Annotated in this window: 210 protein-coding genes, 2 tRNA genes and 2 pseudogenes (1 of these 214 only partly in view); 105 read left to right on the top strand and 109 right to left on the bottom strand. The window is 64.3% G+C overall.

Features of this window, described 5'->3' with window-relative positions; all coding sequences use genetic code 11:
• The first annotated feature begins 21 nt into the window (after positions 1–21).
• From BRA471DRAFT_RS03430 to BRA471DRAFT_RS03415, 4 genes are all read left to right on the top strand, one after another.
• Positions 22–441, top strand: a complete 420-nt coding sequence (locus BRA471DRAFT_RS03430) for an HIT domain-containing protein (RefSeq protein ID WP_007604673.1) — start codon at positions 22–24, stop codon at positions 439–441.
• 11 nt (positions 442–452) lie between these two features.
• Positions 453–1,391: an NAD(+) diphosphatase gene (gene nudC, locus BRA471DRAFT_RS03425; protein WP_007604672.1), complete on the top strand. Its 939-nt coding sequence runs from the start codon at positions 453–455 to the stop codon at positions 1,389–1,391.
• Between the two features lie 8 nt (positions 1,392–1,399).
• Positions 1,400–2,353, top strand: a complete 954-nt coding sequence (locus BRA471DRAFT_RS03420; RefSeq protein WP_007604671.1) for a sugar kinase — start codon at positions 1,400–1,402, stop codon at positions 2,351–2,353.
• Between the two features lie 67 nt (positions 2,354–2,420).
• Complete coding sequence (locus tag BRA471DRAFT_RS03415) at positions 2,421–2,930, top strand: Lrp/AsnC family transcriptional regulator (RefSeq protein WP_007604670.1); 510 nt, start codon at positions 2,421–2,423, stop codon at positions 2,928–2,930.
• A gap of 168 nt (positions 2,931–3,098) precedes the next feature.
• Here the strand turns inward: BRA471DRAFT_RS03415 and BRA471DRAFT_RS03410 are convergent, their stop codons facing one another.
• The 8 genes from BRA471DRAFT_RS03410 to BRA471DRAFT_RS03375 all read right to left on the bottom strand — a co-directional run bounded on the left by BRA471DRAFT_RS03410 (position 3,099) and on the right by BRA471DRAFT_RS03375 (position 8,839).
• A complete protein-coding gene (locus tag BRA471DRAFT_RS03410) occupies positions 3,099–4,598 on the bottom strand; it encodes a phosphomannomutase/phosphoglucomutase (protein ID WP_007604669.1) in 1,500 nt (499 codons plus the stop codon).
• Positions 4,599–4,755: 157 nt separating this feature from the next.
• Entirely contained in the window at positions 4,756–4,890 is a 135-nt protein-coding gene (locus tag BRA471DRAFT_RS40100; RefSeq protein ID WP_341850294.1) for a HepT-like ribonuclease domain-containing protein, read from the bottom strand.
• Positions 4,891–5,090: 200 nt separating this feature from the next.
• Entirely contained in the window at positions 5,091–5,387 is a 297-nt protein-coding gene (locus tag BRA471DRAFT_RS03400) for a nucleotidyltransferase family protein (RefSeq protein WP_050992535.1), read from the bottom strand.
• Between the two features lie 62 nt (positions 5,388–5,449).
• On the bottom strand, positions 5,450–5,959 hold the full coding sequence (locus BRA471DRAFT_RS03395) for a TIGR02281 family clan AA aspartic protease (protein WP_007604668.1): 510 nt from the start codon (positions 5,957–5,959) through the stop codon (positions 5,450–5,452).
• Positions 5,960–6,220: 261 nt separating this feature from the next.
• Positions 6,221–7,156 carry a transporter substrate-binding domain-containing protein gene (locus BRA471DRAFT_RS03390; protein WP_007604667.1) on the bottom strand — a complete coding sequence of 312 codons (936 nt, stop codon included), beginning with the start codon at positions 7,154–7,156 and terminating at the stop codon, positions 6,221–6,223.
• Between the two features lie 243 nt (positions 7,157–7,399).
• Entirely contained in the window at positions 7,400–7,990 is a 591-nt protein-coding gene (locus BRA471DRAFT_RS03385; protein WP_007604666.1) for an SCO family protein, read from the bottom strand.
• Between the two features lie 24 nt (positions 7,991–8,014).
• On the bottom strand, positions 8,015–8,209 hold the full coding sequence (locus BRA471DRAFT_RS03380) for a hypothetical protein (RefSeq protein ID WP_007604665.1): 195 nt from the start codon (positions 8,207–8,209) through the stop codon (positions 8,015–8,017).
• A 108-nt stretch (positions 8,210–8,317) separates the two neighbouring features.
• Positions 8,318–8,839 carry a hypothetical protein gene (locus tag BRA471DRAFT_RS03375; RefSeq protein ID WP_007604664.1) on the bottom strand — a complete coding sequence of 174 codons (522 nt, stop codon included), beginning with the start codon at positions 8,837–8,839 and terminating at the stop codon, positions 8,318–8,320.
• Positions 8,840–9,133: 294 nt separating this feature from the next.
• Here BRA471DRAFT_RS03375 and BRA471DRAFT_RS03370 point away from each other — a divergent pair, with 294 nt between their 5' ends.
• The 4 genes from BRA471DRAFT_RS03370 to BRA471DRAFT_RS03355 all read left to right on the top strand — a co-directional run bounded on the left by BRA471DRAFT_RS03370 (position 9,134) and on the right by BRA471DRAFT_RS03355 (position 12,635).
• Complete coding sequence (locus BRA471DRAFT_RS03370; RefSeq protein WP_035974607.1) at positions 9,134–10,792, top strand: FAD-binding dehydrogenase; 1,659 nt, start codon at positions 9,134–9,136, stop codon at positions 10,790–10,792.
• Positions 10,793–11,713, top strand: a complete 921-nt coding sequence (locus BRA471DRAFT_RS03365; RefSeq protein WP_007604662.1) for a PHB depolymerase family esterase — start codon at positions 10,793–10,795, stop codon at positions 11,711–11,713.
• Between the two features lie 96 nt (positions 11,714–11,809).
• Positions 11,810–12,160 (top strand): RidA family protein, encoded by a 351-nt coding sequence (locus BRA471DRAFT_RS03360; RefSeq protein ID WP_007604661.1) that lies wholly within the window; start codon positions 11,810–11,812, stop codon positions 12,158–12,160.
• 109 nt (positions 12,161–12,269) lie between these two features.
• Entirely contained in the window at positions 12,270–12,635 is a 366-nt protein-coding gene (locus BRA471DRAFT_RS03355) for a nuclear transport factor 2 family protein (RefSeq protein ID WP_007604660.1), read from the top strand.
• 303 nt (positions 12,636–12,938) lie between these two features.
• Here BRA471DRAFT_RS03355 and BRA471DRAFT_RS03345 read toward each other — a convergent pair whose 3' ends face one another.
• The gene (locus BRA471DRAFT_RS03345; RefSeq protein ID WP_007604659.1) at positions 12,939–13,859 is read right to left on the bottom strand and encodes an amino acid ABC transporter substrate-binding protein; all 921 of its coding nucleotides are present in this window, start codon (positions 13,857–13,859) and stop codon (positions 12,939–12,941) included.
• Positions 13,860–13,871: 12 nt separating this feature from the next.
• Positions 13,872–15,167 (bottom strand): dicarboxylate/amino acid:cation symporter, encoded by a 1,296-nt coding sequence (locus BRA471DRAFT_RS03340; RefSeq protein WP_007604658.1) that lies wholly within the window; start codon positions 15,165–15,167, stop codon positions 13,872–13,874.
• 207 nt (positions 15,168–15,374) lie between these two features.
• Between BRA471DRAFT_RS03340 and BRA471DRAFT_RS03335 the strand changes: the two genes are divergently transcribed.
• From BRA471DRAFT_RS03335 to BRA471DRAFT_RS03320, 4 genes are all read left to right on the top strand, one after another.
• Entirely contained in the window at positions 15,375–16,376 is a 1,002-nt protein-coding gene (locus BRA471DRAFT_RS03335) for an NADP-dependent oxidoreductase (RefSeq protein ID WP_007604657.1), read from the top strand.
• A gap of 152 nt (positions 16,377–16,528) precedes the next feature.
• Positions 16,529–17,392 carry a hypothetical protein gene (locus tag BRA471DRAFT_RS03330; protein ID WP_007604656.1) on the top strand — a complete coding sequence of 288 codons (864 nt, stop codon included), beginning with the start codon at positions 16,529–16,531 and terminating at the stop codon, positions 17,390–17,392.
• 267 nt (positions 17,393–17,659) lie between these two features.
• A complete protein-coding gene (locus BRA471DRAFT_RS03325; protein WP_007604655.1) occupies positions 17,660–18,799 on the top strand; it encodes an FAD-dependent monooxygenase in 1,140 nt (379 codons plus the stop codon).
• Positions 18,796–20,409 carry a benzoate-CoA ligase family protein gene (locus tag BRA471DRAFT_RS03320; protein ID WP_007604654.1) on the top strand — a complete coding sequence of 538 codons (1,614 nt, stop codon included), beginning with the start codon at positions 18,796–18,798 and terminating at the stop codon, positions 20,407–20,409. Before BRA471DRAFT_RS03325 ends, BRA471DRAFT_RS03320 begins: the two co-directional genes overlap by 4 nt.
• Before the next feature lie 166 nt (positions 20,410–20,575).
• Here BRA471DRAFT_RS03320 and BRA471DRAFT_RS03315 read toward each other — a convergent pair whose 3' ends face one another.
• Both BRA471DRAFT_RS03315 and maiA read right to left on the bottom strand, forming a co-directional pair.
• Positions 20,576–21,088 (bottom strand): MarR family winged helix-turn-helix transcriptional regulator, encoded by a 513-nt coding sequence (locus BRA471DRAFT_RS03315; protein WP_007604653.1) that lies wholly within the window; start codon positions 21,086–21,088, stop codon positions 20,576–20,578.
• On the bottom strand, positions 21,078–21,710 hold the full coding sequence (maiA, locus tag BRA471DRAFT_RS03310; protein WP_007604652.1) for a maleylacetoacetate isomerase: 633 nt from the start codon (positions 21,708–21,710) through the stop codon (positions 21,078–21,080). The genes BRA471DRAFT_RS03315 and maiA overlap by 11 nt, the downstream gene beginning before the upstream one ends.
• Positions 21,711–21,892: 182 nt before the next feature.
• On the opposite strand from maiA, the gene gtdA reads away from it, so the two are divergent.
• Positions 21,893–22,933 (top strand): gentisate 1,2-dioxygenase, encoded by a 1,041-nt coding sequence (gene gtdA / locus BRA471DRAFT_RS03305; protein WP_007604651.1) that lies wholly within the window; start codon positions 21,893–21,895, stop codon positions 22,931–22,933.
• Positions 22,934–23,152: 219 nt separating this feature from the next.
• Here the strand turns inward: gtdA and BRA471DRAFT_RS03300 are convergent, their stop codons facing one another.
• From BRA471DRAFT_RS03300 to BRA471DRAFT_RS03285, 4 genes are all read right to left on the bottom strand, one after another.
• The gene (locus tag BRA471DRAFT_RS03300) at positions 23,153–23,977 is read right to left on the bottom strand and encodes an ABC transporter permease (RefSeq protein WP_007604648.1); all 825 of its coding nucleotides are present in this window, start codon (positions 23,975–23,977) and stop codon (positions 23,153–23,155) included.
• Positions 23,970–24,743, bottom strand: a complete 774-nt coding sequence (locus tag BRA471DRAFT_RS03295; protein WP_007604647.1) for an ABC transporter ATP-binding protein — start codon at positions 24,741–24,743, stop codon at positions 23,970–23,972. The genes BRA471DRAFT_RS03300 and BRA471DRAFT_RS03295 overlap by 8 nt, the downstream gene beginning before the upstream one ends.
• A 130-nt stretch (positions 24,744–24,873) precedes the next feature.
• The gene (locus BRA471DRAFT_RS03290) at positions 24,874–25,878 is read right to left on the bottom strand and encodes an ABC transporter substrate-binding protein (protein ID WP_007604646.1); all 1,005 of its coding nucleotides are present in this window, start codon (positions 25,876–25,878) and stop codon (positions 24,874–24,876) included.
• A gap of 33 nt (positions 25,879–25,911) precedes the next feature.
• Entirely contained in the window at positions 25,912–27,276 is a 1,365-nt protein-coding gene (locus BRA471DRAFT_RS03285; RefSeq protein ID WP_007604645.1) for an FAD-dependent oxidoreductase, read from the bottom strand.
• Positions 27,277–27,389: 113 nt separating this feature from the next.
• Between BRA471DRAFT_RS03285 and BRA471DRAFT_RS03280 the strand changes: the two genes are divergently transcribed.
• Complete coding sequence (locus BRA471DRAFT_RS03280; RefSeq protein WP_007604644.1) at positions 27,390–28,274, top strand: LysR family transcriptional regulator; 885 nt, start codon at positions 27,390–27,392, stop codon at positions 28,272–28,274.
• Between the two features lie 118 nt (positions 28,275–28,392).
• On the opposite strand, the gene BRA471DRAFT_RS03275 is transcribed toward BRA471DRAFT_RS03280, so the two are convergent.
• Positions 28,393–29,196 (bottom strand): enoyl-CoA hydratase-related protein, encoded by an 804-nt coding sequence (locus BRA471DRAFT_RS03275; RefSeq protein ID WP_007604643.1) that lies wholly within the window; start codon positions 29,194–29,196, stop codon positions 28,393–28,395.
• A 154-nt stretch (positions 29,197–29,350) separates the two neighbouring features.
• On the opposite strand from BRA471DRAFT_RS03275, the gene BRA471DRAFT_RS03270 reads away from it, so the two are divergent.
• A complete protein-coding gene (locus BRA471DRAFT_RS03270; RefSeq protein ID WP_007604642.1) occupies positions 29,351–30,325 on the top strand; it encodes a ketopantoate reductase family protein in 975 nt (324 codons plus the stop codon).
• Between the two features lie 4 nt (positions 30,326–30,329).
• Here the strand turns inward: BRA471DRAFT_RS03270 and BRA471DRAFT_RS03265 are convergent, their stop codons facing one another.
• On the bottom strand, positions 30,330–31,007 hold the full coding sequence (locus BRA471DRAFT_RS03265) for an alpha/beta family hydrolase (RefSeq protein WP_007604641.1): 678 nt from the start codon (positions 31,005–31,007) through the stop codon (positions 30,330–30,332).
• A 126-nt stretch (positions 31,008–31,133) separates the two neighbouring features.
• On the opposite strand from BRA471DRAFT_RS03265, the gene BRA471DRAFT_RS03260 reads away from it, so the two are divergent.
• Entirely contained in the window at positions 31,134–32,279 is a 1,146-nt protein-coding gene (locus BRA471DRAFT_RS03260) for an acyl-CoA dehydrogenase family protein (RefSeq protein WP_007604639.1), read from the top strand.
• A gap of 40 nt (positions 32,280–32,319) precedes the next feature.
• Here the strand turns inward: BRA471DRAFT_RS03260 and BRA471DRAFT_RS03255 are convergent, their stop codons facing one another.
• The 6 genes from BRA471DRAFT_RS03255 to BRA471DRAFT_RS03230 all read right to left on the bottom strand — a co-directional run bounded on the left by BRA471DRAFT_RS03255 (position 32,320) and on the right by BRA471DRAFT_RS03230 (position 37,345).
• Complete coding sequence (locus BRA471DRAFT_RS03255; RefSeq protein WP_007604638.1) at positions 32,320–33,459, bottom strand: amidohydrolase/deacetylase family metallohydrolase; 1,140 nt, start codon at positions 33,457–33,459, stop codon at positions 32,320–32,322.
• A gap of 126 nt (positions 33,460–33,585) precedes the next feature.
• Positions 33,586–33,662: transfer RNA gene (locus tag BRA471DRAFT_RS03250), tRNA-Arg, on the bottom strand.
• Positions 33,663–33,759: 97 nt separating this feature from the next.
• Complete coding sequence (locus BRA471DRAFT_RS03245) at positions 33,760–34,716, bottom strand: tripartite tricarboxylate transporter substrate-binding protein (protein ID WP_007604637.1); 957 nt, start codon at positions 34,714–34,716, stop codon at positions 33,760–33,762.
• A gap of 46 nt (positions 34,717–34,762) precedes the next feature.
• Positions 34,763–35,134 carry a dimethylsulfonioproprionate lyase family protein gene (locus tag BRA471DRAFT_RS03240; protein ID WP_007604636.1) on the bottom strand — a complete coding sequence of 124 codons (372 nt, stop codon included), beginning with the start codon at positions 35,132–35,134 and terminating at the stop codon, positions 34,763–34,765.
• Positions 35,135–35,162: 28 nt separating this feature from the next.
• Positions 35,163–35,801, bottom strand: coding sequence for an RraA family protein (locus BRA471DRAFT_RS03235; RefSeq protein WP_007604635.1), 639 nt, complete (start codon positions 35,799–35,801; stop codon positions 35,163–35,165).
• 26 nt (positions 35,802–35,827) lie between these two features.
• The gene (locus BRA471DRAFT_RS03230) at positions 35,828–37,345 is read right to left on the bottom strand and encodes an AMP-binding protein (protein ID WP_007604634.1); all 1,518 of its coding nucleotides are present in this window, start codon (positions 37,343–37,345) and stop codon (positions 35,828–35,830) included.
• A gap of 208 nt (positions 37,346–37,553) precedes the next feature.
• Here BRA471DRAFT_RS03230 and BRA471DRAFT_RS38645 point away from each other — a divergent pair, with 208 nt between their 5' ends.
• Positions 37,554–38,186, top strand: coding sequence for a hypothetical protein (locus BRA471DRAFT_RS38645; RefSeq protein WP_007604633.1), 633 nt, complete (start codon positions 37,554–37,556; stop codon positions 38,184–38,186).
• A 165-nt stretch (positions 38,187–38,351) separates the two neighbouring features.
• On the opposite strand, the gene BRA471DRAFT_RS36050 is transcribed toward BRA471DRAFT_RS38645, so the two are convergent.
• Together BRA471DRAFT_RS36050 and BRA471DRAFT_RS03220 are read right to left on the bottom strand one after the other, a co-directional pair.
• Complete coding sequence (locus BRA471DRAFT_RS36050) at positions 38,352–38,567, bottom strand: hypothetical protein (protein WP_007604631.1); 216 nt, start codon at positions 38,565–38,567, stop codon at positions 38,352–38,354.
• A gap of 36 nt (positions 38,568–38,603) precedes the next feature.
• Positions 38,604–39,605, bottom strand: coding sequence for a 2-dehydropantoate 2-reductase (locus BRA471DRAFT_RS03220; protein WP_035973500.1), 1,002 nt, complete (start codon positions 39,603–39,605; stop codon positions 38,604–38,606).
• A 158-nt stretch (positions 39,606–39,763) separates the two neighbouring features.
• Here BRA471DRAFT_RS03220 and BRA471DRAFT_RS03215 point away from each other — a divergent pair, with 158 nt between their 5' ends.
• Both BRA471DRAFT_RS03215 and BRA471DRAFT_RS03210 read left to right on the top strand, forming a co-directional pair.
• On the top strand, positions 39,764–40,345 hold the full coding sequence (locus tag BRA471DRAFT_RS03215) for a YidB family protein (protein ID WP_007604629.1): 582 nt from the start codon (positions 39,764–39,766) through the stop codon (positions 40,343–40,345).
• A gap of 32 nt (positions 40,346–40,377) precedes the next feature.
• Positions 40,378–40,650, top strand: coding sequence for a GlsB/YeaQ/YmgE family stress response membrane protein (locus BRA471DRAFT_RS03210; protein ID WP_007604628.1), 273 nt, complete (start codon positions 40,378–40,380; stop codon positions 40,648–40,650).
• A 141-nt stretch (positions 40,651–40,791) separates the two neighbouring features.
• Here BRA471DRAFT_RS03210 and BRA471DRAFT_RS03205 read toward each other — a convergent pair whose 3' ends face one another.
• Positions 40,792–41,577 (bottom strand): SDR family NAD(P)-dependent oxidoreductase, encoded by a 786-nt coding sequence (locus BRA471DRAFT_RS03205; RefSeq protein WP_007604627.1) that lies wholly within the window; start codon positions 41,575–41,577, stop codon positions 40,792–40,794.
• Between the two features lie 235 nt (positions 41,578–41,812).
• Between BRA471DRAFT_RS03205 and BRA471DRAFT_RS03200 the strand changes: the two genes are divergently transcribed.
• Genes BRA471DRAFT_RS03200 through BRA471DRAFT_RS03190 form a run of 3 tightly spaced genes read left to right on the top strand, consistent with a single transcriptional unit; the run spans position 41,813 to position 44,889 of the window.
• The gene (locus BRA471DRAFT_RS03200; protein WP_007604626.1) at positions 41,813–42,877 is read left to right on the top strand and encodes an acyl-CoA dehydrogenase family protein; all 1,065 of its coding nucleotides are present in this window, start codon (positions 41,813–41,815) and stop codon (positions 42,875–42,877) included.
• A 17-nt stretch (positions 42,878–42,894) separates the two neighbouring features.
• The gene (locus BRA471DRAFT_RS03195; protein ID WP_007604624.1) at positions 42,895–44,055 is read left to right on the top strand and encodes an acyl-CoA dehydrogenase family protein; all 1,161 of its coding nucleotides are present in this window, start codon (positions 42,895–42,897) and stop codon (positions 44,053–44,055) included.
• 15 nt (positions 44,056–44,070) lie between these two features.
• Positions 44,071–44,889 carry an enoyl-CoA hydratase/isomerase family protein gene (locus BRA471DRAFT_RS03190; protein ID WP_007604623.1) on the top strand — a complete coding sequence of 273 codons (819 nt, stop codon included), beginning with the start codon at positions 44,071–44,073 and terminating at the stop codon, positions 44,887–44,889.
• Between the two features lie 207 nt (positions 44,890–45,096).
• On the opposite strand, the pseudogene BRA471DRAFT_RS03185 reads toward BRA471DRAFT_RS03190, so the two are convergent.
• From BRA471DRAFT_RS03185 to BRA471DRAFT_RS03165, 5 genes and pseudogenes are all read right to left on the bottom strand, one after another.
• Positions 45,097–47,210 (bottom strand): annotated as a pseudogene (locus BRA471DRAFT_RS03185) (acetate--CoA ligase family protein).
• A gap of 190 nt (positions 47,211–47,400) precedes the next feature.
• Positions 47,401–48,150, bottom strand: coding sequence for a hypothetical protein (locus BRA471DRAFT_RS03180; RefSeq protein ID WP_007604619.1), 750 nt, complete (start codon positions 48,148–48,150; stop codon positions 47,401–47,403).
• Positions 48,151–48,152: 2 nt separating this feature from the next.
• Positions 48,153–48,944, bottom strand: coding sequence for an enoyl-CoA hydratase (locus tag BRA471DRAFT_RS03175; protein ID WP_007604618.1), 792 nt, complete (start codon positions 48,942–48,944; stop codon positions 48,153–48,155).
• A gap of 124 nt (positions 48,945–49,068) precedes the next feature.
• Entirely contained in the window at positions 49,069–50,274 is a 1,206-nt protein-coding gene (locus tag BRA471DRAFT_RS03170; protein WP_007604617.1) for an ABC transporter substrate-binding protein, read from the bottom strand.
• 229 nt (positions 50,275–50,503) lie between these two features.
• Positions 50,504–51,775, bottom strand: coding sequence for an IS110 family transposase (locus BRA471DRAFT_RS03165; protein ID WP_007604171.1), 1,272 nt, complete (start codon positions 51,773–51,775; stop codon positions 50,504–50,506).
• Between the two features lie 261 nt (positions 51,776–52,036).
• Here BRA471DRAFT_RS03165 and BRA471DRAFT_RS03160 point away from each other — a divergent pair, with 261 nt between their 5' ends.
• On the top strand, positions 52,037–52,882 hold the full coding sequence (locus tag BRA471DRAFT_RS03160; RefSeq protein ID WP_007604616.1) for a thermonuclease family protein: 846 nt from the start codon (positions 52,037–52,039) through the stop codon (positions 52,880–52,882).
• A gap of 134 nt (positions 52,883–53,016) precedes the next feature.
• A complete protein-coding gene (locus tag BRA471DRAFT_RS03155) occupies positions 53,017–54,408 on the top strand; it encodes a M48 family metalloprotease (RefSeq protein ID WP_018452960.1) in 1,392 nt (463 codons plus the stop codon).
• Positions 54,409–54,625: 217 nt separating this feature from the next.
• Here the strand turns inward: BRA471DRAFT_RS03155 and BRA471DRAFT_RS03150 are convergent, their stop codons facing one another.
• On the bottom strand, positions 54,626–55,951 hold the full coding sequence (locus BRA471DRAFT_RS03150; RefSeq protein ID WP_007604615.1) for an MFS transporter: 1,326 nt from the start codon (positions 55,949–55,951) through the stop codon (positions 54,626–54,628).
• 182 nt (positions 55,952–56,133) lie between these two features.
• On the opposite strand from BRA471DRAFT_RS03150, the gene cyoA reads away from it, so the two are divergent.
• The 7 genes from cyoA to BRA471DRAFT_RS03115 are packed head-to-tail and all read left to right on the top strand — an operon-like array spanning position 56,134 to position 63,055.
• Positions 56,134–57,294 carry a ubiquinol oxidase subunit II gene (cyoA, locus tag BRA471DRAFT_RS03145; protein WP_007604614.1) on the top strand — a complete coding sequence of 387 codons (1,161 nt, stop codon included), beginning with the start codon at positions 56,134–56,136 and terminating at the stop codon, positions 57,292–57,294.
• An 11-nt stretch (positions 57,295–57,305) separates the two neighbouring features.
• Positions 57,306–59,303, top strand: a complete 1,998-nt coding sequence (gene cyoB / locus BRA471DRAFT_RS03140; RefSeq protein WP_007604613.1) for a cytochrome o ubiquinol oxidase subunit I — start codon at positions 57,306–57,308, stop codon at positions 59,301–59,303.
• The gene (gene cyoC / locus BRA471DRAFT_RS03135) at positions 59,304–59,933 is read left to right on the top strand and encodes a cytochrome o ubiquinol oxidase subunit III (RefSeq protein ID WP_007604612.1); all 630 of its coding nucleotides are present in this window, start codon (positions 59,304–59,306) and stop codon (positions 59,931–59,933) included.
• Complete coding sequence (gene cyoD / locus BRA471DRAFT_RS03130; RefSeq protein ID WP_007604611.1) at positions 59,930–60,310, top strand: cytochrome o ubiquinol oxidase subunit IV; 381 nt, start codon at positions 59,930–59,932, stop codon at positions 60,308–60,310. Before cyoC ends, cyoD begins: the two co-directional genes overlap by 4 nt.
• 13 nt (positions 60,311–60,323) lie before the next feature.
• Positions 60,324–61,199 carry an SURF1 family protein gene (locus BRA471DRAFT_RS03125; protein ID WP_007604610.1) on the top strand — a complete coding sequence of 292 codons (876 nt, stop codon included), beginning with the start codon at positions 60,324–60,326 and terminating at the stop codon, positions 61,197–61,199.
• Complete coding sequence (locus BRA471DRAFT_RS03120; protein ID WP_007604609.1) at positions 61,156–62,532, top strand: ATP-binding protein; 1,377 nt, start codon at positions 61,156–61,158, stop codon at positions 62,530–62,532. Before BRA471DRAFT_RS03125 ends, BRA471DRAFT_RS03120 begins: the two co-directional genes overlap by 44 nt.
• On the top strand, positions 62,522–63,055 hold the full coding sequence (locus BRA471DRAFT_RS03115) for a response regulator transcription factor (RefSeq protein ID WP_007599266.1): 534 nt from the start codon (positions 62,522–62,524) through the stop codon (positions 63,053–63,055). The genes BRA471DRAFT_RS03120 and BRA471DRAFT_RS03115 overlap by 11 nt, the downstream gene beginning before the upstream one ends.
• A gap of 186 nt (positions 63,056–63,241) precedes the next feature.
• On the opposite strand, the gene BRA471DRAFT_RS03110 is transcribed toward BRA471DRAFT_RS03115, so the two are convergent.
• From BRA471DRAFT_RS03110 to BRA471DRAFT_RS03090, 5 genes are all read right to left on the bottom strand, one after another.
• The gene (locus tag BRA471DRAFT_RS03110) at positions 63,242–64,084 is read right to left on the bottom strand and encodes a CarD family transcriptional regulator (RefSeq protein WP_007604608.1); all 843 of its coding nucleotides are present in this window, start codon (positions 64,082–64,084) and stop codon (positions 63,242–63,244) included.
• Between the two features lie 344 nt (positions 64,085–64,428).
• Positions 64,429–64,767 (bottom strand): ferredoxin FdxA, encoded by a 339-nt coding sequence (gene fdxA, locus BRA471DRAFT_RS03105; protein WP_007604607.1) that lies wholly within the window; start codon positions 64,765–64,767, stop codon positions 64,429–64,431.
• A gap of 132 nt (positions 64,768–64,899) precedes the next feature.
• On the bottom strand, positions 64,900–65,169 hold the full coding sequence (locus BRA471DRAFT_RS03100) for an RNA-binding S4 domain-containing protein (RefSeq protein WP_083843120.1): 270 nt from the start codon (positions 65,167–65,169) through the stop codon (positions 64,900–64,902).
• A 22-nt stretch (positions 65,170–65,191) separates the two neighbouring features.
• A complete protein-coding gene (locus tag BRA471DRAFT_RS03095) occupies positions 65,192–68,605 on the bottom strand; it encodes a helicase-related protein (RefSeq protein WP_007604605.1) in 3,414 nt (1,137 codons plus the stop codon).
• A 665-nt stretch (positions 68,606–69,270) separates the two neighbouring features.
• Positions 69,271–70,080, bottom strand: coding sequence for a DUF3108 domain-containing protein (locus tag BRA471DRAFT_RS03090; RefSeq protein ID WP_007604604.1), 810 nt, complete (start codon positions 70,078–70,080; stop codon positions 69,271–69,273).
• A 613-nt stretch (positions 70,081–70,693) separates the two neighbouring features.
• Between BRA471DRAFT_RS03090 and rpmB the strand changes: the two genes are divergently transcribed.
• The 5 genes from rpmB (at position 70,694) to BRA471DRAFT_RS36045 (ending at position 76,157) form a co-directional block, all read left to right on the top strand.
• Positions 70,694–71,005, top strand: a complete 312-nt coding sequence (gene rpmB / locus BRA471DRAFT_RS03085; RefSeq protein WP_007604603.1) for a 50S ribosomal protein L28 — start codon at positions 70,694–70,696, stop codon at positions 71,003–71,005.
• A gap of 223 nt (positions 71,006–71,228) precedes the next feature.
• Complete coding sequence (locus BRA471DRAFT_RS35590) at positions 71,229–72,038, top strand: hypothetical protein (protein WP_007604602.1); 810 nt, start codon at positions 71,229–71,231, stop codon at positions 72,036–72,038.
• A gap of 94 nt (positions 72,039–72,132) precedes the next feature.
• The gene (locus BRA471DRAFT_RS03075; RefSeq protein WP_007604601.1) at positions 72,133–73,662 is read left to right on the top strand and encodes a DGQHR domain-containing protein; all 1,530 of its coding nucleotides are present in this window, start codon (positions 72,133–72,135) and stop codon (positions 73,660–73,662) included.
• 4 nt (positions 73,663–73,666) lie between these two features.
• Complete coding sequence (locus tag BRA471DRAFT_RS03070) at positions 73,667–75,001, top strand: hypothetical protein (RefSeq protein ID WP_035973498.1); 1,335 nt, start codon at positions 73,667–73,669, stop codon at positions 74,999–75,001.
• A gap of 25 nt (positions 75,002–75,026) precedes the next feature.
• The gene (locus BRA471DRAFT_RS36045; protein WP_007604599.1) at positions 75,027–76,157 is read left to right on the top strand and encodes a DNA adenine methylase; all 1,131 of its coding nucleotides are present in this window, start codon (positions 75,027–75,029) and stop codon (positions 76,155–76,157) included.
• 260 nt (positions 76,158–76,417) lie between these two features.
• Here the strand turns inward: BRA471DRAFT_RS36045 and BRA471DRAFT_RS03065 are convergent, their stop codons facing one another.
• The 3 genes from BRA471DRAFT_RS03065 to BRA471DRAFT_RS03055 all read right to left on the bottom strand — a co-directional run bounded on the left by BRA471DRAFT_RS03065 (position 76,418) and on the right by BRA471DRAFT_RS03055 (position 77,447).
• Positions 76,418–76,696, bottom strand: coding sequence for a DUF1488 family protein (locus tag BRA471DRAFT_RS03065; RefSeq protein WP_007604598.1), 279 nt, complete (start codon positions 76,694–76,696; stop codon positions 76,418–76,420).
• A 195-nt stretch (positions 76,697–76,891) separates the two neighbouring features.
• Positions 76,892–77,188, bottom strand: coding sequence for a hypothetical protein (locus BRA471DRAFT_RS03060; protein WP_007599252.1), 297 nt, complete (start codon positions 77,186–77,188; stop codon positions 76,892–76,894).
• A gap of 1 nt (position 77,189) precedes the next feature.
• Positions 77,190–77,447: a hypothetical protein gene (locus BRA471DRAFT_RS03055; protein WP_007604597.1), complete on the bottom strand. Its 258-nt coding sequence runs from the start codon at positions 77,445–77,447 to the stop codon at positions 77,190–77,192.
• A 55-nt stretch (positions 77,448–77,502) separates the two neighbouring features.
• On the opposite strand from BRA471DRAFT_RS03055, the gene BRA471DRAFT_RS37795 reads away from it, so the two are divergent.
• From BRA471DRAFT_RS37795 to BRA471DRAFT_RS03045, 4 genes are all read left to right on the top strand, one after another.
• Entirely contained in the window at positions 77,503–77,736 is a 234-nt protein-coding gene (locus BRA471DRAFT_RS37795; RefSeq protein WP_157233961.1) for a hypothetical protein, read from the top strand.
• A 67-nt stretch (positions 77,737–77,803) separates the two neighbouring features.
• A complete protein-coding gene (locus BRA471DRAFT_RS39930) occupies positions 77,804–77,935 on the top strand; it encodes a hypothetical protein (protein WP_007599247.1) in 132 nt (43 codons plus the stop codon).
• Positions 77,936–78,211: 276 nt separating this feature from the next.
• Complete coding sequence (locus BRA471DRAFT_RS03050; protein WP_007604595.1) at positions 78,212–79,552, top strand: DUF2235 domain-containing protein; 1,341 nt, start codon at positions 78,212–78,214, stop codon at positions 79,550–79,552.
• Between the two features lie 322 nt (positions 79,553–79,874).
• Positions 79,875–80,120 carry a PilZ domain-containing protein gene (locus tag BRA471DRAFT_RS03045; protein WP_007599245.1) on the top strand — a complete coding sequence of 82 codons (246 nt, stop codon included), beginning with the start codon at positions 79,875–79,877 and terminating at the stop codon, positions 80,118–80,120.
• Between the two features lie 204 nt (positions 80,121–80,324).
• Here BRA471DRAFT_RS03045 and BRA471DRAFT_RS03040 read toward each other — a convergent pair whose 3' ends face one another.
• From BRA471DRAFT_RS03040 to cobS, 7 genes are all read right to left on the bottom strand, one after another.
• Entirely contained in the window at positions 80,325–80,732 is a 408-nt protein-coding gene (locus BRA471DRAFT_RS03040; protein ID WP_007604593.1) for a hypothetical protein, read from the bottom strand.
• Positions 80,733–80,982: 250 nt separating this feature from the next.
• Positions 80,983–82,095 carry an NADH:flavin oxidoreductase/NADH oxidase gene (locus BRA471DRAFT_RS03035; protein ID WP_007604592.1) on the bottom strand — a complete coding sequence of 371 codons (1,113 nt, stop codon included), beginning with the start codon at positions 82,093–82,095 and terminating at the stop codon, positions 80,983–80,985.
• A 137-nt stretch (positions 82,096–82,232) separates the two neighbouring features.
• Complete coding sequence (locus BRA471DRAFT_RS03030) at positions 82,233–83,306, bottom strand: esterase-like activity of phytase family protein (protein ID WP_007604591.1); 1,074 nt, start codon at positions 83,304–83,306, stop codon at positions 82,233–82,235.
• On the bottom strand, positions 83,303–85,204 hold the full coding sequence (gene cobT / locus BRA471DRAFT_RS03025; protein WP_007604590.1) for a cobaltochelatase subunit CobT: 1,902 nt from the start codon (positions 85,202–85,204) through the stop codon (positions 83,303–83,305). The genes BRA471DRAFT_RS03030 and cobT overlap by 4 nt, the downstream gene beginning before the upstream one ends.
• A 27-nt stretch (positions 85,205–85,231) precedes the next feature.
• Positions 85,232–85,732, bottom strand: coding sequence for a DUF29 domain-containing protein (locus BRA471DRAFT_RS03020; RefSeq protein WP_007604588.1), 501 nt, complete (start codon positions 85,730–85,732; stop codon positions 85,232–85,234).
• 40 nt (positions 85,733–85,772) lie between these two features.
• The gene (locus BRA471DRAFT_RS03015; RefSeq protein WP_007604587.1) at positions 85,773–86,183 is read right to left on the bottom strand and encodes a GNAT family N-acetyltransferase; all 411 of its coding nucleotides are present in this window, start codon (positions 86,181–86,183) and stop codon (positions 85,773–85,775) included.
• Positions 86,184–86,195: 12 nt separating this feature from the next.
• Positions 86,196–87,194 carry a cobaltochelatase subunit CobS gene (cobS, locus tag BRA471DRAFT_RS03010; RefSeq protein ID WP_007599232.1) on the bottom strand — a complete coding sequence of 333 codons (999 nt, stop codon included), beginning with the start codon at positions 87,192–87,194 and terminating at the stop codon, positions 86,196–86,198.
• A 309-nt stretch (positions 87,195–87,503) separates the two neighbouring features.
• On the opposite strand from cobS, the gene BRA471DRAFT_RS03005 reads away from it, so the two are divergent.
• Both BRA471DRAFT_RS03005 and BRA471DRAFT_RS02995 read left to right on the top strand, forming a co-directional pair.
• Complete coding sequence (locus BRA471DRAFT_RS03005) at positions 87,504–88,166, top strand: DedA family protein (RefSeq protein WP_007604586.1); 663 nt, start codon at positions 87,504–87,506, stop codon at positions 88,164–88,166.
• Between the two features lie 295 nt (positions 88,167–88,461).
• Positions 88,462–88,797: a type II toxin-antitoxin system PemK/MazF family toxin gene (locus tag BRA471DRAFT_RS02995; protein ID WP_198287852.1), complete on the top strand. Its 336-nt coding sequence runs from the start codon at positions 88,462–88,464 to the stop codon at positions 88,795–88,797.
• Positions 88,798–88,845: 48 nt separating this feature from the next.
• Here the strand turns inward: BRA471DRAFT_RS02995 and BRA471DRAFT_RS02990 are convergent, their stop codons facing one another.
• Positions 88,846–90,066 (bottom strand): citrate synthase family protein, encoded by a 1,221-nt coding sequence (locus BRA471DRAFT_RS02990; RefSeq protein WP_007604584.1) that lies wholly within the window; start codon positions 90,064–90,066, stop codon positions 88,846–88,848.
• Positions 90,067–90,141: 75 nt separating this feature from the next.
• Between BRA471DRAFT_RS02990 and BRA471DRAFT_RS02985 the strand changes: the two genes are divergently transcribed.
• Positions 90,142–91,236: a citrate synthase/methylcitrate synthase gene (locus BRA471DRAFT_RS02985; RefSeq protein WP_007604583.1), complete on the top strand. Its 1,095-nt coding sequence runs from the start codon at positions 90,142–90,144 to the stop codon at positions 91,234–91,236.
• Between the two features lie 129 nt (positions 91,237–91,365).
• Here BRA471DRAFT_RS02985 and BRA471DRAFT_RS02980 read toward each other — a convergent pair whose 3' ends face one another.
• Positions 91,366–92,001 carry a J domain-containing protein gene (locus BRA471DRAFT_RS02980; protein WP_007604582.1) on the bottom strand — a complete coding sequence of 212 codons (636 nt, stop codon included), beginning with the start codon at positions 91,999–92,001 and terminating at the stop codon, positions 91,366–91,368.
• 152 nt (positions 92,002–92,153) lie between these two features.
• On the opposite strand from BRA471DRAFT_RS02980, the gene BRA471DRAFT_RS02975 reads away from it, so the two are divergent.
• Positions 92,154–92,429 carry a BolA family transcriptional regulator gene (locus BRA471DRAFT_RS02975; protein WP_026232423.1) on the top strand — a complete coding sequence of 92 codons (276 nt, stop codon included), beginning with the start codon at positions 92,154–92,156 and terminating at the stop codon, positions 92,427–92,429.
• Positions 92,430–92,596: 167 nt separating this feature from the next.
• On the opposite strand, the gene BRA471DRAFT_RS02970 is transcribed toward BRA471DRAFT_RS02975, so the two are convergent.
• The 3 genes from BRA471DRAFT_RS02970 to BRA471DRAFT_RS02960 all read right to left on the bottom strand — a co-directional run bounded on the left by BRA471DRAFT_RS02970 (position 92,597) and on the right by BRA471DRAFT_RS02960 (position 95,762).
• The gene (locus BRA471DRAFT_RS02970; RefSeq protein ID WP_007604581.1) at positions 92,597–93,901 is read right to left on the bottom strand and encodes an HlyC/CorC family transporter; all 1,305 of its coding nucleotides are present in this window, start codon (positions 93,899–93,901) and stop codon (positions 92,597–92,599) included.
• A gap of 92 nt (positions 93,902–93,993) precedes the next feature.
• A complete protein-coding gene (gene aroB, locus BRA471DRAFT_RS02965) occupies positions 93,994–95,142 on the bottom strand; it encodes a 3-dehydroquinate synthase (RefSeq protein WP_007604579.1) in 1,149 nt (382 codons plus the stop codon).
• On the bottom strand, positions 95,139–95,762 hold the full coding sequence (locus BRA471DRAFT_RS02960) for a shikimate kinase (protein ID WP_007604577.1): 624 nt from the start codon (positions 95,760–95,762) through the stop codon (positions 95,139–95,141). The genes aroB and BRA471DRAFT_RS02960 overlap by 4 nt, the downstream gene beginning before the upstream one ends.
• A 184-nt stretch (positions 95,763–95,946) precedes the next feature.
• Here BRA471DRAFT_RS02960 and BRA471DRAFT_RS02955 point away from each other — a divergent pair, with 184 nt between their 5' ends.
• The 5 genes from BRA471DRAFT_RS02955 to BRA471DRAFT_RS02935 all read left to right on the top strand — a co-directional run bounded on the left by BRA471DRAFT_RS02955 (position 95,947) and on the right by BRA471DRAFT_RS02935 (position 100,724).
• The gene (locus tag BRA471DRAFT_RS02955; protein ID WP_035974600.1) at positions 95,947–96,093 is read left to right on the top strand and encodes a hypothetical protein; all 147 of its coding nucleotides are present in this window, start codon (positions 95,947–95,949) and stop codon (positions 96,091–96,093) included.
• 17 nt (positions 96,094–96,110) lie between these two features.
• On the top strand, positions 96,111–97,064 hold the full coding sequence (gene xerD / locus BRA471DRAFT_RS02950; protein WP_007604573.1) for a site-specific tyrosine recombinase XerD: 954 nt from the start codon (positions 96,111–96,113) through the stop codon (positions 97,062–97,064).
• 285 nt (positions 97,065–97,349) lie between these two features.
• The gene (locus BRA471DRAFT_RS02945) at positions 97,350–98,312 is read left to right on the top strand and encodes an acetyl-CoA carboxylase carboxyltransferase subunit alpha (protein ID WP_007599220.1); all 963 of its coding nucleotides are present in this window, start codon (positions 97,350–97,352) and stop codon (positions 98,310–98,312) included.
• Between the two features lie 509 nt (positions 98,313–98,821).
• Complete coding sequence (locus tag BRA471DRAFT_RS02940; RefSeq protein WP_231171021.1) at positions 98,822–100,366, top strand: murein L,D-transpeptidase family protein; 1,545 nt, start codon at positions 98,822–98,824, stop codon at positions 100,364–100,366.
• 127 nt (positions 100,367–100,493) lie between these two features.
• Positions 100,494–100,724, top strand: coding sequence for an AbrB/MazE/SpoVT family DNA-binding domain-containing protein (locus tag BRA471DRAFT_RS02935; RefSeq protein WP_007604568.1), 231 nt, complete (start codon positions 100,494–100,496; stop codon positions 100,722–100,724).
• 14 nt (positions 100,725–100,738) lie between these two features.
• On the opposite strand, the gene BRA471DRAFT_RS02930 is transcribed toward BRA471DRAFT_RS02935, so the two are convergent.
• The 7 genes from BRA471DRAFT_RS02930 to BRA471DRAFT_RS02900 form a co-directional block, all read right to left on the bottom strand.
• A complete protein-coding gene (locus BRA471DRAFT_RS02930) occupies positions 100,739–101,434 on the bottom strand; it encodes an ABC transporter ATP-binding protein (protein WP_007599215.1) in 696 nt (231 codons plus the stop codon).
• Positions 101,427–102,161 (bottom strand): ABC transporter ATP-binding protein, encoded by a 735-nt coding sequence (locus BRA471DRAFT_RS02925; protein WP_007599214.1) that lies wholly within the window; start codon positions 102,159–102,161, stop codon positions 101,427–101,429. The genes BRA471DRAFT_RS02930 and BRA471DRAFT_RS02925 overlap by 8 nt, the downstream gene beginning before the upstream one ends.
• Complete coding sequence (locus BRA471DRAFT_RS02920) at positions 102,148–103,254, bottom strand: branched-chain amino acid ABC transporter permease (protein ID WP_007604567.1); 1,107 nt, start codon at positions 103,252–103,254, stop codon at positions 102,148–102,150. Before BRA471DRAFT_RS02920 ends, BRA471DRAFT_RS02925 begins: the two co-directional genes overlap by 14 nt.
• A 6-nt stretch (positions 103,255–103,260) precedes the next feature.
• Complete coding sequence (locus BRA471DRAFT_RS02915; protein ID WP_007599205.1) at positions 103,261–104,478, bottom strand: substrate-binding protein; 1,218 nt, start codon at positions 104,476–104,478, stop codon at positions 103,261–103,263.
• Between the two features lie 4 nt (positions 104,479–104,482).
• Positions 104,483–105,340, bottom strand: a complete 858-nt coding sequence (locus BRA471DRAFT_RS02910; protein ID WP_007604566.1) for a branched-chain amino acid ABC transporter permease — start codon at positions 105,338–105,340, stop codon at positions 104,483–104,485.
• Positions 105,341–105,376: 36 nt separating this feature from the next.
• A complete protein-coding gene (locus tag BRA471DRAFT_RS02905) occupies positions 105,377–106,891 on the bottom strand; it encodes an amidase (RefSeq protein ID WP_007604565.1) in 1,515 nt (504 codons plus the stop codon).
• A 163-nt stretch (positions 106,892–107,054) separates the two neighbouring features.
• Positions 107,055–108,242: a substrate-binding domain-containing protein gene (locus tag BRA471DRAFT_RS02900; RefSeq protein WP_007604564.1), complete on the bottom strand. Its 1,188-nt coding sequence runs from the start codon at positions 108,240–108,242 to the stop codon at positions 107,055–107,057.
• A 178-nt stretch (positions 108,243–108,420) separates the two neighbouring features.
• On the opposite strand from BRA471DRAFT_RS02900, the gene BRA471DRAFT_RS02895 reads away from it, so the two are divergent.
• On the top strand, positions 108,421–108,855 hold the full coding sequence (locus BRA471DRAFT_RS02895) for a MarR family winged helix-turn-helix transcriptional regulator (RefSeq protein ID WP_007604563.1): 435 nt from the start codon (positions 108,421–108,423) through the stop codon (positions 108,853–108,855).
• Between the two features lie 189 nt (positions 108,856–109,044).
• Here the strand turns inward: BRA471DRAFT_RS02895 and secA are convergent, their stop codons facing one another.
• The gene (gene secA / locus BRA471DRAFT_RS02890) at positions 109,045–111,885 is read right to left on the bottom strand and encodes a preprotein translocase subunit SecA (protein WP_007604562.1); all 2,841 of its coding nucleotides are present in this window, start codon (positions 111,883–111,885) and stop codon (positions 109,045–109,047) included.
• A gap of 362 nt (positions 111,886–112,247) precedes the next feature.
• Here secA and BRA471DRAFT_RS02885 point away from each other — a divergent pair, with 362 nt between their 5' ends.
• Together BRA471DRAFT_RS02885 and argJ are read left to right on the top strand one after the other, a co-directional pair.
• On the top strand, positions 112,248–113,180 hold the full coding sequence (locus BRA471DRAFT_RS02885; protein WP_007604561.1) for a peptidylprolyl isomerase: 933 nt from the start codon (positions 112,248–112,250) through the stop codon (positions 113,178–113,180).
• Between the two features lie 102 nt (positions 113,181–113,282).
• Positions 113,283–114,524, top strand: a complete 1,242-nt coding sequence (gene argJ, locus BRA471DRAFT_RS02880) for a bifunctional glutamate N-acetyltransferase/amino-acid acetyltransferase ArgJ (RefSeq protein ID WP_007604559.1) — start codon at positions 113,283–113,285, stop codon at positions 114,522–114,524.
• Positions 114,525–114,616: 92 nt separating this feature from the next.
• Here argJ and BRA471DRAFT_RS02875 read toward each other — a convergent pair whose 3' ends face one another.
• On the bottom strand, positions 114,617–115,972 hold the full coding sequence (locus BRA471DRAFT_RS02875; RefSeq protein ID WP_007604558.1) for a TadE/TadG family type IV pilus assembly protein: 1,356 nt from the start codon (positions 115,970–115,972) through the stop codon (positions 114,617–114,619).
• A 140-nt stretch (positions 115,973–116,112) separates the two neighbouring features.
• On the opposite strand from BRA471DRAFT_RS02875, the gene BRA471DRAFT_RS02870 reads away from it, so the two are divergent.
• A complete protein-coding gene (locus BRA471DRAFT_RS02870; protein WP_007604557.1) occupies positions 116,113–116,523 on the top strand; it encodes a (deoxy)nucleoside triphosphate pyrophosphohydrolase in 411 nt (136 codons plus the stop codon).
• A gap of 116 nt (positions 116,524–116,639) precedes the next feature.
• Here the strand turns inward: BRA471DRAFT_RS02870 and BRA471DRAFT_RS02865 are convergent, their stop codons facing one another.
• A complete protein-coding gene (locus BRA471DRAFT_RS02865; RefSeq protein WP_035973496.1) occupies positions 116,640–117,488 on the bottom strand; it encodes a methyltransferase domain-containing protein in 849 nt (282 codons plus the stop codon).
• Positions 117,489–117,717: 229 nt separating this feature from the next.
• Here BRA471DRAFT_RS02865 and BRA471DRAFT_RS02860 point away from each other — a divergent pair, with 229 nt between their 5' ends.
• Genes BRA471DRAFT_RS02860 through BRA471DRAFT_RS02845 form a run of 4 tightly spaced genes read left to right on the top strand, consistent with a single transcriptional unit; the run spans position 117,718 to position 120,195 of the window.
• Positions 117,718–118,515, top strand: coding sequence for a ComF family protein (locus BRA471DRAFT_RS02860; protein WP_007604554.1), 798 nt, complete (start codon positions 117,718–117,720; stop codon positions 118,513–118,515).
• Between the two features lie 47 nt (positions 118,516–118,562).
• Complete coding sequence (gene grxC / locus BRA471DRAFT_RS02855; RefSeq protein ID WP_007604552.1) at positions 118,563–118,838, top strand: glutaredoxin 3; 276 nt, start codon at positions 118,563–118,565, stop codon at positions 118,836–118,838.
• Complete coding sequence (locus BRA471DRAFT_RS02850) at positions 118,835–119,713, top strand: carbon-nitrogen hydrolase family protein (protein WP_007604550.1); 879 nt, start codon at positions 118,835–118,837, stop codon at positions 119,711–119,713. The genes grxC and BRA471DRAFT_RS02850 overlap by 4 nt, the downstream gene beginning before the upstream one ends.
• Entirely contained in the window at positions 119,710–120,195 is a 486-nt protein-coding gene (locus BRA471DRAFT_RS02845; protein WP_007604548.1) for a DUF1178 family protein, read from the top strand. Before BRA471DRAFT_RS02850 ends, BRA471DRAFT_RS02845 begins: the two co-directional genes overlap by 4 nt.
• On the opposite strand, the gene BRA471DRAFT_RS02840 is transcribed toward BRA471DRAFT_RS02845, so the two are convergent.
• The 3 genes from BRA471DRAFT_RS02840 to BRA471DRAFT_RS02830 form a co-directional block, all read right to left on the bottom strand.
• Positions 120,192–121,091, bottom strand: a complete 900-nt coding sequence (locus tag BRA471DRAFT_RS02840; RefSeq protein WP_007604547.1) for an EamA family transporter — start codon at positions 121,089–121,091, stop codon at positions 120,192–120,194. The genes BRA471DRAFT_RS02845 and BRA471DRAFT_RS02840 overlap by 4 nt on opposite strands.
• 269 nt (positions 121,092–121,360) lie before the next feature.
• Positions 121,361–122,134, bottom strand: coding sequence for a bifunctional 2-polyprenyl-6-hydroxyphenol methylase/3-demethylubiquinol 3-O-methyltransferase UbiG (gene ubiG, locus BRA471DRAFT_RS02835; RefSeq protein WP_007604545.1), 774 nt, complete (start codon positions 122,132–122,134; stop codon positions 121,361–121,363).
• A 15-nt stretch (positions 122,135–122,149) separates the two neighbouring features.
• A complete protein-coding gene (locus BRA471DRAFT_RS02830) occupies positions 122,150–122,617 on the bottom strand; it encodes a PH domain-containing protein (RefSeq protein ID WP_035973495.1) in 468 nt (155 codons plus the stop codon).
• 149 nt (positions 122,618–122,766) lie between these two features.
• Here BRA471DRAFT_RS02830 and BRA471DRAFT_RS02825 point away from each other — a divergent pair, with 149 nt between their 5' ends.
• The 5 genes from BRA471DRAFT_RS02825 to BRA471DRAFT_RS02805 all read left to right on the top strand — a co-directional run bounded on the left by BRA471DRAFT_RS02825 (position 122,767) and on the right by BRA471DRAFT_RS02805 (position 129,852).
• A complete protein-coding gene (locus tag BRA471DRAFT_RS02825; RefSeq protein WP_035973494.1) occupies positions 122,767–124,023 on the top strand; it encodes an aspartate kinase in 1,257 nt (418 codons plus the stop codon).
• 269 nt (positions 124,024–124,292) lie between these two features.
• On the top strand, positions 124,293–126,560 hold the full coding sequence (ptsP, locus tag BRA471DRAFT_RS02820; RefSeq protein WP_007604540.1) for a phosphoenolpyruvate--protein phosphotransferase: 2,268 nt from the start codon (positions 124,293–124,295) through the stop codon (positions 126,558–126,560).
• A 57-nt stretch (positions 126,561–126,617) separates the two neighbouring features.
• A complete protein-coding gene (prfA, locus tag BRA471DRAFT_RS02815; RefSeq protein WP_007604539.1) occupies positions 126,618–127,703 on the top strand; it encodes a peptide chain release factor 1 in 1,086 nt (361 codons plus the stop codon).
• Positions 127,704–127,710: 7 nt separating this feature from the next.
• A complete protein-coding gene (gene prmC / locus BRA471DRAFT_RS02810; protein WP_007604538.1) occupies positions 127,711–128,592 on the top strand; it encodes a peptide chain release factor N(5)-glutamine methyltransferase in 882 nt (293 codons plus the stop codon).
• Between the two features lie 462 nt (positions 128,593–129,054).
• Positions 129,055–129,852, top strand: coding sequence for a DUF4167 domain-containing protein (locus tag BRA471DRAFT_RS02805; protein ID WP_007604537.1), 798 nt, complete (start codon positions 129,055–129,057; stop codon positions 129,850–129,852).
• 75 nt (positions 129,853–129,927) lie between these two features.
• On the opposite strand, the gene BRA471DRAFT_RS02800 is transcribed toward BRA471DRAFT_RS02805, so the two are convergent.
• Positions 129,928–130,674: a class I SAM-dependent methyltransferase gene (locus BRA471DRAFT_RS02800; RefSeq protein ID WP_007599158.1), complete on the bottom strand. Its 747-nt coding sequence runs from the start codon at positions 130,672–130,674 to the stop codon at positions 129,928–129,930.
• A 108-nt stretch (positions 130,675–130,782) separates the two neighbouring features.
• On the opposite strand from BRA471DRAFT_RS02800, the gene gloB reads away from it, so the two are divergent.
• The 3 genes from gloB (at position 130,783) to BRA471DRAFT_RS02785 (ending at position 132,769) form a co-directional block, all read left to right on the top strand.
• A complete protein-coding gene (gene gloB / locus BRA471DRAFT_RS02795) occupies positions 130,783–131,550 on the top strand; it encodes a hydroxyacylglutathione hydrolase (protein ID WP_007604536.1) in 768 nt (255 codons plus the stop codon).
• Positions 131,551–131,587: 37 nt separating this feature from the next.
• Entirely contained in the window at positions 131,588–132,010 is a 423-nt protein-coding gene (locus BRA471DRAFT_RS02790; RefSeq protein WP_007604535.1) for a cupin domain-containing protein, read from the top strand.
• 75 nt (positions 132,011–132,085) lie between these two features.
• Positions 132,086–132,769, top strand: a complete 684-nt coding sequence (locus BRA471DRAFT_RS02785; RefSeq protein ID WP_007604530.1) for a flavin reductase family protein — start codon at positions 132,086–132,088, stop codon at positions 132,767–132,769.
• A gap of 282 nt (positions 132,770–133,051) precedes the next feature.
• On the opposite strand, the gene BRA471DRAFT_RS02775 is transcribed toward BRA471DRAFT_RS02785, so the two are convergent.
• From BRA471DRAFT_RS02775 to BRA471DRAFT_RS02765, 3 genes are all read right to left on the bottom strand, one after another.
• Complete coding sequence (locus BRA471DRAFT_RS02775; protein WP_007604526.1) at positions 133,052–133,921, bottom strand: DMT family transporter; 870 nt, start codon at positions 133,919–133,921, stop codon at positions 133,052–133,054.
• Positions 133,922–134,049: 128 nt separating this feature from the next.
• Positions 134,050–134,775, bottom strand: coding sequence for an acetoacetyl-CoA reductase (gene phbB, locus BRA471DRAFT_RS02770; RefSeq protein ID WP_007604523.1), 726 nt, complete (start codon positions 134,773–134,775; stop codon positions 134,050–134,052).
• Positions 134,776–135,014: 239 nt separating this feature from the next.
• Complete coding sequence (locus BRA471DRAFT_RS02765; protein ID WP_007604521.1) at positions 135,015–136,193, bottom strand: acetyl-CoA C-acetyltransferase; 1,179 nt, start codon at positions 136,191–136,193, stop codon at positions 135,015–135,017.
• A 304-nt stretch (positions 136,194–136,497) separates the two neighbouring features.
• On the opposite strand from BRA471DRAFT_RS02765, the gene phaR reads away from it, so the two are divergent.
• Both phaR and BRA471DRAFT_RS02755 read left to right on the top strand, forming a co-directional pair.
• Positions 136,498–137,094 (top strand): polyhydroxyalkanoate synthesis repressor PhaR, encoded by a 597-nt coding sequence (gene phaR / locus BRA471DRAFT_RS02760; protein ID WP_007604520.1) that lies wholly within the window; start codon positions 136,498–136,500, stop codon positions 137,092–137,094.
• Between the two features lie 43 nt (positions 137,095–137,137).
• Entirely contained in the window at positions 137,138–137,755 is a 618-nt protein-coding gene (locus BRA471DRAFT_RS02755; RefSeq protein WP_007604519.1) for a trans-aconitate 2-methyltransferase, read from the top strand.
• 11 nt (positions 137,756–137,766) lie between these two features.
• On the opposite strand, the gene BRA471DRAFT_RS02750 is transcribed toward BRA471DRAFT_RS02755, so the two are convergent.
• Complete coding sequence (locus BRA471DRAFT_RS02750; RefSeq protein ID WP_007604517.1) at positions 137,767–138,654, bottom strand: branched-chain amino acid aminotransferase; 888 nt, start codon at positions 138,652–138,654, stop codon at positions 137,767–137,769.
• Positions 138,655–138,770: 116 nt separating this feature from the next.
• On the opposite strand from BRA471DRAFT_RS02750, the gene BRA471DRAFT_RS02745 reads away from it, so the two are divergent.
• Positions 138,771–139,706 (top strand): alpha/beta hydrolase, encoded by a 936-nt coding sequence (locus BRA471DRAFT_RS02745; RefSeq protein WP_007604515.1) that lies wholly within the window; start codon positions 138,771–138,773, stop codon positions 139,704–139,706.
• A 48-nt stretch (positions 139,707–139,754) separates the two neighbouring features.
• On the opposite strand, the gene BRA471DRAFT_RS02740 is transcribed toward BRA471DRAFT_RS02745, so the two are convergent.
• Positions 139,755–140,000 carry a hypothetical protein gene (locus BRA471DRAFT_RS02740; protein ID WP_007604511.1) on the bottom strand — a complete coding sequence of 82 codons (246 nt, stop codon included), beginning with the start codon at positions 139,998–140,000 and terminating at the stop codon, positions 139,755–139,757.
• Positions 140,001–140,213: 213 nt separating this feature from the next.
• Between BRA471DRAFT_RS02740 and BRA471DRAFT_RS02735 the strand changes: the two genes are divergently transcribed.
• Together BRA471DRAFT_RS02735 and BRA471DRAFT_RS02730 are read left to right on the top strand one after the other, a co-directional pair.
• Entirely contained in the window at positions 140,214–141,083 is an 870-nt protein-coding gene (locus BRA471DRAFT_RS02735) for a hypothetical protein (RefSeq protein ID WP_035973493.1), read from the top strand.
• 235 nt (positions 141,084–141,318) lie between these two features.
• A complete protein-coding gene (locus BRA471DRAFT_RS02730) occupies positions 141,319–142,902 on the top strand; it encodes a sensor domain-containing diguanylate cyclase (protein WP_007604508.1) in 1,584 nt (527 codons plus the stop codon).
• A 13-nt stretch (positions 142,903–142,915) separates the two neighbouring features.
• Here BRA471DRAFT_RS02730 and BRA471DRAFT_RS02725 read toward each other — a convergent pair whose 3' ends face one another.
• From BRA471DRAFT_RS02725 to BRA471DRAFT_RS02715, 3 genes are all read right to left on the bottom strand, one after another.
• The gene (locus BRA471DRAFT_RS02725; RefSeq protein ID WP_007604507.1) at positions 142,916–143,476 is read right to left on the bottom strand and encodes a carboxymuconolactone decarboxylase family protein; all 561 of its coding nucleotides are present in this window, start codon (positions 143,474–143,476) and stop codon (positions 142,916–142,918) included.
• Between the two features lie 111 nt (positions 143,477–143,587).
• Positions 143,588–144,748 carry a PLP-dependent cysteine synthase family protein gene (locus BRA471DRAFT_RS02720; RefSeq protein ID WP_007604506.1) on the bottom strand — a complete coding sequence of 387 codons (1,161 nt, stop codon included), beginning with the start codon at positions 144,746–144,748 and terminating at the stop codon, positions 143,588–143,590.
• Positions 144,749–144,793: 45 nt separating this feature from the next.
• Positions 144,794–145,258 carry an Lrp/AsnC family transcriptional regulator gene (locus BRA471DRAFT_RS02715; protein ID WP_007604505.1) on the bottom strand — a complete coding sequence of 155 codons (465 nt, stop codon included), beginning with the start codon at positions 145,256–145,258 and terminating at the stop codon, positions 144,794–144,796.
• Between the two features lie 163 nt (positions 145,259–145,421).
• Here BRA471DRAFT_RS02715 and BRA471DRAFT_RS02710 point away from each other — a divergent pair, with 163 nt between their 5' ends.
• A complete protein-coding gene (locus BRA471DRAFT_RS02710) occupies positions 145,422–146,435 on the top strand; it encodes a 1-aminocyclopropane-1-carboxylate deaminase (protein ID WP_007604504.1) in 1,014 nt (337 codons plus the stop codon).
• A gap of 212 nt (positions 146,436–146,647) precedes the next feature.
• Here the strand turns inward: BRA471DRAFT_RS02710 and recQ are convergent, their stop codons facing one another.
• The 10 genes from recQ to BRA471DRAFT_RS02660 all read right to left on the bottom strand — a co-directional run bounded on the left by recQ (position 146,648) and on the right by BRA471DRAFT_RS02660 (position 160,994).
• Complete coding sequence (gene recQ, locus BRA471DRAFT_RS02705; RefSeq protein ID WP_007604503.1) at positions 146,648–148,513, bottom strand: DNA helicase RecQ; 1,866 nt, start codon at positions 148,511–148,513, stop codon at positions 146,648–146,650.
• A 304-nt stretch (positions 148,514–148,817) separates the two neighbouring features.
• Positions 148,818–149,561, bottom strand: a complete 744-nt coding sequence (locus BRA471DRAFT_RS02700; RefSeq protein WP_088930904.1) for a polysaccharide deacetylase family protein — start codon at positions 149,559–149,561, stop codon at positions 148,818–148,820.
• 104 nt (positions 149,562–149,665) lie between these two features.
• Complete coding sequence (locus tag BRA471DRAFT_RS02695) at positions 149,666–150,667, bottom strand: homoserine O-succinyltransferase (RefSeq protein WP_007604501.1); 1,002 nt, start codon at positions 150,665–150,667, stop codon at positions 149,666–149,668.
• A 12-nt stretch (positions 150,668–150,679) separates the two neighbouring features.
• Positions 150,680–151,981, bottom strand: coding sequence for an O-acetylhomoserine aminocarboxypropyltransferase/cysteine synthase family protein (locus BRA471DRAFT_RS02690; RefSeq protein WP_007604499.1), 1,302 nt, complete (start codon positions 151,979–151,981; stop codon positions 150,680–150,682).
• A 362-nt stretch (positions 151,982–152,343) separates the two neighbouring features.
• Positions 152,344–153,918: an amidase family protein gene (locus BRA471DRAFT_RS02685; protein WP_007604497.1), complete on the bottom strand. Its 1,575-nt coding sequence runs from the start codon at positions 153,916–153,918 to the stop codon at positions 152,344–152,346.
• A 324-nt stretch (positions 153,919–154,242) separates the two neighbouring features.
• A complete protein-coding gene (locus BRA471DRAFT_RS39265; RefSeq protein WP_231171019.1) occupies positions 154,243–154,467 on the bottom strand; it encodes a hypothetical protein in 225 nt (74 codons plus the stop codon).
• A 323-nt stretch (positions 154,468–154,790) separates the two neighbouring features.
• A complete protein-coding gene (locus tag BRA471DRAFT_RS02675) occupies positions 154,791–157,940 on the bottom strand; it encodes an efflux RND transporter permease subunit (RefSeq protein ID WP_007604495.1) in 3,150 nt (1,049 codons plus the stop codon).
• On the bottom strand, positions 157,937–159,013 hold the full coding sequence (locus tag BRA471DRAFT_RS02670; RefSeq protein WP_007604494.1) for an efflux RND transporter periplasmic adaptor subunit: 1,077 nt from the start codon (positions 159,011–159,013) through the stop codon (positions 157,937–157,939). The genes BRA471DRAFT_RS02675 and BRA471DRAFT_RS02670 overlap by 4 nt, the downstream gene beginning before the upstream one ends.
• On the bottom strand, positions 159,010–160,137 hold the full coding sequence (locus BRA471DRAFT_RS02665) for an efflux RND transporter periplasmic adaptor subunit (RefSeq protein ID WP_007604493.1): 1,128 nt from the start codon (positions 160,135–160,137) through the stop codon (positions 159,010–159,012). Before BRA471DRAFT_RS02665 ends, BRA471DRAFT_RS02670 begins: the two co-directional genes overlap by 4 nt.
• Entirely contained in the window at positions 160,134–160,994 is an 861-nt protein-coding gene (locus BRA471DRAFT_RS02660; protein ID WP_035973492.1) for a sensor histidine kinase, read from the bottom strand. Before BRA471DRAFT_RS02660 ends, BRA471DRAFT_RS02665 begins: the two co-directional genes overlap by 4 nt.
• Before the next feature lie 213 nt (positions 160,995–161,207).
• On the opposite strand from BRA471DRAFT_RS02660, the gene BRA471DRAFT_RS02655 reads away from it, so the two are divergent.
• A complete protein-coding gene (locus BRA471DRAFT_RS02655) occupies positions 161,208–161,870 on the top strand; it encodes a TetR/AcrR family transcriptional regulator (RefSeq protein ID WP_007604491.1) in 663 nt (220 codons plus the stop codon).
• A gap of 6 nt (positions 161,871–161,876) precedes the next feature.
• On the opposite strand, the gene BRA471DRAFT_RS02650 is transcribed toward BRA471DRAFT_RS02655, so the two are convergent.
• The 3 genes from BRA471DRAFT_RS02650 to BRA471DRAFT_RS02640 form a co-directional block, all read right to left on the bottom strand.
• On the bottom strand, positions 161,877–162,488 hold the full coding sequence (locus BRA471DRAFT_RS02650) for a TetR/AcrR family transcriptional regulator (protein ID WP_231171018.1): 612 nt from the start codon (positions 162,486–162,488) through the stop codon (positions 161,877–161,879).
• A gap of 65 nt (positions 162,489–162,553) precedes the next feature.
• Complete coding sequence (locus tag BRA471DRAFT_RS02645) at positions 162,554–162,991, bottom strand: hypothetical protein (RefSeq protein WP_007604488.1); 438 nt, start codon at positions 162,989–162,991, stop codon at positions 162,554–162,556.
• A 4-nt stretch (positions 162,992–162,995) separates the two neighbouring features.
• Positions 162,996–163,286: a hypothetical protein gene (locus BRA471DRAFT_RS02640; protein ID WP_007604487.1), complete on the bottom strand. Its 291-nt coding sequence runs from the start codon at positions 163,284–163,286 to the stop codon at positions 162,996–162,998.
• A 152-nt stretch (positions 163,287–163,438) separates the two neighbouring features.
• Between BRA471DRAFT_RS02640 and BRA471DRAFT_RS02635 the strand changes: the two genes are divergently transcribed.
• Genes BRA471DRAFT_RS02635 through BRA471DRAFT_RS02630 form a run of 3 tightly spaced genes read left to right on the top strand, consistent with a single transcriptional unit; the run spans position 163,439 to position 164,037 of the window.
• Positions 163,439–163,645, top strand: a complete 207-nt coding sequence (locus BRA471DRAFT_RS02635) for a hypothetical protein (RefSeq protein ID WP_007604486.1) — start codon at positions 163,439–163,441, stop codon at positions 163,643–163,645.
• Positions 163,642–163,800 (top strand): hypothetical protein, encoded by a 159-nt coding sequence (locus BRA471DRAFT_RS38640; protein ID WP_007604485.1) that lies wholly within the window; start codon positions 163,642–163,644, stop codon positions 163,798–163,800. Before BRA471DRAFT_RS02635 ends, BRA471DRAFT_RS38640 begins: the two co-directional genes overlap by 4 nt.
• 18 nt (positions 163,801–163,818) lie before the next feature.
• Positions 163,819–164,037: a hypothetical protein gene (locus BRA471DRAFT_RS02630; protein WP_007604484.1), complete on the top strand. Its 219-nt coding sequence runs from the start codon at positions 163,819–163,821 to the stop codon at positions 164,035–164,037.
• 132 nt (positions 164,038–164,169) lie between these two features.
• On the opposite strand, the gene BRA471DRAFT_RS38635 is transcribed toward BRA471DRAFT_RS02630, so the two are convergent.
• Positions 164,170–164,643 carry a hypothetical protein gene (locus tag BRA471DRAFT_RS38635; protein ID WP_035973491.1) on the bottom strand — a complete coding sequence of 158 codons (474 nt, stop codon included), beginning with the start codon at positions 164,641–164,643 and terminating at the stop codon, positions 164,170–164,172.
• Between the two features lie 16 nt (positions 164,644–164,659).
• Between BRA471DRAFT_RS38635 and BRA471DRAFT_RS38630 the strand changes: the two genes are divergently transcribed.
• The 5 genes from BRA471DRAFT_RS38630 (at position 164,660) to BRA471DRAFT_RS02600 (ending at position 169,035) form a co-directional block, all read left to right on the top strand.
• On the top strand, positions 164,660–165,259 hold the full coding sequence (locus tag BRA471DRAFT_RS38630) for a PepSY domain-containing protein (protein ID WP_007604482.1): 600 nt from the start codon (positions 164,660–164,662) through the stop codon (positions 165,257–165,259).
• 159 nt (positions 165,260–165,418) lie between these two features.
• Positions 165,419–166,588 carry a DUF3734 domain-containing protein gene (locus BRA471DRAFT_RS02615; RefSeq protein WP_007604480.1) on the top strand — a complete coding sequence of 390 codons (1,170 nt, stop codon included), beginning with the start codon at positions 165,419–165,421 and terminating at the stop codon, positions 166,586–166,588.
• A 29-nt stretch (positions 166,589–166,617) separates the two neighbouring features.
• Positions 166,618–167,406 (top strand): acetoacetate decarboxylase, encoded by a 789-nt coding sequence (locus tag BRA471DRAFT_RS02610; RefSeq protein WP_007604479.1) that lies wholly within the window; start codon positions 166,618–166,620, stop codon positions 167,404–167,406.
• Positions 167,407–167,451: 45 nt separating this feature from the next.
• Positions 167,452–168,240: a 3-hydroxybutyrate dehydrogenase gene (locus BRA471DRAFT_RS02605; protein WP_007604478.1), complete on the top strand. Its 789-nt coding sequence runs from the start codon at positions 167,452–167,454 to the stop codon at positions 168,238–168,240.
• Positions 168,241–168,426: 186 nt separating this feature from the next.
• Entirely contained in the window at positions 168,427–169,035 is a 609-nt protein-coding gene (locus BRA471DRAFT_RS02600; RefSeq protein WP_007604477.1) for a hypothetical protein, read from the top strand.
• Between the two features lie 119 nt (positions 169,036–169,154).
• Here BRA471DRAFT_RS02600 and BRA471DRAFT_RS02595 read toward each other — a convergent pair.
• Positions 169,155–169,244, bottom strand: a tRNA-Ser gene (locus tag BRA471DRAFT_RS02595).
• Positions 169,245–169,439: 195 nt separating this feature from the next.
• On the opposite strand from BRA471DRAFT_RS02595, the gene BRA471DRAFT_RS02590 reads away from it, so the two are divergent.
• Complete coding sequence (locus BRA471DRAFT_RS02590) at positions 169,440–169,781, top strand: hypothetical protein (protein WP_007604476.1); 342 nt, start codon at positions 169,440–169,442, stop codon at positions 169,779–169,781.
• Positions 169,782–169,829: 48 nt separating this feature from the next.
• Here the strand turns inward: BRA471DRAFT_RS02590 and BRA471DRAFT_RS02585 are convergent, their stop codons facing one another.
• The 5 genes from BRA471DRAFT_RS02585 to BRA471DRAFT_RS02560 all read right to left on the bottom strand — a co-directional run bounded on the left by BRA471DRAFT_RS02585 (position 169,830) and on the right by BRA471DRAFT_RS02560 (position 178,732).
• Positions 169,830–171,293, bottom strand: coding sequence for a trehalose-6-phosphate synthase (locus BRA471DRAFT_RS02585; RefSeq protein ID WP_007604475.1), 1,464 nt, complete (start codon positions 171,291–171,293; stop codon positions 169,830–169,832).
• Positions 171,294–171,531: 238 nt separating this feature from the next.
• The gene (otsB, locus tag BRA471DRAFT_RS02580) at positions 171,532–172,353 is read right to left on the bottom strand and encodes a trehalose-phosphatase (protein ID WP_007604474.1); all 822 of its coding nucleotides are present in this window, start codon (positions 172,351–172,353) and stop codon (positions 171,532–171,534) included.
• A gap of 3 nt (positions 172,354–172,356) precedes the next feature.
• Positions 172,357–173,853 carry an MFS transporter gene (locus BRA471DRAFT_RS02575; protein WP_007604472.1) on the bottom strand — a complete coding sequence of 499 codons (1,497 nt, stop codon included), beginning with the start codon at positions 173,851–173,853 and terminating at the stop codon, positions 172,357–172,359.
• A 515-nt stretch (positions 173,854–174,368) separates the two neighbouring features.
• Positions 174,369–176,402, bottom strand: coding sequence for a methyl-accepting chemotaxis protein (locus tag BRA471DRAFT_RS02565; protein WP_007604471.1), 2,034 nt, complete (start codon positions 176,400–176,402; stop codon positions 174,369–174,371).
• 290 nt (positions 176,403–176,692) lie between these two features.
• Positions 176,693–178,732, bottom strand: coding sequence for a methyl-accepting chemotaxis protein (locus BRA471DRAFT_RS02560; RefSeq protein WP_035973489.1), 2,040 nt, complete (start codon positions 178,730–178,732; stop codon positions 176,693–176,695).
• Positions 178,733–179,091: 359 nt separating this feature from the next.
• Between BRA471DRAFT_RS02560 and BRA471DRAFT_RS02555 the strand changes: the two genes are divergently transcribed.
• The 4 genes from BRA471DRAFT_RS02555 to BRA471DRAFT_RS02540 all read left to right on the top strand — a co-directional run bounded on the left by BRA471DRAFT_RS02555 (position 179,092) and on the right by BRA471DRAFT_RS02540 (position 184,137).
• The gene (locus tag BRA471DRAFT_RS02555) at positions 179,092–179,577 is read left to right on the top strand and encodes a (2Fe-2S)-binding protein (RefSeq protein ID WP_007604469.1); all 486 of its coding nucleotides are present in this window, start codon (positions 179,092–179,094) and stop codon (positions 179,575–179,577) included.
• 84 nt (positions 179,578–179,661) lie between these two features.
• Entirely contained in the window at positions 179,662–182,004 is a 2,343-nt protein-coding gene (locus tag BRA471DRAFT_RS02550; protein ID WP_007604468.1) for a xanthine dehydrogenase family protein molybdopterin-binding subunit, read from the top strand.
• A gap of 13 nt (positions 182,005–182,017) precedes the next feature.
• A complete protein-coding gene (locus tag BRA471DRAFT_RS02545; RefSeq protein ID WP_007604467.1) occupies positions 182,018–182,818 on the top strand; it encodes a xanthine dehydrogenase family protein subunit M in 801 nt (266 codons plus the stop codon).
• Between the two features lie 209 nt (positions 182,819–183,027).
• Complete coding sequence (locus BRA471DRAFT_RS02540) at positions 183,028–184,137, top strand: CaiB/BaiF CoA-transferase family protein (protein WP_007604466.1); 1,110 nt, start codon at positions 183,028–183,030, stop codon at positions 184,135–184,137.
• Positions 184,138–184,352: 215 nt separating this feature from the next.
• On the opposite strand, the gene hppD is transcribed toward BRA471DRAFT_RS02540, so the two are convergent.
• On the bottom strand, positions 184,353–185,468 hold the full coding sequence (gene hppD / locus BRA471DRAFT_RS02535; protein WP_007604465.1) for a 4-hydroxyphenylpyruvate dioxygenase: 1,116 nt from the start codon (positions 185,466–185,468) through the stop codon (positions 184,353–184,355).
• Positions 185,469–185,589: 121 nt separating this feature from the next.
• On the opposite strand from hppD, the gene BRA471DRAFT_RS02530 reads away from it, so the two are divergent.
• Positions 185,590–186,069, top strand: coding sequence for an Lrp/AsnC family transcriptional regulator (locus BRA471DRAFT_RS02530; RefSeq protein WP_007604464.1), 480 nt, complete (start codon positions 185,590–185,592; stop codon positions 186,067–186,069).
• 73 nt (positions 186,070–186,142) lie between these two features.
• Positions 186,143–186,454: a DUF1272 domain-containing protein gene (locus BRA471DRAFT_RS02525; protein ID WP_007604463.1), complete on the top strand. Its 312-nt coding sequence runs from the start codon at positions 186,143–186,145 to the stop codon at positions 186,452–186,454.
• A gap of 119 nt (positions 186,455–186,573) precedes the next feature.
• On the opposite strand, the gene fahA is transcribed toward BRA471DRAFT_RS02525, so the two are convergent.
• The 5 genes from fahA to BRA471DRAFT_RS02500 all read right to left on the bottom strand — a co-directional run bounded on the left by fahA (position 186,574) and on the right by BRA471DRAFT_RS02500 (position 192,221).
• Positions 186,574–187,845 carry a fumarylacetoacetase gene (fahA, locus tag BRA471DRAFT_RS02520; RefSeq protein WP_007604461.1) on the bottom strand — a complete coding sequence of 424 codons (1,272 nt, stop codon included), beginning with the start codon at positions 187,843–187,845 and terminating at the stop codon, positions 186,574–186,576.
• Between the two features lie 176 nt (positions 187,846–188,021).
• Positions 188,022–189,368 carry a homogentisate 1,2-dioxygenase gene (gene hmgA / locus BRA471DRAFT_RS02515; protein WP_007604460.1) on the bottom strand — a complete coding sequence of 449 codons (1,347 nt, stop codon included), beginning with the start codon at positions 189,366–189,368 and terminating at the stop codon, positions 188,022–188,024.
• A gap of 2 nt (positions 189,369–189,370) precedes the next feature.
• Positions 189,371–190,327 (bottom strand): MBL fold metallo-hydrolase, encoded by a 957-nt coding sequence (locus BRA471DRAFT_RS02510; protein ID WP_007604459.1) that lies wholly within the window; start codon positions 190,325–190,327, stop codon positions 189,371–189,373.
• 27 nt (positions 190,328–190,354) lie between these two features.
• The gene (locus tag BRA471DRAFT_RS02505; RefSeq protein ID WP_007604458.1) at positions 190,355–190,579 is read right to left on the bottom strand and encodes a DUF2783 domain-containing protein; all 225 of its coding nucleotides are present in this window, start codon (positions 190,577–190,579) and stop codon (positions 190,355–190,357) included.
• 13 nt (positions 190,580–190,592) lie between these two features.
• Positions 190,593–192,221, bottom strand: a complete 1,629-nt coding sequence (locus tag BRA471DRAFT_RS02500) for an FAD-dependent oxidoreductase (RefSeq protein WP_007604457.1) — start codon at positions 192,219–192,221, stop codon at positions 190,593–190,595.
• A 109-nt stretch (positions 192,222–192,330) separates the two neighbouring features.
• Between BRA471DRAFT_RS02500 and BRA471DRAFT_RS02495 the strand changes: the two genes are divergently transcribed.
• On the top strand, positions 192,331–192,873 hold the full coding sequence (locus BRA471DRAFT_RS02495) for a MarR family winged helix-turn-helix transcriptional regulator (RefSeq protein ID WP_007604456.1): 543 nt from the start codon (positions 192,331–192,333) through the stop codon (positions 192,871–192,873).
• Positions 192,874–193,022: 149 nt separating this feature from the next.
• Here the strand turns inward: BRA471DRAFT_RS02495 and BRA471DRAFT_RS02490 are convergent, their stop codons facing one another.
• Positions 193,023–193,829: an N-acyl homoserine lactonase family protein gene (locus tag BRA471DRAFT_RS02490; protein WP_035974588.1), complete on the bottom strand. Its 807-nt coding sequence runs from the start codon at positions 193,827–193,829 to the stop codon at positions 193,023–193,025.
• Positions 193,830–194,201: 372 nt separating this feature from the next.
• Here BRA471DRAFT_RS02490 and BRA471DRAFT_RS02485 point away from each other — a divergent pair, with 372 nt between their 5' ends.
• The 6 genes and pseudogenes from BRA471DRAFT_RS02485 to BRA471DRAFT_RS36040 all read left to right on the top strand — a co-directional run bounded on the left by BRA471DRAFT_RS02485 (position 194,202) and on the right by BRA471DRAFT_RS36040 (position 201,367).
• Positions 194,202–195,713, top strand: a complete 1,512-nt coding sequence (locus tag BRA471DRAFT_RS02485; RefSeq protein ID WP_007604453.1) for a caspase family protein — start codon at positions 194,202–194,204, stop codon at positions 195,711–195,713.
• Positions 195,714–195,859: 146 nt separating this feature from the next.
• Complete coding sequence (locus tag BRA471DRAFT_RS02480) at positions 195,860–196,531, top strand: OmpA family protein (protein WP_007604452.1); 672 nt, start codon at positions 195,860–195,862, stop codon at positions 196,529–196,531.
• A gap of 158 nt (positions 196,532–196,689) precedes the next feature.
• Entirely contained in the window at positions 196,690–197,619 is a 930-nt protein-coding gene (locus tag BRA471DRAFT_RS02475) for an efflux RND transporter periplasmic adaptor subunit (RefSeq protein ID WP_007604451.1), read from the top strand.
• Entirely contained in the window at positions 197,619–200,768 is a 3,150-nt protein-coding gene (locus tag BRA471DRAFT_RS02470; RefSeq protein WP_007604450.1) for an efflux RND transporter permease subunit, read from the top strand. Before BRA471DRAFT_RS02475 ends, BRA471DRAFT_RS02470 begins: the two co-directional genes overlap by 1 nt.
• A gap of 102 nt (positions 200,769–200,870) precedes the next feature.
• Positions 200,871–201,131, top strand: a pseudogene (locus BRA471DRAFT_RS40095) (DUF6883 domain-containing protein); the annotation flags it as partial.
• Positions 201,131–201,367, top strand: a complete 237-nt coding sequence (locus BRA471DRAFT_RS36040; RefSeq protein WP_083843118.1) for a DUF4926 domain-containing protein — start codon at positions 201,131–201,133, stop codon at positions 201,365–201,367. The pseudogene BRA471DRAFT_RS40095 and the gene BRA471DRAFT_RS36040, both read left to right, overlap by 1 nt.
• A 7-nt stretch (positions 201,368–201,374) precedes the next feature.
• On the opposite strand, the gene BRA471DRAFT_RS02455 is transcribed toward BRA471DRAFT_RS36040, so the two are convergent.
• Positions 201,375–202,049: a Crp/Fnr family transcriptional regulator gene (locus tag BRA471DRAFT_RS02455; RefSeq protein WP_007599026.1), complete on the bottom strand. Its 675-nt coding sequence runs from the start codon at positions 202,047–202,049 to the stop codon at positions 201,375–201,377.
• Between the two features lie 235 nt (positions 202,050–202,284).
• Between BRA471DRAFT_RS02455 and BRA471DRAFT_RS02450 the strand changes: the two genes are divergently transcribed.
• Both BRA471DRAFT_RS02450 and BRA471DRAFT_RS02445 read left to right on the top strand, forming a co-directional pair.
• The gene (locus BRA471DRAFT_RS02450) at positions 202,285–204,357 is read left to right on the top strand and encodes an AsmA family protein (RefSeq protein WP_007604449.1); all 2,073 of its coding nucleotides are present in this window, start codon (positions 202,285–202,287) and stop codon (positions 204,355–204,357) included.
• A 294-nt stretch (positions 204,358–204,651) separates the two neighbouring features.
• Positions 204,652–207,099 (top strand): adenylate/guanylate cyclase domain-containing protein, encoded by a 2,448-nt coding sequence (locus BRA471DRAFT_RS02445; protein ID WP_007604448.1) that lies wholly within the window; start codon positions 204,652–204,654, stop codon positions 207,097–207,099.
• 133 nt (positions 207,100–207,232) lie between these two features.
• On the opposite strand, the gene BRA471DRAFT_RS02440 is transcribed toward BRA471DRAFT_RS02445, so the two are convergent.
• Positions 207,233–208,522, bottom strand: a complete 1,290-nt coding sequence (locus BRA471DRAFT_RS02440) for a Spy/CpxP family protein refolding chaperone (RefSeq protein ID WP_050992685.1) — start codon at positions 208,520–208,522, stop codon at positions 207,233–207,235.
• Between the two features lie 315 nt (positions 208,523–208,837).
• Positions 208,838–209,905: a LysM peptidoglycan-binding domain-containing protein gene (locus BRA471DRAFT_RS02435; RefSeq protein ID WP_007604446.1), complete on the bottom strand. Its 1,068-nt coding sequence runs from the start codon at positions 209,903–209,905 to the stop codon at positions 208,838–208,840.
• Positions 209,906–210,087: 182 nt separating this feature from the next.
• Between BRA471DRAFT_RS02435 and BRA471DRAFT_RS02430 the strand changes: the two genes are divergently transcribed.
• The 3 genes from BRA471DRAFT_RS02430 to BRA471DRAFT_RS02420 all read left to right on the top strand — a co-directional run bounded on the left by BRA471DRAFT_RS02430 (position 210,088) and on the right by BRA471DRAFT_RS02420 (position 214,169).
• Positions 210,088–210,789, top strand: coding sequence for a hypothetical protein (locus BRA471DRAFT_RS02430; protein ID WP_007604445.1), 702 nt, complete (start codon positions 210,088–210,090; stop codon positions 210,787–210,789).
• Positions 210,790–210,929: 140 nt separating this feature from the next.
• A complete protein-coding gene (locus tag BRA471DRAFT_RS02425; protein WP_007604443.1) occupies positions 210,930–213,593 on the top strand; it encodes an EAL domain-containing protein in 2,664 nt (887 codons plus the stop codon).
• 264 nt (positions 213,594–213,857) lie between these two features.
• Positions 213,858–214,169 (top strand): hypothetical protein, encoded by a 312-nt coding sequence (locus BRA471DRAFT_RS02420; protein ID WP_050992532.1) that lies wholly within the window; start codon positions 213,858–213,860, stop codon positions 214,167–214,169.
• Between the two features lie 60 nt (positions 214,170–214,229).
• Here BRA471DRAFT_RS02420 and BRA471DRAFT_RS39925 read toward each other — a convergent pair whose 3' ends face one another.
• Together BRA471DRAFT_RS39925 and BRA471DRAFT_RS37780 are read right to left on the bottom strand one after the other, a co-directional pair.
• Complete coding sequence (locus BRA471DRAFT_RS39925) at positions 214,230–214,352, bottom strand: hypothetical protein (protein ID WP_007604441.1); 123 nt, start codon at positions 214,350–214,352, stop codon at positions 214,230–214,232.
• 96 nt (positions 214,353–214,448) lie between these two features.
• A complete protein-coding gene (locus BRA471DRAFT_RS37780; RefSeq protein WP_157233960.1) occupies positions 214,449–214,625 on the bottom strand; it encodes a hypothetical protein in 177 nt (58 codons plus the stop codon).
• Between the two features lie 138 nt (positions 214,626–214,763).
• Between BRA471DRAFT_RS37780 and BRA471DRAFT_RS39920 the strand changes: the two genes are divergently transcribed.
• The 3 genes from BRA471DRAFT_RS39920 to BRA471DRAFT_RS02410 all read left to right on the top strand — a co-directional run bounded on the left by BRA471DRAFT_RS39920 (position 214,764) and on the right by BRA471DRAFT_RS02410 (position 217,348).
• Complete coding sequence (locus BRA471DRAFT_RS39920; protein WP_256375641.1) at positions 214,764–214,895, top strand: hypothetical protein; 132 nt, start codon at positions 214,764–214,766, stop codon at positions 214,893–214,895.
• Between the two features lie 121 nt (positions 214,896–215,016).
• Positions 215,017–216,141 carry a beta-propeller fold lactonase family protein gene (locus tag BRA471DRAFT_RS02415; RefSeq protein WP_007604438.1) on the top strand — a complete coding sequence of 375 codons (1,125 nt, stop codon included), beginning with the start codon at positions 215,017–215,019 and terminating at the stop codon, positions 216,139–216,141.
• Positions 216,142–216,463: 322 nt separating this feature from the next.
• The gene (locus BRA471DRAFT_RS02410) at positions 216,464–217,348 is read left to right on the top strand and encodes an efflux RND transporter periplasmic adaptor subunit (RefSeq protein WP_007604437.1); all 885 of its coding nucleotides are present in this window, start codon (positions 216,464–216,466) and stop codon (positions 217,346–217,348) included.
• A gap of 166 nt (positions 217,349–217,514) precedes the next feature.
• Here BRA471DRAFT_RS02410 and BRA471DRAFT_RS02405 read toward each other — a convergent pair whose 3' ends face one another.
• Positions 217,515–218,363 (bottom strand): caspase family protein, encoded by an 849-nt coding sequence (locus BRA471DRAFT_RS02405; protein ID WP_007604436.1) that lies wholly within the window; start codon positions 218,361–218,363, stop codon positions 217,515–217,517.
• 426 nt (positions 218,364–218,789) lie between these two features.
• Here BRA471DRAFT_RS02405 and BRA471DRAFT_RS02400 point away from each other — a divergent pair, with 426 nt between their 5' ends.
• The 3 genes from BRA471DRAFT_RS02400 to BRA471DRAFT_RS02390 all read left to right on the top strand — a co-directional run bounded on the left by BRA471DRAFT_RS02400 (position 218,790) and on the right by BRA471DRAFT_RS02390 (position 222,765).
• Positions 218,790–220,517 (top strand): hypothetical protein, encoded by a 1,728-nt coding sequence (locus BRA471DRAFT_RS02400; RefSeq protein ID WP_007604435.1) that lies wholly within the window; start codon positions 218,790–218,792, stop codon positions 220,515–220,517.
• 212 nt (positions 220,518–220,729) lie between these two features.
• A complete protein-coding gene (locus tag BRA471DRAFT_RS02395) occupies positions 220,730–221,470 on the top strand; it encodes a thermonuclease family protein (protein ID WP_007604433.1) in 741 nt (246 codons plus the stop codon).
• A gap of 107 nt (positions 221,471–221,577) precedes the next feature.
• Positions 221,578–222,765, top strand: coding sequence for an alanine--glyoxylate aminotransferase family protein (locus BRA471DRAFT_RS02390; RefSeq protein WP_007604432.1), 1,188 nt, complete (start codon positions 221,578–221,580; stop codon positions 222,763–222,765).
• Positions 222,766–222,873: 108 nt separating this feature from the next.
• On the opposite strand, the gene BRA471DRAFT_RS02385 is transcribed toward BRA471DRAFT_RS02390, so the two are convergent.
• Positions 222,874–223,169: the end of a hypothetical protein gene (locus BRA471DRAFT_RS02385; RefSeq protein ID WP_007604431.1), read on the bottom strand. The gene runs 817 nt beyond the window's last position; 296 of the gene's 1,113 nt are visible here — the last part of the coding sequence; the start codon falls outside the window, past its right edge — the gene reads right to left on this strand; it ends in the stop codon at positions 222,874–222,876.

The raw sequence follows: 223,169 nt of genomic DNA, 5'->3' as shown, positions 1-223,169 counted from the left end.
TCGGGCCATCCGGAAACCTTCATGTCCGAACCCGCCTGGTCGCTGCACTCCCGCCTGAAAGAGGACACCATCGACATCGGCGATTTGCCGCTGTCCAAGGTCTTGGTCATCAAGGACGCGCATTATCCCTGGCTGTTGCTGGTGCCGCGGCGCGCGGATGCGGTGGAGATCATCGATCTCGACGAGGTGCAGCAGGCGCAATTGATGACGGAGATCTCCCGCGTCTCGCGCGCGCTGAAGGAGATCACCAGATGCGACAAGCTCAACATCGCGGCACTCGGCAACCTCGTGCCGCAGCTTCACGTCCACATCATCGCGCGCCGTACCAGTGACGCCGCCTGGCCGCGGCCGGTCTGGGGCGTGATGCAGCCCTTGGCGCACGACGCCACCGAGGTGCAGAGTTTCATCAGCGCGCTTCGCCGCAAGATCTGGTTGGGTTGAAAGAACAAGAAATGTCAGCATTCGATTCGTTTCCGCTGGGGCAGCCGGCCTTCGTCACCAACATTCTCGACCGCGCCGCGCATCTGCGCCGCGACGACGAAAAGCTGTTCGCGATGGAGCAGAAGCCGTCCTCGCGCGCCTATGTCGTCTACCGCGACTCGCTGCTGGTGAAGCGCGAGGGCGAAAAAGTACGCGCGCTGCTCGGAATCGACGAGGCGCTGAAATGCGGCGCCAATCCCGGCACGATCTTCCTCGGTCTGCGCGACGGCGCCGCGATGTTCGGTATGGGCCTGTCGCAGGCCGCGTCCGAGAAGCTGGTCGGGCGCGAGGACTACGCTCTCAGCGAGCTGCGCGGCATGGCGATGCAGGGCGCGGTGCCGCCGCAGGAGCTGTCGGCGATCGCGATGGCGAAATCGATGGTGAGCTGGCATCAGCGCCACGGGTATTGCGCCAATTGCGGCACGCGCAGCGCGATGAAGGAAGGTGGCTGGAAGCGGGAGTGCCCGAGTTGCAAGGCCGAGCATTTCCCGCGCACCGACCCCGTCGTGATCATGCACGTCGCCGCCGGCGAAAAGTGCCTGCTCGGCCGCCAGAAGCAGTTTCCGCCGGGCATGTATTCGTGCCTCGCCGGTTTCGTCGAGGCCGCCGAGACCATCGAGGACGCGGTCCGGCGCGAGATTTTCGAGGAGTCGGGGATCCGCTGCACCGACGTGCAGTATTACATGACCCAGCCGTGGCCCTATCCGTCGTCGCTGATGATCGGGTGCAGCGCGCGGGCCGTGAGCGAGGACATCGTCGTCGATCACTCCGAGCTGGAGGATGCGCGCTGGTTCACGCGCCAGGAGGCGGCCTTGATGCTGACGCGGACTCATCCGGACGGGCTCGCCGGCCCGCATCCGTTTGCGATTGCGCATCATTTGCTTGGCCGCTGGGTGCACGACAAGAGCTGAGACCGGAGATGGCGCACTCTGTGATCGCGCCGCGCATCCTCTGCATCGGCATTCCCGTGCGCGACCTGGCGTTTCGGGTCGAGGCCGTGCCCGCGCGCGGCAGCAAGGCCAACGCCACGCATCTTGCGGAGATTTGCGGCGGCAACGCACTCAATGCGGCGATCTCGATCGCGCGGCTTGGCGGCCGCGTCGCGTTCGCAGGTCCGATGGGCGATGCGCGGGAGACGTCGAGCGGCTTCATTCTCGAGCGCATGGCATCGGAGAATATCGACACAAGCCATATCGTGCGCATACCTGATGCGACCACGCCCGTCTCTGCCATCATCATTGACCCGACGGGCGAGCGAACGCTCACGATCTATCGCGATCCGGCCCTGTGGACAGTCGAGCTGCCCGACGCCGACAAGCTGCTCGCCGATTGTCAGGCAGTCCTCGTCGAGAGCCGCTGCGCGTCGTTCTGCACGGACCTCTGCACTGAGGCACGCCGGCGCGGCATTGCCGTCATCGTCGGCGTCGATCGCGCGATGTCGTTGCACGACGGACTGCTCACGACAGCGTCGCATCTACTATTCGCCAGCGAACAGGTTCAGCAGACCGCCGGCATCGCCGATGACGGCGATGCGTTGAAGCGCCTGGCCGCGCTCACGCCCGCCTTCCTCGCCGCCACCCGCGGCCCGCGCGGCACGATCTGGCTGAACGAGGCCAGAGAGATCGAGGAGACGCCGGCGTTCGCAGTTCAGGCGGTCGATACGCTCGGCGCCGGCGACGTCTTCCATGGCGCCTTCACGCTTCGCCTCGCCGAAGGCGGCCGCGTGGGGCGGGCGCTGCAATTCGCCGCGGCCGCCGCGGCGCTGAAATGCACCCGCCATGGCGGTGGCCTGGCCGCCCCGCAACGCGTTGAAGTTGAAGAACTTTTGCGAGGCGAGCACCGCAGCAATTCGAAGGACGCGCTGAGAATATAAGCTTGCCGTGGAAAGATTTTCTCTATATCAGGGAAAACGTCCCTTGAAATGGAACAAAGTTCTTCAAATGACCGATCTCGCCGTCCCGCTCCCCGAGACCAGCCGCCGCCTCGACGCCATCGACCGCAAGATTCTGATGGTGCTGCAGGACGATGCCTCCCTCTCCGTCGCCGAGATCGGCGACCGCGTCGGCCTGTCCTCGACCCCCTGCTGGAAGCGCATCCAGCGCCTGGAGGCCGACGGCGTGATCACCAAGCGGGTGGCACTGGTCGACCAGAACAAGATCGGGCTCGGCATCTCCGTGTTCGTGTCGGTCGAGAGCTCCGACCATTCCGACGCCTGGCTCAAGAAGTTCGCCGAAGCCGTCAGCGCCATGCCCGAGGTGATGGAGTTCTATCGCATGGCCGGCGACGTCGACTACATGCTGCGCGTCGTCGTCGCGGACATGCAGGCCTATGACGTCTTCTACAAGAAACTGATCAGCGCCGTGCCGCTGAAGAACGTCACCTCACGCTTCGCGATGGAGAAGATCAAGTCGGTCACCGCGCTGCCGATCCCGGCGGTGGTGGCGGCTTAGGGTTCACCACACGCAAACTGCCATCGCCCAGCACGACCGGGCGATCCAGTACGCCGTAACGACTGAAATCGATCGAGAAGCCTCGGCTTACTGGATGCCCCGCCCCCCGTGCGCAATTGCGCACTAGGCGGGGCATGACAGCGGCGTGCCTGGCGACTTGCTTGCGCCTCAAATCTTCTGATTGTACTCGCCGACTTCGGGATGGGTGCGCAGCACGCTGTTCACCATCTCGAACATGTCATGCATGCGCTGCTCGGAGACCGGGCTCTCGACCACGACGACGAGCTCGGGCTTGTTGGAGGAGGCACGCACCAGGCCCCAGCTGCCGTCCTCGACCGTGACGCGGACGCCGTTGACGGTGACGAGATCGCGGATCGACTGGCCGCCGATCTTGGCGCCCTTGGCCTGCAAGCCCTCGAAGTGCTTCACCACTTTGTCGATGACGCCGTACTTCACCTCGTCGCCGCAATGCGGCGACATGGTCGGCGACGACCAGGTCTTCGGCAGCGCGTTCTTGAGATCGGCCATCGACTTACCGGGGGCGCGGTCGAGCATGTCGCAGATCGCGAGCGCCGACACGAGACCGTCGTCATAGCCGCGTCCATACGGCTTGTTGAAGAAGAAGTGGCCGGACTTCTCGAAGCCCGCGAGCGCACCCGTCTCATGGGTGCGGCGCTTCATGTAGGAATGCCCGGTCTTCCAATAGGTGGTTCTTGCACCCTGCTTCTGCAGCACCGGATCGGTGATGAAGAGGCCGGTCGATTTCACGTCGACGATGAACTGTGCGTCCTTGTGGATCGCGGACATGTCGCGCGCCAGCATCACGCCGACCTTGTCGGCAAAGATCTCCTCGCCGGTGTTGTCGACGACGCCGCAGCGATCGCCGTCACCGTCGAAGCCGAGACCCACATCGGCCTTGTGCTGCAGCACCGCGTCGCGGATCGCGTGCAGCATCTCCATGTCTTCGGGGTTCGGATTGTATTTCGGGAAGGTGTGGTCGAGCTCGGTGTCGAGCGGGATCACCTCGCAGCCGATCGCCTCCAGCACCTGCGGCGCGAACGCGCCGGCAGTGCCGTTGCCGCAGGCCGCGACGACCTTGAGCTTGCGCTTGAGCTTCGGACGGCTGGTGAGATCGGCGATGTAGCGCGCCGGATAATTCTCGTGGAATTGATAGGAGCCGCCGGCCTTGTTCTTGAACTCGGCGCCCAGCACGATCTCCTTCAGCCGCGTCATCTCGTCGGGGCCGAAGGTCAGCGGGCGGTTGGCGCCCATCTTCACGCCGGTCCAGCCATTGTCGTTGTGCGAGGCCGTGACCATGGCGCAGCAGGGCACGTCGAGGTCGAACTGGGCGAAATAGGCCATCGGCGTCACCGCGAGCCCGATGTCGTGCACCTTGCAGCCTGCCGCCATCAGGCCGGAGATCAGCGCATATTTGATCGAGGCCGAATAGCCGCGGAAATCGTGACCGGTGACGATCTCTTGGCTGACGCCGAGCTCCGCAATCAGCGCGCCCAGCCCCATGCCGAGCGCCTGGATTCCCATCAGGTTGATTTCCTTCTGAAACAGCCAGCGCGCGTCGTATTCGCGAAAGCCCGTGGCCTTCACCATCGGTTCGGATTCGAAGGCATAGGTGTTGGGCAGCAACACGGATTTCGGCTTGGGGAACATTGAGACGGTCTCGTAAAAAAGAGCCAGATTTGATGCAGCCTTAGCGAATGCCGGGCTGCAGCGGAAGGCGGGAATGGCAGCTTATGGATGATAATTGCGGCAGTTTGGTAACGGGGTTTGTACCCGCAACGAGATATGCATCTCTGACCAGAATGGGCTAACTCTGCAGGCGCGCAACCCCCTCTTCAACGACCGCCCTTAGAGGCGGAAGACCCTGTTGAACCGTCTCCCACACAAAGCGGGCTGCAACGTCCTCATAGTTGTGGCGATAGACATTGCCCGCAGCCGCCATCTGCTTCCACGCGATCGCTGGGTGCCTCGTTTTCAAGTCATCAGGCGCGGCGAGATGCTTCTGAAATGATCTCCAGGCACCGCGTTACCGCGTAGACGGTCCGTAGATCTGCCGCGAACCCATCGCGATCACGGTCTCCGGCGAACTCGATCGCCAAATCGATGTGATACAAGACGTCGCGGAGAGTCCCCTCGATGCGATCAGAAGGCATAGACAGTGTCAGCCGTCGCTGCGGGAGCGACGTATGATTTCAGGCCGTCCCGGTTGACGACGTCAACGGGCTCGTCAAAAAGATTGGCAATATATTCTTTGAGCTCGACGTAATCGAAGACCGTGATCCGCGCATCGGGATCGATCTCGACCATGATATCGACATCACTGCCGGAATGACTTTCGCCCCTCGCCACCGAGCCAAACAACGCTGCATGCAAAACGCCCCGCTTGCGCAGGGCCGGTTCAGACTGTCGCAGGATGGCAATCGCGTCGGGACTGTTCATGGGCAGAATATAGCATGCCGCCCGCCTCAGTGGGAGGGCCTAGCGAGGCCGCCGGGGCGAACTTACTGCTCCAGCACCATCTGACCGTTGGCGTATTCGAAGCGCTTGAGGCGAGAGAGGAAGGAGAGGCCAAGCAGGTTCTCGGACAGTGCTTCGTCGGGCAGCACCATGGCATCGACATCGCGCACGACGAGGCCGCCGATATCGAGCATGGCGATGCGGGTGCGCGCGGCCTTGATGGTGCCGTTGGCGGTGGAGACCGTGGCGCTGTAATCGCTGCGCGAGGGACGCAGGCCGAAGCGGGCGGCCGAGGTCTCGTTCAACGCAACCACCGAGGCGCCGGTGTCGACCATGAAGCCGATGCGCTGGCCTTCGATCCGGCCCTCGGTCTGGAAGTGGCCACGGCCGTCGCGGGGAATGTTGAGGCTACGGCCGCCGGCCGGCGCGGTGGACGCGACTGCTACCGTACGCTGCACCGACGTCGCCGAAGCGGAGCTCATCCTGTCCGCCATCTGCGCCATGAAGGTGCCGAGGCCGATCATGATCGCCGCGAAGATCATTATGTTACGCATCGCACCACTCGAAGCCGAAGCTCGATTTCACCACGCGGGAGGCCGCTCCGCGAGCGACGCTGCGGCCAGAGCGGTGCTATTTTGACGAAAAGGATGAGTGGACGGTTAATGCGCCGGTCGTCGCCGATACGACATATATTCAACCTGAGGTGCCCGCGAAGCGCGCGTCTCGAAGGGCGAGGCCACCAGCGGGGCCGTCATCCTTCGAGACGCTTGCTACGCAAGCTCCTCAGGATGAGGAATTGGTAACGGCTCCTGGGACTAAAACGGGCTCACCGAGAAATACCGCAGCCACAGATCCGTGTAGCGGCCCTTCTCCCAGACGCGGAACATCGCCCAGTTCAGGGCCTGGCGCAGCACGTCGTTGCCCTTGCGCACGGCGATGCCGATGCCTTCGCCGAAGAAGCGGCTTTCGACGAAGGGACCGCCGGAGAACGCGCAGCAATCGCCGGAATCGGTGCCGTTGATCCAGAACGCGAGCGCGATGGCGTCGCCAAAGATGAAGTCGACCTCGCCCTTGCGAAGCGCGGCGCGCATCGCGTCGTCATTCGGATAGGGGTGCAGTTCGGCGTCGGTGAACATGGCCTTGAGATAGGCTTCATGCGCGGAGCCGGCGATGACGCCGACCTTCTTGCCTTCGAGATATTCGGGCCGGATCTCCGGCATCACCGCGTCCCTGCGCGAGGCGAAGCGCGCCGGCACGCGGTAATAGGGATCAGTGAAGTCGACCCGGGCGCGGAGCTGCGGGCTCACCGCCATCGAAGCGATGATGGCGTCGCCCCGGTTGGAGGCGAGTGCATCGACCAGCGTCTCGAAGCGGCGCATCTGCACCGTACAGGTGACCTTGATTTCTTCGCACAGCGCGCGGGCGAAGTCGACGTTGAAGCCGGCCGGATTGCCGTCGGCGCCGGTATAGTTGAACGGCGGATAGTCGGTCTCGGTCAGGAAACGGATCACGGTCAGGCGCGACAGGTCCGGCCGTTCCGGCCGCCGCCGCGGGTCCCAGAAGCCCGGCACAGCCTGCGGGGCGGCTTGCGGCGCGACCTGAGGTGAGGCTTGCGGCGCCACGGGGGGCTGCTTGGCCGGGGCCTGCGCCTGCGCGCACGTCGAAGCAGCGAGCAGGCAGACGCCGACGACCAGCCCGGTCAGCAAGCCACGGGCGGATTTGGACGATTTCGCCTGTTGCGATGGGGCCATCGGCTGAAAATGAACGAATTTCGTTGAGATCGGAGGGCCTTATAGCCCATCCGGCCGGGAACGCGAGCGCGGATTGCGGCCAGGGTGCGCTCCCTCCCCCGCTTGCGGGGGAGGGTCGGGGAGAGGGTCTTGCCACAGAGGGATAATCCCCCAGAGGAGAGAACCCTCACCCGGCGCTCCGCGCCGACCTCTCCCGCAAGCGGGAGAGACTACCGAGTACGCCGCGCGATCAGTCCGCCAAACTTACAGATACCGCTTCAACTCCACTGCGGCCTCTTCCGGCGTGCGCTTCAGGTTGAACGGCGAGACGAAGCGGCCGTCGCGATCCATCAGATAGATCAACGCGGTGTGGTCCATGGTGTAGTCGCCGTCCTTGGTCGGGACCTTCTTGGCATAGACCCGGTAGGAGGTGATCACCTTGGCGGTCTCGGCAGGATCGCCGCTGAGGCCCTCGAGGTGCGGGTCGAAGCTCGATAGATAATCCTTCATCGTCGCCGGCGTATCGCGCTCGGGATCGACCGAGATGAAGACGGCATTGACCTTATCGGCGTCCTTGCCCATCGCGCGCAGCACTTCCGAGATCTCGAACAACGAGGTCGGGCAGACATCGGGGCAATGGGTGTAGCCGAAGAAGATCAGGGTCGGCTTGCCCTTCAGGTTCTTGTCGGTAACGGCCTTGCCGTTCTGGTCGGTGAGCTGGAACGGGCCGCCGATCGCGGCCGGCTGCGCCACCTTGCTGACCCCGCCCATGGCCCAGAATACGATCAGGAGCCCGAGGACGAGGCTTGCGGCGAAGGCGGTCGCGATCACCAGCGGACGGGCGGTAGGGCTCATGAGCGGAAAACTTCCTGTCGCGGGTCAGAAGCAGGCGGCAAGACCGGTCCTGATCATTTCGAAGAAAACCTGGCTGCCGTAGTGGAACCAGAGCGCGAGCGCGCCGAGCACGACCAGGCCGCCGACGCCGGCACCGGCCAACAGCAGCACGAACGGCATCCGGCCGGCAGTGGGCGAATTGTCCGATACAGGATGGGCGGGGTGCAGTGGTTGAGCCATGACAACGATCGGGGTGAAGGCCAGAGTTCCCGAGCGTTCAAATAAGCTTTGCCCCGCCTGCGGGCAAGGCGCCGCTGGCTGGCAAACAATCCCGTCAGGCCGAGGATGTCAGTGCAGGAGCTGGCCCCGGGCGGATTCGAGCCGGTCCGCTTGCGGGAGTGGCCCGCGCGACGGCTTGTTGGCCGAGGCCTGCGCGTCGAGGTAGCAGGGCTTGTACATGGCCTGGAGCTGCCTGCCCTTCAGGAAGAGCATATGCGGGGTGAGGCCGCCGCGCTGATTGATCCAGCGCTTCACCTGCGAGGGATACATCGCATAGAGCATCTGGGTCGCTTCGGTATTCGTGACGGCGCGGCCGTTGCTGCCGAAATCCCACGCGGCGTGGAAGCCCAGTGTCGCGTGCGACGTCACGCAGATACGGTCAGGCGGGATGGCGCCGAGGACGATGGTGCAGGCGGAGGCGCAGAGACCGTCGATGATGACGGTATCGCCCGACTGTCGCAGGTCCTGGTATTTGTCGACGTAGGTTCCGATCCGGCCGCCGCGGTCATCCGCGATCCGAACCACTGCCTGAGAAGCGCCCATGCTCGCGATCAGGAGAACCGCCGCAAGCAACCCCGTCAGAAACTTCATTGGCCCCCGCCCCAGTCGAATTCGAATCTGTGTGTCAGGTGGTGATGCCCTGCTAGGGTCTGTCGTAACCGCGGTTTTGTCTAGGCATGCCGGCTCGTTCAAAACAAATTCAAATCCAGTGTTGCGCCGGCGCTGCACTCGGGCGCTCTTTTTCCCGAAGTGGAACAAGTTAACGATGTCTTACGCGCCACAACTCTTGATCTCAGCTGCAACCGCCGGCTTCAATCCGGGCAACTACAGGGGGGGAACCTGTGGAGGTGGAACACATGGAGGGGGGAACATATGGCCGAACAGATGGCTGAAGAGACTGACGTCATCGTTGTCGGCGCAGGACTGTCGGGCCTCGTGGCCGCAACCGAGATAGCGGACGCCGGCAAGCGCGTGATCGTGGTCGATCAGGAGGGCGAGCAGTCGCTCGGCGGCCAGGCATTCTGGTCGTTCGGCGGATTGTTCCTGGTCGATTCGCCGGAGCAGCGCCGGCTCGGCATCAAGGACTCCTTCGACCTTGCGATGCAGGACTGGCTCGGCACCGCCGGCTTCGACCGTGACGAAGATTTCTGGCCGCGGCAATGGGCCGAGGCCTATGTGGCGTTCGCGAACGGCGAGAAGCGTGCGTGGCTACGCGCGATGGGCCATCGCATTTTCCCCGTAGTCGGATGGGCCGAGCGCGGCGGCTACGACGCGATGGGCCACGGCAATTCGGTACCGCGCTTTCATGTCACCTGGGGCACCGGGCCCGGCATCGTCGAGCCGTTCGAGCGCCGCGCGCGCGAGGCCGTCAGAAGCGGCCGGCTGAGCTTTCGGTTCCGCCATCGCGTCGACGCGCTCTCGATCACCAACGGCACGGTGGATGGCGTCGGCGGCGCCATTCTCGCCCCGGATAATGTCGAGCGCGGCAAGAGCTCATCGCGCAAGGTCGTCGGCGAGTTTGCGTTGAAGGCGCAAGCCGTGATCGTCGCCTCGGGCGGCATCGGCGGCAATCACGAGCTGGTGCGGCAGAACTGGCCGAAGCGGCTCGGCGCGCCGCCGAAATTCATGATCTCCGGCGTGCCCGAGCATGTCGACGGCCGCATGATCGGCATCACCGAGGAAGCAGGCGCGCGGCTGATCAACCGCGACCGCATGTGGCATTATGTCGAAGGCATCCAGAACTGGTCACCGATCTGGCCGCGCCACGGCATCCGGATCCTGCCCGGACCCTCCTCGATGTGGTTCGACGCCACCGGCACGCGCTTGCCGGCGCCGCTCTTCCCCGGCTCCGACACGCTCGGCCAGCTCCAATACATCATGTCCACCGGCTACGATTATTCCTGGTTCATCCTGACCCAGAGCATCATCAAGAAGGAGTTTGCACTGTCGGGCTCGGAGCAGAACCCCGACCTCACCGGCAAGAGCTGGCGCATGACGATCAAGCGCGCCACCAACAAGGGCGCGCCGGCGCCGGTGGAGGCGTTCAAAAGCCATGGTGTCGACTTCATCGTGCGCGACAAGATCGAGGATCTCGTTGCGGCCATGAACGAGCTGGCCGGCAGCGACCTCCTCAAGCTCGAGCACATCAGGATGCAGATCGAGGCGCGCGACCGTGAGATTGCCAACCCTTACGTCAAGGACGCGCAGGTGATGAACATCCACAATGCGCGGCGCTATATCGGCGACAGGCTGATCCGCACCGCCTCCCCGCACCGCATCCTCGATCCCGCGCAAGGGCCGCTGATCGCGGTCAAGCTCAACATCCTCACCCGCAAGACGCTGGGCGGTTTCGAGACCGACCTCTCTTCGCGCGTGTTCGGCGAGGAGGGCAGCGTCATCCCCGGCCTCTACGCCGCGGGCGAAGCCGCCGGCTTCGGCGGCGGCGGCGTGCACGGCTATCGTTCGCTGGAAGGCACGTTCCTCGGCGGCTGCCTGTTCTCGGGCCGCAATGCGGGCCGGGCCGCGGCGAAGGCCGTGGGCTAGATGATGCGGCGGCGGCTGCGCATCGCGGCGTTTGTTGCGGCATTGGCCACCGCCTCGGCTGCGTCCGCCGATACGATCGACATCGACGGCGTGAAGCGGTCCTACACTGTGCAATTGCCGGCGAAGCGGCTCGTGCCGCTCGTCGTCGTGCTGCACGGCAAGACCCAGCGCGGCGCCGACATGATGACGCGGACGGCGTGGCCGCAGGTCGCAAAGCGCGAGGGGTTTGCCGTGGTCTTTCCTGATGGCCTGAACCACGCCTGGGCCGATGCGAGGACCAAGGCAGGACCGGCGCTCCGTGGCCCGCCCGCGGGCACCGACGACGTCGCCTTCATCGCAAAGCTCGTCGAGAAGCTGGTGGCGAACGGCACCGCCGACCCTCGCCGCGTCTATGTCACCGGCATCTCCAATGGCGGCGCCATGGCGATGACGCTGGTCTGCGCCCGCGCCGATCTGTTCGCTGCGGGCGCGAGCGTGAGCATGAATCTCACCGACGAGACCGCAGTCACATGCCATCCGTCGCGGCCGCTGCCGATGCTGCTGATGAACGGCACGGCCGATCCGCTGGTCCCCTACGAGGGCGGCCGCGGATCGAGCTATTATGCCGCCGACGGGTTCTGGTCCACCGAGGAGACGCTTGCGTTCTGGCGCAAGCTCAACGGCTGCGAGAGCGATAATGCCGACACGACCGATTTGCCCGACAGGGCTCCCGCAGACCAGTCCACGGTGACACGGATCTCCTCGCGCTGTCCTGAGGGGCACGACGTCGTGCTTTATCGCATCAATCAAGGCGGTCACCGCATGCCCGGATTTTCTCCGGATGCCCGCTTCCCGAAGGTCGCCGCCAGCTTGCTCGGATCGCAGAACCGCGACATCGACGCAGCCGAGACGATCTGGACGTTCTTCGGCCAATTTCCTTGAAGTGCAACGCATGCATAGCCAGCGACGCATGCGTGCCCGGGGTGGCACAGGGCAGGCGGCTGCGCTAGACAGGGCCGCCATTCAAAGGAGACCCCAATGAGCATTCAGCGTCTTGAAACCGGCCCGCGCATGAGCCAAATCGTCGTGCACGGCAACACCGTCTATCTCGCCGGTGTCGTCGCCAACAACGCCGCCGGCGAAAGCGTGACGAAGCAGACCCAGGACATCCTGGCGACCATCGACAGCCATCTCGCCAAGGCTGGCACCGACAAGTCGAAGCTGCTCTCGGCCACGATCTACATCACCGACATGAAGACGTTCGGCGAGATGAACGCGGTGTGGGACGGCTGGGTCTCGCCCGGCAACACGCCGGCACGCGCCACCGTCGAAGCCAAGCTCGCGGCGGCACAATACACCGTCGAAATCATGGTCACGGCGGCGAAGTAACTGCGGAAAATTCACGCGCGCTGATGACCTCAGAGGTAATCGATCAGCGCGCGTGAACCTTCGATAGTCAGGTCAGCCGAACGACACGGCGCCATCGAAGGAGACGACCATGACCGACCCCATCACCATCGCCCGCCGCTACATCGATCTCTGGAACGAGCGTGCAGCCGACCGCCGGCGCGAACTGCTGAGCCAGAACTGGACGGCGGATGCGAGCTATATCGATCCCCTGATGAAGGGCGACGGCCATGACGGCGTCGATGCGCTGATCGCAGGCGTGCAGCAGCGCTTCCCCGATTTCAAGTTCAAGCTGATCGGCGAGCCCAACGGCTACGGCGACCATGTCCGTTTCAGTTGGGGCCTTGGTCCCGAGGGCATCGACAGCCCGATCAAGGGGACGGATTTCGCCGTGCTGAAGGACGGCCGCATCAGGAGCATCACGGGATTTCTGGACCAGGTCCCAGCGGGCGCGTGAGCGCGCGCTGCTCGATGCAAGGCCCTCTCCCTGTATGGCAGGGCGATCGCATATGAAGAAGCATATGGCTGCAAGCTCGACTGCGGTCATCCTTCGAGACGCCCGCCTGCGGCGGGCCCTCAGGATGAGGGATGAGTATGCGGCAGCATTTCAAGGCAGATGGATGCAGCTGTGCCTCATCCTGAGGAGACCGCGAAGCGGTCGTCTCGAAGGACGAGGCGCTCGCTCAGGCGCCGCTGAGACGTCATATGCGATAGCGCTGCCCTCTAAGGAGAGGGCGCAGCGGCGCTCGTCGCACAAGCGCTAGTTATTCGCGCTCGCGGAATCGTCCATCGCCTTGAAGGCTTCCTCCAGCTGCAGCGAGATCGGCACGTTCAGCCGTTCGCCGGTCGGAAGCCGTGCGGTGAACCATTTGTTGTAGAGCGGGACGAGGTCGTGGTTGGAGCCGAGCTTGCGGAAGCTGCGATCGACCACCGCCGCCAGTTGCGGCTCGCCCTTGCGGAACATGATGCCGTAGGGGTCGTAGGACAGGTAATCGCCGGTGACGCGGAACTTGTCCTGTGCCTTGTGGCGCACGATCAAGCTGGACAGCAGGATGTCGTCGGTCGCGAACGCATCGGCCTTGCCGTCGACGAGCGTCTGGTACGACTGTTCGTGATCAGCACCGACAACGATGGTCAGTCCCAACGAGGACTTCTTGTCGGCCGCCTGGATCGCCTGCTCGTTGGTGGTGCCCTTCGTCACCACGATAGTCTTGCCCTTCAGATCAGTCAGTGACTGGACGCTGGAGGCTTTGGGCACCATCAGCTTGGTGCCGGCGACGAACATCAGCGGCGAGAAGGCAACGCGCTTGCCGCGCTCGGCATTCGCCGTGGTCGAGCCGCATTCCAAATCGATCTTGTTCTGGAGCACGGCGTCGATGCGGTCATCGGAGGTGACCTTGACGTAGGCGATCTTCAGATTGGGATCGTCGACTTCGACGCCGATCTCCTCGACGATGGCCTCGCAGAGCTCGAGGCTGTAGCCGATCGGCCGGTTGGCCTGGTCGAGGAAGGAGAACGGCGGCGAGCTCTCGCGATAGCCGAGCCGCACGGTGTGCGCGGTCTTGATCGCTGACAGCGTCGGGCTAAGCCCTTCGCTGCCACCGGTCTGGGCGGAGGCACCCGTTGCCAGCAGGCACGCTGCCAGCAACAGACCGCCCGATATCGCCATTGAAAGGCGCATGATGCACTCCGATCAATGGCCGGCCATCGCAGGCACTTCGCCGGGGATCATATCCCCCGGCACGGCATCGCCCGGTCCAAGCTCATGCTCGGGCCCGAGCTCGCCTTCCCATTTGGCCACGACCGAGGTTGCGAGCGTGTTGCCGATCACGTTGGTGGCGCTGCGGCCCATGTCGAGGAAGGTGTCGATGCCCATGATCATCAACAGCCCCGCCTCGGGGATGCCGAACTGCGACAGCGTCGAGGCGATCACCACGAGGGAGGCGCGCGGCACGCCGGCAACGCCCTTCGAGGTGATCATCAGGGTCGCCAGCATCGCGAGCTGGGTGCCGAGCGGCATGTCGATGTGATAGCTCTGCGCGATGAAGACGCTCGCGAAGGTGCAGTACATCATCGTGCCGTCGAGATTGAAGGAATAGCCGAGCGGCAGCACGAAGCTCGATATCCGCGACGAGGCGCCGAACTTGTTCAGCCCCTCCAGGGTTTTCGGATAGGCCGCTTCGGAGCTCGCGGTGGAGAACGCGATCATCAGCGGCTCGCGGATCAGCTTCAGCAGATGGGCGTAGCGCGGCCCGATCACGATGAAGCCCACGACCACCAGGATGCCCCACAGGAGCGCGAGCGAGAGATAGAACCCGCCCATGAAGACGATGAGCTTCCAGAGCACCAGCAGGCCGTTCTTGGCAACCGTCGCGGTGATGGCGGCCCAGACGGCGAACGGCGCGAACAGCATCACATAGCCGGTGACCTTGAGCATGATGTGGCCGATGTCGTCGATCAGCGCCAGGATCGGCTTGGAGCGCTCGGGCATCGAGCCCATCGCCACCGAGAAGAACACGGCGAAGATCACGATCTGCAGGATCTCGTTTTGCGCCATCGCATCCGCGATCGAGGTCGGGATCAGATGGGTCAGGAATTTTTCGATCGAGAAGGCGGAAACCGGCAGGCCGGTCGACTGCGCCTTGTCAGGCAGCGTCCCGGGGAAATTCGCGCCGGGCTGGAGCAGATTGACCATCACGAGGCCGAGCATCAGCGAGACGAAAGAGGCGCTGATGAACCAGCCCATGGTCTTGGCGAAGATGCGGCCGAGCTTGGAGCCCGAGCCCATATGAGCAATGCCGCCGACCAAGGTCGCAAACACCAGCGGCGCGATGATCATCTTGATCAGGCGCAGGAAAATCACGGCGATCAGGTTGATGGACGAGGCCCAATCGCCCCGCGTGTCGGGCAGGAAATTGTAGATCGCCGCGCCCATGATGATGCCGAGCACCATCGCGACCAGAATGAATTGCGTAAACCTGTTCGACATTGAACACCCCCGCTACACCGACCGCTTCATGATGTCGCAGATATGACGACCGCGCAACACGCTTGGCGTGCGGTCGTCGGAGCGGATGTTCCCGTTGCGAAACGGGCGCCCGCGATCTAGCCTTCACGCAGCGCACAACGAATGCGGCTTGCACGTTTTTCTTGCGGCAGCTGCATCAATAATCGTCAAACGACCGAGGGAAACATCATGAGCGGCAGCATCAATCGTCAGATTCTTCTGGTGGAAAAGCCCAGCGGCAAGCTCGGCCCCGAGCACTTCAAGATGGTCGAAGGTGAGATGCCTGAGCCGAAGGACGGCGAGGCCTTGCTGCGCGTTCGCTACATCTCGCTCGACGCCGCCAACCGCGCCTGGATGCACGGCGCGACCTATCGGTCGGCAGTCGAAGCCAACAGCGTGATGGCCGGCGGCGCCGTCGCCGAGGTCATCAGCTCGAAAGCGCCGGAGCTTGCGCCGGGCGACATCGTGTTCGGCGATACCGGCTGGCAGGAATTGGCGGCAGTGCCCGCCAAGCATCTCACCAAGATGCCGAAGCTCGAGCCGATGACGCATCTGCTCAGCGTATTCGGCATCGCCGGCCTCACCGCCTATTTCGGCCTGCTGGAGATCGGCAAGCCCAAAGAAGGCGAGACCGTCGTGGTCTCCGCGGCCGCAGGCTCGGTCGGCTCGATCGTCGGGCAGATCGCGAAGATCAAGGGATGCCGCGTTATCGGCATCGCCGGCGGCGCCGACAAGTGCAGCTGGCTGACCTCCGAGCTCGGCTTCGATGCCGCCGTCGACTACAAGGACGGCGCGGTGTTCAAGGCGTTGCGCGCGGCGGCTCCGAAGGGCATCGACGTCTATTTCGACAATGTCGGCGGCGACATTCTCGAAGCCTGCCTGCCGCAGATGAACAATTACGGCCGCATCGCATGCTGCGGCGCGATCTCGCAATATGACGGCGCTCCCTCGGCACACGGTCCGCGCGGCGTGCCCGGCCTGATCGTGGTGAAGCGGCTCGTCATGCAGGGCTTCATCGTGATGGACTACATGAAAGAGAGCCAGCGTGCGCTCGCCGACCTCCAGGCCTGGGTCACGTCCGGCAAGTTGAAGGTGCAGGAGGACATCATCGACGGCCTCGAGAATACGCCGAAGGCGCTGATCGGATTGCTGGCGGGCGAGAACCGCGGCAAGCGCATGGTCAAGCTCTGACGACGTAGTTAGGTCGCAATTGCAAAGCCAATATCTACTTGCGGTAGAGGTCGCGGCGGCCAATGATGTCGCGCGCGGCATCACCCGCGACGATTGCTTGCATCACATTTGAAAAATTGTCGGCATTACCGACAGGGCGGGAATTCACTCAGATGTTCAATACGTTGAAACATGCGTCTGCACGCGGGGCGTTGCTGGCGGCGGCTCTCTTCGCAACTGCAGCAGGCGCATTCGCACAAGCACCGACCGAGGCGCAGAAGAACGCGATCCGCTCCGCATGCCGCTCGGACTTCATGGCGCACTGTTCGAGCGTCACGCCGGGCGGTGTGGAAGCGTATCAATGTTTGCAGAAGAGCATGTCCAGCTTGTCCTCGGGATGCCAAACCGCAGTTCGCGCCGTCGAGCCTGCGGCGGCGCCGAAGACCGAAGCCGCGCCGAAGACCGAGGCTGCACCCAAGGACGCTGCACCCAAAGAGGCTGCACCCAAGGCGGAGGCCGCGCCTGCCGCGCCGAAGGCTGAATCCGCTCCCGCCGCAAAGCCGGCTGCCGCGGCCGCGCCCAAGGCCGCTGCAACCACGGCTGCAGCCAAACAGCCGAGCAGCGCCCAGGTTGCCGCCGTCAAGAGCGCGTGCCGCGCCGATTATCCCAAGGTGTGCGCCAGCGTGCCACCGGGCGGCGCGCCTGCGCTCGAATGCCTGGAGAAGAACAAGGCAAGGGTTTCGCCGGCCTGCGAGAAAGCGGTGAGCGCCGCGGCCGGCGGCGGTGGCGCGGCAGCAACGGCGGCACCTGCGGGCGCCGCTCCTCCGGCGGCAGCCGCGCCTGCCGTGATCGTGCTGCGCCCGTTGCGTCCGCGCGAAGAGCTGTTCATCGTCCAGTCCGCATGTCGCGAGGATGTCCGCACGCTGTGCGGCAGCGTGACGCCGGGTGGCGGTCGGATCATCCAATGCGTTGCCAACAATGCCGCTTCGCTGTCGCCCGCCTGCAAGGACGTGCTGGCGCCGTTCGCTGCACGCTAGAGAAGCGTGCTATCCGGTGGTCCGCTGTGCCAGGGTGCTGGTGGACGGGGTCTATCTGAAGCGCTGCGTCTGACGGGGCGGATGGCCAAGCCGCCACGGTTTGGCTATGCTTCGCAAGGTCACTGCTTCGGACACGCGCCAAACGTGCGTCCGGACGTGAGCTTTGATGCGCTGCGCGCCTTGCCGATAATTCCGCTGGCGCGGGCGACCGGAGCACATTAGTCTACCCCTAGATAGTAAGTATACTGTCAATTAGGGAGGCAGACGTTGCGGATCGCCGTGATTGGCGGGGGGCCCGGTGGGCTCTACTTCGCCTATCTCTGGAAGAAGCGTCACCCCGAGGATCAAGTCGACCTGTTCGAACAGAACCCGGCCGACGCGACCTGGGGCTTTGGCGTGGTGTTTTCCGACCAGGCCCTGGAATTCCTGCGCGCCGACGACCCCGAGACGGTCGACGCGATCGCGCCACACATGGAGAGCTGGGAGAACATCACGCTGAACCTGAGCGGCGACAGCGTCGCCATCGACGGCGTCGGCTTCTCCTCGATCGGCCGGCTCGAGCTGTTGCGCTTCCTGCAGCAGCGCGCGCTCGATGCCGGCGTCACCCCGCGCTTCGACACGCCAATTCATGGGATCGATCAGCTCAACGGCCACGATCTGATCGTCGCCGCCGACGGGCTGAACTCGCTGGTGCGCCGCGCCTTCGAGGGCGATTTCGGCACCTCGCTGTCCTACTCCTCCAACAAGTTCGTCTGGTACGGCACCTCGAAGCGCTTCGACACGCTGTCGCAGACCTTTGTGAAGACCGACCGCGGCGCGTTCAACGCCCACCACTACCGCTACTCGCCGACCATGAGCACGTTCCTGGTCGAATGCGATCATGCGACGTGGCAGGCCTACGGTTTCGCCTACAAGGACGTGGAGCAGTCCAAGGGCGTCTGCGAGGAGGTGTTCGCCGACACGCTCGGTGGCCGCTCGCTGGTCTCCAACAAATCGGTCTGGCGCAACTTCCCCTGGGTCTGGAACGAGCACTGGTCGTTCAAGAACATGGTGCTGCTCGGCGACGCGCTGCACTCGGCGCATTTCTCGATCGGCTCGGGCACGCGGCTCGCGATCGAGGACGCCATTGCGCTGGTCAAGGCGCTGGAGTCGGATGCCCATCTCTCCACCGCCCTGCATCGCTACCAGGCCGCGCGAAAGCCGGTGGTGCAGAAGCTCGTGAACGCCGCGCGGACCAGCGCTTTCTGGTACGAGCACTTTGCCCAGCACATGCAGCAGGGCCTGATGGACTTTGCCTATAGCTACATCACCCGCTCCGGCCGCATCGACGACTCCCGCTTGCGCGCGATGTCGCCGGCCTTCATGGCGCGCTACGAAGCCGCCAAGAACGGTGGGGACGAGGCATGAGCGAGCAGATTCACGACCAGGTGCCCGCCGACTGCGCGGGCGCGCGCGAGATCGGCTTTTTCGTTCCGCAGGTCTACAATGCCAGCCGCGTGCTGTTCGACAATGTCGGCAAAGGCCGCGGCGACAAGCTCGCGCTCATGGGCCCCGCGGGCACCCGCACCTACGCCGAGCTCTGCGCGGAAGCCTGCCGCTGGGGCAACGGCTTTGCCTCGCTCGGCCTCAAGCGCGGCGGCCGCGTGCTGTTGTTCCTCGATGATACCCCGGCCTATCCGGCCGCGTTCTTCGGCGCGGTGCGCGCCGGCTTCGTGCCATTGCTGATCAACACGCTGACACCGCCGGATCTGCTGCAATTCTATCTCGCCGATTCCGGCGCGACTGTTGCCGTGGCGGATGCCGAGTTCTGTGCACGGTTCAACGCCGAGGCCTGCAAGGACACGAACCTGCAGACGCTGATCGTCGTCAATGGTGCGGTGGGCGATCACGCCGCGCCGAACGCCGTTTCCGCCGCCGGCTGGCTCCCGCAATTTCCGGCCGAACTCGCGGAAGCCGACACGCATCGCAACGAAATGGCGTTCTGGATGTACTCGTCCGGGTCGACCGGCCGGCCCAAGGGCATCGTGCATCTCCAGCACGACATGGCCTATAGCGAAGCCGCCTTTGCGCAGAACGTCTTGAAGCTGACGCCGGATGACATCTGCTTCTCGGTGCCAAAAATATTCTTCGCCTATGGCTTTGGCAACGCGATCACCTTCCCGTTCTCGGCGGGCGCGACGACGCTGCTGTTGCCGGGCCAGCCGAAGCCCGCGGCGATCTTCACGGCGATCGAGCAATACAAGCCGACGGTCTTCTTCGGCCTGCCGACGCTTTATACAGCGCTGACCAAGGCCGAGGGTGCCGACAGGACCGACTTCTCGTCGCTGCGCATGGCGCTCTCGGCCGCCGAGGTGCTCTCGGCCGACGTCTTCAACGGCTGGAAGACGCTCACCGGTCTAGAGATCGTGGAAGGCCTCGGCTCGACCGAGGTGCTGCATATCTATCTCTCCAACCGTCCCGAGCGGAAGAAGCTCGGCGCGGCCGGCCTGCGCGTGCCCGGCTACGAGGTCGCGCTGCGTGACAAGGACGGCCGCGATGTCGCCGACGACGAGGAAGGCATCTTGTGGGTGCGCGGCGATTCCAACACGCCGCTATACTGGAACCGGCCAGACAAATCCGCCGAGACCATCCGCGAAGGCGGCTGGATCTACACCGGCGACCGCTTCGTCCGCGATGCCGACGGCTTTCACTTCTTCCGTGGCCGCGCCGACGATCTCATCAAGATCTCCGGCCAGTGGGTCTACCCGCTCGAGGTCGAGCTGTGCCTCGCCGACCACCCGGACATCCGCGAATGTGCGGTGTTCGCCGCCGAGCTGCCGGACCGGCGCATGACGCTGAAGGCGGTCGTGGTGATGAACAGCCGCGCGGCTGATCAAAGCGAAGCGACACGACGGCTGCAGGATTACGTGAAGGGCAAGCTGCTTCCCTACAAATATCCCCGCGAAGTGATCTTCATCGACGAGCTGCCGAAGACGGGCACGGGGAAGATCGACCGGCAGGCGCTGTTGCGGATGTGAGCGGCGGTGTTGCTCACTCTCGGTGTCGTCCCGGCGAAGGCCGGGACCCATACGCCGAGTGGGAGTTATTAGCGCGAGCTGGTCACCACCTGTCTTCGCCAAACCGAACTCGGTGGTTATGGGTCCCGGCCTTCGCCGGGACGACACCGGAATGTCAGGCGCCACCTCACCCCGCCTTCCCCAGATGCTCCAGCGCATCCTCCGCCCGGAGCGGCACCCGCGACGCCTCGTTGTTGAGATCGACGAGCTGCACCAGGAGCCCCATCAGCGCCTTGCGGTCCGCCGGCTTGAGCGGCTCGAGCATCCGCATCTGGGCGCGTTCGACGGCGGGAATGATGTCGCGCAGGATCGCCGCGCCTGATTTGGTCAAATAGAGCAGCTTGATCCGCTTGTCTTCCAGCGCCGGCCTGCGTTCGACGAAATCCTTGGCCTGAAGCCGCTCGATCACGCTGCCGAGCGTGGAGCGATCGAATGCGATCACCGCGGACAGTCGCGTCGCGTCGATGCCCGGGTGGGTGTGGATCGCGATCAGCGCCGCGTATTGCACCGGCGTGAGATCGAACGCCTTGCACTCCTCCATGAAGATCGAGACCGCGATCTGCTGCATGCGCCGGAACAGATAGCCCGGCGCGGCATAAACTGCGTCTATCGTGATCGGAGGGGCAGGCTTACTCGGCATCGGGCTGGTTCTCCGGCGCGGCGTTAACGAACGCCGGCAGCGCCTTGGCCGCAGCTTCCGCCTTAAGCAGACGCGGATAGGCCGAGACGTCGACGCCGAAGCGGCGCGCATTGGCAAGCTGCGGCACCAGGCAGAGATCGGCGAGCGTCGGCGCATCCCCGAAGCAGAACGGGCCCGGCTCGGCCCTGATCAGCGTCTCGCAAGCCGCGAGCCCCTCGCGGTTGACCCAGGCCGCCCAGTCCTGAACCTTCTCCTCAGGCAGCCCGAGCTCGCGCAGCCGCGCCAGCACCTTTAGATTCTGCACGGGGTGAGTGTCGCAGGCGATCGCCAACGCGAACGCCCTCACCTTGGCGCGCTGCAACGCATCCCTCGGCAACAGCGGGGGGTTGGGATGGGTTTCGTCGAGCCATTCGATGATGGCGAGCGATTGGGTCAGCACCGCGCCCGCGTCGCTCTCCAGCGCGGGCACCAGGCCCTGCGGATTGATGGCGAGATAGGCGGGCGCGCATTGCTCGCCCTTGCGAAGGTGATGCGGCAGGTGCTCGGCACCGAGGCCCTTGAGGCTCAGCGCGATTCGTACCCGGTAGGCGGCGCTGGAGCGGAAATAGCCGTGCAGCTTCATCGGAACCCTCCCCTTACTTTTTTGTCGTTCCGGGGCTCGCGAAGCGAGAACCCGGAACCTCGAGATTCCGGGTTCGATGCTATCGCATCGCCCCGGAATGACGACATTGATCGTACCCGTCACATTGACGCTACCTAGATCGTAAGTATACTGTCAATTAACAAAACGACGGGAGCCGCACCATGGAAGCCGTGACCAAGACGCCGGAACGCGAGGCGTTCTACAAGAAGATCGACGGCGAGAATCTCACCGCGCTCTGGACCGTCATGAGCGATTTGATCACGCCGGAGCCGAAGAGCGCCTGCCGGCCGCATCTGTGGAAGTTCGACATCATCCGCGACTACATGACCGAAGCCGGCAAGCTGATCACGGCGAAAGAAGCCGAGCGGCGCGTGCTGGTGCTGGAAAATCCCGGCCTGCGCGGGCAGTCGAAAATCACCACGTCCCTCTATGCCGGCGTGCAGATGGTGGTGCCCGGCGACATCGCGCCCGCCCACCGGCACAGCCAGTCGGCGCTGCGCTTCGTGCTCGAAGGCAAGGGCGCCCACACCGCGGTCGACGGCGAGCGCACCGCGATGGAGCCCGGCGACTTCATCATCACGCCGTCGATGACCTGGCACGATCATTCCAACGAGACCGACCAGCCGATGTTCTGGCTCGACGGTCTCGACATTCCGCTGGTGCAGTTCTTCGACTGCTCTTTCGCGGAAGGCTCCAACGAGGATCAGCAGAAGATTACAAGGCCAGCCGGCGACAGCTTCGCGCGCTACGGCCACAATCTGCTGCCGGTCGACGTGAAGCGGAGCTCGAAGACGTCGCCGATCTTCAGTTATCCCTATGCCTACACGCGCGAAGCACTGGAGAAAGCCCGCACGAGCCAGGAGTGGGACGCATGTCACGGGCTGAAGCTGAAATTCAGCAACCCCGAGACCGGCGACTTCGCGATGCCAACCATCGGCACTTTCATCCAGTTGCTGCCCAAGGGCTTCAAGACCGCGCGCTATCGTTCGACGGACGCAACGGTGTTCTGTCCGATCGAAGGCCACGGCCGTACCCGCATCGGGGAATCGACCTTCGAATGGGGCCCGCGCGATTTGTTCGTGGTGCCGAGCTGGCAATGGGTCACGCACGAGGCGGACATGGATGCAGTGCTGTTCAGCTTCTCGGATCGACCCGTGCAGCAGAAGCTGGATTTGTTCCGGGAGGATCGCGGGAACGCGTGAGGTGCGAATGTTAGCCGCACTCTCCGCTGTCGTCCCGGCCTAGTGCGCAATTGCGCACGGGGGCCGGGACCCATACCGCGTGACCTATCGAGACGAACGGTATTCGTACCGACGAAAGAGCAACGACGAGTATCCGCCAAACTACCGCCTGGGGTTATGGATCCCGGCCTTCGCCGGGATGACGACGGAGGTGGTGGCGCGCACTTCCATCCACAGCCCTCACCGCCAGTGCAGCAGCCGCGTCTCCAGCCAGTTGATCACCCGCCCCACCATCAACCCGAACACCGACAGGATCACCACGCCCGCGAGCAGCTGATCCGTCTGCATCAAATTGCCGGCCTGCAATACGAACGCGCCGATGCCGTATTGCGCGCCGATCATCTCGGCGCTGACGACGAGCAGCAGCGCCACCGACGACGTGATGCGGAAGCCGGCGAGGATCGCGGGCAGCGCGCCCGGCCACACCACCTTGCGCACGATCGTGGCGAACGGCACGTTGAAGCTTTGCGCCATGCGGACGAGGTTGCGCGGCACCGCGTCGACGCCGCTATAGACCGAGATTGCGGTCGAGAAGAACACTCCGAGCGCGATGGTCGCGATCTTCGGCTCTTCACCGATGCCGAGCCAGAGGATCAACAGCGGCAGCAGCGCAATCTTCGGGATCGGGAACAGCGCCGAGATGAAGGTGATGCCGACGCTGCGCGCCAGACGCGACAGGCCGATGGCAAAGCCGACCGCGACGCCGGCCGCCGTGCCGAGCAGCCAGCCGACACCGATGCGCAGGAGCGACGCGGAAAGGTGCTGCCACAGCGCACCCGAGATCGCGAGCTGGTAGATCGCACGCGCGATCGCCGACGGCGGGGGCAGGAACAGCGGATTGACCAGGCCGGTGCTGCCCGCCGCCTGCCAGATCGCAATGACCAGCGCGAGCGCGATCCAGCCGCCGAAGCGGCTGCTCGCCGGCACGAAGCCGGCGCCGCGAAAGCGGACGCGCCGGACCGCGTCATCCTTCGCAGATGTTCCCGCCGGAGCGCGATCAAGCATGCTGGACCTCGCGCTCGGCATCGATCGCCTCGTTGCGGATCAGCGACCAGATCTGGTTCTGAAGCGCGAGCAGCTTTTCACGGGCTGCAATTTCACCGCGCTGAGTACGCGTCATCGGCACGCTCACGACCTCGCGAATGCGGCCAGGACGCCGCGACAGCACCACGATGCGATCGGCAAGCCTCGCCGCCTCTTCGAGATTATGCGTGACATAGACCGCGCCCATGCCGCCATCGGCGAGGAGCCGGACGAAATCCTCCATCAGCAGTTCGCGGGTCTGCGAATCCAGCGCCGACAACGGCTCGTCCATCAGGAGAATGGCCGGCCTGACCGCGAGCGCGCGCGAAATGCCGACGCGCTGGCGCATGCCGCCGGACAGCTGCTTTGGATAGGCCGTGCGAAAATCCGTCAGGCCGGTGCGGCGCAAGGCGTCATCGACCAGCGCGCGGCGCTGCACGGACGAGAGCTGGGTGTGCAGCAGCGGGAATTCAACGTTCTCCTCCACATTGGCCCAGGGCAGCAGCGCGAAATCCTGGAACACGAAGGTGAGCGGATTGAGACTGTCCGGCGGCGGCGATCCACGCAGCTCGGGCGCGCCGGAGGTCGGCAGCAACAGGCCACCGAGGATCGACAGCAACGTGCTCTTGCCGCAGCCCGACGGCCCCACGATCGCCACCACCTCGCCGGCACTGACGGTGAACGAGACGTCGTCGAGCACGGCGAGCTCGCCGAAACGATGGGTGATATGGTTGGCGATCAGGTCCATGTCATGGCCTCAGTGTCGTCCCGGCTGCATCCGGGCGGTGCATCCTGCGAGGCTCGCTTCGCGAGCGCCTCCAGCGACAACGGCTTTGCCGTTGCGCGGGGATGACGGAGATGGAGAGGAGCGCGCAGCATCAATCCGCCTTCACGAATTCCTTTGCGATGATCGCGTTCGCGTCAAAGCCCTTGTCGGCAAAACCCTGCTCCTGGAGCCATTTGATCTGGTTGTCGACGTTCTTCACATCCAGCTTGCCGTCGGCATCGATATAGGCGCAATTGCCGACCACCTGCTCGACCGGGAGGTTCGTATACTTGGCGATGATCTCCAGCAGCGGCTTTGTCTTGTCATTGATCGGCGCGACACCGTCTTTCATCGCAGCAAGAATGACGTCGTGATATTCGCGGTCGGCCTTTGCCAAAACGCCGAGCAGCTTCGTCGCCAGAACCTTGTTGGTCAGCGTCTTCGGCGAGGCGAACACCGCGCCCAATTGCCAGGGTGTCTCGTCGCCGACCCAGCCGAGAAACTTCGCACCGCCGTCGTCCATCAGTTTTCGCGCGGTGGAGATCGGCAGCAGCGCGGCATCCACGGTTTCGCCCTTCAGCGCGGCCGCCGCGTTCGACAGCGATTGCAGCGGCACGATCTTCACGTCCGCGAGCTTGAAGCCGTATTTGTCGGCAAGCAGCCCGAGCGAATAGTGAAAGGAGGAGCCGACCTGGGTCATCGCCACGCGCTTGCCCGCGAGGTCCTTCGGCGTCTTCAGACCGCTCGCATAAGCGTTGTTGCTGGCGAAATAGCCGATCAGGGGATAGCCGGCCCTCTCGCGGCTCATGCCGCCGATCACCTTCAGCACGCCCTTGCCGGCGAGATTGTAGAGGCCGGCAGTGAAGGCAGTCACGCCGAAATCGATGTCGCCGGAGGTGGTGGCCACCGCGATCGGTTGGGCCGCATCGAAGAATTTCAGCTCGACGTCGACGCCGGCCTCGCGGAAATAGCCCTTGTCCTGCGCGATGAACACGGGCGCGGAGGAGGATAGCCTGAGCACGCCGATCCTGGCTTTCAGCACGTCCTCGGCTCGGGCCGCGCCCATCGCTGTGATCGCCATCAGGCCAGCTAGCGCGAGCCGCACAATCCCGGTCATTTCGTTTCCTCCCCGTCGTTATCTTGCAGTCGGTTACAGGCCCTCGGGCACGGGCTGGTCCCGTCCGACGAAGGCGCCCTGTTGTTTCAACGTTTCTTGCAATTTATCAATGGGGATGTCGCGTGGAATGCGGTTTCCGGAGAGCGCCAGCGCGGCGGCGGAACCGGCCGCCTCCCCCATCACGAAACAGGCACCGGAGACCCGGGCCGCCGATTGGCCCTCATGGGTCATCGAGGCGCAGCGGCCGGCGACCAGCAGATTGTCGACGCCTTCGGGCACCAGCATCCGGTACGGCAGTTCGTTATAGCCGCGCGATTCCGGGATCGGCGGGAAGGTGAAGACGACGTCGCCGGGGACATGGGCCTCGATCGGCCAGCCATTGACGCCGATGGAATCCTCGAACGAGGCGCAACCCAGCACGTCCTCGCCGCTGAGCTGATAGCCGCCCGTGATGCGGCGGGTTTCGCGGATGCCGAGCTGCGGCGGCAGGTCGACGATGTAGGATTTTTCAAAGCCCGGCACGGTGCGCAGGAATTCGAACGCGGCGAGCGCCTGCTTGCGGCCCTCGATCTCGCCGCGGGTGAGATCGTCAGGCTCGATGCCGTTGATGGCATGGCCGTCCTCGCGCGCCACTTGCGTGAAGTTCACCCGCCATTCAATGCCGGACTTCTGCGGCCGCACGATCGCGCTCTTGCGCGGGAATGTGTGGGTGCCGGCGGCGATGGCCTGCTCCATCAATTGCGGGATGGTGCGCCAGGCCTCGCCCGCCTTCTCGGGATCGATGCCGTTGAGACGGAGCATCATCGAGGGATACATCGGATGACCGTGCTCGTCGCCGAATTCGAACGGCGCGCCGGCCCAGACCGCGAGATCGCCGTCGCCGGAGCAATCGATGAAGATCTCCGATCGCACCGCCTGTCGGCCGGCCTTGGTCTCGACCATCAGCGCGTCGATGCGGCTGTTATCGTCCATCACGACGCCGGCACCGAGCGCATGGAAAAGGATGTGCACCTTGTGGCTGGCGAGCAGTTGGTCGGCCGCGATCTTGTAGGCGGCGGTGTCGTAAGCCTGGGCGAAGACCTTGCCGAGGATCAGATGCGGCGCGTTGAGGCCGTTCAAGCGATCGATCCGCGCCAGCAGCTCGGACGCCATGCCTTGCACCAGCCGGTGGGCCTCGCCGTAGACATTGCCATGCAGGCCGCAGAAGTTGGTGACGCCGGCAGCGGTCCCCATGCCGCCGAGGAACCCGTAGCGCTCGATCAAGAGCGTCTTCCGTCCAGCGCGCGCGCTTGAGGCCGCCGCCACGATGCCGGCCGGACCGCCGCCGAGCACGACCACTTCATATTCGCCATAGATCGGCACATGGCGTGCCGGTTCTTCGATCGTCATGGCCTGCATGGCGCGTCCCTGTCTCTGAAAGTCTCTTGCTTTGGCCGACTATGAATTAACTCGAACCGAGCTACAATCCGCCAAAATAGACGATCAGTTTTCTCGAATCGAGAAAGGTCGGAATGGACATCCTCGTCAACTTGCAGGCGTTCCTCGCCACCGCCGACGCCGCCGGCTTCTCCGCGGCTGCGCGAAAACTCGGCGTCTCGACGTCGGTGGTGGCCAAGCGCGTCACGCAGCTGGAGGCGCGGATCGGCACGCCGCTGTTTCAGCGCTCGACCCGGCAATTGCGGCTGACCGAGGCCGGCCAGCGCTACGTGCATCGCGCCCGCGCCGTCGTCACCGACGCCACCGACCTGCTCTCGCGCATGGGCGAGAAGGGCCATGATCTCGTCGATCACCTGCGCATCAAGGCGCCGACCTCGCTGACGGTTGCCCGGCTTGCGGACGTCTTCACCGCTTTCCAGACCGAGAACCCGCGGCTCAAGCTCGATATCGTGCTGTTCGACCGTCCGGTCGATCCCGTCACCGAAGGCTTTGATATCGCCATCGGCGCCTTCCCGCATTCCTTTGGCGGGGTCGTCGACGAGCCCCTGTGCCCGCTGAAGCGGCTGCTCTGCGCCTCGCCTGCCTATTTGAAGAAACACGGCACGCCGAAACATCCGCGTGATCTGGTCGAGCATCGCTGTCTCAGCTTTCTGCCGACAGGGCCGGAGTGGATCTTTGACGGGCCGCGCGGCCGCATCAGCGTCCAAGTCAGCCCGCTGCTGTCCTGCAACGAGGGCCACGTGCTGGCGCGCAGCGCCATCGCCGGCAATGGCATCGTGCTGATATCGGACTATCTCGTCGCGGACGCCTTGCGCGACGGCGCACTCAAGCCGGTTCTGCGCGAGTTTCCGATTCCGGAATTGTGGGTGAAGGCTGCGATCCCTGAACGGCGGCGCAATGCGGCTGCGGTGCAGGCGCTGCTGACTTTGCTGAAAACTTCACTGGCCGTGTCGCTGTAAGGGCCCGTAGCCCGGATGGAGCGCAAGCGTAATCCGGGTTCGTGCCACGCGAGGACAACCGAGAGATTCGGTTAGTCCGTTCCCGGATTGCGCTTCGCTCCATCCGGGCTACTCGCGTTCAGCTTTTGGCACCTGCCCAATTCGCCGCGCGTTTTTCGGCAAACGACGCCAATCCCTCCGCCGCCTCCGCGCTCTGTCGCTTGACCGAATGCAGATGCACGAGCCGCTTGTAAGCCGCATCGTCCACCGCCATGCCGCCGAACGAGCTCTCCAGCGCCAGCCGCTTGGTCTCGGCCATCGCCTCCGGTCCGTTGGCAAGCAACTGCTCGACCACCTTCGCGCCGGCGGCGTCGAGATCGGCGAGCGGCACCACCTCGTGGACGAGGCCGATACGACGGGCGTCCTCGGCGCCGAAACGTTCACCAGTCAGCGCGTAGCGGCGGACTTGCCGTACGCCGATGGCATCGCAGAGCTGCGGGATGATGATCGCCGCGGTCAGGCCCCAGCGCACTTCGGTGATCGAGAACAGGGCGTTCTCCGCCGCGATCACGACGTCGCAGGCTGCGATCACGCCGGTGCCGCCGCCGAAGCAGCCGCCCTGCACCAGCGCCACCGTCGGAATCGGCAGCGTGTTGAGCCGCTGCACGGCCTCGAACGTCGCCCGCGACGCGGCCTCGTTCGCCTCGCTCGATTGCGGCCGCACGCCATTGATCCATTTGAGGTCGGCGCCGGCCTGGAAATGCTTGCCGTTGCCCTTGAGCACCACGAGGCGAAGGTCGGGCTTGCTGCCGAGATCGTCCATCGCCGCGAGCACGCCCGCGATCAACGCGCCGTCATAGGCGTTGTTGACCTCCGGCCGGTTCAACGTGACGGTCGCAACCCCACGCGCATCCAGGGTCCACAGGACGGGGCTGTCGGTCATCGGTGTTCCTCCGCTCGTTTGTTTGGCGCGCACTATGACCGAGGCTCCATACCTCGATCCATATCTTTCGAGCGTAGGGCAGCCGCGTCCATCGCATGGCGGCTTGTGTCATGCTGCCGCGGGGCGGCATCAAGGGATCAGGGACGGACATCACATGCGCATCTGCATTTTCGGCGCGGGCGCCGTCGGCAGCCATATTGCGGTCAGGCTGGCCCGCGCCGGCCACGAGGTCTCGTGCGTGATGCGCGGCGCGCACCTGGAGGCAGTCCGGGCCAACGGCCTGAAGCTGCGCGTCGGCGATTCCGAGGTCTCCGCCAAGGTGAACGCGTCAGGCGATCCGGCCCAGCTCGGCCCGCAGGACGTCGTGATTTCCACGCTCAAGGCCACCGCGCTCCAGGGGCTGGTCTCCAACCTCAAGCCGCTGCTGCAGGACGACACCGCGATCGTCTTTGCGCAGAACGGCATTCCCTGGTGGTACGGGATCGGCCTGCCGCCGCGACACCCGACCCCGCCGGACATTTCCTTCCTCGACCCGGGCGGGCGCTTGCGCGCCTGCATTCCGAAGGAGCGGATCGTCGGCGGCGTGGTCTTCTCCTCCAACGAGGTGACCGCGCCCGGCGTGGTGCAGAACCTGACGCCGGACCGCAACCGCCTGCTGATCGGCGAATGCGACGATCGCAATTGCGCGCGCATCACGACGCTCCGCAGTGTCTTCACCGACGCGCGGCTGGAATCGCCGCCGGTCGCCGAGATCCGCGAGGCGATCTGGTCAAAGCTGCTGACCAACATGTCTTTGTCGGTGCTGTGCCTGCTCACCGGCCAGACCGCGCGCGGCGTGCGCGATGACCCCGCCTTTGCGGACGTCATTCCGCGGATGCTGAACGAGGCCAACGAGATCGCCCAGCACTTTATCCCCGAGGTCAAGCGCGTGTCACGCAGCGGCCCCGCCCCCAACCACAAGCCGTCGCTGCTGCAGGATTACGAGCTCGGTCGCGCCATGGAGATCGACGTCCTGGTGAAGGCGCCCCAAGCCTTCGCGCGCACCGCCGGCCTGTCGACGCCGACCCTCGATCTCATTGCCGCGCTCGCGATCCAGAAGGCGCGCGACAAGGGGCTCTATTCGGCGTGAGATTTCAGGCGAGTTTGTCGATCCAGGCCGAGAGCGTGTCGAGCACCTCCGCAAGCGCCTCTTCATTGCTGCGGCCGGACCTTTTTAGCACCGCGAAGGAGTGATCGCCGCCTTCGACCTCGTGCAGCGTCGCCTTCGGTGCAAGAGCGGCGATGACCGGCTTGAGGAGGCCGAGATCGGCGAGCCCGTCGCGGGTGCCTTGCAGGAACAGCATCGGGATCTCGACACGGGCCAGGTGCTCGGCGCGCTCCGTCGACGGCTTCTTGTCGGCGTGCAGGGGAAAACCGAGGAAGGCGAGCCCTTTGACATCAGGCAGCGGAGTCTTCGACTGCGCCTGCGACGTCATGCGCCCGCCGAACGATTTTCCGCCCGCAACGAGCATCACACCGGGGCAGAGCCGCGCGGCTTCCTCGACGGCCGCGCGGATCGTGGCGTGGGCGACAGCCGGCTGGTCGGGACGGGCCTGCTTGTTTTCCATGTAGGGAAAATTGAAGCGGAAGGTCGCGATGCCGCGAGCAGCGAGACCCTCCGCAATCTGGTCCATCGATGCATGCTGCATCCCCGCACCCGCACCATGCGCCAGCACGTAACAGGCGCGCGCATCATCCGGCTGAGTCAGGATCGTGGAGACCGTGCCGATGCGCGCGATGTCGAGCTTGAGCTCTTGAGTTTTGACAGCCACAATCAACCATCCCGACAGACGCTGCTCCGGCCGCCTTGGTAGCGTCACCGGCGCAGGCTGAAAACACAATAATTGCCGCCAAAGGCTGGCCTACCAAGCCGGAATGCCGCATTGACCGAGGTGACCATGTCCTACCGCTCCTCCTGGATGACCGAAGAGCTCGAAATCTTCCGCGACCAGTTCCGGAAATATCTTGCCAAGGACCTGGCCCCGCATGCCGAAAAATGGCGCGAGCAGAAGATGGTCGACCGCTTTGCCTGGCGCGGGCTTGGCGAGATGGGCGCGCTGCTGGCGAGCGTGCCGGAGGAATATGGCGGCCTCGGCGCCACCTTCGCCTATGACGCCGCCGTGCTCGACGACCTCGAAAGCACGGTGCCGGAGCTGACGACCGGCGTCTCCGTGCACAGCGCCATCGTCGCGCACTACATCCTCAATTACGGCTCGGAGGAGCAGAAGAAGCGCTGGCTGCCAAAGATGGCCTCGGGCGAGATGGTCGGCGCCATCGCCATGACCGAGCCCGGCACCGGCTCGGATTTGCAGGCGGTCAAGACCACCGCCAGGAAGCAGGGCAATTCCTACGTCATCAATGGACAGAAGACTTTCATCACCAACGGCCAGGCCGCCGATCTCGTCATCGTGGTCGCGCGCACCGGCGATGTCGGTGCCAAGGGCATTTCGCTGATCGTGGTCGAAACGTCGGGCGCGGATGGATACAAGCGCGGGCGCAACCTCGACAAGATCGGCCTGCATGCCTCCGACACGTCCGAGCTGTTCTTCGACAACGTCACGGTCCCGCCGGACAATTTGCTCGGCGGCGAGGAAGGCCAGGGCTTCGTGCAGCTGATGCAGCAATTGCCCCAGGAGCGCCTCGCGCTCGCGGTCGGCGCGGTCGCCGCAATGGAGCGCGCGATAAAACTCACCGTCGACTACACCAAGGAGCGGAAAGCATTCGGCAAGCCGCTGATGGATTTCCAGAACACCGCCTTCAAGCTCGCCGAGCGCAAGACCGAAGCGATGATCGCGCGCGTATTCGTCGACTGGTGCATCGAGCGGCTGGTCGCAAAGGACCTCGACACCGTCACCGCGTCAATGGCGAAATATTGGTGCTCGGAGAAGCAGGTCGAGACCGCCGACGAATGCCTCCAGCTGTTCGGCGGCTACGGCTACATGCAGGAATATCCGATCTCGCGCATCTTCATCGATTCCCGCATCCAGAAGATCTATGGCGGCACGAACGAGATCATGAAGCTGTTGATCGCCAGGTCGTTGTAATCAAGTCGCTGTAATCAGGTCGGCGTGAGCGGCCCGCCGCTCAGTTCGGATGCCACCAGCGGCCGCCGATGACGACGCCCTCGGAGACGATCTTGCGATCGCCGATCAGGTGCTCGCCGACGACGTCCTCGTAGTCGAACTGGCCTTCCCTCACCGAGATCAGCGTGGCGTCGCCGACGCTGCCCGGCTTGAGGCTGCCGAGCTCGGGGCGCCGCAGCGCCATCGCAGCGTTGACAGTCGAAGTTGCGATGACGTCGGACAGCGGCATGCCCATGCACAGGAATTTCGAAAGGGTCGTCACCTGATCGAAGGCCGGGCCGTCGATGCAGAGTTGATGAATGTCGGACGAGATCGTGTCCGGATAGAAGCCGTTGGCGAGCATGGCACGTGCGGTCTTGAACGCGAACGAGCCCTTGCCGTGGCCGATGTCGAACAGCACGCCGCGCTCGCGCGCGTCGAGCACCGCCCGCTTCACCGTCCCCTGCGCGGTCGCGGGCGTGTTGGGGAAGGGCCGGAACGCATGGGTGAGCACGTCGCCGGGGCGCAGGCGCGCCAGCACCTCCTCATAGCTCGGCGGCGGATGATCGATATGCGCCATCAGGGGCATGCCGACTTCGTTCGCGACCTCGATCGCGATGTCGAGCGGCACGACGCCCGACGTGCCCGAGGAGTGCAAGCCCACGCGCACCTTGATGCCGACAATGAGGTCGCGGTTGGCGTCGGCCACCTTGGCCGCCTCGATCGGATTCATCAGCCGCAGCTCCTCGCTCTCGCCGACCATGATCCGGTGCGAGAAGCCGAAAATGCCGGCATGCGACACGTGAAGATAAGCGAGAATGCGGACCTGGCTCGGCTCGATCACGTGCTTGCGGAATCCGGCGAAATTGCCGGGCCCCGCGCTGCCGGTGTCGACCGCGGTGGTGACGCCGGAGAGGCGGCAGAACTCCTCGGCGTCGATGCCAAGCGACGTGCCGCCCCAATAGACATGGGTGTGGAGATCGATCAGCCCCGGCGTCACGATGTAGCGAGACACGTCGCGCACGTCGGTGCCCGGATCGGCCTTGAGCCCGGTGCCGATCGCAGCGATCTTGCCGCCCGAAAAGGCGACATCGGTCACGGCATCGAGCTTCTGGGACGGGTCGACCACACGGCCGCCGCGCAGGATCAAGTCGAAGGGCATTGTCGTCTCCGGATATGGCAGCTAGGCGGGGCCGGCAATCAGCCGGGGCCAGGAAGGAAGCTTCGCGCTTCTAGCAATTTTTGCGCCGACGAGCGTGGCAAACGCGACGATTGCTCACTGAAATTCTGGCGATCCCGGGAAGACTCGAACTTCCGACCTACGGTTTAGGAAACCGTCGCTCTATCCGGCTGAGCTACGGGACCGCGGAACCCGCAGAGCGGGTTACCGGGGCTTCTTATCAAAGCGGAGGCGGGATCGGAAGCCCTCCGCGTTGCTCAATGCGGAGGGCTGCCGGTCATCTCACGCCCTGATATTGTTGTCCTTCACCACCTTGCCCCAAGTGGCGACCTGCTTGTCGAAGAAGGTCTTGAAGGCGGGGCCGTCCTCGAGCAGCAGCGTCATCTGCTGGGTGTCCTTGAGCTGGGCGGCGGTCGCGGGCTCGCTCAGGATCTCCTTGGACGCCGTCGCGAGGGCTGCGACGATGTCCGGCGGCGTGCCGGTGGGCGCGAAGATGCCCCACCAGGCCAGCGTCTCGAAATCCGGAAAGCCCGCCTCGATCGCGGTCGGCGTATCCGGCAGGCCCGGCAGCCGCTCGCGGCCGAGCTGCAGGATCGGACGCAGCATGTTGGTGCCGAGTTGGGCTGCGACCAGCGCCGCCGATCCCGCGATCAGGTCGACATGGCCGCCGAGCACGTCGTTCATCGCAGGGCCGCCGCCGCGATAGGGCACGTGCGTGATCTCGACGCCGGCCTTGTTGCCGAGCACGGTCATGGCGAGATGGCCGAGCGTGCCGATGCCGACGGAGGCATATTTCACCGCGCCGGGCGTCGCCTTGCAGGCCGCCACCACGTCGGAAAAGCTCTTGTAGGGACGGCCCGCACCGGCGGCGATCACGTAAGGCGCGGTGCCGACCAGCAACACCGGCATCAGTTCGCGCTCGACATCGACGGGCGGCTTGTCGAGGATGGAGGGGATCACCGCGTGGGAATCGAAGGTGACCAGGAACGTCGGGCCGTCAGGCGGGCTCTTGGCGACCTGCGCCGCGCCGAGCGCGCCGGCGGCGCCCGACTTGTTCTCGACAATGACGATGCGGTTGAGCTTGGTTTGCAGGTGGCTCTGGAGCAGCCGCGCCATCGCATCGGTCGATCCGCCCGGCGGAAACGGCACCACCAGCGTGATTTTTGAAGCCTGGCCCAACGCCGGCGTCATCGCGAGAATAGCCGGCGCCGCGAGCAGCGTCCGTCGTGTGATCTTCATGGTCCCCTCCCCTGTTTTCTCGCGCCCGGCTTTTGCTCTTGGCGCTTTAAGTCGTCCCGAAACCGGATCCCGCTTTTCTGTATTCTGGCCGCGGCGGACTGAAAATGTCCAGCACGCGGGCGCCGTCGGGGCCGGCGCGCATGGTGTGCGGCACATTACCCGGCGTGCGCCAGAAGTCGCCCTTCTTCACGGCTATCTCCTCACTGCCCTGGACTCGGATGGCGGAGCCGTCGAGCAGCACGCCCCATTGCTCCTCGGGATGATGGTGCAGCGTGCCTTGCGCATGCGGCGCCAGCGTCACCACCGACAGCATGGCCTGCTCGCCGGAGAAGATGCGCGTGGTCACCCCTGCCGCGAGCTCGCGAAACAGCCCGTCGGCGGTATCGTCGAGATTGTGGAATTCGTCCTTCTGGCTCACGCCATCCTCCCCTTGTTTTTTTCGCTGATCAGGATTTGCCATACGAGCCCTGATAACGGCCCTCGCGGATCGCCTTCAGCGTCTCCTCTTCGCGCGCGACCTGGGCGCGCACGGCGTCCAGCAGAGCCGCGGCACCGGCGGCGGCAAACGACACCACGCCGTCCTCGTCGCCAACGACGATGTCGCCGGGCGAGATCACGCTGCCGCCGATCGAAACAGGCACGTTGATCTCGCCGGGGCCGTTCTTGTAGGGGCCGCGGTGGATCACGGCGCGGGCATAACATGGAAAGTCATCGGCCGCGAACGCCGCAACGTCGCGGATCGCGCCGTCGATGACATAGCCTTCGGCTTTGCGCCACTGCGCGATGTTCTTCATGATCTCGCCGACCAGCGCGCGGGTCTCATCGCCGCCGCCATCGACCACGATGACGTCGCCGGGGCCCACCAGTTCGAGCGCGCGGTGGATGGCGAGATTGTCGCCAGGACGGGTGCGGACCGTGAAGGCCGTGCCCACCAGCTTGGCGCCGCGGTGATAGGGCTTGAGCCCGACGGCGCCCGGCAGCCGGCCGAGATTGTCCGAAATGACCGAGGTCGGCGCGCCGCGAAAACCCTCGATGATCTCGGCCGGCGGCTTCGGCACGGCGTTCGCAGCGATGGTAATGGTCATAATCTCGTTCCTCCCCGTGAATTCTCTTAATCGGCGTCCGCCCTTGCCTTCGCCGGCCAAATCCGGAAGGCACGCCCCTCCTTCATCCACGCCGCGCGCTCGTCGCGCAACAGGGTGCGGCGAACTTTTCCGGAATCGTCGCGTGGCGGGGCGGTGACGATCTCGAAGCTCTCGGGGTGCTTGTAGCGGCTGAGCCGGTCCCTCAAAAAATCCGCCATGCCGTCGGCAATGGCCTGACCGTCCGCATCGCCCTCCGGCTCGATGATGGCGTGCACGCGCTGGCCCAATTCCGGATCGGGCAATCCCACCACCACGCAGGAGCGCACGCCCGGACCGGCGGAGACGGCAGCTTCGACCTCGGCGGGATAGATGTTGGCGCCGCCGCGCAGCACCATGTCGGCGAGGCGGTCACCGAGATAAAGGTAGCCTTCCGCATCCAGCCTGCCGATATCGCCGAGCGATTCCCAGCCGTCCGCACGGCGCTTCGGCTCGGCGCCGAGATAGTGATAGGTGGCATCCTTGCCGTCATTGTTGAGGAAATAGATCTCGCCGCTCTCGCCTGGCGCGACGTCGTTGCCGTCCTCGCCGATGATGCGCAAGCGCGCCATCTCGCCGATCTTGCCGACCGAACCCTTGTGCGTCAGCCATTCCGTGCCGGAGATGATGCAGGAGCCTTGTCGCTCGGTGCCGCCATAGAGCTCCCAGATCCGCTCGGGTCCGAGCCAGGCGATCCAGTTCTCCTTCAGCCAGGGTGGCATCGGAGCGGCCATGTGGAAGACGGTTTGCAGGCTCGACAGATCATAGGTGTTGCGCACGTGCTCCGGCAGCGCCCAGATCCGATGCATCATCGTCGGCACGAAATTGACCCATTGCACGCGCGCGCGCGCGATTTGCCGCAGCGCCTCCTCGGCGTCGAACTTGACGAGGCCGGTGAGCTGGCCGCCGGTGAACAGCGCGTAATGCGACACGATGAACGGCGCATTGTGATAGAGCGGGCCGGGATTGAGCAGCGAGACCCCGAACGGGATGTTGAGCGGCGGCGCGGCGACCGTGTCGATCACTGCCGGCTGGTGATCGAGGATCACCTTCGGGCGGCCGGTCGATCCGCCGCTGGTCATCGCCTTCCAATAGCGCGCCACCGGTGCGGTGAGCGTCTCGTCCGAAAATCCTTCCGGCACGAAATCCGCGGGCAGACGGTTCGGCGCGTTCCAGTCGGCTTCGCCGCCGACCACCAGCGCCGGCTTCAGGATGTCGAGCACCGCGGCGGCCTCGCCCCGCGGCAGCCGCCATGACAGCGAGGTCGGCGTCGCTCCGCATTTCCACACCGCAAACGATGTCTCGAAGAACGCATTGCCGTTCGGCAACCCGATCGCGACAAAGTCGCCGGCCTTGACGCCCCTGGCCATGAACGCCCGCGCGCGTCGGTTGGCGCCGCGCTCGAGCGCATCCCATGTCAGCGTATCCTGCCCGTGACGGACGGCCATCGTGCCTTGAGGTTTGCGCGCCGCGTACCAGCGCGGCACGTCGGACAGGGGCAGCAGCATCAGGCGTTTCCACTTCGTTTTCTTGGCGTCGTCGATGAGGCGAGCGCAGGATGAAGTGACGCTGTGACTCCTGCGCCACGTCAAGCAAAAAATGTCAGCATCGCAGCCATGAAATTCCCCGGTTCCATGGGTGACAAGCAGGCCATAAAGGGGCAAAAATCAGCCCGACTCAGTTCGGGTTGAGTTTTGCAAGGAATGCTCTCGTAGAATGTCGGACGTAGTTGCATCGCGTCGTGCGGCGCTTGTCGTTGTCGCAGCAGGATTTTTCCTGCTGGCGCCGTCGCATGCCCAGGCACAATGGTGGAAGCGCGCGCCTGTTGACTTCGAGACCTGTGCCGACGCCGCCGAAAAAGCCACGACCAAGTCCGAGAAGACGGCTGCGCTTGCCGACTGCAACGCCAAATTCGCCGGCCGGCGCAAGGCAGGCGGCGGCTATTCCTATTACGATTTCCTCCAGGACCGCACCTTCGACATCGCCGGCCCCAATCCGACGCCGGAGGAGCAGAAGAAGATCGACGAATCCTACACCGCCTATCTCGCCAATCAGCGCCGCAGCAATGAAGCCGCGCAAGCCACCGCGCGCCAGCAGCGCGAGCAGCAGGAACAACAGCTGCAGCAGCTCCAGCGGATCGCATTGCGCACCGACGTGGAGCGCGTGCCCGTGCCGGTCGAGCGGCCGAAAGTCCAGCAGGCCACCATCGGCGACGCGCGGCCGCGGCCGAAGGGCGCACCCTGCACCAAGGGCTCGTTCTCCTGCGAATGGCCGCGGCTGTCGGATGGATTGAACGATATCAAGAAGCTGTTCAGCCCGACGCCGAGCAAGCCCGCGAAGAAGGGCTGAGCTGCGCCCACAAGCCCCGCCGTCGTCCTGGCGAAAGCCAGGACCCATTATCCCAAGAGGTAGTTCGGCGGCAGACTTGTAGTTCGGTACTCCGACCGCTCACTATTGATCGATTCCGCGGTATGGGTCCTGGCCTTCGCCAGGACGACGGCTGAGGATGCGGCCTCAGTTCGTGTGCTTCTTCTTACTGCGCTTCGGTTGAGCTACCGGCGCATTCACCGGTGCCGTTGTTGTCGGTGAATTACCCAACTGCGACCTGCTCTCCTGCAATCGCCTGTCATAACCGGGAGAGTTCATGACCGTCGGCGGCCGGGCCTCCGCGACCGAGGACGCGGCGCAGACCACGGCCAGCGCGAATCCGATCATCAGGCGACGCTTCATCGTTGCTCCTCCCGTCGTGCAGCCTGCACTCATGCGTTACCCGCGGATCTGCTGCGGCGACAGCCGCGGCGGACCCTGGCCCGCGCTCTCGGCCTCCTGGATCAGCGCAACAATGCGGCGCGACAGCGGCACGTCAACATTGTTCTGCTCGGCGAGCGCGATGATCGCGCCCTGGAGATAGTCGATCTCGGTCTTGCGGCCCTGCTTCAAATCCTGCCACATCGAGGAACGCGCCTCGGGATCGATCTTCATGGTCCTTCCCAGGATCGGGTTGAAAATCGGATCAGGCAGTCTCAGCAAGGTGGGCGTCCAGGATGACGGGATCGGCGTCGCCGAGACCGGTGTGATGCCGGCGGCCCTCATCGCGGCCAGCCCCTCCGCCATCTGATCGGCGAACAGCCTTCGCCATTCGCGGCTCGCCAATTGCGCGGCGAGCGGCATATCGGACAAGGCGCTGAGCGCGTTGTTCAAATTGATGATCAGCTTGCCCCATTGCACGCCGGTGATGTCGCGGCTCGCGCGCATGGCGAGCCCGGGCACCGACAGCGCCGCGGCCGTGTTCGTATCATCTTGGCCAACATGAATGTCGCCGGAGGTCGAGCGGTGGAAGCGGCCCTCGCCCATCCCGACCACGTTGAAAGGCACCATGCCGGCGAGCACGCGGCGGTCGCCGAGGCGCTCGCGCAGCACCGCGACATTGCCGACGCCGTTCTGCAGCGAGACGATGACGGCGTCTTGCGGCGCATGCTGCGCGATCTGGTCCGCGACACCGGCCGTGTCGGCGCTCTTCACCGTGACCAGCACGATGCCGGCGCTGTGCAAGATCGCGGGATCTTCCGACAGCGCGAGTCGGCCCGCGCCGAGCTTCTTCTGCGAGCCGTCGAAATCGGTCAGAAGCAAGCCGAACCGCTCGATCTCGGACTTCACCCGCGGCCGCACCAGGAGCGCGACGCGGCGGCCGCCGGCCGCCAGAGTGCCGCCGACGAAACATCCGATGGCGCCCGCGCCGGCCACCACGATCGGTCGATCCGTCATCACCTTTGCCTGCCCCCTTAACGATCTGCCTTCGATAGCAGAGGCTGTGACTGCTGCCCATTCCCGTAGTCGCGGCGCAATCGCCTTGTAACCGTCATGACGGCCTCATATGTTTTCGAACGGGGCTTGTTACCGGCAGGAAAGCGCCAAAGGAGAACGCCATGGGTTTGCTCGACGTCCTCAACGGCATGCAGAACGGCCCGCGCGGGCCAAGCACGCCGAGTTCACAATCCTCATCCAGCGGCGGCATGTCGCCCATGACCATGGCGCTGCTTGGCCTGCTCGCCTGGAAGGCATTCAAGCATTTGAGCGGCAATCAGAGCGGCAGCGCGCCGCAGCCGTCCCCGGCCCCGACGCCGACGCATCTCCCCCCTTCGGTGAATGCGGGCGCTGGCGGCGGCCTCGGTGACCTGTTGAAGGGTGGCCTTGGCGGCCTGCTCGCGGGCGGCGCGGCCGGCAGCGTGCTCAGCGGTGGGCTCGGCGATCTCCTCAATCAGCTCCAGCAGAGCGGTCATGGCGACGCTGCCAATACCTGGGTCGGCAAGGGCCAGAACAAGGCAATCGCTCCAGGCGATCTCGCCAATGCGCTCGGCGCCGACCAGATCGAGAGCCTGTCGGCCCAGAGCGGCCTGTCGCGTGACGAGCTGCTCTCCGGCCTCAGCCAGTATCTGCCGCAGGTGGTCGATCATCTGACGCCGGACGGACGGCTGCCGACCGAGCAAGAGATCGCGGGCAGAGTCTGATTTTAGTTTAGTCAAAGCGAGGAAGCACGGACATGAGCATGGGTGGCTTGTTGTGGATCATCGTCGTCGGCTTCATCGCCGGCCTCATCGCGCGTTGGCTGGCGCCGGGACCGAACAATCCGAGCGGCTTCATCCTCACCACCATCCTCGGCATCGCCGGCGCATTTCTCGCGACCTTCATCGGCCAGGCCATCGGGCACTACAGTCCCGACCAGGGCGCGGGAATCATCATGGCCACCATTGGTGCCGTGGTGGTGCTGTTCATCTGGCACCGGCTGGTGGCGAGCGGCGTGATCAAGGGGTGACGCACTAAGCCGTCATCTACACCACATCCACATCGTCATGCCCGGGCTTGTCGCGGGCATCCATGTTCTCCTATCCGCGGAGCAGCGCGTGGATGGCCGGGACAAGCCCGGCCATGACGTGGAGAGAGGGCGCCGCGCGACTCACGTCACCAAATGCATCCCCGCATCCATGCGCACGACCTCGCCGGTCATGTTGCTGGAGGCCGGCATCGCCAGGAAGCAGACGAGCTGGGCGATGTCTTCCGCCGATGATGCAACCTTCAGCGGTACCTTCGCCACGACGCTGTCGCGCACCTGCTTTGCGCCCGCCTCGCCGCGGCCCTTGGTGAACCACGGCGTATCGATATAGCCGGGACACACCGTGTTGACGCGGATCAGCGGCGCCAGCGCGCGCGACAGCGACAGCGTCATGGTGTTGAGCGCGCCCTTGCTTGCAGCGTACGCAATCGACGATCCGACGCCGCTGATGCCGGCGACCGAGGAGATGTTGACCACGGCGGACGGCCGCCCAGAGGCCTTGGCGCCGGCCTCGAGCAGGCCGCGCGCCGCGCGCACCATCTGGAACGGGCCGATGGTATTGACGCCGTACAGGCGTTGGAAATCTTCCGCCGACAATCCATCGAGATCGGCATGGGCGACATGCTTGGTGGTGCCAGCATTGTTGACGAGCACGTCGAGTCGGCCCCAGCCGCTGGCTGCCGCGACGATCTTGCGGCAATCGTCATCCTTCGAGACGTCGCCCTGCGCGACCAGAACTTCCGGTGAGCCCGCCTTGCGGCAAAGCTCCGCGGTCGCCTCCGCTTCCCTCTGGCTCGAGGAATAGTTGATGACGAGCCGCGCTCCGCTCCGTGCGAGAATTTCCGCGGTCGCAGCACCCAGGCCGGAGGCGGACCCCGTCACGATTGCGCACAAACTGTCCTTTGCCATCCGGATTTCCTTCCCCTGATTGACTATCGACGTTCTGTTTAGCGAGTTTGCGGCGCCCTGCAAATCGAGCAAACTCCGCTAAGCGGAATTAACGTGTCGCCCATGCCCGCGCCGCAGGTTGACCTGCGATCAGCGCTTGTCAGGGCCATGGCTTTTTCGGATCATCGGGCGCAAGAAGAACCTGCGCGCCCACCCCACGGGTCGGATGCGCCAATGGCAAAACACGGGGAACGCTGTGGCGGAGAGTGACAATATCGTCGTCGAGACCGCGGAGAAAATCTTCGCCGATCTCGCCGATCCGCAGACCGTCAACAACGACAAGAAGGATTCGTGGCAGGCACCACTGTGGCAGGCGCTGAGCGAGGCCGGCCTGCCGTTGGCCTGGGTGCCGGACGATCTCGGCGGCTCCGGCGCGAGCCTTGCCGACGGCTTTGCGCTGCTGAACGCAGCCGGCCGTTTCGCAGTCGCGGTTCCCCTGGCCGAGACCATGCTGTCGGGCTGGCTGCTGGCGCAGGCGAAGATCGCATCCCCCGAGGGCGAGATGACGGTGCTGCCGGCGTCGCCCAAGGATCGTATCACCCTCGATGCCGACGGTGCGCTCTCCGGCCGCGCCCGCGGCGTGCCCTTCGCAAAGGCGGCAAAGCACTTCGCGGTGCTGGTCCACGGCAAGGACGGCGCTTCGATTGCACTGGTCGATGCGAGCAAGGGTCGGATCGAGACCGGACTCAATGTCGGCTACGACCACAGCGACACCGTCACGCTCGACAAGGTGCAGCCCGTCACCATCAAGCCCGCCCCGAACGGCTTTGACCAGACCACAATGATGCTGATGGGCGGCGTCGCGCGCAGCCTTCAGATCGCGGGGGCGCTGGAATCGATGCTCGACATCTCCGTGCGCTACTCCAACGAGCGCGTCGCCTTCGAGAAGAAGATCTCCAAATTCCAGGCGGTACAGCACAACCTCGCCCGCCTCGCCGGCGAGTCGGCCGCTGCGCTTGCGGCTGCCACTTCCGCGGCCGACGCCATCGCCAACGCAAAGTCGTTCGACGACGCGGTCTACCTCGAAGCCGCCTCGGCAAAAATCCGCTGCGCGGAAGCTGCGGAAAAGGGCGGCGCTATCGCGCATCAGGTCCATGGCGCGATCGGCTTCACCCTGGAGCACATCCTGCACCGCTACTCGCTGCGGGCATTGGCCTGGCGCGATGATTTCGGTTCGGAAAGCCACTGGGCCGTCGAGCTCGGCAAGCTAATCGCAAACCGCGGCGCCGACGAATTGTGGCCGCTCGTGGCTTCGCGCTGATCAGGGACGAGACAACAATGACCGCTGCCCTCCGTTTCGATCCGATCCGCCTGCCCGAGAAGTGCGAGCAATTGCGCAAGGAGGTTCGCGCCTTCCTCGCTGAAGAGATCGCCGCCGGCACCTTCGATCCGCACAAGCCCAACCGCGAAGACACCGACGCGCCGGAATTTTCCCGCAGGGTCGGCGCCAAGGGCTGGCTCGGCATGACCTGGCCGAAGAAGTATGGCGGCCAGGAGCGCTCGTTTCTCGAACGCTACGTGGTGACCGAGGAGATGCGCGTCGCCAACGCGCCGACGCGGCGGTTCTTCGTCGCCGACCGCCAGAGCGGGCCGGTGCTGATCAAGTACGCGCCCGAGCACATCAAGATGGACATCCTGCCGCGCATTTGCCGCGGCGAGATCTGCTTTGCGATCGGCATGAGCGAACCGAACTCCGGCTCGGACCTGTTCGCCGCGAAGACGCGCGCGACCAAGACCGACGGCGGCTATCTCATCAACGGCACCAAGATCTGGACCTCGTCGGCCCACATCGCCGACTACATGATCGCGATCTTCCGGACCTCGCAGCCGACCAAGGAGAACCGCCGTCACGGCCTGACGCAGTTCCTGGTCAAGATGAAGCAGCCGGGAATCCAGGTGAACCCGATCGGCCAGATCACCGGCCAGTACGAGTTCAACGAGGTCGTCTTCACCGACTTCTTCGTGCCCGACGATCATGTGCTCGGTGAAGTCGATGGCGCCTGGAAGCAGGCGACCAGCGAGCTCGCTTATGAGCGTTCGGGCCCCGAGCGTTTCCTGGAGACCTATTACGTGCTGACCGAGCTGGTTCGCGCGGTCGGCCCAAACCCGGACACGCGCAGCGCCGAAGGCATCGGCCGGCTGGTGGCACAGCTCCACACCATGCGGCGCATGTCGGTCTCGGTCGCAGGCATGCTGCAGGCCGGCAAGGAGCCCGTCGTCGAAGCGTCCATCGTCAAGGACATCGGCACGGTGTGGGAGCAGCAGCTTCCGCACCGCGTGCGCGATCTCGCCGCTTTCCTCGAGGAGACCGCGACCAACCGCGAGACGCTGGAGCGGCAGCTCGACTTCGCCATCAAGACCGCGCCGAAACTCACCATCCAGGGCGGTACCACCGAGGTGCTGCGCGGCATCATCGCCCGCGGGCTTGGCTTGCGCTAATCATTCGAGGACATCATGAGCACTTACAAAGATATCGGCGTCGAGAAAGTTGGTCACGTCGGCACCATCGAAATCCGCCGCCCGCCGCTCAACTTCTTCGACATATCGCTGATCAACCAGATCGCGGACGCGCTCGACGAGTTCGATCGCGACATCGAGATTCGCGCCTCGGTGCTGTCGGCGCAAGGCAAGGCGTTTTGCGCCGGCGCCAATTTCCAGGACCCGGCACGGCAGGCCCAAGAGGCGCGCGAAGCCGACAAGACGGCCAAGGGCGATCCGGCCGACAGCCTCGGGGCGATCAACCATCTCTACATCCAGGCCGTGCGCATCTTCCGCGCCAAGAAGCCGATCGTCGCAGCCGTGCAGGGCGCCGCCATCGGAGGCGGATTGGGCCTCGCGGTCTCGGCGGACTTCCGGGTCACCTGCCCCGAAGCGCGCTTCTCCGCGAACTTTACCAAGCTCGGCTTCCATCCCGGCTTCGGCCTGACCGTGACGCTGCCCGAGCTGATCGGCAAGAACAACGCCGAGCTGATGTTCTACACCAGCCGCCGCGTCACCGGCGAAGAGGCCTTCAAATGGGGCCTCGCCAACGAACTGGTGCCGCAGGATCAGGTCAAGGCAGCGGCACTGAAGCTCGCCGGCGAGATCGCCGAATGCTCCCCGCTCGGCCTCGTCTCCACCCGCGCCACGATGCGCGCTGGCCTCGCCGACCGCGTGATGGCCGCGACCAATCACGAGCTCGAGCAGCAGACCCGCTTGCGCGCGACGGAAGACTTCAAGGAAGGCGTGAAGGCCACCGAAGAGCGGCGCGTGGCGAATTTCAGGGGGCGGTAGCCGCCGCCTTACGCGTCGCATCGGGGCGACGTGGCCAGACACTCCATGGTCGTCCTGGCGAAAGCCAGGACCCATTACCCCAGGGAGAAGTTGTGGCGCGAAGCTGGTAACCACGAGTCTTCGCCAAACCACTCCCTGTGGTTATGGGTCCTGGATCCGCGCTCGTTCCGCTCGCTTGTCCAGGACGACAGCGGTATTTGTGGTGCACTACTTCCGCCCCACCACCAGCGCGTCCACGATCGTCACGCCCTGCCCTTCCGCGTGCACCAGCACCGGGTTGAGCTCGATCTCCGCGATCTCCTCTGCATGTTGCGCGGCAAGCAGGGAGATGTCGGCGATCAACTGCGACAGTGCCGCAACATCCGCGATTGCTGCCCCGCGAAATCCGCTCAGCAGCGGCGCGGCTTTCAAGCGCGCCAGCACGCGGCGGCTTCTTCTGCGCCGACCGGCGCCGGGCGGTAGACGACGTCGCGGAACAACTCGGTCGTGATGCCGCCAAGGCCCACCATCACCATCGGACCGAACGTCTTGTCCGTCATGGTGCCGATGATGATCTCGACACCCTGCTTCGCCATCGGGCAGACCAGCACGCCCTGAATGGCCGCCTCAGGCCTGTGCTTGCGCGCATTGTTGAGCAGCGCCTCGAACACCAGAAACACCTCGCCCTTTGTGGTGATGTTGACGCGCACACCGCCGACCTCGCTCTTGTGCGCAATGTCCGGCGACTGGATCTTCAGCACCAGCGGAAAGCCGACGCGGGCGACGGCATCATCGAGCTCACCCTTGTCCTTCACCAGCACTTCGTCCGGCAGCGCGATGCCGGCGGTGCGGAGCAATGCTTTGCTGTCTGCCTCGGACAGAACCGGCGAGGTCAGATGGACGGAGAGATCGCGCGCCGGCGGCCGCGCTTGGTCCGTCGGCTTCGGCAGCTCGAAACGGGCGTAATCGACGAGTTGCCGCATCGCGACGCCGACATGGGTGAGGCCCGAGAGCACCACGACGCCGGATTTGGCAAGCTCGCGGCGCGAGAAATCGGACGGCACCGTGTAGGAATAGAACACCACCGGCTTGTGCTGCGCGGCCAGCACCGGCGTCAGCTCGGCTTCCTTGAAGGGCTTGCGGACCTCGCTCGACAGCGATAGCACGACCAGGACCGCGTCGATCTCGTCGGACGCGGTGAGCACATCGACGCTCTTTTGCAAGCCGCCCGACGTCACGCCTTGCGCGGTGACGTCGATTGGATTGCGCGCAGTGCCGTAGGACGGCATCAGCGTATTGATCTGGGCCTGGACTTTTTCGGAGAGCTCCGGCACCTGTAAGCCTTGCAGCGCGACGGCATCGGCGCCCCAGATGCCGGCACCGCCGGAGACGGTGACCACGGCGACGCGATCGCCCTTCGGCAACGGATTGCTCGCAAGCACGGCTGCGATCGTCAGTGCCTCGTCGAGATCGTTGGAGACGATGAAGCCATATTTGGCAAACACCGCGTCGTAGGCCGCCGACCATCCGGCCATGCTTGCGGTGTGCGAGGCGGCAGCGCGCATCCCGGCGCCGGAGCGGCCGACCTTTGTCACGATGACAGGCTTTTTCAGCTCGGCCGCACGCCGTGCTGCCGCGAGAAACTTGTCGACGTCGCGAATGCCTTCGATGAACAGCAGGATCACGTCCGTGGAAGCGTCCTGCACCATGTAGTCCAGGAATTCGCCGGCCCCGAGATCGGATTCATTGCCGGCACTGACGACATAGCTCACGGCAATGCCGAGCGCGCTGGCGCGGTGATAATACGCAAAGCCGATGCCGCCGCTCTGCGCGACGATGCCGATCCGCCTCGTCGTGGCGACCAGCGGCACCACGCCCGGCTTGACGTCCACGGCGGGACTGAACGTCGCCGCCACGCGCTGCGTCTGGCTGAAAAAGCCCTCGGCGTTCGGACCTGAAATCCGCATGCCGGTCCGCCTCGCCAGCGCCGCGATCGCGTCCTGCATCGCCGCGCTCTCCCCGCCCTCCTCGGCGAAGCCGGAGGAGATGATGACGGCGTTCTTCACGCGGACGGCGGCGCATTGTTCGAGCGCGGCAAGCACCGCGCGGGCGGGAATGAGGATGATTGCGAGATCGATCGGCGCGCTGATGTCGGCGATCGATTTGTAGCAAATGAGCCCGTCGATCTCGGCGTAGTTCGGGTTCACCGGATAGATTTTTCCGGGATACTCGTTCTTGCGCAACATCGACAGCAGCCGGCCCGGGATTTTCTCGTGATCGCGCGAGGCGCCGATCAGCGCGATGCTGGCGGGCGCGAAGAAGCTGTCGAGCGGATGCGGCATGGAGTGATCCCCTTCTTATTCTTCGTGCACTCGCCGTATACTTTCAGACCGTCATCCTGAGGTGCGAGCCGCGCGGTGCATAGCACCGTGCGGGGAGCCTCGAAGGATGAGCGGCCCCGCCGGTGGCCGTCGCCCTTCGAGGCTCGCCGAAGAGGCGAGCACCTCAGGGTGATGGATCACTACCAAGCACTCAACTGACGCGGAACGTCACGCCACCGAGCAAGAACTCGTTGCCCGCCACGGCATGTCCCTTCGCCCTCGCGGCATGCAGCACACCGGCAACATCCGCGACCCGAAACTCCAGCGCGCTCATGATTTCGCTGGCGCCCTTCAAGAAACGGAAGGTCGCGTTGGGAAGCTTCAGTTCAGCATCGCCGCTCGGCGCAACGCCGATGAGCTTGCCCCAATGCTCGGCCAGCCCTTGCGGACCCGGGCTCTGCATCTCCACGCTCGTCAACGCCTGTGTCACGTCCTTGCGGATGAATTCTTGCCAGTCGGGGCCGGCCGGTGGATACGGCCCCAAAATGTCGTCGCTGCCGTCGGTGTGGTTGAACTCGATGAAGGCGGCGCGGCAGTCGCGGGGATGGAGCTGCACGCCGTGATAGGGCGCGTGGTCGATGACGTTGGCGGTGCGCACACCAAGCGCGTTGGCGTTACGACCGCGCTCGTCGGGATCGTTGCAGCAGAAGATCGCCATGTAGCCGCCGCGCCCGCCGCTCTTCTCGATGAAGCGACCGGCGGTGGTGCCGTCCTTGAACGGCGCGACCACCTCCAGCAGGATAGTGTCGACCGGCAGCAGCGCGTTCTCCAGGCCGTACTTCGCGACATTGCCGTCGCGGTAACAGACAGCGAGGCCCATGATGTCTGCGATGTCCGCGATCACGGGCGCGAGCTGCGGCGCGACCAGGCAGATCTGCCGCAACCGCATGTAGGCTGCCATCGTCATGCGCCCTTAAAGGTCGGCTTGCGCTTCTCGACGAACGCCTTTGCAGCCTCCTTGTGATCCTCGGTATCGCTGCAGCGGGTGTGGTGGATCGCCTCGCCGTCGAAGCAATCCTCCAGCGCAAGATGCTCGGCATTGTTGATGTTGCGCTTGATGAAGCCGAGCGCGATCGACGGGCCCTGCGCCAACGACATCGCGAGCTCGTGCGCGGCCGTGTCGATCTCGGCGTCGGGGACGACCTTCGTCACCATGCCGATCGCATGCGCTTCCTTCGCGGAAAGCACCGGCGAGGTCAGATAGAGCTCGAGCGCCCGCGCGCTGCCGAGCAGCTGGGTGAGAAAATAGGTGCCGCCGTAATCGCCGGAGAAGCCGACTTTTGCGAAGGCGGTGGTGATCTTGCAGGATTCGGAGGCGACGCGGAGGTCACACGACAGCGCCATCGACAGACCCGCGCCGGCCGCCGCGCCGTCGAGCTGCGCCACCACGGGTTTTGGCATCTGGTGCAGGATGCGCGACACCTCCATGCCGCGGCGCAGGTTCGCCATCTTCACTTCGAACGGCAGCGGCGCCCGGCCCTCCGCCATCGACTTGACGTCGCCGCCGACGCAGAAGCTGCCGCCCGCGCCTTTGAACAGCACCGCGCGCACCTCCGGATCATCCGCCGCGCGCCGTGCCGCCACGACCAGCCCGGCGACCATATCCGGATTGAGCGCGTTCTTCCGCTCAGGCCGGTTCATGGTGATGGTGAGCAGCCCGCCTTCGAGCTTCTGCAGGACCATGTCGTTGCTCATGGGGCGTCTCCTTGTTGTTGTTTGTATCTCCGTCCTTCCGGGGCTCGCGAAGCGAGAACCCGGAACCTCGAGATCCCGGGTTCGCTTCGCGCCCCGGGATGACGCCGTGACTTACGTCACGCCGTCACTTCTTCACCAGCGGACAGCGCGACTGCTCCAGTGACTGAAAAGCCTCGCTGCCGGGCACGGTGGCGAGCAGCTTGTAATCGTCCCAGCGGCCTTTGGATTCCGACGGCTTCTTGACCTCGAACAGGTACATGTCGTGCAACATGCGGCCGTCCTCGCGGATCTTGCCGTTCTTGGCGAAGAAGTCGTTGATCGGCGTCTCCTTCATCACTTTCATCACCGTCGCAGCGTCGGTCGTGCCGGCCGCCTTCACCGCTTTCAGATAGTGAGTCACGGAAGAATAGACACCGGCTTGCGCCGAGGTCGGCGGCCGCTTCATGCGCTCCTGAAAGCGCTTCGAGAACGCGCGGGTGTCGTCGTTGAGATCCCAGTAGAAGGCTTCCGCCAGCAACAGGCCCTGCGCGGTCTCGAGTCCGATGGAGTCGATGTCGGTCACGAAGGCGAGCAGCGGCGAGACCTTCTGGCCGCCCTTGGTGATGCCGAACTCGGCCGCCTGCTTGATGGCGTTGACGGTGTCGCCGCCGGCGTTCGCGAGCCCGATCACCTTTGCTTTCGAGGCCTGGGCCTGGAGCAGGAACGACGAGAAATCCGACGTGTTGAGCGGATGGCGCACGCTGCCGAGCACCTTGCCGCCGGTCTTGGTCACGACGGCGCTGGTGTCCTTCTCCAGATCCTGGCCGAAGGCGTAGTCGGCAGTGAGAAAGAACCAGGTGTCGAGGCCCGACTTCACGGCCGCAAGGCCGGTCACATTGGCCTGGCCGTAGGTGTCGAACACATAGTGAATGGTATAGGGGCCGCAGGCCTCGTTGGAGAGGCGGATCGAGCCCGGGCCGTTGAACATGATGATCTTGTTGCGCGCTTTCGCAATCTCGCCGGCGGCGAGCGCGGTCGCGGAAGCCGCGACGTCGTAGATCATTTCGACGCCCTGATTGTCGAGCATGTCACGGGCGATGTTGGCGGAGAGATCGGCCTTGTTCTGGTGGTCGGCAGCCAGAACCTGGATCTTGCGGCCGAGCACCTCACCGCCAAAGTCCTCCACGGCCATCTTGGCCGCGGTCTCGCTGCCGGGGCCGGTGATGTCGGCATACAGGCTCGACATGTCGAGGATGCCGCCGATCTTCAGTGGCGGCTTGTCCTGGGCCTGCACGGCGCTTGCACTCAGCGCCAACGCAGCAGCAAAAATGCCCGACAAAACATGCTTCATGGAAAAAGACCTCCCTTATCGCGCCGTACTCTGATGGCGGCTTGGTTATTGCTCTTGGTTAAAGCTGTTGCCGCAATCATGCCGCATGCACAAGAGCGCATCAAGCGAAGCTGCGCTACGAGAACAGGATTGGTGCGCATGTTTTCCGCAAAGCGGAATGGCGAAGTACGGACAACTGCTTCCACGCGTCGCTACGCTGCGCTAGGAAGAAACGGTTAGGTGTTTGGCGTCAGGCTGCCTCCGCCGTGGGCTGGAGTTGGACAGTGAAGCCGAGCTTCTTGAGGCGCGCGACGAGGCGGTTTGCTTGGACCTCCATGGGCCGGCGATCGAAGTAGGCGGCACCGAGATCGCGGTGCTCGGTGCCGTCTTTGAGTATGTGGTAGATAGCGGTGAGGATCGAAGCGGCGACAGCACAGATGGCTTTTTGCGGCCCGCGCTTGGCCTGCAATCGGAAGAACTGAGTTCGGTAATAGCTGTTTTTGCTACGCTTGGCGGCCCAAGCACATTGGACGAGCATGGTCTTGAGCCACGGTGCCCCCTTGCGCAGGCGCGAGGATTTGCGCTTGCCGGCGCTCTCGTTTTGCCCGGGGCACAGGCCGGTCCAGGCGACGAGATGGCCAGCAGTCCGGAAGCGGCTCATGTCAGCGCCGATCTCGGACAAAATTGCCGGCGCTGCGACCGCGCTGACGCCGGGGACCGTGGTCAGCAACCCGATCAGGTGGCGAAAGGGGATCTTGCGACCGTCCGCCTCCGCTTCCATACGTTCGATCCGCTCGGCGATTTCGGCATCAAGCCGGCGAATCGTCTCATCCAGAACATCCCATTGCTGCAGATGAAGCGCGAGTAGAAAGCGATGGTGATCCGTCAGGCGGCCGTGCAACGCATCGTAAAGCTCCTTCGGCGACGCCTTGATCTGCTTGCCGGCAAGCTCGGCCAGCTTGTTCGGCTGCCGCTCGCCGTTGATCATCGCCTGGATGATCCGCCGGCCGCTCGCGCCCATGATGTCGGAGATGACCGAGCCGAGCTTGATGTTGGCTTCTGCCAGCGTCTTGTCGATCCGCTGAACGTGCCGCGTCTGTTCGCGCACCAGTTGCTTGCGTGTTCGCGTCAGGGCACGCAGCTCCTGCACCCGCTCTTCCGGAATGAAGCTGCCCTTGATCAGCCCGCAGGCCAACAGGTCGGCGATCCACATCGCATCGTTCATGTCGGTCTTGCGTCCCGGAACATTCTTGATGTGCGCCGCATTGGCGACGATCAGTTCAAAAGCGCCTTCGCCCAGAATCCGGAACACCGGCATCCAGTAGACGCCCGTCGCCTCCATCGCCACATGCGTGCACCGGCTTTCCTCCAGCCATCGTCGCAGCTCTGCAAGCTGCTCAGTCGTGGCCGCAAAGGTCCGGCACTCTCGCTGCGCCTTCCCCTCGACCATGATCCGCAGGCAGGCCACAACTGTGTCCTTATGCACATCCAGGCCCGCCACCCGCTCGTACAGAATATCCATGCTCCTCTCCTCAACAGTTCGCGCCGGCGGCATAGGGCGCCTGTCAAAAAAGAATGCTAGGAAGCGTGCTCTAGGGCCATACTGCCCCTCCGCGCCAGTGTGGGTCATCCAGGCAACCCGGGTCCAACTCGCAACCGGGCTCTCACGCACCAGTGAGCAATCGACCTCTTTGCCGACGGCACCTCAGTTTACCGCTCTTGCCAACCCGCGAAAAGTTTCATCCAGCGCGCGTCAGACCCTCAAGACTGGTCCCAACTCGCAATGACGGAGTGTGGGGAAGCCTCTTCGCGACACGCCGCGCTTGAGTTAAGACGGACGCGCAACGCAACCTCACCGGGCAACGTGACGCAACGGCTTCAGCTGATCGCAATTCTTCTCGTCGCGGGTCAGAGCGCATTCGCGAGCCCGTGCCAGTTCGAGTTCCAGGGCGAAGGCCGCGTCACCGCAATCGAGGCGCGCGGTTTGCGTCTCGACGACGGCCGCGAAATCCGCCTGACCGGCATCGAGCCGACCGCGACGACGAAGCAGGCGCTGACCTCGCTGCTCGTCGGGCACGACGTGATCCTGCGCAGCGCCGACGACACGCCCGACCGCTATGGCCGCCAAGGCGCGCTGGTCTTTGTCGGCGAGAGCGACACCTCCGTGCAGGCAATGCTGCTCGCCCAGGGCGACGCCATCGTCTCCGCCGAGATCGCCGACAAGGACTGCGCGGCCGCCCTGATGGCGTCGGAGGCCGAGGCGAGGCGCCAAAAAAAGGGCAACTGGGCTGACTCGTCGGCCATAAAAAACGCGGAAAGTCCGGACGATATTTTGGCGGGGATCGGGCGTTTTGTGGTGGTCGAGGGCAAAGTCGTGTCGGTCCGGCAAGCTGGGGCAATGACCTACCTCAACTTCGGACGAAACTGGACACGCGGCTTCGCGGTGACTATTTCAAAGCGCATGGTACCCGCGTTCGAAAGCGCAGGGATCGCCCTTAAGTCTCTGGAAAATAAACGTATTCGTGTCCGGGGCTGGACTGAGGGGAATACGGGGCCGCGTATCGATATACGCCTCGTGGGACAAATCGAGTTGCTGGGCGCAAACGAGCCGACAGGGGTACGGCCCTAAAAGGGGCCAGGCACGGGTTAAGCGACGTGAATGGGGTGCTAGGACGGCACGGACAAGGTGAACGCCGCCGCCTGCGGGTAGCGCCGGCTGCGCTATGCCTCGTGCTGGGTTCAGCCCTTTCCGGCTGCGGCGATATGGGCCGGTTCCAGACTGCGGCGGCCCCGCCGACCGTCGCAATGCCCAAGCCGAAGCCGGCCGTGGCGCAGACCCCCGCCACCGAGAAGGAGCACGAGCGCATCCTGGCAAGCTATGGCGGCACCTATGACGACCCCAGGCTCGAATCGCTGGTCACCAAGACCGTCGACCGGTTGGTCGCGGCGTCCGACCGCCCCGACCAGGGTTACAGGGTCACGATCCTCAATTCCGGCGCGGTGAACGCCTTCGCGCTGCCGAACGGCCAGCTCTATGTCACGCGCGGCCTGCTTGCGCTGGCGAGCGACACGTCGGAATTGTCCTCCGTACTCAGCCACGAGATGGCGCATGTGCTGTCCAAGCACGCCGCGATGCGCGAGGACCAGGCCCGCCAGGCCGCGATCGTCACCCGCGTCGTCACCGACATGAGCAACGATCCCGATCTCACCGCGCTCGCGCTCGCCAAGACCAAGCTGACCATGGCGAGCTTTTCGCGCAATCAGGAGTTCGAGGCCGACGGTGTCGGTGTCGGCATCTCCGCCAAGGCCCATTTCGACCCTTATGGTGCCGCACGCTTTCTCTCGGCGATGGAGCGCAATGCCGAACTGAAGGTCGGCAAGACCTCGCTCGATCCGCGCGCGCAGGATTTCACCTCCTCGCATCCGGCAACGCCCGAGCGCGTGCAGAACGCACAAACCATTGCTCGGCAATACGCAGCGCCAGAGGGCGGCGAGCGCGACCGCGAGACCTATCTCGCCGCGATCGACAACCTCGTTTACGGCGAAGACCCCAGCGAAGGTTTTGTCCGCGGCCGGCGCTTCCTGCATCCGAAGCTCGGCTTCACCTTCCAGGCGCCGGACAATTTTACGCTCGACAATACCGCGCAGGCCGTGATCGGCGTGCGCGACGGCGGCTCGCAGGCGATGCGTTTCGACGTCGTCCGGGTGCCGGCCGAACAGTCGCTCGGCGATTACCTGAATTCCGGCTGGATGGAGGGCGTCGAGAAGGCGTCCACCGAGGACATCACCATCAACGGTTTTCCGGCTGCATCCGCCACCGCCAAGGGCGACCAGTGGCAGTTCAAGGTCTATGCACTGCGCTTCGGCAGCGACGTCTACCGCTTCATCTTCGCGGCACGGCAGAAGTCGACCGAGAGCGAGCGCAATGCCCGCGAGACCGTCGGCTCATTCCGCCGCCTGACGCTCGACGAGATCCAGGCCGCGCGCCCGCTGCGCATCAAGGTCATCACCGTGCAGCCCGGCGACACCGTGGAATCGCTCTCCCACCGCATGGCCGGCGTCGATCATCCGGCCGAGCGTTTTCGCGTGCTCAACGGGCTCGATCGCAACGCGCAGGTGAAGGTGCGCGATCGTGTGAAGGTTGTGGCGGATTGAGGCGCGCTAAGCGCGCGTCATCCCGGGGCGCGCTTAGCGCGAGCCCGGGATCTGGAGCCACAAATTCCGCCGTCGTCCCGGACAAGCGTAAGCGCAGATCCGGGACCCATAACCCCAGGATACTGCAATGGGCACGCTGGTAGCTCCAGCGTGCTTCACAATGAACGGGCGGGGTAATGGGTCCTGGCTTTCGCCAGGACGACAAGGCGGGTGTCCCCTAACCGCCCGCGTCCATATCGCCGGCCTCGCGCTGGCCGCTGAGCCAGAGCGCGAGCAAGGTCCAGAACGCGCCTGACAGCAGGTACGCACCCGAGGCGATGACGCCGAGATTGGTCGCAAGCAAAAGAGCGACGAGCGGTGCAAAGCCGGCGCCGAACAGCCAGGCCATGTCGGAGGTCAGCGCCGAAGCCGTGTAGCGATACGCCTGCTTGAAGTTCGAGGCGATCGCACCCGAGGACTGGCCGAACGACAGGCCGAGCAGGATGAAGCCGATCACCATGTAGATGGTCTCGCCGAACGCGCCGGCATCGAGCAGCTGCGGGGCGAAGCCGCTGTAGATCGCGATCGCGATCGCCGATCCCATCAGCAGCGACTTGCGGCCGACACGGTCGGCGATGACGCCGGAGAGCACGATCGCGCCGACGCCGAACACGGCGGCCACGATCTCGATGATCAGGAAGCGCACCGGGCTTTCGCGGGTGAACAGGAACACCCAGGACAGCGGAAACACCGTGACCATGTGGAACAGCGCGAAGCTTGCCAGCGGCGCGAACGCACCGAGCATGATGTTCTGGCCCTCGCGCGCCACCGTCTCGGAGATGCGCGAGGGCTGCAATTCGCGGGTCTCGAACAGCGAGGCATATTCTTCCGTCGTCACCATGCGCAGGCGCGCGAACAGCGCCACGACGTTGATGGCAAAGGCGACGAAGAACGGATAGCGCCAGCCCCAATCGAAGAAATCGTCGGCCGAGAGATTCCCGGCGAAATAGGCGAACAGCCCGCTCGCCACGATCAGGCCGAGCGGCGCGCCGAGCTGCGGCACCATCGCGTACCAGCCGCGCTTTGAAGGTGGCGCGTTCAGCGCCAGCAGCGAGGCCATCCCGTCCCAGGCGCCGCCCCAGGCCAGACCCTGTGCGATGCGCGCCAGCGCCAGCAGCCAGATCGCGGCAGCGCCGATCTCGTGATAGCCGGGCAGGAACGCGATCGCGACGGTGGCGGTGCCGAGCAGGAACAGCGCCGAGATCAGCTTGGCTGTCTTGCCGTATTCGCGGTCGACCGTCATGAAAATGACGGTGCCGATCGGCCGGGCCATGAAAGCCAGCGCGAAGATCATGAAAGAATAAAGGGTGCCGGTCAGTTCGCTCGTGAACGGGAACACCAGGCGCGGGAAGACGATCACCGAGGCGATCGCGAAGACGAAGAAGTCGAAGAACTCCGAGGTGCGGCCGATGATGACGCCGATGGCGATCTCGCCGGGACTGGCCTGGTCGTGGCCGTGCTCGCCCGAGTGGTCTGCCATTGCGGGGGTCTGTGCCATCGCCATTCGCGCGCCCTTAACGTCCTGAAAACCAAAGCCGACCGCCCGGCGAGGCGCCAGGCAATCTAACCCTGTCTGGCGCAACATCCCGCACTGCAACATTGGACAAATTGTCCAATGTCCGGATTGCTGCGCCGCAGCTACCCCTTGGCCCCGCAAAAGAAACTCATCCTCATAAGGCTCGGCCCGTGTCCCGTTTCAAGATCCTGGCGCTGCTACCCCTGGCGGGTGCGCTCAGCGGCTGCAACTACGTCGTGCTGGCGCCGGCCGGCGATATCGCGGCGCAGCAGCGCGACCTCGTCATCATCTCCACCGTCCTGATGCTCCTGATCGTCGTCCCGGTGATGGCGCTGACGGTGCTGTTCGCCTGGCGCTACCGCCAGTCCAACACCGACGCCCGCTACGAGCCGGAATGGGACCACTCGACCAGCCTCGAACTGGTGATCTGGTCGGCGCCGCTTTTGATCATCGTTTGCCTGGGCGCGCTGACCTGGATGGGCACGCATCTGCTCGACCCCTATCGCACGCTCGGCCGCATCCATGCCGACCGCGCCGTGGACCAGTCCAAGGCCCCGCTCGAGGTCGACGTCGTCGCGCTCGACTGGAAGTGGCTCTTCATCTATCCGGACTACGGCATCGCCACCGTCAACGATCTGGCGGCTCCGGTCGATCGTCCCATCAACTTCCGCATCACGGCGTCCTCGGTGATGAACTCGTTCTATATCCCCGCGCTGGCCGGCCAGATCTACGCAATGCCTGGCATGGAGACCAAGCTCCACGCCGTCGTAAACCACGCCGGCACCTACCGGGGCTTTTCCGCGAACTACAGCGGCGCCGGCTTCTCCGGCATGCACTTCAACTTCCAGGGCCTCGACGACAAGGGCTTTGACGCCTGGATCGCCAGCGCCAAGTCCGGCGGCGGCTCGCTCGGCCGTGCCGAATATCTCCAGCTCGAAAAACCCAGCCAGAACGAGCCGGTGCGGCGCTACGGCACTATCGATTCCGATCTCTACCGCCTGATCCTCAACATGTGCGTCGAGACCGGCAAGATGTGCCAGAGCGAGATGATGGCGATCGACGCCAAGGGCGGCCTCGGCCATGAGGGCCTGAACAACACGCTGCCGCTGGCCTACGACAAGTACGCCCGCCGCGGCACCGCGCTTGGGCCGGAGCCGACCTTCATCGCCGGCACCTGCACGCCCGAGGCGCCGCAGGGCAGGACCACCGCCTCCATCACGGCACCTCTCGACACCGCGCCGCTGCTCGGCGCCGGCCTGAAGCGGCCGACGTTCACGCCGCTGAAGTCCTCGTCCTTCTTCCTCGGACAACGTCCGAAGTCAGACTCGTAAAGAGATCCCGCATGTCTCCTGATCTTCTCAAGCTCATCTTCGGCCGGCTCACCTTCGAATCGCTGCCGCTGCACGAGCCGATCGTCGTCGGCACCTTTGCCGTGGTGGCGACCGGCGGCCTCGTCATGCTCGCCGGCCTGACCTATTTCCGCGTCTGGGGTTATCTCTGGAGCGAGTGGTTCACTAGCGTCGACCACAAGCGCATCGGCATCATGTATATGATCCTCGGCATCGTGATGCTGCTGCGCGGCTTCGCCGACGCGCTGATGATGCGGTTGCAGCAGGCGCTCGCCTTCGGCGGCTCGGAGGGCTATCTCAACTCCCATCACTACGACCAGGTCTTCACCGCCCACGGCGTGATCATGATCTTCTTCGTGGCGATGCCGCTGGTCACCGGCCTGATGAACTTCGTCGTGCCGCTCCAGATCGGTGCGCGCGACGTGTCGTTCCCGTTCCTGAACAATTTCAGCTTCTGGATGACGGTCGGCGGCGCGGTGCTGGTGATGGCCTCGCTGTTCATCGGCGAATTCGCCCGCACCGGCTGGCTGGCTTATCCGCCGCTGTCCAACATCGGCTACAGTCCTGACGTCGGCGTCGACTATTACATATGGGGACTACAGGTCGCGGGCGTCGGAACGACACTGTCCGGCATCAACCTGATCTGCACCATCGTCAAGCTGCGGTGCCCCGGCATGACGATGATGCGGATGCCGGTGTTCACCTGGACCGCCCTCTGCACCAACGTGCTGATCGTCGCTTCCTTCCCGGTTCTGACCGTCGTGCTCGCGCTGCTTTCGCTCGACCGCTACGTCGGGACCAACTTCTTCACGAACGATTTCGGCGGCAGCCCGATGATGTACGTGAACCTGATCTGGATCTGGGGTCATCCCGAGGTCTACATCCTGGTTCTCCCCGCCTTCGGCATCTTTTCGGAAGTGACCTCGACCTTCTCGGGCAAGCGGCTGTTCGGCTACACCTCGATGGTCTACGCCACGGTGGTCATCACCATCCTGTCCTACCTGGTCTGGCTGCACCATTTCTTCACGATGGGGTCGGGCGCCAGCGTCAACTCCTTCTTCGGCATCACCACGATGATCATCTCGATCCCGACGGGCGCGAAGATGTTCAACTGGCTGTTCACGATGTATCGCGGCCGCATCCGCTTCGAGCTGCCGATGATGTGGACGATCGCGTTCATGCTGACCTTCGTGCTGGGCGGCATGACCGGCGTGCTGCTCGCGGTGCCGCCGGCCGACTTCGTCCTGCACAACAGCCTGTTTCTGATCGCGCATTTCCACAACGTGATCATCGGCGGCGTCGTGTTCGGCGCGTTCGCCGGTATCGGCTACTGGTTCCCGAAGGCGTTCGGCTTCAAGCTCGACCCGTTCTGGGGCAAGCTGTCATTCTGGTTCTGGGTCACGGGCTTCTACCTCGCTTTCATGCCGCTCTATGTGCTCGGCCTGATGGGCGTGACCCGCCGCCTCCGCGTGTTCGACGATCCGAGCCTGCAGATCTGGTTCATCGTCGCCGGCATCGGCGCCTTCCTGGTCTTCCTCGGCATCCTCTCGATGCTGATGCAGTTCGCGGTCAGCTTCCTCAGGCGCGAGCAGCTCAAGGACGTCACCGGCGATCCCTGGGATGCGCGCACGCTGGAATGGGCGACCTCCTCGCCGCCGCCGGCCTACAACTTCGCCTTCACCCCCGTCGTCCATGACAATGACGCGTGGTGGGACATGAAGAAGCGCGGCTATCAGCGCCCGCTCACCGGGTTCAAGCCGATCCACATGCCCAGCAGCACCGGCACCGGAATCATCCTCGCCGGCCTTGCCACCGCGATGGGCTTCGGCCTGATCTGGTACATCTGGTGGCTGGCGGCCGCGAGCTTCATCGCGATGCTCGCCGTCGGCATCGGTCACACCTTCAACTATCACCGCGATTTCGACATTCCGGCCGACGACGTCATCCGGGCCGAAGACGCGCGCACCAAACTGCTCGCCGGAGCCAAGTAAATGACTGTCGCTGTCAATCCCACGCAAACCGGCGAGCCGGTGTTCTACCTCGCCGACGAACACCCGCACCCGGAAGGCTACAGCACCTCGCTGGGCTTCTGGATCTATCTGATGAGCGACTGTCTCATCTTCGCGATCCTGTTCGCCACCTTCGGCGTGCTCGGCGGCAACTACGCCGCCGGTCCGGCGCCGAAGGATCTGTTCGAGCTGCCGCTGGTCGCGGTGAACACCTCGATGCTGCTGCTGTCGTCGATCACCTACGGCTTTGCGATGCTGACGATGCAGCAGAACAAGATCGCGCAGACCCAGATGTGGCTGGCGATCACCGGCCTGTTCGGCGCCGCCTTCATCGGCATCGAGCTGTCCGAATTCGCCCACATGATCCATGAAGGCGCGACGCCGCAGCGCAGCGCCTTCCTGTCCGCCTTCTTCACCCTGGTCGGCACCCACGGCCTGCACGTCTCCTGCGGCCTGATCTGGCTGGTGACCCTGATGGTGCAGGTCTGGAAGTTCGGCCTGATCGAGGCCAACCGCCGCCGCCTGATGTGCCTGTCGATGTTCTGGCACTTCCTGGACGTGGTCTGGATCGGCGTCTTCACCTTCGTCTATCTCCTGGGAGTTCTGCGATGAACACCGATACTCACGCCGCCCACGCGGACGATCATCACCATGGCGATGGCCACGCGCACGGCTCGTTCTCGACCTACATGCTCGGCTTCGTGCTCTCGGTCGCGCTCACCGCGATCCCGTTCTGGCTGGTGATGAGCGGCGCGCTTCCGAGCAAGCAGATCACCGCGCTCGTCATCATGGCCTTCGCGGTGGTGCAGATCGTCGTGCACATGATCTACTTCCTGCACATGAACACGACGTCCGAGAACGGCTGGAGCATGATGGCGCTGATCTTCACCATCGTCATGGTGGTGATCGCCCTGTCCGGTTCGCTGTGGGTGATGAACCACCTCAACAGCAACATGATGCCGATCCACCAGATGACCGGGATGAAGTGAGCGAGTCTCTGAAGTGAGCAAGACCCGGACCGTGACGAGCAAGGCAAACGGGGCGCGCGGCGACGCGGCGCGCCCGTCCTTGTGGCTCACGGTCCTCTCGCTCGCGGCCATTGCACTTCTGATCGCGCTCGGCGTCTGGCAGATCGAGCGCCGCGCCTGGAAGCTGGCGCTGATCGATCGCGTCGAGCAGCGCGTTCATGCCCCGGCCCAGCCGATCCCCTCGCCGGCGACATGGCCCATCGTCTCCGCCGCAAACGACGAATACAGGCACGTCAGCGTCACCGGCCGTTTCCTGCATGACCGCGAGACGCTGGTTCAGGCCGTCACCGAAGAAGGCCCGGGCTATTGGGTGCTGACGCCGCTCAGGCGCGACGACGGCACGCTGGTCCTGGTCAACCGCGGCTTCGTGCCGTCCGAGCGGCGCGACGCGTCGACGCGCCGGGACGGCAACCCGCAAGGTCAGGTCGAGATCACCGGCCTGTTGCGCGTGACGGAGCCAAAAGGCGGATTCCTCAGGACTAACGAGCCGGAGCACGATCGCTGGTACTCGCGGGATGTTGCCGCGATTGCGGCGGCACGCGGCCTCGACCGCGTCGCGCCCTTCTTCGTCGATGCCGACGCTGGATCACAATCCGGAAGCGGCCCAATCGGCGGATTGACCGTGATCAGCTTTCCCAATAACCACCTGATCTATGCGGTGACGTGGTTTGCCCTGGCATTCATGCTGGCCGGCAGACTTATCGTCACATTCGGCGGCGGGCTGTTCCGCCGCAGGAAGCCCTGGAGCGGCTTCGTCCACGAAGCGGCCGCCGGCTCCGATGCCGTCGCCCGCAGGACGGGATCAGATGCTGGAACGATCATCGAGTCCACCTGGCGGAAGAACGTATAGCGCCGTCACGCTGCAATCGCAGGCGGACGCGCGCAGCGAGCTGATCGGCGCTGCGCCGACCGACGACGAGACCAACCGCAAGAACATGGCGCTGCTGATCCAGCTGCGCTGGACCGCAGTGGTCGGCCAGATCGTGACTATCGGCGGCGTGCATGTCTGGCTCAGCATTCCCCTGCCCCTCACCCGGATGGGCGCGGTGATCGGCGCCCTGATATTTCTCAACGTCTCCAGTCTGGTCTGGGTGCGCCATCGCGCCGCGATCACCAATAACGAGCTGCTGGTCGCCCTCATGCTGGATGTCGCCGCGCTGACCGCGCAGCTTTACCTCAGCGGCGGCGCCACCAATCCCTTCACCTCGCTGTTCCTGCTCCAGGTGACGCTGGGCGCGGTGCTGCTCGATGGCCGCTCGACCTGGTCGCTGGTCGCGCTGACCTGCGCGAGCTTCGTCTGGCTGACCGTCGCCTACCGGCCGCTCGATCTGCCACCGAACCCGCTGAGCGAGACCTACACGCTCACGGTTGCCGGCATGCTGCTGGGCTTCGTGCTCAACGCCGTGCTGCTGGTGGTGTTCGTCACCCGCATCAACAGGAATTTGCGCGAGCGGGACGCGCATCTGGCGGCGCTGCGCCAGCATGCCGCCGAGCAGGATCATATCGTGCGCATGGGCCTGCTCGCCTCCGGCGCGGCTCACGAGCTCGGCACGCCGCTCGCCTCGCTCTCGGTCATCCTCGGCGACTGGCGCCGCATGCCCGACCTCGCCGCCGATCAGGAGCTGGCCGAGGACCTCGCGGAGATGGAGACCTCTCTGCAACGTTGCAAGTCGATCGTGACAGGCATCCTGGTGTCGGCGGGGGAAGCGCGCGGCGAAGGATCGTCGCCGACGACGGTGGCGGCTTTCGTCACCGCGCTGGTGGAAGAGTGGCGCGACGCGCGCTCGGCGCGCACGCTGTATTTCGTCAACACCTTCGGCGAAGACGTCGCGATCGTCTCGGACGTCGCGCTGAAGCAGGTGATCTTCAACGTGCTCGACAACGCCTACGAGGTCTCGCGCGACTGGGTCGAACTCGTTGCCGGACGCGAGGGCGACAATCTCGTGCTGTCGATCAGCGATCGCGGTCCCGGCTTTGCGCCGGAGATGCTGGCACAAATCGGGAAACCCTATCAGTCGAGCAAGGGGCGCGCCGGCGGCGGGCTCGGCCTGTTCCTAGTGGTGAACGTGGTGCGCAAGTTAGGGGGCAGCGTGACCGCCGAGAACCACAGGAAGCGCGGCGCCACGGTCCGCCTCACGCTACCGCTCGCCACGCTCGCGATCGGAGGCAGCTTTGACGCCTGACCGTTCGCTCATCGTCGTCGAGGACGATGCCGGCTTCGCCCGCACCCTGAAGCGTTCGTTCGAGCGCCGCGACTACGAGGTCGTGCTCGCCGCCTCGATCGAAGACGTGCGGAAAGTTCTGGAGGAGCGATCGTTCGGCTATGCCGTCGTCGACCTCAAGCTCGGCGGCGCCTCGGGGCTGGCCTGCGTCGAGCTCTTGCACACGCACGATCCGGAGATGTTGATCGTGGTGCTGACGGGCTTTGCCAGCATTTCCACCGCGGTCGAGGCCATCAAGCTCGGCGCATGCCACTACCTCGCCAAGCCGTCGAACACCGACGACATCGAGGCCGCCTTCAACAAGGCCGCAGGCAATGCCGAGGTCGCGCTCGACGCCCGGCCGACATCAATCAAAACGCTGGAATGGGAGCGCATCCACCAGACCCTGATCGAGACCGACTTCAACATCTCGGAAGCGGCAAGGCGGCTGGGGATGCACCGGCGCACGCTGGCGAGGAAGCTCGAGAAGCGGCCGGTGAAGTAGGTTGGTCAACTTTGTAGGGTGGGTTAGGCGAAGCGTTACCCACCACTTCTTTGCGGCGGCAGCACGGTGGGTTACGCCTTCGGCTAACCCCACCCTACGAACCGAGCAAGATCATCCGGCGCCCCAAACAAAAAGCCCGGCCAAACGGCCGGGCTTTTGATTGGTTGCGATGAGCGCGCGAGACGCTTACGCGGCCTCGTCGGCGACGGTGGCACCGCCCTCGGTCTCGTCGCTATCGCCCTCGGCGTCCGCATCGGCTTCGCCTTCGGCGGCTTCGGACTTGGCGCCGGTGCGGCGCGGGCTCTTGGCGAGCTGGGCCTCGATCTCCTTGACCGCTTCGGTCTCGGTCGAGTGCTGCACCACCGCGATCTCACGGGAGAGACGGTCGAGCGCAGCTTCATAGAGCTGGCGTTCGCTGTAGGACTGCTCGGGCTGCGACTCGGAGCGATAGAGATCACGCACGACTTCCGCGATCGCGACGATGTCGCCCGAATTGATCTTCGCTTCGTATTCCTGGGCGCGGCGCGACCACATGGTGCGCTTGACGCGGGCACGGCCCTTGAGGGTCTCGAGCGCACGCTTCACCAGCGCGGGCTCCGACAGCTTGCGCATGCCGACATTGGCAACCTTGGCGGTCGGCACGCGCAGCGTCATCTTGTCCTTGATGAAGTTGATGACGAACAGCTCGAGCTTCGCGCCGGCGATCTCCTGCTCCTCGATGGCCAGGATCTGGCCGACGCCGTGAGCGGGATAGACGACGAATTCGTTGGCCTTGAAGCCCTGACGCTGGGTCACGACCTTCTTTTCCTCGACCTTCGGCGCAGCAGCCGCGGGCTTCACGACTGGCTTGGCGACAGCGACGGGAGCCTTGGCAGGAGCAGCCGCAACAGGGGCCTTCGGCGCGGCGGGCTTGGCAGCGGGAGCCTTGGCAGCGGGTGCCTTGGTAACAGCGGGCTTGGCGGCAGGCTTGGCGGCAACAGGCTTGGCAACGGTCGCTTTCGCGGCCGGCTTGGCAGTCTTGTTAGGCATTGCGCTTCTTTTGTTCTTCGAGGACTTTGCAGCCGGCGCCTTCGTCGCGGTCCGACCCTTGGATGCGCTACGGCTGGCCGCGGCGACTTTCTTGGCGTCCTTATGGGAAGCCTTCGCTGAAGTACTCTTTTTACGCGTTTTCTGTGACACAGCCTGCGCGCGGAAACTGCCACGCCCCTGTTCGACATTTGGTTTCACGGGAACCCAACGGGGCCGACGGGGCTAACCAGGGTTCGGCTCAATGTGCCCAATATAGCACATTTCCCGCAAAAATCAATGATTTAGGGGTCTTAAGGGCTGGTTTTCGGCGGTATCGCCGCTAATAGGGTTAAGTTTGGCCCGAATTAGTCGCCGGAGCCGGGGTTCGGCGAGAAATATTTGTCGAACTTACCCTCCAGGCCGTCGAAATCCTTGGCGTCGGCGGGTGATTCTTTCTTCTGGGTGATGTTCGGCCAGCTCTTGGCGTAGTCGGCGTTGACCGTGAGCCACTTTTCCAGGCCCGGTTCCGTGTCCGGCTTGATGGCATCGGCGGGGCATTCCGGCTCGCACACGCCGCAATCGATGCACTCGTCAGGATGGATGACGAGCATGTTCTCGCCCTCGTAGAAACAGTCGACCGGGCAGACCTCGACGCAGTCGGTGTACTTGCACTTGATGCACGCTTCAGTGACGACGTAAGTCATCCAACGCTCCGAAAAGCTCTTTTAAAAGTCGCGGCTTGCGTAGCGCGGATGGCCCGGCGCCGCAAGCTCAGGAACGGCCGATCATGACGGCTTTATGCGCTTGATCGACCAAGAAATGAATTCAAAGCGCAATTAATTGCGCTGAGAATTCGGATGGCCTTCACCGAGCTCTTCGTAGAGCACACGGGCCGAGGCGGCATCGCCGCGGCGCTCGTTGAAGGCGGTGACTTTCAAGACGCGCACGGTGCGATCGAGCGCAACGGTGAGCACGTCGCCGACCTTGATCGCATGCCCCGGCGATTTCTCGCGTGCGCCGTTGACGCGAACATGGCCGGACTCGACAAGCTCGGCCGCGGAGGTGCGCGCCTTCACCACCCGCGCGTGCCACAGCCATTTGTCGATGCGCTGCCGCTCGGTCGTGGGCTCACTCCTTGCGGCCAGACAGCTGCTCTTTCAGCGCAGCGAGCTTGGCGAACGGCGAGTTCGGATCGACCGGACGATCGCGCTCGCGCGGGGTGGCGCTCGATGCATAGGGACGCAGCGAGGGTCCGCCCTGGCGGTCGCGGCCCTTGTCACGGTCGCGGCCGCGGTTGTCGCGGCCCTTGTCGCGATCGCCGCCGAACTTGCCCTTGTTGCGATCCTTGTTGTCGCGGTCCTTGTTGCCGCCATTCTTGCCCTCGAAGCGACGGTTCTTGTCGTCGCGGCCCTCGGGACGCGGCGCGGCTTCGGCGCCACCTTCGCGCGGCTTGCGGAAGTCTCTGCCACCATCGCGACGATGACCGCCATGGCGATGACGCTCACCGCGCTTCTCGCCGTCGGCGGCAGGCTGGGCTTCGCCTTCGGCGGGCGCGGCGCCTGCTTCAGCAGCCGCCTGCGGACGCGGCTGGTGATGGCGCTGGTTGCGATGGCGCTCGTGGCGCGGCTTGCGATCGTCGTGACGACCGGCGGGACGCCAGACCTCGATGAGCTCGGGCTCGGCCGGCGTGGCCGCGGCCTCCACAGGTGCTGCCGCATCGGCCGACGCTGCGGCTTCGGTTGCAGCCGTCTCCGCAGATGCGGTTTCGGCAGGCGCGGTTTCGGCGGGAGCGGCTTCGGCAGCTTCAACGGTTGGCGCAGCCTCTTCCGCAGGTGGCGCGATGCCGGGAGCGTCTTCCGGCGTGACGGAAGCCTCAAGCGCCGGCTCTTCAGGCGCGGGCTCGTCGTGCTGCTCCATGCCGGGCGCGTCTTCGACGGTCACAGGCTCGGCGGCGGCTTCGATCGCGGTGTCCGCGGGAACTGCGGCGTCCTCGACCGGCGTTTCGGTTGCGGGCGTCTCTTCGCTGGAGGCTTCGACAACAGGCGTCTCGGCAACAGCTGCGGCCGGCTTTGCCGGCAGCGGCGGACGCTTGTCCATGCGATAGCCGAGCGCACGCAGCACGGAGGCAAAGTCTTCGCCGGCCGAGCCGGTGAGCGAGGTCATCGCCTGCGTCACCACAAAGCTGCGGCCGTCGAATGCACCGGCGGGCTTTTCGCCGGACGCGTTCTCGCGCCAGGCCAGCGCCGGACGGATCAGATCGGCCAGGCGCTCCAGGATGTCGACGCGCACGGCGCGCTCGCCGGCCTGCTTGTAGCCGAGCACGCGATAGGCATCGCGCGGCAGCTGCTTGTCGACCGGGAACGAGGTGCGGCCCGAGCTCGCCAGATGCTGCGCGCCCGACAACGCCGAGGGATCGACATTGTCCTGCTTCAGCGCCCAGAGCAGCGCGGCCAGCGCGCGCCCGGCCGGCTTGAGCAGGCCGGGGAAATAGAGGTGATAGGCGCCGAAGCGGACGCCGTATTTGCGCAAGGTCGCGCGCGAGGGCTGATCGAGGTCCTTCAGCTCGTTGGCGATCTTCGGGCGCTCCAGCACGCCGAGCGCCTCGACGAGCTGATAGGCGATGCCGCGGGCGATGCCGGTGACGTCCTCGGCCTTGCTGAGTTCGAACAGCGGCCCGAGCAGCTTTTCGATATGCGTCTTGAGCCAGAGGTCGAGCCGGGCCTGCACCTTGTCGCGGGGGGCGCCCGTGAGGCGTTCGTCGGAGATGATGCGGATGCGCGGATGCAGCGCGTCCTCTGCGGCAGACAGCCGCGCCACGGCGTCACCGGTCCAGCGGATGATGCCTTCCGAGGTCAGCACGAACTGCTCGTCCGGTGCGTTGCCCAGTTTTTCGGCGCGCGCGTTGATCTCGCCGGCGAGCACGGCCTGCGCTGCAGCCTGCAACGCTTTCGCATCGGAGCCAGCTTCCGCCGCATCCGGTGCAAAGGTGAAGCCATCGAGGCGGCCGATGACATGGCCTTCGACGATGACTTCGCCGGTCTTGCCGATTTCCGTATTCAAGCTCGTGTTCTCCCGCAGGCGGCGCATCAATACACTGGTCCGGCGATCAACGAAACGCTCAGTCAAGCGTTCATGGAGCGCATCCGATAATTTATTTTCGACCTCGCGGGCGATCCCCTGCCAGCGTTCCGGGTCTTTCAGCCAGTCGGGACGGTTGGCGACGAAGGTCCAGGTGCGAATCTGCGCGATCCGGGCCGACAGCGTGTCGATATCGCCGTCGACGCGGTCGGCCTGGTCGATCTGGGTCCTGAACCAGGCGTCGGGGATGCATCCCTTCCGCATCAGGAAGCCGTAGAGCGTCGTCACCAGCTCGGCATGAGCGGCCGGCGACAGCTTTCGATAATCCGGGACCTGGCAGGCCTCCCACAGCCGTTCCACGGCGTCCTTGCCATGTGCGACATCGCGCACCTCGGCGTCGCGGGCGGCGTGGTCGAGCACGCGCATGTCCTCGGCGATCGGCGCTCGCGTCAGCGCCTCATGGCCGGGGGCCAGGTTCAGCGAGACCTGGAGCGCGCCGAGCGAAGCAAAATCCAGCTTCGAATTGCGCCATTGCAAAACCTTCACGGGATCGAAGGTGTGGTTCTGCAGCGCATTGACGAGTTCGGGCTCGAACGGTCCGCAGCGACCGGTGGTGCCGAAGGTGCCGTTGCGGGTGGCGCGGCCGGCGCGGCCGGCGATCTGGGCGAATTCGGACGGCGTCAGGCGGCGGAACTGGTAGCCGTCGAACTTGCGGTCGGAGGCAAAGGCGACGTGGTCGACGTCGAGATTGAGGCCCATGCCGACGGCATCGGTGGCGACGAGGTAATCGACCTCGCCGTTCTGGAACATCGCGACCTGGGCGTTGCGGGTGCGCGGTGACAGCGAGCCCAGCACCACGGCGGCGCCGCCATGCTGGCGGCGGATCAGCTCGGCGATGGCGTAGACCTCGTCGGCCGAGAAGGCGACAATCGCCGTGCGGCGCGGCTGCCGCGTGATCTTGCGGTCGCCGGCGAATTCCAGCTGCGACAGGCGCGGCCGCGTGATCATGGAGACGCCGGGCAGCAGCCGCTCGATGATCGGGCGCATTGTGGCAGCGCCCAGCAGCAGCGTCTCGTCGCGGCCGCGGCGGTTGAGGATGCGGTCGGTGAAGACGTGCCCGCGTTCCAGATCGGATGCGATCTGCACCTCGTCGACGGCGAGGAACGAGACGTCGAGATCGCGCGGCATCGCCTCGACGGTCGAGACCCAGTAGCGCGGCGCTTTCGGCTTGATCTTCTCCTCGCCGGTCACGAGCGCGACGGCATCGGGGCCGACCCGCGCGGCGATCTTGTTGTAGACCTCGCGCGCCAGCAGGCGCAGCGGCAGCCCGATCATGCCGGAGGGATGCGCGAGCATCCGCTCGATGGCGAGATGGGTCTTGCCGGTGTTGGTGGGACCAAGCACCGCAGTGACGCCGGCGCCGGGAAGCCGATCGGAAGCGAAGGGGGAGGAGGAAAAAGGCATCTGGGGGATTAGGTAATGGCGATTGGGGCGAATGTCAGTGCTGTTTTGGGGCGGTGGCGCGAAGGGCTCGCCTCACACACCGCTGTCATCGCCCGGCTCGACCGGGCGATCCAGTATTCCAGAGGCGGCGCAGATCAGACCGAGAGGGCGCGGCGTACTGGATGCCCCGGTCAAGCCGGGGCATGACGGCGGAGAATGCGGCGCCCTTCCCCAGATCCCGCGCAACTGTCTCACTTTGCGACGCTTTTCCCGTTGGCTTTAAGCTTCGGAACGAGTTGAGAACGAATCGCGGCCGAATCGGTGACTCCCTCTTGAGTCCTGTTCCGTTCACGCAAGATGTCGCGGGAGGCTTATTGGGTTCGCACTAGATGGAGTTTTGCCCCGCCGCACAAGCGACGTTTCGATGGCGGATTCGTTAAAGCTGGGGACGGCGCGGAGTCGAATCAGAATCGGGGAGGAGTCAAATGGATTCCCGCACCCCGAGCCCCCTCCAAAACAAAAGTGCGAAAACAACCCCATGCACAGTAGGGATGTCGTTGAAATCATTGATGTTTATTTTCACCCCAAAGGCAGGTTCGTAGCCCGCATGGAGCGGAGCGTAATGCGGGGGCCAAGCAAAGAACCCCGGATTGCGCTGCGCTCCATCCGGGCTACGGCAGCGAGCTTCACTGCGTCTTCGCGACCTTGGGCGGCTGGGCGCTGGTGATGAAGCTCGTGGCTTCCAGCATGGCCGGCCCGAGCGGGGTCGGCACTTTCAGCCAGAACGGGACCAGGACGCGCGTGCCGGCGATCGGCGCGAACGCGACCTCGATGTTGCGCTGGGCGGCGAGATATTTGATCACGGGACGGTCGGGGATGTAGCCGGCGATGGGCACGAAATACAGCGAGCAGACCACGACCTGGCCGTGATAGCCCTTCTCCGCCTTCACATTCTCCATGCGCTTGAAATCGAGCTTCAGCTCGTAGCGCATGCGGCCGTCGAACACGGCGGCGCTGCCGTGGCAGGCGTCCGCCGACAGCACGTCGCCGCTGCCGGAGACGCGCACCAGCGAGGCCGTCATCGGATCCCAGACGCCGCGGCGATGCGCGTCGGTGACGACGATGCGGTCGGGATCGACCGGCGGCTCCGGCAGGATGGCAAAATCCTTCACATTGCCCTTGTCGAGCGTGATGCGGATCTCTTCGGTCTTCTTCGAGGTGGTGGTGGAGGCCTGGTAGCCGGTCGCGACCAGCGCGCCGTTGACCACGCGGCCCTGCGAGGCGCCGGTGCCGGACCCGCCCGCGAACGATTTCAGCAGCCCCGAGGTGCCGCCGGAGGCCGCGGCCGCGAACACATCGTCCTGGATGTCGATGTTCCAGGCGCCTCGGCCGACGGGAATGCCCGCCAGCGTCGCCTCGTATTGCGCCTCGAGCTTGCCCTGCGCCGCCGCGGGCTCCGCCGCCCACGCCAAAACCAGCCCGAAAAGGGCCGCCATGAGCCCGCGACCGGCAGCGCGCGGATGGCTCGCGCGCAGCTCCGTTGAGCACAGGCCGGGCGCAAGATGAGGCGTTGTGAGCACGAAACAATCCAATCGGGGCGCGAACGGTTGTTACTTAAGCCAAAAACCGCGCCAAGCAATGCGTCCGGGCCTATCCGCGTCCGGAACTCCACTGCACTCTTCGGGCGCGAATACGCCCTTTATGTGATGGTAAGGCGCGATAATCATTGCCGTTTTGGTGATAGGGGCGGGTCAGAAGCGCGCACCTCACCCCGCCACCTCCGCCGCCGTCATGTCTTGCTGTCATGCCCCGCTGTCATGCCCCGCGAAGGCGGGGCATCCAGTACGCCGCGGCCCCTCGACTCTAGCCGCGCTTTCTCGGAGTACTGGATCGCCCGCCTTCGCGGGCGATGACACCGCTTTATGCCGCTCGAGATCCCGGTTTCGCGCTCTCGCGCGCCCCGGGACGACGGGCCAAAAACGGCCCGTCGCCTTGACGTCCCGCCGCTTCCCCCCTATACGTCCGCCCGCTCCCTGCAAGGACAGAGAATTTGCCCGTGGCGCCCCGAATGGCGGCCGCACATCGTTGGGAAAGATTGAGGATTTTGCCATGTCTCGCCGCTGCGAATTGACGGCCAAGGGCCCCCAGGTCGGCCACACGGTCAGCCACTCCAACATCAAGACCAAGCGCCGCTTCCTGCCGAACCTGGTCAACGTGACCTTCATCAGCGAAGCGCTGGGCCGCAACGTGCGCCTGCGCGTCTCCACCAACGCGATCAAGAGCGTCGACCACAATGGCGGTCTCGATCCCTTCCTGCTCAAGGCCAAGGCCGCCGTGCTGTCGCCGCGCGCCCTCGAGCTGAAGCGCGCCATCCAGAAGAAGGTCGGCCCGACCCCCGCGCCGGCGAAGAAGGCGAGCTAAGAATTTTCGAATTGGGTGAAGGCTTGCGTCGCGAGGCGTAGGTTTAGCCGGAAGAGTTTTGCGTGACGGCCGGATCGGAAGATCCGGCCGTTTTTGTTTGCGCTGCAGCGATCGACGTCAGTTGTACCAGACACAAATACTCGCTACGAGCTACCGTATTGCTTTTGTGCGATTGAACAACGCCCTCTGGACGACCAGAGGACACAATTTGAGTTCACGGCAAATGACGAAAAGAACGCGGCGACCGACGCCCGCGCGGATTATCGGTGACGAACACGCATTCATCGCGCGTGTTTTTTGTTTGGCGATCCCGCTGGAGCTGGGCCTCAGCAACAACCAACAGCTAAACCGACATCCTGACTGTCTTTATGTAATGCGCGTCTACTGGCGCTTAAGTTTCTTGGTTCAACGAGTCGAATCGATCAACGTTGCACTGAAGATGCTCCGACTTCGAAACCTTCCGATTTCGTTCCTTGACTTCCCGCTGAGTCGGTATGAGTGGCTGACGGTAGCAACAGATACATTTCTTATGCGATTTGTGTCGGTCTTTGATTGCTGCTTGCTCTTAACGGATGAAGTTTTTGAATGTGGCTTGGACCCTCGGGCCTGCACACTTGAAGCCCTCCGGAAAAAGGCCGTTCCTGCAAATGTCGTGCAGGCGCTTGAAAGCGTCTTTGACACTTCGACGCAGCTTAGAAACGAACGCAACTGGCGATTTCATAGAGGAGAAGAGAGAGCCTTCACGAATCACGACCACGCGTTCCGCGCCATTTCGGCGATGGAAGCGTGGGGACATTCCTGGAAGATCCTCGATGCGAAACGATCCCGCGAAACGGACCTTGTAAGTTGGTTCTCGACCGCACTGGCAAAACTAACGCGTGAGTGTAACAAGGAGGCACTGAAGATCCCTCCAGCTCTTGCAGCATTGTACGAAACGCTAACCCCCGAATTCGAGTCTAGGTTTGCATCGAAAGTGAAGGCGCGGAAGACTTCGCTTCCGTGGTATCAGCCACATCTACAGCTAAAACGATAGTCGTATTACATCCGCAATCACAGAATGCAATAAGTCGCTGTTAAGCTTCGCTCACTAAGAAATTGATAACATCCACGCGTGTTGGGGACATACCTTGGCTAAGGAAAAGATAGCGCGCACCAAGGTTTCCGAAGGACGACGAGTAAGCGCTATCAAAGTCCGACAATGGCTCCCTGGATGGGAACGTATCGACTTTAATCCAAAGGACCATCGCAGGCGGCCACCAGGGCACTTCTACATATTTTCGCTGCCCGCAAGAGAACTTCGAAGTCTTTCAGGCATTGCACGCCGACAATCTGCAGGCATTACGCCGCGTGCAGCCGATCTTGGTATCCAGCGTCAACACGATCCCGAGCGCTCTGAAGAGATCGCTCGATTTGTGGAATACGGCTATCCTTGGTCCACACTGAGCGATGCAAAACGAAGATCCGAAGAATTCAATGACCTCAGGAAGCCCGGCTGGCTTCCGACGTCCATTGTTATCAACATACTCGCCGCGAATGAGGATCACGGCACTGGAAAGGTAGCCGCCGACGATCTCGTCCGAGTCGTAGAGGATGGGACCAGTTGTCAGTTAGCTCTTCCCTACAGCGAATGGACACATTCTTGGAAGCCTACTTCAATTCCGCCGCTGGAGGTCATTGACGGCCAGCATCGACTATGGGCGTTTGGTGATGATGCAGATAGCGATTTCGAATTGCCCGTAGTTGCCTTTCATGGACTTGATATAAGCTGGCAAGCGTATCTGTTCTGGACCGTAAACATCAAACCAAAACGGATTAACCCAAGCCTTGCCTTCGATTTGTATCCCCTGCTGCGAGCTGAGGATTGGCTTGATCGGGCTGAAGGGCACGCGGTTTATAGAGAGACCCGATCGCAAGAGCTCACGGAGGCACTTTGGTCCCACCAAAGTAGCCCTTGGTACGATCGTATCAACATGCTCGGTGAGAAGAAGACCCCGTGGGTTACGCAATCCGCATGGATAAAGTCGCTGATGGCAACCTTCGTCAAGCGATGGAGCGGCACCAAGGGAGACCCCGGCGGATTGTTCGGCTCACGAATGGCTGAGGGACAGGAAGTTCTTGGGTGGAGCAGAGCTCAACAAGCTGCGTTCTTGATATACGCGTGGGATCAATTTCGCCTCGCAGTCAAGAAATCAAAGGAGCCGTGGGCGGAGAAGCTCAGGATCGCCGCCATCAAGCCGGATGAACCTCGCCCAACAGAAGACGCTGCATTTTATGGACCATACACACTGGTCGTCACTGACCAAGGCGTACGTGGATTTCTCCACGTCGTGAACGATCTCTGCTTCGTTTGGGCCACCAGATTAGATTTGCGCACTTGGCAAGTTCAGCAGCAGCGCAGCGCAAACGACGCTAACGCCGTGACATTAGCGTTAGAGACTCTTCAAAAACATACGGCGGCAATCTTCCTGCGAGATATCGCGACGCAACTGACCAAATTCGATTGGCGAACAAGCGCAGCTCCGCAGCTTTCAGAAAGCGAGCGAGTTCCGAAGCTCGGCTTCCGCGGGGGCAGCGGATACAAAGAACTGCGGCTTCAGCTGATTAAGACATTGAAGAGCGGCAAGGGTTCTGTGGCGGAAGCGGCTAAGCGACTTTAAGACAATGGCTCTGAACCGCACCGATCGCAAAACAATCAAGGACCTTGACCCTCGGAGTATTGAAACTACTTTGGCGGGCCTGAAGGCGTTCATGTCGTCTTCACAATGGCTTGGTTCGTCGAATTCCTATGCTACCGACCTAACGAAGCTGAAGGCCGACATAAAAGCGGGACGAGCCCCTCATCAAAGGGACCTGTCTCAGTACATTGCGGCGAGCTGCCTGCTACACTGTGCGGACGGATGGGGTTACCTTGGCCGCTCAATCTCCGCGCTCTTGCGTGGCGACCCGCATATCGCAAGACATTTGGCTTACTACGCGGAGCTGCGCGCGACGAAGTCGCTGCTAGCTGCTCGGGGTGTTGGGATTTTCAATCATCATCACTTTGCAATTACGGCAGCAAATCAAGCAAAACAGTTGGACAACAAGTCTGGAACTCATGATTTTTCGTGGGCATGCCTAGACTACTGGTCGTCTCTTTCTACGTCCGGAGACCTCTTTATCAAATTGATTCGTCCATTTGGGCTCGATTTGGCCCAGTGGTTTGATCCGGTTGGGGGTGCAAACGTCGTCGCAAAACAAGCCCAAGCATGGTTCCGACAATGGGGCATGGATCTGAAGTCGTTTCCTGATGACCGTGATGCGCGAAATCTCTCCAGCTACCAACCAGACGGCCTGCCAAAGGCATGGGAACTGGAGGCGGCTGAGGTGTTAAATTACGTCAGCGAGTTGTGGTCAGTTCTAGAGCCGTCTGCCAATTCTCGGTTTGATATTATCGATCGGCACATTCTGCGCGTCTCTATAGAAACACATTTCCAGGCGCTCTCTGGTCGAGCGGCGTCTCAGGCTGCACCGGACTTCCTACGTCACGTCACCAAGATCGTGAAGCCTCAGAACTTTGATCCGCCGGTCGAAGCCGAAATCGTTCGTTTTTTGACGCGGAAGGTCATGCCTGCAGACTCTTTGGTGCTTATCCGCTCACGGGAGCCAAACACTATTTCTGGAAGCGGGGCCGAAACTATTGCTTCGCGCGCCACATTGCTCCTCCGCACCGCCTCGGGCGCTGCTGCCGATCTATTTCGCTCTGTTGGAATTACCGAGGCCGAACTTGAGTTCTGGTCAAGCGGCCTAGGACGCGCTCGAGGCTTATGGGAAGGATCGGCCGTAGCTCCTACGGACTTGTGGGCGGACATTGACTTGCAACTCGGCGAGGTCGCGGACTTTCAGTCGAAACACGCAAAGAATAAGCAGACTTTCTATCGGATAGGCGCCGAACTTCACGAAGCTCTCATAGATCTCGGCAGCTGCGAACGGGCCGCAATCTGGGGCGCCATTCCGTGACATTCATCCGGGGGGATGAGCAAGTATGAAGTATATGGGCTCAAAAAGGTCGATGCTACGCAACGGCTTAGGAACGTTACTAGATCGCGAAGTCCCCAAGGCCACCAGGTTTGTTGACCTATTTGCCGGATCGGCTGCAGTCGCCAGTCATGTGGCTCAACGTTTTGACATCGAGGTGGTCGCAACCGATCTACAAACCTATAGCGTTATTCTCGCCAACGCTATCGTCTCACGCAAACGGACTTTTGATCCGCAACGACTGTGGGACAATTGGTTCAGACGCGCATCTGAGTTCTCCAAACAGCACCAATCGACCCCTTGCCTTCCTGCAACTGTGAGTAAGCGGATCGTTCGCTCACAAAGAGAGTGGTGCGAGAGACAGGCACTTCCGATCACATCTGCCTATGGTGGCCATTATTTTTGCGCCGCCCAAGCGGTGTGGATTGACGCGCTCCGAAACACTCTGCCAGGAGATCGTAACCGACGATGCGTCGCGCTAGCCGCTCTAATCAGAGCGGCTAGTCATTGCGCCGCCAGTCCGGGTCATACCGCGCAGCCATTCCAACCAACGATCACCGCGATACGATTCTTAGAGGAGGCATGGAGACGCGATGTCGTCGGCCAGACCAAAAAGGAGTTGATTGAACTAGCTACGCTATCCGCCCAGAGGGTGGGGCATGCGAAGAAAATCGACGCCAATTTGATGGCGCTTCAACTCCAAGCAGGAGATCTAGTTTTTATCGATCCGCCCTATTCAGGCGTCCACTACAGTAGATTTTATCATGTGCTGGAAACGATCGCACGCGGTGAACGCATCGAAGTAAGCGGAGTGGGGCGCTATCCGCCAGAGCGTCAACGGCCACGTTCGCGATATAGTGTACAATCCGAGTCCGAAAACGCATTCGACGATCTTCTGGGTGCAATCGCCAAGAAGCGTGCAGCTGTAATTGTTACGTTTCCAGATCACTCCTGTTCAAACGGACTTTCCGGGGATCAAGTAAAGAAGATCGCAGCTAGACATTTTAAGGTTCGCAAGAAATCAGTTGCGAGCCACTTCAGCACTTTGGGCGGAACAAGTGACAATCGCGGAAATAAGGCCGGAAGAAATGCTAGACGACCAGCTCGAGAGCTGATCCTGCACCTAACGCCTAGGTAGAGTATTCAGTTGATCGGCAGGCATTAGGTATGCGTCACGCGGACCGCCTAGCACCGCACTCCACTCTCCTCATCCGCCCCAGTAGCACCACAAGAGGGTATGTACCGTGGAGCACGTCGCGGAACGACCTAAAACCTTCGTGACGTTGCTATAACGGCACCGGCAACTCTATGGGCGAGAATATCTCCAACACTCAGAATCCGCACCGTTGCCTCCGCACGATGCACAAGACCGAACCGCAATAGCCCGTCCCGCCTCCCCTACCCCCGAAAATCAATGCTCCGCAGCACGATTCCCGGTGGCGTGCCTTCGAACTCCGTCGCCTGATATTTGCGTCCGGTGCAGGCTTCGATGCGTTCGCGCAGGCGCGTGAACTGCTCTTCGCGCTCGCTTGGCCTGGCGCGCGGGCCGCGCTCGAGGTCGTCCATGGCGGAGGTCGAGATCGCGCAGGCGATCTCCTTGCTGCCGTCCTGCATCGAGAACTGGACGATGCCGCGGTCCTGGTCGTGGGCGATGAAGCGGCTGCTGGTGAGTGTCATGGGGTACTCCTTTGGCGTCCGCGCGTCGTGCCGGGATTGCGCAATTGCGCACGGGGGCGTCGGTCGGCGTTATCGAAGCAGGCTGTGGCACTAGGGTGCACAACAAGTCGCTTCGGTGGTTATGGGTCCTGGCTTTCGCCAGGACGACGGGTGTGTTTGCGAGCGTTGCGCGATGGCGCCACGAGTTGGCTCGCTTCAGCCGTCGCCGTTGAGTCTTGCGAAATCGTCGAACAGTGCGGCCACCAGCGCGCGGTGGCGGGTGTCCTCGGCGGGCAGGCTCGCGGCGTAGAGGTTGAGCAGATGGCGGGCCTTCACGGCGGCCTCGGGCCAGGACGTGGCGGGCACCGACATCATGCGGTTTTCGAGTTCGGCCTCGCGCTCGCGCAGCTCCCTGACCTGGGCCTCGACATCGGCCAGCGCGCGGCGCAGATCGGTTGCCTTCTGGGCGGCCATGCCGCGGTGGCTGTCGAGATCGACCGGGATGTCAGTCATTTCAGGCACTCGCATCGATACGTTGGGCATCCGCAAGGTCGACCGAGCCGATCGAGAGCATCTCCGTCGCACCGCGCACGCCTTCGGAGGGCACCGTGATCATGGTGGCGACGCGGCGATAGGACGCGAACGACAGGCCCTCGATCATCTCCTCGTCGGTGACGACCTCATAGGCGCCGGCCGGCAATTCGCGCGCGAGGCCGCGGATGTGGAATGGATGCTTGAAGGTGATGGTTTCTCGCCGCGAGCGGATGGTCATGCGCGCCTGCCTTTCGCAAAGAAGGGGCCCCAACCGACGCCAGCCATGGCGAACCATGCGCTCGTTGCGCGGCAATAGCCAGCTTTATGTCAGCGCCGGCCGGGACTTAAGCGGCAAGCGCGACACGCGCGCGCGGCGTTTTAGTCCTCGCCATCGGCAGGGCGCGGGCGTACGCTCGACCATGTCAGCGCAGCTCACGCAATTGCCGCGCGTCGATGTTGCGCTGCATCTTTCGCGCCTCGTGTGCGCAGCGGCGATCTTCAATGGCTCGGGCGGATGTATCTCGTAACCCGCCGGCGACCATTGCAGCGCCCATTTCACGCGGACGAACTCGAAACCCAGGAGGAGACGAAATCATGGCCAAGGGACAGCAACGCAGCAACCGCGAGACCAAGAAGCCGAAGAAAGACAAGATCAAGACCAGCGCCGCAGCGCCCAGCCGCAAGGATGCGGCGTGGCAGCCGGAGATCGGCCAGAAGAAGAAGTAGCGGGGCGGATCAAAGCTATCGCCGCGGAGCAGGTGCTTCTTCACCTCGCCCCGCGTGCGGGGAGAGGTCGGAATTCGCGCGGAACGCGCGGATTCCGGGTGAGGGGGACTCTCCGCGAGTCCATCTCTCACCTCGCTTGCTGAGGCTCCCCCTCACCCCACCCTCTCCCCGCAAGCGGGGCGAGGGAGAGCAGGCACTGCGCCCTGCACCACCATCTCCTTCTCCCGCCGTTTTCCGCTATACTCGCCCGGGTAGCATCAGCGGGAGGGGAGTACCGTGGAGCACGAGCGCAACGCCGACCACACATCCGAGCCGAAAAATCTCGTCATCTGCTGTGACGGCACCGGCAACGAGATCTCGGAGAACATCTCCAACGTCCTGAAGCTGTATCGCTGCCTGCGCAAGACCGACAAGACGCGGCCGCGGCAGATGGTGTTCTACGATCCCGGGGTCGGCACGGTGACGGAGCCGTCGACGTGGCACCGCTGGAAAGCCAACGTCAATCTGGTGCTGGGGCTCGCCACCGGCTACGGGCTCGATGACAATGTGCTGTCGGCCTATTGCTTCCTGGTCGAGCATTACGCGCCGGGCGACAGGATCTATCTGTTCGGTTTTTCGCGCGGTGCCTACACGGTGCGGGTGCTGGCGGGGCTGATCCACAAGATCGGCCTGATCTCGCCGGAGCAGGCCAACCTCGCAGGCTCCGGCCTTGTCGCCTACAAGCAATATTCCGGCACCGGGCGCGGCAACGATGTCGAGGACCTCAAGGACATCGCCGTCGACGAACAGGGGCCGCTGCCGAAAGACCAATTCGACCTCGCCGCGCAATTCGCGCGCATCACCTCGACGCGCTGGCCGACCATCCACTTCATCGGCGTCTGGGACACGGTGGCGAGCGTGATCGTGCCGCGGCGCGACGTCTTCTTCCTCGTCTTCAGCCTGGAGGAGCTCGCCTTCACGCTGCGCAATCCGAGCGTCAACATCTTCCGGCAGGCGATCGCCATCGACGAGCAGCGCCGCATGTTCCGCCTCAAGGCGTATGAGGAGCCGCAGGAGTACTGGCGCCACCGCTACGTGCCCGACGAGAAGAAGGAGCCGCAGGACATCCTGCAGGTGTGGTTCGCCGGCGTGCATTGCGACGTCGGCGGCGGCTATCCGGAAGCCGAGAGCGGCGAGTCCAAATATCCGCTGCTCTGGATGATCGAGGAGGCGGCCAAGGCCGGGCTGAACTTCAACCCGCGCACGGTGAACCAGCTCGCCTGGGGCATCCAGCGCAAGAACTCGCCGTTCCAATACGTGCCGCCTGAATACACCGGCAAGACGGGCGAGCTGCATGATTCGATGACGGCGCCCTGGCGCGTGCTGGAATATCTGCCGAAGAGCGCGACCTACAGGGAATGGCCGGAGCGGAAGGTGTTTATGGGACTCTACATCCCCGATTGCGAACCGCGCCCCATTCCCGAAGGCGCGCATGTGCACGAGAGCGTGGTGAAGCGGATGGCGGTGGAGCCGGGCTATCGGCCGGTGAATCTGCCGAAGGACTATGTGACGGTGCCGATGCCGGTGCCGCCGGGTGTGGGCGCTGGAGGCGAGACGGGGGAGATCGTGGTGGGATGAGGTGGTTGCGCGGCGGACCATGATGGGGAGCTGGCCGGCGCTCCACCAAAGCCGTCGTCCTGGCGAAAGCCAGGACCCATACCGCGTGATCTTTCGGTTGCGGACAGTCGGCGCACCGAACGACGAGCCTTCACCAAAGTACGTCCTGGGGTGATGGGTCCTGGCGAAAGCCAGGACGACGGCGGAATACAGCCAACCCACCCGGCTACCGCCAATATTCATTAAAATTATCGACCCCGCTTTAGCCGGATCGAATCACCTCTCGTTCATCATGGTCTCCCAGACCACCCGCGCCATCCGCGGAAATTGGAGGAGAGTGCCAATGCATCCGCGACGACATGCCCGCGTCAAGCCCGCGGGCCTCGTGTCCCGCCAGGCCAAGATCATCACCGACCCGCGCGCGCCGGTGATCCCCTGCACGCTGATCGATTATTCGCCGGGAGGGGCCTGCGTCGATCTCGGCGGCCAGGTGAAGATTCCCGATCGCTTCGAGCTGCTGCACGTCAACACCAAAAAGCGCTGCCGCGTGGCGTGGAAGCGCGGCACGAAGGTGGGCGTGGTGTTTTAGAGGCGAGGCACGCTGGCGCGGCCTCCTAAGTTGTCGTCCTGGCGAAAGCCAGGACCCATACCGCGTGATTTATCGATTGCAGGCGGTAGACGTACCGAACGACGAGTCTTCGCCAAACTGCTCCGTGGGGTAATGGGTCCTGGCTTTCGCCAGGACGACGGCGGAGATTGTCGCGGCGCGATCTCTCCCAACACAACAAATTCCCTACTTCCGCATCCGCGCCTTCGCCCCCGCGACGATCTGCATCGCCACGCCGGCGATCCAGCCGAACAGGGCGAACCAGCTCCAGGCGATATGCGGCTCGAGGCGGAGCACGATGATGGCGACGGAGGCGAGCGCGGTGAGCGTGGCGCAGAGCGTGCCGGCGGAGCTCAACAGCTCCGCGGCGTCGATGTCGCCGTGGGCCTCGTCGAAGGGCAGCTGCGGCGTGTCGATGCCGAGATAGAAGCCGACGAAGCCCAGCACCATCATCAGCAGCAGGAAGCCCTCGGTGGTGAGCGCGGGTATCGCGGATCCCACGTAAGCGCCGACAAACAGCCCGCACGCGGCGCCCGCCATCGCAAGCCCCACGCGCTCGATGACGTGGGCAGCCTTTCGAATACGAAACCGCATGGCGGATCTCCGCGAGGAGTTGGACGCGCGCGAGGTTAGGCCAGATTTGGCGGGGGTGGAAGGTGAGGGGCGTTACGGAGGCGTGAGGGCGGAGCAAGCGCCTCGTCCTTCGAGACGACCGCTTTGCGGTCTCCTCAGGATGAGGCTGAGCGGCATCTTTGCCCGCCGAAAGCGCTGCCGCGCACTCCGGCCTCATCCTGAGGGCCCGCCAAAGGCGGGCGTCTCGAAGGATGGCGGCGAGGTGAAGAGCCTACCGCGCCCCGAACGTGGTCTTGCCGAACAGCGCCTTCTGCGTCGAGGGCTGCGAGCGCCAGTATTGCGGCGGGGCTTCGACTTCGCCGCCGACGTCCGCTGCGGCGTGCCAGGCCCAGCGCGGGTCGTAGAGCATGCCGCGGGCGAGCGCGACCATGTCGGCCTTGCCGGATGCGACGATCTCTTCGGCCTGCTTCGGCTCGGTGATCAGGCCGACGGCGATGGTGGGCAAACCGGTCTCGCGCTTGATGGCCTCTGCGAACTGCACCTGGTAGCCGGGGCCGAGCGCGATCTTCTGCAGCGGCGAGACGCCGCCGGAGGAGGCATCGATCCAGTCGACGCCGCGCGCCTTCAGCGCCTTGGCGAACGCGATCGTCTGCGCCAGGTCCCAGCCGCCCTCGACCCAGTCGGTCGACGACACCCGCATGCCGACCGGCTTGTCGTGCGGGAACGCCGCGCGGACCGCGTCGTAGACTTCCAGCGGGAAGCGCATGCGGTTCTCGAGCGAGCCGCCATAGTCGTCGGTGCGCTTGTTCGAGATCGGCGACAGGAACTGATGCAGGAGATAGCCGTGCGCGCCGTGCAGCTCAATGGCGTCGATGCCGATGCGATCGGCGCGCTTGGCGGCATCGACGAAGGCGTCGCGGATGCGCTTGAGGCCCGCGGCGTCGAGCGCCAGCGGCGCGGCTTCGCCCTCCTTGTGCGGCAGCGCCGACGGCGCCACGGTCTGCCAGCCGCCCTGGTCTATCGGAATCAGCTGGCCGCCGTCCCAGGGCCGCGCGCTCGAGGCTTTGCGGCCGGCATGCGCGAGCTGCATCGCGACCGCGGTCGAGGAATGTTTCCGCACCGAGGTGAGGATCTGCTTCAGCGCGGCCTCGGCGGCATCGCTGTAGAGCCCGAGGCAGCCCGGCGTGATGCGGCCGATCGCCTCGACATGGGTCGCCTCGATGCAGAACATCGCCGCGCCCGACAGGCTGAGATTGTTGATGTGGGTGAAGTGCCAGTCGGTGGGAACGCCGTCCTCGGCCGAATATTGGCACATCGGCGACACCACGATTCGGTTCTTCAAGGTCAGGCCGCGCAGCTTGATCGGGGAAAACAGGGCGCTCATGCGGGGGGAGTTCCGGGGGATGGAGGGCGGGAGTTGGGGAGATTGTAGTGAGCGATGCGCCGATTGCTAGCCGCGCGGGGGGAATGGCGGCCTGTTCGGCCACGCATTGCACCGCAGTCGGTGGCTTCTCGCCTGGCCTACTCCACCAGCGCGAACTGCAGCAGCAGCGTGCGCTGGAGCATCGAGAAATTGTCGTCGGACACCAGCGTCAGCACGGTCTCGCCGTCGGCGGTGAAATGGGCGTCGATGCCTTCCATGTTGTCGATCTCGTGACCGAGATCGGCCTTGAACAGCACGGGGCCGTCGACCAACGCACCAGGCGCGATCGATTTCAAGGGGATCGCGCGGATGCGGATGTCGACGCCGGTGAACCAGGAGAATTTGCGTTCGAGAATCAGGAGATCGCCCGAGGGCAGCAGCACGGCGTCGCTGATGAGCTGCTGGTCGGTGCGGCGAATGCTGAACTGGCCGGGTGTGGGGCCGCCGAGCAAAAATCCGATCAGATTGCCGTCGGCATCGAAGCCGCCCTCCGACAGCGCGATCAAGGTGCCCGCGAGCGGCTGGCCCTTGGGTATGTCCTTGGGGACAAACACCAGCGCCTCGAGCCCTTTGTTGTAGGGCAGTTTGCGCACCGCCGGCGGCGTCGGCAGCACCTCGCCGCGGGCGCGCGTGCCGCCCTTCGAAAAATCGAACCGCATGATCTGGTTGACGCGCTCGAGCCCGACATAGACGAGGTCGCCGTCGCGCGCGAGCGCTTCGGTGTCGTACCACAGCCGCTTCTCCGTGATCGGCCGCCCCTCCGCATTGAGCACCGGCGCGGCCTCGACGTCGTCGAGACCGGTCATGCTCCGCCCGGAATAGCGGATGCGACCGGTGAACCATGTGCCCTGGTCGGACATTGCGAGAAAGCGCTCGCCTTTGCTGTCGAGGAAGCGGAAGCCGGACAGGCCGCCGAAGCCGCGATGCGGCGAGGTCAGCACGAGGCCGCCGCGATAGTCCAGCGAACCGAACCGCGTGCGCGCGCGGTCGCGCGGCTCGAAATGGGGAATCGGCCGCGCGTTGACCTCGATGCCCACAGGCGCGGCGACGGCGTGCTCGACGAGCGCCGGCTTCGGCGCGGGCTGGGCCTGCGCCAGGCGAGACAGTGCGAGAGTGGAAAATCCCGCCGCCGCGTGGGCGATAAAGCTGCGGCGGGATCGATGGTTGCTCACGAATGCAGTTTGCGGCGCGGGCGGTTGGCCGGCTGCGTGGGCGCAGTGTTGGTCTCGCTGAACAGTTCGGCGAGTTTTTCGGTGATGGCGCCGCCGAGCTCTTCGGCGTCCACGATCGTCACCGCGCGGCGATAATAGCGCGTCACGTCATGGCCGATGCCGATCGCGATCAGCTCGACCGGCGAGCGGGTCTCGATCTCCTCGATGATGTGGCGCAGGTGCCGTTCGAGGTAGTTGCCGGGGTTGACCGACAGCGTGGAATCGTCGACCGGCGCGCCGTCCGAGATCATCATCAGGATCTTGCGCTGCTCGGGCCGGCCGAGCAGACGCTTGTGCGCCCAGTCGAGCGCCTCGCCGTCGATGTTCTCCTTCAACAGCCCCTCGCGCATCATCAGGCCGAGATTCTTCCGCGCACGGCGCCAGGGCGCGTCCGCCGATTTGTAGATGATGTGGCGGAGATCGTTGAGGCGGCCGGGACTGGCCGGCTTGCCGGCGGCAAGCCACGCCTCGCGCGATTGCCCGCCCTTCCAGGCGCGCGTGGTGAAGCCGAGAATCTCGACCTTGACGCCGCAACGCTCCAGCGTGCGGGCGAGGATGTCGGCGCAGGTCGCCGCGACCGTGATGGGCCTGCCGCGCATCGAGCCGGAATTGTCGAGCAGCAGCGTCACCACGGTGTCGCGGAACGTCGCCTCCTTCTCGTGCATGAAGGACAGCGGGTGATAGGGATCGGTCACCACGCGCGACAGCCGCGCGGGGTCCAGAATGCCCTCTTCGAGATCGAACTCCCAGGCGCGGTTCTGCTGCGCCATCAGGCGCCTCTGGAGCCGGTTGGCGAGACGGGCGACGATGCCCTGCAGATGCGCAAGCTGCTTGTCGAGATAGGCGCGCAGGCGCTCCAGCTCGTCATGGTCGCAGAGGTCCTCGGCGGCGATGATCTCGTCGAACTTCGGCGCGAAGGCGTGGTATTCCGGCCCGCGCGGCTCGTTCTTGCCGTGCGAATTCGGCCGCGTCGCCTCGCCCGGCGTCTCGTCGTCGCCGAGCTCACCGTCGTCGAAGGTGTCGGAGGTCGAGGCCTGCGCGCTTTCCATCGCGCTCTCGCTCATCTCCTCGCTCGACGCCTGGGCCTGATCGGCGCTCATCTCCTGCGCGGCGTCGGAATCGGGCGAGCCCTCGGCACCGGACTGATCGTTGTCGCCGTCCTGGTTCTCGTCGTTCTCGTCATTGTCTTCGCTGTCGGCGCTGCGCTCGTCGCCGATCTCGAGCGCCGTCAGGAGATCATGCACGGCATCGCCGAACCTGGTCTGGTCCTCGACCACGGTATCGAGCCGGTCGAGCCGCCTGCCGATCTTGTCTTCGAGGATGGGACGCCAGAGATCGACCATCTTCTTCGCGGCCGTCGGCGGCGCCATGCCGGTCAGGCGCTCGCGCACCAGCATCGCCAGCGCGTCGGCGAGCGGCGCGTCGGCTCGATCGGTGATCTCGTCGAACTTGCCGCGATGGAAATGGTCGTCGAGCATCGCAGTGAGGTTTTTGGCAACGCCCGCCATGCGCCGCGCACCGATCGCCTCGACACGGGCCTGCTCCACCGCCTCGAACACGCCGCGCGCCTGCGGATTGCCCGGCATCAGCTTGCGATGCACCTTCGGATCGTGACAGGCGAGCTTGAGCGCGATCGAATCGGCATGGCCGCGCACGATCGCGGCATCGCGCCTGGTCATTTTTCGCGCGGGTTCGGGGAGCCGCGCCTTGCCCGGCGCGAGCCCTGGACGCTCGGCGGCGAAGCTGACGTCGAGCTCGGGGGCCTTGGCGATCGCCTTCAGGCACGAGGCCACCGAGCGCTTGAACGGCTCGGTCGGGGCTTCCTTGGTGTTGCGGAACTTGGAGTTGGACGTGGTCATGGGATCGGCCGAAGCTCCAGCATCATGTTACTCTTCCGGCGACCGGAGATCTTCAAATTCGATGACGCGCGTCGTGATCTCGGACCAGTCATAGGGACAGGCTTTCGGGAAAAGCTTCTTGGCGATCCCGGTCTCAGCCGCAGCGTCATCACGTGCATCCTCGTAACCCTCTTCGGTCGCCTCGGGAATGCGCGACTTGAGGCTTGGGTTCTTGCGCAGGACACGCGCGATGCGTTTTCGCTGCTCATGCACGGTGTTGACCCAGCTTCGCGATCGATGCGTCGGCTGATGGTCCCATTTCAGAAGGTGCATCATCAAGATGCCCAACGCGCTTTCCAGCTTATCGTATTGATCGTGCCCCACGTCAGCCAGTTCCTCAGCGATATTCCGTGCATCGACTTCGGTTAGACGGCCGGCCTTCAGCAGCGCGATCTGAGCTTCAGCCCAGCCATAAAGATCGTCCTCGTAGCGGGCGGACACGGCGGATGGTTCTTTCGGCCCGGAGCGGACTTTGCTGGTCGTGCTCATCGCAATCGCTTTCTTTGCAGAATCCAATGCTGCCAATCGATCAAAGCGCCTTCTTGAATCGAAACCAAGTCATTCCGGCTTCGGGGAAATCATCGACTTGCCCGTAGGCGGTATAGCCGTTCATCCTGTAGAAGGCCGGCGCCTGGAACGAATAGGTGTCGACCAGAGCGCCAACCGCACCCCTTTTCTTCGATTCGGCTTCTGCCGCGCGAAGCAACGAGGTGCCAAAGCCGCGGCGCCGGTATTGGTCCTCAACCCACAGAAGAGTGAAGACCATCCATTGGCCCACACCTTCGGCAACCAGGCCGCCCCGAGCAGCTTCATTCTCCCTGACCGTCACCGCAAATGATTTCGGCAGGCTGCCCGCCTGATGCTGCCGATTGAAGGCCTCGAGACCCGCCGCGACGAATTTTTTCGTCGCGCCGTAAGTCGTCTCGATTCGGACTTCCACCGTCTCGAACTCTCAGCTGAGCGCCACGTTCACCGCCGATTCCGGCAGCTCCGCGTTGAAGCAGCGCTGGTAGAACTCGGCGACGAGGGGACGTTCGAGCTCGTCGCACTTGTTGAGGAAGGTAACCCGGAACGCAAATCCGATGTCGCTGAAAATGTCGGCGTTTTCCGCCCAGGTGATCACCGTGCGCGGGCTCATCACCGTCGACAGATCGCCATTGGCGAAGGCGTTGCGGGTGAGGTCGGCGAGGCGAACCATCTTGTTGACGATGTCGCGGCCCTCCGTGGTGCGATAGTGCTTGGCCTTGGCCAGCACGATCTCCACTTCCTCGTCATGGCTGAGATAGTTCAGCGTGGTGACGATCGACCAGCGGTCCATCTGGCCCTGGTTGATTTGCTGGGTCCCGTGATAGAGGCCCGAGGTGTCGCCGAGGCCGACGGTGTTGGCCGTCGAGAACATGCGGAATGCCGGATGCGGCTTGATCACCTTGTTCTGGTCGAGCAGCGTCAGGCGGCCGGAGACTTCCAGCACGCGCTGGATCACGAACATCACGTCCGGGCGGCCGGCGTCGTATTCGTCGAACACCAGCGCAACGTTATGCTGGAGCGCCCAGGGCAGAATGCCGTCGCGGAATTCGGTGACCTGCTTGCCGTCGCGGACCACGATCGAGTCCTTGCCGACGAGGTCGATACGGCTGATGTGGCTGTCGAGGTTGACGCGCACGCAGGGCCAGTTCAGCCGCGCGGCGACCTGCTCGATATGCGTGGATTTTCCGGTGCCGTGATAGCCCGTGACCATGACGCGGCGGTTGTGCGCGAAGCCGGCGAGAATGGCGAGCGTGGTGGCGCGATCGAAGCGGTAATCGGAATCGACTTCGGGGACGTGAGGATCGACTTCGGAATAAGCGGGGACTTCGAGATCACTGTCGATCCCGAACACCTGGCGCACCGACACCTTCATGTCGGGCAAACCGGAAACTTCCTCAACTTTGGACATCGCGGCGGTCGTCATCAATCCTCCGAGGTCCCGGGCGATCCCGAGACCAGTTATTGCACGTTGGCTGCGGCTGGGTGCGATCGCGAACCTATCAGAGACAACGTGCGGGCAGAAGCCCGCCCCCTAATCAAAGTTCCGTTGTCTTTTCATTTAGATAGGCAAGGAACGCGATTTTTGGAAGGCTGCCCTGCGAATCACGCCTGAATTTCGTGCCAAGGGCGCGGTCCTGCCCACGCGGGTGGCACTTTTACCGCCGCTCGTTACTTATGTAGGGTTCGAACCCAAGGCCCCATCCCCAAGGCCCAATCCCACCACAGAGACGACGTGACGTCCTTTCTCGATCCCCTCATTGCATTCGTCTCGGCCCATGCGTGGCTGGCCTATCTGACCCTGTTCCTGGCGGCCCTGCTGGAGGCGGTTCCAGTGGTGGGGTCGGTCATCCCCGGCTCGACCATCATCCTGGCGCTGAGCGCCCTGGTCCCGGGCGGCGAACTCAGGCTGCAATGGGTGTTGCTGGCGGCGGCGTTCGGCGCAGTGCTCGGCGATGGTTCGGCCTACTGGATCGGTCACCGGCAGCAACGGGAGATCCTCAACACCTGGCCGCTGACCAATTATCCGCGCGTGGTCGAGCAGAGCGAGAATTTCTTCCACCGCTTCGGCACCTGGGCGGTGTTCTTCGCCCGCTTCGTGCCGCCGATCCGTGCCTTCGTCCCGGTCACGGCGGGCGCGCTGGGCATGCCCCCGGCCCGCTTCTACGCCATCAACATCCCGGCGATCCTGGTCTGGGCGCCGGCGCATGTGCTGCCGGGTGTTCTGGCGGTGTCGGCCCTGCACGAATATGCCGGGTTGCACCACCATGGACATGTCGGCAAGCACATCTGGATCCTGACCGTGGTCGGCATCTCGATCGTTCTGGGCCTGGCGGTCTGGATCTATCGCCGCCGGAACGGTGGCGGTGTGGCGGTGGCGAAGCCGCGGGGGTGGTAGCGTCGAGCGGCGCACTGCGGTTTTGGGACCTCGCAACACGGCGGCCCTTGCCTCCCCAGCCGTAACGCGTTACATTGTAACGCGTTACATGGGACGCTTCCGATGACTGCACCCGCTGAGCGAATGAAAATGATGCGGCAGCGGAGGCGCGTCCGGGGATTGCGCGAACTGCGCCTCGTCGTAGCTGATGCGCGCTCGCGATCAGTTCGACGACGGGTGGCGAAGCAGGTAGCCGGCCTCGATCCCGATCGCGAGCGCAGCGCGCTGCAGTGGATCGAGTCGGTCTCCGAGTTTGATGCAGATGCAACGCGGTGACGTGGTGACCGTCGCTGCAACGGGCGACTATGGCAAACCCCGCCCAGCGGTGATCGTGCAGAGCGACGCTTTCCCTGAAACTCATGCCTCCGTAGTGATCTGCCAGTTGACTTCCGAACTGGCGGACGCCCCGGATTTTCGCGTGACGATCGAGCCGACCCGCGAGAATGGATTACGACTGAGATCGCAGGCGATAGCTGACAAGCCGATCACCGTGAGACGCGAACGGATCGGACAGAAGATCGGGCGTCTCGGCAGCCAGGACATGGCTCGGCTCGGGATTGCTTTGGCGTTCGTGATGGGGCTTGCGGATTGATCAGGCACCCGAGCACGGGCTTTCGCCAAGACGACCGCAGCAGCGCTCCTAGCTAGCAGCGCCTCCCCTCCGCCCCGGCGCCGGTCCCACATACCTGGCCCGCGGCCTGATCAGCTTGCCGAACTGCAATTGCTCGCTGGCATGTGCGATCCAGCCGACGCTGCGGGCCATGGCGAACAGCGCGAGCTCGCTTCCGGCCGGCAGGCGCAACGCATGCACGAGCACGGCGAGCGCGTAGTCGATGTTGACGAGCTCGCCGGTCGCCTCCGCGATCCGCTCCGGCACCTCCTTGGTGAATTTGCGGGGTGCGCCTGCGCGGGCCAAGGCATTCAGGAGCGACTGCGCGCGCCGATCGCCCCGCTTGTAGACACCGTGACCGAAGCCGGCAAAGCGTTCGCCGAGCGCGACACGCTCGCGCACCATTGGCTCGACGTCACGATCCACCAACGCCTTGACGAGCTGCGAGGCGAGCACGCCGGCGCCGCCGTGCTTCGGTCCCTTCAGCGCGGCGAGGCCGGCGATGACGGAATCATAAAGATTGAGGCCGGTCGAGGCCGCGCAGCGCGCCGTGAAGGTGGACGCGTTCAATTCATGCTCGGCGAGCAGAACCAGCGCGCGGCGGATGAGATCGGCCGCATGCTTGTTGTCGGGCGCCCAGGCCCTCGCGATCTGCTGGTGCAGCGGCTCGGCGGACGGCTCCGTGTTGAGCATGGTCGCGACCAGAAGCCGGACGATGCGCGCACCGACCATCGCACGTCCATCATGCGCGCGGGTGAAGGCGCGGGGATCGGCGCTCGATGCGAGCGCCAGCACGGCAATGGCGCGATCAATCGGCGCGGCGCGGCGCGCGGCCTGCGCGATCAGGCGCATCTCATCGGACACCGCGGGACAATTGCCGGGCGCAAAGGGATCGACGCCGGAGACGTCCCACAGAAGCGTTGCCGTGTGCTCCAGCGTGTCGTGCTCGGCGAGATCGACGCAATTGACGCCGCGATAGATCGCGCCGTCCTCGGTGATGGTGGAGATCTCCGTGTCCATGACCGGCAGATCGGCATCGAAGCTGCGCAGGCCGCGCGGCTCCGGCGACGGCACCCGGCGCTCCTTCAGCGCCCGGACGTCCTCGGCGCGATAGCGGTTCTTGCGCGAGTCCGGCGTCGGCTCGGAGCGGACCAGCCCGCGGCTGACATAGGCGTAGAGCGTGGCCGGCGAGATCGCGAGCTCGGCGGCGGCTTCCCGGGCGGAGAGGTAGAGACCTTCCGAATTTTTCATATTGATTGATGTAATCAAGATTGATCAATCTGTCGAGAGGACCGACCTTTGGCTGGTGCAAAGGAGATTTGGGCCATGAACATCCACCTCACCAAAAGCCAGATCGGACTGGACGGCGTTCCCGCAGCCGAAACCGTGCTGAGCCATGTCGACGGCGAGCGCGGCGAGTTGATCATCGCCGGCGAGCATGTCGGCCGACTGGCAAGCCAGTCGAGCTTTGAAGGCGTCACCGCCCGGCTCTGGAACGGCGCCAGCATGACCACGCTGAGCGAAGCCAATGTGCGCGCGAGCCTGGGCTCCGCACGCGAGCGTGCCTTCGCGCGGCTGGATGAGTTGCTGCCGGCAGCCCGCGGCATGGGCGTCGTCGACGGGTTTCGCGCGGCGGTCGCGGGCCTTCGCGCCGAGCACGGCCTCGCCCATGAGGCGACGATCGTCGGCGCATTCCCTGTGATTGCGGGCGCGCTCGTCCGCCGCGCCAGGGGTCTCGATCCCGTGGCGCCCGATCCGAACGTGAGCCAGGCCGCCGATACGCTTCGCATGCTGCACGGGCGCGCGCCTGAACCACGCGAGGTCACGGCGCTGGACGCCTATCTCGTCACGGCCAGCGACCACGGCATGAACGCCTCGACCTTCACCGCGCGCGTGGTGGCCTCGACGCAGGCTGACCTGTTTGCCGCCGTCACCGCCGGCTATTGCGCGCTGACGGGTCCGCTGCATGGCGGCGCGCCGGAGCCGGTGCTGGAAATGCTCGACGCGATCGGCTCGCGCGAGCGCATCCAGCCCTGGGTGGACGCGGCACTCGCCCGCGGCGAGCGGATGATGGGTTTTGGTCACCGCGTCTATCGCGTGCGCGACCCCCGCGCCGACGTGCTCAAGACCGCGATCGAGGCGCTGGCCTCGGACGGCGCCGACCTGCCGTTTGCCGGCGAGGTCGAGGCCTATGTCCGCGCAGCCTTGCGCAAGAAGAATCCGGACCGACCGCTGGAGACTAACGTGGAGTTCTTCACCGCGATCCTGCTCGATGCGCTGGCGATTCCGAGGCAGGCCTTTACGCCGATCTTCGCGGTGGCGCGCGCCGCCGGTTGGACGGCGCATGCGCGCGAGCAGCAGCGGACGGGACGGCTGATCCGGCCGAGCTCGTCATATGTGGGGGCGATGCCGAAGGCGTGAGCGAAGTGCGTAGCCCGGATGGAGCGAAGCGTAATCCGGGAAGGTGCGCGTGTGACAGAAAGACCCGGATTGCGCTTCGCTCCATCCGGGCTACGGCGCTCCCGCAAGGGAAGAAAGCGCGCGCGAGGCCTACGCCTCGCGCACCACGGTCTTCAGATAATTATACGCCTTGATGATCTCGATCAGGCGATCCTCGGTGGAGCGGTCGCCACCGTTGGCGTCGGGGTGGTGCTGCTTCACCAGCGCCTTGTACTTGGACTTGACGTCGGCGAGCGTGGAGTCGGGGCCGAGGCCCATCACCTGGAGCGCCTTGCGCTCGGCGTTCATGATCTTGCGCGTCTCGGCCTTGGGCGCGGCCTGCGGGCCGGCGCGCCAGCCGGTGCGGCCGTTGAGCTCCTGGAACATGCTGAACGGATCGAAGGCGCTGTCGATCTCGGCCTCGGCGCCCTTCTTGACGCCGCCATTGGCGCCCATCTTCCAGGTCGGACGATGGCCGGTCAGCGCATCCTTCTGATAGCGCGCGACGGCGTCGGCATTCATGCCGGAAAAGAAATTGTAGTTCTGGTTGTATTCGCGCACGTGATTCAGGCAGAAGTGCCAGTACTCACGCTGATTGTCGCGACCCTTGGGCGCACGATGCGCGCCCTTGTTCTGACACCCGGTCCATTCACAATTGACCACGGCGTCGCGCGGCTTCACTTCCGGCTGCTTGCCTTTCGGCTTGATCCGGATGGAGTCGAAGAACTTTGATGAATCGATCGGCATGGCTGACTTTGACTACGCAATGCAAAAACCTTCAAGTCTTGACATTGCAATTAGCTGAAAAGCATAGCCGAAGCTATGCTGAGGCGTCCTTGAACGGCCGCCAGAGGCGGCCTATGCAATACGGAGAGCGATCTCGCACCGTAATGACCCAGATGGCCATCAGAGACACTATCAGCAACAAGTTGCAGGAAGCTTTCACGCCGGAAAGCCTGCAAGTCGTCGACGAGTCACATTTGCATGAGGGCCACGCCGGCCATCGGCCGAGCGGCGAGACGCACTTCCGCGTTTATATCGTGTCTTCCGCCTTCAAAGGGAAGAGCCGGGTCGATCGCCACCGCATGATAAATTCGGCGCTGGCCGCGGAACTCTCCGGCAGCGTGCACGCGCTGGCGATCCACGCGCAAGCGCCGGGAGAAGGCGGGAGCTAGCTCGCCAGTTCGAGCGTCAGACGGCGCCATTTCTCCTCATCCTGAGGAGCGCGCACTTGCGCGCGTCTCGAAGGATGCAGGCCCCCGCTGCCGCATCCTGGCCTGCATGGTTCGAGACGCGCCTTGCGGCGCTCCTCACCATGAGGGGCAACAGGGTCATGCGAATCCTAAAACGACGTCCCCGCCCGGCGCCGCTTGGCTTCCTCCATTTCCGTCTCGCGCGGCACCGGTGAAATACGGAGTGCGGTGATGCGGTTGCGTTCGCGGCGGAGGACGCGGAAACGGAAGCCGTGAAAGGTGAAACTCTGGCCGCGGTCGGGGATCGAGCGCGCCTCGTGAATGACGAGGCCGGCGACCGTCGTTGCCTCTTCGTCGGGCAGGTGCCAGTCCATGGCGCGGTTGAGGTCACGGATCGGCACCGAGCCGTCGACGACGACCGAGCCGTCCGGCTGGGCGCGCACGCCCGCGACCACGACGTCATGCTCGTCGGAGATGTCGCCGACGATCTCTTCCAGAATGTCTTCCAGCGTCACAAGACCTTCAACTTCGCCGTACTCGTCGACGACCAGGGCGAAATGAGTCTTGCGGCGACGGAACGCCTTGAGCTGCTCGGAGACGGGCCGCATCTCCGGCACGAACCAGGGCGGCAGCGCGATGGTGGAGACGTCGATGCGCGAGGTGTCGCCGTCGGCCGCGCGGATCGCGCGCAGCAGATCCTTGGCGTGGAGCACGCCAATGATGTTTTCCGGCTTCTCGCGCCACAGCGGGATGCGGGTGTATTCGGCCGCCAGCACCTCGCGCACCAGATCCTCCGGCGGCAGGTCGGCGTTGATCATTGTCATCTCGGTGCGATGTATCATGACATCGGAGACCTGGAGCTCGCGCAGATCGAGCAGCCCGCCGAGCATGTCGCGGTCGTGCTTCTCGAACTTGCCTTCATGATGCAGCAGGTCGACCGCGCCGCGGAGGCGCTCGGTCGGCGACAGGATCGCCTGGTGCTCGCCGGCAAGGCCAAACAGGCGCATCAACAGCCGCACGATGACTTCCACGATCCGCAGCAGCGGCCCCAGCACGTACATCGTCAGCCGCATCGGGCGCGCCACCGCCAGCGCCATGCGGTCGGGCGCGTTGATCGCGATGGTCTTGGGCAGCACCTCGGCGAAGATCACGACCAGTGCGGTCATCAAGCCGGTGGCGTAGAGCACGCCGACGTCGCCGAACCAGGCCGTGAAGATGCTGGTGGCCAGCGCGGATGCACTGATATTGGCGATGTTGTTGCCGAGCAGCAGCGCGCCGATCAGGCGCTCGCGCATGTCGAGCAGCTGCGAGACCACGTCGGCGTCGCGATTACCCTGCTTGGAGAGCCGCAGCATGCTGGCGCGCGAGGCGCCGGTCAATGCGGTTTCGCTCGCGGCGAAGAAGCCGGAGACGAGCAGGCAGAGAATGACGATGGTGAATCCGAGCCAATCCATGAACCACTCTGGTTTCTTGTTTTGACGCGTTTTCTTGACGCGAACCGGTACCCACTTCGCTCGAAAACGCTTTAGCGCCGTTCAACCGCGTGTCACGCCTTTTGCGCGAGCTTGTCCTTCAGGAAGTCGCGCACCGGAGCCGGCTCGACGTTCTTCACGACGACGGCCCGCCCGACGGCCTCCAGCAGGATGAAGGTGAGCCTGCCGCGCTCGACCTTCTTGTCCTGCGCCATCAGCGCCATCAGCGCGTCCGCGTCGGCAAGCCCCTCCTGCGCGAAGCCCGCGATATCCTGCAAGCGCGTCGGCAGGCCGGCTTCGATCAGGTGACGCTCGACGCGCGCAGCGTCCGCGTCGCCGATCATGCCGAGCTTCGCGGAAAACTGCGCCGCCAGCGTCATGCCGATCGCAACGCCCTCGCCGTGAAACAGGCGGTCGGAGAAGCCGGTCGCGGCTTCCAGCGCATGGCCGAACGTATGGCCGAGATTGAGCAGCGCGCGCTCGCCGGTCTCGCGCTCGTCGCGCGAGACCACGCCGGCCTTGGCGCGGCAGGAGGTCGCGATCGCATGCTCGCGCGCCGAACCGCCTTTGGAGATGTCGGAATGGTTCTTCTCGAGCCAGGCGAAGAAGGCCTCATCACCGAGCACGCCGTATTTGGCGATTTCGGCATAGCCGGTGCGGAATTGCCGCGGCGACAGCGTGTCGAGCACGGCGGTGTCGGCGATCACAAGCACCGGCTGGTGGAAGGCGCCGAGCAGGTTCTTGCCCTGCGGCGAGTTGATGCCGGTCTTGCCGCCGACGGAGGAATCGACCTGCGCCAGCAGCGAGGTCGGCACCTGCACGAAATCGACGCCGCGGCGCAGGATCGCCGCCGCAAAGCCGGCGAGATCGCCGACCACGCCGCCGCCGAGCGCGATGACGAGATCGTTGCGCTCGATCTTCGCGGCGATCAGGGCTTCGCTGACCTTTTCGAGACCGGCATAGGTCTTGGAGATCTCGCCTTCCTCGACGACGATGCGCGATGTCGGAATGCCCGAGGCTGCGAGCGAGGACTCGGCGGGCTCGAGCCAGTATTTCGCGACGGTGCGATCCGTCACGATCGCGGTGCGCACGCCGGGCCGCAGACGCGCGACTCGTCCGCCAAGCGAGGCCAGCACACCGCGGCCGATGACGATGTCGTAGGCGCGATTCTCCAGCGCGACCTCGACGTTGACGGGATCGGAATGTTTCAAAGGCGCGGTCATCGTGCGGCACTCGCGACGTCGGCTGGTGGCGGGGACGCCCGTTCGCCGCAAAGATGCGCGCGCAGCGTCTCGATGGTCTCCTCAACGATCTTGTCGTGCGGCACGTCGCGCGAGGCAATGGTGAGGTCGGCATGGCCGTAGACCGGCTCGCGCTCGGTGAGCAGGCGCGTCACGGTTCCTTCGGGATCGGCGGTCTGGAGCAGCGGACGGTCGGCGCGCCGGCGCACGCGGCGCATGATGACATCATGATCGGCCTTGAGCCAGATCGAGATCGCCTTCGCCACGATACGGCCCCGCGTCTCCTCGCGCATGAAAGCGCCGCCGCCGGTCGCCAGCACGATGGGACCGCCGTCGAGCAGACGCGCGATCACACGCGCCTCGCCGTCGCGGAAATGCGGCTCGCCGTGGCGCTCGAAGATTTCCGGTATGGTCATGCCGGCCGCTGCCTCGATCTCGGTGTCGGCATCGACGAAGGGCAGCTTGAGCCTGAGCGCCATGCGGCGGCCGATGGTGGATTTGCCCACTCCCATCATGCCGACGAGCACGATCGAGCGCGTCCCCAGCGCCGACAGGATGTCGGCCTCGGGCGAGGCTTGGATCGGCAACGCGGCGTCGGGCATCTGTCTCGCTCGAATGGGTCTCGCTCGATCTGCCGCCAAAGGCGGCATCCTTTGGCCACCTATACGACCCCGCAGGGGCCCTCGCCAGAGGACTCTTGCCACGAAACGGCGAACGTGTTGGATGATTTCATTGGTTAATTTGCCCGCCAAGCCCCTGACCGAGACCCTCTCCGAGATCCTGCCGATGCCCAGCCTGTTCCGCTTCCTGACGCTCGTCGCCGTGATCGCCGGCATCGTCTATGGCGTGGTCTTCGCGCTGGCGAACTTCGTCAATCCCAAGCCGCGGGAAATGACCGTGACGATCCCGCCGGATAAGTTTCTCAAGAAATAGGGGCTAGCCTCCGGGGCATGCGTGCACCCTCAGATACAAAACTCACCGGCCTGTTCCTCGACATGCTCGCGGCGGAACAGGGCGCCGGCCCCAATACGCTCGACGCCTACCGCCGCGACCTCACCGACTTCTCCGAGTTTCTGGGCCGCGTCGGCCATGCATTTGCGGACGCGGAAACACAGACGCTGCGCGACTATCTCGCCGATCTCGACACGCGCGGCTTCAAGTCGACCAGCGTCGCGCGGCGGCTGTCGGCGATGCGGCATCTCTATCGCTTCCTCCTGAACGAACGCATCAGAACCGACGATCCCGCGGCGATCCTGTCCGGCCCCAAGCGCGGCCGCGGCCTGCCGAAGGTGCTGTCGATTGGCGATGTCGACCGCATGCTCCGCCGCGCCAAGGAATTGAGCGAGGCAGAGGATGCCTCGCCCTCGAAACGGCTGCGCGCCCTGAGACTCTATTGCCTGCTCGAGGTGCTCTACGCCACCGGCCTGCGCGTCTCCGAGCTGGTGGCGCTGCCGCGCACGGCCGCGAAGCGCGACGCCCGCATGATCGTGGTTCGCGGCAAGGGTAACAAGGAACGGCTGGTGCCGCTCAACGAGGCCTCGCGTCAGGCGATGGCCGATTACCTCGCGGCGACGGAGGCGCGAAAGCCAGACAAGAAGAGTAGCGTGGCGGCCTCGAAATGGTTGTTCCCCTCGTTCGGCGAGAGCGGGCATCTGACGCGGCAACATTTTGCCCGCGATTTGAAGGAGCTCGCGGTCGCTTCGGGGCTCCAGGCCCGGCTGGTCTCGCCACACGTGCTGCGCCACGCCTTCGCCAGCCACCTGCTTCACAACGGAGCCGATTTGCGCATCGTGCAGACGCTGCTCGGCCACACCGACATCTCGACGACCCAGATCTACACCCACGTGGTTGAGGAGCGGCTGAAGAGCCTGGTCCGCGACCTGCACCCGCTGGCGGAGAAGTAGTTGGTGCCGTAGCTGCAGTAGCCCGGATGAGCGAAGCGACATCCGGGATTGGACGATCGGGGCGACCTGCCCCCGATATCGCTTCGCTCATCCGGGCTACGGTACGGGTCACGACCCGAAACCGCCTTGACTTCGGCCACATCTCCGCAGAAAGAGCCGGGGCCTCACGATGATTTGGCCCGGGCTCGTTGCGAGCACACAGGCCAACTCATTGACGAACCTAGACTTCTTTCGCGACATCGAATCCGCTTCGCCGCCTCGCCCCGTTCTCCCTATATTGAGTTGATGCCAGACCAGATGCGCAGCTATCTCGATTTCGAAAAGCCCGTCGCCGAGCTCGATTCCAAGCTCGACGAATTGCGGACGCTTGCGGCCTCCGGCAGCGATATCGCCGAGGAGATCGGGCGGATCGAGGACAAGGCGGCGCAGGCGATGGCCGACCTCTATCTGAACCTGACGCCGTGGCAGAAGACGCTGGTCGCGCGGCATCCGCAGCGGCCGCATTTCAACGACTTCATCAAGGGCCTGATCACCGAGTTCACCCCGCTCGCCGGCGACCGCAAGTTCGGCGAGGACGAGGCGCTGGTGGCCGGCTTCGGCCGCTTCCGCGGCGAGGCCATCTGCGTGATGGGCCAGGAAAAGGGCGATTCCACCGAGAGCCGCATCAAGCACAATTTCGGCATGGCGCGGCCCGAGGGCTATCGCAAATGCGTGCGGCTGATGGAGATGGCCGAGCGGTTCGGCCTGCCGGTGCTGTCACTCGCCGATTCCGCCGGCGCCTATCCCGGCATCGGCGCGGAAGAGCGCGGCCAGGCCGAGGCGATCGCGCGTTCGACCGATGCCTGCATGGCGCTGACCGTACCGAACGTCGCCATCATCACCGGCGAGGGCATGTCGGGCGGCGCCATCGCCATCACCACCGCCAACAAGGTCCTGATGCTGGAGCACGCGATCTACAGCGTGATCTCGCCCGAGGCCGCGTCCTCGATCCTCTGGCGCGACGGCTCCAAGGCGCAGGAAGCCGCCAACAACATGAAGATCACGGCACAGGACATGCTCCGCTTCGGCGTGATCGACAGCATCCTGAAGGAGCCGGTCGGCGGCGCCCATCGCGACCCCGCCGCCATGATCGCCACCACGGGCGACGCCATCGCCAAGGCTTTTGACGAGCTCCGGGGCCTGGACGGCGACGCCATCCGCAAGCATCGGCGGCAGAAATTCCTCGATATCGGACGGAAACTGGGCTGATTCGGGCGGTTTGGGGCCCGTTGGACGCGTCCCCCTCCGCCGTCGTCCTGGCGAAAGCCAGGACCCATACCGCGAGGTCCATCGATTGCGGTCAATGGGCGTACCGAACGACTGATCTCCGCCAAACGCCTCCCTGGGGTAATGGGTCCTGGCTTTCGCCAGGACGACACTGAATTTGCCCGGCCAAACCGCCCGTAGGCCCCCCGGTAACCCCGCGTTAACCCTTTTTTTGCCCAAATCAGCGATCTCAGTACAGGTTTGGCGGGAAGGCCCAAGTTTCAGCCCAGTTTAAGTCTTCGTTGACCACGCCTTTGGGCCAACGGGCTCGTGATCCCCGTTCGGGTTGCGACCACATGACCCAGAGGTTAGAATTTTAATCAATGGCTTCAGGGCATAAGCGCTGGAGCGTGATTGCGAAAAAGCCCGTCGCGACGGGTCCGGGTCTCCGGTCGGATCATGCTTCAAGATTGGGGTTTGCGCGCGATGCCCTGGACGGTGTGGGGTCCATCTTGATTTCTCGTTCGCTTGCTCGCGCGTTTCTGGTTTCGGTGGCGCTTGCCGCCAGCCTTGTGCTGGCCGGCTGCGACACCGACCAGGTTTCGCTTGCGACCAATGCCAAGGCCAATCAGCCGGTGCCGCCAAAGCTTCTCGCCGCGATGGTCGAGAAGGACATGGATCTGCAATCGCCGATCCTGGTGCGGCTGTTCAAGCAGGAGGCCGAGCTCGAGGTCTGGAAGCAGACCCGCAACGGCCAGTTCGCGCTGCTCAAGACCTATCCGATCTGTCGCTGGTCGGGCGATCTCGGCCCGAAGGTGCGCGAAGGCGACCGCCAGGCGCCGGAAGGATTCTACTCGATCAATCCGGGCCAGATGAATCCACAGTCGGCGTATTATCTGTCGTTCAACACGGGCTATCCGAACGCGTTCGACAAGGCTTTGGGCCGCAGCGGCTCGCAGCTGATGGTGCATGGCGATTGTTCGTCGCGCGGCTGCTACGCGATGACGGACGAGCAGATCGCCGAGATCTATTCGCTCGGGCGCGAATCCTTTTTCGGCGGCCAGAAGGCGTTCCAGCTGCAGGCCTATCCGTTCAAGATGACGCCGGTGAACATGGCCAAGCACCGGAACAATCCGAACATGCCGTTCTGGAAGATGATCAAGGAAGGCTATGATCATTTCGAGGTAACCCGGCAGGAGCCGAAGGTCGATTTCTGCGAGAAGAAGTACGTCTTCGACGCGGCGAAGGCGCCTGACGCCAAGCGTGATCCGGTGTTCGACGCGTCCGCAAAGTGCCCGGCCTATGTGATCCCCGACGAGATCGCCAGTGCCGTGCGCGAGAAGGAAGCGCGCGACCAGGCCGAGTACAACAAGCTGGTTTCGCGCGGCACGCCCGTTGCGCGCATGAACACCGGCATCGACGGCGGCATGAACAAGATCTTTGCCGCGAAAATTCCGGAAGGCTCGACTGGTCTGTCGGAGGGCGCCGAAGGCACCACGCTCCAGATGCTGGCGATGGCGAAGGCGCCGGGCACGATCCCTGGACACGTCAATCCGCCGAAGCCGAATCTCGATGCAGCCGCGCCCTCGCCGCAGGAAGAGCCGGTCGTCGCCGTCAGCGCGCCCGCCGCCAACACCCGCGTCGCCACCGCAGCTCCGCCCGAGAAATCAGGCTTCTTCTCCAACCTCGGCCGCAAGATGGGCATCGGCAACGCCGACGCCACGGCGACCACGCCGCCGCCGCAAGCCACGGCATCCGTCGCTCCGGCTGCGACGACCACGACGCCGCCCACCGCGGCGTCCCGGCTGAAAGCTGCGGTGACCCGGTTCGTGCCGGGACACGACAAGTCCAAGGATGCAGCGAAGGATGCGCCGAAGCCAGCCGTTGCCGTCGCCAAGCCCGCCGAACCAGCGAAGCCCGACACCCGCCTCGCGGCGACCCGCCCGACGCTGAAGCCGTCGGTGTCGGATGGCGCGGGTGAAGCGACCCAGATCATGGGCGCCGCGCCGGTGGTGCAGTCGAATTCGTTCGACAGCCGGTTCGGCGCGGTGAAGTAGCTGGGGCGCGAGCCCCTTCCCTTTTCCCGATCTTGATGAAGCTGACGATCCGCAGCATTCCAAGGCTTGAATCCGCCTAGAACTCCGATGATATCCACACCGTGATCTGTACATCGTGGAGCATGCAATGCTGGTCTCCAAATGGGGTAACAGCCTCGCGGTTCGCCTGCCCAAGACGCTTGTTGAAGCCCTGAATCTCTCACCCGGCGACGAACTCAGCGTCGTAGTGGCCTCGAAGGGCCAGATCGCGGTGGCGAAGGTCGACAGGCGAGCGGAATTTCTCAAACAAGCAGAGCAGTTCCGATTTCCGCTGCCCGATGACTATAGATTCGACCGCGACGAGGCGAACGAGCGGTGATCGGCAGGCTGCTCCTACGGCGCCAGATAGCGCAGCAGCTCCGGATTGCCCCTCACCTCGCCTGCCTCGCCTTGCAGCGCGACGCGACCGCGATCCAGCACGTAGGCGTAGTCGGCGACGCGGAGCGCGAGGTCGAGGTGCTGCTCGACGATGATGACGGCGATGGTTTTCGCGAGCTCGATCAGGCGTTCGGTGATTTCCTCGATCACGCCGATCCAGACGCCTTCGGTCGGCTCGTCCAGCAGAAGCAGCTTTGGATCGCCGAGCATGGCGCGGCCGATGGCGAGCATCTTGCGCTCGCCGCCGGACAGCGTGCCGGCGGGCTGGTCGAGGCGCTGGCCGAGCTTTGGGAAGATGGTCAGCACGTGGTCAACGGCGTCTGCTTTTCTGCTCGCGAGCGAGCCGACCGCGAGATTGTCGCGCACCGACAGGCGCGCGAACACCGAATGCTCCTGCGGCACGTAGCCGATGCCGGCGCGCACGCGCTCCTGGGTCGCGCGGCGGCTGATGTCGCGGCCGTCGAAGGCGACCTCGCCCTTCCACGCCGGCAGCTCGCCGACGATGGTCTTCATCAGCGTGGTCTTGCCGGCGCCGTTGCGGCCCAGCACGGCGACACCGCCGCGCCAGGGAATGCCGAGGTTGACGTCGAACAGGACCTGGCTGCGGCCATAGCCGGCGTCGAGATGCTTGATGTCCAAAAATTCAGGCACGGCGCAAATAGATCTCCTGGACGGCCTTGTTGGCCTGGATCTCCGACACCGTGCCGGATGCCAGCACCTTGCCCTGGTCGAGCACAGTGAGACGATCGCAGATGTCGCGGATGAAATCGAGGTCGTGCTCGACGATGACCAGCGAGCAGTGTTTTTTGATCGGCTGCAGCAATTCGCCGGTGACGCGGCGCTCTTCCAGGCTCATGCCGCCGGTGGGCTCATCCAGCAGCAGCAGCTTCGGCTTGCCGGCGAGCGCCATTGCGATCTCCAACCATTGCTGCTGGCCGTGCGACAGCGCTGCGGCCGCATCGAAGGCGCGATCGGCAAGGCGAAACTGCGTCAGCATGGTCATGACCTGATCGTGCAGGAGCCCGCGCGTGCGCGAGAACACGAGATCGAACAGCGAGGACTGCGCCTGCAACGCGAGCAGGATGTTGTCGTAAAGCGTCAGCGTCGGCAGCACGGATGTGATCTGGAATTTCAGGCTCATGCCGGCGCGGGCACGCTCGGTCGGCGTGAACGCGGTAATGTCAGTGTTGATGAAACTCACCTTGCCCTGCGTCGGCACCTCGGCGCCGGCAATGCACTTCATCAGCGTGCTCTTGCCGGAGCCGTTCGGGCCGATCAGGCCGTGAAACTCGTTCTCGCCGACGGTCAGCGCGGCGCCATCAAGCGCGGTGAGCTTGCCGAAGATCTTCTTGACGCCGGTGGCTTCAAGGAGCGGCATCGCGCTTCTCCTTCTTGATCTTCCTGGATTTGCCACCAAAGCTGCCGACCCGCTCGCGCTCGCCGAGCACGAAACTGATCAGGCCGAGCGGCCGGAACAGGATCACGAGCAACAGCAGCACGCCGAGGATGATCGGCCAGACCTCGCGGTAATTGTCCGAGAGCCAGAAGCTGACGCCCTCGACGATGACGGCACCGATGACGGCGCCGATCAGCGTGCCGGAGCCGCCGAACAGCACATAGAGCACCACTTGCGTCGAGACCACGACGCCGACCATGTTGGGCCAGACGAAACCTTCGTGGAAGGCGTAAAGGCTGCCGGCAAGACCCGCCACCGCGCCGCCGATCGCGAAGATGATCGCCTTGAGGTGCTGCGCCTTGTAGCCGAAGAAGGCGATACGCTGCTCGTTCTCGCGCAATCCCGCGAGCGCCAACCCGAACTGCGAGCGCACCAGGAAGCGGCAGAGGAGATAGACCACAACGAGAAGGCCAAGCACGAGATAATAGAACGGCGGCCCTTCCGAGAATTCGTAACTGCCGAGCGTCATCGACGAGATCGAGGGGATGCCGTTCTGGCCACCGAGATAGTACCAGCCGCGCGCGAGCCGGTCGGCGGCGTAGGATCCGGTCAGCGTGCCCAATGAGACGAAGATCACGCTGGAGGGATGCCGCCCCAGCAGCAGGAAGCCGCCGAGCAGCAGCGCAAAGGTGAGGCCGATGATGGTACCCGCAGGCAGCACCAGGAAGATGTTGGTGATGTCGAGGTCGCGCGCGAGCAGCGCCACGCCATAGCCGGCCGAACCGAAGAACAGCGCCTGGCCAAAGCTCATGATGCCGGCATAGCCCCACACCAGGTCGAACGACAGCGCGAACAGCGCGAGAATGATCACGCGCGTTGCGAACACCGTGAGATAATCCTGGAGCACCAGCGGCGCGAGCAGCGCGGCAACGAGCACCACGCCTTCCACGATCGGCAGGATTTTTCGCTGCGAACCAGTTACCCCTGCTGATCCGTGTTCAACCATGGCGACGTTCTGTTCCCCGCCGATCTCGGCGGGGACTGCCTGCTTCACTGCGCCCATCGCTTTCGGCATTCGACCCTAGCATTCCTTGGGATCGACGAGACCGTCGCTGCGTCCGACGATCTCGTAGTTCCCGCCCTTGGCGACCGCCGTGTACATCTTCATCTTGCAGTGCCGCTTGCCCGGAACCATCTCGGCCGGCCCGCCCGGGCCTTCGGCGATCTTGGCGTGGTCGAGCGTAGCCGCGACCGACTCGCGGTCGATCTTGCCGGCTTCCTTGACGGCGGCTTCCCACAGCTTCAACCCGCGATAGGTGCCGGTGGCTGCGCTGCCGGCGGCAAACAGGAAGTTGCCCGGGAAATCCTTCTCGTAGGCCGCCTGGATTTTGGCGTCGAACGGGTTCTCCTTGGTCAGCACCTTGAAGTAATCGAGACAGCTGGCGAGACCCTCGATCTCGGCGGCCTGATTGATGTTGAGCGTGTTCTCGTCATAGTAGACGCAGGCCAGTCGTCCGCCATTCTTGAGGAAGCCGGCTTCATAGAGCTGCTTGAAGAACGGGCCGACGCCCGGCGGGATGACGGTGTTGAAGACGACATCGACCTTGTTGGAGATGATGCGGTTGACGGTCGAGGAGAAGTCGACTTGGTCGAGCGGATAATATTCCTCGAACACGACCTCGCCGCCGTTGGCCTCGATCACCTTGCGGGCGTAGACGTTGAGCGTGTGCGGCCAGACGTAGTTGGCGCTCGGCAGCGCGAACTTCTTGCCGCCGTTCTTGATCAACCAGGGAATGAACTCGTCGCACTGCTGCGCCGGCGTCGGTCCGGTGCAGAACAGATAGGGCGTGCACTCCTTGCCTTCGTAGAGCTGTGGGTAGATGTAGAGCGTCTTGCCGCGCGCGACGATCGGGTCCTTGATGGCGTTGCGCATCGACGAGGTGATGCCGCCGAGCACCATGTCCACCTTGTCGCGCTGGATCAGCTTGCGGACGTTGCCGACCGCGACGGATTCGTTCGAGGCGGTGTCCTCGATATAGAGCTCGAGCGGGCGACCGAGCAGGCCGCCGCCGGCGTTGATCTCCTTGATCACCATCTTGGCGACGTTGGCGTCGGCATTGCCGGCGTAGGCGATCGGTCCGGTGAGGTCGGTGGCGATGCCGACCTTGATCGGGGCTTCGGCCGCATTGGCCCAGGGCGCCGGGATCACCCAACTGCCGACGCCGGTTGCGACCGCCCCGGAGGCAAAGGCGAAATTCGAGAGGAAGCGGCGGCGGGAGAGCTGAGTACGATCGGACATGTGACTAAACCCCTTTTCCAGCGATGAGGCCCTGCGGCCGGAATTTGATGAAGACGATGGCGAGAACGAAGACGAGGACATCGGCCACCACGGGCGCCATCACCCAGGGCAGCGCGGCACTGAGCGTGCCGATGACGCCGGCGCCCGCGACCGGCCCGATAAAGGAGCCGACGCCGCCGACCATGACCGCGACAAAGCCCTGGATCAGGAAGCGCAGGCCGAGATCGGCGAACAGGCTGAACACCGGCACGATCAGCGCACCGGCAAGGCCGGCGAGCGCGGCGCCGAACGCAAAGGTGGCGCCATAGATCAGCGGCGTGGAGATTCCGGAGGCGCGCGCCAGCGAGGGATTTTCCAGGGTGGCTCGCACGCGCAGGCCGAAGCTGGTGTGCGCCAGCAGCAGATAGCAGCCACCCATCACCAGCGCCGTGATGACGATGATGGTGAAGCGCCAGGCCGAGATGTGCATGGCGCCGATATCGATCGAGCCGCCGATCGGCTCCGGCACGGTGAGATAGAAGCCGCCGATCAGGCCACGCACGGATTCGCGGATGATCAGGCCGAGCGCATAGGTGCCGAGCATGGCGACGATGGGGGCTGCGTAGAAGCGTCGGATGATCAGCGCCTCCAGCACGAAGCCGAGCGCGCCGACGACGAAGGGCGCGGCGACCATGCCGGCCCAGATCGGCAGACCCTTGGCATAGGCGAGATAGGTAATGTAGGCCCCGAGCAGGACGAACTCGCCCTGCGCGAAGTTGAAGATGCCCATCATGCTGGCGATGATCCCGAGACCCAGCACGATCAGGACGATGATCGCGCCAAAGCTCAAGATTTCGAACGCCGCGACGAACGCGTTAGCCATGCGGTGCCGTTCTGTTCGTCTGCATCAATGCCCCGCTCACATTTTCTTCCAGTCGCCGATCTGCTCGAAAGCATGGGCGGCGCGATAGATGGTGGATTCCTCGAACATGCGGCCGACCAGCATCAGGCCGACGGGCAGGCCGTCGACCATGCCGCAGGGCAGCGACATCGCGGGATGATGGGTGATGTCGAACGGCGCGGTGTTGGAGATCATCTCCAGCGCGCGGGCGACATAGTCTTCACGGCTCGCGGTTGGCTCCGGCAGCTTCGTCGCCTTCATCGGCGTGGTCGGCAGCAGCAGCAGATCGTAGTCTTTGAAGGCCTTGTCGTAGGCCGCGGTCAGGCGGCGGGAGATGTTGAGCGCCTTGCCGTAATAGCGCGGACCAAAACTGTTGTTGATGTAGGTGCCGAGCAGCAGGAACAGCTTTGTGGTCTCGGACAGGGAATCCGCCTGCCGCCGCCAGCCGCGATGGAAGTCCATCAGCGTGGTCGAATAGAGATCGGAACGGCTCAGGCCATAGCCGTCGCCATACATCATGGTCTGGGTCATGCCCTCGGTGCCGATCGGCGTCCAGATCGCAGGGCCCATGAGGTGCATCGGGATCGAGACAGTCTCCACGGTGGCGCCGAGATCCTTGAAGCGCTTGGCAGCCTCCCGGACGCTTTCGTTCACCGCAGACTCGGCATTCGCCTGCTCAAAGCCTTCCTTGAGGATGCCGATCTTCATGCCCTTGACGCCCTGGCCAAGCGCCTTGGTGTACTCCTCGACCTTGGGCGCCTTGATGCGGGGATCATAGCCGTCGTCGCCGGCCAGCACCTCCAGCAGCAGCGCGTTGTCGGCGACGGTCGCCGTCATCGGGCCGGTGTGATCGACGAACACCTCGATCGGCATGATGCCGGTGTAGGGCACGAGGCCCCAGGTCGGCTTCATGCCATAGGTGCCGCAGAACGAGGACGGCATGCGGATCGAACCACCCTGGTCGCCGCCGATCGCCATGTCGACCTCGCCGAGCGCGACGACGACGCCGCTGCCTGACGACGAGCCGCCGGCCGAATAGCCCATCTTGTGCGGATTGTGGACGGCGCCGACCGCATTGGTGTGGCTGCCGCCGGACATGCAAAAGGATTCGCAATGGACTTTTCCGGCGATCTCGGCGCCGGCATCGAGCATGCGCGTGACGATGGTGGCGTCGAAATCGGGGACGTAGCCTTCGAGCGTCGCCGAGCCGTTCATCATGGGAACGCCGGCGAGCATGATGTTGTCTTTCAGGGCGACGGTCTTGCCCTTGAGCTTGCCGCTCGCCGCACCCTTCACGGTCGACTTGCGATACCAGGCGTTGCGCGGGTTCTCTTCCGGCGAGGGCCGATAGCCCGGCGTGCGCGGATATTTGACCTCCGGCACCTCGTCCGGCATGGCGCCGACGAGATTGTAGGCTTCGATCGAGCCCTGCATCAGGCCGCGGAACGAGGCGACATCGTCATCGGACAGGGCGAGGCCGCACTGCTCGGCGACGCTGCGCAATTGGGCGGGCGTGGGAAGGACAACTGTCACGGCGCTCTCCTGAAGTTTCTTGATCCCTGGCATTGGACGGAAGCCGTCCGGTTGCGCCTGCATGGCGCCGGTCGGCCGGCCTAGCCTCGATATTACAGACGGAAATATTTTCCTTTTCAAGTATTATTTTGGAGTCGGGCGTTTGCAGATGACCGCGCCGGCATCAGATCGGTTTGATCAGCTTGAAATCGAGGCCATCCGCCGCGGCGAGATACATTTGCATCCGGGTGTGACCGTTCCTGACGGTGACGGGGCCGCGCGCGCCGCCATAGACGATGTTGCGGCCGGCCGCGAGCATGGGCCCCATCGCCAACGTGCCCGCCTTGTTCGCCACGGCCTCGAGGAAGCGCAGTCCCTCATAGCTGGATTGACCGAGCGAGCCGATCGGGGGCCCGTTCGGTCCGAACATCGCGCGATAGCGGCTCTGGAAGTCGTCATTGGCCCGCGATCCGATGCCGGGGAAATAGCCGGAGGCGCAGAACAGATTCTCGCTGTTGTCAGCGCCGATTCCGAGCAGCACGGTCTCGTCCATCGCTCCGGCCAGCCGCAGCGTCGTGGCGCCGAGGCCGCATTCTCCGAACGCGCGATTGAACGTGATGCTGTCGGTGCCGATCAACGAAATCAGGACGACGTCCGGCCTCGCGGCACGGATGCGCTCCAGATGCGGCTCATGGTTATCTTCGCCGAGGGGTACGAACTCTTCGCCGACGACATGGCCGCCGGCCTCCTTGATGTAGCGCTTCACCGCGCGGTGCGACTGCCAGGGCCAGACATAATCGCTGCCGATCAGGTACCAGCGCGCCGCCTTCTTGACGTCGGCAAGCCAGTGGATCGAGGGGCGGCTCTGCCAGCGCGGCGTCTCGCCGATCGCCATGACACCCGGCGTCTGCTCGCCGCCTTCGTAAACGGGTGTGTAGATGTAGGGGATGCGGTGGCGGGTGGTGACCTTGCGCAGCGCCACGCGCACCGCGCTGGTATGCAGTCCGACGATGAGATCGATCTCATCGGACGCGATCGCCTGCTCGGCGCGGCTCAGAATCTCGTCGAGCGGGCCGCCGGCATCGTAGATCGAAAGCTCGATCTCGCGCCCCAGAATGCCGCCGCGCTTGTTGATCTCGGCAACCGCGAGCTGCGCGCTGCTTGTCGCGCACGGGCCCCAAACGCCGGGCGAGCCGGTGCAGCAGATGAAGCCGCCGATGCGGAGCTTGTTGTGTGCGCCGCGGCGCTTCATGAAATGCGCGTCAACCGGCGACCGGTCGAAATCCGCTGCCGCGGGCGACAGATTCCTGAACAGCAAGGACGGCGGTAACGCCGGACCGCCGTGAGCCGGGAAGTTTACCGTCGCGCGCACGCCAACTCCTGTCTGACACCAGACTTGAAAGCTCATTCGAGAGGCGGCCGCGGCACCCGCCCTATTGTTGGGCAATATCCTATTTTGAAAATATTGAATATTCAAGAATTGAAGTGCATATAGATGCAGCATCGATTGCAAGACATTCACTCATTTGGGTCAAGACAAAGTCTTAGCCGTGGCAAAATCGAACACCCCGATCACCGAACACCTCGCCTACCTGCTCGCGCAAGCCAACCGGGAGATCAACCGGCAGCTCGAACTGCGGTTGAGCAAGGAAGGCGTGCCCGTCGAGCAGTGGCGCATCCTGAAAGTGCTGTCGGATGGCAACGGCCATTCGATGGGAGAGCTTGCGGACGCCGTGCTGCTCAACCACCCGACGCTGACCAAGATGATCGACCGCATGGTCTCCGACACGCTGGTCTATCGCGTGCAGGACCCGAACGATCGCCGCAAGGTCCTGATGTTCATCTCCGATCGCGGCAAGGTGCTGAGCAAGAAGCTCAACTCGCTCGCGGTCGACCAGGAGGAGCACATCCTGGAGAGCTACGGCGACAAATCGACGAGCGAATTGAAGCGGCTGCTGGAGAGCTTGATCGACAGTTCGAATTGAGCTGGCGAGCAATTTGCGCGTCTCGCCGCACGGCCGTAGCCCGGATGGAGCGCAAGCGTAATCCGGGTCTTTCCCGCACAACGGCAGGATTCCCGGATTGCGCTTCGCTCCATCCGGGCTACGAGTTCGCGCGCGCCGCGGCTTTCGTGGGACAGTGAGGCGCCGACGTCGGCGCCTCACATTCAAACCTTACGCATACCGCCCGTGGCAGTGCTTGTACTTCTTGCCCGAGCCGCAGGGGCAATCCTCGTTGCGGCCGATCTTGCCCCAGCTGGCCGGGTTCTTGGGATCGCGCAGCGCCGCGTCCGTGGCCTGTGCTCCGAGGGTGACGCTGGCGAGCGCCATTTCGTCCTCGCCGGTGTTCGGGTCGAACTTGTGCGCTTCCATCGGCGGCAGCACCGGGGCTTCCTGCTCCGGCGGCACGATCTCGACCCGCATCAGCTGCGCCGTGACGGCCTCGCGCAGATGCGCGCTCATCTCCTGGAAGAGGTTGAAGGCCTCGGTCTTGTACTCCTGCAACGGATCACGCTGGCCGTAGCCGCGCAGGCCGATGACCTGGCGCAGATGGTCGAGCATGATCAGATGCTCGCGCCAGAGATGGTCGAGCGTCTGCAGCAGAATGGTCTTCTCGACGTAACGCATCACGTCGGGGCCCCATTGCCCGACCTTTGCGGCCATGTGCTCGTCGGCGCGGGTCTCGATGCGCGTGAGCAGCTCCTCGTCGGCGATACCCTCTTCCTTGGCCCAGTCCTCGACCGGCAAGTCGAGATCGAGCACGCGCTTGAGCTCTTCCTTCAGGCCCGCGACGTCCCACTGCTCGGCATAGGCATGCTCGGGCACGTGCTTGGCGACGAGGTCGTCGATGAAAGCGTGGCGCATGTCGGCGACCGTCTCGGCGACGCTGTCGTCCTTCATCAGGTCGACGCGCTGGTCGAAGATCACCTTGCGCTGGTCGTTCTGGACGTTGTCGAACTTGAGCAAATTCTTGCGGATGTCGAAGTTGCGCGCCTCGACCTTCTGCTGCGCCTTCTCGAGCGCCTTGTTGATCCAGGGATGGATGATGGCCTCGCCCTCCTGCAGGCCGAGACGCTGCAGCATGCTGTCGAGGCGATCCGAGCCGAAGATGCGCATCAGATCGTCTTCCAGCGACAGGAAGAATTTCGAGCGGCCGGGGTCGCCCTGGCGGCCGGAGCGGCCGCGGAGCTGGTTGTCGATGCGGCGGGATTCGTGGCGTTCGGAGCCCATGATGTAGAGACCGCCGGGCTTCTTCACGGTCTTGGCGGGCTTCGAACCCTTCGCCGGTTCGATCTCGACCTCTTCCTCGGCCTTCAGCACGATGTCGCGGAAGTGCTCGATGTCGGCCTTGATCTGCTCGATCTTCTTGGCCTTCTCGGCCTCGTCCTCGATCGAAGCGGCCTCCTGCTGGATGCGCATTTCCAGCGAGCCGCCGAGCTTGATGTCGGTGCCGCGGCCGGCCATGTTGGTCGCGATCGTGATCGCGCCGGGCACGCCGGCTTCCGCGACGATGTAGGCTTCCTGCTCGTGGAAGCGCGCGTTCAGCACCGCGAACAGCTTTGCCGGTTTGCCGGCGCGGGCCGCGGCGTACAGCTTCTGCATCGAATTTTCGTTGCCGAAATCGATCTGCCGGTAGCCGTGCTTCTTGAGATATTCGGCGATCACTTCCGATTTTTCGATCGAGGCGGTGCCGACCAGCACCGGCTGCAACCGCGCATTGGCGCGCTCGATCTCGGCCAGGATCGCGGCGTATTTCTCGTTCTGGGTGCGATAGACCTCGTCGTCCTCGTCGAGACGGGCGACCGGCAGATTGGTCGGGATCTCCACGACCTCGAGCTTGTAGATGTCGAACAATTCGTCGGCTTCGGTCAGCGCCGTGCCGGTCATGCCGGCGAGCTTTTCGTACATCCGGAAATAGTTCTGGAAGGTGATCGAGGCCAGCGTCTGGTTCTCGGGCTGGACCTGCACGTGCTCCTTGGCTTCCAGCGCCTGATGCAGGCCTTCGGAGTAGCGGCGGCCCTGCATCATGCGACCGGTGAACTCGTCGATGATGATGACCTCGTCGTCGCGGACGATGTAGTCCTTGTCGCGCGTGAACAGCGTGTGGGCGCGCAGCGCCTGGTTGATGTGGTGCACGACGGAGACGTTCTCGACGTCGTAGAGCGACTCGCCCTTGAGCTGGCCGGCATCGCGCAGCAGCGTCTCGATCTTCTCCATGCCGGCTTCGGTCAGCGTCACCGTGCGCTGCTTCTCGTCGACGTCGTAGTCGGACTTGTCGAGCTTGGGCAGGAAGCCGTCGATGGTGTTGTAGAAGTCGGAGCGGTCGTCGAGCGGGCCGGAGATGATCAGCGGCGTGCGCGCTTCGTCGATCAGGATGGAGTCGACTTCGTCGACGATCGCGTAGAAGTGCGGCCGCTGGACCATGTCCTCGAGCCGGTACTTCATGTTGTCGCGCAGATAGTCGAAGCCGTATTCGTTGTTGGTGCCGTAGGTGATGTCGCAGGCATAGGCCGTCTTGCGCTCGGAATCGTCGAGGCCGTGCACGATCACGCCGGTGGTCAGGCCGAGGAAGCCGTAGATCTGGCCCATCCATGCGGAGTCGCGGCGGGCGAGGTAGTCGTTGACGGTGACGACGTGGACGCCCTTGCCGGCGAGCGCGTTGAGATAGACCGCGAGCGTTGCGACCAGGGTCTTGCCTTCGCCGGTCTTCATCTCGGCGATGTCGCCCTCGTGCAGCACCATGCCGCCGATCAGCTGGACATCGAAATGGCGCTGGCCGAGCGTGCGCTTGGCGGCTTCACGGACGGTGGCGAAAGCGGGGACCAGGAGGTCGTCCAGGGTCTTGCCCTCGGCGAGCTGCTGCCTGAACTCGACGGTGCGGGCCTTGAGGGCCTCGTCGGAGAGTTTCGAGACCTCGGGCTCCAGCGCGTTGATCGCGTTGACGCGGGACTGATATCCCTTCACCCGCCGGTCGTTGGCGGAGCCGAAAAACTTGCGGGCGAGCGCGCCGATCATGCTTAGTTCCTGTGTTCGCGATTCAACCGCGTTCGCGTTGCAGCCAAGAGGTTGTCACCCGCCTGCCGATCAACTCACCGTGACGCCTGCTGGGCGCCGGAGCCCGGACTGCGGGGGGTCCATCCGCCATATGGGTGGGAGTTGGGCAAGTCTGGGTTCAACGGCCAAAAAACGCAGCAAAATAAACGCCATCGCATGGACGCGACCGGGCAGAGATATGGCCCGGTCAGGGCCTTGTCAACGGCGCGTGCATTGCGGCTAATTCATCATTTTGACAGACTTTTCGCGTTGCCAAGCCCCCCTGAATTGGGCGAGTGTCCGCCCCGCTCGAGCAGCCCCCTGCTTCAACAAAAGGATTTTCCATGACCACCTCGTTCCCGGTAACCAAAACCGGCCTGCGCTTCGGCCTCGCCACCGCCCTCGTGGGCTGCCTTGCGCTGGCGCTGATCGCGGGTCCCGGCCGGGCTGCCGACGATCCGGTGCTGGCGAAGGTCAATGGCGCGGAGATCAAGAAGAGCGACGTCGCCATGGCCGAAGAGGAACTCGGGCCGAGCCTCGCCCAGATGGACCCGGCGACCAAGGACGAGAACGTCCTGTCCTTCCTGATCGACATGAAGATCGTCGGCAAGGCCGCCGAGGACAAGAAGCTCGCTGACGGCGAGGAGTTCAAGAAGCGCCTCGCGTTCGCCCGCAACCGCCTGCTGATGGACAGCCTGCTCGCCGGAGAGGGCAAGGCCGCCACCACCCCGGATGCCATGAAGAAGGTCTATGAGGAGGCCTCCAAGCAGATCACCGGCGAGCAGGAAGTGCGCGCCCGCCACATCCTGGTCGAGACCGAGGACGAGGCCAAGGCGGTGAAGGCCGAACTCGACAAGGGCGCCGATTTCGCCGAGCTCGCCAAGAAGAAGTCCAAGGACCCGGGCTCGGCCGACGGCGGCGACCTCGGCTTCTTCACCAAGGAACAGATGGTGCCGGAGTTCTCGGCGGTCGCCTTCGCGCTCGAGCCGGGCAAGATCTCCGACCCCGTGAAGTCGCAGTTCGGCTGGCACGTCATCAAGGTCGAGGAAAAGCGCAACCGCAAGGCGCCGGATTTCGAGCAGGTCAAGGCGCAGATCGAGCAGTATGTCACCCGCAAGGCCCAGGCCGACTACGTCGCCAAGCTGCGCGCGGAAGCCAAGGTCGAGCGGCTGGATCAGCCGGCGGATGCGGCGAAGGACGCCAAGCCGGCTGATGCCGCCAAGCCTGCCGATGCCAAGCCGTCCGACAGCAAGATGGCGCCGCCCGCGAAGAAGTAAGAATTCGCTGTCACTTCGGTGACGTGAAGAGTATCTAAGCCTCTGTGATGCCCGGCCCCCGCGCCGGGCATCTGCATATCCAGATCCCACCAAGGCGCCCCGATGTCCTCCTCCGTCTCTCCCCTCGCCCCGAAACACGTCCCCGACATGCCCGTGATCGCTGGGGTGCGTCTCGCGACGGCCGAGGCCGGCATTCGCTACAAGAACCGCACCGACGTGCTGCTGGCGGTGATGGACAAGGGCACCGCGGTCGCAGGCGTCTTCACCAAGTCGAAATGCCCCTCCGCGCCGGTGGAATGGTGCCGCGCCAAGCTGAAGGGCGGCAAGGCGCGCGCGCTGGTGGTCAATTCCGGCAACGCCAATGCCTTTACCGGCAAGACCGGCCGCAGCTCCACCGCGCTGACCGCCAGGATCGCGGCCAAGGCCGTCGGCTGCACCGAGGGCGAGATCTTCCTGGCCTCGACCGGCGTGATCGGCGAGCCGCTGGATGCGACCAAGTTCGACGGCGTGCTCGGACGTCTCGCGGAAACCGCCGAGGCCGGCGATTATCTGGCGGCCGCCAAGGCGATCATGACCACCGACACCTTCCCGAAGGTCGCGACCGCAACCGTGAAGCTCGGCAAAGCCAATGTCACCATCAACGGCATGGCCAAGGGTGCCGGCATGATCGCGCCCGACATGGCGACGATGCTGTCCTTCATCTTCACCGACGCACCGATCGCGCCTGCCGCGCTGCAGGCGCTGCTCAAAAGCGGCGTCGAGGACACCTTCAACGCGGTCACGATCGACGGCGACACCTCGACCTCGGATACGCTGCTGGCCTTTGCCACCGGTGCTGCTGCAGAACACGGCGCGCCGAAGATCAGCCGCGCCAGCGACCCGCGCCTGAAAGCCTTCGTCAAAGCCTTCAACCAGGTGCTCGCCAATCTTTCCGAGCAGGTGGCTCGCGACGGCGAGGGCGCGCGCAAGCTGGTCGAGATCACCGTCGAGGGCGCCAAGACCAAGGCCTCGGCGCGCAAGATCGCGATGTCGATCGCGAACTCGCCGCTGGTGAAGACCGCAATCGCCGGCGAGGACGCCAATTGGGGCCGCGTGGTCATGGCGGTTGGCAAGGCCGGCGAGCCGGCTGACCGCGACAAGCTCTCGATCTCTTTTAACGGCATCCGCGTCGCCAAGAACGGCGCGCGCGATCCGTCCTATGACGAGGCGCAGGTGTCGGAAGCGATGAAGGCGCCGGAGATCGCGATCAAGGTCTCGCTCGGCCTCGGCAAGGGCCGCGACCGCGTGCTGACCTGCGACCTCACCAAGGAATATGTCGCGATCAACGGGGATTACAGGTCGTAGTGCTTACGACTACCGATAGCCGGGCCGTCGCCCTTCGAGGGCCGCTGAAGAAGCGGCCACCTCAGGGTGACGGTGAAAGAGCTTTGATCCAATCACCCCGAGATCCGCGCATCCGCGAGTGCCTTCTTGAACAGCGCGTTCATCGCTTCCGAAATGCCCTGGGTCGGGCTAACCTCGAAATAGAATCCCGGCGAAGCGCAGCTCTCCATGTTCTGCGCGATCTTGCTGTTCGGCGACGGTCCCCACGGCCCGGGGTTAAAGGGCGCTATCCATGAGTTGTACCAGCCGTCAGTAGGCGGTTGGTATGTCGTGTACAGCACCGCGATCTTGATCCCGCGGTTCTTGATGGTCGTGCAGAGCGCCGGATTGATCGGCGACTGACAGCGGTTCGATGACGCGAGAGGATACGAAGAAGACGAGACACTACACATCGTCGTGCCCGAGTTGGCTTCGTCAGCGACCCCATCGGATACAAAAAACAGATATTTCAGCGGTGACGCGGACGTACCTGCTCCAGGCGAGGCGATTGCGCTATTGATTGCGGGAAAAATAGTGGTGAAGGGAGTATCTTTGTCGATAGTATACACGTCATTCTGGCCGGCAACCGCCATCAGGTCGATGTTTCCCGCCGCCGTCTTGGCGGAGGTCAGGCTCGACGAGAGCGCGAACAGATTTCTCAATCCGATCGTCGCTGACGAAGCGCCGAAATCGTAGATCGCCATTCTGAACTGGTTCGAATAGGTCTGCGTGCTCTGGGCTGTGTCCATCAAGTTCGCGCTCGCCTGGCGCACCACGTCAATTCGGGTCGTGATGCCATTTGCTTTGGCGATGTCGTAGTTGCTCGTGCCGGCCGCCTTGGTGGTGTCGTGACAGGCGAATGCACATCCACCCGTCTTTCCCTGCAACTTCGTGATGTCGGTCGGTGTCGCTGCGACGCCCATCGACGGAGAATTGTCCAGCAGCAGATAGAAGTCGACATAGAGCGGCATGTTGGCCGTCGACGACGACGTGCCGCTCATGGTCAGTGTGGTCTTGCCGATCAGGCCGAGAAACATGGTGTTGATGGTGGCGGTGAACGAGACGGTCGAGTTGATGGTCGAGCCGGTCTTGACGACGGTCGGGGTGACGCTGTTGAGCGTATAGCCGGTCAGGTTGGCGCGATTGGCATCGAAGATTTTCTGGGCGTCGTCGACGCCGACCGTGATCGTGCCGTCCGTGGTCATCGAGCCCGCGGCGATAAACCCCGGCGATGCCTTGGCGAGCGCACCGACGCTGGCTGCGTCAGCCGCGCCCTGAAGCTTCGCCCGGACCTGCGTCGCGCGGGAGTAGTCGATCGCGGTGCCGATGAACGTGATCAGGGGCACGCAGCAGATTGCGAAGATCACCGCGACATTGCCGCGCCGGTCGCGAAGGAACCGACGGAAGATGGTACGACACTCAGCGCGCATGGATCTGGCCCGAAATGGTTTCAGCGTCTCCACTCTAGGAACCGTGGATTAAATATGACTTATGGAGACCTCGGAAACACGGGCCGTAACAGGGTTAACGAACCGTTGCGGATGATCCTTCAGCGAGCGGAATTCCAGGCATGGCTGATCTCAAACTGACGCTCGTCGTGGCGTGCGCGCTGGTCGACGCCGACAGGCGCGTCCTGATCGCGCAGCGCCCCGAGGGCAAGACGCTGGCCGGCCTCTGGGAATTTCCCGGCGGCAAGTGTGAGCCCGGCGAGCGGCCGGAACAGAGCCTGATCCGCGAACTTCACGAGGAGCTCGGCATCACCGTCGCCGAACCCTGTCTGGCGCCGCTGACGTTCGCGAGCTACGGCTACGAGACCTTCCACCTCCTGATGCCGCTGTACATCTGCCGGCGCTGGGAGGGACAGGTCACGCCGCGCGAGGGCCAGACCCTGGCTTGGGTTCGCGCCAACAGGCTGCGCGACTATCCCATGCCGCCCGCGGACATTCCGCTGATCCCGCATCTGATTGATTTGCTGATGTGAGCTCAGACCTCATCCTGAGGGAGACCGCGCAGCGGTCGTCTCGAAGGATGGCTGCGGATGAGAGCCGGGCCTGCATGGTTCGAGACGGCGCTGACGCGCCTCCTCACCATGAGGAGTTACGTCCCTCCCGCCTTCTTCACCGCTTCCGCCAGGCTCGCCTTCGCTGATCCGGGCTTGAGCGGCTGCTGCTGGCTCGCATGCGGGGCCCAGCCGGAGAGCCAGATGATGTCGAATGTCGCACGGATGCGGCCGTCGGCATCGGCAAAGCCTTCCGCGTAGACTTCAGCCATCCGCAGCAGCGTCGATCGCCGGCTCGGCGTGCGCCGCCGTTCGATCAGCACATTGGCGGCGCCCATGCGCCTGATATCCTGCATCAGCGCGAACGCGTTGGCGTAGCGGACCACGACGCGGTCGACATCGGTGACCGGCAACGCAAAGCCCGCCCGCTGCAACAGCGCGCCAACATCGCGCAGATCGGCGAAAGGTGCGACGCGCGGCGACACGCCGCCCTCGCATTCGGCCTCGGCGGCGGCAAAAGCTTGGCGCAGCTCGGTCAGGCTGTCGCCGCCGATCATCGCCGCCAGCAGCAGCCCATCTGGCCTCAGCGCGCGACGGATTTGCGCGAGCACCCCCGGCAGATCGTTGACGAATTGCAGCGCCAGCGCCGAGACCACGAGATCGAGGCTTTCGGGCGCAAAGGGCAGCTTCTCCGCACCCGATGCATCGAGCTCAATGCGCTCGATCGAGGGCAGTCGCGCGCGCAGCACCGCGAGACCCTCGCCGGGCGTCCAGAGATCGGCCGCTGTGTGAAACTCCCGCATCACCGCCGCCAGCCGATCGGACATGTCCTCGGCGACCCGATCCAGCAGGAAGCTCACGGCACCTTGCGCCTGCGCGCGGCGCTGTCGCGCGTGCAACAAAGCGCGGTCGAACAAATCGGGTGGGGTTTGCGGGTCTTGAGCCATGCCGCTGGTTACGCCGATCACGCTGGTTATTGCAATCTCCTCTCTCTTGCCCCGGACGCGGTGCGGCACGCAGTGACGCTCCGCAGAGCCGGGATCCAGAAGGCGACATGGCACGATGCGGCGTGATAGGCCCCGGCTCTGCAGCGCACCGCCGAAGTGGCGCTGCGTCCAGGGCACGAGACCGATCCAGCCGCTTGAGCGCCGCCAAACAGAACGCTAGCCTCGTCCCATGGAAGCCGCTCACGCCCCTTCTCGTTCCATCGCCGCCCCCCTGCGTGCCGCATGGACGGCTGGCCGCCACGTGCTGTCACGTGCGGCACGGCTTGCGCTCGACATCGCGCTGCCGACGCTGTGCGTGTCCTGCCGCGAGCCGGTCGACGGCGAAGGCGTGTGCGCGGCGTGCTGGGCGCGGCTGTCGTTCATCGAACGGCCCTACTGCCCGCGGCTCGGCATCCCTTTTGTATACGATCCCGGCCCCGACATGCTGTCGATGGAGGCGATCGCGAGCCCGCCGGCCTACCAGCGGGCGCGCGCCGCCGTGCGCTATGACGACGTCGCGCGCACCCTGGTGCATGCGCTGAAATACCAGGACCGCACGGATTTGGCCCCCGCCATGGGCCGCTGGATGGCGCGCGCGGGCGGCGAACTGCTCACCGAGGCCGACATGCTGGTGCCCGTTCCCCTGCACTGGCGAAGGTCCTGGCGCCGCCGCTACAACCAGTCCGGGGCGCTGGCGCGGATCATCGAGCGGCAGAGCGGGGTAAAGGTGAAGGCTGAGGTACTGCGCCGGGTACGCGCGACCGAGCAGCAGATCGGCCTGTCGCGGGCCCAGCGCGCCACCAATGTGCAGGGTGCATTCCAGGTATCCCCCGACCGCCAGGCCGACGTCCAGGGTCGGCGCATTGTCCTCATCGACGACGTCCTGACGTCGGGTGCGACGCTGGATGCCTGTGCGCGGGCCCTGCTCCGGGCCAAGGCGGCGCAAGTGGACGTGCTGGTGTTTGCCCGGGTTGTCGAGAGCCGGTGAAGTCCCATATAATTCAATGAATTCATGACATGAGAGCGCCAGACACCATGACCGCTGCTGTCGAGATCTACACGAGGCCGGGCTGCGGCTATTGTTCCGCCGCGAAGTCGCTGCTGACCCGCAAGAAGGCGACCTTCACGGAGTTCGATATCGCCAAGAACCCGTCTTGGCGCCAGGAGATGTACGATCGCTCCGGCGAGGGCTCCACCTTCCCGCAGATCTGGATCGGCGGAACCCATGTCGGCGGCTGCGACGAGCTCTACGCACTCGATCGCGAAGGCAAGCTCGACGGCATGCTCGAAAGCGTCAAGGCGGAGTCATGAGCGACAACAGGACCTTCACGGCGGCGATGGTGCAGATGCGCACCGGCCTGATGCCCGGGCCGAGCCTCGAGCAGGCCACCAGGCTGATCCGCCAGGCTGCGGCCAATGGCGCCGACTACGTGCAGACGCCCGAAGTCAGCAACATGATGCAGCTCAACCGCAAGGCCCTGTTCGAGCACCTCCAGAGCCAGGACGACGACAACTCGCTGAGGGCGTACCGGGCGCTCGCGGCCGAACTGAAGATCCACATCCATGTCGGCTCGCTGGCGCTGCGCTTTTCGGACGAGAAAGCGGTCAACCGCTCGTTCCTGATCGGGCCCGAGGGCAATGTGCTCGCGAGCTACGACAAGATCCACATGTTCGATATCGAGCTGCCGGACGGCGAGAGCTATCGCGAATCCGCCAATTACCAGCCGGGCGAGACGGCCGTGATCTCCGACCTGCCCTGGGGCCGCGTCGGCCTGACGATCTGCTACGATGTCCGCTTCCCCGCGCTCTACCGCGCGCTGGCCGAAAGCGGCGCGTACTTCATCACGGTACCCTCGGCCTTCACCCGCAAGACCGGCGAGGCGCATTGGCACGTATTGTTGCGCGCGCGCGCGATCGAGACCGGTTGCTTCATCTTCGCCGCGGCGCAGGCAGGCCTGCACGAGAACAAGCGCGAGACCTATGGCCATTCGCTGATCATCGATCCCTGGGGCGAGATCCTCGCCGAAGGCGATGTCGAACCCGGCATCATCATGGCAAAAATCGATCCGGCCAAGGTCGAGACCGCGCGCCGCGCGATCCCCTCACTCCAGCACGGCCGCCGCTTCGGCGTCGCCGACCCCAAGGCGGGGCCGGACCACCTGCACCTGGTGCGGGGATCGGCATGATCCGCTACGCGCTCCGCTGCGACCGGAGCCACGACTTCGAGAGTTGGTTCCAGAGCTCGTCCGCGTACGACCAGCAGGTGAAGCGCAAGCTCGTGACCTGTCCGATCTGCGGCTCGGCCAAGGTCGACAAGGCGATCATGGCGCCGCGCATCGTCGGCAAGAAGGGCCGCGGACGCGCCACGCCGCCGCCTGAGCCCACTGCCACGACGACCGCGCCCGAGGCCTCGCAATCCGCACCGACTTCGCTGTTGATGGCGCAGGAGCGCGAGCTGCGTGCCAAGCTCAAGGAGCTGCGTGATCACATCGTGAAGAACGCCGACAATGTCGGGGAGCGATTCGCCACCGAAGCCCGCGCAATGCATTATGGCGACAAGGAGCACCGCCCGATCTACGGCGAGGCCTCGCCGGACGAGGCCAAGTCGCTGATCGACGAAGGCATCGAGGTGTCGCCGCTGCCGACGCTGCCGGAAGATAGGAACTAGACTCCCACCAGCACCGCGACGCCGATTACGATCAGCGCGATGCCAATAATCTCTCGCGGCGCGATCGGCTGCTTGAACGAGTAATACGCCACGGCTTGCGCGAACAGCACCTCGATCAAGGCGAGGGTGCGGACATTGGCGGCGGCGGTCAGCGCGAACGCCAGGAACCAGAACTGCGAGGCGAAGGCGCCCATGAAGCCGGCGAGCAGCGATGGCTTCCAAAGCCCCAAGATCGCCTGAAGCACGTTCGGCGCGCGCCAGAGCAGATAGATCGTCAGGATCAGCGTCTGCACGAACAGGCCGAGCACCAGCGTCAACGATGCCGCCGTCACGAACGAGACATCGGGCACGTTGATGATGGCGCCGCGGAAGCCGACCGCAGAGAGCGCGAAGGCCGCGGCCGCGACGAGACCGGTGATCGTCGGTTTCAATTCGGCAAAGCTCTTCTCGCCGCCGGGCCGCAGCGCGGTGATGACGACGCCGATTGTCGCGATCACGATCGCCAGCACCTTCAGCCATGTCAGATGATCGCCGAGGAAGACGAAGCCGAAGATGGCGGTCTGGATCGCTTCGGTTTTCAAATAGGCCGTCGTCACCACGAAGGAGCGGTCGTTCATGGCGAGCAGCATCAGGCCGGTCGCGACGATCTGGCTGAGCGCGCCGAGCAGGAGCCACGGCCAGAACACACCAGGCGGCATGTCGAGATGATCGCCGGTGGCGACCAGCACCACCGCGAGAAACAGCAGCGAGAACGGAAAGCCGAACAGGAAGCGGATATTGGTTGCGCCCCAGGTCCCCAGCGGCTTCGTGAGCGACCGCTGCATCGCATTGCGCGCGACCTGGCCAAGCGCGGCAATGACGGTGAAGGGAATCCAGAGGCTGGCGATGGTGAACATGGGTGGGATGGCGGTGGGAGGAACAGGACGTTGATGTCAACGTGCCGCTCGCGCTCAAGCAGGTCAATCACGCGGATGTCATGGGTGCGATGCTTGCCTGACAAACTCAGTGTGGTCCTGGGCAAGCGAAGCGCAGATCCAGGACCATTACCCCAAGGAGTGATTTGGCGAAGACTCGTGGTTATCAGCCTTCGCCTAACTAGACCCTGGGGTATAATGGGTCCTGGCTTTCGCCAGGACGACGCCGGATGTTTGGAAGCAGCAACGCCTCACACCATGCCTTCCGCCACCACCATGTAGTTCACGTCCATGTCTGACGAGAGGGTCCATTTGTCGGCGAAGGGGCTGTAGACGACGCCCGTCTGCTCGGTGATGACTAGGCGATTGTCGAGCAGGTATTTCGTCAGCTCGTCGGGGGTGACGAACTTGTTCCACTCGTGGGTGCCGCGCGGCAGCCAGCGCAGGACGTATTCGGCGCCGACGATGGCGAGCGCAAAGCTCTTCCAGTTCCTGTTCAGCGTCGAGACCACCATCAACCCGTTTGGCTTCAGCATCGCGGCGCAGCGCTTCAGGAAAACGCCGACGTCGACGACGTGCTCGACCACCTCCATCGCCAGCACGATGTCGAAGCGCTCGCGCGGGTCGATCTCCTCGACCGTGGTGCAGCGATAGTCGATCGCGAGATGCGCCTTGTCGGCATGCAGCTTCGCGGCCGCGATGTTGCTGACCGACGGATCGACGCCGATGACCTGCGCACCCAGGCGCGACAGCGGCTCGCAGAGCAGGCCGGCGCCGCAGCCGATGTCGAGCACGCGCAGACCGCCGAGGCAGTTGAGGCTGCGCGCGTTGCGCTCGAACTTGCGGCAGGCGGCATCGCGGATGTAGCCGAGCCGCAGCGGGTTGATCCGGTGCAGCGGCGCCATCTTGCCGTTGGGGTCCCACCACTCGGCTGAAAGTTTTGAGAATTTCGCGATCTCGGCGGCGTCGACGGTCGAGCCCGGCTGCGGGCTTGCGGTAGCGGAAGTATTTTGCTGCATGCTCATGGGTTGCGCGCGGTCCTACCGCGTGGTGATCGAACTGCGGAAGGCGAGCGGCGAGGCGATGGTCCGGATGGTTTCGCGACCTTCCCCCACGCCATTGATGGTGACATCGCCATAGTTGAGAATACGTCCAAGAATGGTCTGATTCACATCGACGCTCTCGACCTTGTCCAGCGCCATCTCGAAGGTGCGGCGCTTGATGAAGCCGGTCTTGTGCACGATCCGCAAATTGGTCACGTCGGTCTCGGTGGTAAAGCGATGGAACCAGCCCTTCACGGTCCAGTACAGCGCCGCCAGAGCCACCAGGCCGGCCGCGACGAGGCAGAGCAGCACGAGCCCCTCGACGATGGTTTGCCGTGACAGGACGAACAGGGCCAGCGCCACGATCCAGGCCAGGATCGCCGGCAAATAGAAGATCCAGTGCGCATTGGTCGAATACAGTACCCGCTCGCCCGGTTGCAGGATCTCGTCGATATAACGCGCCATGACCTCGATTAACCCATTGCCCGGATTGGCCCGCCCAGGAACCCGCTTGCCCCCGGCCCCGCCCCTCTGTATACGCGCGGTCGGTATCGCAGGCACCCGTCCAGCGCGGGTCACCATACTTATCCTTATGAGGGAATGCACGCGTCGTCATGAGCCGCCTCGTGATGAAATTCGGCGGCACATCCGTCGCCAACATCGAACGTATCCGCAACGTCGCACGCCATGTGAAGCGTGAGGTCGACGCCGGCCATGAAGTGGCCGTGGTCGTCTCGGCGATGTCCGGTAAAACCAACGAGCTGGTGGCCTGGTGCACCGAGGCCTCGCCGATGCACGACGCGCGCGAATACGACGCCGTGGTCGCCTCGGGCGAACAGGTGACGTCCGGCCTGCTTGCCATCGTGCTTCAGGGCATGGGTATCCAGGCCCGCTCCTGGCAGGGCTGGCAAATCCCGATCAAGACCAGCGACGCCCATGCCTCGGCCCGGATCGAGGGCATCGACGGCAGCGAGATCATCAAGCGCTTCAGGGAGCGCAAGGAAGTCGCCGTGATCGCCGGCTTCCAGGGCATCAACCCCGAGACCAACCGCATTACCACGCTCGGCCGCGGCGGCTCCGATACCTCGGCCGTGGCGATCGCCGCCGCCGTCAAGGCGGACCGCTGTGACATCTACACCGACGTCGACGGTGTCTACACCACCGATCCGCGAATCGTGCCGAAGGCGCGCCGACTCGACAAGATCGCGTTCGAAGACATGCTGGAACTGGCCTCCCAGGGCGCCAAGGTGCTCCAGGTCCGCTCCGTGGAACTCGGCATGGTCCACAACATGCCGATTTTCGTCCGCTCGAGCTTCGACAAGCCCGAGGATATCGATCCGCATGCCAACCAGCCGCCCGGCACGCTGATCTGCAGCGAGGAGGAGATCATGGAAAGCCACGTCGTCACCGGCATCGCCTTTTCGAAGGACGAGGCCCAGATCTCGGTACGCCAGATCGAGGACAAGCCCGGCGTGGCGGCGTCGATCTTCGGCCCGCTCGCGGATGCCAACATCAACGTCGACATGATCGTGCAGAACGTCTCCGAGGACGGCAAGACCACCGACCTCACCTTTACGGTCCCGGCCGCCGACTACACCAGGGCCAAGGAGACGATCACCGCGGCCAAGAGCCAGATCAATTATGCCCGGCTCGACACCGCGACCGACGTCGCCAAGATCTCGGTGATCGGCAGCGGCATGCGCAGCCATGCCGGCGTTGCCGCCCAGGCGTTCTCGGCCCTCGCGGGACGGAATATCAACATCCGGGCCATTACAACCTCCGAGATCAAATTCTCGGTTCTGATCGACACCGCCTATACCGAGCTTGCGGTGCGCACCCTGCACACGCTCTACGGTCTCGATCAGGCTTAGGCTAATTTTCTCTTAGCGGTCGCAGCAAACGCTGAGGTCTCCACACTTTCGCGTTTGGCAGGCGTTTTGCTTGGCAAAACAAGCCCCAATTCGCTATACGGCGAACAGGGTGGGCTGCCGGAAACTGTGCCCCAGTTGAGGCGGTGCTGATTCGGCCCAGGCAACCGCCGGGGCTGGCGCCGGACGAGCAAATTTGTTGTTTTTCTGGATTTCTGGGCGAGCCGCCGCGGGTCCTTTCGGCCCCGGCAGACGGAGGAGATTGACGGTTCATGCGGAGCGCGTCGGGAGGTCCCCGCGTCTTGTTGAGACGGCTCCGCGAAACCATGGCGGAGCAGGTCTCGGCCCAGGAGCGGCTCGACAAGATCGTGGTGCTGATCGCGGCCAACATGGTGGCCGAGGTGTGCTCCGTCTATGTGCTGCGCGTCGACAACACGCTCGAGCTCTATGCCACCGAAGGTCTCAACCGCGAGGCGGTGCACCACACCGTGCTCAGCGCCCATGAGGGCCTTGTCGGCCTGGTCGCCAGCGAGGCAACCCCTCTCAACTTGAACGACGCGCAGAGCCATCCGGCCTTCTCGTTCCGCCCGGAGACCGGCGAAGAGATCTACCACTCCTTTCTCGGCGTGCCGATCCTGCGCGCTGGCAACACGCTCGGCGTGCTGGTGGTGCAGAACCGCGCCAAGCGCAACTATGTCGAGGAGGAGCTCGAGGCGCTTCAGACCACCGCGATGGTGCTGGCGGAGCTGATCGCCTCCGGCGAGCTGTCTGCGCTGGCCCAGCCAGGCCATGAGCCCGCGGCGCGCCATTCGGCGCAGAAGGTCGGCGCCATCCTGTCGGAAGGCATCGCACTCGGCCATGTCGTGCTGCACGAGCCGCGCGTGGTCATCAAGGACTACATCGCCGAGGACCTGCCGAAGGAGATCAAGCGGCTCGACACCGCGCTGGCCAAGCTGCGCGCCGATCTCGACCGCATGCTGGAGCGCGGCGACGTCGCCGAGGGCGGCGAGCATCGCGAGGTGCTGGAAGCCTACCGCATGTTCGCCAACGACCAGGGCTGGTCGCACAAGCTGCACGAGGCGGTCGCCACCGGTCTCACGGCGGAAGCCGCCGTCGAGCGTGTGCAATCCGACACCCGCGCGCGCATGCTGCGCTCGACCGATCCCTATTTGCGCGACCGGCTGCATGATCTCGAGGATCTCGGCTATCGCCTGATGCGGCAGCTGGTCGGCCAGGATCACGCGCCGTCACGCGAACAATTGCCCGACAATGCCATCGTCATCGCGCGCGCGATGGGCCCGGCGGCGCTGCTCGACTACGATCGCAAGCGCCTGCGCGGCATCATATTGGAAGAAGGCACCGCCAATTCCCACGTCTCGATCGTGGCGCGCGCGCTCGGCATTCCCGCGGTCGGCGAAGTCCCGAACGCGCCTGGTATCGCCGATCCCGGCGACGCCGTCATCGTCGACGGCACCTCCGGCATGATCTATGTGCGCCCATCGCAGGAGGTCGAAGCCGCCTTCGCGGAGCGCGTGCGCTTCCGCGCCCGCCGCCAGGCGCAGTATCTGGCGCTGCGCGACCGGCCCTGCGTCACCAAGGACGGCCAGAAGGTCGAGCTGATGATCAATGCGGGTCTCGCGATCGACCTGCCGCACATCGAAGACACCGGCAGCGCCGGCATCGGCCTGTTCCGCACCGAGCTGCAATTCATGGTGGGCCAGAGCCTGCCGCGCACCAGCGACCAGCTCGCGCTGTATCGCACCGTGCTGGATGCCGCCGGCACCAAACCCGTCACCTTCCGCACCCTCGACATCGGCGGCGACAAGGCGCTGCCTTACATGGAGGCGGTGATCGAGGAGAATCCCGCGCTCGGATGGCGCGCGATCCGGCTCGGCCTCGACCGTCCCGGCCTGTTGCGCGGCCAGATCCGCGCGCTGCTGCGCGCCGGCGGCGGCCGCGCGCTGCGCATCATGTTCCCGATGATCTCGGAGGTGGGTGAATTTGATTCGGCGAAGGCGCTGGTCGAACGCGAGCTGACTTATCTGCGCCAGCACGGCCACACGCTGCCTGAAAGAATCGACATCGGCACCATGGTCGAGGTGCCGGCGCTGCTTTATCAGCTCGACGAACTCCTGAAGAAGGTCGACTTCATCTCGGTCGGATCCAACGATCTATTCCAGTTCCTGTTTGCGGTCGACCGCGGCAACGCAAAAGTCTCCGAGCGCTTCGACACCATGTCGGCGCCGATCCTGCGCGCGCTGCGCGACATCGCACACAAGACGCAAGCCGCGAACAAATCGCTGTCGCTCTGCGGCGAGATGGCGTCGAAACCGATCGGCGCGCTGGCGCTGATCGCGATGGGCTATCGCTCGCTGTCGCTCTCGGCCACCGCGCTCGGCCCGGTCAAGGCCATGGTGCTCGATCTCGACGCCAAGAAGGCCGAAGCGATGCTCGGCCCGTTGCTGGACGCGCCCGCCGGCAGCGTCTCGATCCGGCAGAAGCTGACGGAATTTGCCGAGGCCGAAGGCCTGGCGTTGTAGCGGGCCTCTCGCCCCCTCCTGCCGCCTCGCCCTTTTCCGCATTTAGAGACTGAACCGATGTCGTCACTCCCCGAAGCCAAACTGGACGTCCTGCTCGCGCATCACGCCTCGCTCGAGGCCGAATCGCTCGGTCAGCTCGCCTCCGAACGCTATGTGCAGATCACGCGTGAGCTCGCCGAGCTCACGCCATTGATCGAAGCGGTCAAAACCTATCGATCGGCGGTCAAGGAGCTCGCCGACACCGAGGCACTGATCGCTGATACCGCGACCGATGCCGAGATGCGCGCCATGGCAGAAGCCGAGCGCGACGAGCTGACGCCGAAGATCGAGGAACTGGTCCAGAAGATCCGCGTCGCGCTGCTGCCGAAGGACGCCATGGACGACCGCAACGTGGTGCTGGAAATCCGCGCCGGAACCGGCGGCGACGAGGCTTCGCTGTTCGCCGGCGATTTGTTCCGGATGTACGAGCGCTTCGCGGCCCTGCAGGGCTGGAAGGTCGAGGTGATCTCGGCGAGCGAGGGCAGCGTCGGCGGCTACAAGGAAATCATCGCCGAGGTCCAGGGCCGCGGCGCGTTCTCGAAGCTGAAATTCGAGTCCGGCGTGCACCGGGTGCAGCGCGTGCCGGACACCGAGACGCAGGGGCGCATCCACACATCCGCCGCCACCGTCGCCGTGATGCCCGAGGTCGAGGAGGTCGACGTCGAGATCCGGAACGATGATTTGCGTATTGAAACCATGCGCGCCGGAGGCGCCGGCGGCCAGCACGTCAACAAGACCGAATCGGCGATCCGCATCACCCACATCCCGACCGGCATCGTGGTGATGATGCAGGACAGCCGCTCGCAGCACAAGAATCGCGCTTCCGCCATGAACATCCTGCGTTCGCGCATCTACGACGCCGAGCAGCAACGCCTCGACGCGGCGCGCTCGGCCGAGCGCAAGGAGAAGGTCGGCTCCGGCGATCGCAGCGAGCGCATCCGCACTTACAATTTTCCGCAAGGACGCGTCACCGATCACCGCATCAATTTGACGCTCTACAAGCTGCCGCAGGTGATGGCGGGCGAAGCGCTGGGCGAACTGACCGACGCGCTGACCACCGAGCACCAGGCCGCGCAGCTCGCCGCTCAGGGCGCCGCGGCGTGACCGGCGCGTGAGCAATCCCTTCACCGCATTATCCGTCGAGAGCGCGCGGCGCGCGCTCGCCGCGCAACTGAGATCGGCGCAGCTCGAAGAAGCCGAGCTCGACGCGCGTATTCTGCTCGGCGCAGCACTCGGACTTGATCTCACAGGCCTCATTGCGCAGGCCGCCCGCCTGCTTACGGAAACCGAGACGTCGCGGCTCGCGCAATATGCCGGGCGCCGCATCGCCGGCGAGCCGGTCGCCCGCATTCTCGGCACGCGTGAATTCTGGGGCCTGCCGTTTCGTCTGTCGGAAGCAACGCTGGTGCCGCGTCCCGATACCGAGACCGTGGTCGAACTGGCGCTCGAAATCTTTCGCGAGCGGCAAGCCTCCCATCAGATACGCATCGCGGATATCGGCACCGGCTCCGGCGCCATCCTGCTCGCGCTGCTGCACGAAATTCCCGGCGCCTTCGGCGTCGGCACCGATCTCAGCCTGACCGCGCTCAAGACCGCCAGAGACAACGCCGCGGCTCTGGGCCTCGCCGACCGCGCCTGCTTCGTCGCCTGCTCCTACGCAACGGCGCTCCGCGGCCCGTTCGACCTCGTCGTGTCGAATCCGCCCTACATCCCGTCGGCCGAAATTCCGAAATTGAGCATCGAGGTGCGCGAGCACGATCCGCATCTGGCGCTCGACGGTGGCAATGACGGTTACGACGCCTATCGTGCCCTGATCCCGCAGGCGACCGAACGTCTCGCCCCCGGCGGAGCACTGATCGTCGAGGCCGGACAGGGCCAGGCCCGGAATATTGAAACCTTGATGATTGCTGCCGCGTTGGTCGTGGACAGGCCGCCCAAGGCCGATCTGGCGGGCATCCCGCGGGCGGTTTCGGCCCGGAAAATGCCCCCATAAAAGCCGGATTGGGCTGCAAAAAACCTCTTGGAATATCCCTTGGGAACGACTACCTTCCGATCAACACATCGGTGCCGGCCCCGTAGACCTACGGGCGAAAGCCGGGCTCTCGGGCGAGAGCTTACTGATAATGGTTCCAAGCCGCAGGTCCTGTTGAGCGCGATGGCCATTTGAGCTGCGCTGCTTACCGACCGCAACGTGAACGAAAGCCTGATATTGCGCTTGAAGACTTACGCAACAAAGCAGGGCTTGTTTCGGCAGGCAATATGAATGGGTTCGCTGGCGATGGATGCTGGCGGTGGGGAACGCGTCTTTTGTTGAACGCGACGGTCGACGAACATCGGCAGGGATCAATCCGCTCTTGCGTGCGGTTGCGCGCAAGCGATGTGAACCGCTGTCATCAGGTCACTCTCGGCAATCAGTAATGCGTGCAACCTTTAGGGCTGGAATTAAAGGCAGGACATGAGAAACGGTCAGAACAAGCAGCGGATGCGCAACCGCAACAATAATAATAACAATAACAATAACAACAACAATAACCGGCGCGGCCAGAACCCGATGACCCGGGTCTACGAGTCCAACGGACCCGACATCAAGATCCGCGGCACGGCTTCGCATATTGCTGAAAAGTATCTCCAGCTCGCGCGCGACGCGCGCTCCTCCGGAGACCCCGTTGCGGCCGAGAACTACTACCAGCATGCCGAGCATTATTTTCGCCTGATCGCGACGGCTCAAGAACAGTTCCGGCAGAACCAGCAGCCACGCGGCGACGAGCCCATCAGCAATAGCAGTGGCGACGACGGCGAGGACGATGGCGAGAATTTCTCGAATTTCGGCCAGGAGCCGGGTTTTGTCCCACAGCCGCCACCGCAGCCCTTCACGCGCGACCGCGACGGCCCGCGCGATCATCAACCGCGTGATCATCAGCCTCGCGACAACCACTATCAGCGCGACAACCAGCAGCCGCGCGAGCATCGCGAACGCGACCATCGCCCGCAGCCGCAATATCAGCCCCAGCCGCAACCGCTCCCGCTGAACCAGCCCCAGCCCGTCGTGGCCGACGCCGTCAGCGTCGATCGCCTGCCGTCCTTCATCACCGGCCCGCAGCCGCAGGTGAGCGGTGGCGCGCCCGGCCAGGCCGGCTTCGAGGGTGGTGGTGGCGAGCGCTTTCCGCGGCGGCGCCGCCGGCCGAATGGCCCGCGCCCCGAGCGCGAAGCCGCTCCGGCCGCTTCGAGCGACGAAGTGGCTCCCGGCGAGTAAGCCTTTCGCCGGACATCCTGCGCCAGATACCTGACGTGAATTGAATCGTCCCGGCATGTCCGGGACGATTTGTTTTTAGCCGCGCGTCGCCGTCGTCGAGGACGGTACCAGCACCGGCTTTGCCAGCGAGGGTATCAGCCGCGCCCGCTCGCGCTTGGCGGGGATCGCGCGGTAGACCTGCTTGGTCGCCTCGACGATGTGCACGCCGGCGAAGGGCAGCGACAGCGCCGCGCCGGCCCGCTCCCACATCTGTGCGGATTTCAGCACCCAGCCGCCGGCATAGGGCGGCATGAACAGCGCCTCGCCCCAGGCCGTCGGGGTGAACCAGGTCTGACGCAACAGGTCGGTGATCTGCGAGCGCGAATAGGGCCGGCCGTGACCGAACGGCGTGCTGTCGGTGCGGGTCCACACCCCGCGCCGGTTCGGGATGACCGCAATCACGCGACCGGACGGCGACAGCACGCGCCATGCCTCGCGCAGCAGCGCGGCCGGATCGTCCGACATCTCCAGTGCGTGGACCAGCAGGATGCGATCGACCGCGGCGTCGGGAAGCGGCAGCGAGAACTCATCCACCAGCGAGGCGAGTGCCGGCCGTCCCGTCGGCCATTTCAGGACGCCCTGGGCCGACGGCATGAAGGCGATGCAGCGCTCCGCGTCCTCGCGGAACAACCCGAGATAGGGCGTGGGATAGCCGAAGCCGAGCACCCGCTGGCCGTCGACGCGCGGCCAGCGCTCCCGAATGCCGCGATTGATCATTTGCCGCGCCACAATCCCGAGGCGACGGGAGTAGAACTCGCGGAGGTCGACGACATCAATGGTCATGACCGCAATGTAACATGCACGAGGTGGCCCCCGCGCGCGGAATATTGCATTGCCTGCGCAACGTTAACGCCATATCTGTCTGACGGAGCTGAGCGCGATGGAGACGACATGGCCGCCGAAATTCGTACTTTCACCTGTTTAAACGACAATTTCGGTTATCTGATCCACGATGTGGAAACCAAGGCGACGGCGTCGATCGACGCGCCGGAGGCCGGCCCCATCGTGAGGGCGCTCGAGCGCGAGGGCTGGCAGCTCACCGACATCCTGATCACCCATCATCATGGCGATCATGTCGGCGGAGTCGCCGAACTCAAGCAGAAATACAATTGCCGCGTCGTCGCGCCGCATGACAAGACGACGGAGATCGCAGACGTCGACCTGCGCGTCGCCAATGCCGAAATCGTCAAGGTCGGCAGCTTGCTGGGGCGCGTACTGGAGACGCCCGGCCACACGCTCGACCACATCTCCTATGTGTTCGACACCGAGAAAGCGCTGTTCGCCGCCGACACGCTGTTCTCGATCGGCTGCGGCCGCGTGTTCGAGGGCACCTATCCGATGATGTGGGATTCGCTTTTGAAACTGCGTGCCCTGCCCGACGACTTCAAGCTCTATTGCGGCCATGAATACACGGCGTCCAACGTCAAGTTCGCACTGACCGTCGACCCCGACAATGCGGCGCTGCAAGCGCGCGCGGCGGAGGTGGCGAGGCTGCGGGCCGAGAACAAGCCGACCATTCCCTCGCTGCTTGGTGACGAGAAGCGGACAAACGTGTTCCTGCGCGCCGACGAACCGTCGATCGCAGCCAGGCTGCACATGAAGGGCGCGGATGCCACCGTGGTCTTCGGCGAGCTGCGCGAGCGCAAGAACAAGTCTTGAAGACCAAATCTTGAAAAACAAATCCTGACGGGAATCGATGCCGACCGCAGCCGAGATCATCGCGCGCCTCGAACTCCGCCCGCATCCCGAGGGCGGGCACTATCGCGAGACGTTTCGCGACCAGACCACCGACGCCAACGGCCGCGCACGCTCGACCCTGATCTATTTCCTGCTGGCGCGCGGCGAGCGCTCGCACTGGCATCGCATCGATGCGGTCGAGAGCTGGCACTATTACGCCGGCAGCCCGCTGACGCTGCGCATCGCCCATGACGGCTGCTCCCAGCACGAGGTACGGCTCGGTACGGACCTCGTGAGCGGCGAACGACCGCAGGGAATCGTGCCGGCGAACGCCTGGCAGATGGCGGAGACAACCGGTGAATGGACACTGGTCGGTTGCACCGTGGCGCCCGCCTTCGAGTTTGCAAAGTTCGAGCTCGCGCCGAAAGGCTGGGAGCCCTGAATCTCAATCTGGAATCGGGTGGGTTCGATCCGCTTCTCCCTTTACGACAGCGCTTCCAATCAACAGGAGCGCACGATGCACGGAACACTCGGCCCCGCCGCCGTCCAGATCGACCCGGCCATCTTGTATTTCGGCACGCCCGTCGTCCTCATCGGCTCAACCAATGAAGACGGCACTTCCAATCTCGCGCCGATGTCGTCGGCATGGTGGGTCGGGTGGCGCTGCATGCTGGGACTGGCCCGGAATTCCAAGACCACCGAGAACATGATTCGCAGGGGCGAATGCGTGCTCAATCTGCCGTCCGCCGATCTCGTCGCCGCGGTCGATCGCCTCGCACGGACCACGGGATCGGATCCGGTGCCGCCCGGCAAACTCTATCGCGGCTATCGGCACGAGAAGGACAAGTTCGGTCGTGGCGGACTAACCGTGCTACCGGGCGAAACAGTCGCCGCACCGCGCGCGGCCGAGTGTCCCGTGCAGATGGAAGCCAAGGTCGCCCATGTCCATGAGATGGCGCAGGATGACGAGGTCTGGCGTGGCAACCTTACGGCGATCGAGGTGCGCATCACCCGCGTGCACGCGCATCCAGAGATCATGATGGACGGCGCCACCAATCGCATCGACCCGGACAAATGGCGGCCGCTGATCCTCAGTTTTCAGGAATTCTACGGCCTGACGCCCCAACGCTTGCAGCGTTCCGAACTCGGGCAGATCCCTGAAGCGATGTACCGGCCACCGGGTTGGCAGCCAGCGCTTTAGCCGCGGATCAATCCTGGTCGGCTGCAGTGGGCTTCCGCACGGGCACTCGACGAACAAACCTGGTCGGAAGCCTCTCATAGGCCGGCCGATAACCACCGGCTCGATAATCTTCCTCTGTCAAATCGATGAAGGATTTTCCATCGCTTATCGTAACGGTCTCGGGCTGGCCATTCGCGTGCCCGTTCCGATAAATGCCGGTGAACGTTTCGGGCGTCGCGCTGACTTGCGCCACGGCGCCCGGAGCAGCGAGCATCGAGATCAGCAGTATGGCGAAGGAGCGCCTCATCGCTTCCGCAGCACCATGTCCTTCGCGGCGATCAGGCCGCCGCCGGCGATCAGGATCGCTGCGATCGCGATGTTGGCGCTGGCGTTGGCGAACCCAGCGGCGATGAGGAAGCCGGTCGAAAGCAGCGGCGTCGCATAGGACGCGGCGCCGAGCACGCGGATGTCGCCGCGCTTCATGCCGATGTCCCAGGCATAGAACGCAGCACCGACGGGGCCGATGCCGAGCGCGATCACGGAGAGCCATTGCAGCGTCGTGTCCGGCCATACCGTGGTTTCAAGCAGTCCATGCATCAGCGCGGCAAGCACCGCGGTAGCAAGACAGAATCCCGCGACAGCATCGGTCGGCACCGCCTTCAATCGCCGCGACAACACCGAATAGATCGCCCATACGAACGCTGCGATGAAGGCCGCGGCTAATCCCGGCAATTGCCCCCGGGTGAAGCCGGAGGTGCTCCCGGCGAACAGCAGCACGGTGCCGACGAGACCGAGCAGGGCGCCGACGACGTGATGCACGGCAAGCCGCTCGCCCGGTAGGAACGACGAGAACAGCACGATCAGGAGCGGCCACAGATAATTCAGCAGGCCGGCTTCAGCCGGTGGCGCAAAGCGCAACGCGAGGAAATACAGCGCGTGATAGCCGAACAGTCCGCCGACACCCACGGTCCACACGACCAGCGGCTGACGCAGGCTCTTGGCCGCCTCGCCGCGGCCGATCCAGGTGAGCAGCCCAACCAGACCGCCGATCGCGAACGTCATCGCGGCCAGCTGGAACGCCGGGATCTTTCCGGTCGCCACCGTCATCACTGACAGCAGCGACCACATCAGGATCGCGGTCAATCCGATCAGCGTCGCGGTGCGGGGAGTCATCGATCAAAAGGCTCTGAGGACGTTTATGCCCGGCACGAGGCCGGGCATTTTCGTCTTCACTATCGCCTTGTCGCGCCTGAAGCTACAGATTTTGGCTCAGCGACGTTGCGCCAAGAGAATGGGCGCCATCAGGCCTGATATTGGCCGCCATTGATGGTCAGCGTCGAGCCGGTGATGAAGCCGGCTTCGTCCGCCGCCAGGAACACGACCGCGCGCGCGATCTCTTCCGGTTCGCCGAGCCGGTTCACCGGGATCTGCGGGATCACGTTCTTTTCCAGGACGTCCTTTGGCACGGCCTGCACCATTTCGGTGTTGATGTAGCCGGGGCAGATCGCGTTGACGGTGATGCCGCCCTTGGCGTTCTCGAGCGCGAGCGCCTTGGTGAAGCCGATGTCACCGGCCTTCGCCGCGGAATAGTTGACCTGGCCGAACTGTCCCTTTTGGCCGTTGATCGACGAGATCGAGATGATGCGGCCGAACTTGCGCGCACGCATGCCTTCAATGATGGGACGCGTCATGTTGAACAGCGAACCGAGATTGGTATTGATGACGGCGTTCCACTGCTCGAGCGTCATCTTGTGGAAGGCAGTGTCGCGGGTGATGCCGGCATTGTTGACGAGCACGTCGATCGGTCCGACCTCGGCTTCGACCTTCTTCACGCCCTCGGCGCAGGCATCGAAACTGCTGACGTCCCATTTGTAGACCGCGATGCCGGTCTCGGCCTTGAACTTCTCCGCCGCCGCGTCGTTGCCGGCATAGCTCGCCGCAACCTTGTAGCCGGCCGCCTTCAGCGCCTTGCTGATCGCAGCTCCGATGCCCCGCGTACCACCCGTCACCAATGCAACACGTGCCATATCGTATTCCCTTCCCTTGGACTCTTCGGACGTTTCTGAGTGATCGTTTTTAAGCGCGGATTATGGGGGACGTTTGACGGACATCAAGAACAAAACGCCCGGCGTCGAGCCGGGCGTTTCTATTTAGTCGAGGCTTGTACGGTTGCGAAGAATATTTGATTTGCAACCGCCGCCTTTTTAATCGCGTGCAACGCACTCAGCAACGCGTGCAGCGCACGCGAAATTGCGCGTCACTATCTTCAGTCGCGCGCCACACACATCGCGATACCCATGCCGCCGCCGATGCACAGCGTGGCGAGGCCCTTCTTCGAGTCCCGCTTCTGCATTTCGTGCAGCAGTGTCACCAGTACGCGTGCGCCGGAGGCACCGACCGGATGGCCGATCGCGATCGCGCCGCCGTTGACGTTGACCTTGGAGGTATCCCAGCCGAGATCCTTGTTGACGGCACAAGCCTGCGCCGCGAAGGCTTCGTTGGCCTCGATCAGGTCGAGATCGCCGACGTTCCAGCCGGCCTTCTTCAGCGCGGCGCGCGAGGCCGGGATCGGGCCCGAGCCCATGATCTTCGGATCGACGCCCGCCTGCGCCCAGGACACGATGCGCGCGAGCGGCTTCTTGCCTTCCTTGGCGGCCTGCTTGGCGGTCATCAGCACCACGACCGCAGCGCCGTCATTGATGCCGGACGCAGACCCAGCGGTGACCGTGCCGTCCTTCTCGAAGGCGGGACGGAGCTTCGCCATCGCGTCGACCGTTGCGCCATGGCGCGGATATTCGTCGGCGCTGACGACGACATCGCCCTTGCGTCCCTTGATGGTGACGGGGACGATTTCGTCGTTGAATTTACCGGCCTTCTGCGCGGCCTCGGCCTTCTGCTGCGAGGCCACGGCGAACTCGTCCTGCTGAGCGCGGGTGATCTGCCACTGCCGCGCGACGTTCTCGGCGGTGTTGCCCATGTGATAGCCGTTGAAGGCGTCCCACAGCCCGTCCTTGATCATGGTGTCGATGAATTCGACTGCACCCATCTTGACGCCGCCGCGCAGATACTGGGCGTGCGGAGCCATGCTCATGGATTCCTGGCCGCCGGCAACCACGATCTCGGAATCGCCGTTGAGCAGCGCCTGATAGCCGAGGGCAACGGTGCGCAGGCCCGAACCGCAGAGCTGGTTGACGCCCCAGGCCGGGCTCTCGACCGGAATGCCGGCATTGATCGAGGCCTGGCGGGCCGGGTTCTGGCCTTGGGCGGCGGTCAGGATCTGGCCCATGATGACTTCGGAGACCCGGCCGGGCTCGATGCCGCCGCGCTCCAGCGCGGCCTTGATGGCAATGGCGCCGAGGTCATGGGCGGGAAGGGTTGCGAACGCTCCGTTGAAGCTTCCGACCGGGGTGCGGGCGGCGCTGACGATGACGACATCGTCTGACATGGGCATCTCCTGGGTTGAATGGGGGCAGACGGGGCTGGGGAAACGGCTCGCCAGTCTCGGACGGCATCCTGTTAACGTCGTTGAGGCATGTCAATCGGCCGGCGGCCGAATTCATCCCGCAGCGCATTCAAAATAGCGTTCTTGGCGCTTTCGCAAGCACGTTTTTGCTGCCCGATTAACCGTGGCGCACAAAACGGTAGCGTGACCCCTTTGAAAATGCTTATTTTGTTGCGTTGCGTACTCTTCCCGCCCTGCGGCATAGCCCGTCAGGTTCCCGTTCTCCGCGTCTTGCAAGTGAGAGCCCATGGCGAAATCAGACCAACCCACCACCATCAAGAAATACGCGAACCGCCGGCTCTATAACACCGGGACGAGCACTTACGTGACGCTGGAAGACCTCGCCTCCATGGTCAAGGACGGCGAAGATTTCCTGGTCTACGACGCCAAGACCGGCGACGACATCACCCGCTCCGTGCTTGCCCAGATCATCTTCGAACAGGAGAACAAGGCCGGCCAGAACCTGCTCCCGACCACCTTCCTTCGCCAGCTGATCCGCTTCTACGGCGACAGCATGCAGATGGTCGTGCCGAAATATCTGGAGCAGGCCATCGCGTCGCTGACGCAGGAGCAGGAGAAGTTCCGCAAGCAGATCGCCACCTCGCTGTCCGGAACCCCGTTTGCGCCGCTGGAGGAACAGGTCCGCCGCAACATGGAGCTGTTCCAGCAGACCTTCTCGATGTTCAAGCCCTTCGCGCCCGGCGCAGGCCGCCCCGCAGGCTCCGCTGAGCCGGCGCCCGAGGCGACCGCCGAAGCCCCGAAGGACAGCAATATCGACGATTTGCGCCAGCAGATGAAAGACATGCAGGAACGCCTCGAGCGGATGTCGAAGAAGGACGAGTAGGTCGTCCCTCTGCGCCGGCTCCCGGCAGGCCGGAGGACGCGCCATGTCCGACCGAAGCACCCATTGGGACAATGTCTACGCCACCAAGGGCGAAGCCGAGGTCAGCTGGTTTCAGAACAATCCGGCGACTTCGCTCGCGATGATCAGAGCGGCTAATCCAGGCCGCGAGGCTGCCATCCTCGACATCGGCGGCGGCGCATCGCGGCTGGTCGATGCTCTCCTGCTGGACGGATATCGCGACGTCGCCGTGCTGGATCTCTCTGCCAATGCGCTTGACGCTGCAAAGAAGCGAATCGGCCCAGCCGCTTCGACGGTCGACTGGATCGTTGCCGACGCCACGACATGGCACCCGGCAAAGACATACGACCTATGGCACGATCGGGCGGCGTTTCACTTCCTGACCGATTCCCGCGACAGGACCGCATACATCGAGCGGCTGCGGTCGGCGGTTGCGCCCGGCGGCCACGTCATCATTGCGACGTTTGCGCTCGACGGTCCCGAGAAGTGCAGCGGCCTGCCGGTGCAGCGTCATGACAGCGCAAGCCTTGCGGCGGAGCTCGGGCCGGGGTTCGAGCTGGTCGAAACGCGCAACGAGGCGCACCACACGCCGTGGGACTCGACGCAGGCGTTTCAGTTCAGCCGGTTCAAGCGGCACAGCTAGGGCGGTGCTATTCAAGCCGCCAGCTTCACCGCATGGGCGAAGTCCCAATAGAGCTTGCGCGCGCGCGTGTAGAGCGGCCCCGGCTTCAGCTCACGATCGTCGATGCGGATCACCGGCGCGACTTTTGCGAAATTTCCGGTAGAAAAGATCTCGTCGGCGGCGAGGAAGTCGGCGTAGCGCAGCGTCTTCTCGACCACGGTGGCGCCGTCGGCGCGAAGCAGGCTGATGACGCGCTGGCGGGTGATGCCGTTGAGGAAGGTGCCGTTCGGCACCGGCGTGTAGACCACGCCGTCCCTGGCCATGAACACGTTGGAATTGCCGAACTCCGCGACGTTGCCGAGCATGTCGAGCATCAGCGCGTTCTGGAAGCCGCGCGAGGCGGCTTCGGCAAGCGCGCGCGAATTGTTCGGATAGAGACAGGCGGCCTTGGCCTCGACCGGAGCGCATTCGGCGGTGGGCCTGCGGAACGGCGACAGCGTGATCGCGTTGCCGACGGGTTTTGGCATCGGCGCCTCGTAGATGCACAGGCACCAATCGGTGGTCTCGGGGTCGAACAGCACGCCGCCGCCCGAGCCGTTCTGCGCCCAGTACATCGGACGGACGTAGAGCTCGGCATCCGGCGCGAAGCGCGCGATGCCTTCGTTTGCGAGTGTCATCCAGGTTCCGGTATCGACCACCGGCTTCAGCCCAAAGTTGGTCGCGGACTGATTGGCGCGGGCGACGTGGCGGTCGAGATCGGGCGCGACGCCTTCGAACGCCCGCGCGCCGTCGAACACGACCGAGCCGAGCCAGGCCGCATGCGTGCGCGGACCCATGATCGGCACATTGCCGTCATGCCATTTGCCCTCGAAGAAGGTCCAGCTCGGCGAATATGCGATGGGTTTTTTGATCTCGGCCATGACCGGCCTCTCCCTTGGCGTGGTGCCGCATTATAGCGCCACTATTGGGCGCAATTTCTAAATGATTCCCTGCGGGAAAATGGTGAGTTACCTTCCCGGAAGGGAAAGGAAGCACCATGCCGCTCGATCCACTCGCAAAGCGTTTGTTGACCATGATGGCTGCGGCTGCGCCGCAGGCACGGAGCCGGCCGAGCGTGGAGGCACGGCGGCAATCATTGGCAAAACTGATGCAGTTTGCGCGCGCCGATGCCCCTGATGTGACGTCGTCCGACGGCATGCTGCCTGGTCCCGGCGGCGCGCTGCCCTATCGCCTCTATTCACCGGCAAGCGCCGCTGATCGCGCGCCCGGCTTCGTGTTCTTTCACGGCGGCGGGCTCGTTGCCGGCAGCATCGTCACGCATGACCGCATCGCAGCGGCATTGGCACATGCGACCGGCTGCCGCCTCGTCTCGGTCGATTACCGGCTGGCGCCCGAGCACAAATTCCCCGCCGCCGTGGACGATGCGATCGCTGCCACCGAATGGGTGGCGCGCGAGGCCTCATCGCTCGGCATCGACGCGGGGCGTCTGGTGCTCGGCGGCGATTCCGCGGGTGCAACGCTCGCTGCGATCGTGTGCCAGGAGGCAGCGCAGGCCGCAGGCCTTTCCATCGTCGCGCAATGCCTGATCTGCCCGGTGCTGGATTTCGAGGAGGCCTCACCTTCGCGCCAGGCGTTCGCCGAGGGCCACCTGATCGACCGCGTCACGATCGAAGCCGATCTCGCCGACTATCTGCCCGAGGCGTTGGACGCTGCCGATCCCCGCATCTCGCCCTTGCGCGCGACACGGCTTGCGGGCCTGCCGACCGCCATCATCCACACCGCCGAGTACGACCCGATGCGCGACGAGGGCAATGCCTATGCCCGCAAGCTGCTCGCCGCGGGCGTCGCGGTCGAGCACGTCTGCCACGAGGGCATGGTCCACAATTTCCACGCTATGGGCGCAATCCTGCCGCAAGCGCAGCTCGTGCTGTCGCAGATCGGGGAGCAGGTCAGGCGGGCGGTGGGGACGTGAAGCACCTGGTCTTGCCGCCTCCCGCAACGGGAGAGGAAAGAGAATGCCTCACGCTCTCGCCTCGATGACGGAACGCGCCGCCGCGACGTAGCTTGGCCAATGCGAATCCGCATAACGCTCGGCCTGCCACGCGCAGATGACGTCGGGCGCATGCGCAGCCGCGATCATGCGCGCAAAGCGCTCTTCGGCGACCGTCACGTCGTCGGACGCGGCCGAGGGCGCGGCTGCTGCGACGGTCGGCGCAACGGCGAGTCCCGCCAGTCCGGCGAGCAGGATGCGGCGTGACGTGTCCATGGCTGTCGTTCTCCAGTGTCCGGCCTGCACTCTGGCGGAGGATGTGTCAGTGCGATGACGGCAACGTACCTGCGTGCATTCGCACCGTCCACCGATTGCGGATACCACTTGACCATACGGGCGATCACATTCCATCTAGCAGGCAGTTTCGCCATCACGGCAGAGGCGTCGGATTGTCACGTGTCCCATCGCAGCCAATCGTCCCGCTCGGCATTGCGCACTTTCGCGATGGGACTGCTCTGCCTGATGATGCCAGCTGGCGCATTGGCCGCCGATAGTGACCAAGACGCTGTCGCGAAGCCGGCGGTTCCGAATATCTATCTCGACCTGCGCACAACGTACGCCACGATCCCCGCGGGCACGCTCGGGCTCGGCTTCGGCAACACATCATTGTCGGCAGCGTTCGAAGCGCTGGCCGCGCGCAGGGGCGATGCGCTGCCGAACGGATTGCCGGCCGCGAAATCGATCGCCGTCGATCTCCCGATGACCGTCGACGTCAGCGATCGCGTCTCGCTTTATAGCGGCGTGTCCGGCTCGACCACGGACCTAGGCGGTGGCTGGTCGGCGTTCGACATCACCAGCTGGAACATCGGTGTGCAAGCCGATCTCTACCAGCAAAACGGCGGAAAGATCCCGACAATCACGCTGCAATCCACCCTGACGCAGTCGGTGCCGAACGACCCCGGCATGACAACGTCATTCAACAACATCCTGGAGTTCGACTACGCGCTCGACGAGGACGAGACACGCGGATGGCTTGCCGGTGTGCAATATACCATCACCGACATTGCCGGCGCGGTCGTCCGCATCCGGCCGAACACGATCCTCTATGCCGGCGGCTACTACCAATGGCCGAGCAACTGGAAATTCACCGGCCGTCTCGGCGTGCAATCGTTCGGCGGCGCGCAACTCGCAGGCAGGGTGCTGGCTGAGCCCTTCACGCAGCCGATCCTGCGCCTCGATCTCGATCGCATGGACGACAATGACAACCGCCTGTTCGGCATCACCGCACAGATCGCGTGGATGCCGAAACCGTCCTACCAGATGACGTTGCGGACGCCGCTCTACGCGGTGCGCAACTGACTGCGGACCGTGGTGGATTTTCCGTAAAGCGGAGCAACCGCATTTTCACGGATATCAGAGCAAGGGCCGCTCCCGCTCATCGTTGATGATGAAGGGCTTTTCGCGTTCAACGCTGACGTGACGACGGCCGGATGCGTGAACCAATTATTAGCCCTCTCGCACAATCGCGCACCACCTTACCTTTCGGCAAGTAAGCTTCGGGCAAACTGGGCCGATGTCGCTTGGGAGGTTTGGAATGCCCCGCTTGGTATCGGAACGAACGTTCCTCGCCGGCCAGATCTTCTTCAACTTCGGTCAGTCGACCATCGATTGCGTCGTGCGGCGGATCTCCGAAGACGGCGCGACGCTGGAGATGCAGAGCAGCATCGGCGTGCCCGATCGGTTCCAGCTCCGGCTCGCAGGCCAGGAGATCCTCTCCTGCCGTGTGCTCTGGCGGTCGGACCGTCAGATCGGGGTTGCGCTCGGAGCGGAAGACCATGTTGAGCCGAAGGCCGTGGACGAGCAGGAGCGGCCGACCGATTCGCTGATGCGCGGACAGATGCTGGCGCTTCGCGCGGCTCTCGATTTCGTCCCGCTCGGCGTCGTGCTGCTCGATGCCAATCTCCGCGCGCAGCTGATCAATCGGGCGTTCCGGAAGATGTGGCTCTTGCCGGATGAAGTCGCCAACAGCAACCCGTCATTTGTGACGCTGATGCATCATGGCCGCGATACGCTCGCCTACGAGATTCCGCCGGCCGAGCTTGAGGCCTATGTCGCCGAGCGCGTCCGTCAAATACAGGCAGGTGATGCGTCTCCGCGCGACCTGCGCCGTACCAGCGGCGACGTCGTTCGGATGCAATGCACGCCTCTGCCCAACGGCGGGCGGATGCTGACCTATACGCCGGTCACCGACATCGTGCGCTATTCCGACGAGCTGAAATTGCTGCGCGACGCCCTCGAGAACGTCGAGGACGGCGTGCTGCTGCTCGACCGCGATCTCAACGCCAGCTTCATGAACCGGCGCATGCGGCGTTTCTGGGAGGTGAGCGAGCAGGAAGCCGCCGCCCGCCCGACCTATGCATCCCTGGTGAGCCGGGTGCATCGCGCGAGCGCGCCGGATCTGCCGGCGAACGAACTGGCGAAATTTCCCGTCAAGCGCGTCGCCGAGGTCAAGGCGGGCGATCATGTGCGCGATCTCCAGACGCCGGATGCGCGCCGGATCAGGGCCCACTGCACCACGATGTCGAACGGCGGCCGCATGCTGACCTATGTCGACATCACCGATCTCACCAACAAGGCCAACATGCTGGAGCGTCTGGCCACCACCGACCCGCTCACGGGGCTCTATAACCGCCGCCATTTGCTGGGCGCGCTCGATGCAGAGTGGAGCCGCTTCCAGCGCTACTATCGCTCCGTTTCGGTCCTGATGCTCGACATCGACCATTTCAAGTCGGTCAATGACCGCTATGGTCACGCGGTCGGAGACGAGGCGATCAAGGCCGTGGCGGCCGCATGCCTCGATGGCAAGCGCAAATCGGACGTCGTCGGCCGCTTCGGTGGCGAGGAGTTCGCGATTCTGCTGCCCGAGACCAGCCTGTCGCGCGCAAGGATCGTCGCTGAGAGAATCCGCAAGCGCGTGATGAGCTCGCGCATCGTTGCCCATCAGGTTCAGTTCGGTGTCACCATGAGCATCGGCATTGCGGAAGCCAGTGTCAGCATGTCCGGCATCGACGCCTTGATGAGCGCGGCCGATCACGCGCTCTACCAGGCGAAGGCCGAAGGTCGCAACCGCTGCGTGGCCTGGTCGCCGCCGCCGCCCATGAACAAGGCGGCGGAGTGATCGCTCCGTAGATCTAGTCCGGCACCGGCACATCGAACGTGTTCAGCGTAGCCGACACCATGCAGTAAATGCCGACGAGATAGGACAGTTCGGCCGCGCCGTGCTCGCCGAATTCCTTGACCGCGGCCCGATAAGTCAGTTCCGGCAGCACGCCGCCGCTGACCAATGCGGACGCCACGTCATAGGCCACGGCTTCCTGCTTGGTGAGATCGACCGGCCGCTGTCCGGCGACGATGGTCGCGAGCTTCTCGTCGGAGAGGCCGCGCTGTTCGGCGACCAGCACATGCGCATAGAGCTCGTAGCCGGAGCGGAAATGCGAGCCGGTGACGAGGATCGCGACCTCGCGCACCGGTGCCGGCAGCAGCGGGTTCGACGCGATCGCCTTGACCAGGTCCCACACAGGCTTGCCGAAGCGCGGCTCGCGGATCCATGGATTCCACGGCCCGAGCAGCGCGCCATCGTCGCGCATGTTCACAAAGCCCTTGAAGTGGTCCTTGATGCCGGCTCGCATGTCGTCATAGAGCGGCTTCTGTTCGGCACTCAGGTCTTTCGGATCGAGAATGGGAAGGCGCACGGCAGGTCTCCTCGTTGAGAAGCCGCGAAACTCGCCCGCGCGACCGCGCAAGGCAAGTGAAGTTGCCGTGACGGCCGTGCAATCTTGCAAATGGCAGGGAAGCGCCAGCTATCAGGCGCCAGGATTTCGCAAGTTCTGCGGATTCGTTACGTCTTCGAACTCAAGCGCCAGCGGTTGCGCCGTATCGAGGAACGACGACAAGGCCGCCTCGAACGGCGCTGGATCGAGACCGCGCGCTTTCAGCCAGGCGGGCTCATAATAGGTCTGCCGGTAGCGCTCGCCGGAATCGCAGATCAGCGTCACCAGCGACCCCGTCTGATTCGTCCTTCGCATCTCCGAGGCGAGCCGGCACAGCGCCAGGAAATTGGTGCCCGTAGAGCCACCCACCGCGCGGCGCAGCCGGCGCGACAACACGTTCATCGCCGCGATCGTCGCCGCATCCGGGATCTTCATCATGCGGTCGACCACGCCCGGCACGAAGGAGGGTTCGCAGCGCGGCCGGCCGACACCTTCGATCAGCGAAGGGCGATCGCAAACATGGGAGCGGTCCTGCGAGCTGAAGCAGTCGAAGAAAGCGGAATGCTCGACATCGGCGACGCACAGCCGTGTCGGATATTGGCGATAGCGCAAATAGCGTCCGATGGTGGCCGAGGTGCCACCGGTGCCCGCCCCCATCACGATCCAGTCCGGCAGCGGGCGCGGCTCGCCCTGCAATTGCGTGAAGATGGATTCGGCGATGTTGTTGTTGCCGCGCCAGTCGGTGGCGCGCTCGGCGAAGGTAAACTGGTCCATGTAGTGGCCGCCCAGCCGTGCGGCCAGCGCGCCGGCCTCCGCATACAGCGCGCGGCCGTCATCGATCAGATGGCAGTTGCCGCCGTAATGCTCGATCGCGGCGATCTTCTCCGCCGAGGTCGTTCGCGGCATCACGGCGTAGAAGGGCACGCCGATCATCTGCGCGAAATAGGCTTCGGACACCGCGGTCGATCCCGACGAGGCCTCGACGACGGGCGTACCTTCGCGGATGTGGCCGTTGCAGAGCGCGTAAAGGAACAGCGAGCGCGCGAGCCGATGCTTCAGGCTGCCGGTCGGATGCGTCGACTCGTCTTTCAGATAGATGTCGATGCCTGAGAGCGCCGGCACGATCAGCCGGATCAGATGCGTGTCAGCCGTGCGGCACTGGTCAGCCTCGATCGCGGCCACGGCTTCGTCGACCCAGCCGCGCCGATAGGCCGGTCCGGCCGGATCGAGGTGGCGGAAGGGGACTGTCTGCATCACCTGAATCTCTCATGATGCGGATCGCGCATCAATAGCTTCCGCTCAAAACTCCAGCGGCGCGTTGTCGATGACTTCCTTCATCACGAAGAAGGTGCGGGTCTGGCGCACGCCGGGCAGCGCGATCAGCTGCTCGCCATGGATACGGTTGAAGTCCTCCATGTCGCCAACGCGGATCTTGAGGAAATAGTCGAAGTCGCCGGCGACGAGGTGACAGTCGAGCACGAATTTCAGCCTGGTGATCGCCTGCTCGAAGATCGCAAAGCTCTCCGGCGTCGAACGGTCGAGCACGACGCCGACCATCACCAGCGTGCCCTTGGCCACCTTCTTGGGCGCGACCATGGCGCGGACGGCGGCGATGAAACCGTGCTCGAACAGGCGCTGGGTGCGCCGATGGCAGGTGGCGGGACTGATGGCGACGGTTTCGGCGAGCTCCGCGTTGCTGAGCCGGCCGTTATTTTGCAGCAATCGCAACATCTTAAGGTCGATGCGATCAAGACGGGCGGACATGAAAGAAGCTTCCGTAATTCGCGTATTATACGAAAGAAAGAATACCCTATGGCGCAATTTCTGCAAGATCGTGCGCAACAGGGCCGCAATATTTGAAAGCACCTTTTTGCAGCGCGATGCTAGCGTTTTCGCAGACACCAACACCAATCGGGATGACCTGACGATGCTCGAAAAATTCGCGCGCTATCCGCTGACCTTTGGTCCAACACCCATCGAGAAGCTGGAGCGGCTGTCGAAGCATCTCGGCGGCAATGTCGAGGTCTATGCCAAGCGCGAGGACTGCAATTCCGGGCTCGCCTATGGCGGCAACAAGCTGCGCAAGCTCGAATACATCATCCCTGACGCGATCGCCTCGAACGCCGACACGCTGGTCTCGATCGGCGGCGTGCAGTCCAACCACACCCGCATGATCGCGGCGGTCGCGGCCAAGATCGGCATGAAGTGCCGCCTGGTGCAGGAAGCCTGGGTGCCGCACGAGGACGCCGTCTATGACCGCGTCGGCAACATCATGCTGTCGCGCATCATGGGCGCCGACGTGCGCCTGGTCGACGACGGCTTCGACATCGGCATCCGCAAGAGCTGGGAGGACGCGATCGAGGAGGTGAAGGCGGCGGGCGGCAAGCCCTATGCGATTCCCGCCGGCGCCTCCGTGCACAAATTCGGCGGCCTCGGCTATGTCGGCTTCGCCGAAGAGGTGCGCGAGCAGGAAGCCGAGCTCGGCTTCAAGTTCGACTACATCGTGGTCTGCACCGTCACCGGCTCGACCCATGCCGGCATGCTGGTCGGCTTCGCCGCCGATGGCCGCGCGCGAAAGGTGATCGGCATCGACGCCTCCTTCACCCCGGCGCAGACCAAGGCGCAGGTGCTCTCGATCGCACAGAACACGGCCAAGCTCGTCGAGCTCGGCAAGGATCTCGTCGCCGACGACGTCGTGCTGATCGAGGATTATGCTTATCCCGCCTACGGCGTGCCGTCGGAAGAGACCAAGGAGGCGATCCGCCTCACCGCGCGTCTCGAAGCCATGATCACCGACCCCGTCTACGAGGGCAAGTCGATGCAGGGCCTGATCGACCTTACGCAGAAGGGCTATTTCGAGAAGGGCGCCAAGATCCTCTACGCGCATCTCGGCGGCGCGCCGGCGCTGAACGGCTATGGATATGCGTTCCGGAACGGGTGAGGTAGGCCGCACCTCGCGCCTCATTTACCGCTGTCGTCCCGGCGAAGGCCGGGACCCATAGCCCCAGGGAGCAGTTTGGCGACGAGCGTCGTCGCGCGTGCCCCAAGACAAATCACGCGGTATGGATCCCGGATCTGCGCTCCGCTTCGCTGCGCTTGTCCGGGATGACGATGTGGGGGAGTTGGCGCGCTAACAACCGCCACCGCGCGCCCCTACCGCGCCCTGACAATCTGCAGCAGCTCGTCGCCGTAATGCTCGAGCTTCTTGTCGCCGATGCCGGGCACATTGCGCAGCTCGTCCAGCGTGGTCGGCCATGCGCGAACGATGCCGTCGATGGTGGCGTCGTGCAGCACGACGTAGGCCGGCACGCCGCGTTCGCGGGCAATCTCCGAGCGCCAGGCTCGTAGCCGCGCGCGCAATTCAGGATCGACATCGCCCTGCGGCGCACCGGCCGCCGGCGCCAGATCGCCGCGGCGGGACTTGGCGCGGCTCGAACGGATCCGGGCGCCGGGCGCCTCCTCGCGCAGCCACACCTCCGTTTCGCCCCGCAGCACGCCGCGCGACGATTCCGTCAGCTTCAGCGCGCCGAAAGCTTCGCTGTCACTCAGCAAATGTCCCATCGCCACGAGCTGCCGCAGCACCGTGCGCCACTGCTTCTCGTTGAGCTCGCGTCCGATGCCGAACACCGTGAGCTTGTCGTGGCCGAACTGCGTCACCTTCTCGGTGAGCCGTCCGATCAGCACGTCGATGAGGTGCATGGCGCCGAAGCGCTGCCCGGTGCGATATACGCAGGACAGAAGCTTTTGCGCCAGCACCTTGCCGTCGCGCATTTTCGGTGGCGTCAGGCAATTGTCGCAATTGCCGCAGCCCTCGCCCATCACGATCTCGCCGAAATAAGCGAGCAGCCGCCGGCGCCGGCAGTGCGGCGTTTCGGCAAGGCCAACGAGCGCATCGAGCTTGCCGATCGAGACCCGCTTGAATTCCTCGGAGCCGCTCGACTCGTCGATCATGCGGCGCTGCTGCACGATGTCCGAGAGACCGTAGGCCATCCAGGCCGCCGACGGCTTGCCGTCACGGCCGGCGCGTCCCGTCTCCTGGTAATAGGCCTCGATGCTCTTGGGTAGATCGAGATGCGCGACGAAGCGCACGTCCGGCTTGTCGATGCCCATGCCGAAGGCAATGGTCGCGACGATGACGATGCCGTCCTCGTTGAGGAAGCGGTCCTGGTTGCGCGAGCGCACGCTGCTGTCGAGCCCGGCGTGATAGGGCAACGCCGCAATGCCAGCGTCGTCGAGCGCGGCGGCGACCTCCTCCACCCGTTTGCGGGACAGGCAATAGACGACGCCTGCATCGCCCGCGTGACGCTCCCGGATCAAGTCCTTGAGCTGCGACACCGCGTTGCGCTTGTCGACGATCTCGTAACGAATGTTGGGACGATCGAAGCTGGAGACGAAGTGCGGACTGTCTGCAAGCGCAAGCCGCTCGACGATCTCCTTGCGGGTCAATTCGTCGGCAGTCGCGGTCAGCGCGATGCGCGGCACGTCGGGAAAGCGCTCGGCGATGATCGACAGGCCGACATATTCGGGACGAAAATCATGGCCCCATTGCGAGACGCAATGCGCCTCGTCGATCGCGAACAGCGCCACCTTGGCCCGCGCCAACAGCGCCAGGCAGCGTGGCGTCACCAGCCGTTCCGGCGCGACATAGAGCAGGTCGAGATCACCCGCGATCAGGCGCCGCTCGATGTCGGAGGCTTCCTGCGGGGTCAGCGACGAGTTCAGCGCGGCGGCGTTGACGCCGGCTTCGAGCATGGCGGCGACCTGGTCGCGCATCAGCGCAATCAAGGGCGACACCACGACACCGCAGCCTTCGCGCAGCAGTGCCGGCAATTGATAGCATAGCGACTTGCCGCCGCCGGTCGGCATCAGCACCAGGCAATTGCCGCCGTCCGTGACGTGCCGGATGATCTCGCCCTGCGCGCCGCGGAACCCGGGCAGGCCGAACACCGAACGCAGCACCGACAGCGCATCGCGGCCATGGGCCGGCGCAGGCAGCGGAGCGGTGGAAGGAGAGGACATGGGCACGTCGGGGAGGCCGTGAGATTCGTCACAAGGCCAGTCGCATGACCGCGCGGGCGTGGCAAGACTGTTTGCGGAGCGAGACGCGAGTCTTCCCCTCTCCCCTTGTGGGAGAGGGTGGCTCGTCGCGTAGCGGCGAGACGGGTGAGGGGTACCTCTCCGCGCGCCTGCTGCAGTTGAATTCGCGGAAACAACCCCTCATCCGGCGCCATAGCCGATGCGAAGCATCGGCGTTCGTGTTAAGAACGGCCGCCGAAGGCCGCCTATGCCACCTTCTCCCACAAGGGGAGAAGGGAAGAAGTCGCTACGCCCCTATCCTTCGCAGCGCTTCCGCGACTGTCACGATCGGCATGTTGCGCTTCCCGGCCGCCCGCAGCGCATGGCGCATCAGCTCCGGCGTGCAGCCATACGGGCTCGGCACGTTGGCGACGTCATGACCGTAGAAGATCAGCCATCCGCCGCTCCCGACCGCCTCATCGAAATAGCGATCGACGCCCGCAATGTCGATCTCGCAATCCACCAGGGGCGAGGCGCGCAGGAACTGGAGGTCGATGACGTCGCGATTGACGCCGGGAAGGATGCCGCGCGCCGAGCGGAAGGTCTTGGCGAGCTGCGGCTTGCGCCATACCGACGCGATGCCATAGGGGTAAGCGAAATTTTCCAGCGTGATCGAGGAATCGATGCCGCGAAAATGGCTGCGGTTTCGCGCGATCTCGCGGGCCATGGCGGCCTCGTCGAGATTGACCGCACTCAGGTGCGAGAAGGTGTGGCAGGCAATCTCGTGGCCGGCCCGGTGGAGCCGCACGATGGCGTCGTTGGACAGGCCATGCCAATGGTCCGAGGGACGATCGACCAGGCTGCCGGCGAGATAGAACGTGCCACGGCCGCCATGCTGCTCCAGAAGCCCGGCGCCCTCGCCTGCGGCGCTATCGGGGGCATCGTCGAAGGTGAAGCTCACCATGGGCGCATGCGCGGGCAGCCGGTGCGGCGCGGCGCGAAAATGCCGGGCCAGCCGATTGCTCACGCGTCCCTGGAGTGCCGACCACACGACTCGCATTTCCTGTCTGTCTCGCCCCTCACTGAAGCATTCGTGCGCCGCTCGAGGCAAGCTTCACACTTCGTTAGTCCTAACGTCGATCCCGTCGTTCTGACCTAACGGGCAAGCACCGACGCGTCGGTCTCCGCGCCGAGATATTGCAGCCAGTTCCGGAACAATGCCGCCGCGGCGCTGCCGGCAGCGATATCGGCACGCAAATTCAGCGCCGGCAGTTCGTTGCTGAGCGCGGGGTGGCGCTGGTGCCTTGCCTGTTTCTCGAAGCGGACCAGCTTCTCTTCCGTCGAAGCGTCAAAATAGCTCACGGGCAAATGCGGGTAATAGTCGCGCTCACGCGCGAGATAACGGCCGATGTCGCGCAGATATTCACGCTGAAGCGACAGCGCGTCATATTCCGGATGGCCCTGGAAGAACACGAAGCGGCTGGCATATTGCCGGACGAAGATATCGACCCCGGCCTTTGCCGAACGCGTCAGCACCTGATAGCCGGCCTGCGCGAGATCGCTCTCGGCGATCTCGTTGAGACGCGAATGCGAGACCTTGAGGGGCGCAGGCGCCGCCCGCGTCAGCGGATCGCTGGTCACGGCTTCGCAGTCGAAAATGCCGTGACATTTGGTGGCGAGCGGCCGCCGTTCGATCCGGTCGAGATGCAGCACCGCGGCATGCGCGGCGAGGCACGACCAGATCGTCGAGCGCGTGTTGAACTTGGCCCAGTCGATCAGCTCGGTGAGATCGCGCCAGTACGGTTCCTGGTCGAGCTCGGGCGCGATCGGCTCGGCGCCGGTCACGATCAAGCCGTCGAACTTGTGCCGCCTGAGTTCGGTGAGTTCGGAATATTCGCTCTCGACATGCCATTTCGCTTCCGGCGAACGTTTCACCGAGGGCAGCGAGAAGCAGTGAAAGCGGATGCGGCGCGGACCTGCAGCGGCTTGCAGCAGCTTCATGAACTGCCGCTCGGTCGCCTTCAGCGCCGGATCCGGCATGTTGTTGATCAAGCCGATGGTGAGCTCGGCGTCGCCGTGCTCGCGCGTCAGATCGCCCTCTGCCGGCACCAGTGCCGGGCTCGATATGGCTTGATCCCTGTCGATCAGGATCGTCATCGGCGCGGCCGCCTACTCCGCGGCCTGGAGGCGCGCGGACGGGCAGGCCTTTTCCAAAGCCTGGTCGAGGTCCTCGATAATGTCCTGGCAATGCTCGATGCCGATCGACAAGCGGATCGTTTCCGGCAAAACGCCGGCGGCCCGTTGCTGCTCCGCCGACATCTGCCGGTGCGTGGTCGAGGCCGGATGGCAGGCCAGCGACTTGGCATCGCCGATATTGACGAGGCGCGTGATCAGCTTCAGCGCATCATAGAAGGACTTGCCGGCTTCCATGCCGCCCTTGATGCCGAAGGTGAACAGCGACGACGCGTTGCCGTCGAGATATTTCTGCACCAGCGGATAATAGGGACTGTCCGGGAAGCCGGTGTAGTTGACCCAGGCCACGCGCGGATCCTTGCGCAGGAATTCGGCGACCTTGCGGGCATTCTCGCAGTGGCGCTCCATGCGCAGCGCGACGGTCTCGATGCCCTGGAGCAGCAGGAAGGCGTTGAACGGCGACAGCACTGAACCCATGGTGCGCTGATAGATGCTGCGCGCGCGCTCGATATAGGCCGTCTTGCCGAAGCGCTCGGCATAGACGAGGCCGTGATAGGAGGCGTCCGGCTTGTTGTAGCCGGGGAAGCGATCGGCGTGCTTGGCCCAGGGGAAATTTCCGGAGTCGACGATGGCGCCGCCGAGCGTGGTGCCGTGGCCACCCAGAAACTTCGTCAGCGAATGCACGGCGATGTCGGCGCCGTAGTCGAACGGCTTGAGCAGGATCGGGGTTGCTACGGTATTGTCGACGATCAGCGGCACGCCATGCGCATGCGCGATCTTCGCCAGTGCCTCGATGTCGCAGACATTGCCGGCGGGATTGCCGATGGTTTCGGCGAACACGGCACGGGTGTTCTCGTCGATCAGCTTTTCGATCGCCTCGGGCTTGTCGCTTTCGGCGAAGCGGCCGGTGATACCCTGCCGCGGCAGGATGTGCGAGAGCAGCGTATGCGTGGTGCCGTAGAGCTGCGGCACGGAAACGATGTTGCCGCCGTGGTCGGCGACATTGACGAAGGCGAAATGCAGCGCGGCCTGCCCGGTCGCAACCGCAAGCGCACCGACGCCGCCCTCGAGCTCGGCGATACGTTTCTCCAGCACCGCGCTGGTCGGATTGGCGATGCGGCTGTAGCGATAGCCTTCGGTCTCGAGATTGAAGAGCGCCGCGCCGTGATCGGCGCTGTCGAAGGCGTAGGCCGCGGTCTGGTAGATCGGCACGGCAACCGCGTGCGTGGTGGCTTCGGGCTCGTAGCCGGCGTGAATAGCGATCGTCTCGTTGCGCATCGTGCCACCTCCGCGTGGAGCGGGCCGCACTTATTGGCCTGTATGAGGCACGTGCGTTGTCCGCCGTCCCTCTGTTAGAGGCGGGTGGTAAAGCGGACAATAATTCGTCTAGAGATCGAGGAAGTAACCCTAACACTTGTTGGGGAATTGGCTAAAATTCGAGTCAAATTGGATTAATGAAACGATACTTGGCGAAAGCTCGTTTGCGGCCATCCTTCGAGACGCCCGCCTGCGGCGGGCCCTCAGGATGAGGTCGCAACTTACTGCGGATTCTAGACCCTCATGGTGAGGAGCCCGCCAAGGCGGGCGTCTCGAACCATGCAGGCCGATCTCGTCCGGAGGGAAACACCCTTCTCTCGCTGTCAGTCCATCTGCTCCCACAGCCGATGGGCGAGCACGCCGGCGCGCTTCTCGATCGCGGCCGCTGCATCGAGCGCGAGGTCCTCGCGATAGCGCCCGGCGATGAGCTGCACGCCGATCGGCTTGCCGTCGTGCACTGCCACCGGCACCACGGCGCCGGGCAGGCCCAGCACGTTGATCGCCGAGATGAAGCGGATCTCGCCCCAGAAGATCTCGCGCACGCGCTCGGGGCTGACTGTGTCCTCGCGCGGGCTAGGCGTCGGCTTCACCGTGGTCGGTGCCAGCACCACCGGATATTCCTCGAAGAACAATTGCCAGGCGCGGATATGACCGTTGCGCGCGGCGGTCGCCTGCATCCAGGCCTTGAGGTCGAGCACGTTGGCCTTGGCTTTCATGCCGCCCCACGCCTTGTGGAAGTCTTCCGACGTCACCTTCAGCATGCCGGCTTCCTGCATCACCACGGTCTCGTTGGTGATGATGTCGCACCAGGTCTGCCAGACGCCGTCGATGTCGGGCACATCGACCTCGCTGACACGGTAGCCGGAACGCTCCAGATGATCGGCGGCCTGACGCAACGCCGCCGCGACGTGCGGATCGACGTCCATGTCTTCAGGAATCCTGGCGAGCGCGACCTTGATCGGCCCCTTCGGCTTCGGACCCACCAGCGGCGCCGGCACCCACCAGGGATCGCGCGGATCGCGCTGGCTCATCACCTCCAGCGCGAGCCTGACGTCGGCGACGTGGCGGGCGAGCGGCCCCTGCGCCGACATCAGATGCGCCAGCATCGGCCGCTCGGCGGTTGCGCTCGCGTTGAACGCCGGAATACGCCCCTGCGTCGGCTTGATGGTCGCAACGCCGTTGCAATGCGCCGGCCAGCGCAGCGAGCCGCCGATGTCGTTGCCATGCGCGATGGTGCCGATGCCGGCGGCGACCGCCGAACCCGCACCGCCCGAGGAGCCACCGCAGGTGATGTCCGGATCCCAGGGATTGAGCGTCAGTCCGTGCAAGGGATTGTCGGTGAAGCCGCGGAAGGAGAATTCCGGCGTGTTGGTGAGGCCGATGACGACCGCGCCAGCCTTTTTCAGGTTGCGCACCACGGGCGAATCCGACGGAGCGATGAGATCCTTGTTGGCGGGAACGCCGTTGAAATTCGGACGGCCTTCGTAATCGACATTCTCTTTGATCGTGATCGGTACGCCATGCAGAAGGCCGAGCTCGCCGCCTTTGGCGCGCCGCTTGTCGGCCGCATGCGCCGCAGCCAGCGCCTCCTCCGAGAGATCGACGACGACGGCGTTCAGCCTCGGATTGACGGCCCGCATCCGCTCCAGATGCGCCTCGACGGTCTCGACCGCGGAGATGGCGCCGGAGCGGATTGCGGCTGCGGTCTCGACCGCCGACCATTGCCAGGCCGGACCCTTTGGGCGGCGTGGTGCCGATGATTTGCGCAGAGCGGCCTGCTTGACCGGCTTGGTTGCAGCCTTCGCAACCTTGCTTTTGCGCACGGCGCTTTTCTTGGTGGAGGTCTTCGCTGCCTTCTTCGCAGCACTTTTCTTCCTGGTCGCCGTCTTCTTCGCCACGTCGCATCTCCTCACATTGCGTCGGGGAAGTTATGGAGGTCACGCGACCGTGTACAGGCGCGTTTCTGCATGGCGAGCGATCGCGCCGAAGCCGCATAGCATCGCCATGTCGGCAGCGATCGCCGATGGAAGGGTGTCGCGGACGGGCAAGAGGGACCGGAGGTATGGGTTGGCCGGACGGGGCTGATGGCGGAGAGAGTGTCAGTCAATCGCCATTGACCTGTAAGTTGTTTTCCAGTCCAAAAGGTGGAAACCTACGGTGTTGCCTATTGACGCCTTGGACACGCACCGGCCGGCGATATGAATCTGCCGCGATGCAACGTGCTAATCGCAGACGAGAACGCGCCGGTAGCGCCTGTGGACGTAGTAGCAGCCAGTCTCCGAGGAATAGCCATAGCTTGCGCCACTATAGGCGTAGGCAGCCGTGGCTCCGGCGGCATAGGCGCCCGCGGCAACGGCGGCGCGATAGCCCTGTCGGGATCCGCCATAGCGGCCGTAGCCTTCGAAGCGGTTGTAGGTGACCGATGTGCCGCGTGCCGCACTCGCCACCGCCCGTCCGCCGTGACCACCACCGGCGCCGGCACGCTCAGCCGCGGCAAGAGCACCGCGCGGCGCAGATGCCTCGCCTAGGCGAGGCGCCGGACCGGCACGTGGCACACCGCCAGGCCCCATTGGAGGACGAGCGGCGAAGGCCGGAGGACCTCCGGTTGCCAGCGGAGGCGGCCCGCCTGCTGCAATCGGCGGAGGTCCGGCCATCGGGGGTGGCGGAGGGAACTGCGCGAAAGCTGTATGTGGCGACAGCGTCACGGTTGCTAGCGTCGCGCTGACGACCAGCATCAGAGGTATGTTGGGAGGCATTGTGCTTTTCCTTGTTAGATCTGAGGTTCGAGAACCGGCACCGGCTTGGGCACAGAGATCATTTCCGGCGAAGACAACTCGTGCATGGACGACGTGAACTCGTGCGTTGGGGATGGGTCGCCTTGATCGGGCTGGATCTGGAACCAGGCCACATACAGCGCGGGCAGGAACAGCAGCGTCAGCAGCGTGCCGACGATGATGCCGCCCATCATCGCGTAGGCCATCGGGCCCCAGAAGATTTCGCGCGCGATCGGAATCAGCGCGAGACTTGCGGCCGCTGCAGTCAACAGAATAGGCCGCATGCGATGCTCGGTCGCTTCCACCACCGCGTCCCAGGCCGCCCGCCCCTCCTTCCGGAGATCCTCGATCTGGACGATCAGGATCACGGAATTGCGCACCAGGATGCCGATCAGGGCGAGCACGCCGAGGATGGCGACGAAGCCAAGCGGGGCACCGCTCGGCAGCAGCGCCATGACGACGCCGATGACGGCGAGCGGCGCGACCGCGAACACCAGGAACAAGCGATGGAAGCTCTGCAACTGAATCATCAGGACTGTGGCCATGACGAAGAGCATGAGCGGAACGACGGCCACGATCGGTGCCTGGCTCTTGGCGCTCTCCTCCACGGAGCCGCCGAGCTTGACCGAGTAGCCCGCCGGCAGCGCTTTGCTGAAGTCCGCCAGCTTCGGCGCGAGCTGATCCACGATCGTTTTGGGCTGCACATCGCCGACGATCCCGGCCTTCAATGTGATGGTGGGGATCCGCGCACGCCGCCAGATCGTCGGCTGCTCGAGTTCGTAACGCAGGTTGGCCACGGCGCCGAGCGGCACGGATTGACCGCCGAGCCCGGTCAATTGCAGATCGCGCAGCGTGTCGATGGACGCGCGTTCCGGCGCGGTCGCCCGCCCCGTGACATTGACGAGATAGATGCTGTCGCGCACCTGGGTGATCGGCGTGCCTTCGAGCACGGAGTTCAAGGTGGTAGCGATGTCCTCCGAGGTCACGCCGAGCTGGCGCGCCTTGTCCTGGAGCACGTCGACCTTGACGACGCGGGCCGGCTCCATCCAGTCGAACACGACGTTGCCGAGATCCGGATTGCTTCGCACGATGCCAGCAAGCTTTTGCGAGAGATCTCGCACCTTGGCGATGTCAGGCCCGCTCAAGCGGTATTGCACGGGACGCCCCACGGGCGGGCCGACTTCGAGCAGCTTGACGTAGGTGTCGGTCCCGGGGAACGTCTTCTTCAGATAGTCCTCGAACCGTGCCTTGACCTGATCGCGCGCCTTGATGCCGCCCTTGGTCACGACCACCATCTGGCCGAACCAGCTGTTTGCGGTCTGGACGTCGAAGGACAGGACGAAGCGCGGCGAACCGATGCCGACGTAAGTTGACCAGTGATCGACGGAATTGTTGCCCCGAAGCTGTTCGCGCTCGAAACGCGCCATCTGCCCATCGGAATCGGCGATCGACGCGTTCTGCGGTAAATTCCAGTCGATCACAAGCTCGGCTCGATCGGACGACGGGAAGAACTGCTGCGGCACGAAATTCATGCCGAACAGAGCCAGCAGAAAAGCCGCGACCGTGACGCCGATCGTGGCCCAGCGGTGATGCATGCAGAACAGCAGCAGACGCGCGAACAACTGCGCCACGCGCCCCTTCTTCTCATGGTGGCCCTTCATTCTCGCTGGCAGGATGGTGACGCCGAGCAACGGCGTGAACAGCACCGCGACGATCCAGGAGACGATCAGCGAAACGGCGATGACGACGAACAGCGTGAAGGTGAATTCGCCCGCATTGCTGTTGTTGAGCCCGATCGGAATGAAGCCGGCGACGGTCACCAGCGTGCCCGTCAGCATGGGGAAGGCGGTCGAGGTGTAGACGTGCGTTGCTGCCTTTTCCAGGGGATCGCCGATCTCGAGCCGCGCGACCATCATTTCCACGGCAATCATGGCATCGTCGACCAGGAGGCCCAGCGCGATGATCAGCGCGCCAAGGGAAATTCGCTGCAGCGAAATGCCGGCATAGGCCATCACGACGAAGGTGATGGCGAGCACCAGTGGAATCGCGATCGCGACGACAAGTCCGGCGCGCATGCCGAGACTGAGAAAGCTGATGCCGAGAACGATGATCACGGCCTCGAACAGCGCCTCGGTGAAGCCGGACACGGCATGCTCGACGACGATGGGCTGATCGGCGACGAGGTGAACGCCGACGCCGACCGGCAAGTCGGCCGTAATTCTCGCCATCTCTCGCTTCAGCGCCTCGCCGAAATGCAGCAGATTGGCGCCGGACTTCATACCGATCGCGAGCGCGATCGCCGGCTCGCCATTGTACCGGAACAAGGTTTTCGCCGGATCGGCATAACCGCGCGTGATGGTAGCGACGTCGGTCAGGGGAAAGAAGCGATCGTTGATGCGCAGGTTGACCGCCTTCAGGCTCGCCTCGGACGTGAACTGGCCGTTGACCCGGACGCTGATCCGCTCGGGCCCCTCCTGGAACACCCCGGACGGCGCAACCGCATTCTGCCCCTGGAGGGAGCTCATGATGGCGTGGACGTCGAGACCAAGAGCCGCGATCTTGCGGGTGGAGAATTCGAGATAGATCACCTCGTCCTGCGCGCCCAGGATGTCGACCTTGCCGACATCGGCCACTGTCAAGACCTTGGCCCGGACGTCCTCGACCTGATCGCGCAGCTGTCGCTGGTTCAGGCCGTCACTGGTGAACGCATAGATGTTGCCGAACACGTCGCCGAAGCGATCGTTGAAGCCCGGCCCTATCACTCCTTGCGGAAAGTCACCCTTGATATCCGCGATCATGTTGCGGACCCGGATCCAGGTCGGCTTGACGTCGGCAGCCTTGGTGCTGTCGCGCAGATAAACGAAGACGGTGGTCTGGCCCGCAACGGTGACGCTCTTGGTGTAGTCGAGCGATTCCAGCTCCTCGAGCTTCTTCTCGATCCGGTCGGTGACCTGCCGCGTCACCTCCTCAGGCGAAGCGCCCGGCCACTGCGCCTGAATCACCATGGTCTTGATGGTGAAGTCGGGATCTTCCTGCCGCCCGAGCTGAAGATAGGCGAAAAGGCCCGCCGCCATGAAGGCGATCATGAAATACCAGACGAGCGAACGATGACTGAGCGCCCAGTCGGAAAGGTTGAACGACTTCATGGCTTGTCATCCTGTGCGATGCGGACTTGCTGTCCTTGCTTGAGGCTGTGGATGCCGGCGGTGACGACGCGCACGCCGGGAGGCAGACCGCCGGTGACGCGTGCGCCCGACTGGTCGGCCACCACGTCGATTTTTTGCAGCGAGGCGGTGCTGTCGCGCGGATCGACCGTCCAGACGAAATTCGCGCCGTCCTTGGCGAGCACCGCGGAGGCTGGCAGGCGCAGAACCGGGCCCTGCTGCTTGTCGAGCTTTGCCGTGACGGTTGCACCGAGGCGGAAATTGTCAGGCGGGTTCCTCAGCGCAATGCGGACCCGGCGCAAGCGCGTCACCGGATCGGCTTGCGGCGCAATCTCGCGAATGCTGCCTTCCACCTGAACTGCCGGCACGAGCTGCAGGCTGACCGTGAATGGCAGGCCGACTTCCAGCGGCAGCGGAAAGTCCTCGCCGATATCGACGACAGCCTCGCGAACGTCCGGCCTTGCGATCGTCACCACGCTTTGGCCGGGGGACACCACCTGGCCGACTTCCGCCCCGATCGCGGTGACCACGCCGGCGAAGTCGGCCTTAATCTGCGAATAACCGAGCTGCTCGATCGCCTTGGTCAGATTCGCCTGTTCGTGCGCCACCGTTGCTTCGGCGCCGGCACGCGCCTGCTCGGCGTTATCAAGCGTCTGCTTTGTGGTGGCTTCGGTGGTGATGAGCGTCCGCTGCCGTTCCTCCGTCGCCCTGACGGTGGCGAACTGCGCCTCGGCCTTCGCAAGCTGACCTTTGGCCGCGCGAACGGCGAGCTCAAGAGCCGTCGAGTCAATGATGCCGATCGTCTGACCTTCGCTAACGAGATCGCCGACATAGACCGGACGGCTCGTCAGGCGTCCCAGCACGCGGAAGCCGAGATCGGTCTTGTAGCGGGGCTCGATAACGCCCACTGCGACGGCAGCGTCTGCGTGGTCCGCCTCGAGAAGCACCGATTGGACGGGCCGTACGGACTCCGGCGCCTTGGTCTCCTGCTGGCAACCGGCAAGCGCGAGCGCACATGCAAGCGGGGTCGCCACAATGATTGCGCGGCTCGTCATGAGGGGTCTCCTTCATAAGTCACGGGCTGGCCCACACTCAAAAGCTTGCCGCCGTCGACGACCACGCGCTCGCCCGGATCGAGACCCGCCTTGATCAGGACTTCTCCGGCCTCGTAGCCACTGATAGTCACCGGCTTCAGCGCGGCGGCCCGCGTTGCCGGATCGACGGTCCAGACCGCAGGCCTGGTGCCCGTCGCCATCAATGCGCTCCAGGGCAATGCGATCTGCCGCTCGGCCTCTAGTTTCACGGTGCCCGCGACGGCGCTTCCAAGCGTCATTGCGGCAGGCGGGTTTTCGATCGTCACCTTGACCCGAATGGTCGAACTTCTGGCGTCGACGGCCGGCGAAACCTCGCGAACGTGGCCGCTTGCGGTCACGCCCGCATCGGAGACCAGTGCCAACGAAACGCTGCGGCCGTCGGCAGTACCGAGGAAGATCGACTCATAGACGTCAAAGACGACATCTCGCTCCCCGTCCTGCGCCAGGGACAATACCGGTTGTGCAGCCTGTACGACTTGACCAGTTTCGAGACTGCGCGCGGTGACGACGCCGTCGGCTTCGGCGCGCAGCGCGGTGTAGCTGAGAGCGTCCTTGGAGGTTCCGAGCTGCGCTTGTGCCGCTTCAAGCACGCCTTCCGCAGTTCGCAATCCCTCCTGAGCCTGGTCGTAGGTCGTGCGCGTGGTGAATCCGCTTGCGATCAGCGCCTTCTGGCGCTCGAAAGTCGCCTTCGCCACACGCAGTTGGGATTCTCCGGCAAGGACAGCGGCGGCGGCGGCATCGACATCGGCCTCTTGCTCGGCGGGATCCAGCAGGGCCAGCACTTCGCCGGCCTTGACGTGGGTCCCGACTTCGACATAGCGCGCGATCACCCGTCCGCTGACACGGAACGACAGATCGGCGCGGCAGCGAGGCTGGACCTCACCAGTCAAGGTGATCGAGGATTGCCGATCCCTCGGCTGCGCGATTTCCGTGCGCACGAAGGCGGCGCGCGCGGGGGCAATGGCGGCGTGATCATCGCAGCCGCCGAGCGCGGTTACCACAAGCGCCAGCGCGAAGCCGCCGAGGGGCTTCAGCAAGCGTTCGGCTGGACCGGTCTGGGAGTGCTTCAAATAGCGCGGGTTCATAGCGCGTCCATGCGGTGAGAGGGTGACAGTAGATTGCCCAAAACGTCCGGGCCCCTGCTGGAGGAGTCCGGCTCATTCGGACGTGCTGACGACGAATTGGGATCCGTTCGCATTGCGGCCGACGGCTCGATCTGATCCGAGAGGCCGGAGTTCAAGCCGGCCGTCGCGGACGATCTGAGTTTCAGCGAGCGAGGCGACCGCATGCGGCGCGTCGCCATCGACCAGCTCGCCTGGCGCTCCCGCTCGCTCAGGTGAAACGAAAGAACGACGGAGGTGAACTCGGCGGCGTAGCCGTGCTCGATCCGTCCGCCGAGCTCCTTGGCAAGGGCATTGCTGATCTGGAGCTCGCGACCCAGAACCACCCGCGCCGGCCGCGAGCCGTTGTCCAGCACGACGCAGTTCGCCACCGAGCCGGTGCGCGACAGCTTGACCTTGATCTCGCCGGAACGCGCGTCGAAATAGGCGTGCTTCGCTGCGTTGACGATGAGGTCGTGGACGATCAGGCCAAGCCGCCAGCATCGCTCGGACTGGAGCGGGAGGGACTCGGTGGTGAACGCCAGCCGGATTCCCATTCGCTCCAGCAAGGACCGGCGCAGAGCGCAGCCAAGTCTGCCAATGTATGTGGCGGCATCGTTGAGGGCTTCGCCCCGCGGCATGGCCAGCGCCCGATGCAGCTCCGCGTGCCCATGCAGCAGCTCGACCACGTCGCTCAAGGCGGCCTTTGCTTCGGCCCCCTCGGCCCGGACAACCGCAGCCGAGACCAGATCGATTGCCGTGGCGATTCCCTGATCGACCCTGTGACGCAACTCGCGCAGCAGGATGCCGCGTTGTGGACGGTCCGGGTCAGGGCTCGACATATTCACCGTGATCTCCTGAGGTGGACCGGACGGTCGCGGGGCCAACGCAAACGCGCTTGCGGCCTCGACCATCCGGAGGGCCGTCGCAGGTCCCGGCAGGCCCAGCGACGATTAAATAAACTAAACCGTATATTTTCTTTTTGTTGCCTTTTTCGGCGGAGCATGTCAAGTGCGATCTGCGCGCGCACAGACTCGTGATTGGGAGACCGACGGATGACCAAGAAGAGCACCCCGAAACGGGGCAGACCGACCAAAGACCTTGCCGGCGACGTGCAGGTCCGGATTCTCGATGCAGCCCAGCAGCTCTTTCTCGAGAAGGGTTATCGTAGCGCCAGCATCGACGACATCTCCGCGCTGGCGCCGGCGAGCAAGCCGACCATCTATGCGCATTTCCCCGGCAAGGAGGCATTGTTCGCGGCGGTGGTGGCCCGCACCATCAGCCGGTTGACCGATTTCGAAGGCGTCGAGCCCGAGGGCCGCACCCTTCATGACAAGCTCTCGAACCTCGGCACCGCGATCGTGGAGAAGGTGATCGAAGAGTCGTTGGGGATGGTTCGCGCCACGATCGCCGAGGCGCAGCGTTTCCCCGAGCTGAGCCGGAACGTCCACGATGCCGCGCGAGATCGCTCCGTCAGCGCCGTTTCCCAGCTCTTGAATGAAACGACGCAGAAGCTTGCGCGCTCGCCCAAGGGCCCATTCAGCGGCAAGCGGAGCCTCGCCACCGCGCAGATTTTTCTGGATCTGATCCTGTTGCCCATGCTGTTTCGCTCGCTGGTGGGTGAAACACCGAAAGACCTGCGACGGGAGTTGCCCTCGTTCGTACGCGAACGGGTCGGGTTCTTCCTTGCGGCCTGTGAAGCGGACTGGACGCCGTGAGCTGGCTCAACAGGCGGATTTGTAGAGCAAATCGGTCTGAACGTGGATGAGTTGAGGGGGCACGCTGTTAGCGAACGCGGTGTTACCAAGCGCTCCCGCGCAAAAGCGCATCATCTCCCCGAAGGCTGGCCGAAGGGCGGTCGCCTTGATACGGGACGGATTGAGGTAGGCGTCCATTGCGTCCAGCAGGCAGCAGGCAAGCGCCATCGGACTCCCGCCTCGAAACTCCCCGCACAGCTGCCCGGCCGCGATGATCGAACGGACGACGCCGCGAAGCCGATCCGCGTGAGACAGGCAGGCTACCCAGTTCGCTTGTCCTGCCGCGACCACTAGCTCGTGCAATCGGACGTCGTTTGCCAGCCGGTCTTCATGCATCCGGGAAACCGCACTCATTACCGCACTCATTCGCTCCGGGCCCGAGCGGCCGCTGCGCGCTGCACTTGCAGCTGCCATGGACACCTGTTCAAGCAACTCTGTCACGACCGCCTCTTCGAGCGCATGGCGTGACGGATAGAACCGATAGAGATTTGCCGGCGACATGGATGCACCGCGAGCGACGTCGGCGACCGTGGTCTTACGGTACCCGATTTGCCGGTACGAAGTGATTGCAGCCTGCATGATCCTTTCACGTGTGCACGACGATCCAGTGCGGGGCGTAGTATGTGCCTTCAGCATGTTCAATCTCACCGCGACGGAATCGCCTGCATTTCACGCCGGCAGGCCTCGCCGAATTCGCGCAGCGGGTCCATCTCCTCCATGAAGCCCGGCAGGTCGACGAAAGACGTGTTCGGTGCAAGGTAAGTCTCGATGATCAGCCGCCCCGCTCGCTCCGCGGCATGGACAACCTCGTCGTCGGACAGTATCCGCATACGCCCGATCAGCGCATACAGATTCACCAATGCCGGAATCTCGGATTTATCGCTGGTCAGCGCGTCGGCATAGAGCCGGGATGCCTCCTCGATGAAGGATCGATAGAGTTTTTCACGCTTGGTCACCGCATGGGCGTGATGCCGCTCACGCAGCCTGCGCCGCCGACCGATCCAGCCCGTGATGATCGAGGAAATCGCTCCGAAGGCTGATCCGCCGAAAGCGGCGAACGCGGGAATGTACATCGTGTTCATACGATCATTCCTCGTCATTCGCGCCACGATATCGGTGCGACCCCACGGTCCTGACGGAGGCCGCAGCGGCTGCGTGCTCGAAGACGGCTCGGCAGGCTTCGCTCAGGTCGGGCTTTCTTTGCCGGAGGCAGGCTTCCACATTGGTAGCGTTGGGGATGTAGCTCGCGCACAGGCGAAAGGCGTCGGACGTGCATGCCGCCCTCTGCTCGGGTGTCCCGCGCTCCTCCTGCGCGAACGCAGCGGTGACCAACGCAGCAAGCACCAAACCTGACAATACCATCCGCTTCTTCAACATATCCGACCCCTTCTCGGTTGACGCTTCAGCACGGCCACACCGCCTTGCAGCCGACCAGGGCAAACACGGGCTTGTGAGTCTCTGCTCTTGACACAGCCCGCGATCCGCGCTGTATATGAAATATACGGTGTAGTTTATTTAGGAGATCGAAAATGTCAAGCCTGTTCCTGGCGCTCGTCCGGGAAAATCCCTGGCCCGGGATTGCCCTCGCGTCGCTCAATCTGATCGTGGCCGTGTCGCTCGTGGGTATCAGTCTGCTACTGGGTCTCACCATTTCGGTGCTCGCCTGGGCGCATGCGCTACTCGATAGCGACCCCGCGCCGATGGGGCGTGCGGCGAACGGAAGGGGCTTCGCATGACCGAGGGTCTATTGCTCGCTCGCGATTGCATCATCTGTTGGGTCACGGTGTGGCTCGCGCCGGTCGAGCCGATCTTCGACATGATCGAATCCGAGTTGGTCCGCAGAGGCGTCGCACTTGAAGGGGCCGAGCCCCCTTCCCCGCCCGCTGCCTGAGCATCGTGGAAGTCCGACATGCTCAACTTCATCGAAGTTTTCGACGTCATGCAGGTGGAGCCGTCCACCGGCACGTCCGTGTGGACCGGACTCACGGGCACGCGAACGGCGCTCAGGCGCGACGGACACATGATTGATCCGAAGGCGATGGCCTATTGCCCGATCGAGTGGCTCGACGAGCGCGGCTATCTCGATGCCGAACGCGCGCGCCGACATCCGCGGCCCTCGAGCATTTGAAACGAGACGGAATCATTCCATGCCTGGGAGCCGAGCGCCGTGAGCAGGAAATCCGCGTTGTCGCGATACGCGAACAGTCTTGACGAGCCCGAGCTTCCCCTGCGGACCTATTTTCTGTCGGCTGGAGGCGCGTTACTCCTTCTGCTTCAGGCGGCCGATTGGGTGCTCCCCGCACCTTTGCCGAGCCGGCTCACCGACTCGGATTCCGCACGACCGCCGATCCGCATCCAGTCGGAGCTGAAAGGCCCCGAAGCCGTCGTCTTCGACACCAGCGGGTTTGAATATCGCTCGACGTCCACCGGGCACGAGAGCGCCGAGGCTCCATCCCTGCAGCCCGAAACTGAAGTCGCCGACGCTGTTGCGGGCGTAGGTGACGATCGCCCGACGGCCACGATCGAACTGCGCCTTCGCGAAAGCCTGGCCCGGTTGCAGCCCGGCGTTCAGGAACACGCTCGGCACGGCGGAAGTCCACATCAGATCGCGGCGCGGCGGAGCGCGCACGCTCAGGCTCGGCTCCAAAGGCTGCGGCGATCCGCTCGGTATCCGGGCTTCCAGACCAGCCGCCAGGCCTTCGTACCGAACTAGGCCACCAACCACGAAGAACATCAGAGGATCACGCTCGATGCCCAAGAAGCAGCTGTTTGCCCTCATCGTTTGCTCCGCGGCCCTCGCCGGCTCCGGCGCCCTGGCCGACGTCATGCAGGCCCCTGCCGACGCCGAACAGCAAAGTGCGACTGCGCAGGGCAACGTAGAGGAGGCAGCCATCCGCCGTGTGCTGGAGCAGTTCCACACCACGAAGGTCCCGCTCGGGCAGGCCATGGCGATCGCGGAGGGTCTGCACGATGGGTCGAGGACCGCGGACATCAGCTTCGAGATATCCGGCCCGCCGGTCTACCGCGTGCGCACGATCAAGAACGAGCGCGTCTTCGAGAATGTCATAGACGCGAACAGCGGAAGGATATCACAGGTGGAAATCGCATCATCGCTCAAGGAGCTCGATCGCGCGGATCTCGCCAACATCATCGCCCTGAAGTGGATCAAGCAGGAGCTGTCCGACGCAGTGCGGGTCGCGGAAAAGGCCGCGGAGGGACAGGCGCTCGCTGGCGGGTTGATGAAGCAGGATGGGAAGCTCAACTTCGTAGTCGTCGTCGCTACCAGCGATCGCCTGAAGGAAGTGATGCTCGAGCCACCAAAGGTCGGACAGCGGTCAACTCAGCACTAGCCGCGAACCTGATGATCCATCGCAGATGCACGATCTCGTGAATTGCTCGACCGCTGCGCTCGATATATAAACTATACCGTATATTTTCTTTAATGACGAGTCGTCGCGGCTTCCGATGACGCCGGCTCGATCATCCCACACCCGAGAGCAAGCCAAGTCATGAATTTTCAGCCCCGATCACAACCGCCGGCAACCCAACGGCGCCTGCCATTCGATTGCGTCGCCCTGCTCTTGCAGGGCGGCGGCGCTCTCGGAGCCTACCAGGCCGGAGTGTACGAGGCGCTAGCGGAAGCCGGCATCCACCCCGATTGGGTTGCCGGCATTTCCATCGGCGCGATCAATGCCGCGATCATCGCCGGCAACCCGCCCGAGTCGCGCGTTGATCGGCTGCGCGATTTCTGGACGCAGGTAACTTCGACCGCCCCTTGGGACTGGGCCGGAAACCCATTTCTCGATGCCCGCAACGACAATGCGCGCAATGTCCTCAACCAGATGAGCGCGGGCCTTGCCGCGGCATGCGGCGCAAACGGGTTCTTTTCCGCGCGCCCCCTTGTGCCATGGCTCCACGCCGGCGGCACGAGCGGAGCGACCAGCTTCTACGACACCGGCGCGTTGAAGAGCACGCTGGAGCGCCTGATTGACTTCGATCGCATCAACGCGGGAATGACCCGGTTCAGTGCAGGGGCGGTCAATGTGCGAACGGGAAATTTCGTTTATTTCGACAACAGTACCCACACGATTCGCCCCGAGCACATCATGGCAAGCGGCGCGCTGCCGCCGGGCTTTCCCGCAGTGGAGATCGACGGCGAGCATTACTGGGACGGCGGCATGGTCTCCAACACGCCACTGCAATGGGTGATCGATGCGGGTGTGCCGCAGGACATGCTAGCGTTTCAGGTCGATCTCTGGAGCGCAAAAGGCCAGCTTCCGGGCAATCTGCCCGAGGTCGTCACGCGTCAAAAGGAAATTCAATATTCCAGTCGCACGCGCGCAAGCACCGACCAGTTCAAGCACATCCAGCGCCTGCGACGTGCGCTCACGGCGCTTTTGGACCGGCTCCCCCAAGAGTTCAGGGAGCACGAGGAGGTGAAGCTGCTGAACACCGCAGTTTCCACCAACGTCTACAACATTGTTCACCTGATCTATCGGGCGAGGAACCACGAAGGCCACTCTAAAGACTACGAGTTCTCCCGCCTTTCGATGCAAGACCATTGGCGCGCCGGCTATCACGATGCGCTGCGCACCCTGCGCCACCCCGAGGCGCTCGCACGCCCGGTCACTCCGGACGGGGTTTTCACATTCGATCTGGAGCACGATGGCCGTGAGTAGGAACGCCGGTTTGCCGCACGGAGAACCCCATGCGTGAGAATGACGTGCGCAAGCGCGCCTTTGCGATGCCGCTCACCAGCCCGGCCTATCCGCCAGGCCCTTACCGGTTTGTGGATCGCGAGTACCTGATCATCACGTATCGCACCGACCCGGCAAGGCTGCGCGCCGTGGTGCCCGAACCGCTGGAACTCGATGAGCGCGAAGCGCTCGTCAAGTATGAATTCATCCGGATGCCGGATTCGAACGGCTTCGGCGACTACACGGAAAGCGGCCAGGTCATTCCGGTCTCGTTCCGTGGTCACAGGGGCGGCTACAACCACTGCATGTTCCTCAACGACGAAGGGCCGATTGCCGGGGGACGCGAACTCTGGGGCTTTCCCAAGAAGCTTGGCCAGCCGACATTGCGAACCGACATCGACACGCTGGTCGGCACGCTCGACTACGGATCTTTGAGGGTTGCGACGGGCACGATGGGTTACAAACATCGTGAAGCCGACCTCAGCGAGGTCAAGGCCGCGCTCGAGCAGCCTAACTTCCTGCTCAAGATCATCCCGCATGTTGATGGTAGCCCGCGCATCTGCGAGCTCGTCGAATATCGACTCGAGCAGATCGCGTTGAAGGGCGCCTGGACCGGGCCCGCGGCTCTCTCCTTGACACCGCATGCCTTGGCGCCGGTCGCTGATCTTCCCGTTCTTGAGGTCGTGTCGGCGATTCACATACGCGCAGATCTCACGCTGGGGCTTGGCAGAGTTGCCCACGATTATCTGCAAGAACCAAACCGACGTACCTTCCGGGCGGAGCGAAGCCTGGTCACCTGATCGCAACTCCACCACTCCGGCAACACACAGGGCAAAGTGACTGAAATGACCATTCTGAAGGGAAAGACAGCCGTCGTGACCGGCTCGACCAGCGGCATCGGGCTCGCATGTGCGCGAGCCTTCGCAGCCGCGGGCGCAAATATCGTACTCAACGGGATGGGGACGCCTGCCGAGGTCGAGAAAGAGTGCTCTGCGATTAGAAGCGAGTTCGCCGTCAAGGCGATCTATTCGCACGCAGACATGGCGAAGCCGGTCGAAATCGCCGGGCTGATCGCGCTCAGTGAGGCGACCTTTGGCAGTGTGGACATCCTTGTCAACAACGCCGGCGTCCAGCACGTCTCTCCCATCGAAGAGTTTCCACTCGATAAATGGGACGCAGTCATCGCGATCAACCTATCCGCCGCATTCCACGCCATTCGTGCGGCGGTGCCCGGCATGAAGAAGCGCGGCTGGGGCCGGATCATCAGCACGGCTTCGGCCCATTCGCGCGTCGCCTCGCCGTTCAAGTCAGCCTATGTTGCAGCCAAGCATGGTATCGACGGGCTCACCAAGACGGTAGCGCTGGAACTCGCCAGATCAAAGATCACCTGCAACTGCATCAGTCCCGGCTACGTCTGGACGCCGCTGGTGGAAAAGCAGATCCCGAACACAATGAACGCACGCAAAATGCGGAGAGATGAGGTCATCAGCGACGTGCTGCTCGCGGCCCAACCCACCAAGGAATTCGTCACCGTCGAGCAGGTGGCCTCGCTGGCGCTGTTTCTGTGCAGCGACGAGGCCGCGCAGATCACCGGCGCCAATCTTGCGATCGACGGTGGCTGGACCGCGGCGTAGCACTCGCCGCCCGCCGATGATCGAGGGCCGCGCGCAGCCAGGACGTCAGCGTCGCCAGGAACGTCAATACTCCTTCCTCAAGTAGTTTCAGACACAACGCAACGAGCAGCTTGACACAGGTCAAGTCGAAGAACGCCAAGCTGTGAGATCGCTATCAGCGTATCGGCTAGTCAATGGAGATCCGCCATGTCAGAACAGAGCAGCATGCATCTTTACCTCAATTCAGCCAAGGAGCGGATCGATGAAATGGATGCCGCGTTGGCTTCGTTTGAGACCAAGGCGACCGAGGCCAAGGCGGAGTCCATGGTCAAGGCCGATCAGATCATCGCCGATCTGAAGAAGAGGCGGGATGAATTTCAGGCACAGCTCAAGACGCAAGCGGAAGCCGGCGAAGCCGCCTGGGCGCGCGCCAAGCCGGAGCTGGAAAAGCACTGGGCGGGCTTCGAAGCGCAGATGAAGACCTACTTCGAGAGCGCCGGCAAGCAGATCGAGCAGCAGCAGGCCACGTTCAAAGACATCGCAGCGGCGCAGGGCAAGGCGTGGCACGAGGCCGCGGATCGATTCCGTGAGGCGGCCGCCAAAATGGCCGGAGCGCGGACCACCGATCTCGATGCCGCGCTCAAGCAGCTGAAGTCCGACGCGTCCCAAGCTGAAGCACGTCTCCAGAAGCTGAAGCAGGCGGGCAGCGAGTCATGGTCGGTGCTGAGCGCCGCGTTAGCAGAATCCCGCAAGTCGTTCGATCAAGCCAGTCTGGCGGCGTGGGACACTCTGAGGGGCTCTGGCGCGAAGAGCTGAATCCGCCGAACCCATGAACGACGACGTCGAATGGCTCCAGTGCCGGCCCATAGTGCATTGGGCACGACTGGCGAACCCAAGCGCGCGAAATCGCAATCTGGCGTACAAAATCGTACGACTGGCGGAGAGAGTGGGATTCGAACCCACGGTACGGTTTCCCGCACACACGCTTTCCAAGCGTGCGCCTTAAGCCACTCGGCCATCTCTCCGGAGCGCACTCTCTTGAAGGGGCGCCGATGATTTTGCAAGGGATCGCGGGGAAATCGGATGATTTTTCCGTAAGATATTGTATTTTATAGACAATATCAGGCGCGGCGCCAACGCTCGGAACCGCCCGCCGGCTGAACCGGTAGTGGGTTTGGCGCGACGATTCACTCAAGACCGTCAAACACGTCCGGGGCACCATGACCATCCGCAACACCATCGCCGCGCTGAGCCTGATTTCTGCCCTCGCCGCCGCCTTCGCCGGACCGGCCGGCGCACAGGTCTGCACCCGGCAAGGGGTCGACATCAGCTGTGACGATGGACGGCACGGAATGCTTTCCGGCGATGCCATCCTCTGGCCGGACGGCACCCGCTCGAGCGCGACGCCGCATCAAAGCGTCATCATCGGCAACAAGAGCTCGGTGCATGTCGGGCCGGGCGTGTTCGTCGGCCAGGGCAAAGGCATGGTGCCGCTCGACGATCCGAACGCGCCGAACAAGCGGCAGTGCGCAATTTTGGAAGGCGTGTCGTATTGCTATTGAGGTTCTCGTCTTCCCCTGCCCTCCCCGTAAAAAACGGGGAGAAGGAGACTAGATCAACCGCACGCCTGAGATCGCCGATTTGAGCCAGCGCAGCGCCTGCGGCGGCTGGTTGGCGAGCGGCGCGACCGCGGCCTTCTCCGTCCGGCACTTCTCCAGCTCAGCGACGAAATCCGCCGACCATTGCTGGATGGTGTGGCCGCGCAGCTTCTTCATCATCGCATCCCAGCGCATCTTGCGCTCGGTGAGCGGCATCGCGGCCGCGACCGCGATCGCGCGCGCCATCCCGTCGATGTCGTGCGGATTGACCAGCAGCGCGGCGTCGAGCTCGTTGGCCGCGCCAGCGAATTTCGACAGAACCAGCACGCCGGGATCGGCCGGGTTTTGCGCGGCGACATATTCCTTGGCGACAAGGTTCATGCCGTCGTGCAGCGGCGTCACGACACCGATCTGCGCCGTGCGATAGAGGCCCGCGAGCACGGCCTGGCTAAAGCCTTTGTTGAGATAGCGGATCGGTGTCCAGTCGGCCTCGCCATGGCGGCCGTTGACGTCGGACACGAGCCGCGCGACCTCGTTCTGCAAATTGCCATAGGCTTCGATGGCACCGCGCGAGGGATTTGCGATCTGTAGCAGCGAAATGCTGCGCGCAAACTGCGGATGCTCGGTCCAGAGCCGATCGAACGCGCTGATGCGGTTGACGAGGCCCTTGGAATAATCGAGCCGGTCGACGCCAATCGCGAGCCGCTCACCGTTGAGGCTGCGGCGCAGCCGCGACACATCCGGATGCGACGCCGATTTCGCCGCGTATTGCGCGAACTTCTCGGCGTCGATGCCGATCGGAAACACCTCGCAGCGCGTTCGGCCATGCTGCGAGGTCGCGACGCCGTCTTCGACGGCGAGGCCGAGTTCGCTCGCGACATAGCCGAGAAAATTCTGGCAATCGTCATGGGTCTGAAAGCCGATCAGATCGTAGGCCAGCATCGCCGTGATCAGCTCGCGATGGTTGGGCACGCCCTGCATCACCGCGGCGACCGGCCATGGCGTATGGAGGAAGAAGCCGATCGGATCGTCGACGCCGAGATCCCGCAGCTCCGCGCCGAGCGCGAGGAAATGATAATCCTGTACCCAGAACGCAGTTTGCGCTTTCCGGAAGCGCATCAAGGCGCGCGCCATGAAAGCGTTGACCTCGCGATAGCTGACATAGTCGTCGCGGGAGACGCGGATCAGATCGCTGCGTGAGTGCAGCGCCGGCCACAGGGCAGAGTTGGCAAAACCTTCGTAATAGCCGCCGTAATGCGCCGCCGGCAGATCCAGCGTGGCAATCGCGCCCGAACCCAGTGCTTCGATCTCGGCGAACGGCTCCTTTTGATGTCCGTCACGCACACGGCCCGAGGAACCCACCCAGATCGCGCCCGAATGTTCCACAACGGGTAACAACGCCGCCGCGAGACCGCCCGTCATGGGCTCATTGGCCTTGCCGCGCGCGACGCGATTCGAAACGACGACTAAATTCACAGGTCGTCCCCTCCTGTTTCATTCCACCCCATTTAACTGCCGTTCATCAATATGGTTCCTGATCATCCTTTGCACCAATTGAAACCAAAATCGGGCGTGCGCGTTGGAACCGGTTTACCTTCACGGAACCCAACGAATTCGCTACACAAACTTGGTTTTGGAACATGGGCGCGCGCAGCATGAAGCGGTCGCGCTGGAGAGTTACGCGCGCGATATGTGGCTGCGAGATGTCGGCGCCTTATTCCAACCTTGAGTCGTCGAGCAGCCGCGCAAGGAACGCGCGCACGTCGTTCGGCGCGTCGAAGTGCCCGTTGACGCCCATGGCGCGGCGGCCGACCGAGAAGGCGAGCCCGTTCATGTCGGGCATGATCGCGAACACGGTCTCGTCGGTAACATCGTCGCCGATGAAGATCGGACGGCGTCCCTTGAAAGGCTCGTGCTTCATCAACTCGCGCACGCCGGTCGCCTTGGTGAAACCGGAATGCTTGATTTCGCAAACGAACTTGCCGGGCAGCACCTCGATCGGCGCATTGGGCAGGTCGGCGCGGATCAGCGAAACGGCTTCATAGATCGCCTTCTCCGCATGCGGCGCGAGGCGGTAATGCAGCGCCAGCGAATAGCCCTTGTCTTCGAGCAGAATGCCGGGACTGAGCTTGGCAACCGCCGCGAGCCGCCGCTTCAGCTCCTTGTCCAGCGGCGGCGCGCTGACCGCATCGGCTTCGTTGTCCACCGAAAGCCGCATCTCCGCGCCGTGGCCGGCGACGGCGCGGAAGACATCGGGCGCGAAGATCAGGTCGATGTCGTTGAGCGAACGGCCGCTGACCATCGCCAGCGCGCCCGAGGTGCGCTCCGTCAACCGGTTCAGTGTTTCCGACAGGCCGGGCGGCACCCACACCTCGCGCGGCGTCGGCATCAGGTCGAGCAGCGTCCCGTCGATGTCGAGCAGGATCGCTGTTTCATTGAGATGCGGCACGAGTGCGTGGGGCACCGGCACCGCATCGGGCGCTTCATCGTCGACCATGGTGCGCTTCTGATCCAATTCAGCCAGTTCCGATTTCATAGTCTACTCCATGGAAGCAAGCGGCCGCGCGATTTCTTCGAGCGATCTGCGTTCCGCCGAGACGGCATAGCGCCACGCCACGATCGCGGCCGCGATCATCAGGAATGCCCCCAGCAAATAGCCTGCGAACACGCTCGTGCGTGATCCCGTATCGATCAGCGCCCCGAACAGCGCGGGGCCGATCACACCGCCGATGCCGGTGCCGACCGCATAGAACACCGCGATCGCGAGCGCGCGGACTTCCAAGGGAAAAGTCTCGCTGACGGTGAGATAGGCGGCGCTCGCGGCCGGCGAGGCAAAGAAGAAGATCACCATCCAGGCGATGGTCTGCCCTTGCGCGCTCAAGGCGCCGATCGAGAACAGATAACCCGACAGCGCCAGCAACAGGCCCGACGTCCCGTAGGTGAACATGATCATGGTACGGCAGCCGAGCGTATCGAACAGGCGGCCGAGCAGCAGCGGACCGAGGAAATTGCCGGCGGCGAAGGGGAGCAGATACCAGCCGACATGATCGGCGCTGATCCCGTAAAAATCGGTCAACACCAGCGCAAAGGTGAAGAAGATGGCGTTGTAGAAGAAGGCCTGCGCGATCATCAGCACGAGGCCGACCATCGCCCGCTGGCGATACACCGAGAACAGCGTGTGCACGACCTCGCGGATCGGCGTGTGACTCCGCATTTTCAGGCGGATCTTGGCGAACCGGCCATCGCTCGTGTCCTGGTCGTGTCCAATCACCGAGCGCTCGATCTCGTCGACGATGGCGTGGGCCTGGTCGGGACGGCCGTGGATCATCAGCCAGCGCGGACTCTCCGGAATCCACATCCGCATCAAGAGCACGACGAGGCCGATGGCCGCGCCGATGAGATAAGCGAGGCGCCAGCCGAGATCGGGGCCGATCACCGCGGGATCGAGCAGCACGATGGCCGCCACCGCGCCCATCGCGGCGCCGATCCAGAAGCTACCGTTGATGACGAGATCGGTCCAGCCGCGATAGCGCGCCGGCACCAATTCCTGGATGGTCGAATTGATCGCGGTATATTCGCCGCCGATGCCGGCACCGGTGAGGAAGCGAAACAGTGCGTAGCTCGCGACATTCCATGACAGAGCGGTCGCGGCCGTCGCCGAGAGATAGAGCGCGAGCGTGATGAAGAACAACTTCTTGCGGCCGATCCGATCGGTCAGCCAGCCGAAACCGAGCGCGCCGAGCACCGCGCCCGCGAGATAGGCGGAATTGGCAATGCCGAGATCGAGATTGGAGAAATGCAGGGTGGGACTCTGCTTCAATGCGCCGGAGAGCGCGCCGGCCAGCGTGACCTCGAGGCCATCCAGAATCCAGGTGATGCCGAGCGCGAGCACGACACGGGTGTGAAAGCCGCTCCACGGCAGCGCGTCGAGTCGTGCGGGGATGCTGGTTTCGATGATGCGATCAGCCGCGGCCGCCTTCGGGACCACGGAGACCACAGGTCCATCGACCGGCGCTGGGCTTCGCTGCAATTCCATCGCGTTGTTGCATCAGACCAATGGACATGGCCCCGGTTCACATGGCGTGGACGGGAGCGATCCGATCAAGGGGGTGCGGCATTCCGCCTGCCACCTGCGACAACGTCTGCGGCGAGGGCAGGTTCCAGCCGCAACAGCGGTTCGCGCCCGCCGATTTTCGATGGGGCCGCAAGGAGTTGCGAGCATGGCACATGTCAGAAAGACGACACATTCTCGCAAAGAGCACCCGGCGCGCCTCATCGAAGCCCTGGTCACAACGCATGACGAAGGAGCGCGACGCTGCCGCAGACGCAGCGCACACCAGTGGAGCGGCAAGAGTGGAGCTGAATCGGGCGTTCGGGAGGGAGTGAGCGCCGGGTCGTCCTGGACAAGCGCAGCGCCGATCCAGGATCTATGACCCCGGGAAGCGGTTTGGCGATGATCCGGAGTTGGCAGTTCGCCCGACAACTCCTCCTTGGGGTAATGGGTCCTGGCTTTTGCCAGGACGACGGCGGAGTGCGTGGCGCGCTTCGAGCCTACGCTGCCCGGATATTCCCCATGAAGCGGTCGAGCTCGGCGCGCAGGCGGGTGCTTTCGGACGACAGTGTCTTGGCCGAATGCAGCACCTCTTCCGAGGCCGAGCCGGTCTCGGCGGCGCCGCGGTTGACCTGGCCGATGTCGGTGGCGGCGGTCTGAGTGCCCTGCGCAACCGTCTGGACGCTGCGCGCGATTTCCTGCGTCGCCGCGCCTTGCTGCTCCACTGCGCTCGCAATCGACGTCGAGATCGACGAGATCTGGCCGATGGTGGCGCCGATCTCCTTGATCGCCGCAACCGACTCGGCCGTCGCCCCTTGCATGCCCGTGATGTGCGAGGAGATTTCGTCGGTGGCCTTCGCCGTCTGGCTCGCCAGCGACTTCACTTCGCTGGCGACAACTGCAAAGCCGCGCCCGGCTTCACCGGCGCGTGCCGCCTCGATCGTCGCATTCAGAGCGAGAAGATTGGTCTGCTCGGCGATCGCCGTGATGAGCTTGACGACTTCGCCGATCTGCTGGGCGGCATGCGAGAGCTTGCCGATGCGGTTATCGGTCTCCTTTGCCTGCACCACGGCAGCTTCGGCAATACGGCTGGAATCGCGGACCTGGCGGCCGATCTCCTCGACGGAGGCCGAGAGCTCTTCGGTCGCGGTGGCGACCGACTGCATGTTGCTGGAGGCCTGCTCGGAGACGTCGGCGACCTGGCTCGACAGGCTCTGGGTGGTCTCGGCGGTGCGGGTCAGCGTCGAGGCCGCCGATTCCAGCTGCACGGCGGAAGCCGAGACGTTGGAGACGATGGCGCCGACCGCGCTCTCGAAATCGTCGGCGAAACGAATCAGTTCGGAACGACGGCTTGCGGCCTGCTCCCTGTTCTGAAGTTCGTTGGCGGCGGCATCGCGCTCGGCCTTGGCCACGGCCTGCACCTTGAATTCTTCCACCGCGCCGGCCATCTCGCCGATCTCGTCCTTGCGGCCCAGGCCCGGCAGCACGACGTCGAAATTGCCCGCGGCAAGCTCGCGCATTGCCTTGCACATCGCGATCATCGGACGCGAAATGCCGTTGCCCAGCATCAGGGCGAGCGCAGCGCCGACGGCCAAGCCGCCCAGCGCCATCATCAGCATCAGCCGCTCGGTCTCGCCGATGGTGGCATTGGCGTTGACCTCGATGCGCTGCTGATCCGTCGTCAGCTCCGACCGCAGCTCACCCGAGAGCTTGAGAATGGACGCGGCCGTCTTGGTCATCTCGCCGTTCAGCTTGACGATGACCTTCACGTTCTCGGTCAGCTTTGAAAAGGAGGCGCGGTACTGCTTGAGGAGATTGCTGATCTCGGTGACGCGGTCGGTGATCTTCTGGTCGTTGGCATAGATCGAGACCAGCAAGGTCTCCAGAAATTTGATGCGGGCGGTCACGCCGTCGGCGGTCTTCGGCTCCGGCTTGGCGACGAAAGCGCTGACCGAGGTGGAGACCGCAAGGTATTGCGAGGTGATGTCCTTGGCCGTGCTCTGAACCGAGTTCAGGCCCGCCAATGCCGCGGTATCGGCAAGATCGTCGAACTTGAAGCGGATCTTGTTGCCGACGCTGTTGAGCTCATCGGTCGCGATCTTGTTGTTGTCGCGCGTCAGCGTGATGATCTCGCCGAACACCTTGGTAAAGCTCTTGAAGTCGGCCTCGAGCTTGCCGACCTGCTCGCGGCGCGCGGCGCCCGTGGTGGCCGCCGCCGACTTGGCGATCGCGGCCCTCAAATTCTCTTCGGCTGCCTTGGCCGCGGTCTCGTCATCCGCCGCGCCGGTCAGCGTGTAGGCCCGGGCCAGCCCCTGATAGGCGATCAGCTCGCGATCGACCGTCCGCGCAAGGTCCGCTTCGGCGACGCTGGAGCGGTAGGAGGCCACGGCGGCCTGGATCCGCTCGAAGCCGAAATACGCGAAAGCCATGCTGACGGCGAGGATGGCGAGCACCGCCACGAAGCCGAGGATGATTTTTGCGCGAAAACGCAAGGTGAGCAGCTTCGATATGGTCGGCTTCGACTTGACGGGCATTCCCCACCCCATTCCATTCGCGGAAAACCAGGCGCAGCCCGGAAGCAGCCCGCTTCCTGACGCGTGAGCACGGTAAATGGCAAAGGATAAGCTGCGGTAAATTTGTGGCGCCGCAACCGGCGGTTAGGTGACGCTGGGTCTCGCCGTCCTGAACAAGCGGAGCGCCGATCCAGGATCTATGACCCCAGGGAGCAGTTTGGCGATGACTCGGAGTTAACAGTTCGCCCGACAACTCCGGCTTGGGATAATGGGTCCTGGCTTTCGCCAGGACGACATTGGCGGGAATGCCCCTACGCTGCCCGGATATTCCCCATGAAGCGGTCGAGCTCGGCGCGCAGGCGGGTGCTTTCGGACGACAGCGTCTTGGCCGAATGCAGCACCTCTTCCGAGGCCGAGCCGGTTTCGGCGGCGCCGCGGTTGACCTGGCCGATGTCGGTGGCGGCCGTCTGAGTACCCTGCGCAACCGTCTGGACGCTGCGCGCGATTTCCTGCGTCGCCGCGCCTTGCTGCTCCACTGCGCTCGCGATCGACGTCGAGATCGACGAGATCTGGCCGATGGTGGCGCCGATCTCCTTGATCGCCGCAACCGACTCGGCCGTCGCCCCTTGCATGCCCGTGATGTGCGAGGAGATTTCGTCGGTGGCCTTCGCCGTCTGGCTCGCCAGCGACTTCACTTCGCTGGCGACAACTGCAAAGCCGCGCCCGGCTTCGCCAGCGCGCGCCGCCTCGATCGTCGCATTCAGAGCGAGAAGGTTGGTCTGCTCGGCGATCGCCGTGATGAGCTTGACGACTTCGCCGATCTGCTGGGCGGCATGCGAGAGCTTGCCGATGCGGTTATCGGTTTCCTTTGCCTGCACCACGGCAGCTTCGGCAATACGGCTGGAATCGCGGACCTGGCGGCCGATCTCCTCGACCGAGGCCGAGAGCTCTTCCGTCGCGGTGGCGACCGACTGCATGTTGCTGGAGGCCTGCTCGGAGACGTCGGCGACCTGGCTCGACAGGCTCTGCGTCGTCTCGGCGGTGCGGGTCAGCGTCGAGGCCGCCGATTCCAGCTGCACGGCGGAAGCCGAGACGTTGGAGACGATGGCGCCGACCGCGCTCTCGAAATCGTCGGCGAAACGAATCAGTTCGGAGCGGCGAGCAGCGCTCGCTTCCTTGTTCTGGGCCTCGTTGGCGGCGGCATCGCGCTCGGCCTTGGCCACGGCCTGCACCTTGAATTCTTCCACCGCGCCGGCCATCTCGCCGATCTCGTCCTTGCGGCCCAGGCCCGGCAGCACGACGTCGAAATTGCCCGAAGCAAGCTCGCGCATCGCCTTGCACATCGCGATCATCGGACGCGAAATGCCGGTGCCGAGCAGGAAAGCGAGAACCGCGCCGAGCAGCGTGCCGCCGACGGCCAGCATCAGCACCAGTTGCTCGGTCTTCCCGATGGTCGCCTCCGATTCGGACTCCAGCCGCTGCTGTTCGGCAACGAGGTCCGCCTTCATGGCGGTAGCACCCTGAAGGATCGCGCCGGCCGAACCGCTCATCTCGGTGACGAGATCGTCGATCATCTTGGCATTGGCGATCAGCTTCTCCAGCGATCCCCGATAGGCACCGAGCAATTCCTTGGCGTCCTTCAGGCCGGCGACGATCTTGTCGTCCATGGAATAGACCGCGTTGAGCGAGTTCTCGACGAATTTCAGCCGCGCCAGCGCGCTGGTCGCGATCGCCTGGTCGGATGTCAGCACGAAATTGGTCGCCGCCGCGTTCGCGGTCTGGAATTGGGCATTGACCTGCTTGGTCCCGAACTCGATCGCCTGCGCCTCGGAATCGGAGGCGTTGTTACCGATGTCGTCGAGCTTGTATTTCAGGAGGTTGGCGTTGCGCATGAGCTGGTTCTGCACCAGCAGCGCGCTGTCACGCTTGGCCTGGAGGACCTTCGCGAAGGTCGCGGAGAAGTTGGAGAACTCCTTGGCGAGCTTGCCCAGGCTCTCCTGGCGCGCCGGCATCTTGGCGCTCTTGACCGCCTGGTCGATGGCGCTCTTCAGGCCGGTCTCCGCGTCCAGCGCCGTCTTGGCGTCGTCCTCCTTGCCGGTGACGACGAAATATTTGACGGCCGAGCGATAGGCGAGCAGCTCCCGGTCGATATTACGGGCGAGATCGGCCTCGGTGACGCTGCTGCGGTAGGACCCGACCCCGGACGAGACCCGCTCGAAGCCAAAATAGGAGAAAGCCATGCTGCCGGCGGAGATCACCAGCACGGCGGCAAAGCCCAGAATGATCTTGGCGCGGAACCTGAGGGTCGGCATTATTGTGCGCTTCGACGAAAACGCGATACGCCCGGACATTCCCACCCCCATTTTCATTCAGCCGCGATCCGGTGGCGTCCCGCCCCCCTGACCTAGCTGAGCAAAACTAAGGCAGAATCGATAAGGGGCGGTAAATTCGGTGCGCCCGCGGAGTTTTCCGGCTCTATCGGCCAAGGCGAACTGAAAAGGCGAACTGCATAGGGATATAGAGGCTGGCATCCCAGCTGCGCCCCGGGGCCGTGCCCCCATCCGGTCGACTCGGCCACCCCCCACCAATGCTGGCCATTCCGGATCAATGACTTTTCCATGACGCGGGCGACCAAAATCGTAGTTGCAAAGTTCCGGGTCGCTGTCTCTAATTAGAAACAATCAAAATCGACCCCGGGGAGGATTCAACCGTGTCTACAGTCAAACTGACGGTGAACGGCAAGGCTGTTGCCGTCGACGTCGAGGACCGCACGCTGCTGGTTCAGCTGCTGCGCGACCACCTCAACCTCACCGGAACCCATGTCGGTTGCGACACCAGCCAGTGCGGTGCCTGCGTCGTTCATATGGACGGCAAGGCGGTCAAATCCTGTACCATGCTGGCCGGCCAGGCCGACGGCGCCAGCATCACCACGATCGAAGGCATCGCCAAGGGTGACGAGCTGCACCCGATGCAGGCCGCCTTCCGCGACAATCACGGCCTGCAGTGCGGTTATTGCACGCCGGGCATGATCATGTCGGCGATCGACATCGTGCACCGCTATGGTGGCCAGCTCGACGAGGCCACCGTCCGCCACGAGCTCGAGGGCAACATCTGCCGCTGCACCGGCTACCACAACATCGTCAAAGCCGTGCTGGACGCGGCAAGCCGCATGAAGGTCTCGCAGGCAGCCGAGTAATCGGCGCGCCTCGAAGAAAGAACCATCGCCGCCGCTTTCGAGGGAAAGCGCGGTCAAGACAAATTCCGGTCGGGAGGACCAGACATGGGTGTTGAAGGCATTGGCGCAAGCGTCGTGCGCAAGGAAGACAAGCGTTTCATTACAGGCAAGGGCCGCTACGTCGACGACATCAAATTGCAGGGCATGACTCATGCCCATTTCATCCGCAGCCCGCATGCGCATGCCAGGGTGAAGGGAATCGATTCCTCCGCCGCGCTGAAGATGCCGGGCGTGGTCGCGGTGCTGACGGGACAGGAGATCGTCGACGACAAGGTCGGCAACCTGATCTGCGGCTGGGCCATCACCTCCAAGGACGGCAGCCCGATGAAGATGGGCGCATGGCCGGCGATGGCGCCGGAGACGGTGCGCTTCGTCGGTCAGGCCGTCGCAGTCGTGATCGCCGAGAGCAAAAATCTCGCACGCGACGCGGCCGAAGCCGTGGTCGTGAACTACGAAGAGCTGCCCGCGGTCGCCGACGTCCACGCGGCGATCAAGTCCGGCGCGCCGCAGCTGCATCCCGAAGCTCCCGGCAACCAGGTCTATGACTGGGTGATCGGCGACGAGGGCGCCACCGATGCCGCCTTCGCCAAGGCCGCCAACGTGGTGAAGCTAGACGTCACCAACAACCGTCTCGCGCCGAACGCAATGGAGCCCCGCGCGGCGATTGCCGATTACGATTCGGCGGAAGAGCACTTCACGCTCTACACGACGTCGCAGAATCCGCACGTCGCCCGCCTCGTGCTGTCGGCGTTCTACAACATCGCACCCGAGCACAAGCTGCGCGTGATCGCACCCGATGTCGGCGGCGGCTTCGGCTCAAAAATCTTCATCTATCCCGAAGAGATGGTGGCGCTGTGGGCCTCGAAGAAAGTCGGCCGGCCCGTGAAATGGACCGGCGACCGCACCGAAGCCTTCCTCACCGATGCGCATGGCCGCGACCACGTCACCCACGCCGAGATGGCGTTCGACGCCAACAACAAGATCACCGGATTGAAGGTGAAGACCTACGCCAATTTCGGCGCCTACATGTCGCTGTTCTCGTCGTCGGTGCCGACCTATCTCTACGCGACGCTGCTGTCGGGCCAGTACAACATCCCGGCGATCCATGCCGAGGTGGTCGGGGTCTACACCAACACCACGCCGGTCGACGCCTATCGCGGCGCCGGCCGCCCCGAGGCGAGCTATCTGATCGAACGTCTGATGGAGACGGCGGCGCGGCAGTTGAAGGTTGATCCGGCCGCGCTGCGCCGGACCAACTTCATCACCCAGTTCCCGCATCAGACGCCGGTGATCATGGCTTATGACACCGGCGACTTTAACGCCTCGCTCGACGCCGCAATAAAGGCGATCGACTATGCCGGCTTTGCCGGGCGCAAGGCCAAGGCGAAAGCCGACGGCAAGCTGCGCGGCATCGGCGTGTCCTGCTACATCGAGGCGTGCGGCATCGCGCCGTCGAAGGCCGTCGGCAGCCTGGGCGCCGGCGTCGGTCTCTGGGAGTCCGCCGAAGTCCGCGTCAACCCGGTCGGCACCATCGAGGTCCTGACGGGATCGCACAGCCACGGCCAGGGTCACGAGACCACGTTCTGCCAGCTCGTCGCGGAGCGGCTCGGCGTTCCCATCAGCCAGGTCTCGATCGTCCATGGCGACACCGACAAGGTGCAGTTCGGCATGGGCACCTATGGCTCGCGCTCGGCGGCCGTCGGCCTCACCGCGATCCTGAAGGCAATGGAGAAGATGGAATCCAAGGCCAAGAAGATTGCCGCGCACGCGCTGGAAGCCTCGGAAGGCGACATCGTCATCGAGAACGGCGAGTTCAAGGTCGCCGGCACCGACAAGGCGATCGCCTTCCCGATGGTCGCGCTCGCGGCCTACACCGCGCACAATCTGCCTGACGGGATGGAGCCGGGCCTGAAGGAGAGCGCCTTCTACGACCCGACCAACTTCACCTTCCCGGCCGGCACGTATATCTGCGAGCTCGAGGTCGATCCCGGCACGGGCAAGACCTCTTTCGTCAACTTTGTCGCAGCCGACGATTTCGGCCGGCTGATCAACCCGATGATCGTCGAGGGGCAGGTCCATGGCGGTCTTGTGCAAGGCATCGGACAAGCGTTGCTCGAGCACGCGATCTACGACGCCAACGGGCAGCCGGTCACGGCCTCGTTCATGGACTACGCCATGCCGCGCGCCGACGACGTTCCCTCGTTCAACCTCTCCCACACCACGACGCTATGCCCGGGCAATCCCTTGGGCATCAAGGGTTGCGGCGAGGCCGGCGCGATCGGGGCATCAGCGGCCGTGATCAATGCGATCACGGACGCGATCGGCAAGAACAATCTGGAAATGCCCGCGACCCCTGACAGGGTGTGGCGCACGATCCACGCGGCTTAAGGGAGGAACGAAGATGTACCAGACCGTTTATCATCGCGCGTCCTCGGTTGACGAAGCCGTCAGCCTGTTCTCCAAGAGCAGCGAAGCAAAGTTCCTTGCCGGCGGCCAGACGCTGCTGCCGGTGATGAAGCAACGCCTCGCCAGCCCGTCCGACGTCATCGACCTCGGCAAGATCAAGGAGCTGCAGGGCGTCGAACTCTCGGGCGACGTACTGACCATCAAGGCCGGCACGACCTATTTCGACATCATGCAGAATGCCGATGTGAAGAAAGCGATTCCCGCGATCGCCTATCTCACCTCGGTGCTCGGCGACCCCGCCGTGCGCTATCGCGGCACGATCGGTGGCTCGATCGCCAACAACGATCCCGCCGCGGATTTTCCCGCCGCGCTGCTCGCGCTCGGCGCCACCGTGAAGACCAACAAGCGGTCGATTACGGCGGATGACTTCTTCCAAGGCATGTTCACGACGGCGCTGGAGGACGGCGAGCTCATCACCGCCGTGTCGTTCCCGGTTCCGGCGAAAGCAGGCTACGAAAAGATGCGCCACCCGGCGTCTCGCTTCGCGCTGACCGGCGTGTTCGTGGCGCAGACGAAATCGGGCGACGTTCGGGTGGCCGCCACCGGCGCCTCCCAAAGCGGCGTGATGCGGGTCCCGGCCATCGAAACGGCGCTGAAGGCGAATTGGTCGCCGTCGGCGATCGACGGCGTGAGCATTTCGGCGAGCAATCTGCTGGCCGATATCCACGGCACGGCGGAGTACCGCGCCAACCTGATCAAGGTGATGGCGCAGCGCGCGGTGGCTGCCGCACGCTGATCATCGCGCTCTAGCGCCTCAACACAAATCTTCCGCGGCGCGCACTTCGGTGCGCGCCGTTTTTATTTTGGCCATGCGGCACGAAAACCGCTTGCCTCGCTGGCGCGAAGGCGAGAAAAGTTAATCAGCCAATTGACTCGCCCACAGAGGAATGTCCGAGGCGATTGCCGAACAATCGGCATCCGCCCGCGACCCGAGGAAATAACAGCGTGCTCGACAAATCAGCCCCCACCTCCTCCGTTCGCACCTCCGGCCCGCTCGCAGGTTTCCGCATCGTCGAATTCGCCGGCATCGGACCCGGCCCATTCGCCTGCATGATGCTGGCCGACATGGGCGCCGAAATCGTCACGCTCGATCGGGTCGGCGCCAGGAAGAACATGAAGTCGGTCGCAGGCCGCGGCCGCAAGGTGGTCGAGCTCGACCTCAAGGACAAGACGGCGATCGCGGAGGTGCTCGATCTGCTTGCGAATGCCGACGCGCTGGTCGAGGGTTTCCGTCCCGGCGTGATGGAGCGGCTCGGCCTCGGGCCTGATGTGGTGCTCGCGCGCAATCCAAAGCTGGTCTACGGCCGCATGACAGGGTGGGGCCAGCAAGGCCCGCTCGCCAATGCCGCCGGCCACGACATCAACTATATCTCCATCACCGGCGCGCTCGCCGCGATCGGCACGAAGGAAGCGCCGGTGCCGCCGCTCAACCTCGTCGGCGATTTCGGCGGCGGCGCGCTCTACCTCGTCGTCGGTGTGCTTGCGGCGCTGCTGGAGGCCTCGCGGTCAGGCAAGGGGCAGGTCGTCGATGCCGCGATGTGCGACGGCGCGGCATCGCTGATGTCGTTCTTCTTCGACATGGCTACGCTCGGCCGCTGGACCGAAGGCCGCGACGAGAACTTCCTCGACGGCGGCGCGCATTTCTACGGCGTCTACGAATGCGCCTGTGGCCATTTCGTCTCGATCGGCTCGATCGAGCCGCAATTCTACGCGCTGCTGCGCGAGCACGCCGGCCTGACCGACGCCGATTTCGACGCGCAGATGGACCGCAAGGCCTGGCCCGCGCTGAAGGAAAAACTGAAGATGGTGTTCAAGAGCAAGACGCGCGAGGACTGGTGCAAGATCATGGAAGGCACCGACATCTGCTTTGCGCCGGTGCTGACCATGTCGGAAGCGACCAAGCATCCGCACATGGTCGCCCGCAACGTCTTCGTCGAGCGCCACGGCGTGAAGCAGCCGGCCCCGGCGCCGCGCTTTTCGCGGACGCCATCGGCGGTGCGCGAGCCGGAAGCAGCGGAGATCGACGCGGTGACGAAGGCGTGGGCGGAGCGTTAGGAGCTGCAAGATCTCCGCTGCCGCACCACACTCCGCCGTCGTCCTGGCCTAGTGCGCAATTGCGCACGGGGGCCAGGACCTATAGCCACGAAACGTGGTTTGACGAAGACCCGGAGTTACCAGCTCGCCCACCGATCGCTCCCTGGGCTAATGGGTCCTGGCTTTCGCCAGGACGACGGCTGTGTTTGACGCCGCGGCGCGCCTAAATAGCGCGCCTACGCCGCATCCACCTTCAGCACCCCGCGCCGGATCTGGTCCTCCTCGATCGATTCGAACAGGGCCTTGAAATTGCCTTCGCCAAAACCGTCGTCGCCCTTGCGCTGGATGAACTCGAAGAAGATGGGGCCGATCGCATTGGCCGAAAAGATCTGCAGCAGCACCTTGGTCTGGCCACCGTCGACCACGCCTTCGCCGTCGATCAGGATGCCGTTCTTCTGCAGGCGCGCGAGGTCCTCGCCATGCTCAGGCAGGCGCGCGTCGATCCGCTCGAAATAGGTCTCGGGCGGCGCCGGCATGAAAGGCAGACCGGCCTCGCGCAGGCCCTCGATGGTGCTGTAGATATCGCGGCAGCCGCAGGCGATGTGCTGGATGCCTTCGCCGCGATAGATATTCAGATATTCCTCGATCTGGCCGGAATCGCCGGCGTCCTCGTTGATCGGAATCCGGATCTTGCCGTCGGGGCTCGTCAGCGCCCGCGAGAACAGGCCCGAGGCGCGACCCTCGATGTCGAAGAAGCGGATCTGGCGGAAGTTGAAGAGCTTCTCGTAGAAGCCGGTCCAGACATCCATGCGTCCGCGGTGGACGTTGTGGGTGAGGTGATCGAGATAGAACAGGCCGGCGCCGGCGGGACGGGGATCGCGCACGCCGAGCCATTCGAACTCGCTGTCATAGGCCGATCCCTTGGCGCCATAGCGATCGACGAAGTAGAGCAGGCTGCCGCCGATGCCCTTGATCGCGGGGACATCGAGCGTCTTCTGCGCGGAGGACACATCGGCAGGTTCGGCGCCGAGCGAAATCGCGCGGTCATAGGCCGCCTTCGCATCGACGACGCGAAACGCCATCGACGGCGCGCACGGGCCGTGCGCGGCGACGAAGTCGAAGCCGTGGGTGCCGGGCTCCTCGTTGACGAGATAGTTGATGTCGCCCTGGCGATAGACCGTGATGGACTTGGTCCTGTGACGCGCGACGGGCGCATAGCCCATCAGCTTGAACAGCGCGTGCAACTCTTTCGGATCGGGATGCGCATATTCGACGAACTCGAACCCGTCGGTGCCCATCGGATTGTCGACGCTGATCGTGGCCGGCGGTGCATCGTGCGGAAACGGACCCATGCTGCTCTCCCAAATTGCTGCTGGAAGGAACTATCCTTCATGGGACGCGCAAAGGGCGTGCAAATGAGACGTCTTTTGATTAAAATATGCACAGTCTGTGCATGAAATGGATGAATTACGCATGATTCCGGTGGACGCCTTCGACCTCAAGATCCTTGCCGCGCTCCAGGACGACGGCCGCCTCACCAACCAGGAACTCGCCGACCTCGCCGGGCTCTCGGCCTCGCAATGCTCGCGGCGACGGATGCGGCTGGAGGAGGAGAAGGTGATCGCGGGCTATCATGCCGATCTCTCCAGCGAGGCGCTCGGCTTCGGCGTGATCGCCTTCATCCAGGTCACGCTGGCGACCCACTCGCCGGACAATTCCAAGCGGTTTCGGGCTCTGGTCAACCGCATCGACGAGATCCAGGAGGCCTATTCGCTCACGGGCGACGCCGACTATGTGCTGAAAGCCGTGCTGCGCGACCTCAAGGGTCTCTCCAATCTCGTCAACGACGTGCTGATGCCGCACCAGAGCGTGGCGCATGTGCGCTCCTCGATCGTGCTCGACAGGCTGAAGGAGAGCACGCGGCTGCCGCTGAAGGAATTGAAGGCTGGCTGAAATCGAGGGAACTACGGCATTCGCGCTGCCCGCACGATCTGCGATGATCCCGGCCAATCTGCGGAGACTGAGCATGGCCCTCCAGCTTCGACCGAACTGCGAATATTGCGACCGCGACCTGCCCCCGAACGCAACTGATGCGCGGATCTGCTCTTATGAATGCACGTTCTGTGCGGACTGTGTGGAAACGAAACTCTCCAACGTCTGCCCGAACTGCGGCGGCGGCTTTGCGCCGCGCCCGATCAGGCCCACGCGGGAATGGCGACCGGGCGTGTGCACGACCAACCAGGCGCCGTCGGACAAGCGGGTGCATCTGAAGTACAGCCCGGAGGACGTCGCCGCGCATTGCGCGCGGGTCAAGGATGTACCGCCGGAGAAGCGGTGAACTCTCTCCACGTCATTGCGAGGAGCCCTTGCGACGAAGCAATCCAGACTGCCTCCGCGGAGAGATTCTGGATTGCTTCGCTTCGCTCGCAATGACGGAGGTCGTTGCGGCAGCGCGCCCTACTCCGCCGCCAGAATCGTCCCTTCGACCTCACCAAACCCGACGCGATAGCCCTTGCCCTGGCACCAGCCGCGCATGACGAGGCTGTCGCCGTCTTCCAGGAATGACCGCTTGATGCCGCCGGGCAATTCGACCGGCTCGGTGCCGTTCCAGCTGATCTCCAACAGGCTGCCGCGCTGGTTCTTCTCCGGGCCGGAAATGGTGCCGCTGCCGAGGAGGTCGCCAACATTCATGGCGCAGCCGGAGGAGGCGTGGTGCATCAGCTGCTGCACCGAGGACCAGTACATATATTTGAAATTGGTGCGGCTGATGCCGGCCGGCGCGTTGGCTCCAGCGGCCCGCAAGGAGATTTCGAGTTCGAGATCGTAGTTCTGCGGCTTGCCCTGTTTGAGGTAATCGAGCGGCACCGGCTCCTGCTCCGGCCCCTTCAGACGAAACGGCTCCAGCGCCTCGCGCGTCACCACCCACGGGCTGATCGAGGTCGCGAACGCCTTGGCGAGGAACGGGCCAAGCGGCACATATTCCCATTGCTGGATGTCGCGTGCACTCCAATCGTTGAGCAGCACGAAGCCGAAGATCATCTCCTCGGCCTGTTGCTCTGTGAGCATCCCGCCCATGGCTGAGGGCTGGCCGACCACGACGCCCATCTCCAGCTCGAAATCGAGCCGCTTGCACGGTCCGAAGCTCGGCGCCTCCACATTCGGCGGCTTGAGCTGCCCGCGCGGACGCTTCACCTTGGTGCCCGAGACCACGACGGTCGAGGCACGGCCGTTGTAAGCGATCGGCATATGGAGCCAGTTCGGCTGCAGCGCATTGTCCTTGCCACGGAACATGACGCCAACGTTAGTGGCGTGTTCTTTCGAGGAATAGAAATCGGTGTAGCCGGAGACCGCAAACGGCAGATGTAGTTTTGCGTCGCGCATCGGCACCAAAGCCTGCTTGCGCAGTTCCTCGTTGTCGCGCAGTTCGGGATGATCGGCACGCAGAAGCTCGCTGATCCGCGCCCGCGTCTTCGCCCAGACCTTTGGCCCCAGCGCCATGAAAGCATTGAGCGACGGGGTCGAGAACACGCCGAGTGGCCCGACGTCGAGCCGGGAGTCCTGCTCGAGCTCCCAGAGATCGAGCACATAATTGCCGATCGCCACGCCGACGCGCGGAGTTGGATTGTCCGCAGTCGAGAACACGCCGTAAGGCAGGTTCTGGATCGGGAATTCGGAGGCGGGATCGACGTCGATGAAGGAGCGGAGGTTGGGATCGTTGGGGTGGGGCATCACTTGGCTCGGTCTTTTCCCTTCTCCCCTTGTGGGAGAAGGTGGCGCGAAGCGCCGGATGAGGGATATCTGTCCGCGAGTCCAAAGGAGAGAGGTTCACGCGCGGATAGAACCCCTCACCCGTCTCGCCGCTTCGCGGCCAGCCACACTCTCCAAAAGGGGAGAGGGGAAGAACATTACGGCTTGCTCGGATCGAATCGCTTTTCCAGGCCCTTCCAGCAATCCGCGTAGTCGTCCTGCAACGTCGCGGAATTCGCGGCGTGCGCGGTGACGCGCTGCGCGTAGCGGGTCTCGAACATGAAGGCCATGGTGCCGGTCAGCTTGACCGGCTTCAGCTCGCCGTTACTGGCGTGCTCGAAGGCGTCGCGATCGGGGCCATGCGGCAGCATGCAATTGTGCAGGCTCATGCCGCCTGGCACGAAACCTTGCGGCTTGGCGTCGTAGACGCCGTAGATCAGGCCCATGAACTCGCTCATGATGTTCATGTGATACCACGGCGGGCGGAAGGTGTTGTCGGCGACCATCCAGCGCTCGGGGAAGATCACGAAGTCGATATTCGCCGTGCCCGCGGTCTCCGACGGCGAGGTCAGCACGGTGAAGATCGAGGGATCGGGATGATCAAAGCCGATCGCGCCGACCGGCGAGAAGCTGCGCAGATCATATTTGTACGGCGCATAATTGCCGTGCCAGGCGACGACGTCGATCGGCGAATGCGGCAGCGTGGTCTTGAACAGAGCGCCGCCCCATTTCACGAACAGCTCGGTCGGCGTGTCCTTGTCCTCGTAGTGCGCGACCGGTGTCAGGAAGTCGCGGGCATTGGCGAGACAGTTGGCGCCGATCGGCCCGCGCTCCGGCAGCGTGAAGGCGCCGCCGTAGTTTTCGCAGAGATAGCCGCGCGCCGGTCCGTTCGGAATCTCGACGCGGAACTTGACGCCGCGTGGGATCACCACGATCTCGCCGGGCTCGGCATCGATGCGACCGAACTCGGTGACGATGCGAAGATTGCCGTGCTGCAGCACGAACATCAGTTCGCCGTCGGCATTGTAGAAGTGCTGGTCCACCATCGACTTGGTGATGAGATAGACATGGGCGGCCATGCCGGCCTGGGTGTTGACATCACCCGCGGTGGTCATGGTCTGCACGCCCTGAAGGAAAGTCATGTCCTCCTTCGGGATCGGCGCGGGATCCCAGCGCAATTGTGCGATCGGCAGATCGTTTTCGTGGCACGGGGCCGACCGCCACAGGCCGCCGTCGGCCTTCTCGAAACGACCCGAATGCTTCACCGACGGGCGAATGCGATAGAGCCAGGAGCGCTCATTGCTGCCGCGCGGCGCGGTGAAGGGCGAGCCGGAAAGCTGCTCGGCATAGAGGCCATAGGCGCAGCGCTGCGGCGAGTTGCGCCCGATCGGCAGCGCGCCCGGCAGGGCTTCGGTTTCAAAACTGTTGCCGAACCCGGACATGTAGCCCGGCGTGACCTGGGCCGTGCTGCGAATGATCTGATCGGGCGAGGTATTGATGTTCATGACTATCCTCCTCCTTGCAGGGCGGCCCACATCTCCTGGTCGCGCTTGTCGGTCCAGATCACGGGGTCGTCGATCCCCGACGCCTCGTCATAGGCGCGCGACACGTTGAACGGCAGACAGTGCTCGTAGATGGCGAAGCTCGAGAATTTCGGATCCATGACCTCGCGCGTCGCCGCCATCGATTCCTTCAGCGTGCGGCCCTTGGCGACCGAGATTTCGGCGGCGCCGTAGAGCGAGGTGACGAAGTCGCGCGTCATCGCGATGGCTTCGCGCACCGTGGCGACACCCTTTAACGCGTCGCCGCGGCCCGGCGCGATCGCCTTGGGATTGAAGTTGCGGATTTCGTTCAGCGTCAGCGGCCATTCGCGCAAATGCGCGTCGCCGCAATAGCAGGCCGAGTGGTATTCGATCAGGTCGCCGGAGAACATCACCTCGGCATCGGGCACCCAGGCAACGATGTCGCCGGACGTGTGGCCGGCGCCAAGCTGCATCAGGCGCACCTCGCGCTTGCCGAGATAGATCGACATCTCGCCTTCGAAGGTCAGCGTCGGCCAGGTCAGGCCGGGAATGCTCGATGCGTCCTGAAACAGGCGCGGAAAGCGGCCATACTCGGAATCCCAATCCTGCTGGCCACGCTCCTCGATCAGACGATGGGTCTCCTGCGAGGCGACGATGCCCTGCGCCTTGTAGGCGGAGGCACCGAGCACGCGCACGGCGTGATAATGCGACAGCACGACATATTTGATCGGCTTGTCCGTGACGGTACGGACGCGCTCGATCACCTTGTTGGCCATCGCCGGCGTCGACTGCGCGTCGAACACCAGGCAGCCGTCGTCGCCGACGATGATCGCGGTGTTCGGATCGCCCTCCGCGGTAAAGGCGTAGAGATCGGTGCCGATCTCGGAGAAGGTGATCTTCTTCTCGGAGAGGTCGCCGGTGGATGCGAAGTTCTTCGCCATCAGTTCATCCTTCAAGTCACTGGGTTATTATTGTTGTTGCTGTTGCTGCTGCTGGCCGTCGATCATGCGCCGCTTGGCGAGGAGGATCGCCTCCTGCAGCACGTCGATATCGCCGATATGGTTGGCGAGGATCAGCACCAGCGCCGCGTCGAAATCGGCGCTTTGCTCGTCGGTGAAGCCCCGATGCGCCTCCACGATGGCGCGAAAGGCGTCGTCGGGCCGCGCGAAATTGGAGCTGGTCGAGAGCGGCATGCGAATCCTCAATTCAATTCAAGCCTTGGGCGCGTGACAGCGCTGCCGCGACGCCAGCGCGCGTGGGGTGACGGAAGCGCGCCGCAACGTAGCCGTCCGGCCTGAGTAGGTAGGCTGAGCCTGGTTCCGCATCATAGCGCTTTGCGGTGAGCCCCGCCGGATCTGCGAGCCCGTCCTCACCGCCGATGCAGATGTCCTTCACACCAGCGGGCGCCTCAATCGCCGTGCCATTGCTGAACGACAGCAAGGTGAAGTCCGTTCCACCCTTGCGAAACGCATCCGTCAAATAGGCCTGCTCGCCCGCGCGCGTCGCAACGGGAGCATCGAGCATCGAACAACCGGGGAGCGGTCCACCGCGCCACGCATCCGCATCCGGCGATGACAGCGGCGAGTCATAGCTGCACGGCACCGAGAGCCGCCCGCCATTGACCATGCGCTTGCCGAACTCCGTTTCCTTGGCCAGCGACAGCACCGCCTTACGCAGCCGCGCTTCCTGATGCGAGTTCGGCGCCATGAAATCGGTCGAGCGGGTGGATTCGCGAATGTTCTCGTCGGCAGCCAGACTGCGCTCGACATGATAGCTCTCGAGCAGGCTCGCGGGTGAAGCGCCGCGCAGCACGCGGTCGAGCTTCCAGGAGAGGTTCTCGGCGTCCTCAAGTCCCGAATTGGCGCCGCGCGCGCCGAACGGCGAGACCTGGTGCGCGGAATCGCCTGCAAAGATCACGCGGCCATGGACGAAGCGGTCCATCCGCCGGCACTGGAACTTGTAAAGCGAGATCCACTCGAACTCGAACTTGTCGTGGCCGAGCATACGCGCAATTCGCGGCCGCACGTTCTCGGGCTTCTTCTCGACGATGGGGTCGGCATAGCGATTGAGCTGGAGGTCGATGCGCCAGACATCGTCAGGCTGTCGGTGCAACAGCGCCGAACGTCCCGCATGAAACGGCGGATCGAACCAGAACCAGCGTTCGGTCGGGAATTCCGCGGTCATCTTGACGTCGGCGATCAGGAACTGGTCCTCGAACACCTGTCCCGCGAAGTCGGCGCCCACCATCTGCCGCAGCGAGGAGCGCGCGCCGTCGCAGGCGACGACATATTGCGCGTGCAGGCGATAGGCGCCCTCCGGCGTCTCGATCGTCAGCGCGACGGAATCGTTGCGGCTCTCCAGCGCCGTCACCTTGTTGCGCCAGCGCAGATTGATTTCGGGCAGCTCGCCGATGCGGTCGACCAGATAGGCTTCGGCGTAATATTGCTGGAGATTGATGAAGGCCGGCCGCTTGTGACCGTCCTCCGGCAGCAGATTGAACTGGTAGAGCTGCTGCTCGCCGTGGAAGATGCGGCCGACACTCCAGACCACGCCCTTGTCGACCATGCGGTTGCCGACGCCGAGCCGGTCCCAATATTCCAGCGACCGTTTCGAGAAGCAGATCGCGCGGGAGCCCTCTCCGATGCGGTCAGCGTCATCCAGAAGGACGACGCGCTGGCCGCGCTGGGCAAGGTCGATCGCCAGCGACAGCCCGACCGGGCCCGCGCCGACGACCACCACGGGATGCTCGGCCGCGCTCTGGCCAGGACGATCCTGATCGGGGTGGCGGCGATAGCCGAACTGGGTTTTAGCCTGATGCGTATTGGCCTTCGCCATGCGCTAACCTCGGCTCTGGTCAGGAGAGGCCTGATCTGCTAATAGTCTCACGTGCAACTATTTTGGACCGGAGCCGGCCGGCGGTCAACTGGAATTCGGAGCGCTCTCCTTGGCGAGGACATCCAGCGACATCGCGCTGAAGACACGCGAGACCCATGAGGCCTCAGCGCGGCCAAAAGCACGGCTCGACCTGTTCAGGTTCTTGCCGTTCCGCCTCAACCGGCTCGCGGCGGAGGTCAGCGCCGCGCTTTCGGTCGAATATCAGGAACGTCACGGCCTCGACATCCCGGCCTGGCGCGTGATCGCGACGCTCGGCTTCCGCAACGATGCCTGCAGCGCGCAGTACGTCGCGCAATGCACCCGCACGCACAAATCCACCATCAGCCGTGCGGTGACCATGTTGCTGCAACAGGGTTTGATCGAGCGCGTCGAGAACGAAGCCGACCGCCGCGAATTCCGCCTGCGACTGACGAGGAAAGGCCGCACGCTCTACGAGGAGCTGTTTCCGCAATTGCTGCGGCGGGAAGACGAGATCCTCGCCTGCCTCTCCGCGCAGGAGCGCAAACAGCTATCGACGCTGCTCGGCAAGATCGAACAGAGCCTCGACCTGATCCAGACCAGCGAAGAGGCCGACGCCAAGCAGGCGTATTGATTGGTCGCCCATCGCAGCGACACCAGCTCCTCATCCTGAGGAGCGCGCCCCCTTGCGCGCGTCTCGAAGGATGAAGGCCGAGGTGTAGCAGCCGGGCCTGCATGGTTCGAGACGGCGCTTCGCGCCTCCCACCATGAGGCGCTATACCGTCAGTTCGCAAACGACCGCGACGGCGGCAAATGTAGCGCCCAGACATCGCCCTGCTCGCTGGCGCGCGGATAGATCTCCGTCACGATCGGGTCGTGGCCGGGAATGAACCGGTCAGGATGGCCAGCGAGACGCTCGATCGTCTCCCAGCCGACGGCCATGTCGCCGACATTGTAGACGATCGGGAATGGGCTCCGGCGCTGGAGATTGGCGTAATAATGCGCGGCATCGGACGCCAGTACCACGGACCCGCGCGCGGTCTCGACCCTCACCACCTGCAGGCCGTCCGAATGGCCGCCGACGCGGTGCACGGTGACGCCGGGCGCGACCTCGCCGTCGCCGGAATAGAAATTGACGCGCTCGCCATAGACATGGCGGACCATCTGGGTGACGTGCTCGACCGAGAACGGATGTCGCAGCAGTCCGTTGCACATGCAGCGCCCCGTCGCGTAGGCCATCTCGCGCTCCTGGAGATGGAAGCGCGCGTTCGGGAAGCGGTCGAGATTGCCGGCATGGTCGTAATGCAGATGCGTCACGATGATGTCGCGAATGCTCGCTGCCGCCACACCAAACCGCTCCAGCGCATCGACCGGATTGAGCGTCAGCTTACGGGCCCGCAAGCCCGCCTCCTCGGCATTGAAACCGGTATCGACCAGGATGTCGCGGCCGTTGCCGCGGATCAGCCAGACGAAATAGTCGAGGTCCTGGGCCGCGCTGTCATGCGGGTCGGGCGCGAGAAAGTTCATGTTGGGCGTGCGCGGCGACATCGTCGCATAGCGCAGGGCGTAGATTTCGTAGGCGTTTCCCATGGTTTTGATCTTGCTCTTTTGTGGATGCACCTTCAGGGCGATCGACCGCACCAAGCCATCGTCCACCGCAAAGGTCAAACACCGGAGGTTGCGAAGGAGGCCCGTCCGCAATGTGAGACCAATCACATTCTTGTCGCCATGGCTGCCCTAACATCCAGCCGCAATGACAACCAGAATGCATCGCGTGCAATCGTGACCGCCCGTTTATTCCCCCCGCCACATGCCCATGCGTCGCGGTCAATTGTCGCGATAGCGCCGAATCCGCAAGCGGTTGACGCCCCCCTTCCCCGGTTTGATAATGCACATTGCGTAAGTTAAGGTCGCCGCGGCGCAAGCTGGAAACGGCGCCTTTTTGGCTGGATCGCGCTAATTATGAAAATTCGCCTGCTTTTCGTTCTGTCCTTGCTCGTGTCGCTCATCCCGACCGCTCCGTCACTTGCGGCCGGCGATCGCTTTGCGCTGGTCATCGGCAATGCCAAATATCCGGACGCCGACGCTCCCCTGAAGGAACCGCTCAACGACGCGCGCGACATCGCCGACGAGCTCAAGCGCGACGGCTTTTCCGTCGAGATCGGTGAGAACCTGACCGGCGACGGCATGCGCCGTGCCTTCGACAAGCTCTACGGCAAGATCAAGCCGGGCTCGGTGGCACTGGTGTTCTTCAGCGGCTTCGGCATCCAGTCGGCGCGGCAGAGCTATTTGCTGCCGATCGATGCGCAGATCTGGACCGAATCCGACGTGCGGCGCGACGGCATCAGCCTCGAAACCGTGCTCGGCGAGCTCAACACCCGCGGCGCCGGCGTCAAGATCGCGCTGGTCGATGCCTCCAGGCGCAACCCGTTCGAGCGCCGGTTCCGCAGCTTCTCGGCCGGCCTCACCCCCGTCATCGCGCCGAACGGCACCCTTGTGATGTATTCGGCGGCGCTGGCCTCGGTGGTTTCGGACGTTGGCGGCGAGCACAGCCTGTTCGTCCAGGAGCTCCTCAAGGAAATCCGCGTCCCCGACCTGATGGCCGAGGAGACGCTGAACCGCACCAAGATGGGCGTCACCCGCGCCTCCAGGGGCGAGCAGGTGCCGTGGATATCCTCGTCACTGGCCGAGGATTTCTCGTTCATTCCGGGGGCCGGTGGCTCGCGCCCGACGACGACGCCACCACCTGCGCCTCCCGCGCCGCCGCCGGTCGTCGCCAACAACCCGCCGCCGGCTCCGCCCGCGCCACCACCTGTGCCGCCGAAACCGGCCGACACAGTGGCAGCACCGGCTCCGTCGCCGAAGCCGCAGGTCGAGGCTGCCTTCCCGCCGGCACCGCCGCCGCCTCCGCCTGTGATTCCGGCCGATCCCGTCACCGCTCCGAGCATGGAGAGCGGGCCGAGTGCGGCCGTGCTGGCCGAGGACCCCACGATCAAGGGGCTGACCGCCAAGATCGCGGCCAATCCGGACGACGTGAACGCGCTTTACCGGCGCGGCCAGGTCTATGCCAGCAAGGGCGCCTACAGCCTGGCCATCAAGGATTTTGACGAGACGCTCCGGATCAATCCGAAGGATGTCGAGGCGCTGAACAATCGCTGCTGGACCCGCACCGTGGTCGGCGACCTCCAGGGCGCGCTGAAGGATTGCAACGAGGCCCTGCGGCTGCGACCGAACTTCGTCGACGCGCTGGACAGCCGGGGGCTCGTCAATCTGAAATCGGGGGCGGTGAAGAACGCCATCGCCGATTTCGAGGCTGCCCTGAGGATCAATCCGCGCCTGACCTCCTCGCTGTTCGGACGCGGGATCGCCAAGCAGCGCAACGGCTCGGCCCAGGAAGGTGCACTCGACATCGCCAATGCCAAGGCAATGGACCCGAACATTGTTCAGGAATTCGCAAGCTACGGAGTGCGTTGATATTTTTTTGAATTGGGGCCGATGTGCCTCGAACCCGCGACGGCCCGGCGAAGACTAATTGAACGGATGTCACCGCCCGCCTTTTCGGGGCGGCTTACTACAGGATTTTCGAACCGCGCCAGCTGGCTGCGCAGGAGGGACTGGCTATGAGATTGGCTGCAAAGGGACTTACCGCAATCCTGTCCATCATCACCGTTGGCGCCGCGCTGTCGCTGACGATCCCGCTGGCATTCGCGGGCGACGACGGCAACAGCAAGAACGTCACCGAGGACGAGATCGTCCGCGCGCTGGCGCCGCCGTCGAAGAAGCCGCTGACCCGCGGCCTCTCGATCGCTCCGCAGGCCGATCCCGCACCAAGTGCGACGGAGACCAAGCTGATCCAGTCCGTGCGCGGCCGCTCGACACGGTCGCTGTCGTCGACCGAGCGCGAAGAAATCGCGTCGGCGGCCAAGGACAAGCCGAACATCGATCTGGAAATCACGTTCGACTACAACTCGGCCAATATCAGCGCCAAATCACTTGCCTCGGTCCAGGCGCTCGGCCGCGCGCTGACCAGCCCCGACCTGAAAGGCTCGACCTTCGTGGTCGCCGGCCACACGGACGCCGCCGGCGGCGAGAGCTACAATCAGGATCTGTCGGAGCGCCGCGCGGATTCGATCAAGCGCTATTTGGTCGAAAAGTACAGCATCTCCGCGACCGACCTCGTCACGGTCGGCTACGGCAAGAGCAAGCTGAAGGACCCGGCCCAGCCGATGGCGGAGGTCAATCGTCGCGTGCAGGTCGTCAACATGGAAAACAAGACCACCGCATCGAAGTGAGCACGACGTAATCCTTTGAAGTGACAAGTCGTGATGTGGTGTAAAGTCTCGCTTCCAGCGCGCGTCCCGCAGGCTTGCGGGACGCTGCTTTATTTCAGGGAAACGCTCTCCATGGGCCGCGCGCGGATGGCCGTGAGCCAGGCCAGGACGATCCGGCAATGAACCTCTCCCAATATCTCAAGCCGGCCGGAACGGTGGTCTTCGTCATCGCGCTCGGCGTCGGCTATTATCTGTTCGAGCACCGGCACCGCGCCGAGCCCAAGGAAACCCCGAGCGAGGCGCTGGTCATCGTGACCAAATCGACCAATGCCTGCTTCTCGGACCTGGTCCGGGTGACCGGCTTCTTCGTGCCGCGCCGCGAAGCCGTTGTTATCGCCGACCAGGAGGGATCCAGGGTCACCGACCTCTTCGTCACCGAGGGCACCCTCGTCACGGACAATCAGGAGCTGGCGCGCCTGACCGCACCGCCCCAGATCCCGGGCCAGCCGCAGCGGCCCGGCCCGCAAGGTCCGGTCTCGCTGAAAGCCTCTGCGCCGGGCCTCGTCACCGAGGTCCGCACCATCGTCGGCGCGCCGGCCTCGCCGCAGGCCGGCCCGATGTTCCGCATCGCCGTCAACAACGAGATCGAGCTGGACGCGCAGGTGCCTGCTGTGCACATGGCCAAGCTCAGCTCCGGCGCGACCGTGCGCATCAGCCGCGACGACGCGCCCGATCTGATCGGGCGGGTCAGGCTGGTCGCCCCCGAAATCGATCGCGCCACCCAGCTCGGCCGCGTGCGCATCAGCGTCACCAACAATCCCTCGCTGAAAGTCGGCGTGTTCGCCCGCGCCTCCATCGACGCCAAGCGCAGCTGCGGCGTCGCGGTTCCCAAGACCGCGATCGACCATCTCACCGTGCAGGTCGTCAAGAGCAACATTGTCGAGACGCGCAAGGTACGGGTCGGGCTGTCGTCGGACAGCGCGACGGAAATCCTGGAAGGCCTCAACGTGGGCGAAATCGTCGTCGCCGACGCCGGCTCTTCGCTGCATGACGGCGACCAGATCAAGACCATGTTCGCTGATGAACTCGATCGCACGCGGGTACGCTGATGGCTCTCAATATCTCGGCATGGTCGATCCGCAACCCGCTGCCGTCGGTCGTATTTTCCATCATCCTCCTGATCCTCGGCTGGGTGTCCTTCACCAAGCTCGCAGTGACGCGGTTACCCTCGGCCGACATTCCCGTGATCTCGGTCGCGGTATCGCAGTTCGGCGCGGCACCCGCCGAGCTCGAATCCCAGGTCACCAAGACGGTTGAAGACGCCGTCTCCGGCGTCGAAGGCGTCAGGCACATTACCTCGCAGATCACCGACGGCTTGTCGGTGACGACGATCCAGTTCGCGCTGGAAACCAACACCGACCGCGCGCTCAACGACGTCAAGGACGCGGTGACGCGCGTGCGCTCGAACCTGCCGCAGAACGTCACCGAGCCGCTGATCCAGCGCGTCGACGTCATCGGCCTGCCGATCGTTACCTACGCCGCGATCTCGCCGGGCAAGACGCCGGAGCAGCTCTCCTATTTCGTTGACGACGTGGTCAAGCGCGCGCTGCAGGGCGTGCGCGGCGTCGCCCAGGTCGAGCGCATCGGCGGTGTCGAGCGCGAGATCCTGGTCTCGCTCGATCCCGACCGCCTGCAGTCGATGGGGCTGACGGCCGTCAATGTCAGCCAGAGCCTGCGCGGCACCAATGTCGACGTCGCCGGCGGCCGCGCCGAGATCGGCAAGAACGACCAGGCGATCCGCACCCTCGCCGGCGCCAAGACGCTGAGCGACCTCGCCGGCACCATGATTCCGCTGTTCGGCGGCGGCGAGGTCCGGCTCGACGATCTCGGCACCGTCACCGACACCATCGCAGACCGCCGCACCTTCGCCCGCTTCAACGGCGAGCCGATCGTCGCGCTCGGCATCAAGCGCTCCAAGGGTGCCAGCGACGTGAAGGTCGCCGAGGCCGTGCAGAAGCGCATCGACACGCTCAAGGCCACCTATCCCGACGTCGACCTGAAGGTGATCGACACCTCGGTCGAATATACCAACGGCAATTACCACGCGGCGATCTCGACACTGTTCGAAGGCGCCATCCTCGCCGTCGTCATCGTGTTGTTGTTCCTGCGCGACCTGCGCGCCACCATCATCGCCGCGATCTCGCTGCCGTTGTCGATCTTCCCGGCGTTCTGGGCGATGGACCTGCTCGGCTTCTCGCTCAACCTCGTCAGCTTCCTCGCCATTACGCTGTCGACTGGTATTCTGGTCGACGACGCTATCGTCGAGATCGAGAACATCGTCAGGCACATGAACATGGGCAAATCGCCCTATCGTGCCGCCCTGGAAGCCGCCGACGAGATCGGCCTCGCGGTGATCGCGATCTCGCTGACGATCATCGCGATCTTCGCACCCGCGAGCTTCATGTCGGGCATCGCCGGACAGTTCTTCAAGCAGTTCGGCATCACCGTCTCGGTGCAGGTGTTCTTCTCGCTGCTCGCGGCGCGCTTCGTCACGCCGGTGCTCGCCGCCTACTTCCTCAAACATAGCAATCACCAGGAGCCGCCGCCCGGCCGCGTGCTGCGGTCCTATCACAGGCTCGTGGCCTGGTCGGTGAAGCACTATTTCATTACGGTGCTGGTCGGCTTCGGCGTCTTCGCCGCCTCGATCTGGAGCATCACGCTGCTGCCTCAGGGTTTCCTGCCGGCGCAGGACAGCTCGCGCTCGCTGGTTGCCCTCGAGCTGCCGCCAGGCACCCAGCTCGCCTACACTGAAAAAGTCACCGAAGACATCGTGGCGCGCCTGCGCAAGCGACCCGAGGTGAAGAGCATCTTCGTCGACGGCGGCCGCGTTCCACCGGGGACCCAGGAAGTCCGGCGCGCCGCCTTGATCATCAACTACACGCCCAAGGACAGCCGCGACATCACCCAGCGCGAGCTCGAATTCTCGATCAGCCAGGAGCTGGAGAACATTCCGGACATCCGCTTCTGGTTCCTCGACGAGAACGGCCTGCGCGCCATCTCGCTGGTCGTGACCGGCGCCGACGCCAACATCGTCAACAACGTCGCCAGCGAACTCGCGACGCAGATGAAGCGGATTCCCACCATCTCCAACGTGATCTCGGAAACCACGCTGGAGCGACCCGAGCTGCGCGTCGAACCGCGTGCCGATCTCGCCGCACGGCTCGGCGTCTCGACCGAAAGCCTGTCGCAGACCATCCGCGTCGCCACCATCGGCGACGTCGGCCCCGCGCTCGCCAAGTTCGACGTCGGCGACCGTCTGGTGCCGATCCGCGTGCAGCTCGAGGATGCCGCGCGCGGCAATCTGAAGACGCTCGAACAGTTGCGCGTGCCGCTCGGCGAGCATGGCGAGAAAGGCGGCGTGCCGCTCTCCGTCATCGCCGACGTCAAGCTCGACCAGGGGCCGACCAGCATCAACCGTTACGATCGCGAACGACAGGCCACCGTCGCAGCCGATCTCGTCGGCTCCGCCGCGCTCGGCGACGCCACCAAGAAGATCTACGACCTTCCGGTCATGAAGAGCCGGCCGAAGGGCGTGAAGGTCTCCCCCTCTGGCGACGCCGAAAGCCTGAACGAACTGTCCGAAGGCTTCGCTACCGCGATCACGGCGGGCCTGATGATGGTCTACGCCGTGCTGGTGCTGCTGTTCGGCACCTTCCTGCAGCCGATCACCATTCTGTTCTCGCTGCCGCTCTCGATCGGCGGCGCGATCGCGGCCCTGCTGATCACCGGCAAGCAGCTCACGACACCGGTGTGGATCGGCATCCTGATGCTGATGGGCATCGTCACCAAGAACGCGATCATGCTGGTGGAATTCGCCATCGAATCCATTCACGCCGGCACACCGCGCGAAGAAGCCATGATCGACGCGGGCATGAAACGCGCCCGCCCGATCGTGATGACCACGATCGCGATGGCCGCGGGCATGATGCCAAGCGCGCTCGCGGTCGGTGCGGGTGGCGAGTTCCGCTCGCCGATGGCGCTCGCGGTGATCGGCGGCCTGATCTTCTCGACCATCCTGTCGCTGGTGTTCGTGCCCGCGATGTTCATGGTGATGGACGATCTCGGCGCCCTGATCTGGCGCTTCGCCAAGCGGCTGGTCGTGCACAGCGAAGATGCGGAGGACGCCGGTCATCACGAGGCGGCGCCGGTGGGAGCGGCACCAGGGCCGCAAAACATCGTGCACCCTGCGGCGGAGTAGGTTCCGGGCGAGCGACAGGGTTTCACAAGGATGCATATTCCGAATGGCAAGAACGCCACCATCGACATTCGGAAGATCGAAGACTAGTGCCTAAGTCCCTCGCATCCACGCGGTCGGCATAAGGCAAGGGTCTTCCGCGACGCGCTCGATCTTCGACGTGAAGATGCCTCTTGGCTTCGCGAAGCCCTGCTTGAAGCCGCACCAACAGGCGATGCGGTCCAGATTGCGACAGATCGCTGGGGGAGCCATTGGCGCATAGATATCCTGCTCAGGCGACATCAGAAGCAGGCCGTGGTAAGAACCGCATGGATTGTACGAGCCGGCGAGGACCGGCCAACCTTCGTCACCTGTTGGGTGGTATAATGAGCGCAGTAAACAACAACGAAGATCGAGCGCCAGGGGCACTGGATGTTGTCGCGTTGCTGGCAAACCTTCCGGACCACCGGTTGGCGCGGGGGAACGTCGGCACCGTTGTCGAAGAGCTCGACGGCACGACGGTGCTCGTCGAATTCAGCGACGATGATGGGCGGCCATATGCCGTCGCTCCTTGTCCCCGATCCGAGCTGCTTGTTTTGCACTACGTGCCGGAAGCAGCCTAGTTGCATCCTACTCGTTCCGCGCGATCGCCGTCAGCTTGGTCATGTTCCGCAGCAGGATGCGGCCGCGCTGCAGATCGAGGATCGCTTCCTTGCGCCAGGCCTGAAGCTGGCGGTTGACGCTCTCGCGGGCGGCGCCGACGAACACGCCGAGTTGCTCCTGCGAGATGTGCACCTCCGAGCCGAAATCGGCGGCGAGCGCGCAGAGGCGCCGCGCGAGGCGAACCGGCAGCGGCTGGAGCATGGATTCTTCCATGCGTTCGCTTTGCCAGCGGATGCGCTGGCACAGCAGCGCGATGATCTTGATCCCGACCTTCGGCTCGCGTTCGAGGAAGGCGAGAAAGTCTTCGCGCCGCAGCACGAACAGCTCGCTGGCTTCGCCCGCGGTCGCGTCCGCAGTGCGGCTCTGGCCGTCCAGCACCGCAACCTCGCCGAACAGGTCGCCCGGCCCCATGAAGTTCAGCGTCAGGCGGCTGCCGTCGGAGGCGCCGGTCTCGATACGGACCTGGCCTCGGCGCACGCCGAACAGCGCATCGCCCGCGTCGCCCTTCTGGAACAGCACCTCGCCATTCCCCAGATGCTGGGTGTGGCAGAGATTCGCCAGCCGTTGGAGCTCGTCTGCGCCGAGATCGGCGAACATCGCATTCATCTTCAGGATGACCGCAAATTCGGCCTGCTTGCTCATTTCAATGTCCTTGTGAATTTGGTTGGCAAATCGCTTGGAACCATCAACATCAGGATCGCGTAAAACCGCGCCGGGGAAGTGTGCCATAAGTCACATAACTTTGCAGCACCCCCAGACTATTTTTACGTGCTTGGAGCCGCTTCCCGTCCCGGGATAAACTCAGGCGCAAAGGACGCGTGCAAATGACGGTCATCTGCCGGATTGGACGCCGGTCGTCCGCCGCTGGAAGGTCGACATGAGAGCAGTGAAATTCGCCGGCGCGGCGGTGGCCGCAGTCGTCATCGTGATCGCACTCCTGCTGGTGGTCGGAATCCCCTCGGGCTTCCTGACGTCGACGATTGCCTCGCGGGTCGAGAACGCGACCGGCTATCGCCTGTCGATCGACGGCACGACCCGAATCAGCCTGTGGCCGACGCTGAACGTGACGCTGAACGACCTCACGCTTGCCGACCCCAAGGACCGCAGCGGCATCACGCGCTTGACCATCGAGAGCGTGCAGGCCGACATGTCGCTCTCGAGCGTCTGGTCGGGCCGCCCCAAGATCAGCGAGCTCGTCGTCACCCATCCCGTGCTCTACCAGCCGCTGCTGCGTGAGCGCCTGCCGAATGCCGGCGGCACGTCGAAGCCGGTCGCGCTCGATACCGAGGGTGCCGCCATCGACCGTATCAAGGTCACCGATGGCGAGATCGCATTCGCGCGCGTGCGCGATCGCGTCGAGAGCCGCATCAGCGCCGTCAATGCCGATGCGATCGTCGGCCGTGATCGCAAGATCAATATCACCGGCACCGCACGGGTCGGCGAGCATCCGACCAAGTTCGACATCAAGGCGACCACGCCGGCGCCGCCGGCCGACCGGCCGACCATTCCGGTGGATTTCGCCATCGACATGCCGGACGTGCTGAAGTCCCGGCTCGCGGGTCATGCCGAGATGCGGCTTAGTGGCGACGTCGTGATGATCAACGGCGTGAGTGGCACGCTCGGCGATGGCGCGTTCAACGGCTGGGCCTCGGTCGATATCGCGAGCAAGCCTCTGGTCAAGGTCGATCTCGACTTCCAGCGGCTCGCGATTCCGCTGGCGAAATCGCCGGAAGGCGCGTCCGGGCAGCCCTGGAGCGATGCGCCGATCGATGTGTCCGGGCTCAACTATGTCGATGCGCAAATCAGGATCTCCGCGCACGAGGCGGTGATCGGCGATGCACGCCTCGCGCCGCTGGCGGTCGATGCAAAACTCGCCGGCGGCGTGCTGAAGGCCGGCACCGCCAATCTCGGCGCCTATGGCGGCCAGGTCACGGGCGAATTGATCCTGGATGCGACCAGCGGCGCGCCGAGCTTTGCCATGCATTCCGATCTCGCCGGCGTGCGCGCGCTGCCGCTGCTGCAGGGCCTCGCCGAATTCGACCGGATCGACGGCAAGCTGCAGGCCAAGCTCGCACTGCGCAGCGCCGGCACCAGCCAGCGCGCGCTGATGGCGAACATGCAGGGCACGGCCTTCGTCAATTTCCAGGACGGCGCCATTCGCGGCATCAACGTCGCACAGATGATCCGCTCGCTGACATCGGGCACGCTGTCCGGCTGGCAGGCAAACCAGGACAACAGTCGGGAGCAGAGCACGGATTTGTCGCAGCTCTCGGCGTCGTTTCGGATCGACAAGGGCCAGGCGGTGACGACCGATCTCAACTTGACCGGACCGCTGGTCCGCGTGACCGGCGCCGGCACGGTCGCACTCGACACCAAGATGATGGGCTTTCGCGTCGAGCCGAAGCTGGTGATGACGACTGAGGGCCAGGGTCGCGCCGCCGAGCCGGTCGGCTTCGGCATCCCCGTGATGATCCAGGGCCCCTGGTCGCAGCCGCGGATCTATCCTGACATGGCCGGCATGCTGGACAATCCGGACGCCGCCTATGCCAAGCTGCGCGAGATGGGCAAGGGGCTGTTCGGCGCTGATGGGGCCGGGCTCGGCAATATTTTGGGCAGCCTTGGCAGCAACCTTGGTCTCGGAGGGACCGCCGCGCCGGGTGGCGGCAATGCGGCCGGCAATGCCAATCCGCAAGCCCAGCAGCCGGGACAGAACAATTTGCTCGGCGGCCCCCTGGGCGAGGCGCTCGGCAATCTGATCCAGCAGGGACTTTCCAGTGGTGCGGGAAACGGCACCGGCACTGCCACCGGCCGCAGCCGCAGCCTGCCTGCAGCGCCATCCACATTGATGCCGCAAGCCTCGCCGGCCCCCTCCGGCCTGGAGGACCCGCCGGCGGCGCAGCAGGACAGCCAGCCGATGAACGACGTGCTGCGGCAGCTTTTTAATCGATGATTGCAGGACCAAAGCGCTGGACTCCGAGCCCTCCCTTGCCAAGGCCATCCCCTTACATCGGCTTGCCTGGCCGCAGCTTCCTCCAAACGGATGAGACTGCGACAATTCACCATGCTTCCGCCTGCCAGCGTCCAAGGGGAGTAACCATGGCGGGTAACCACGCCGGCTGCGGCCGGCCCTTGACCAGTCCCTTCACAGTCCCTTCACAGTCCCTTGGACCAAATTGTGCTAGAAGGCTCGCAGGGTCCGTGCGGCCCGTAGCGCCGGCGCCGATGGCGGCGCGAGAGGATCGGGATGGCAGGAGCGAACGACAAGACACGGTTTCTGCGCGAGGGTCTGTTCGCCAAATACGTCGTCTCTCTCGTCGGCCTGGTCGTGTTCGTGCTCGCCGTCAACGGCGCGATGGAGAGCTGGATCTCCTACCGCGCTACCAAGACCCAGCTGACCGACGGTCTCGAGGACAAGGCGCAGGCTGCCGCGCGGCGGATCGAGCAGTCGATCTCCGAGCTCGAGCGCCAGATCAGCTGGGTGACGCGGGCGAGCCAGGACACGCTCGAGAAGCGCCGCGCCGACTACGCCCAGCTGCTGCACCAGGTCTCGGTCGTCACTCAGCTGTTCCAGCTCAACGGTGACGGCCGCGAGGTGCTGCGCGTCTCGCGCCAGTCGACCACGACCGGCAGCAATGCCGATCTCTCCCGCGACATGCGCTTCACCGACACAGTCGCCCGCGGCGTCAGCTACGCGCCGGCCTGGTTCTCCGACCGGACGCCGTTCATGTCGATCTCGGTGGCGCATTCCGGTTTCAACGCCGGCGTCACCGTGGCCGAGCTCGATCTCAGCTTTCTCTCCGAGTACCTCTCCGACGCCCAGGTCGGCAAGGCCGCCTTCGCCTATGTGGTCGATCCGCGCGGCCGCGTGCTGGCGACGTCCTCGAAAGGGCCTGAGGTCGGCAAGGACCTTTCGAAGCTGCCGCAGGTTGCGGCCGCGGTCGCGCCAGCCCACGAGCCCGACAATTCGGGCACCGACTTCAATGGCCATGCGGTGATGAGCGCCGCAAGCACCGTGCCGAAGCTCGGCTGGAGCGTGATGTTCGAGCAACCGACCACGCAGGCCCTGATGCCGATCCGCGACCAGCTGGTGCGCATTGCGCTTTTGATCGGCATGGGCCTGCTGGTCGCGATCCTCGCCGGCACGCTGCTCGCCCGCCGCATGATCATTCCGATCACCGCGCTGCGCGACGGCGCGCACAAGCTCGGCGAGGGCGACTTCAGCCATCGCATCGAGGTGCACACCTCGGACGAGCTGGAAGATCTCGCCGGCCAGTTCAACCGCATGGCCGACCAGATCCAGGAGACCTATTCGGATTTGGAGACCAAGGTCGAGGAGCGCACCCGCGATCTCGCGCAGTCGATCAACGAGCTCAAGGTGCTGGAAGAGGTCGGCCGCGCGGTCGCGGCCTCGCTCGATCTCAACGCCGTGCTGCCGACCATCGCCGCGCGCGCGATCGAGATCACCCATGCCGACGCCGTGCTGATCTACGGCTATGATGCCGAGGCGCGCCGCTTCAATCTGGTCGAGGCCAACGGCATCGACAAATCCGCCGACGGCGCCCATGTCACCATCGACGAAGGCGAGAATATCTTGAGCGATGCGGCCGGGAGCGGCGAGCCGATCGTGATTGCCGATCTCGACCAGGCCTCCGAGCAGCCGTTGCGTGACGTCGCGCTCGAGGCCGGCTTCCATTCGGTGCTGGTGGTGCCGCTGGTCGACCAACAGGGCACGCTCGGCTCGCTGGTGGTGCTGCGCCGCGCCAGCGGCGAGTTCGCCCCAAGCATCATCGGCCTGATGCGTACCTTCGCCAACCAGGCCGTGCTGGCGATGCGCAATGCGCGGCTGTTCACCGAGGTCGACCACAAGGGCCGCGAGCTCGCGGCTGCGCACGAAACCGTGCAGCAGCAGGCCGCCAAGCTCCAGGAGCAGACCGAGCAGCTGCGCAACTGGAACCGCTCGCTGGAAGAGCGAGTCGAGAAACAGTTGGGGGAGATCGGCCGCATCAAGCGGCTCGAACGTTTCCTCGCCCCGCAAGTCGCGCAGCTGATCGCCTCGTCCGACGGCCACGACGCGCTGCTCGACAGCCATCGCCGCGAGGTGACCGTCGTGTTCTGCGATCTGCGCGGCTTCACCTCGTTCACCGAGGCGACCGAGCCGGAAGAGGCGATGAACGTGCTGCGCGAATATCACGCCGCGCTCGGCGAGCTGATCCATCGCTATGAAGGCACGCTCGACCGCTTTGCCGGCGACGGCGTGATGATCCTGTTCAACGCGCCGATTCAGTTCGCCGACCATACCAAGCGCGCCGTGAAGATGGCGGTCGAGATGCGCGATGTGATTGGCCAATTGACCGAGAAATGGAAGAACCGCGGCCACTCGCTCGGCTTCGGCGTCGGTGTCGCCATGGGCTACGCCACGCTCGGCCAGATCGGCTTCGAGCAGCGGCTCGAATATGCTGCGATCGGCAGCGTCACCAATCTCTCCTCCCGGCTCTGCGACGAAGCCAAGGCCGGCCAGGTCGTCGTCAGCCGCCGCGTCTACGGCATGGTCGAGCCCTGGGTCGAAGCCCGCGCGCTCGACGATCTCGTGCTCAAGGGCTTCAACCACCCCGTGCTCGCGATGGAGATCCTGTCGTGGCGCGAGGAGGTGGAGAACGTGGTGGATGCCGCCGCGGCAAGGCGGCGCGGGTAGCCAAAACAAAAAACTGCGAAAACAACCCCATGCACAGTAGCCGGGGCCTGCAAAATCAATGGGTTACGCGGGTACGGAATTGGCCGGAAGCGGTTTGATTCGTCGGGAAAACCACCGGGCCTACAGAAATTGCTCACACCCCGCGCTTCGGCCCCATCGCCTCGAACCCCGCCTTCTGCTCATCGCTCAGGTCCGTCTCGAAATCATCAAGTGCGTCACTGACGCCGTTCACGGCTTGCAGCATCGTCTCCAAACGTGCCTTCACTGCGGTGAGGCGTGCCTGTGGTGTCGGTGCTGGCTGTGACGGACAGGCGCTGAGCGTTTCCATGGTGCGCAACGTGGTGTCCTGGAGCACGTCGAGGCGGGCGCGGGCGGTGTCGTCGAGCTTGAGCGTGGAGGCGATCTCGGCCGCGGGCCATTGCTGCTGCACGAGCTGCTCGTATTGGCGCTGCAGCTTCTCGTCGTAGCGGGGATCGCTGTCCGCCTGGCAGGCCGATGCCGCCTGGGGATTCTTTTGCTGGATCGCGGCAAGCGCGGCGCGGCGCTCCTTGGCCAGGCTGTCGAGCTTGGCCTTCTGGTCGTCGTCGAGGAGATCGACGAATTTGGCCAGCGGCGGTGCGACGGCGTCCGTAGCCTTGATCATGGCCTCGATGCGCTCGCGCATCAGGCCGAGGCGCTCCATGGCCGTCGCGGGGACCTGCGTTGGACAGGCCGCGCGGATGGCGTCGCGCGCGGACAGCCAGGTGGTGGCGAGCTCGTCGAGCGCTGTGCGCTGCAATTCATTCGGCTGCACGGCAGCGGCGATGCGATCGACCGGCAGGCCGCCGGTGTCGCTGGCATCGCAGACCGTCTCCGCGGTCGGGACTCGCCGTCCGCGCCGGCCGTGCGGCGCGGTGTAGGCGGCAAGCTCGGTGGCCGCATAGGGCGCGAAGATCGCGGCATAGATGTCGCCATAGCCATAGAGCGAGAGGCTGGTCGCATCGCCGAGGATGATTGCGGTGGTGAGATCGTCATGCGCGAACGGCCAGAACACCGGGCCGACCCAGCCATAGCTGCCGTCGGGGTGGCGCCACCAGCCCTGGGGACGGCGGCCGCCGTGCCATCCCGACAGCGCAGCTTGCGCCGTAAGCGCCGCACGCATGACGTAAGGATTGGCAGGCTGCCCTCGTTCAACGCCGCGGGGATCTTGCGACCGCAACGCTGCGGAACGGTATCGACTGCCCCGCACCGCCATCCGGGCATGGCGCAAACGCGACATGCCGATCATGTGGCCGACGGCAAAGCGCGCGACACCGAGCGGACCGCCGCGCAGGCCGAACTGCGCCTCGGCGCGACCTGGCAAGAGCGCTGCCAGAATCACGAGGGTTGCGCCTGCTAGCGCCAGCCCCAGCCTTGGCCTGAGCCCCAAGCGTGATCTCGACATGACCACTGACCTGTCCACCTTGGCCCTCCTCCGGCGCCAAGCGCGCATCGCGTCGCATCACCATGACGCGCGAGGGAACCAAATGTTCCGGAAGCGCACAGGGCAAAGCGTCGCGGTATTTTCTTAGGACGTCTCGGCGGCGCCTGAGCGAGCGCCTCGTCCTTCGAGACGACCGCTTCGCGGCCTCCTCAGGATGAGGCTCAACTACATCCTTCTGCGTTGAATGCCGCCGCAGACTCATCCCTCATCCTGAGGGCCCGCCGCAGGCGGGGCGTCTCGAAGGATGGCCGCAGGCGCGGCGGCGAAGCGCCGCCTTCACTCCGCCTTCTGCGGCACCACGAAGGTCTGGCCGGGATAGATCAGATTGGGATTGTGGATCTTGGCGCGGTTGGCGTTGTAGATCACGGCAAAGCGGGCGCCGTCGCCGTAAGCGAGCCGGCTCAGCGCCCAAAGGCTGTCGCCGCGGGAGATCACCCGGTTGCCGCCTGTTTCCGCCGGTGCACCGCCGACGATTTCGGCCGGCGAGGCCGACGCGACGGTCGTGGCCGCGGGAGCCCGTGCCATGCCCCCTGAGGTGCCCTTGGGTTTCGGTGCACCCATCAATCTCGGCCGGGCCGCGGGCCTGTCCGATACCGATGCCACGACATCCGACTTGTCGTCGGGCTTCTCGGGCTTGGCCTCGTGTTTGGCCTCTTGTTTGACCTCTTGTTTGGTCTCCTGTTTCGTCTCTTGCCTCGCGACCGGTGCAGGGCGCGCGGGCGGCGGTGCGGCTTCGGCGATCACCACCGGCATGTTGCGGCCGGATTGCGTGACGGTGCCGTCAGGCGATTTCGCCCGCAGGGTCAGCTCATAGGAACCGGCGGGAAGCTGCGGCGGCGTCATTACGAACTGGCCCGAGGCATCCGCCACCACACTGTCGAGCGGCTTGCCGTCGCGCAACAGCTCGACCTTGGCGCCCGGCGTCGCCCGGCCCGCGATCACCGCCGCCTCGCCGTGATCGTCGACGCGCGCGACATCGAAACGGGGGCCGGTATCGGCAACCGCCGGCGGCGGCTTGACCGGTGCGAGATCGGCAAGCGCGGCAGTGACCTGCTTTTGGCTCTCGGCCAGCGCACCCGTCTTCGTTTCAGGGGCGGGGGACGCGGCCGGCGCCGGCGGCGCGTTTGCGGCTAGCTTGGGCTCTTCCGGCTTGAGTTCCGGTTTGGGTTCGACTTTGGCATCGACCTTCTGTTCGACCTTGGCCTCCGGCTTGGCGGCGACCACGGTGTCGGTCTTCGCCCCCATCGGCAGCAGGCGACGCAGCTCGGTGGGGCCGATCACCAGCACGGCGCCGCCCACCGCGAGCAGACAGAATGCAATGAAGGCCTTGGATGCGGTCACCATCGGAAACGAACCTTGATCAGGAAGAACCTTGCAAATCAATCTAGCCGGCAAGTTGCGCCGTTTTGGCCACGGCAGCAAGACGGTCGATAGGATGATGAGCCGGCACGGGATGAACCGGCGCACCCCCGCCGGTGTCAAATGCTCAAGGCCGCATCGCGGCATTTTTCTTGAGGAATTGTCCCGTGAACGCGTTTTGCCGTCCCGCACAATGGCCCGTTGGGTTGGTGCTTGCCCTGACACTGGCCGCAACACCAGGGCTCGCCGCTTCCGGCCCGCCGCCGGATTACATCCTCACCGACAATGCCGATCTCGCCTTCACCTCACCCGACGGCGCCACCAGGATTGAGCAGTACATGAAGGACGGCGGAGATTTCGAAGTCAAATGGCAGGCCTGGGCGAGGCGCGGCGAACAGATGACGGAGCTGAAGCCCGAGCAGGGCTACGGGGCCGGCTTCCGCTTCACGCCCGACTCGCAATGGCTGGTGCGGATGCAGAAGACCGGCTCCGGCGAGCAGGACCTGTATCTCTACCATGTCGAGAAGGGTGCCTTCGTCGGCGCGACGAAGACCTCGCTCAGCGATCTGGCCTGGGCTTATTTCCACAGCCGGCCGGACACCGGGAAGATGAAGCTCGATTACCACATCTCGGCCAATCTCGTGAAAGGCACCGAAGAGGCCTATCGCGGGCTCGGCGTGCACTGGCCGGACAACCGATACCTCGTGATCTCGCTGTCTGGCGAAATGGACAAGCATCCGAAGAACGTCGCCGTGAAGGGATTGGCCGACTGGCGCTGCCGCTATGATCTCAAGACCGGGACCTTCGACGTGCCGGCGATGTTCGCCAAGACCAATGCGGAAGCGTTGCGATGGGAAATCCGACGCTGAGGGAACCATGGGCCCACCGCGCCTTCAGACAAGCGAGGGAACCAACCCTCTGATTCCGTTCCGATTCATGTTTTCCTAACCCTTACTGGTAACGGGGTCTTGTCGGTTTTGCCGCATCTTGCATCCCACGGGAGGGCTGCATGGGCACATCGATCCGATGGAGCGCGCGCATGCGCGCGTTGCTGCGCCGTTGGCGCGGCGCGCCGCTGACATGGCTGATCGCAGGGGGCTTCGTGCTGATGGCCGCAATGGCGATCGGCACCGCGCTCACTGTCGACCGCTTCCGGCAGAACGCGATCGAAAGCGGCCGCGACAGCCTGGAGAGCGCGGTCCGGTTGCTTGCCCGCCATTTCGACCGCGAGTTCGAGGACTTCGCGGTGCTGCAGAAGAGCATCATCGCCGAACTCGAAAGCCACGGCATCGAATCCGCCGACGTCTTCCGTAGCGAGATGGGCACGCTCGCCGTGCACGAGGTGCTGCGCGCCAAGGCCAGCGGCTGGTCGGACGTCGCCGGCGCCAACGTGTTCGATGCCAGGGGCGTGCTGATCAACTCGTCGCGGCGCTGGCCGGTCGCCGATGTCTCGGTCGCCGACCGCGGCTATTTCAATCGCCTCAAGAACGATCCGGCTTCGCAGGAGGAGGTCGAGGTGGTGCCCGGACGGTTGGGCAGCGGACCGGCGATCGTGTTCGCGCGCCGCGTCTCCGGTCCTCACGGCGAATTCCTCGGGCTGGTCTCGCGTGCGATCACGCCCGACCAGCTCGAATCCTTCTTCGCCTCGAGCGGGCTCGGCGAGGAATCCTCGATCGCGATGCACCACCAGAACGGCCAGTTGCTCGCGCGCGTTCCGCATGTGGAGGCGCTGATCGGGCAGAATTTCCGCAACGGCAGGCCCGAGCAGATGGCGGTGTTCGAGCGCACCTTCGTCACGATGCAGCTCGCAAGCCCGATCGACGGCAAGGATCGCATCGTCGCCGCACGCCTCCTGACCGGCGAGCCGCTGGTCGTGGTCGCGACCAAGTCGCTGGATGCGACGCTGGCGACATGGCACACGCAAACCAAGTTCTTCGTGGCCGTCGCCGTGCTGTCGATCGGCCTGCTCGTGCTCACGCTGTATTTGATCTTCCGCCAGATGACCCGCCGGCTCGCCGTGGAGAAGCACCAGCTCGACACCGCGATGAACACGATGACGCAGGGTCTCCTGATGTTCGACCGGGACGAGCGGCTGATCGTCTGCAACCGGCGCTACATCGAGATGTATGGACTGTCGGCCGACGTTGTGAAGCCCGGCGCATATTTCCGCGACGTGATCCAGCATCGCCACGACACGGGTTCGTTCCACGGCGACGTCGATTCCTATTGCGACGGCATCTTGGGCAATGCCGGGCAGACGCAGAGCACGATCGTCGAGACCTCCGATGGCCGCCTGATCGAGATCAAGAATCAACCCGGTGCCGCCGGCGGCTGGCTCGCGACCCATGACGACGTCACCGAGCGCATCCGCGCCGACGAGCGCATCGCCCATATGGCGCATTACGACGCGCTGACCGACCTGCCCAACCGCGTGCTGATGCGCGGCCATCTGGAGCGGCGCGTCGCGGAGCTTGCCCAAGGCAAGCCGTTCGCGATCCTCTATATCGACGTCGACGAGTTCAAGGGCGTCAACGATTCGCTGGGACACGAGGTCGGCGACGAGCTGCTGCGCCAGATCGCGAACCGCCTGCGCGCCTGCATCAGCGGCAACGACATGGTCGCACGGTTGGGCGGCGACGAATTCGCCATCGTCAAGGCCGGCACACGCGACGAGGCCGAGCTGACGGCCCTCGCCGAACAAATCCTGAAAGCACTGCGCGCGCCCGTGGACTGCAACGGCCAGGAAATCCCGACCGATGCCAGCATCGGCATTGCGATCGCACCCGACCACGGCGACAATCTCGACGATCTGCTCAAGCGCGCCGATCTCGCAATGTATGCAGCGAAATCCGAGGGCCGCCGCACCTTCCGCGTTTTCTCGCCCGAATACGACGCCAAGGCGCGGCTGCGCCGCCAGCTCGAGTCCGATCTGCGGCAGGCGCTGGCCCGCGGCGAGTTCGAGGTGCACTACCAGCCCCTGGTCGATCTCGCGGCCAATGTCGTCACCGGCTGCGAAGCCCTGCTGCGCTGGCACCATCCGGAGCGCGGCATGGTGTCGCCCGCCGATTTCATCCCGGTTGCGGAAGAGACCGGATTGATCGGCGAGATCGGCGAATGGGTGCTGAGGCAGGCCTGCCTCGAGGCCGCCAGTTGGCCCGGCCAGATCAACATCGCGGTCAACGTCTCACCGGTGCAGTTCCGCTCGCGAACATTGGCGCTGAAGGTCGCAGCCGCCCTCGCCGAGTCGGGTCTCGCGCCCGGACGGCTCGAGCTCGAGATCACCGAGACCGTCCTGATCCGCGACGACCAGGAGGCGCTGACGATCCTGCAGCAGCTGCGCGAACTCGGGGTGCGCATCGCGCTCGACGATTTCGGCACCGGCTATTCGTCGCTGAGCTATTTGCATCGCTTCCCGTTCGACAAGATCAAGATCGACCGCAGCTTCATCAGCGACATCGGTCAGTCGGAAGATTCCTCGCCGATCGTGCAGGCGGTGGTGCACATGGCCGCCGCCCGCCACATGGCGACGACCGCGGAAGGCGTCGAGACCGAAGCCCAGCGCGCGGTGCTGCTCCAGCTCGGATGCAGCCAGATGCAGGGCTGGCTGTTCAGCCCTGCGGTGCCGGCGGCGAAACTGAAGCAGCTGTTGCTGGCACAGGCAGTGGCGGCCTGAGGCCGGCTCCTTCGCCGCGATGCCATGGTGACGATCAGTGGTCGCGCCACCTGAATTCGTGTCCCAAGAAAATAGGATCAAACCTCACGGCTCGCGATTATCGCTCTGCTCGACGGCTGGAACTCCGGCCGGCGAGCACCAGGCAGCATGCATCACGCGCGTGGCAAGCCATTTTGCCCGCGCGTTCGCGCGTGCGTAAAACATGAGCCAAGCGATATGCCAAACTCGATTTCCCGGTTGGTTGCTCTTGTAGCGGTTGCCGCCATGATCGGCCCATCCGTGCAGGCCCGCGACGACGGTCGCTACGCGAACTCTCCCCTCAAGGGCTGGTTCGAGAGTCTGCGCAGCAAGGGCGGCGGCCCCTGCTGCGCCGACGCCGACGGCACGGCGCTGGACGATGTCGACTGGGACACCAGCAACGGACATTATCGCGTGAGACTCCTGGGCGACTGGATCGAGGTACCCGACGACACCGTGATCACCGAGCCGAACCGCGCCGGCCGCACCATGGTCTGGCCGTACTACATCAACGGCCGCGCCATGATCCGCTGCTTCATGCCCGGCAGCATGACCTGAGATTATGAATTCCGGTGTCCAGGGCGCGGCGCAGCATGGGCGGCTGATCGGAGTTGCGGGTCACTTCGACTGGTTGGCCGCGTGGATCTCGACGAACTCGGCGTCGGGATGCGCGACGATGGTGGCGAACATGATGCCGCTGATGATCAGCGACCAGGCGGTGTCCCAATAAATCCAAAACACGTGCCAGCCTCCGTTTCGATCTGCTCCGCCCGCGGGATCAGGGTAACGGCAAGGTGAGGCTGCCGTTCCCGGTGCGCGGGCGGCGCGGGCGAGGTGCTATTTTGGTTTGGTCGGCGCGGAGTCGGGATCGGTTTGGCCGGTGTGGCGCTTTGCCACGACGTCCTCATCGCGCTCGCCCTGACGCGGGCGCGGCGGCGACTTGGGCTGGCCGGCCTGACCGCCATGCTTGCCGCCCATGTCGGGCTTACCTTCAAGATCGTTTTCACGGGGCATGCCGGTTCAATGCGCTCGCGCGGCATTGGTTCGGTTCGCCTGTGAACGAGTTCATAGGATCGCCGCGATTTGCAGTGCACGATCGCCAGGCCCGCCTCCGGGAGCATTCTCATTCATATGACTGACGGATTCGGCCTGATGCGGAAACCACTCGTCGCCTGGACGATCCTGACCTGCGCGCTGCTCGCGGTCACCGTGTGGACCGTGCTCGGGCCGCCCCACACCCCGCCCGGGCCCCATCTGCCCTCCCGCACAGCGGCGATACGGTAGGTCTCCCACCGATACCATTTCGGCATCGATCGATCCCAATTGGAATTTGGTGCAGCGGGGCGGCTGCCGCTATCCTCGCCGGCAAAACGACAAATGCCGCACCGGCATCCAGGAGGACCCCATGTTGAGACCGACCCGACGTAACAGATCCGGCGTACCCCGCGCCGCGATCGCCACCACGCTTGCTTTCCTCACTCTCATTTCTGGAGTCCGCGCCGGCATGGCCGAGACCTTCGCCTATGTCGGCAACGCCGACAGCAACGACATCAGCGTGTTCAAGATGGCCGAGAGCGGCGAGATGACGCCCGTGCAGACGGCCGCCTTCACCGGCGTCGAAAAGCCCGGCTCCTCGACGCCGCTCGCGATCACGCCCGATCATCGCGTGCTGATCGCCGGGGTCCGCTCGCAGCCGTTTCTCGCGGTGAGCTTTGCGATCGATCCCAAGACCGGCCAGCTCAGCCATATCGGCAACGGCCCGCTCGCCGACAGCATGGCCAACATCGCCATCGACCGCGGCGGCAAATTCCTGTTCAGCGCCTCCTATGGCGGCAACAAGGTCGCGCTGAATCCGCTGCTCGCCAACGGCGTCGTGGGCGAGCCGAAGCAGGTGATCCCGACCGGGCTGAACGCGCACGCCTTCCTGCCCTCGCCCGACAACCGCTTCGCGTTCGCGACCAATCTCGGCTCCGACCAGATCCTGGCCTTCGCGTTCGACGCCATGACCGGCACGCTCACGCCGAGCGATCCGCCGGCTCACAAAGTGCCGGAGAAATCGGGGCCGCGGCATTTCGTATTCCACCCCAACAGCAAGTTCGTCTATCTCCTGCACGAACTGAACGGCGACGTCGCGGCGTTCGCCTATGAGGCCAAGGGCGGCGCATGGGACGAGATCCAGCGTACCAGCGCGCTGCCGGAAGGATTTACCGGGAAGCCCTGGGCCGCCGACATTCACATCACTCCCGACGGCCGTTTCCTCTACGCCTCCGAGCGCACCACCAGCACGCTCACCGCCTACAAGGTCGATGCAACCAGCGGCAAGCTGACCACGATCGGCAGCGTGCCGACCGAGAAGCAGCCACGCAGCTTCCACATCGATCCCGGCGGGCGCTACCTCGCCGCGGTCGGCGAGCTCTCCGACAGCATGACGGTCTATGCCATCGACCAGAGCAGCGGCGCGCTCGCCAAGCTGAAGTCCTACGCCACCGGCAAGAAGCCGAACTGGGTGGAGTTCTTGAGCCTGCCGTGAGATTGCTCCCCTTTGGAGGCTGGGGGATGAGTTCGGCCTGCATGGTTCGAGACGCCCGCTTTGGCGGGCTCCTCACCATGAGGGTCTGACATCTCGCCGCGAAGCACGACCTCATCCTGAGGGCCCGCCGCAGGCGGGCGTCTCGAAGGATGGCCGCAGGGACGGAGGGAGACAGCGAACCTTGGCGCCGGCCCGTAGACTAATTCAACGGGCGGCATCACGCCGCCCGTGCGGCTGCGGCATTCTCATTCGGCCGGCCCATGGTCCGCCGCGATCGCTTCTGCTAACGATGAGGCCGTCAAGGCCCCAACCGGAATGACCCATGCGTTCATTGCCTGCGCGTTCTGTTTCCAGACATCTCGTTGCGCTCACCGGACTGGTGTTGCTGTCGGCCCAGCCCGCTGCCGCCGATGACGACGCGCCCAAGGGCCCGGCGGTCACGGTGCTGAAGGTCGCAAAATCCTGTTTCTCCGACATCGTCGAGGGCACCGGCACCATCATCGCGCGCGAGGCAAGCTCGGTGCGGCCGGAGCGACCCGGCCTGAAGGTGACGGAGGTGCTGGCGGAAGCCGGCGACACCACCACCGCAGGCCAGGTGCTGGCGCGGCTGGCGCTGCCCGAGGGCGGCACGCTTCAGGTCACCGCCCCCGTGGCAGGCGTGATCGCAACGTCGACCGCGCAGATCGGCAACCTCGCCTCCGCCAAGGGCGAGGCGCTGTTCACGATCGTGGCGCGCAGCGAGTACGATCTGGTCGCCCTCGTCGCGACCAGCGATATGCGCAAGCTCGCGGTCAACCAGGTGGCGAGCGTGCGCATCGCCGGCGCCGGCGATATCGACGGCAAGGTGCGCCGCATCGGCCCGACGGTCGAGCCGAACATCCAGCAGGGCATGGTCTATATCGGCATCTCCTCGCAGAAACGCCTGTTGCTGAATGCGAGCGGCCGTGCGCTGATCAAGTCGGGCCAGAGCTGCAACGTCGCGGTGCCGCTGACATCGGTGCAGTATTCCTCCGCCGGCACCGTCGTTCAGGTGATCCGCCGCAACCGCGTCGAGACCAAGCGCGTCGAGGTCGGACTGATGTCGGGCGGAAATATCGAGATTCGCGACGGCCTCAACGAAGGCGACATCGTCGTCGCCCGCGCCGGCGCGCTGCTGCGCGAAGGCGATCCGGTGCGCACCGTGATGGCCGCGGAAGCGGCGAAGTAGGGTTGGCTCGTGTCCCGGACGCGCTGCAGCGTGTAACGCTGCCGCGCAGAGCCGGGACCCATCTCCCGTCCAAGCGACAACCTAAAAAACTGGGCCCCGGCTCAGCGTCGCATCATTGCATGATGCGCCGCGTCCGGGGCACGAGACTTCGCAGAACCTAAGAAAGCTAGCCGCCGGCTTCGCCGAAATGGACGTCCTCGAGCAGCGAGGAGGAGACGGACGGGACCTGGTCGCCTTCGCTGGCGCGGGAGATGGCAAGGCGGGTCTTGTTGAAGACGCTCTCGGCGCTGCCCTGCGCATTGAGGTTGTTGAGGAACTCGCTGACCAGTACGCTGTGCTCGCCCTTGCCGTCGTCGACGACCTTGCCCGGCGAAGCCGAGGAGAGGATCAGCGCATTGTCGGTCGCGCTGATCGGCGCGAGGCCGTGGCTGTAGGAGCGGAAGCGGCGCTCATAGGGATTGCGGCGGGAGGCGTCGACCACGACGAGCTTGGCCTTGGCGCCCTGCTCCTTCATCATGTCGAGCACGCCCTCGATGGAGACGCCCTGACGGCGGACATCGTTTTCCTTCCAGATCGCGGCATCGACCGGCAGCATGTAGCTCTCGCGGCCGGCCTGCACGCCGTAGCCGCCGAAGAACAGCATGACGACGGTGTCGCGCTTGATCCGGGACTTCAGGCGATTGACGGCGCGGACCATGTCGTCCTTGGTCGCGTCTTCCACCATGTCGACGTCAAAACCGTTCTTGCGCAGCGACGAGGACAGCGCACGGGCGTCGTTGATCGACTGGGTCAGCGGCGCGTTGGCGTCGGGGTAGTGCCCATTGCCGATGACGAGGGCGAGACGCGAGGCCTGGCCGATCGAGCCGGTGACCTGGTCGGTCGAAATGGCCTTGGCGGCATCGAGCGCCCGCATGTTGAGGGCAGCATGGGCGCCGATCACGAGCGACACCGTGCCGATGAGGGCTGCGGCCACCGCGATCGTGCGTCGGGAAATGTCGAGCTGCGTTACATTCATCTCGCGTCATTCCTGTCAGTGCCAAAGACCAGCCAAGCACGCGCACACTGTTTGAGTAGCGCGATAGCGTCTTTGGGTTTGAGGGATTGGCCGGGGGTGTGCCCCCGAATTGCGCGCAATTTGCGGCGCCGCACCAAACAAAGCCTTAACCGGATATCGCCTCCCCGGCAATAGATCGCCGAAAATTTGATCTAAGCCTCTGGAAACATGAGTTAATTTGCACCGCCCAAAGTGTGATTTTTTTGCGTCCCCGTAACCTACCGGAGCCCAATTATGCAGGCTTCGTGCCGGCTTTTTCTGTGACTGCCATCACATTTGTATTTCCTGCGAATCCGGGTAGCTTTTTCAACGACTTGCAGGGGGGGTGGCGCGGCTGGGAGCGTGCCGGCCGGCGCCCTCCAGCCAATTCCCGCGACCAGGTATTTCATGAGCTTTCAATATTTTGCCGGCGCCGCCTGCCGGGCGCTGACGGCGCGGAAGGACGGCCCCTCGCTTTACGACGTCTGCGATCCCGTCTTGTCCGTTGCGGCCAGCGGCGATCCGCATCTGGCCAAGTTCTACAAGACCGCGCTCGGCAATCCCGCATTGCGGGTGCTGCTCCGCCGGGCCGGACTGCCCGAGCTGCGCGACGACGGCAAACTGGCCCGGCTGCGCCAGGCGCTGGTTCGCGCCCGCGACGAGGCCGAGCCCGATTGGGCGGCGGTCGGCCAGCCCGTTGCCGATCTCGTCGACAGCATCGCGCTGGATCATCCCAAGCCGCCGCCGGCCATGTTCACCGGCGCCATGCCGCAACAATCGCGGATCGACGGCGTAATCCGCGACTGCGCGCAGCATCTGCTGGGCTCGTACCGCAAGAATGGCTTTCTGCCGACCTACGCCGCGTTCAACCTGATCGGCGATCCCGATTTCCGTGGCCGCGAACTGACCATGGCGCTCACGGGTCTCAACGCGCGCGGCTACAAGAACTCCTCGCTGCTGTTCAACCTCGCCCGTGTCTTCATCGCGCGATCGCCGGCGCGCGCAGTCGTCAATCCGCCCTGGCGAGGGATTGCCGAACCGATGTGGGAGCCGGTGCAGATCCGCCACCGCTCGGCCTATTACGACGCGTTCTTCATCGAGGCGCTGTTGAGCTACGCCGAGACCGGGCTGGCCTCGTCCGCCGACAAGATGGCGGCGGAGCGCGCGGTCGCGGACATGGTCGATTTCTGCGTCAACATCAGCCGCGAAGAGGTCGAGGGCATCGACGGCGCGCGGTTCAACGTCATCACCGCGCTCGCGCCTGCACCGCATCCGCGCTTCTCCCGCTACTTCGCCCAGATCAAGCAGGATCTCGGTTTCGGCGTCTACGTGCCGGATTGCGACACCACGGCGTGCTCGATCTCCGCGGCGACGCAGGCCGGCTGCACCGATCCGATCCTCGACCAGCCGCTGCTGGATTTCTACGCAGGCTATCAGGTGCGCGCGGGCGTCAACGAGCCGCGCGTGACCGTGCCGATCAACGACAATATCGACTATGAGGGCGGGGTCGCGACCTGGATCGATAACCTCAAGGGCGAGCGGCCCTACGGCAACGATCTCGATCCGACGCTCAATCTCGACATTCTCGAGGTCAGCTTTCGCAACCTCGCGCGCTGGAAAGTATTGGAGACGCCGGCGCGGCTTGCCACCGTGCATCGCATCCTCGGCTTCCAGAAGCGGCTGGCGGCGAGCGGCGCCTTCGCCAATCCGCGCTCGCACATCTATTATCTGCCGGAGCTCTACAGCGCCTATTTCGGCCGCTGCTACGCCGCCTTCCTGGCGCTGCCGCTGGCGGCGCAGGCGATCATCGATCCCGACGGCGATTTCGATTTCATCCGCCACCGCGTGCTGTCTTACGTCAAGGGCGAGCTGATGGCCGCCGAAATGAACGTGTTCGACGCAGCGCTCGCGCTGATCGCGCTCGGCCATCTCGGCGCCGACCCGCGCGCCTTTGCGCCGGCGCTGAACGTGATCGTCGCGAGCCTCGGCGAAGGCGGCCGCCGCGGCCCGTTCCGCGCCTATGAATGGAACAAGATGAAGACGCCGACGCGGATTTTGGTCGGCGGTCCGGAGGTCACGTCGGCGTTCGTGCTGATGGGATTGGCGGTGGCCAAGCGGGCGATGTCGCGGGGATAGGTTCGTAGGGTGGGTAAGCGAAGCGTAACCCACCACTTCTGCCGCCGTGGAGACGAAAGAGGTGGGTTACGCCTTCGGCTAACCCACCCCTACTAAACTTCGTCCGATGACAGTAAGTTGAAAGCCCAACTGCCAGGCATAAGCTGGCCGGGCGGACAAAAGCCGACCACAATTGCGAGGTCTATCGCAATTTTCATCACACGCGGACCGGCATGTTGCGAAAATTCCTGATTGCGCTGTCATTGCTTGGCTTGTCCTTGCCCGGCTTGCTGTCGCCGGCTGAGGCCGCCGACATCACCGGCACCGCGAAGGTTCGCGCCGGCGACGCCGTGGTGATCGGCAACACGCGGATCAGGCTCGGCGGCATCGACGCGCCCGCGGTCGATCAGCTCTGCCTCAACAACAAGGGCGAGCGCTGGACCTGCGGCATCGCGGCCCGCGACGAGCTCGCCAAATACGCCGACGGCAAGAGCTGGGTCTGCCATGCAAGGTCGATCGACCGGCGCGGCCGCACCGTGGCGCGCTGCGATGTCGGCGGTGAAGATATCCAGAAATGGCTGGTGCGCACAGGCTGGGCGCTGGCCTACACCCGCATGTCGCACGACTACGAGGCGGACGAGAAGGCCGCGCGGGAGGCCAAGGCCGGCATGTGGCAGGGCGCCTTCATCGCGCCCTGGGACTGGCGCGTGCGCAACAAGAAGACCACCATCCTCGGCGCCACCAAGCCGCCCGACGGCGCGCATGCGATCCTGCTCGCTTCGGCGTCGGGGCCCATCGCGCCCTCGCCGGACTGCACCATCAAGGGCAACGTCAACACCGCCGGCGAGTGCATCTATCACCGGCCGACCAGCCGCTGGTATGCGCAGATCAAGATGAAGATCAGCAAGGGCACGCGCTGGTTCTGCTCGGTGGAGGAAGCCGAAGATGCGGGCTGCCGCGAGACTAAGAGATAGCCCAGTTCAGACCTGCGTTTTCCGGCCTTTTCTTGCACCGCAGCGCCGCGTAAAAGTGTGAATCAGCGACCCACCATCCTGTTCTCAGGCAACAAGGACCAACAGCAATGACCGTTCGCGCGGGCCGGGAATTTCTGGCCATTCCCGGGCCCACCAATATGCCCGACGAGGTGCTGCGGGCGATGCATCGTCCGGCGATCGACATCTACTCCAAGCAGATGACCGATCTGACCGAGAGCCTGCTCAGCGACATCTCGAAACTGTTTGCCACCAAGGGCAAGTCCTACATCTACATCGCCAACGGACACGGCGCCTGGGAAGCGGCGCTGAGCAACGTGCTGTCGCGCGGCGACAAGGTGCTGGTGCTCGAAAGTGGGCGGTTCGCGATCGGCTGGGGCAATGCCGCGTCCCTGATGGGGGCCGAGGTCGAGGTGCTCAAGGGCGACTGGCGCCGCGCGGTACGGCCGCACGAGGTCGAGGAGCGCCTGCGCCGCGACAAGGAGCATACGATCAAGGCCGTTGTCGTCGTCCAGGTCGACACGGCCTCAGGCGTGCAGAACGACATCGAGGCGATCGGCAAGGCGATCAAGGCGAGCGGCCATCCGGCGCTGTACATGGTCGACACCGTCGCCTCGCTCGGCTGCATGCCGTTCGAGATGGACAAATGGGGCATCGACGTCGCGATGTCGGGCTCGCAAAAGGGCCTGATGACGCCGCCCGGCCTCGGCTTTGTCGCGGCCAACGCGCGCGCGCTCGAGGTCCAGAAGACCGCCAACATGAGCACGCCCTATTGGAGCTGGAGCGAGCGCGAAGGCAGCGAGCATTATCGCAAATATGCCGGCACCGCGCCGGTGCATCTGCTGTTCGCGCTGCGCCAGGCGATCGACCTGCTGCACGAGGAGGGGCTGGAGAACGCCTTCCGCCGCCACAGCCTGCTCGGCGAAGCCGCGCGCCGCGCCGTCGGCGCGTGGTCGGAAGGCCAGGTGCTCGGCTTCAACATCGCGGAAGCCAGCGAACGTTCCAACACCGTGACCACGGTGACCATGAGCAACGGCCACGATCCGGCAATCCTGCAACGCTATTGCAAGGAGAAGTGCGGCGTGGTGCTCGGCACCGGCATCGGTGATCTCTCGGGACAAGCCTTCCGCATCGCCCATATGGGCCACGTCAACGCCCCGATGCTGCTCGGCACGCTGGGGGTGATCGAGGTCGGGCTGAACGCGCTGAAGATCCCGCACGGCAAGGGCGGGCTTGAGGCAGCGGTCGCGTATCTCGGCGAAGAGGTGGCGGTGTAGGCGTCTTTTTTCCTTCTCTCCTTGCGGGAGCAATCTAGTAGCCCGGGTGAGCGAAGCGACACCCGGGATTCTTGCGTGAGTCCCCGCATGTCGCTTCGCTCATGCGGGCTACGGCAGCGGCGGCACGCGATAAGCCTCGACCTGCGCCCTCAGTTCATTCAGCGCCGCAAGCGGCGCCTTCGGGTCGACCCGATATTCCCCGCGCGCCAGCCACGACAGCACCATCGCATCCACCACCGGCGAATGGTGGATGACGTCGCCGTAATTGTCGAGATCGTGCGTCACGTCCTTGATCGCCCGGAAATCGTACAGGCGCACATTGGGAAGCTGCGTCAGGCGTTGCGCAATGACGGCCGTGAGGTCGGTGACGATCTTCAGCGTCGCAGGCGAAGCGTCGCGCATCG

The sequence above is a fragment of the Bradyrhizobium sp. WSM471 genome (assembly GCF_000244915.1).
Taxonomy (GTDB): Bacteria; Pseudomonadota; Alphaproteobacteria; order Rhizobiales; family Xanthobacteraceae; genus Bradyrhizobium.
This window is presented reverse-complemented; position numbering and strand designations above follow the sequence as displayed.

Coding starts and splice junctions, on each gene's coding strand:
- BRA471DRAFT_RS03430 (WP_007604673.1), top strand. CDS start 22: ATGTCCGAACCCGCCTGGTCGCTGCACTCCCGCCTGAAAGAGGACACC.
- nudC (WP_007604672.1), top strand. CDS start 453: ATGTCAGCATTCGATTCGTTTCCGCTGGGGCAGCCGGCCTTCGTCACC.
- BRA471DRAFT_RS03420 (WP_007604671.1), top strand. CDS start 1,400: ATGGCGCACTCTGTGATCGCGCCGCGCATCCTCTGCATCGGCATTCCC.
- BRA471DRAFT_RS03415 (WP_007604670.1), top strand. CDS start 2,421: ATGACCGATCTCGCCGTCCCGCTCCCCGAGACCAGCCGCCGCCTCGAC.
- BRA471DRAFT_RS03410 (WP_007604669.1), bottom strand. CDS start 4,598: ATGTTCCCCAAGCCGAAATCCGTGTTGCTGCCCAACACCTATGCCTTC.
- BRA471DRAFT_RS40100 (WP_341850294.1), bottom strand. CDS start 4,890: ATGGCGGCTGCGGGCAATGTCTATCGCCACAACTATGAGGACGTTGCA.
- BRA471DRAFT_RS03400 (WP_050992535.1), bottom strand. CDS start 5,387: ATGAACAGTCCCGACGCGATTGCCATCCTGCGACAGTCTGAACCGGCC.
- BRA471DRAFT_RS03395 (WP_007604668.1), bottom strand. CDS start 5,959: ATGCGTAACATAATGATCTTCGCGGCGATCATGATCGGCCTCGGCACC.
- BRA471DRAFT_RS03390 (WP_007604667.1), bottom strand. CDS start 7,156: ATGGCCCCATCGCAACAGGCGAAATCGTCCAAATCCGCCCGTGGCTTG.
- BRA471DRAFT_RS03385 (WP_007604666.1), bottom strand. CDS start 7,990: ATGAGCCCTACCGCCCGTCCGCTGGTGATCGCGACCGCCTTCGCCGCA.
- BRA471DRAFT_RS03380 (WP_007604665.1), bottom strand. CDS start 8,209: ATGGCTCAACCACTGCACCCCGCCCATCCTGTATCGGACAATTCGCCC.
- BRA471DRAFT_RS03375 (WP_007604664.1), bottom strand. CDS start 8,839: ATGAAGTTTCTGACGGGGTTGCTTGCGGCGGTTCTCCTGATCGCGAGC.
- BRA471DRAFT_RS03370 (WP_035974607.1), top strand. CDS start 9,134: ATGGCTGAAGAGACTGACGTCATCGTTGTCGGCGCAGGACTGTCGGGC.
- BRA471DRAFT_RS03365 (WP_007604662.1), top strand. CDS start 10,793: ATGATGCGGCGGCGGCTGCGCATCGCGGCGTTTGTTGCGGCATTGGCC.
- BRA471DRAFT_RS03360 (WP_007604661.1), top strand. CDS start 11,810: ATGAGCATTCAGCGTCTTGAAACCGGCCCGCGCATGAGCCAAATCGTC.
- BRA471DRAFT_RS03355 (WP_007604660.1), top strand. CDS start 12,270: ATGACCGACCCCATCACCATCGCCCGCCGCTACATCGATCTCTGGAAC.
- BRA471DRAFT_RS03345 (WP_007604659.1), bottom strand. CDS start 13,859: ATGCGCCTTTCAATGGCGATATCGGGCGGTCTGTTGCTGGCAGCGTGC.
- BRA471DRAFT_RS03340 (WP_007604658.1), bottom strand. CDS start 15,167: ATGTCGAACAGGTTTACGCAATTCATTCTGGTCGCGATGGTGCTCGGC.
- BRA471DRAFT_RS03335 (WP_007604657.1), top strand. CDS start 15,375: ATGAGCGGCAGCATCAATCGTCAGATTCTTCTGGTGGAAAAGCCCAGC.
- BRA471DRAFT_RS03330 (WP_007604656.1), top strand. CDS start 16,529: ATGTTCAATACGTTGAAACATGCGTCTGCACGCGGGGCGTTGCTGGCG.
- BRA471DRAFT_RS03320 (WP_007604654.1), top strand. CDS start 18,796: ATGAGCGAGCAGATTCACGACCAGGTGCCCGCCGACTGCGCGGGCGCG.
- BRA471DRAFT_RS03315 (WP_007604653.1), bottom strand. CDS start 21,088: ATGCCGAGTAAGCCTGCCCCTCCGATCACGATAGACGCAGTTTATGCC.
- maiA (WP_007604652.1), bottom strand. CDS start 21,710: ATGAAGCTGCACGGCTATTTCCGCTCCAGCGCCGCCTACCGGGTACGA.
- gtdA (WP_007604651.1), top strand. CDS start 21,893: ATGGAAGCCGTGACCAAGACGCCGGAACGCGAGGCGTTCTACAAGAAG.
- BRA471DRAFT_RS03300 (WP_007604648.1), bottom strand. CDS start 23,977: ATGCTTGATCGCGCTCCGGCGGGAACATCTGCGAAGGATGACGCGGTC.
- BRA471DRAFT_RS03295 (WP_007604647.1), bottom strand. CDS start 24,743: ATGGACCTGATCGCCAACCATATCACCCATCGTTTCGGCGAGCTCGCC.
- BRA471DRAFT_RS03290 (WP_007604646.1), bottom strand. CDS start 25,878: ATGACCGGGATTGTGCGGCTCGCGCTAGCTGGCCTGATGGCGATCACA.
- BRA471DRAFT_RS03285 (WP_007604645.1), bottom strand. CDS start 27,276: ATGCAGGCCATGACGATCGAAGAACCGGCACGCCATGTGCCGATCTAT.
- BRA471DRAFT_RS03280 (WP_007604644.1), top strand. CDS start 27,390: ATGGACATCCTCGTCAACTTGCAGGCGTTCCTCGCCACCGCCGACGCC.
- BRA471DRAFT_RS03275 (WP_007604643.1), bottom strand. CDS start 29,196: ATGACCGACAGCCCCGTCCTGTGGACCCTGGATGCGCGTGGGGTTGCG.
- BRA471DRAFT_RS03270 (WP_007604642.1), top strand. CDS start 29,351: ATGCGCATCTGCATTTTCGGCGCGGGCGCCGTCGGCAGCCATATTGCG.
- BRA471DRAFT_RS03260 (WP_007604639.1), top strand. CDS start 31,134: ATGTCCTACCGCTCCTCCTGGATGACCGAAGAGCTCGAAATCTTCCGC.
- BRA471DRAFT_RS03255 (WP_007604638.1), bottom strand. CDS start 33,459: ATGCCCTTCGACTTGATCCTGCGCGGCGGCCGTGTGGTCGACCCGTCC.
- BRA471DRAFT_RS03245 (WP_007604637.1), bottom strand. CDS start 34,716: ATGAAGATCACACGACGGACGCTGCTCGCGGCGCCGGCTATTCTCGCG.
- BRA471DRAFT_RS03235 (WP_007604635.1), bottom strand. CDS start 35,801: ATGACCATTACCATCGCTGCGAACGCCGTGCCGAAGCCGCCGGCCGAG.
- BRA471DRAFT_RS03230 (WP_007604634.1), bottom strand. CDS start 37,345: ATGCTGCTGCCCCTGTCCGACGTGCCGCGCTGGTACGCGGCGCGCAAA.
- BRA471DRAFT_RS38645 (WP_007604633.1), top strand. CDS start 37,554: ATGTCGGACGTAGTTGCATCGCGTCGTGCGGCGCTTGTCGTTGTCGCA.
- BRA471DRAFT_RS36050 (WP_007604631.1), bottom strand. CDS start 38,567: ATGAAGCGTCGCCTGATGATCGGATTCGCGCTGGCCGTGGTCTGCGCC.
- BRA471DRAFT_RS03215 (WP_007604629.1), top strand. CDS start 39,764: ATGGGTTTGCTCGACGTCCTCAACGGCATGCAGAACGGCCCGCGCGGG.
- BRA471DRAFT_RS03210 (WP_007604628.1), top strand. CDS start 40,378: ATGAGCATGGGTGGCTTGTTGTGGATCATCGTCGTCGGCTTCATCGCC.
- BRA471DRAFT_RS03205 (WP_007604627.1), bottom strand. CDS start 41,577: ATGGCAAAGGACAGTTTGTGCGCAATCGTGACGGGGTCCGCCTCCGGC.
- BRA471DRAFT_RS03195 (WP_007604624.1), top strand. CDS start 42,895: ATGACCGCTGCCCTCCGTTTCGATCCGATCCGCCTGCCCGAGAAGTGC.
- BRA471DRAFT_RS03190 (WP_007604623.1), top strand. CDS start 44,071: ATGAGCACTTACAAAGATATCGGCGTCGAGAAAGTTGGTCACGTCGGC.
- BRA471DRAFT_RS03180 (WP_007604619.1), bottom strand. CDS start 48,150: ATGGCAGCCTACATGCGGTTGCGGCAGATCTGCCTGGTCGCGCCGCAG.
- BRA471DRAFT_RS03175 (WP_007604618.1), bottom strand. CDS start 48,944: ATGAGCAACGACATGGTCCTGCAGAAGCTCGAAGGCGGGCTGCTCACC.
- BRA471DRAFT_RS03170 (WP_007604617.1), bottom strand. CDS start 50,274: ATGAAGCATGTTTTGTCGGGCATTTTTGCTGCTGCGTTGGCGCTGAGT.
- BRA471DRAFT_RS03165 (WP_007604171.1), bottom strand. CDS start 51,775: ATGGATATTCTGTACGAGCGGGTGGCGGGCCTGGATGTGCATAAGGAC.
- BRA471DRAFT_RS03160 (WP_007604616.1), top strand. CDS start 52,037: ATGACGGAGTGTGGGGAAGCCTCTTCGCGACACGCCGCGCTTGAGTTA.
- BRA471DRAFT_RS03155 (WP_018452960.1), top strand. CDS start 53,017: ATGGGCCGGTTCCAGACTGCGGCGGCCCCGCCGACCGTCGCAATGCCC.
- BRA471DRAFT_RS03150 (WP_007604615.1), bottom strand. CDS start 55,951: ATGGCGATGGCACAGACCCCCGCAATGGCAGACCACTCGGGCGAGCAC.
- cyoB (WP_007604613.1), top strand. CDS start 57,306: ATGTCTCCTGATCTTCTCAAGCTCATCTTCGGCCGGCTCACCTTCGAA.
- cyoC (WP_007604612.1), top strand. CDS start 59,304: ATGACTGTCGCTGTCAATCCCACGCAAACCGGCGAGCCGGTGTTCTAC.
- cyoD (WP_007604611.1), top strand. CDS start 59,930: ATGAACACCGATACTCACGCCGCCCACGCGGACGATCATCACCATGGC.
- BRA471DRAFT_RS03120 (WP_007604609.1), top strand. CDS start 61,156: ATGCTGGAACGATCATCGAGTCCACCTGGCGGAAGAACGTATAGCGCC.
- BRA471DRAFT_RS03110 (WP_007604608.1), bottom strand. CDS start 64,084: ATGCCTAACAAGACTGCCAAGCCGGCCGCGAAAGCGACCGTTGCCAAG.
- fdxA (WP_007604607.1), bottom strand. CDS start 64,767: ATGACTTACGTCGTCACTGAAGCGTGCATCAAGTGCAAGTACACCGAC.
- BRA471DRAFT_RS03095 (WP_007604605.1), bottom strand. CDS start 68,605: ATGCCTTTTTCCTCCTCCCCCTTCGCTTCCGATCGGCTTCCCGGCGCC.
- BRA471DRAFT_RS03090 (WP_007604604.1), bottom strand. CDS start 70,080: ATGGCGGCCCTTTTCGGGCTGGTTTTGGCGTGGGCGGCGGAGCCCGCG.
- rpmB (WP_007604603.1), top strand. CDS start 70,694: ATGTCTCGCCGCTGCGAATTGACGGCCAAGGGCCCCCAGGTCGGCCAC.
- BRA471DRAFT_RS35590 (WP_007604602.1), top strand. CDS start 71,229: ATGACGAAAAGAACGCGGCGACCGACGCCCGCGCGGATTATCGGTGAC.
- BRA471DRAFT_RS03070 (WP_035973498.1), top strand. CDS start 73,667: ATGGCTCTGAACCGCACCGATCGCAAAACAATCAAGGACCTTGACCCT.
- BRA471DRAFT_RS36045 (WP_007604599.1), top strand. CDS start 75,027: ATGAAGTATATGGGCTCAAAAAGGTCGATGCTACGCAACGGCTTAGGA.
- BRA471DRAFT_RS03065 (WP_007604598.1), bottom strand. CDS start 76,696: ATGACACTCACCAGCAGCCGCTTCATCGCCCACGACCAGGACCGCGGC.
- BRA471DRAFT_RS03060 (WP_007599252.1), bottom strand. CDS start 77,188: ATGACTGACATCCCGGTCGATCTCGACAGCCACCGCGGCATGGCCGCC.
- BRA471DRAFT_RS03055 (WP_007604597.1), bottom strand. CDS start 77,447: ATGACCATCCGCTCGCGGCGAGAAACCATCACCTTCAAGCATCCATTC.
- BRA471DRAFT_RS37795 (WP_157233961.1), top strand. CDS start 77,503: ATGCGCTCGTTGCGCGGCAATAGCCAGCTTTATGTCAGCGCCGGCCGG.
- BRA471DRAFT_RS39930 (WP_007599247.1), top strand. CDS start 77,804: ATGGCCAAGGGACAGCAACGCAGCAACCGCGAGACCAAGAAGCCGAAG.
- BRA471DRAFT_RS03045 (WP_007599245.1), top strand. CDS start 79,875: ATGCATCCGCGACGACATGCCCGCGTCAAGCCCGCGGGCCTCGTGTCC.
- BRA471DRAFT_RS03040 (WP_007604593.1), bottom strand. CDS start 80,732: ATGCGGTTTCGTATTCGAAAGGCTGCCCACGTCATCGAGCGCGTGGGG.
- BRA471DRAFT_RS03035 (WP_007604592.1), bottom strand. CDS start 82,095: ATGAGCGCCCTGTTTTCCCCGATCAAGCTGCGCGGCCTGACCTTGAAG.
- cobT (WP_007604590.1), bottom strand. CDS start 85,204: ATGACCACGTCCAACTCCAAGTTCCGCAACACCAAGGAAGCCCCGACC.
- BRA471DRAFT_RS03020 (WP_007604588.1), bottom strand. CDS start 85,732: ATGAGCACGACCAGCAAAGTCCGCTCCGGGCCGAAAGAACCATCCGCC.
- cobS (WP_007599232.1), bottom strand. CDS start 87,194: ATGACGACCGCCGCGATGTCCAAAGTTGAGGAAGTTTCCGGTTTGCCC.
- BRA471DRAFT_RS02995 (WP_198287852.1), top strand. CDS start 88,462: ATGCAGATGCAACGCGGTGACGTGGTGACCGTCGCTGCAACGGGCGAC.
- BRA471DRAFT_RS02990 (WP_007604584.1), bottom strand. CDS start 90,066: ATGAAAAATTCGGAAGGTCTCTACCTCTCCGCCCGGGAAGCCGCCGCC.
- BRA471DRAFT_RS02985 (WP_007604583.1), top strand. CDS start 90,142: ATGAACATCCACCTCACCAAAAGCCAGATCGGACTGGACGGCGTTCCC.
- BRA471DRAFT_RS02980 (WP_007604582.1), bottom strand. CDS start 92,001: ATGCCGATCGATTCATCAAAGTTCTTCGACTCCATCCGGATCAAGCCG.
- BRA471DRAFT_RS02975 (WP_026232423.1), top strand. CDS start 92,154: ATGGCCATCAGAGACACTATCAGCAACAAGTTGCAGGAAGCTTTCACG.
- BRA471DRAFT_RS02970 (WP_007604581.1), bottom strand. CDS start 93,901: ATGGATTGGCTCGGATTCACCATCGTCATTCTCTGCCTGCTCGTCTCC.
- aroB (WP_007604579.1), bottom strand. CDS start 95,142: ATGACCGCGCCTTTGAAACATTCCGATCCCGTCAACGTCGAGGTCGCG.
- BRA471DRAFT_RS02960 (WP_007604577.1), bottom strand. CDS start 95,762: ATGCCCGACGCCGCGTTGCCGATCCAAGCCTCGCCCGAGGCCGACATC.
- BRA471DRAFT_RS02955 (WP_035974600.1), top strand. CDS start 95,947: ATGCCCAGCCTGTTCCGCTTCCTGACGCTCGTCGCCGTGATCGCCGGC.
- xerD (WP_007604573.1), top strand. CDS start 96,111: ATGCGTGCACCCTCAGATACAAAACTCACCGGCCTGTTCCTCGACATG.
- BRA471DRAFT_RS02945 (WP_007599220.1), top strand. CDS start 97,350: ATGCCAGACCAGATGCGCAGCTATCTCGATTTCGAAAAGCCCGTCGCC.
- BRA471DRAFT_RS02935 (WP_007604568.1), top strand. CDS start 100,494: ATGCTGGTCTCCAAATGGGGTAACAGCCTCGCGGTTCGCCTGCCCAAG.
- BRA471DRAFT_RS02925 (WP_007599214.1), bottom strand. CDS start 102,161: ATGCCGCTCCTTGAAGCCACCGGCGTCAAGAAGATCTTCGGCAAGCTC.
- BRA471DRAFT_RS02920 (WP_007604567.1), bottom strand. CDS start 103,254: ATGCCGAAAGCGATGGGCGCAGTGAAGCAGGCAGTCCCCGCCGAGATC.
- BRA471DRAFT_RS02915 (WP_007599205.1), bottom strand. CDS start 104,478: ATGTCCGATCGTACTCAGCTCTCCCGCCGCCGCTTCCTCTCGAATTTC.
- BRA471DRAFT_RS02910 (WP_007604566.1), bottom strand. CDS start 105,340: ATGGCTAACGCGTTCGTCGCGGCGTTCGAAATCTTGAGCTTTGGCGCG.
- secA (WP_007604562.1), bottom strand. CDS start 111,885: ATGATCGGCGCGCTCGCCCGCAAGTTTTTCGGCTCCGCCAACGACCGG.
- BRA471DRAFT_RS02885 (WP_007604561.1), top strand. CDS start 112,248: ATGACCACCTCGTTCCCGGTAACCAAAACCGGCCTGCGCTTCGGCCTC.
- argJ (WP_007604559.1), top strand. CDS start 113,283: ATGTCCTCCTCCGTCTCTCCCCTCGCCCCGAAACACGTCCCCGACATG.
- BRA471DRAFT_RS02875 (WP_007604558.1), bottom strand. CDS start 115,972: ATGCGCGCTGAGTGTCGTACCATCTTCCGTCGGTTCCTTCGCGACCGG.
- BRA471DRAFT_RS02870 (WP_007604557.1), top strand. CDS start 116,113: ATGGCTGATCTCAAACTGACGCTCGTCGTGGCGTGCGCGCTGGTCGAC.
- BRA471DRAFT_RS02865 (WP_035973496.1), bottom strand. CDS start 117,488: ATGGCTCAAGACCCGCAAACCCCACCCGATTTGTTCGACCGCGCTTTG.
- BRA471DRAFT_RS02860 (WP_007604554.1), top strand. CDS start 117,718: ATGGAAGCCGCTCACGCCCCTTCTCGTTCCATCGCCGCCCCCCTGCGT.
- grxC (WP_007604552.1), top strand. CDS start 118,563: ATGACCGCTGCTGTCGAGATCTACACGAGGCCGGGCTGCGGCTATTGT.
- BRA471DRAFT_RS02850 (WP_007604550.1), top strand. CDS start 118,835: ATGAGCGACAACAGGACCTTCACGGCGGCGATGGTGCAGATGCGCACC.
- BRA471DRAFT_RS02845 (WP_007604548.1), top strand. CDS start 119,710: ATGATCCGCTACGCGCTCCGCTGCGACCGGAGCCACGACTTCGAGAGT.
- BRA471DRAFT_RS02840 (WP_007604547.1), bottom strand. CDS start 121,091: ATGTTCACCATCGCCAGCCTCTGGATTCCCTTCACCGTCATTGCCGCG.
- ubiG (WP_007604545.1), bottom strand. CDS start 122,134: ATGAGCATGCAGCAAAATACTTCCGCTACCGCAAGCCCGCAGCCGGGC.
- BRA471DRAFT_RS02830 (WP_035973495.1), bottom strand. CDS start 122,617: ATGGCGCGTTATATCGACGAGATCCTGCAACCGGGCGAGCGGGTACTG.
- BRA471DRAFT_RS02825 (WP_035973494.1), top strand. CDS start 122,767: ATGAGCCGCCTCGTGATGAAATTCGGCGGCACATCCGTCGCCAACATC.
- ptsP (WP_007604540.1), top strand. CDS start 124,293: ATGCGGAGCGCGTCGGGAGGTCCCCGCGTCTTGTTGAGACGGCTCCGC.
- prfA (WP_007604539.1), top strand. CDS start 126,618: ATGTCGTCACTCCCCGAAGCCAAACTGGACGTCCTGCTCGCGCATCAC.
- BRA471DRAFT_RS02805 (WP_007604537.1), top strand. CDS start 129,055: ATGAGAAACGGTCAGAACAAGCAGCGGATGCGCAACCGCAACAATAAT.
- BRA471DRAFT_RS02800 (WP_007599158.1), bottom strand. CDS start 130,674: ATGACCATTGATGTCGTCGACCTCCGCGAGTTCTACTCCCGTCGCCTC.
- gloB (WP_007604536.1), top strand. CDS start 130,783: ATGGCCGCCGAAATTCGTACTTTCACCTGTTTAAACGACAATTTCGGT.
- BRA471DRAFT_RS02790 (WP_007604535.1), top strand. CDS start 131,588: ATGCCGACCGCAGCCGAGATCATCGCGCGCCTCGAACTCCGCCCGCAT.
- BRA471DRAFT_RS02785 (WP_007604530.1), top strand. CDS start 132,086: ATGCACGGAACACTCGGCCCCGCCGCCGTCCAGATCGACCCGGCCATC.
- BRA471DRAFT_RS02775 (WP_007604526.1), bottom strand. CDS start 133,921: ATGACTCCCCGCACCGCGACGCTGATCGGATTGACCGCGATCCTGATG.
- phbB (WP_007604523.1), bottom strand. CDS start 134,775: ATGGCACGTGTTGCATTGGTGACGGGTGGTACGCGGGGCATCGGAGCT.
- BRA471DRAFT_RS02765 (WP_007604521.1), bottom strand. CDS start 136,193: ATGTCAGACGATGTCGTCATCGTCAGCGCCGCCCGCACCCCGGTCGGA.
- phaR (WP_007604520.1), top strand. CDS start 136,498: ATGGCGAAATCAGACCAACCCACCACCATCAAGAAATACGCGAACCGC.
- BRA471DRAFT_RS02755 (WP_007604519.1), top strand. CDS start 137,138: ATGTCCGACCGAAGCACCCATTGGGACAATGTCTACGCCACCAAGGGC.
- BRA471DRAFT_RS02750 (WP_007604517.1), bottom strand. CDS start 138,654: ATGGCCGAGATCAAAAAACCCATCGCATATTCGCCGAGCTGGACCTTC.
- BRA471DRAFT_RS02745 (WP_007604515.1), top strand. CDS start 138,771: ATGCCGCTCGATCCACTCGCAAAGCGTTTGTTGACCATGATGGCTGCG.
- BRA471DRAFT_RS02740 (WP_007604511.1), bottom strand. CDS start 140,000: ATGGACACGTCACGCCGCATCCTGCTCGCCGGACTGGCGGGACTCGCC.
- BRA471DRAFT_RS02730 (WP_007604508.1), top strand. CDS start 141,319: ATGCCCCGCTTGGTATCGGAACGAACGTTCCTCGCCGGCCAGATCTTC.
- BRA471DRAFT_RS02720 (WP_007604506.1), bottom strand. CDS start 144,748: ATGCAGACAGTCCCCTTCCGCCACCTCGATCCGGCCGGACCGGCCTAT.
- BRA471DRAFT_RS02715 (WP_007604505.1), bottom strand. CDS start 145,258: ATGTCCGCCCGTCTTGATCGCATCGACCTTAAGATGTTGCGATTGCTG.
- BRA471DRAFT_RS02710 (WP_007604504.1), top strand. CDS start 145,422: ATGCTCGAAAAATTCGCGCGCTATCCGCTGACCTTTGGTCCAACACCC.
- recQ (WP_007604503.1), bottom strand. CDS start 148,513: ATGTCCTCTCCTTCCACCGCTCCGCTGCCTGCGCCGGCCCATGGCCGC.
- BRA471DRAFT_RS02695 (WP_007604501.1), bottom strand. CDS start 150,667: ATGACGATCCTGATCGACAGGGATCAAGCCATATCGAGCCCGGCACTG.
- BRA471DRAFT_RS02690 (WP_007604499.1), bottom strand. CDS start 151,981: ATGCGCAACGAGACGATCGCTATTCACGCCGGCTACGAGCCCGAAGCC.
- BRA471DRAFT_RS02675 (WP_007604495.1), bottom strand. CDS start 157,940: ATGAAGTCGTTCAACCTTTCCGACTGGGCGCTCAGTCATCGTTCGCTC.
- BRA471DRAFT_RS02670 (WP_007604494.1), bottom strand. CDS start 159,013: ATGACGAGCCGCGCAATCATTGTGGCGACCCCGCTTGCATGTGCGCTC.
- BRA471DRAFT_RS02665 (WP_007604493.1), bottom strand. CDS start 160,137: ATGAACCCGCGCTATTTGAAGCACTCCCAGACCGGTCCAGCCGAACGC.
- BRA471DRAFT_RS02660 (WP_035973492.1), bottom strand. CDS start 160,994: ATGTCGAGCCCTGACCCGGACCGTCCACAACGCGGCATCCTGCTGCGC.
- BRA471DRAFT_RS02655 (WP_007604491.1), top strand. CDS start 161,208: ATGACCAAGAAGAGCACCCCGAAACGGGGCAGACCGACCAAAGACCTT.
- BRA471DRAFT_RS02650 (WP_231171018.1), bottom strand. CDS start 162,488: ATGCAGGCTGCAATCACTTCGTACCGGCAAATCGGGTACCGTAAGACC.
- BRA471DRAFT_RS02645 (WP_007604488.1), bottom strand. CDS start 162,991: ATGAACACGATGTACATTCCCGCGTTCGCCGCTTTCGGCGGATCAGCC.
- BRA471DRAFT_RS02640 (WP_007604487.1), bottom strand. CDS start 163,286: ATGTTGAAGAAGCGGATGGTATTGTCAGGTTTGGTGCTTGCTGCGTTG.
- BRA471DRAFT_RS02635 (WP_007604486.1), top strand. CDS start 163,439: ATGTCAAGCCTGTTCCTGGCGCTCGTCCGGGAAAATCCCTGGCCCGGG.
- BRA471DRAFT_RS38640 (WP_007604485.1), top strand. CDS start 163,642: ATGACCGAGGGTCTATTGCTCGCTCGCGATTGCATCATCTGTTGGGTC.
- BRA471DRAFT_RS02630 (WP_007604484.1), top strand. CDS start 163,819: ATGCTCAACTTCATCGAAGTTTTCGACGTCATGCAGGTGGAGCCGTCC.
- BRA471DRAFT_RS38635 (WP_035973491.1), bottom strand. CDS start 164,643: ATGTTCTTCGTGGTTGGTGGCCTAGTTCGGTACGAAGGCCTGGCGGCT.
- BRA471DRAFT_RS38630 (WP_007604482.1), top strand. CDS start 164,660: ATGCCCAAGAAGCAGCTGTTTGCCCTCATCGTTTGCTCCGCGGCCCTC.
- BRA471DRAFT_RS02615 (WP_007604480.1), top strand. CDS start 165,419: ATGAATTTTCAGCCCCGATCACAACCGCCGGCAACCCAACGGCGCCTG.
- BRA471DRAFT_RS02610 (WP_007604479.1), top strand. CDS start 166,618: ATGCGTGAGAATGACGTGCGCAAGCGCGCCTTTGCGATGCCGCTCACC.
- BRA471DRAFT_RS02605 (WP_007604478.1), top strand. CDS start 167,452: ATGACCATTCTGAAGGGAAAGACAGCCGTCGTGACCGGCTCGACCAGC.
- BRA471DRAFT_RS02600 (WP_007604477.1), top strand. CDS start 168,427: ATGTCAGAACAGAGCAGCATGCATCTTTACCTCAATTCAGCCAAGGAG.
- BRA471DRAFT_RS02590 (WP_007604476.1), top strand. CDS start 169,440: ATGACCATCCGCAACACCATCGCCGCGCTGAGCCTGATTTCTGCCCTC.
- otsB (WP_007604474.1), bottom strand. CDS start 172,353: ATGAAATCGGAACTGGCTGAATTGGATCAGAAGCGCACCATGGTCGAC.
- BRA471DRAFT_RS02575 (WP_007604472.1), bottom strand. CDS start 173,853: ATGGAATTGCAGCGAAGCCCAGCGCCGGTCGATGGACCTGTGGTCTCC.
- BRA471DRAFT_RS02565 (WP_007604471.1), bottom strand. CDS start 176,402: ATGCCCGTCAAGTCGAAGCCGACCATATCGAAGCTGCTCACCTTGCGT.
- BRA471DRAFT_RS02560 (WP_035973489.1), bottom strand. CDS start 178,732: ATGTCCGGGCGTATCGCGTTTTCGTCGAAGCGCACAATAATGCCGACC.
- BRA471DRAFT_RS02550 (WP_007604468.1), top strand. CDS start 179,662: ATGGGTGTTGAAGGCATTGGCGCAAGCGTCGTGCGCAAGGAAGACAAG.
- BRA471DRAFT_RS02545 (WP_007604467.1), top strand. CDS start 182,018: ATGTACCAGACCGTTTATCATCGCGCGTCCTCGGTTGACGAAGCCGTC.
- hppD (WP_007604465.1), bottom strand. CDS start 185,468: ATGGGTCCGTTTCCGCACGATGCACCGCCGGCCACGATCAGCGTCGAC.
- BRA471DRAFT_RS02530 (WP_007604464.1), top strand. CDS start 185,590: ATGATTCCGGTGGACGCCTTCGACCTCAAGATCCTTGCCGCGCTCCAG.
- BRA471DRAFT_RS02525 (WP_007604463.1), top strand. CDS start 186,143: ATGGCCCTCCAGCTTCGACCGAACTGCGAATATTGCGACCGCGACCTG.
- fahA (WP_007604461.1), bottom strand. CDS start 187,845: ATGCCCCACCCCAACGATCCCAACCTCCGCTCCTTCATCGACGTCGAT.
- hmgA (WP_007604460.1), bottom strand. CDS start 189,368: ATGAACATCAATACCTCGCCCGATCAGATCATTCGCAGCACGGCCCAG.
- BRA471DRAFT_RS02510 (WP_007604459.1), bottom strand. CDS start 190,327: ATGGCGAAGAACTTCGCATCCACCGGCGACCTCTCCGAGAAGAAGATC.
- BRA471DRAFT_RS02505 (WP_007604458.1), bottom strand. CDS start 190,579: ATGCCGCTCTCGACCAGCTCCAATTTCGCGCGGCCCGACGACGCCTTT.
- BRA471DRAFT_RS02500 (WP_007604457.1), bottom strand. CDS start 192,221: ATGGCGAAGGCCAATACGCATCAGGCTAAAACCCAGTTCGGCTATCGC.
- BRA471DRAFT_RS02490 (WP_035974588.1), bottom strand. CDS start 193,829: ATGGGAAACGCCTACGAAATCTACGCCCTGCGCTATGCGACGATGTCG.
- BRA471DRAFT_RS02485 (WP_007604453.1), top strand. CDS start 194,202: ATGAAAATTCGCCTGCTTTTCGTTCTGTCCTTGCTCGTGTCGCTCATC.
- BRA471DRAFT_RS02480 (WP_007604452.1), top strand. CDS start 195,860: ATGAGATTGGCTGCAAAGGGACTTACCGCAATCCTGTCCATCATCACC.
- BRA471DRAFT_RS02475 (WP_007604451.1), top strand. CDS start 196,690: ATGAACCTCTCCCAATATCTCAAGCCGGCCGGAACGGTGGTCTTCGTC.
- BRA471DRAFT_RS02470 (WP_007604450.1), top strand. CDS start 197,619: ATGGCTCTCAATATCTCGGCATGGTCGATCCGCAACCCGCTGCCGTCG.
- BRA471DRAFT_RS36040 (WP_083843118.1), top strand. CDS start 201,131: ATGAGCGCAGTAAACAACAACGAAGATCGAGCGCCAGGGGCACTGGAT.
- BRA471DRAFT_RS02455 (WP_007599026.1), bottom strand. CDS start 202,049: ATGAGCAAGCAGGCCGAATTTGCGGTCATCCTGAAGATGAATGCGATG.
- BRA471DRAFT_RS02450 (WP_007604449.1), top strand. CDS start 202,285: ATGAGAGCAGTGAAATTCGCCGGCGCGGCGGTGGCCGCAGTCGTCATC.
- BRA471DRAFT_RS02445 (WP_007604448.1), top strand. CDS start 204,652: ATGGCAGGAGCGAACGACAAGACACGGTTTCTGCGCGAGGGTCTGTTC.
- BRA471DRAFT_RS02440 (WP_050992685.1), bottom strand. CDS start 208,522: ATGTCGAGATCACGCTTGGGGCTCAGGCCAAGGCTGGGGCTGGCGCTA.
- BRA471DRAFT_RS02435 (WP_007604446.1), bottom strand. CDS start 209,905: ATGGTGACCGCATCCAAGGCCTTCATTGCATTCTGTCTGCTCGCGGTG.
- BRA471DRAFT_RS02425 (WP_007604443.1), top strand. CDS start 210,930: ATGGGCACATCGATCCGATGGAGCGCGCGCATGCGCGCGTTGCTGCGC.
- BRA471DRAFT_RS02420 (WP_050992532.1), top strand. CDS start 213,858: ATGATCGGCCCATCCGTGCAGGCCCGCGACGACGGTCGCTACGCGAAC.
- BRA471DRAFT_RS37780 (WP_157233960.1), bottom strand. CDS start 214,625: ATGCCCCGTGAAAACGATCTTGAAGGTAAGCCCGACATGGGCGGCAAG.
- BRA471DRAFT_RS39920 (WP_256375641.1), top strand. CDS start 214,764: ATGCGGAAACCACTCGTCGCCTGGACGATCCTGACCTGCGCGCTGCTC.
- BRA471DRAFT_RS02415 (WP_007604438.1), top strand. CDS start 215,017: ATGTTGAGACCGACCCGACGTAACAGATCCGGCGTACCCCGCGCCGCG.
- BRA471DRAFT_RS02410 (WP_007604437.1), top strand. CDS start 216,464: ATGCGTTCATTGCCTGCGCGTTCTGTTTCCAGACATCTCGTTGCGCTC.
- BRA471DRAFT_RS02405 (WP_007604436.1), bottom strand. CDS start 218,363: ATGAATGTAACGCAGCTCGACATTTCCCGACGCACGATCGCGGTGGCC.
- BRA471DRAFT_RS02400 (WP_007604435.1), top strand. CDS start 218,790: ATGAGCTTTCAATATTTTGCCGGCGCCGCCTGCCGGGCGCTGACGGCG.
- BRA471DRAFT_RS02395 (WP_007604433.1), top strand. CDS start 220,730: ATGTTGCGAAAATTCCTGATTGCGCTGTCATTGCTTGGCTTGTCCTTG.
- BRA471DRAFT_RS02390 (WP_007604432.1), top strand. CDS start 221,578: ATGACCGTTCGCGCGGGCCGGGAATTTCTGGCCATTCCCGGGCCCACC.